Origin of the sequence: Alsobacter metallidurans (assembly GCF_014636935.1) — a bacterium.
GTDB lineage: Bacteria > Pseudomonadota > Alphaproteobacteria > Rhizobiales > Beijerinckiaceae > Alsobacter > Alsobacter metallidurans.
Map to the genome: position 1 here is coordinate 115,344 of NZ_BMES01000001.1, position 227,739 is coordinate 343,082.

At 68.0% G+C, this 227,739-nt stretch carries 201 protein-coding genes, 1 tRNA gene, 1 pseudogene and 2 riboswitches (2 of these 205 running past the window's edge); of the genes and pseudogenes, 127 read left to right on the forward strand and 76 right to left on the reverse strand.

Going from position 1 to position 227,739, the window contains the following annotated elements:
* From urtA to IEV99_RS00540, 18 genes are all read left to right on the forward strand, one after another.
* A protein-coding gene (gene urtA, locus IEV99_RS00455; protein WP_188515775.1) for an urea ABC transporter substrate-binding protein crosses the window boundary here: on the forward strand, positions 1 to 1,009 show its 3' portion. Its footprint begins 278 nt before the window's first position; the window shows 1,009 of its 1,287 coding nt (coding positions 279-1,287); its start codon lies off the left edge, out of view; the stop codon is at positions 1,007 to 1,009.
* A 157-nt stretch (positions 1,010 to 1,166) separates the two neighbouring features.
* On the forward strand, positions 1,167 to 2,771 hold the full coding sequence (gene urtB / locus IEV99_RS00460; RefSeq protein ID WP_188515776.1) for an urea ABC transporter permease subunit UrtB: 1,605 nt from the start codon (positions 1,167 to 1,169) through the stop codon (positions 2,769 to 2,771).
* Positions 2,768 to 3,928 carry an urea ABC transporter permease subunit UrtC gene (gene urtC / locus IEV99_RS00465; protein ID WP_188515777.1) on the forward strand — a complete coding sequence of 387 codons (1,161 nt, stop codon included), beginning with the start codon at positions 2,768 to 2,770 and terminating at the stop codon, positions 3,926 to 3,928. The genes urtB and urtC overlap by 4 nt, the downstream gene beginning before the upstream one ends.
* 4 nt (positions 3,929 to 3,932) lie before the next feature.
* Positions 3,933 to 4,697: an urea ABC transporter ATP-binding protein UrtD gene (urtD, locus tag IEV99_RS00470; RefSeq protein WP_188515778.1), complete on the forward strand. Its 765-nt coding sequence runs from the start codon at positions 3,933 to 3,935 to the stop codon at positions 4,695 to 4,697.
* 2 nt (positions 4,698 to 4,699) lie between these two features.
* The gene (gene urtE, locus IEV99_RS00475; RefSeq protein ID WP_188515779.1) at positions 4,700 to 5,395 is read left to right on the forward strand and encodes an urea ABC transporter ATP-binding subunit UrtE; all 696 of its coding nucleotides are present in this window, start codon (positions 4,700 to 4,702) and stop codon (positions 5,393 to 5,395) included.
* 210 nt (positions 5,396 to 5,605) lie between these two features.
* Positions 5,606 to 6,454 (forward strand): urease accessory protein UreD, encoded by an 849-nt coding sequence (locus IEV99_RS00480; RefSeq protein WP_188515780.1) that lies wholly within the window; start codon positions 5,606 to 5,608, stop codon positions 6,452 to 6,454.
* 13 nt (positions 6,455 to 6,467) lie between these two features.
* Positions 6,468 to 7,088, forward strand: coding sequence for an urease subunit gamma (locus tag IEV99_RS00485; RefSeq protein WP_188515781.1), 621 nt, complete (start codon positions 6,468 to 6,470; stop codon positions 7,086 to 7,088).
* A 32-nt stretch (positions 7,089 to 7,120) separates the two neighbouring features.
* Positions 7,121 to 7,609 (forward strand): hypothetical protein, encoded by a 489-nt coding sequence (locus IEV99_RS00490; RefSeq protein ID WP_188515782.1) that lies wholly within the window; start codon positions 7,121 to 7,123, stop codon positions 7,607 to 7,609.
* Between the two features lie 29 nt (positions 7,610 to 7,638).
* Positions 7,639 to 9,351, forward strand: coding sequence for an urease subunit alpha (gene ureC / locus IEV99_RS00495; RefSeq protein WP_188515783.1), 1,713 nt, complete (start codon positions 7,639 to 7,641; stop codon positions 9,349 to 9,351).
* 141 nt (positions 9,352 to 9,492) lie between these two features.
* On the forward strand, positions 9,493 to 10,686 hold the full coding sequence (locus IEV99_RS00500) for an MFS transporter (protein WP_188515784.1): 1,194 nt from the start codon (positions 9,493 to 9,495) through the stop codon (positions 10,684 to 10,686).
* Positions 10,687 to 10,735: 49 nt separating this feature from the next.
* A complete protein-coding gene (locus IEV99_RS00505) occupies positions 10,736 to 11,383 on the forward strand; it encodes an urease accessory protein UreE (protein ID WP_188515785.1) in 648 nt (215 codons plus the stop codon).
* Positions 11,313 to 12,056: an urease accessory protein UreF gene (locus IEV99_RS00510; protein WP_188515786.1), complete on the forward strand. Its 744-nt coding sequence runs from the start codon at positions 11,313 to 11,315 to the stop codon at positions 12,054 to 12,056. The genes IEV99_RS00505 and IEV99_RS00510 overlap by 71 nt, the downstream gene beginning before the upstream one ends.
* 54 nt (positions 12,057 to 12,110) lie before the next feature.
* Positions 12,111 to 12,731: an urease accessory protein UreG gene (gene ureG, locus IEV99_RS00515; RefSeq protein ID WP_188515787.1), complete on the forward strand. Its 621-nt coding sequence runs from the start codon at positions 12,111 to 12,113 to the stop codon at positions 12,729 to 12,731.
* Between the two features lie 44 nt (positions 12,732 to 12,775).
* The gene (locus tag IEV99_RS00520) at positions 12,776 to 13,360 is read left to right on the forward strand and encodes a HupE/UreJ family protein (protein ID WP_188515788.1); all 585 of its coding nucleotides are present in this window, start codon (positions 12,776 to 12,778) and stop codon (positions 13,358 to 13,360) included.
* Positions 13,361 to 13,476: 116 nt separating this feature from the next.
* Positions 13,477 to 14,340: a formyltetrahydrofolate deformylase gene (gene purU, locus IEV99_RS00525; protein WP_188515789.1), complete on the forward strand. Its 864-nt coding sequence runs from the start codon at positions 13,477 to 13,479 to the stop codon at positions 14,338 to 14,340.
* A 70-nt stretch (positions 14,341 to 14,410) separates the two neighbouring features.
* A riboswitch (TPP riboswitch) is annotated at positions 14,411 to 14,508 on the forward strand.
* A 38-nt stretch (positions 14,509 to 14,546) separates the two neighbouring features.
* Complete coding sequence (gene thiM / locus IEV99_RS00530; RefSeq protein WP_188517583.1) at positions 14,547 to 15,347, forward strand: hydroxyethylthiazole kinase; 801 nt, start codon at positions 14,547 to 14,549, stop codon at positions 15,345 to 15,347.
* The gene (gene thiE, locus IEV99_RS00535; RefSeq protein ID WP_188515790.1) at positions 15,347 to 15,994 is read left to right on the forward strand and encodes a thiamine phosphate synthase; all 648 of its coding nucleotides are present in this window, start codon (positions 15,347 to 15,349) and stop codon (positions 15,992 to 15,994) included. The genes thiM and thiE overlap by 1 nt, the downstream gene beginning before the upstream one ends.
* Positions 15,991 to 17,055 carry a TRAP transporter substrate-binding protein gene (locus IEV99_RS00540; RefSeq protein WP_188515791.1) on the forward strand — a complete coding sequence of 355 codons (1,065 nt, stop codon included), beginning with the start codon at positions 15,991 to 15,993 and terminating at the stop codon, positions 17,053 to 17,055. Before thiE ends, IEV99_RS00540 begins: the two co-directional genes overlap by 4 nt.
* 90 nt (positions 17,056 to 17,145) lie before the next feature.
* On the opposite strand, the gene wrbA is transcribed toward IEV99_RS00540, so the two are convergent.
* On the reverse strand, positions 17,146 to 17,745 hold the full coding sequence (gene wrbA, locus IEV99_RS00545) for an NAD(P)H:quinone oxidoreductase (protein WP_188515792.1): 600 nt from the start codon (positions 17,743 to 17,745) through the stop codon (positions 17,146 to 17,148).
* A 193-nt stretch (positions 17,746 to 17,938) separates the two neighbouring features.
* Here wrbA and betC point away from each other — a divergent pair, with 193 nt between their 5' ends.
* Positions 17,939 to 19,489, forward strand: a complete 1,551-nt coding sequence (gene betC, locus IEV99_RS00550) for a choline-sulfatase (RefSeq protein WP_188515793.1) — start codon at positions 17,939 to 17,941, stop codon at positions 19,487 to 19,489.
* Here betC and IEV99_RS00555 read toward each other — a convergent pair.
* The 5 genes from IEV99_RS00555 to IEV99_RS00575 form a co-directional block, all read right to left on the reverse strand.
* Positions 19,486 to 20,124 carry a UdgX family uracil-DNA binding protein gene (locus tag IEV99_RS00555; protein WP_188515794.1) on the reverse strand — a complete coding sequence of 213 codons (639 nt, stop codon included), beginning with the start codon at positions 20,122 to 20,124 and terminating at the stop codon, positions 19,486 to 19,488. The two genes, betC and IEV99_RS00555, sit on opposite strands and share 4 nt — an antisense overlap.
* Positions 20,121 to 20,657, reverse strand: a complete 537-nt coding sequence (locus IEV99_RS00560; protein ID WP_188515795.1) for a cupin domain-containing protein — start codon at positions 20,655 to 20,657, stop codon at positions 20,121 to 20,123. Before IEV99_RS00560 ends, IEV99_RS00555 begins: the two co-directional genes overlap by 4 nt.
* Positions 20,658 to 20,718: 61 nt before the next feature.
* Positions 20,719 to 22,137 (reverse strand): bifunctional serine/threonine-protein kinase/universal stress protein, encoded by a 1,419-nt coding sequence (locus IEV99_RS00565; protein ID WP_188515796.1) that lies wholly within the window; start codon positions 22,135 to 22,137, stop codon positions 20,719 to 20,721.
* The gene (locus IEV99_RS00570; protein ID WP_188515797.1) at positions 22,138 to 22,878 is read right to left on the reverse strand and encodes a metallophosphoesterase family protein; all 741 of its coding nucleotides are present in this window, start codon (positions 22,876 to 22,878) and stop codon (positions 22,138 to 22,140) included.
* Between the two features lie 129 nt (positions 22,879 to 23,007).
* Complete coding sequence (locus IEV99_RS00575) at positions 23,008 to 23,250, reverse strand: hypothetical protein (protein WP_188515798.1); 243 nt, start codon at positions 23,248 to 23,250, stop codon at positions 23,008 to 23,010.
* A gap of 132 nt (positions 23,251 to 23,382) precedes the next feature.
* Here IEV99_RS00575 and IEV99_RS00580 point away from each other — a divergent pair, with 132 nt between their 5' ends.
* Positions 23,383 to 25,296 carry an AI-2E family transporter gene (locus IEV99_RS00580; RefSeq protein WP_188515799.1) on the forward strand — a complete coding sequence of 638 codons (1,914 nt, stop codon included), beginning with the start codon at positions 23,383 to 23,385 and terminating at the stop codon, positions 25,294 to 25,296.
* Positions 25,297 to 25,347: 51 nt separating this feature from the next.
* On the opposite strand, the gene IEV99_RS00585 is transcribed toward IEV99_RS00580, so the two are convergent.
* On the reverse strand, positions 25,348 to 25,587 hold the full coding sequence (locus IEV99_RS00585) for a hypothetical protein (protein ID WP_194483061.1): 240 nt from the start codon (positions 25,585 to 25,587) through the stop codon (positions 25,348 to 25,350).
* A gap of 149 nt (positions 25,588 to 25,736) precedes the next feature.
* Between IEV99_RS00585 and IEV99_RS00590 the strand changes: the two genes are divergently transcribed.
* The 5 genes from IEV99_RS00590 (at position 25,737) to IEV99_RS00610 (ending at position 32,754) form a co-directional block, all read left to right on the forward strand.
* Positions 25,737 to 26,726 (forward strand): TRAP transporter substrate-binding protein, encoded by a 990-nt coding sequence (locus IEV99_RS00590; RefSeq protein WP_244643423.1) that lies wholly within the window; start codon positions 25,737 to 25,739, stop codon positions 26,724 to 26,726.
* Positions 26,723 to 28,834, forward strand: coding sequence for a sensor histidine kinase (locus tag IEV99_RS00595; protein WP_188515801.1), 2,112 nt, complete (start codon positions 26,723 to 26,725; stop codon positions 28,832 to 28,834). Before IEV99_RS00590 ends, IEV99_RS00595 begins: the two co-directional genes overlap by 4 nt.
* On the forward strand, positions 28,827 to 30,584 hold the full coding sequence (locus IEV99_RS00600; protein ID WP_188515802.1) for an ATP-binding response regulator: 1,758 nt from the start codon (positions 28,827 to 28,829) through the stop codon (positions 30,582 to 30,584). The genes IEV99_RS00595 and IEV99_RS00600 overlap by 8 nt, the downstream gene beginning before the upstream one ends.
* Positions 30,581 to 31,492 (forward strand): response regulator, encoded by a 912-nt coding sequence (locus tag IEV99_RS00605; RefSeq protein WP_188515803.1) that lies wholly within the window; start codon positions 30,581 to 30,583, stop codon positions 31,490 to 31,492. Before IEV99_RS00600 ends, IEV99_RS00605 begins: the two co-directional genes overlap by 4 nt.
* A gap of 122 nt (positions 31,493 to 31,614) precedes the next feature.
* Positions 31,615 to 32,754, forward strand: a complete 1,140-nt coding sequence (locus tag IEV99_RS00610; RefSeq protein WP_188515804.1) for an extracellular solute-binding protein — start codon at positions 31,615 to 31,617, stop codon at positions 32,752 to 32,754.
* Positions 32,755 to 32,965: 211 nt separating this feature from the next.
* Here the strand turns inward: IEV99_RS00610 and IEV99_RS00615 are convergent, their stop codons facing one another.
* From IEV99_RS00615 to IEV99_RS00625, 3 genes are all read right to left on the reverse strand, one after another.
* Complete coding sequence (locus tag IEV99_RS00615) at positions 32,966 to 33,274, reverse strand: CsbD family protein (RefSeq protein ID WP_188515805.1); 309 nt, start codon at positions 33,272 to 33,274, stop codon at positions 32,966 to 32,968.
* 74 nt (positions 33,275 to 33,348) lie between these two features.
* Entirely contained in the window at positions 33,349 to 35,028 is a 1,680-nt protein-coding gene (locus IEV99_RS00620) for a methyl-accepting chemotaxis protein (protein WP_188515806.1), read from the reverse strand.
* A 115-nt stretch (positions 35,029 to 35,143) separates the two neighbouring features.
* Positions 35,144 to 35,698: a CAP domain-containing protein gene (locus IEV99_RS00625; protein WP_188515807.1), complete on the reverse strand. Its 555-nt coding sequence runs from the start codon at positions 35,696 to 35,698 to the stop codon at positions 35,144 to 35,146.
* Positions 35,699 to 35,974: 276 nt separating this feature from the next.
* On the opposite strand from IEV99_RS00625, the gene IEV99_RS00630 reads away from it, so the two are divergent.
* Together IEV99_RS00630 and IEV99_RS00635 are read left to right on the forward strand one after the other, a co-directional pair.
* On the forward strand, positions 35,975 to 37,723 hold the full coding sequence (locus IEV99_RS00630; protein ID WP_188515808.1) for an ethylbenzene dehydrogenase-related protein: 1,749 nt from the start codon (positions 35,975 to 35,977) through the stop codon (positions 37,721 to 37,723).
* A gap of 67 nt (positions 37,724 to 37,790) precedes the next feature.
* Complete coding sequence (locus IEV99_RS00635) at positions 37,791 to 38,795, forward strand: 2Fe-2S iron-sulfur cluster binding domain-containing protein (RefSeq protein ID WP_188515809.1); 1,005 nt, start codon at positions 37,791 to 37,793, stop codon at positions 38,793 to 38,795.
* A gap of 55 nt (positions 38,796 to 38,850) precedes the next feature.
* Here the strand turns inward: IEV99_RS00635 and IEV99_RS00640 are convergent, their stop codons facing one another.
* From IEV99_RS00640 to hutI, 17 genes are all read right to left on the reverse strand, one after another.
* Positions 38,851 to 40,893, reverse strand: a complete 2,043-nt coding sequence (locus tag IEV99_RS00640; protein ID WP_188515810.1) for a methyl-accepting chemotaxis protein — start codon at positions 40,891 to 40,893, stop codon at positions 38,851 to 38,853.
* Between the two features lie 9 nt (positions 40,894 to 40,902).
* Positions 40,903 to 41,709, reverse strand: coding sequence for a PstS family phosphate ABC transporter substrate-binding protein (locus IEV99_RS00645; protein WP_188515811.1), 807 nt, complete (start codon positions 41,707 to 41,709; stop codon positions 40,903 to 40,905).
* A 95-nt stretch (positions 41,710 to 41,804) separates the two neighbouring features.
* Positions 41,805 to 41,978, reverse strand: a complete 174-nt coding sequence (locus tag IEV99_RS00650) for a hypothetical protein (RefSeq protein WP_188515812.1) — start codon at positions 41,976 to 41,978, stop codon at positions 41,805 to 41,807.
* 108 nt (positions 41,979 to 42,086) lie between these two features.
* A complete protein-coding gene (msrQ, locus tag IEV99_RS00655) occupies positions 42,087 to 42,767 on the reverse strand; it encodes a protein-methionine-sulfoxide reductase heme-binding subunit MsrQ (protein ID WP_188515813.1) in 681 nt (226 codons plus the stop codon).
* Between the two features lie 43 nt (positions 42,768 to 42,810).
* Positions 42,811 to 43,746, reverse strand: coding sequence for a protein-methionine-sulfoxide reductase catalytic subunit MsrP (gene msrP / locus IEV99_RS00660; RefSeq protein ID WP_188515814.1), 936 nt, complete (start codon positions 43,744 to 43,746; stop codon positions 42,811 to 42,813).
* A gap of 135 nt (positions 43,747 to 43,881) precedes the next feature.
* Entirely contained in the window at positions 43,882 to 44,808 is a 927-nt protein-coding gene (locus tag IEV99_RS00665; RefSeq protein ID WP_188515815.1) for a sugar kinase, read from the reverse strand.
* 70 nt (positions 44,809 to 44,878) lie between these two features.
* The gene (locus IEV99_RS00670; protein WP_188515816.1) at positions 44,879 to 45,565 is read right to left on the reverse strand and encodes a haloacid dehalogenase type II; all 687 of its coding nucleotides are present in this window, start codon (positions 45,563 to 45,565) and stop codon (positions 44,879 to 44,881) included.
* A gap of 90 nt (positions 45,566 to 45,655) precedes the next feature.
* On the reverse strand, positions 45,656 to 47,797 hold the full coding sequence (locus IEV99_RS00675; RefSeq protein ID WP_188515817.1) for a methyl-accepting chemotaxis protein: 2,142 nt from the start codon (positions 47,795 to 47,797) through the stop codon (positions 45,656 to 45,658).
* Between the two features lie 80 nt (positions 47,798 to 47,877).
* Positions 47,878 to 48,342 carry a cache domain-containing protein gene (locus IEV99_RS00680; RefSeq protein ID WP_188515818.1) on the reverse strand — a complete coding sequence of 155 codons (465 nt, stop codon included), beginning with the start codon at positions 48,340 to 48,342 and terminating at the stop codon, positions 47,878 to 47,880.
* Positions 48,343 to 48,545: 203 nt separating this feature from the next.
* Positions 48,546 to 49,349 (reverse strand): ABC transporter ATP-binding protein, encoded by an 804-nt coding sequence (locus tag IEV99_RS00685; protein WP_188515819.1) that lies wholly within the window; start codon positions 49,347 to 49,349, stop codon positions 48,546 to 48,548.
* Positions 49,334 to 50,110 carry an ABC transporter permease gene (locus tag IEV99_RS00690; protein WP_188515820.1) on the reverse strand — a complete coding sequence of 259 codons (777 nt, stop codon included), beginning with the start codon at positions 50,108 to 50,110 and terminating at the stop codon, positions 49,334 to 49,336. The genes IEV99_RS00685 and IEV99_RS00690 overlap by 16 nt, the downstream gene beginning before the upstream one ends.
* A gap of 64 nt (positions 50,111 to 50,174) precedes the next feature.
* On the reverse strand, positions 50,175 to 51,125 hold the full coding sequence (locus IEV99_RS00695) for an ABC transporter substrate-binding protein (protein ID WP_188515821.1): 951 nt from the start codon (positions 51,123 to 51,125) through the stop codon (positions 50,175 to 50,177).
* A 107-nt stretch (positions 51,126 to 51,232) separates the two neighbouring features.
* Positions 51,233 to 51,616, reverse strand: coding sequence for a response regulator (locus tag IEV99_RS00700; protein ID WP_188515822.1), 384 nt, complete (start codon positions 51,614 to 51,616; stop codon positions 51,233 to 51,235).
* 106 nt (positions 51,617 to 51,722) lie between these two features.
* A complete protein-coding gene (gene hutU / locus IEV99_RS00705) occupies positions 51,723 to 53,390 on the reverse strand; it encodes a urocanate hydratase (protein WP_188515823.1) in 1,668 nt (555 codons plus the stop codon).
* 17 nt (positions 53,391 to 53,407) lie between these two features.
* Entirely contained in the window at positions 53,408 to 54,226 is an 819-nt protein-coding gene (gene hutG / locus IEV99_RS00710) for an N-formylglutamate deformylase (protein WP_188515824.1), read from the reverse strand.
* Positions 54,223 to 55,767 (reverse strand): histidine ammonia-lyase, encoded by a 1,545-nt coding sequence (hutH, locus tag IEV99_RS00715; RefSeq protein WP_188515825.1) that lies wholly within the window; start codon positions 55,765 to 55,767, stop codon positions 54,223 to 54,225. The genes hutG and hutH overlap by 4 nt, the downstream gene beginning before the upstream one ends.
* A complete protein-coding gene (hutI, locus tag IEV99_RS00720; RefSeq protein ID WP_188515826.1) occupies positions 55,764 to 56,987 on the reverse strand; it encodes an imidazolonepropionase in 1,224 nt (407 codons plus the stop codon). Before hutI ends, hutH begins: the two co-directional genes overlap by 4 nt.
* A 63-nt stretch (positions 56,988 to 57,050) precedes the next feature.
* Here hutI and IEV99_RS00725 point away from each other — a divergent pair, with 63 nt between their 5' ends.
* Positions 57,051 to 58,412, forward strand: a complete 1,362-nt coding sequence (locus IEV99_RS00725; protein ID WP_188515827.1) for a formimidoylglutamate deiminase — start codon at positions 57,051 to 57,053, stop codon at positions 58,410 to 58,412.
* 4 nt (positions 58,413 to 58,416) lie between these two features.
* Positions 58,417 to 59,166, forward strand: coding sequence for a histidine utilization transcriptional repressor HutC (gene hutC, locus IEV99_RS00730; protein ID WP_188515828.1), 750 nt, complete (start codon positions 58,417 to 58,419; stop codon positions 59,164 to 59,166).
* A 10-nt stretch (positions 59,167 to 59,176) separates the two neighbouring features.
* Here the strand turns inward: hutC and IEV99_RS00735 are convergent, their stop codons facing one another.
* The 3 genes from IEV99_RS00735 to IEV99_RS00745 are packed head-to-tail and all read right to left on the reverse strand — an operon-like array spanning position 59,177 to position 65,903.
* Complete coding sequence (locus IEV99_RS00735) at positions 59,177 to 60,055, reverse strand: transglutaminase family protein (protein ID WP_188515829.1); 879 nt, start codon at positions 60,053 to 60,055, stop codon at positions 59,177 to 59,179.
* The gene (locus IEV99_RS00740) at positions 60,052 to 62,565 is read right to left on the reverse strand and encodes a circularly permuted type 2 ATP-grasp protein (RefSeq protein WP_371875754.1); all 2,514 of its coding nucleotides are present in this window, start codon (positions 62,563 to 62,565) and stop codon (positions 60,052 to 60,054) included. The genes IEV99_RS00735 and IEV99_RS00740 overlap by 4 nt, the downstream gene beginning before the upstream one ends.
* Positions 62,553 to 65,903, reverse strand: a complete 3,351-nt coding sequence (locus IEV99_RS00745; RefSeq protein ID WP_188515830.1) for a transglutaminase family protein — start codon at positions 65,901 to 65,903, stop codon at positions 62,553 to 62,555. Before IEV99_RS00745 ends, IEV99_RS00740 begins: the two co-directional genes overlap by 13 nt.
* Before the next feature lie 217 nt (positions 65,904 to 66,120).
* Between IEV99_RS00745 and fumC the strand changes: the two genes are divergently transcribed.
* A complete protein-coding gene (gene fumC, locus IEV99_RS00750; protein WP_188515831.1) occupies positions 66,121 to 67,518 on the forward strand; it encodes a class II fumarate hydratase in 1,398 nt (465 codons plus the stop codon).
* Positions 67,519 to 67,652: 134 nt separating this feature from the next.
* On the opposite strand, the gene IEV99_RS00755 is transcribed toward fumC, so the two are convergent.
* Positions 67,653 to 68,822 (reverse strand): aminotransferase, encoded by a 1,170-nt coding sequence (locus tag IEV99_RS00755; RefSeq protein ID WP_188515832.1) that lies wholly within the window; start codon positions 68,820 to 68,822, stop codon positions 67,653 to 67,655.
* A 108-nt stretch (positions 68,823 to 68,930) separates the two neighbouring features.
* On the opposite strand from IEV99_RS00755, the gene speB reads away from it, so the two are divergent.
* Positions 68,931 to 69,986 carry an agmatinase gene (gene speB, locus IEV99_RS00760; RefSeq protein WP_188515833.1) on the forward strand — a complete coding sequence of 352 codons (1,056 nt, stop codon included), beginning with the start codon at positions 68,931 to 68,933 and terminating at the stop codon, positions 69,984 to 69,986.
* Positions 69,987 to 70,068: 82 nt separating this feature from the next.
* On the forward strand, positions 70,069 to 71,184 hold the full coding sequence (locus IEV99_RS00765) for an NADH:flavin oxidoreductase/NADH oxidase (RefSeq protein WP_188515834.1): 1,116 nt from the start codon (positions 70,069 to 70,071) through the stop codon (positions 71,182 to 71,184).
* A 42-nt stretch (positions 71,185 to 71,226) separates the two neighbouring features.
* Here IEV99_RS00765 and IEV99_RS00770 read toward each other — a convergent pair whose 3' ends face one another.
* Positions 71,227 to 72,072 carry a DMT family transporter gene (locus IEV99_RS00770; RefSeq protein WP_188517586.1) on the reverse strand — a complete coding sequence of 282 codons (846 nt, stop codon included), beginning with the start codon at positions 72,070 to 72,072 and terminating at the stop codon, positions 71,227 to 71,229.
* A gap of 325 nt (positions 72,073 to 72,397) precedes the next feature.
* Here IEV99_RS00770 and IEV99_RS00775 point away from each other — a divergent pair, with 325 nt between their 5' ends.
* Positions 72,398 to 73,387, forward strand: a complete 990-nt coding sequence (locus IEV99_RS00775; RefSeq protein ID WP_244643429.1) for an ABC transporter ATP-binding protein — start codon at positions 72,398 to 72,400, stop codon at positions 73,385 to 73,387.
* A complete protein-coding gene (locus IEV99_RS00780; protein WP_244643430.1) occupies positions 73,384 to 74,382 on the forward strand; it encodes a dipeptide ABC transporter ATP-binding protein in 999 nt (332 codons plus the stop codon). Before IEV99_RS00775 ends, IEV99_RS00780 begins: the two co-directional genes overlap by 4 nt.
* Here IEV99_RS00780 and IEV99_RS00785 read toward each other — a convergent pair.
* The gene (locus IEV99_RS00785; protein WP_188515836.1) at positions 74,355 to 75,548 is read right to left on the reverse strand and encodes an MFS transporter; all 1,194 of its coding nucleotides are present in this window, start codon (positions 75,546 to 75,548) and stop codon (positions 74,355 to 74,357) included. The genes IEV99_RS00780 and IEV99_RS00785 overlap by 28 nt on opposite strands.
* A gap of 170 nt (positions 75,549 to 75,718) precedes the next feature.
* Positions 75,719 to 75,826: riboswitch (TPP riboswitch) on the forward strand.
* A gap of 14 nt (positions 75,827 to 75,840) precedes the next feature.
* On the opposite strand from IEV99_RS00785, the gene IEV99_RS00790 reads away from it, so the two are divergent.
* From IEV99_RS00790 to thiD, 3 genes are all read left to right on the forward strand, one after another.
* Positions 75,841 to 76,638, forward strand: coding sequence for an ABC transporter permease (locus IEV99_RS00790; RefSeq protein WP_188515837.1), 798 nt, complete (start codon positions 75,841 to 75,843; stop codon positions 76,636 to 76,638).
* A gap of 25 nt (positions 76,639 to 76,663) precedes the next feature.
* Positions 76,664 to 77,605 (forward strand): ABC transporter substrate-binding protein, encoded by a 942-nt coding sequence (locus tag IEV99_RS00795; protein ID WP_188515838.1) that lies wholly within the window; start codon positions 76,664 to 76,666, stop codon positions 77,603 to 77,605.
* A 147-nt stretch (positions 77,606 to 77,752) separates the two neighbouring features.
* Positions 77,753 to 78,571, forward strand: coding sequence for a bifunctional hydroxymethylpyrimidine kinase/phosphomethylpyrimidine kinase (thiD, locus tag IEV99_RS00800; RefSeq protein ID WP_210318607.1), 819 nt, complete (start codon positions 77,753 to 77,755; stop codon positions 78,569 to 78,571).
* A 16-nt stretch (positions 78,572 to 78,587) separates the two neighbouring features.
* On the opposite strand, the gene IEV99_RS00805 is transcribed toward thiD, so the two are convergent.
* From IEV99_RS00805 to IEV99_RS00815, 3 genes are all read right to left on the reverse strand, one after another.
* Positions 78,588 to 79,493 carry an ABC transporter permease subunit gene (locus IEV99_RS00805; RefSeq protein WP_188515839.1) on the reverse strand — a complete coding sequence of 302 codons (906 nt, stop codon included), beginning with the start codon at positions 79,491 to 79,493 and terminating at the stop codon, positions 78,588 to 78,590.
* Complete coding sequence (locus IEV99_RS00810) at positions 79,483 to 80,496, reverse strand: ABC transporter permease subunit (RefSeq protein WP_188515840.1); 1,014 nt, start codon at positions 80,494 to 80,496, stop codon at positions 79,483 to 79,485. Before IEV99_RS00810 ends, IEV99_RS00805 begins: the two co-directional genes overlap by 11 nt.
* Before the next feature lie 197 nt (positions 80,497 to 80,693).
* Complete coding sequence (locus tag IEV99_RS00815) at positions 80,694 to 82,298, reverse strand: ABC transporter substrate-binding protein (protein WP_188515841.1); 1,605 nt, start codon at positions 82,296 to 82,298, stop codon at positions 80,694 to 80,696.
* A gap of 249 nt (positions 82,299 to 82,547) precedes the next feature.
* On the opposite strand from IEV99_RS00815, the gene IEV99_RS00820 reads away from it, so the two are divergent.
* The 11 genes from IEV99_RS00820 (at position 82,548) to IEV99_RS00870 (ending at position 94,214) form a co-directional block, all read left to right on the forward strand.
* A tRNA-Arg gene (locus IEV99_RS00820) sits at positions 82,548 to 82,624 on the forward strand.
* A 275-nt stretch (positions 82,625 to 82,899) separates the two neighbouring features.
* The gene (locus tag IEV99_RS00825) at positions 82,900 to 84,393 is read left to right on the forward strand and encodes a DUF1254 domain-containing protein (protein WP_244643431.1); all 1,494 of its coding nucleotides are present in this window, start codon (positions 82,900 to 82,902) and stop codon (positions 84,391 to 84,393) included.
* A gap of 374 nt (positions 84,394 to 84,767) precedes the next feature.
* Positions 84,768 to 85,943, forward strand: a complete 1,176-nt coding sequence (locus IEV99_RS00830; RefSeq protein ID WP_188515843.1) for an MFS transporter — start codon at positions 84,768 to 84,770, stop codon at positions 85,941 to 85,943.
* Between the two features lie 149 nt (positions 85,944 to 86,092).
* The gene (locus IEV99_RS00835; protein ID WP_188515844.1) at positions 86,093 to 86,824 is read left to right on the forward strand and encodes a GntR family transcriptional regulator; all 732 of its coding nucleotides are present in this window, start codon (positions 86,093 to 86,095) and stop codon (positions 86,822 to 86,824) included.
* 88 nt (positions 86,825 to 86,912) lie between these two features.
* Positions 86,913 to 87,926, forward strand: a complete 1,014-nt coding sequence (locus IEV99_RS00840; RefSeq protein ID WP_188515845.1) for a TRAP transporter substrate-binding protein — start codon at positions 86,913 to 86,915, stop codon at positions 87,924 to 87,926.
* Positions 87,927 to 87,941: 15 nt separating this feature from the next.
* Entirely contained in the window at positions 87,942 to 88,460 is a 519-nt protein-coding gene (locus tag IEV99_RS00845) for a TRAP transporter small permease (RefSeq protein ID WP_188515846.1), read from the forward strand.
* Positions 88,460 to 89,764: a TRAP transporter large permease gene (locus IEV99_RS00850; protein ID WP_188515847.1), complete on the forward strand. Its 1,305-nt coding sequence runs from the start codon at positions 88,460 to 88,462 to the stop codon at positions 89,762 to 89,764. The genes IEV99_RS00845 and IEV99_RS00850 overlap by 1 nt, the downstream gene beginning before the upstream one ends.
* 49 nt (positions 89,765 to 89,813) lie before the next feature.
* Entirely contained in the window at positions 89,814 to 90,851 is a 1,038-nt protein-coding gene (locus tag IEV99_RS00855) for an amidohydrolase family protein (RefSeq protein WP_188515848.1), read from the forward strand.
* A complete protein-coding gene (locus tag IEV99_RS00860; protein ID WP_188515849.1) occupies positions 90,848 to 91,753 on the forward strand; it encodes a VOC family protein in 906 nt (301 codons plus the stop codon). The genes IEV99_RS00855 and IEV99_RS00860 overlap by 4 nt, the downstream gene beginning before the upstream one ends.
* Positions 91,750 to 93,312 carry a bifunctional 3-(3-hydroxy-phenyl)propionate/3-hydroxycinnamic acid hydroxylase gene (locus tag IEV99_RS00865; RefSeq protein ID WP_188515850.1) on the forward strand — a complete coding sequence of 521 codons (1,563 nt, stop codon included), beginning with the start codon at positions 91,750 to 91,752 and terminating at the stop codon, positions 93,310 to 93,312. The genes IEV99_RS00860 and IEV99_RS00865 overlap by 4 nt, the downstream gene beginning before the upstream one ends.
* Positions 93,313 to 93,365: 53 nt before the next feature.
* Positions 93,366 to 94,214 carry a fumarylacetoacetate hydrolase family protein gene (locus IEV99_RS00870; protein ID WP_188515851.1) on the forward strand — a complete coding sequence of 283 codons (849 nt, stop codon included), beginning with the start codon at positions 93,366 to 93,368 and terminating at the stop codon, positions 94,212 to 94,214.
* Positions 94,215 to 94,235: 21 nt separating this feature from the next.
* On the opposite strand, the gene IEV99_RS00875 is transcribed toward IEV99_RS00870, so the two are convergent.
* Together IEV99_RS00875 and IEV99_RS00880 are read right to left on the reverse strand one after the other, a co-directional pair.
* Positions 94,236 to 94,895 (reverse strand): RraA family protein, encoded by a 660-nt coding sequence (locus IEV99_RS00875; protein WP_188515852.1) that lies wholly within the window; start codon positions 94,893 to 94,895, stop codon positions 94,236 to 94,238.
* 24 nt (positions 94,896 to 94,919) lie between these two features.
* Positions 94,920 to 96,128 (reverse strand): aspartate transaminase, encoded by a 1,209-nt coding sequence (locus tag IEV99_RS00880; RefSeq protein WP_188515853.1) that lies wholly within the window; start codon positions 96,126 to 96,128, stop codon positions 94,920 to 94,922.
* 134 nt (positions 96,129 to 96,262) lie between these two features.
* On the opposite strand from IEV99_RS00880, the gene nac reads away from it, so the two are divergent.
* From nac to IEV99_RS00950, 16 genes are all read left to right on the forward strand, one after another.
* Complete coding sequence (nac, locus tag IEV99_RS00885) at positions 96,263 to 97,192, forward strand: nitrogen assimilation transcriptional regulator NAC (protein WP_188515854.1); 930 nt, start codon at positions 96,263 to 96,265, stop codon at positions 97,190 to 97,192.
* Between the two features lie 117 nt (positions 97,193 to 97,309).
* Entirely contained in the window at positions 97,310 to 97,753 is a 444-nt protein-coding gene (locus IEV99_RS00890) for an acetyl-CoA carboxylase biotin carboxyl carrier protein (RefSeq protein ID WP_188515855.1), read from the forward strand.
* 4 nt (positions 97,754 to 97,757) lie between these two features.
* On the forward strand, positions 97,758 to 99,110 hold the full coding sequence (gene accC, locus IEV99_RS00895; protein WP_188515856.1) for an acetyl-CoA carboxylase biotin carboxylase subunit: 1,353 nt from the start codon (positions 97,758 to 97,760) through the stop codon (positions 99,108 to 99,110).
* Positions 99,107 to 99,763 carry a 5-oxoprolinase subunit PxpB gene (gene pxpB, locus IEV99_RS00900; protein ID WP_188515857.1) on the forward strand — a complete coding sequence of 219 codons (657 nt, stop codon included), beginning with the start codon at positions 99,107 to 99,109 and terminating at the stop codon, positions 99,761 to 99,763. The genes accC and pxpB overlap by 4 nt, the downstream gene beginning before the upstream one ends.
* A complete protein-coding gene (locus IEV99_RS00905) occupies positions 99,760 to 100,749 on the forward strand; it encodes a 5-oxoprolinase subunit C family protein (RefSeq protein WP_188515858.1) in 990 nt (329 codons plus the stop codon). Before pxpB ends, IEV99_RS00905 begins: the two co-directional genes overlap by 4 nt.
* Positions 100,746 to 101,165 carry an acetyl-CoA carboxylase biotin carboxyl carrier protein gene (locus tag IEV99_RS00910; protein ID WP_188515859.1) on the forward strand — a complete coding sequence of 140 codons (420 nt, stop codon included), beginning with the start codon at positions 100,746 to 100,748 and terminating at the stop codon, positions 101,163 to 101,165. Before IEV99_RS00905 ends, IEV99_RS00910 begins: the two co-directional genes overlap by 4 nt.
* A gap of 10 nt (positions 101,166 to 101,175) precedes the next feature.
* The gene (locus IEV99_RS00915) at positions 101,176 to 101,958 is read left to right on the forward strand and encodes a LamB/YcsF family protein (protein WP_188515860.1); all 783 of its coding nucleotides are present in this window, start codon (positions 101,176 to 101,178) and stop codon (positions 101,956 to 101,958) included.
* Positions 101,959 to 102,044: 86 nt separating this feature from the next.
* The gene (locus IEV99_RS00920; RefSeq protein ID WP_188515861.1) at positions 102,045 to 102,794 is read left to right on the forward strand and encodes an SDR family oxidoreductase; all 750 of its coding nucleotides are present in this window, start codon (positions 102,045 to 102,047) and stop codon (positions 102,792 to 102,794) included.
* Positions 102,795 to 102,800: 6 nt separating this feature from the next.
* A complete protein-coding gene (locus tag IEV99_RS00925; RefSeq protein ID WP_188515862.1) occupies positions 102,801 to 103,502 on the forward strand; it encodes an amino acid ABC transporter permease in 702 nt (233 codons plus the stop codon).
* A 3-nt stretch (positions 103,503 to 103,505) separates the two neighbouring features.
* The gene (locus tag IEV99_RS00930) at positions 103,506 to 104,255 is read left to right on the forward strand and encodes an amino acid ABC transporter permease (RefSeq protein ID WP_188515863.1); all 750 of its coding nucleotides are present in this window, start codon (positions 103,506 to 103,508) and stop codon (positions 104,253 to 104,255) included.
* Positions 104,252 to 105,019, forward strand: coding sequence for an amino acid ABC transporter ATP-binding protein (locus IEV99_RS00935; RefSeq protein WP_371875755.1), 768 nt, complete (start codon positions 104,252 to 104,254; stop codon positions 105,017 to 105,019). The genes IEV99_RS00930 and IEV99_RS00935 overlap by 4 nt, the downstream gene beginning before the upstream one ends.
* 26 nt (positions 105,020 to 105,045) lie before the next feature.
* A complete protein-coding gene (locus IEV99_RS00940; RefSeq protein ID WP_188515864.1) occupies positions 105,046 to 105,888 on the forward strand; it encodes an ABC transporter substrate-binding protein in 843 nt (280 codons plus the stop codon).
* A 16-nt stretch (positions 105,889 to 105,904) separates the two neighbouring features.
* Positions 105,905 to 106,030, forward strand: coding sequence for a hypothetical protein (locus IEV99_RS23840; RefSeq protein ID WP_280514625.1), 126 nt, complete (start codon positions 105,905 to 105,907; stop codon positions 106,028 to 106,030).
* A 200-nt stretch (positions 106,031 to 106,230) separates the two neighbouring features.
* The gene (locus IEV99_RS23895) at positions 106,231 to 106,533 is read left to right on the forward strand and encodes a PAS domain-containing protein (RefSeq protein ID WP_308469335.1); all 303 of its coding nucleotides are present in this window, start codon (positions 106,231 to 106,233) and stop codon (positions 106,531 to 106,533) included.
* 48 nt (positions 106,534 to 106,581) lie between these two features.
* Positions 106,582 to 107,235 carry a sensor histidine kinase gene (locus IEV99_RS00945; RefSeq protein WP_308469336.1) on the forward strand — a complete coding sequence of 218 codons (654 nt, stop codon included), beginning with the start codon at positions 106,582 to 106,584 and terminating at the stop codon, positions 107,233 to 107,235.
* Between the two features lie 203 nt (positions 107,236 to 107,438).
* Positions 107,439 to 109,949: an arylsulfatase gene (locus tag IEV99_RS00950; protein ID WP_188515865.1), complete on the forward strand. Its 2,511-nt coding sequence runs from the start codon at positions 107,439 to 107,441 to the stop codon at positions 109,947 to 109,949.
* 455 nt (positions 109,950 to 110,404) lie between these two features.
* Here IEV99_RS00950 and IEV99_RS00955 read toward each other — a convergent pair whose 3' ends face one another.
* From IEV99_RS00955 to IEV99_RS00965, 3 genes are all read right to left on the reverse strand, one after another.
* Complete coding sequence (locus IEV99_RS00955) at positions 110,405 to 111,289, reverse strand: hypothetical protein (RefSeq protein WP_188517589.1); 885 nt, start codon at positions 111,287 to 111,289, stop codon at positions 110,405 to 110,407.
* Positions 111,290 to 111,714: 425 nt separating this feature from the next.
* Entirely contained in the window at positions 111,715 to 112,881 is a 1,167-nt protein-coding gene (gene glf / locus IEV99_RS00960; RefSeq protein WP_188515866.1) for a UDP-galactopyranose mutase, read from the reverse strand.
* A complete protein-coding gene (locus IEV99_RS00965; protein ID WP_244643436.1) occupies positions 112,865 to 113,926 on the reverse strand; it encodes a glycosyltransferase in 1,062 nt (353 codons plus the stop codon). Before IEV99_RS00965 ends, glf begins: the two co-directional genes overlap by 17 nt.
* 509 nt (positions 113,927 to 114,435) lie before the next feature.
* Here IEV99_RS00965 and paoA point away from each other — a divergent pair.
* The 3 genes from paoA to IEV99_RS00980 are packed head-to-tail and all read left to right on the forward strand — an operon-like array spanning position 114,436 to position 118,313.
* A complete protein-coding gene (paoA, locus tag IEV99_RS00970) occupies positions 114,436 to 115,092 on the forward strand; it encodes an aldehyde dehydrogenase iron-sulfur subunit PaoA (protein ID WP_188515868.1) in 657 nt (218 codons plus the stop codon).
* Positions 115,089 to 116,039 carry an FAD binding domain-containing protein gene (locus tag IEV99_RS00975; protein ID WP_188515869.1) on the forward strand — a complete coding sequence of 317 codons (951 nt, stop codon included), beginning with the start codon at positions 115,089 to 115,091 and terminating at the stop codon, positions 116,037 to 116,039. Before paoA ends, IEV99_RS00975 begins: the two co-directional genes overlap by 4 nt.
* A gap of 3 nt (positions 116,040 to 116,042) precedes the next feature.
* Positions 116,043 to 118,313, forward strand: coding sequence for a xanthine dehydrogenase family protein molybdopterin-binding subunit (locus IEV99_RS00980; protein WP_188515870.1), 2,271 nt, complete (start codon positions 116,043 to 116,045; stop codon positions 118,311 to 118,313).
* Positions 118,314 to 118,385: 72 nt separating this feature from the next.
* Here the strand turns inward: IEV99_RS00980 and IEV99_RS00985 are convergent, their stop codons facing one another.
* The 4 genes from IEV99_RS00985 to IEV99_RS01000 form a co-directional block, all read right to left on the reverse strand.
* Complete coding sequence (locus IEV99_RS00985) at positions 118,386 to 119,573, reverse strand: extracellular solute-binding protein (protein ID WP_188515871.1); 1,188 nt, start codon at positions 119,571 to 119,573, stop codon at positions 118,386 to 118,388.
* A 90-nt stretch (positions 119,574 to 119,663) separates the two neighbouring features.
* Positions 119,664 to 120,308, reverse strand: a complete 645-nt coding sequence (locus tag IEV99_RS00990) for an RraA family protein (protein ID WP_188515872.1) — start codon at positions 120,306 to 120,308, stop codon at positions 119,664 to 119,666.
* A 43-nt stretch (positions 120,309 to 120,351) separates the two neighbouring features.
* Entirely contained in the window at positions 120,352 to 121,470 is a 1,119-nt protein-coding gene (locus IEV99_RS00995) for a mandelate racemase/muconate lactonizing enzyme family protein (RefSeq protein ID WP_188515873.1), read from the reverse strand.
* 48 nt (positions 121,471 to 121,518) lie between these two features.
* The gene (locus IEV99_RS01000) at positions 121,519 to 122,265 is read right to left on the reverse strand and encodes an amino acid ABC transporter ATP-binding protein (protein ID WP_188515874.1); all 747 of its coding nucleotides are present in this window, start codon (positions 122,263 to 122,265) and stop codon (positions 121,519 to 121,521) included.
* Between the two features lie 119 nt (positions 122,266 to 122,384).
* Here IEV99_RS01000 and IEV99_RS01005 point away from each other — a divergent pair, with 119 nt between their 5' ends.
* From IEV99_RS01005 to IEV99_RS01045, 9 genes are all read left to right on the forward strand, one after another.
* A complete protein-coding gene (locus tag IEV99_RS01005) occupies positions 122,385 to 123,041 on the forward strand; it encodes a GntR family transcriptional regulator (protein ID WP_188515875.1) in 657 nt (218 codons plus the stop codon).
* A 74-nt stretch (positions 123,042 to 123,115) separates the two neighbouring features.
* The gene (locus tag IEV99_RS01010) at positions 123,116 to 123,787 is read left to right on the forward strand and encodes an amino acid ABC transporter permease (protein WP_188515876.1); all 672 of its coding nucleotides are present in this window, start codon (positions 123,116 to 123,118) and stop codon (positions 123,785 to 123,787) included.
* A 5-nt stretch (positions 123,788 to 123,792) separates the two neighbouring features.
* Entirely contained in the window at positions 123,793 to 124,497 is a 705-nt protein-coding gene (locus IEV99_RS01015) for an amino acid ABC transporter permease (protein WP_188515877.1), read from the forward strand.
* A 54-nt stretch (positions 124,498 to 124,551) separates the two neighbouring features.
* The gene (locus IEV99_RS01020; protein ID WP_188515878.1) at positions 124,552 to 125,337 is read left to right on the forward strand and encodes a transporter substrate-binding domain-containing protein; all 786 of its coding nucleotides are present in this window, start codon (positions 124,552 to 124,554) and stop codon (positions 125,335 to 125,337) included.
* 62 nt (positions 125,338 to 125,399) lie between these two features.
* Entirely contained in the window at positions 125,400 to 125,732 is a 333-nt protein-coding gene (locus tag IEV99_RS01025; protein ID WP_188515879.1) for a UxaA family hydrolase, read from the forward strand.
* Entirely contained in the window at positions 125,729 to 126,952 is a 1,224-nt protein-coding gene (locus tag IEV99_RS01030; RefSeq protein ID WP_188515880.1) for a UxaA family hydrolase, read from the forward strand. Before IEV99_RS01025 ends, IEV99_RS01030 begins: the two co-directional genes overlap by 4 nt.
* 35 nt (positions 126,953 to 126,987) lie before the next feature.
* Positions 126,988 to 128,097 carry an enolase C-terminal domain-like protein gene (locus IEV99_RS01035; RefSeq protein ID WP_188515881.1) on the forward strand — a complete coding sequence of 370 codons (1,110 nt, stop codon included), beginning with the start codon at positions 126,988 to 126,990 and terminating at the stop codon, positions 128,095 to 128,097.
* 12 nt (positions 128,098 to 128,109) lie between these two features.
* On the forward strand, positions 128,110 to 129,150 hold the full coding sequence (locus tag IEV99_RS01040; protein WP_188515882.1) for a zinc-binding alcohol dehydrogenase family protein: 1,041 nt from the start codon (positions 128,110 to 128,112) through the stop codon (positions 129,148 to 129,150).
* The gene (locus IEV99_RS01045; RefSeq protein ID WP_188515883.1) at positions 129,147 to 129,926 is read left to right on the forward strand and encodes an SDR family NAD(P)-dependent oxidoreductase; all 780 of its coding nucleotides are present in this window, start codon (positions 129,147 to 129,149) and stop codon (positions 129,924 to 129,926) included. Before IEV99_RS01040 ends, IEV99_RS01045 begins: the two co-directional genes overlap by 4 nt.
* A gap of 15 nt (positions 129,927 to 129,941) precedes the next feature.
* On the opposite strand, the gene IEV99_RS01050 is transcribed toward IEV99_RS01045, so the two are convergent.
* Entirely contained in the window at positions 129,942 to 130,652 is a 711-nt protein-coding gene (locus IEV99_RS01050) for a L,D-transpeptidase (RefSeq protein ID WP_188515884.1), read from the reverse strand.
* A gap of 274 nt (positions 130,653 to 130,926) precedes the next feature.
* On the opposite strand from IEV99_RS01050, the gene IEV99_RS01055 reads away from it, so the two are divergent.
* From IEV99_RS01055 to IEV99_RS01085, 7 genes are all read left to right on the forward strand, one after another.
* Complete coding sequence (locus tag IEV99_RS01055) at positions 130,927 to 131,586, forward strand: lectin (protein WP_188515885.1); 660 nt, start codon at positions 130,927 to 130,929, stop codon at positions 131,584 to 131,586.
* Positions 131,587 to 131,841: 255 nt separating this feature from the next.
* Complete coding sequence (locus IEV99_RS01060; protein WP_188515886.1) at positions 131,842 to 132,972, forward strand: ABC transporter substrate-binding protein; 1,131 nt, start codon at positions 131,842 to 131,844, stop codon at positions 132,970 to 132,972.
* Positions 132,973 to 133,347: 375 nt separating this feature from the next.
* Positions 133,348 to 134,223 (forward strand): branched-chain amino acid ABC transporter permease, encoded by an 876-nt coding sequence (locus tag IEV99_RS01065; RefSeq protein WP_188515887.1) that lies wholly within the window; start codon positions 133,348 to 133,350, stop codon positions 134,221 to 134,223.
* Complete coding sequence (locus IEV99_RS01070) at positions 134,223 to 135,224, forward strand: branched-chain amino acid ABC transporter permease (protein WP_188515888.1); 1,002 nt, start codon at positions 134,223 to 134,225, stop codon at positions 135,222 to 135,224. The genes IEV99_RS01065 and IEV99_RS01070 overlap by 1 nt, the downstream gene beginning before the upstream one ends.
* Positions 135,224 to 135,970: an ABC transporter ATP-binding protein gene (locus tag IEV99_RS01075; protein ID WP_188515889.1), complete on the forward strand. Its 747-nt coding sequence runs from the start codon at positions 135,224 to 135,226 to the stop codon at positions 135,968 to 135,970. The genes IEV99_RS01070 and IEV99_RS01075 overlap by 1 nt, the downstream gene beginning before the upstream one ends.
* A gap of 10 nt (positions 135,971 to 135,980) precedes the next feature.
* On the forward strand, positions 135,981 to 136,730 hold the full coding sequence (locus IEV99_RS01080) for an ABC transporter ATP-binding protein (RefSeq protein ID WP_188515890.1): 750 nt from the start codon (positions 135,981 to 135,983) through the stop codon (positions 136,728 to 136,730).
* 109 nt (positions 136,731 to 136,839) lie between these two features.
* The gene (locus IEV99_RS01085) at positions 136,840 to 137,109 is read left to right on the forward strand and encodes a hypothetical protein (RefSeq protein WP_188515891.1); all 270 of its coding nucleotides are present in this window, start codon (positions 136,840 to 136,842) and stop codon (positions 137,107 to 137,109) included.
* A 191-nt stretch (positions 137,110 to 137,300) separates the two neighbouring features.
* Here the strand turns inward: IEV99_RS01085 and IEV99_RS01090 are convergent, their stop codons facing one another.
* From IEV99_RS01090 to IEV99_RS01105, 4 genes are all read right to left on the reverse strand, one after another.
* Positions 137,301 to 138,272, reverse strand: a complete 972-nt coding sequence (locus tag IEV99_RS01090) for a S1C family serine protease (protein WP_188515892.1) — start codon at positions 138,270 to 138,272, stop codon at positions 137,301 to 137,303.
* Positions 138,269 to 138,943 (reverse strand): DNA-3-methyladenine glycosylase, encoded by a 675-nt coding sequence (locus IEV99_RS01095; protein WP_188515893.1) that lies wholly within the window; start codon positions 138,941 to 138,943, stop codon positions 138,269 to 138,271. The genes IEV99_RS01090 and IEV99_RS01095 overlap by 4 nt, the downstream gene beginning before the upstream one ends.
* Positions 138,940 to 140,232, reverse strand: coding sequence for an aldolase/citrate lyase family protein (locus IEV99_RS01100; RefSeq protein WP_188515894.1), 1,293 nt, complete (start codon positions 140,230 to 140,232; stop codon positions 138,940 to 138,942). Before IEV99_RS01100 ends, IEV99_RS01095 begins: the two co-directional genes overlap by 4 nt.
* A gap of 181 nt (positions 140,233 to 140,413) precedes the next feature.
* Positions 140,414 to 143,758, reverse strand: coding sequence for a DEAD/DEAH box helicase (locus IEV99_RS01105; RefSeq protein WP_188515895.1), 3,345 nt, complete (start codon positions 143,756 to 143,758; stop codon positions 140,414 to 140,416).
* A gap of 157 nt (positions 143,759 to 143,915) precedes the next feature.
* Between IEV99_RS01105 and IEV99_RS23695 the strand changes: the two genes are divergently transcribed.
* Both IEV99_RS23695 and IEV99_RS01115 read left to right on the forward strand, forming a co-directional pair.
* A complete protein-coding gene (locus tag IEV99_RS23695; RefSeq protein WP_188515896.1) occupies positions 143,916 to 144,146 on the forward strand; it encodes a DUF1289 domain-containing protein in 231 nt (76 codons plus the stop codon).
* A 65-nt stretch (positions 144,147 to 144,211) separates the two neighbouring features.
* Positions 144,212 to 145,015: a polyphosphate kinase 2 family protein gene (locus IEV99_RS01115; protein ID WP_188515897.1), complete on the forward strand. Its 804-nt coding sequence runs from the start codon at positions 144,212 to 144,214 to the stop codon at positions 145,013 to 145,015.
* Between the two features lie 21 nt (positions 145,016 to 145,036).
* Here the strand turns inward: IEV99_RS01115 and IEV99_RS01120 are convergent, their stop codons facing one another.
* Positions 145,037 to 146,845, reverse strand: coding sequence for an ABC-F family ATP-binding cassette domain-containing protein (locus tag IEV99_RS01120; protein WP_188515898.1), 1,809 nt, complete (start codon positions 146,843 to 146,845; stop codon positions 145,037 to 145,039).
* A 157-nt stretch (positions 146,846 to 147,002) separates the two neighbouring features.
* On the opposite strand from IEV99_RS01120, the gene IEV99_RS01125 reads away from it, so the two are divergent.
* From IEV99_RS01125 to IEV99_RS01145, 5 genes are all read left to right on the forward strand, one after another.
* Positions 147,003 to 148,115, forward strand: a complete 1,113-nt coding sequence (locus IEV99_RS01125; protein ID WP_188515899.1) for an ABC transporter ATP-binding protein — start codon at positions 147,003 to 147,005, stop codon at positions 148,113 to 148,115.
* A gap of 23 nt (positions 148,116 to 148,138) precedes the next feature.
* Positions 148,139 to 149,272 (forward strand): ABC transporter substrate-binding protein, encoded by a 1,134-nt coding sequence (locus IEV99_RS01130; protein WP_188515900.1) that lies wholly within the window; start codon positions 148,139 to 148,141, stop codon positions 149,270 to 149,272.
* Between the two features lie 287 nt (positions 149,273 to 149,559).
* Positions 149,560 to 150,390, forward strand: a complete 831-nt coding sequence (locus tag IEV99_RS01135) for an ABC transporter permease (protein WP_188515901.1) — start codon at positions 149,560 to 149,562, stop codon at positions 150,388 to 150,390.
* Between the two features lie 71 nt (positions 150,391 to 150,461).
* Positions 150,462 to 151,247 carry an ABC transporter permease gene (locus IEV99_RS01140; RefSeq protein ID WP_371875771.1) on the forward strand — a complete coding sequence of 262 codons (786 nt, stop codon included), beginning with the start codon at positions 150,462 to 150,464 and terminating at the stop codon, positions 151,245 to 151,247.
* A gap of 165 nt (positions 151,248 to 151,412) precedes the next feature.
* On the forward strand, positions 151,413 to 153,053 hold the full coding sequence (locus IEV99_RS01145; RefSeq protein ID WP_188515902.1) for an acyl-CoA dehydrogenase family protein: 1,641 nt from the start codon (positions 151,413 to 151,415) through the stop codon (positions 153,051 to 153,053).
* 14 nt (positions 153,054 to 153,067) lie between these two features.
* Here the strand turns inward: IEV99_RS01145 and IEV99_RS01150 are convergent, their stop codons facing one another.
* The 8 genes from IEV99_RS01150 to IEV99_RS01185 form a co-directional block, all read right to left on the reverse strand.
* Positions 153,068 to 154,969 (reverse strand): P-loop NTPase family protein, encoded by a 1,902-nt coding sequence (locus IEV99_RS01150; protein WP_188515903.1) that lies wholly within the window; start codon positions 154,967 to 154,969, stop codon positions 153,068 to 153,070.
* A 77-nt stretch (positions 154,970 to 155,046) separates the two neighbouring features.
* Positions 155,047 to 155,502, reverse strand: coding sequence for a DMT family transporter (locus IEV99_RS01155; protein WP_244643438.1), 456 nt, complete (start codon positions 155,500 to 155,502; stop codon positions 155,047 to 155,049).
* 10 nt (positions 155,503 to 155,512) lie between these two features.
* Positions 155,513 to 156,511 (reverse strand): ABC transporter substrate-binding protein, encoded by a 999-nt coding sequence (locus tag IEV99_RS01160; RefSeq protein ID WP_188515904.1) that lies wholly within the window; start codon positions 156,509 to 156,511, stop codon positions 155,513 to 155,515.
* A gap of 31 nt (positions 156,512 to 156,542) precedes the next feature.
* Positions 156,543 to 157,487 carry an ABC transporter permease gene (locus IEV99_RS01165; RefSeq protein WP_244643741.1) on the reverse strand — a complete coding sequence of 315 codons (945 nt, stop codon included), beginning with the start codon at positions 157,485 to 157,487 and terminating at the stop codon, positions 156,543 to 156,545.
* A 182-nt stretch (positions 157,488 to 157,669) separates the two neighbouring features.
* Positions 157,670 to 158,569 (reverse strand): ABC transporter permease, encoded by a 900-nt coding sequence (locus tag IEV99_RS01170; RefSeq protein WP_188515906.1) that lies wholly within the window; start codon positions 158,567 to 158,569, stop codon positions 157,670 to 157,672.
* A 207-nt stretch (positions 158,570 to 158,776) separates the two neighbouring features.
* Positions 158,777 to 159,556 (reverse strand): ABC transporter ATP-binding protein, encoded by a 780-nt coding sequence (locus IEV99_RS01175; protein ID WP_188515907.1) that lies wholly within the window; start codon positions 159,554 to 159,556, stop codon positions 158,777 to 158,779.
* Positions 159,557 to 159,722: 166 nt separating this feature from the next.
* Complete coding sequence (gene hydA / locus IEV99_RS01180) at positions 159,723 to 161,150, reverse strand: dihydropyrimidinase (RefSeq protein ID WP_188515908.1); 1,428 nt, start codon at positions 161,148 to 161,150, stop codon at positions 159,723 to 159,725.
* Between the two features lie 250 nt (positions 161,151 to 161,400).
* A complete protein-coding gene (locus IEV99_RS01185; protein WP_188515909.1) occupies positions 161,401 to 162,660 on the reverse strand; it encodes a Zn-dependent hydrolase in 1,260 nt (419 codons plus the stop codon).
* Between the two features lie 160 nt (positions 162,661 to 162,820).
* Here IEV99_RS01185 and IEV99_RS01190 point away from each other — a divergent pair, with 160 nt between their 5' ends.
* Entirely contained in the window at positions 162,821 to 163,453 is a 633-nt protein-coding gene (locus tag IEV99_RS01190; protein WP_244643444.1) for a TetR family transcriptional regulator C-terminal domain-containing protein, read from the forward strand.
* On the opposite strand, the gene IEV99_RS01195 is transcribed toward IEV99_RS01190, so the two are convergent.
* From IEV99_RS01195 to IEV99_RS01210, 4 genes are all read right to left on the reverse strand, one after another.
* On the reverse strand, positions 163,450 to 164,202 hold the full coding sequence (locus tag IEV99_RS01195; protein ID WP_188515911.1) for an SDR family oxidoreductase: 753 nt from the start codon (positions 164,200 to 164,202) through the stop codon (positions 163,450 to 163,452). The two genes, IEV99_RS01190 and IEV99_RS01195, sit on opposite strands and share 4 nt — an antisense overlap.
* A gap of 85 nt (positions 164,203 to 164,287) precedes the next feature.
* The gene (locus tag IEV99_RS01200) at positions 164,288 to 165,136 is read right to left on the reverse strand and encodes a carbohydrate ABC transporter permease (protein WP_188515912.1); all 849 of its coding nucleotides are present in this window, start codon (positions 165,134 to 165,136) and stop codon (positions 164,288 to 164,290) included.
* 12 nt (positions 165,137 to 165,148) lie between these two features.
* On the reverse strand, positions 165,149 to 165,964 hold the full coding sequence (locus tag IEV99_RS01205; RefSeq protein WP_371875772.1) for a carbohydrate ABC transporter permease: 816 nt from the start codon (positions 165,962 to 165,964) through the stop codon (positions 165,149 to 165,151).
* A gap of 389 nt (positions 165,965 to 166,353) precedes the next feature.
* The gene (locus tag IEV99_RS01210; RefSeq protein ID WP_188515914.1) at positions 166,354 to 167,727 is read right to left on the reverse strand and encodes an ABC transporter substrate-binding protein; all 1,374 of its coding nucleotides are present in this window, start codon (positions 167,725 to 167,727) and stop codon (positions 166,354 to 166,356) included.
* Between the two features lie 320 nt (positions 167,728 to 168,047).
* Here IEV99_RS01210 and IEV99_RS01215 point away from each other — a divergent pair, with 320 nt between their 5' ends.
* On the forward strand, positions 168,048 to 168,527 hold the full coding sequence (locus tag IEV99_RS01215; protein WP_244643445.1) for a YaiI/YqxD family protein: 480 nt from the start codon (positions 168,048 to 168,050) through the stop codon (positions 168,525 to 168,527).
* 245 nt (positions 168,528 to 168,772) lie between these two features.
* On the opposite strand, the gene IEV99_RS01220 is transcribed toward IEV99_RS01215, so the two are convergent.
* Positions 168,773 to 170,185, reverse strand: a complete 1,413-nt coding sequence (locus IEV99_RS01220) for a sodium:proton antiporter (protein ID WP_188515916.1) — start codon at positions 170,183 to 170,185, stop codon at positions 168,773 to 168,775.
* 155 nt (positions 170,186 to 170,340) lie between these two features.
* Between IEV99_RS01220 and IEV99_RS01225 the strand changes: the two genes are divergently transcribed.
* Positions 170,341 to 171,132 carry a class II glutamine amidotransferase gene (locus tag IEV99_RS01225; RefSeq protein ID WP_188515917.1) on the forward strand — a complete coding sequence of 264 codons (792 nt, stop codon included), beginning with the start codon at positions 170,341 to 170,343 and terminating at the stop codon, positions 171,130 to 171,132.
* Between the two features lie 13 nt (positions 171,133 to 171,145).
* On the opposite strand, the gene IEV99_RS01230 is transcribed toward IEV99_RS01225, so the two are convergent.
* Both IEV99_RS01230 and IEV99_RS01235 read right to left on the reverse strand, forming a co-directional pair.
* The gene (locus IEV99_RS01230) at positions 171,146 to 171,985 is read right to left on the reverse strand and encodes an amidohydrolase family protein (RefSeq protein WP_188515918.1); all 840 of its coding nucleotides are present in this window, start codon (positions 171,983 to 171,985) and stop codon (positions 171,146 to 171,148) included.
* A 75-nt stretch (positions 171,986 to 172,060) separates the two neighbouring features.
* Positions 172,061 to 172,495 (reverse strand): RbsD/FucU family protein, encoded by a 435-nt coding sequence (locus IEV99_RS01235; RefSeq protein ID WP_188515919.1) that lies wholly within the window; start codon positions 172,493 to 172,495, stop codon positions 172,061 to 172,063.
* Between the two features lie 128 nt (positions 172,496 to 172,623).
* Between IEV99_RS01235 and tal the strand changes: the two genes are divergently transcribed.
* On the forward strand, positions 172,624 to 173,589 hold the full coding sequence (gene tal / locus IEV99_RS01240) for a transaldolase (RefSeq protein ID WP_188515920.1): 966 nt from the start codon (positions 172,624 to 172,626) through the stop codon (positions 173,587 to 173,589).
* A 273-nt stretch (positions 173,590 to 173,862) separates the two neighbouring features.
* Here tal and IEV99_RS01245 read toward each other — a convergent pair whose 3' ends face one another.
* Both IEV99_RS01245 and IEV99_RS01250 read right to left on the reverse strand, forming a co-directional pair.
* Positions 173,863 to 175,311: an aldehyde dehydrogenase family protein gene (locus tag IEV99_RS01245; protein WP_188515921.1), complete on the reverse strand. Its 1,449-nt coding sequence runs from the start codon at positions 175,309 to 175,311 to the stop codon at positions 173,863 to 173,865.
* Positions 175,312 to 175,345: 34 nt separating this feature from the next.
* Entirely contained in the window at positions 175,346 to 176,524 is a 1,179-nt protein-coding gene (locus tag IEV99_RS01250) for a fumarylacetoacetate hydrolase family protein (protein WP_188515922.1), read from the reverse strand.
* A gap of 531 nt (positions 176,525 to 177,055) precedes the next feature.
* On the opposite strand from IEV99_RS01250, the gene IEV99_RS01255 reads away from it, so the two are divergent.
* From IEV99_RS01255 to IEV99_RS01305, 11 genes are all read left to right on the forward strand, one after another.
* Positions 177,056 to 178,018, forward strand: coding sequence for an ABC transporter substrate-binding protein (locus IEV99_RS01255; RefSeq protein ID WP_188515923.1), 963 nt, complete (start codon positions 177,056 to 177,058; stop codon positions 178,016 to 178,018).
* Between the two features lie 86 nt (positions 178,019 to 178,104).
* A complete protein-coding gene (locus IEV99_RS01260) occupies positions 178,105 to 179,631 on the forward strand; it encodes a sugar ABC transporter ATP-binding protein (RefSeq protein WP_188515924.1) in 1,527 nt (508 codons plus the stop codon).
* Between the two features lie 43 nt (positions 179,632 to 179,674).
* Positions 179,675 to 180,709 (forward strand): ABC transporter permease, encoded by a 1,035-nt coding sequence (locus IEV99_RS01265; RefSeq protein ID WP_371875773.1) that lies wholly within the window; start codon positions 179,675 to 179,677, stop codon positions 180,707 to 180,709.
* Positions 180,710 to 180,878: 169 nt separating this feature from the next.
* Complete coding sequence (locus IEV99_RS01270) at positions 180,879 to 182,411, forward strand: UxaA family hydrolase (protein WP_188515926.1); 1,533 nt, start codon at positions 180,879 to 180,881, stop codon at positions 182,409 to 182,411.
* A gap of 122 nt (positions 182,412 to 182,533) precedes the next feature.
* Positions 182,534 to 183,844: a sn-glycerol-3-phosphate ABC transporter substrate-binding protein UgpB gene (gene ugpB, locus IEV99_RS01275; RefSeq protein ID WP_188515927.1), complete on the forward strand. Its 1,311-nt coding sequence runs from the start codon at positions 182,534 to 182,536 to the stop codon at positions 183,842 to 183,844.
* Between the two features lie 194 nt (positions 183,845 to 184,038).
* A complete protein-coding gene (gene ugpA / locus IEV99_RS01280) occupies positions 184,039 to 184,920 on the forward strand; it encodes a sn-glycerol-3-phosphate ABC transporter permease UgpA (RefSeq protein WP_188515928.1) in 882 nt (293 codons plus the stop codon).
* Positions 184,921 to 184,945: 25 nt separating this feature from the next.
* Positions 184,946 to 185,794, forward strand: a complete 849-nt coding sequence (ugpE, locus tag IEV99_RS01285) for a sn-glycerol-3-phosphate ABC transporter permease UgpE (RefSeq protein WP_188515929.1) — start codon at positions 184,946 to 184,948, stop codon at positions 185,792 to 185,794.
* Between the two features lie 3 nt (positions 185,795 to 185,797).
* Positions 185,798 to 186,898: a sn-glycerol-3-phosphate import ATP-binding protein UgpC gene (locus IEV99_RS01290; RefSeq protein WP_188515930.1), complete on the forward strand. Its 1,101-nt coding sequence runs from the start codon at positions 185,798 to 185,800 to the stop codon at positions 186,896 to 186,898.
* A gap of 100 nt (positions 186,899 to 186,998) precedes the next feature.
* Entirely contained in the window at positions 186,999 to 187,433 is a 435-nt protein-coding gene (locus IEV99_RS01295) for a hypothetical protein (protein WP_188515931.1), read from the forward strand.
* A 61-nt stretch (positions 187,434 to 187,494) separates the two neighbouring features.
* Positions 187,495 to 189,126, forward strand: a complete 1,632-nt coding sequence (locus tag IEV99_RS01300; protein ID WP_188515932.1) for an HAL/PAL/TAL family ammonia-lyase — start codon at positions 187,495 to 187,497, stop codon at positions 189,124 to 189,126.
* 5 nt (positions 189,127 to 189,131) lie between these two features.
* Positions 189,132 to 190,025 (forward strand): dihydrodipicolinate synthase family protein, encoded by an 894-nt coding sequence (locus IEV99_RS01305; protein ID WP_188515933.1) that lies wholly within the window; start codon positions 189,132 to 189,134, stop codon positions 190,023 to 190,025.
* 58 nt (positions 190,026 to 190,083) lie between these two features.
* On the opposite strand, the gene typA is transcribed toward IEV99_RS01305, so the two are convergent.
* Positions 190,084 to 191,901: a translational GTPase TypA gene (typA, locus tag IEV99_RS01310; RefSeq protein ID WP_188515934.1), complete on the reverse strand. Its 1,818-nt coding sequence runs from the start codon at positions 191,899 to 191,901 to the stop codon at positions 190,084 to 190,086.
* Between the two features lie 277 nt (positions 191,902 to 192,178).
* Here typA and IEV99_RS01315 point away from each other — a divergent pair, with 277 nt between their 5' ends.
* Positions 192,179 to 192,730, forward strand: a complete 552-nt coding sequence (locus IEV99_RS01315) for a hypothetical protein (protein ID WP_188515935.1) — start codon at positions 192,179 to 192,181, stop codon at positions 192,728 to 192,730.
* A 3-nt stretch (positions 192,731 to 192,733) separates the two neighbouring features.
* Here IEV99_RS01315 and IEV99_RS01320 read toward each other — a convergent pair whose 3' ends face one another.
* Both IEV99_RS01320 and IEV99_RS01325 read right to left on the reverse strand, forming a co-directional pair.
* On the reverse strand, positions 192,734 to 194,065 hold the full coding sequence (locus IEV99_RS01320) for a TAXI family TRAP transporter solute-binding subunit (RefSeq protein WP_188515936.1): 1,332 nt from the start codon (positions 194,063 to 194,065) through the stop codon (positions 192,734 to 192,736).
* Between the two features lie 141 nt (positions 194,066 to 194,206).
* The gene (locus tag IEV99_RS01325) at positions 194,207 to 195,439 is read right to left on the reverse strand and encodes an argininosuccinate synthase (RefSeq protein ID WP_371875774.1); all 1,233 of its coding nucleotides are present in this window, start codon (positions 195,437 to 195,439) and stop codon (positions 194,207 to 194,209) included.
* A 264-nt stretch (positions 195,440 to 195,703) separates the two neighbouring features.
* Between IEV99_RS01325 and IEV99_RS01330 the strand changes: the two genes are divergently transcribed.
* From IEV99_RS01330 to IEV99_RS01340, 3 genes are all read left to right on the forward strand, one after another.
* Complete coding sequence (locus tag IEV99_RS01330; RefSeq protein WP_188515938.1) at positions 195,704 to 198,166, forward strand: M10 family metallopeptidase; 2,463 nt, start codon at positions 195,704 to 195,706, stop codon at positions 198,164 to 198,166.
* 62 nt (positions 198,167 to 198,228) lie between these two features.
* On the forward strand, positions 198,229 to 198,828 hold the full coding sequence (locus IEV99_RS01335) for a 2-hydroxychromene-2-carboxylate isomerase (protein WP_188515939.1): 600 nt from the start codon (positions 198,229 to 198,231) through the stop codon (positions 198,826 to 198,828).
* On the forward strand, positions 198,825 to 199,607 hold the full coding sequence (locus tag IEV99_RS01340; protein WP_188515940.1) for a HesA/MoeB/ThiF family protein: 783 nt from the start codon (positions 198,825 to 198,827) through the stop codon (positions 199,605 to 199,607). The genes IEV99_RS01335 and IEV99_RS01340 overlap by 4 nt, the downstream gene beginning before the upstream one ends.
* Here IEV99_RS01340 and IEV99_RS01345 read toward each other — a convergent pair.
* Together IEV99_RS01345 and IEV99_RS01350 are read right to left on the reverse strand one after the other, a co-directional pair.
* Complete coding sequence (locus tag IEV99_RS01345) at positions 199,582 to 200,358, reverse strand: hypothetical protein (RefSeq protein WP_188515941.1); 777 nt, start codon at positions 200,356 to 200,358, stop codon at positions 199,582 to 199,584. The genes IEV99_RS01340 and IEV99_RS01345 overlap by 26 nt on opposite strands.
* A gap of 103 nt (positions 200,359 to 200,461) precedes the next feature.
* Positions 200,462 to 201,625, reverse strand: a complete 1,164-nt coding sequence (locus tag IEV99_RS01350; RefSeq protein ID WP_188515942.1) for a M20 aminoacylase family protein — start codon at positions 201,623 to 201,625, stop codon at positions 200,462 to 200,464.
* Between the two features lie 201 nt (positions 201,626 to 201,826).
* Between IEV99_RS01350 and argE the strand changes: the two genes are divergently transcribed.
* From argE to IEV99_RS01380, 6 genes are all read left to right on the forward strand, one after another.
* Positions 201,827 to 202,981 carry an acetylornithine deacetylase gene (gene argE, locus IEV99_RS01355; protein ID WP_188515943.1) on the forward strand — a complete coding sequence of 385 codons (1,155 nt, stop codon included), beginning with the start codon at positions 201,827 to 201,829 and terminating at the stop codon, positions 202,979 to 202,981.
* A 160-nt stretch (positions 202,982 to 203,141) separates the two neighbouring features.
* Complete coding sequence (locus tag IEV99_RS01360; RefSeq protein WP_188515944.1) at positions 203,142 to 204,740, forward strand: ABC transporter substrate-binding protein; 1,599 nt, start codon at positions 203,142 to 203,144, stop codon at positions 204,738 to 204,740.
* A gap of 173 nt (positions 204,741 to 204,913) precedes the next feature.
* On the forward strand, positions 204,914 to 205,891 hold the full coding sequence (locus tag IEV99_RS01365) for an ABC transporter permease (RefSeq protein WP_188515945.1): 978 nt from the start codon (positions 204,914 to 204,916) through the stop codon (positions 205,889 to 205,891).
* Between the two features lie 11 nt (positions 205,892 to 205,902).
* Positions 205,903 to 206,862, forward strand: a complete 960-nt coding sequence (locus tag IEV99_RS01370) for an ABC transporter permease (protein ID WP_244643446.1) — start codon at positions 205,903 to 205,905, stop codon at positions 206,860 to 206,862.
* A complete protein-coding gene (locus tag IEV99_RS01375) occupies positions 206,859 to 207,929 on the forward strand; it encodes an ABC transporter ATP-binding protein (RefSeq protein ID WP_188515947.1) in 1,071 nt (356 codons plus the stop codon). The genes IEV99_RS01370 and IEV99_RS01375 overlap by 4 nt, the downstream gene beginning before the upstream one ends.
* Positions 207,926 to 208,942: an ABC transporter ATP-binding protein gene (locus tag IEV99_RS01380; RefSeq protein WP_188515948.1), complete on the forward strand. Its 1,017-nt coding sequence runs from the start codon at positions 207,926 to 207,928 to the stop codon at positions 208,940 to 208,942. The genes IEV99_RS01375 and IEV99_RS01380 overlap by 4 nt, the downstream gene beginning before the upstream one ends.
* Before the next feature lie 19 nt (positions 208,943 to 208,961).
* Here the strand turns inward: IEV99_RS01380 and IEV99_RS01385 are convergent, their stop codons facing one another.
* A complete protein-coding gene (locus IEV99_RS01385) occupies positions 208,962 to 210,188 on the reverse strand; it encodes a peptide ABC transporter permease (protein ID WP_188515949.1) in 1,227 nt (408 codons plus the stop codon).
* A 440-nt stretch (positions 210,189 to 210,628) separates the two neighbouring features.
* On the opposite strand from IEV99_RS01385, the pseudogene fdnG reads away from it, so the two are divergent.
* The 7 genes and pseudogenes from fdnG (at position 210,629) to selB (ending at position 220,712) form a co-directional block, all read left to right on the forward strand.
* Positions 210,629 to 213,709, forward strand: a pseudogene (fdnG, locus tag IEV99_RS01390) (formate dehydrogenase-N subunit alpha).
* A gap of 13 nt (positions 213,710 to 213,722) precedes the next feature.
* The gene (gene fdxH, locus IEV99_RS01395; protein ID WP_188515950.1) at positions 213,723 to 214,610 is read left to right on the forward strand and encodes a formate dehydrogenase subunit beta; all 888 of its coding nucleotides are present in this window, start codon (positions 213,723 to 213,725) and stop codon (positions 214,608 to 214,610) included.
* Between the two features lie 31 nt (positions 214,611 to 214,641).
* Entirely contained in the window at positions 214,642 to 215,313 is a 672-nt protein-coding gene (locus tag IEV99_RS01400; RefSeq protein ID WP_188515951.1) for a formate dehydrogenase subunit gamma, read from the forward strand.
* Positions 215,314 to 215,489: 176 nt separating this feature from the next.
* On the forward strand, positions 215,490 to 216,407 hold the full coding sequence (gene fdhE, locus IEV99_RS01405; RefSeq protein WP_188515952.1) for a formate dehydrogenase accessory protein FdhE: 918 nt from the start codon (positions 215,490 to 215,492) through the stop codon (positions 216,405 to 216,407).
* Between the two features lie 89 nt (positions 216,408 to 216,496).
* A complete protein-coding gene (selA, locus tag IEV99_RS01410) occupies positions 216,497 to 217,912 on the forward strand; it encodes an L-seryl-tRNA(Sec) selenium transferase (protein ID WP_188515953.1) in 1,416 nt (471 codons plus the stop codon).
* 101 nt (positions 217,913 to 218,013) lie between these two features.
* Entirely contained in the window at positions 218,014 to 218,772 is a 759-nt protein-coding gene (locus tag IEV99_RS01415; RefSeq protein WP_244643743.1) for a tetratricopeptide repeat protein, read from the forward strand.
* The gene (selB, locus tag IEV99_RS01420; RefSeq protein WP_188515955.1) at positions 218,769 to 220,712 is read left to right on the forward strand and encodes a selenocysteine-specific translation elongation factor; all 1,944 of its coding nucleotides are present in this window, start codon (positions 218,769 to 218,771) and stop codon (positions 220,710 to 220,712) included. Before IEV99_RS01415 ends, selB begins: the two co-directional genes overlap by 4 nt.
* 228 nt (positions 220,713 to 220,940) lie before the next feature.
* Here the strand turns inward: selB and IEV99_RS01425 are convergent, their stop codons facing one another.
* Entirely contained in the window at positions 220,941 to 222,860 is a 1,920-nt protein-coding gene (locus IEV99_RS01425; RefSeq protein ID WP_188515956.1) for an ATP-dependent nuclease, read from the reverse strand.
* A gap of 436 nt (positions 222,861 to 223,296) precedes the next feature.
* Here IEV99_RS01425 and IEV99_RS01430 point away from each other — a divergent pair, with 436 nt between their 5' ends.
* The 5 genes from IEV99_RS01430 (at position 223,297) to IEV99_RS01450 (ending at position 226,865) form a co-directional block, all read left to right on the forward strand.
* Positions 223,297 to 223,836: a recombinase family protein gene (locus IEV99_RS01430; protein ID WP_188515957.1), complete on the forward strand. Its 540-nt coding sequence runs from the start codon at positions 223,297 to 223,299 to the stop codon at positions 223,834 to 223,836.
* A 32-nt stretch (positions 223,837 to 223,868) separates the two neighbouring features.
* Positions 223,869 to 224,399: a PrsW family glutamic-type intramembrane protease gene (locus IEV99_RS01435; RefSeq protein WP_244643745.1), complete on the forward strand. Its 531-nt coding sequence runs from the start codon at positions 223,869 to 223,871 to the stop codon at positions 224,397 to 224,399.
* 160 nt (positions 224,400 to 224,559) lie between these two features.
* Positions 224,560 to 225,288, forward strand: a complete 729-nt coding sequence (locus tag IEV99_RS01440) for an RDD family protein (RefSeq protein ID WP_188515959.1) — start codon at positions 224,560 to 224,562, stop codon at positions 225,286 to 225,288.
* Positions 225,289 to 226,115: 827 nt separating this feature from the next.
* Complete coding sequence (locus tag IEV99_RS01445; RefSeq protein ID WP_188515960.1) at positions 226,116 to 226,292, forward strand: hypothetical protein; 177 nt, start codon at positions 226,116 to 226,118, stop codon at positions 226,290 to 226,292.
* Between the two features lie 249 nt (positions 226,293 to 226,541).
* A complete protein-coding gene (locus IEV99_RS01450) occupies positions 226,542 to 226,865 on the forward strand; it encodes a hypothetical protein (RefSeq protein WP_188515961.1) in 324 nt (107 codons plus the stop codon).
* Between the two features lie 115 nt (positions 226,866 to 226,980).
* Here IEV99_RS01450 and IEV99_RS01455 read toward each other — a convergent pair whose 3' ends face one another.
* Positions 226,981 to 227,739, reverse strand: partial view of a hypothetical protein gene (locus IEV99_RS01455; RefSeq protein WP_188515962.1) — the 3' portion only. It continues 78 nt past the right edge of the window; only the last 759 of its 837 coding nucleotides appear in the window; the start codon falls outside the window, past its right edge; the stop codon is at positions 226,981 to 226,983.

The following is a 227,739-nucleotide window of genomic DNA, read 5'->3' on the forward strand; positions in this document are numbered from 1 at the left end:
GCTCAAGGACAAGGTCGCGGCCACGTTCGGCTGCTGGACCTCGGTGTCGCGCAAGTCCGTGCTGCCGGTGTTCGAGGAGAACAACGGCATCCTGTTCTACCCGGTGCAGTACGAGGGTGAAGAGTCGTCCAAGAACATCTTCTACACCGGCGCCGCTCCGAACCAGCAGGCAATCCCGGCCGTCGACTACCTGGCCGAGAACGAAAAGGTCCAGCGCTGGGTGCTGGCCGGCACCGACTACGTCTACCCGCGCACGACCAACAAGATCCTCGAGGCCTACCTGAAGTCCAAGGGCGTGAAGTCCGAGGACATCATGATCAACTACACGCCGTTCGGTCACTCCGACTGGCAGACGATTGTCGCCGACATCAAGAAGTTCGGCTCGGCCGGCAAGAAGACCGCCGTGGTGTCGACCATCAACGGCGACGCCAACGTGCCGTTCTACAAGGAGCTCGGCAACCAGGGCGTGAAGGCGACCGACATCCCGGTCGTGGCGTTCTCGGTCGGCGAGGAAGAACTCGCCGGCATCGACACCAAGCCGCTGGTCGGCCATCTCGCCGCTTGGAACTACTTCCAGTCCGTGGACGTGCCGGTCAACAAGACCTTCATCGACCAGTGGAAGGCCTACACCAAGAACCCGAAGCGCGTGACCAACGACCCGATGGAGGCGCACGTCATCGGCTTCAACATGTGGGTCAAGGCCGTCGAGAAAGCCGGCACCACCGACACCTCTGCGGTGATCGACGCGCTGGTCGGCGTCACCGTCCCGAACCTCTCGGGCGGATACTCGGCCATGATGCCGAACCATCACATCACCAAGCCGGTCCTGATCGGCGAGATCAAGGCCGACGGCCAGTTCTCCATCGTGCAGCAGACCGCCCAGGTGGTCGGCGACGAGTGGTCGGACTACCTCGAAGGCTCCAAGGACCTGATCTCCGATTGGCGCGCTCCGATGACCTGCGGCAACTTCAACGTGAAGACCGGCAAGTGCGGCGGCGCCTCCAAGTAAGCTGACGACAAACGACGATCCCCGGCCGGCGGCTCTCGCCCGGCCGGGGATGGCTCACGACCTGGACCGCGGGCCTCCGGCCCGCATCCATCCGGCCCAGCCCGTGCGGGCCGGAGGCCTGCGGTCCAACGCTCCTCCGCCACAAGGTTTGCAATCGATGCGTATCGCGCGCCTTCTCGCCGCCCTGCTCGGGCTGGCCCTGGCTTCCGTCGCTTCCGCGCCCTCGCGCGCCGCCGACCTCGACGCCGCGTTCGCGCGCATCGCCACCGAGAATTTCGGCGAAATCGAAGCCGCCATCGGCGATCTCGCGGCCACCGGGGACCCGAAGGCCGCCGCCGCCCTGCAGGCGCTCACGGATAGCCGCCTCGTCTACGCGCCGGCCGACAAGGGCGTGTTCATCAAGGCGCCGGACGGCAAGTTCACCGACGCCCGCACGGGCGCCGCACCCGCCGCGGAGCCGTTCGGAACCAAGCCGGTCCGCGTCAACAACCGCGTCCGCCGCGCGCTGGAAGCCGCGCTCGGCTCCCTGACGCTGCTCTCCCCCGACCCGGCCAAGCGCCTCGCCGCCGCCGAGGCGGTGCTGAAATCCCGCGACTCCGCCGCCATACCGGCGCTCGACGCCGCGATCGCGAAGGAAACGGACGCCCGTATCAAGAAAACCATGGTGCAGGCCCGCGCCGCCGCGGTGCTGGGCAAAGCCGATGCCACCGACGCCGAGAAGGTCTCGGCCATTGACGTGGTGGCCGAGCGCGGCGACCAGGACACGCTGTCGCTGCTCGCCAATCTGCGCGCCAACGGCACCCCGATCGTCAAGATGGCGGCCGAAACTGCGGCCGGCGCCATCGAGCGGCGCCTCGCCGTTCTCTCCTCGGTCCAGAACGTCTGGTACGGCCTGTCGCTCGGCTCGGTGCTGCTGCTGGCCGCCATCGGCCTCGCGATCACGTTCGGCGTCATGGGCATCATCAACATGGCCCATGGCGAGATGGTGATGCTCGGGGCCTACACGACCTTCGTGGTGCAGGAGATCCTGCGCACCAAGTACCCGGCCCTGTTCGACTGGTCGCTCGCGATGGCGATCCCGCTCGCCTTCCTGGTCGCCGGCGGGGTCGGCGTGCTGATCGAGCGCAGCGTCATCCGCTTCCTGTATGGCCGCCCGCTCGAGACGCTGCTGGCCACCTGGGGCGTCAGCCTCATCCTGCAGCAAGCGGTGCGCTCCTGGTTCGGCGCCAACAACCGCGAGGTCGGCGCGCCGGCGTTCATGTCGGGCTCGTTCGACTTCATGGGGCTCGCCATCACGTATGGGCGGCTCTGGATCGTGGTCTTCGGCGCCCTCGTGTTCGCCGCGCTGCTCTTCGTGCTCAAGGCCACGTCCTTCGGGCTGAAGATGCGGGCCGTCACGCAGAACCGCCGCATGGCCTCCTGCATGGGCATCCGCACGCCTTGGGTGGATTCGCTCACCTTCGGGCTCGGGTCCGGCATCGCCGGCATCGCCGGGGTGGCGCTCTCGCAGATCGACAACGTCTCGCCCAATCTCGGCCAGAGCTACATCGTCGACAGCTTCATGGTGGTGGTGTTTGGCGGGGTCGGAAACCTCTGGGGCACGCTGGTGGCCGCCATGACGCTGGGGATCGCCAACAAGTTCCTGGAGCCTTTCGCGGGCGCGGTGCTGGGCAAGATCCTGCTGCTGATCTTCATCATCCTGTTCATCCAGAAGCGTCCGCGCGGGCTGTTCGCCCTCAAGGGACGGGCGGTCGAAGCATGATCCTGCGCACCATCATCGACCTCGACTGGCGCGGCCGCGTCTTCCTGCTGGTGCTGGCGGCGGTCGCCGTTCTGGTGCCGTTGTTGAACCTCGCGGTCCCGGCCGGCTCGGCCTTCAACGTGCCCACCTATCTGGTGTCGCTACTGGGAAAATATCTCTGCTACGCCCTGCTGGCGATCGCGCTTGACCTTGTCTGGGGCTATTGCGGCATTCTCTCGCTCGGCCACGGCGCCTTCTTCGCGCTCGGCGGCTACGCGATGGGCATGTACCTGATGCGCCAGATCGGACCGCGCGGCGTCTACGCCAACCCGGTCCTGCCGGACTTCATGGTGTTCCTGAACATGAAGGAGCTGCCCATCACTTGGTGGGGCTTCGGGCACTTCCCCTACGCGATGCTGATGGTGCTGGTGGTCCCGGGCCTGCTCGCCTTCGTGTTCGGCTGGTTCGCGTTCCGGTCGCGCGTCACCGGCGTTTACCTCTCCATCATCACGCAGGCGATGACCTACGCGCTGCTGCTGGCCTTCTTCCGCAACGACATGGGGTTCGGCGGCAACAACGGCCTCACGGATTTCAAGGACATCCTCGGCTTCAACATCCAGGCGCAAAGCACCCGCGTGGCGCTGTTCGTCGCCAGCGTGGTCGCGCTGGCGCTCGGCTACCTGATCGCCCGCGCGATGGTGACGTCGGCCTACGGCAAGGTGCTGATCGCCATTCGGGACGCCGAGAGCCGGGCCCGCTTCATGGGCTACAGGGTGGAGCGCTACAAGCTCGTCGCCTTCACGGTGTCGGCCTGCATGGCGGGCGTCGCGGGGGCGCTGTACGTGCCGCAGGTCGGCATCATCAACCCGTCCGAATTCGCCGCCGCGAACTCCATCGAGGCGGTGATCTGGGTCGCAGTTGGCGGCCGCGGCACGCTCGTGGGGGCGGCGCTCGGCGCCGTGCTGGTGAACTGGGCCAAGACATGGCTCACCGGCGCTTTCCCGGAGGTCTGGGTGTTCGGCCTCGGCGCGCTGTTCGTGCTGGTGACGCTGTTCCTGCCCAAGGGCATCATCAGGACGCTGTCGGAATGGAGCGCCCGCCGCTCGGATCAGCGCGCCGCATCGGCGGCGGCGGAGGCCGGGATCGGCGCCGTGCAACAGCCTGCCGGGGCGGAGTGAGCCGATGTCGTCAGTGACCAGCCCCGAACTCACCCAGTCGATCCTCTATCTCGACGGCGTGAGCGTGTCGTTCGACGGCTTCAAGGCCCTGAACAGCCTCTCGATGGTGATCGGCCATGGCGAGATGCGCGCCATCATCGGCCCCAACGGCGCCGGCAAGACCACCATGATGGACGTTATCACGGGCAAGACCCGGCCCGACGACGGCGACGTGCTGTTCGACGGCTCGGTCGACCTGACCCGCATGGACGAAGCCTCCATCGCGGAGCTCGGCATCGGCCGCAAGTTCCAGAAGCCGACCGTGTTCGAGAGCCACACGGTGGACGACAACATCCTGCTCGCCATGAAGGGCCCGCGCTCGGCCGGCTCGTCGCTGTTTGGCTGGCGCAACCGCGTCCGTGACGACCAGAAGGACCAGGTGCTGGAGACCATCGGCCTCAAGGACCATCGCAAGCGCCTGGCCGCCGACCTGTCGCACGGCCAGAAGCAGTGGCTGGAGATCGGCATGCTGCTCGCCCAGGACCCCAAGCTCCTGCTGGTCGACGAGCCCGTGGCCGGCATGACCGACCACGAGACCGAGCAAACCGCCGCGCTGCTGGCCTCCATCGCCAAGACGCACGCCGTTGTGGTGGTGGAGCACGACATGCACTTCGTGCGCGCGCTGGGCTGCAAGGTCACGTGCCTGCACGAAGGCTCGGTGCTGGCCGAAGGCGCGATCGACGCCGTATCCACCAACGACCGCGTGGTCGAAGTGTACCTGGGACGCTGACCATGCTTTCGGTGCAAGCCATCGACCTCTACTACGGCGCCGCCCAGGCGCTGCGCGGCGTCAGCCTGCAGGCCGAGGCCGGCAAGGTCACGGCCGTGCTGGGCCGCAACGGCGTCGGCAAGTCGTCGCTGTTGCGCGCCGTCACGGGCGTGCAGCCGGTCAAGGGCGGGAAGATCGTCTGGAAAGGGCAGGATCTCGGCGGCCTCGCGCCCTTTGATCGCGCCCGCCGCGGCATTGCGTATGTGCCGCAGGGCCGCGAGATCTTCCCGCTGTTGACCGTGAAGGAGAACCTCGAAACCGGGTTCTCGCCCCTGCCGCGCGCCGAGCGCTTCGTTCCGGCCGAGATCTTCGACCTGTTCCCCGTGCTGAAGGACATGCTCAACCGTCGCGGCGGCGACCTTTCGGGCGGCCAGCAGCAGCAACTCGCCATCGGCCGCGCGCTGGTGACCCGGCCGAGCCTGCTGGTGCTGGACGAGCCCACGGAAGGCATCCAGCCCTCCATCATCAGGGACATCGGCCGCGCCATCGACTACCTTCGCCAAAAGGGCGACATGGCGATCCTGCTGGTGGAACAATATTTCGAATGGGCGCGCGACCTCTGCGACACCTATGCGGTGATGGATCGCGGCCAGATCGTGCTCGCCGGCCCCCGCGCCGACATGGTCGAGACCGATGTGCGCCGCCATCTCTCGGTGTGATCTGGGCGCGGCACGCGCCACCCTCCCCTTGAGGGGGAGGGTCGACGGCCGCAGGCCGGCGGGGTGGGGCGGGGTGCGCCCGGCGAGGGCGCGTTCGTTACTCTTTCGCCTCGGCACTCTACGCCCGGCGTCACCCCACCCCGCCGCTTCGCGGCGACCCTCCCGCTCACGGGGAGGGTGGGCGCTGCGGCGTCCGTGTGGGGTTTGAGCATGCTGCTCGATTCCCAATCCGAACCCGCAGGCGCGACGCCTGCCGCCCTTCCTGCCTATGTGCGCGCCAGCGGCGTCATTCAGGCCCGCTTCGCCCCGACGGGGCGCGGCACGCGCGTGATGGCGCTGCGCGAGGCGGGCGGCTACCGGCTGAAATTCCCCAAGGCGGCTGCCTGCGAGGCGGTGCTGATCAACACCGGCGGCGGCATGACGGGCGGCGACCGGCTCGACGTGTCGTTGACGTTGGACGCCGATGCGCAAGCCGTGATCACCACGCAATCGGCCGAAAAAATCTATCGCTCGGACGGCGCGGCCGCCGAGATCGCGGTCGACATCGCGATCGCGGAGGCCGGGCAGCTGTCCTGGCTCCCGCAGGAAGCGATCCTGTTTTCGGGCTCGCGCCTGCGCCGGCGGCTTCGGGTCGCCATGGCGGCGAGCGCCAGGTTGACCTTGGCCGAAACCGTCGTGTTCGGCCGCGTCGCGGCGGGCGAGACGCTGGGCGAGGGGCTCTTCGACGACCGCTGGGAAATCCGCCGCGACGGGCGCCTCGTGTTCGCCGAAGCCGTTCGGCTGGACGGCGCGATTGCGGCCACGCTGGCCCGCCCGGCGCTGGGCGGCGGCGCGCGAGCGGTTGCAACCGTCGTGCACCTCGCGCCGGACGCGGAACGCCGCATCGAAGAGGCCCGCGCGGCGCTGGACGGCGCACAATCCGATTGCGGCGCGAGCGCCTGGAACGGCATGCTGTGCGTGCGGCTTGCCGCCGAGGCGCCGGCCGTTCTCCGCGCCGACATGGCCGCCTTTTTGTCCCGGTTCCAATCCGGCCCGCTGCCGCGGGTCTGGCAATGCTGAGCGAGATCGTCCGATGAACCTCTCCCCGCGTGAGAAGGACAAGCTGCTGATCGCCATGGCGGCCAACGTGGCCCGCCGGAGGCTCGAACGCGGCGTGAAGCTGAACCACCCCGAGGCTATCGCGCTGATCACCGACTTCGTGGTGGAAGGCGCGCGCGACGGCCGCTCCGTGGCCGACCTCATGGAGGCCGGCGCCCACGTGATCACGGCCGACCAGGTGATGGACGGCATCGCCGAGATGATCCACGACGTGCAGGTGGAAGCCACATTCCCGGACGGCACCAAGCTGGTCACCGTGCACAACCCCATCCGGGGCGCGTCCGGGGCCGTGGTTCCGGGCGAGGTGATGACGCTGGACGGCGACATCGTCATGAACGTCGACCGCAAGACGGTCGCGCTCGCGGTCGCCAACACGGGCGACCGGCCCATCCAGGTCGGCAGCCACTACCATTTCGCCGAAACCAACGCGGCCCTGAGCTTCGACCGCGACCGCGCGCGCGGCATGCGCCTCGACATCCCGGCCGGCACGGCCGTGCGGTTCGAGCCCGGCCAGACCCGCGAGGTGCGGCTGGTGGCGCTGGCCGGCAATCGCGAGGTCTACGGGTTCCGGCAGGACGTGATGGGCAAGCTGTGAGGTCCGTTGGTCTACTCGTCCTGGCGAATCTCGTGACGTTTCATCACGCATTCGCCAGAGAGCTCGATGACGGCGTTCTGCGTTGGCGTTTCTGGCAAGGCGTTGACGAGATTAAAATTACGAATGCCAAAACGCTTGAGTCTGATGCTTACACCGGCCCAATCTTAATCTGCGGAAAAGGGTCGGCAGACCTGAAGTTATGGGCGACGCTTATCCAAAAGCCCCGGCTGTCCAAACTGAAAGATCGAGCTGACTACCGCGGTCTTCAGGCACTGGTCTGGGCTGGTTCCAGTAAAGCACCCTGCGGGAACAACGTTGTTCGTTTCGAATCTAATGAAGCAGACGAGTACTGGGAATTTAGCTGCAAAATACCTTTACGCGATGCAAAGCAGTTCCTCGCTGAATTTCAGCGCTCTGGCCGTTTAGGTTTCTCGGTAGCTGGCACTACGGATCAAATCGATGATCCCGGTGGGAGCGATGACAGGAAGCAGTTCGTCAAAGCGTGCAACAGTCGGAAATAGATGTTTCGCGGAAGAGGGATCTAAACGCCATGGCCACCAAACTCTCCCGCGCCGCCTATGCGGACATGTTCGGCCCCACAACGGGCGACAAGGTGCGGCTCGCCGACACCTCGCTGGTGATCGAGGTCGAGAAGGACTTCACCGTCTATGGCGAGGAGGTGAAGTTCGGCGGCGGCAAGGTCATCCGCGACGGCATGGGCCAGTCGCAGATCACCAACGCGGCCGGGGCGGTGGACACCGTCATCACCAACGCGCTGATCCTGGACCACTGGGGCATCGTGAAGGCCGATGTCGGCCTCAAGGAGGGCCGCATCGCGGCCATCGGCAAGGCGGGCAATCCGGACATCCAGCCCGGCGTCACCATCGTGATCGGTCCGGGCACCGACGTCATCGCCGGCGAGGGCAAGATCCTCACGGCCGGCGGTTTCGACAGCCACATCCATTTCATCTGCCCGCAGCAGATCGAGCACGCCCTGATGTCGGGCGTCACCACCATGCTGGGCGGCGGCACCGGGCCTTCGGCGGGCACCAACGCGACCACCTGCACGCCGGGGCCGTGGCACATCGCCCGGATGATCCAGAGCTTCGACGCCTTCCCGGTGAACCTCGGCATCTCCGGCAAGGGCAACGCCTCCCGGCCCGAGGGGCTGGTCGAGATGGTCAAGGCCGGCGCCTGCGCGCTGAAGCTGCACGAGGACTGGGGCACCACGCCGGCCGCCATCGACAACTGCCTCAACGTGGCCGACGACCACGACGTGCAGGTGATGATCCACACCGACACGCTCAACGAATCCGGCTTTGTCGAGGACACGGTGGCGGCGTTCAAGGGCCGCACCATCCACGCCTTCCACACCGAAGGCGCGGGCGGCGGCCATGCGCCGGACATCATCAAGGTGGCGGGGCTCAAGAACGTGCTGCCGTCGTCCACCAACCCGACGCGGCCGTTCACCGTCAACACGCTGGACGAGCACCTCGACATGCTGATGGTGTGCCACCATCTCGACTCGTCGATCCCCGAGGACCTGGCTTTCGCGGAAAGCCGCATCCGGCGCGAGACCATCGCGGCCGAGGACATCCTGCACGACCTCGGCGCGCTCTCGATGATGTCGTCCGACAGCCAGGCCATGGGCCGCCTCGGCGAGGTCGTGACCCGCACCTGGCAAACCGCCGACAAGATGAAGAAGCAGCGCGGCTCGCTGAAGGGCGACGGCTCCGGCAACGACAATTTTCGGGCCAAGCGCTACATCGCCAAGTACACCATCAACCCCGCCATCGCGCATGGCGTGTCCAAGCACATCGGCTCGGTGGAGGTCGGCAAGTTCGCCGACCTGGTGCTGTGGTCGCCGGCCTTCTTCGGCGTGAAGCCCGATCTCGTGATCAAGGGCGGCTCCATCGCGGCCGCCCCGATGGGCGACCCGAACGCCTCCATCCCGACCCCGCAGCCGGTGCACTACCGGCCCATGTTCGGCGCCTTTGGCAAGGCGAGGACGGCCTCCTCGGTGGTGTTCGTTTCGCAGGCCGCCATGGAGGACGGGTTGCGCGAGCGGCTCGGCGTCTCCAAGCAATTCGTGCCCGTCGAGAACGTGCGCGGCGGCATCTCGAAGGCTTCAATGATCCACAACGACGCCACCCCGGACATCCAGGTCGATCCCGAGACCTACGCGGTGACGGCCGACGGCGAGTTGCTGGTCTGCGAGCCCGCCACGGAGCTCCCGATGGCGCAGCGGTACTTCCTGTTCTGAGCGGGACGCAGCTGCTGGTCGAGCCTTGCCGTTTGCGCATCGCCGCCCTGCGCGGGCGTATCCGCGCTGGCGGACGCCGTGACGCCCGCTTAATCCTGATCGCCTAGGGCGGCGTCCAAAAGCCGCCCGTTCGGGGACGGGATGGCTCAGGACGTTCGGCGCGCGACGGCCGTGCTGGCGGTGACGCAGGTCATCGGCTGGGGATCGACCTTTTACCTGCCCGGCGTGCTCAGCCGGACCATGGCGGCCGATATCGGCGTGTCGCCGGAGTTCATTTTCGGCGGCGTCACCATCATGCTGGTGATGTCCGGCCTGCTGTCGCCGACGCTCGGCCGGTTGCTGGACCGCCACGGCGCGGCGCCCTTCCTCGCCGTTGGCTCGCTTCTGACCGGCGTTTCGCTCGCGCTGCTCGGCCTCGTCACCGGGCCGGTCACCTACGCGCTCGTGTGGCTGGCGCTGGGCTTCTCCACCACGCTAGCGCTGACCTTGCCGTCCTTCACCGCCATGGCGCAGATCGCCGGGCACAACGCCCGCCAGAGCATGATCGTGCTGATGCTGATGACCGGGTTGTCGTCCAGCGCCGCGTGGCCAATCACGGTCTGGCTCGACGGCGCGGTGGGGTGGCGCTGGATGTGCGTTGTCTACGCGCTCGTCAATGTGGCCGTGTGCGCGCCGCTGCACGCCTGGGTGCTGCCGCGCCGCCGCAGCATGGGCGGCGGCGCGAGCGCCGGAACCGCGGCCCCGCCGATGATCCGGCAGAGCGGATTCCGCCCAGCCGTGATCGCCATGATGGCCGCGTTCGCGTGCTCCGGCTTCGTGTCCTGGGGCTTGTCGCTGCATATCGTCGAGCTGTTGCGGGACGTCGGCATGACGCCCGGGCTGGCGTTGACGCTCGGCTCGTCCATGGGCGCGCTGCAGGTGCTGGCGCGGCTCATAGAGTTCCTGCTCGGCAAGCGCGTGACGCCGATCGCCTCGGCGGTGTTCGCGTCACTTGTGATGATGGCCTCGTTCGTGCTGATCGCGCTCGCGAAGGGCTCCGTGACGGGCGCGACGGCGTTCATCCTCATCTACAGCATCGGCTCCGGCCTCTTGGGCGTCACCCGCGTGGCCCTGCCGCTCTGGGTGTTCGGTTCGGCCGTCTACGGCACTTACTCGGGCAAGATCGCGCCGGTGCAGAATTTCTCGTTCGCCCTAGCCCCGCTGGCGTTTTCGATCGTCACCGAGCGCTTCGGCGTCAGCGCCGGCATTCTCGTGTCCGGCGTGCTGGCCGCGCTGGCCGCCGCCGGCATGGCGCTGATCGGCGTCATCGTGCGCCGCCACCGCGCGGATGCCTAAGCGCACCGCGCGTGCTAGGAGGGACGGAGGATCTTTCGGGAGTTCGATCATGCTTCGCGCCGCCGCCGTTGTCCGCAAACCCGCCGTGAAGGCCGAGCGCGTTATCGACGCCGTGGTGCTGGACCATGAGGGTCGCCATCGGCGCAGGCTGGCCCTGAAGGGCGAGAAGGGCACGGAGTTCCTGCTCGATCTCGAGAAGGCGGCCGTGCTGAACGACGGCGACGCCCTGAAGCTGGAGGACGGATCGCTCGTGCTGGTGCGGGCCGCGCCCCAAAGTCTGTTGGAGATCCGCGCCGCCACGCCCAAGCGCCTCATGCGCATCGCTTGGCACATCGGCAACCGTCACACGCCGGCCGAAATCGGCGACGACGCGGTCTGGATCGAGGACGACCATGTGCTGGTCGAGATGGTGCGCGGCCTGGGCGCCGAGGTCGTGCGCGTGGAGCGCCCGTTCCAGCCCGAGCGCGGCGCTTATGAAGCCGCCGAAGCGCACGCGCATCACGGCCACGCTCATCACGATCATGACCAGCATGGCGACGATCACGGACATGCCGGAGCGCATGCCCATTCCCACGCGCATGCCGAAGCCCACGTCCATGCGCATGGCGAGAGCTGCGGCTGCGGTCATGATCACCACGATCATGGTCATCACGGCCACGATCACCACGACCACGGCCACGCGCACAAGCATGGCTGAGGCGGGACTGCTGCCGCTGCTGGTGTGGCTGTCGCCCGCCTTTCCGGTCGGCGCCTTCGCGTATTCGCACGGCCTCGAATGGGCGGTTGAAACCGGGCAGGTCAGGGACGCCGCCACCACGCAGGAGTGGATCGCCGACTTGCTGGCGCAGGGCTCCGGCCGAAACGACGCCGTGCTGCTCGCGGCCGCGTGGCGCGCCGCCGCCGACCAGGATGACGCCGCGCTGCGCCACGTCGCCGAATGGGCCGCCGCCCTGCAGCCGTCGCGCGAGCGCCACCTCGAAGCCACCGCCCAGGGCGCGGCCTTTCTGGTCGCGATCCGGGCGTCGTGGCCAACCGAAGCGGTAGTGCGGTTCGACGCCGCCTGGAACGGCGAGGTCGCCTACCCGGTGGCGCTCGGCGTCGCGGCCGCAGGGCACAGCGCGCCGCTCGGCGCCACCCTGGAGGCGAGCTTGCTGGCGTTCGTCGGGAACCTCGTCTCCGCCGTGGTGCGGCTTGGCCCAATCGGGCAAACCGACGGCCAGCGGATCATCGCCGCGCTGGTCGCGGACGTGCGCGCCGCCGCGTCATTCGCGGAGTCTTCCACGCTGGACGACATCGGCGCCGCGGCCTTCCGCTCCGACATCGCGTCCCTGCGGCACGAGACGCAGTATTCCCGCCTGTTTCGGTCCTGACCCGCGCTGGCCCGGATCTTGGATCGGCTGTCCGACCTGAACGGAGAAAAAGTCATGACGAGATCCAGCCACGGCCCGCTTCGCGTCGGCATCGGCGGACCGGTTGGATCCGGTAAGACGGCGCTGATGGAGGCGCTCTGCAAGCGCTTTCGCGACGTTTACGACCTCTGCGCCATCACCAACGATATCTACACCAAGGAAGACGCCCGCCTGCTCACGGTGGCGGGCGCGCTCCCGGAAGAGCGCATCATGGGCGTCGAGACGGGGGGCTGCCCGCACACGGCCATCCGCGAGGATTGCTCCATCAACCTCGCCGCCATCGACCAGATGAACAGGCGCTTTCCCAAGCTCGACCTTATCCTCATCGAATCCGGCGGCGACAACCTCGCGGCGACCTTTTCGCCCGAGCTCGCCGACCTCACCGTCTACGTGATCGATGTCTCTGGCGGCGAGAAAATCCCGCGCAAGGGCGGACCGGGCATCACCCGGTCGGACCTGCTGGTGATCAACAAGATCGACCTCGCCCCCTTTGTGGGCGCCAGCCTCGAAGTCATGGACCGCGACTCGAAGCTGATGCGCAAGGACCGCCCCTACGTGTTCACCAATGTCCGCTCGGGCGAAGGCGTGGACGCTGTGGCGGCGTTTATCGAGCAGGCAGGCGGCTTGCGCGCCTAGCACGGGCTTTGCATTCTCCCGCTGAGTTCTGCCTGGAGCATCCTATGACCCGCGCCCGCCTCGCCGCCGCTCTCGTTGTTGCCGCCGTCGCCGCCACACCGGCGCTCGCCCACACGGGCGTCGACCCGCACGTCCATGGTTTCGCGATGGGCTTCGCGCATCCGCTTGGCGGAGCCGACCACTTGCTCGCCATGGCGGCCGTGGGGCTCTGGGCCGGCGTGATCGGCGGCGCGGCGCGCTGGGCCTGGCCGGCGGCCTTCATGGCCGCTATGGCGTTCGCGGCGGTGCTCGGCGCGTCCGGCTTCACGGCACCCTACGCCGAGGCGGGCGTCGCATTGTCGGTTGCGGTGCTCGGAGGCGCGCTGGCGTGGGGCGTGCGTGCGCCGGTTGCGGCGGGCGCCGCGCTGTGCGCCGCCCTGGCGACATGTCACGGACTCGCGCACGGGGCCGAAATGCCCACGAATGCGGCAGGTCTCGCCTATGGCGCAGGCTTCCTGGCCGCGACCGCGCTGCTGCACGGGGCCGGGCTGATCCTCGCCGCCGTTGCGGTGGGGCTCTCCTCCAGGCAGTCGCCTCGGCTCGCCGGCGCGGGCCTGCTGGCGGCCGGCGCCGCGTTTCTGGTCGGCTGAAGCAACGCTTTCGTCCCTCGTAGGCCAGCGCCGGCCCTGGCGCTGGCTATGCTGCGTTGCAGGATGGCGCGCCTTTCGGTAGGCAGCGTCTGCCGTCGCGCAGGGATGCCCGTTTCATGACCTCCGAATCCTTCGTTCTCAAGCTCTCCTGCCCCAACCGCCCCGGCATCGTGGCGGCGGTTTCGACACTGCTGTTCGAGGCGGGCTGCAACATCCTGGATGCGCAGCAATTCGACGACGTCGAGACCGGCCGTTTCTTCATGCGGGTGATCTTCAACGCCGTGGACGCCGACCCCACGCCGGCCGAGCTGCGGGAGCGCTTCAGGCCCGTGGGCGAGCGCTTCGGCATGGACTGGACGATCCGGGCGCGCGGCGAGCGTCGCCGGGTGATGCTGCTGGTGTCGAAGTTCGACCATTGCCTCGTCGACCTGCTGTATCGCCAGCGCAATGGCGAGCTCAACATGGAGGTCGCCGCCGTGGTGGCGAACCACCCGCGCGAGACCTACGCGCATATCGACCTCGACGGGGCGCCGTTCCACCACCTCCCGGTCACCCGCCAGACCAAGATGGAACAAGAGGCGCAACTCTGGGAGTTGGTGAAGGGCACCGGAACCGAGGTCGTCGTGCTCGCCCGCTACATGCAGGTTCTGTCGGATGGGTTGGCGGCGAAGCTCACGGGCCGCTGCATCAACATCCACCACTCGTTCCTGCCGGGCTTCAAGGGCGCCAAGCCCTACCATCAGGCGCATGAGCGCGGCGTGAAGCTGATCGGGGCCACGGCCCATTACGTCACGTCCGACCTCGACGAGGGTCCGATTATCGATCAGGACGTCGAGCGCATCAGCCATCGCGACACGCCCGAGGACCTCGTCCGCAAGGGGCGTGACATCGAGCGCCGCGTGCTCGCCCGCGCGCTGGCGGATCATCTCGACGACCGCGTGATCCTGAACGGCCGCAAGACGGTGGTGTTCACCGGTTGAGCCAGCCCACAAGGGCAGGCGAACGAATGCGCGCGCGTGTCTTGCCGCGGCGCGCAGCCGTGATTACGTTGCAACCGCCATGGGGTGCCGCCCGCAAGGACGGCTGAGATCATACCCGTTGAACCTGATCTGGGTCATGCCAGCGAAGGGAAGGCTGCCGGCGCGCCCGGCGTCTTTTCCGCTGGAGAAAGGACGCCGTGACCGTGATGACGTTGACCCCGCACCATCTCGCCGACGCGCTGACGGCGCTGCGCTGGAAGCGCCCGCTCGTGCATTGCCTCACCAACGACGTGGTGTCCGCGGTCACCGCCAATGCGCTGCTCGCCGCCGGGGCCGCGCCCGTGATGGCGCACGCGCCCGAGGAAGCGGCCGTGATCGCGGCGCGGGCCGGCGCCCTGCTTGTGAATATCGGCACGCTGACGCGTGAGCGCGTCGACGTCATGGCGGCCGCCGCCCAGGCCGCCACGGGCGCTGGCGCGCCGTGGGTGTTGGATCCCGTTGGCGTGGGCGCGTCGCCCTTCCGGCAGGGCGCGGCCGGCTGGCTGTCGACCCTCAAACCGACCATCCTCAAGGGCAATGCGGCCGAGATCCTCACCATGGCGACGGGCGAGCCCGCCGGCCGCGGCGTCGACGCCGAGGAGCAGAATCCCCGCGCCGTGCAGGACGCCGCAACCGCGCTGGCCCGCAGTCTCGGCTGCGTGGTGGCGGTGACTGGCGAGGCGGATTTCATCACCGACGGCAGCGCGTCGGTGACGATCAACAATGGCGATCCGCTGATGGGGCGCATCACCGGCTCGGGTTGCGTGGCCGGCGCACTCATGGCCGCCATGCTGGGCGCCGGGGTGGCCCCCTTGCTGGCTGCGGCGGCCGCTCTCGCGGCCTTTGGCCTTGCGGGCGAGCGGGCCGCCAAGGGTGCACCGGGGCCGGGCACGTTCCAGGCCAGGCTGATGGACGAACTCGCGTCGCTCAGCGCCGAGGACCTGGCGGCCGGCGCGAGGATCGCCTGATGGGCAAAGCTGCTTTCGATCTCTCGCTGTATTTCGTCACCGACCCCGTCCTGGTGCAGCCGCGTGGGCTGCTCGCCACCGTCGCGGCGGCCGTGCGGGGCGGGGCCACGCTGGTGCAGTTGCGGGACAAAACCTCCGATGACCAACAGTTCGCCGCGGACGCCGACGCGCTCTTGGGCCTGCTCCGGCCGCTGCGCGTGCCGCTGATCGTGAACGACCGCGTCGTCATCGCGAAGGCGGTGGGCGCGGACGGAGTTCATATCGGCCAGAACGACGGCGATCCGCGCCGCGTCCGCGACATCATTGGTCCTGACATGATCCTCGGCCTTTCGGCCGGGACCGAGGCCGAGTTCGCGGCCGTGCCGGAGGGCGTCGTGGACTATCTCGGCGTCGGCCCCATCCGGGGGACAGGCACCAAGCCGGACCATGATCCACCCATCGGTGTCGACGGATTGGCGCGGCTGCTGCCGCTGCATCCCCTTCCCAAAGTCGCGATCGGAGGCGTCGGGCCCGCCAATACGCATGCGCTGATCGCGACAGGCGTGGATGGGATCGCGGTGGTGTCGGCGATCTGCTCCGCCGACGATCCCGAAGCCGCGACGCGTGACCTCGTGCGGCTCATCCGCCAAGCGCGCGAGGGCGCATGATGCGCCCGACCCGCCGCTCCCTCGCGCTGGGCGCCGCCGCGCTGGTCGCCTCACCGGCCGTCGCACGCGCCGAGGAGCCGTTGCGCCTGCGAATGGCGACATCCTGGCCGCGCAATCTGCCCGGGCCGGGCGTTAGCGCGGCGCGGCTGGCGCAGCGCATCGGTCTGCTTTCGGGTGGGCGCCTGCAGATCGACGTTTTCGCCGCGGGCGAAATCGTACCCGCTTTCGCGGTGCTGGACGCGGTCTCGAACAGCACGGTCGAGATGGGCCACACGGCCTCGTTCTTCTGGGAGGGCAAGGCGCCGGGCGCGTCGCTGTTCACCACCGCGCCGTTCGGGCTCTCCGCGGTCGAGCATCAGGCCTGGCTGTCGGAGCGTGGCGGGCAGGCGCTGTGGGACAAGCTCTACGAGCCTTTCGGCGTGCGCGGCATGCTGGCCGGCAACACCGGCCCTTCCATGGGAGGGTGGTTTCGAAAGGAACTCGGCTCTGCCGCCGACCTGAAGGGCCTGCGCATTCGCGTGTCGGGCCTGGGCGGAGAGGTCTACGCCGAACTCGGCGCCGTCCCGCAGGCGATTCCGCCCGGGGACGTATACCCGGCGCTCGAGCGCGGCGTCATCGACGCCGTGGAGCTCCTATCCCCTGCCAACGATCTGCCGCTCGGCTTCCACCGCGTCGCGCCCGTCTACTACATGCCGGGCTTCAACAAGCCGAACGGGGCCGCCGAGGCGCTGGTCGCCCGCCCTGTCTGGGACAGGCTGTCGCCCGAGCTGCGCGCCGCGGTCGAGACCGCGTGCCTGGCCGAGCACGCCGCCGGTCTGGCGGACGCCGAACGCACCAACGCGGAGGCCATCGTCAAGCTCGTGTCGCTCGGAGCCAAGCCGACGCCGTTTCCGGCCGACGTGATGGCGGCTGCGCGCCGGGCTGCGGACGCCGTGCTGGACCGCGTCGCCGCCAAGACGCCCATCGCGGGCGAGATCGTGGCGTCGTATCGCACCGCCGCCGCCGAAGGCCGTCCCTGGGCGCGCATCCAGGGTTACATGGCGCAGGCGCTTAGAGGCTGACCCACAACGCAAACGGCCTCCGGGGGAGCTCGGAGGCCGTCTGGAACCGATGCGGTCGGGGGGCGGGCGGCTTCGGGAAGGTTGGATCGTTCAGCTGGCGAGCTTGCCGGCGATCTGGGCCACGTGCTTGCCCTGGAACCGCGCGCCGTCGAGATCGGCCGCCGAAGGCTGCCGCGAGCCGTCGCCGCCCGCAATCGTGGAGGCACCATAGGGCGAGCCGCCCTTGATCTCCTCGAGGCCCATCTGGCCCGCGAACGAATAGGGGAGGCCGACCACCACCATGCCGTGATGCATCAGCGTGGGAATGAAGCTCAGGATGGTCGACTCCTGGCCGCCATGCTGCGTGGCCGACGACGTGAAGATCGACCCAACCTTGCCGACCAGCTTACCCTGCGCCCAGAGGCCGCCGGTCTGGTCGATGAAGCTGCGCATCTGGCTCGCCACATTGCCGAACCGGGTGGGTGCGCCGAAGATGATGGCGTCGTACTCGGGCAGCTCGGCGACGGTAGCCTCCGGGAACTCATGCTCGGTCTTGAAGCCGTAGGACTTCGCGGCCTCGGCTGGCACGGTCTCGGGAACGCGCTTCACCACGACTTCGGCGCCGCCCTCGCGCGCGCCTTCGGCAACGGCCTTGGCCATGGTCTCGATATGGCCGTAGGACGAGTAGTAAAGAACCAGGACCTTGGTCATCGGTGACTCCGCTGTCGGGGGATGGTGTGAAGGGGGAAGGCTGGGCAGCCTTGCGTTTCAGCAAATTGGCCCTGCGCGTCCAAACCGCAACCGCGCCCGTGCAAGCGCCCGCTTGCAGAACCGAAGGTCGGCGGGAGAAAAGCCCAGGTGCAGTTGCGCGATAGGCTGCATGCAAACCGAACGGGAGCCCGGAATGGCCGAGAAGAAGCCCAACATCCTGCTGATCGTCGCCGACCAGCTCTCGGCGCCGTTCCTGCCCGCCTACGGCCACCCGCTGGTGAAGACCCCGACGCTGGATCGCCTCGCCCGCGAGGGCGTCGTGTTCGAGAGCGCCTACACCAACAGCCCGCTCTGCGCCCCGGCGCGCGCCGCCATGATGTCGGGCCTGCTTCCCTCGCGCACCGGCGCCTTCGACAACGCGGCGGAGTTCCGTTCCGCGATCCCGACCTTCGCGCACTACCTGCGGCTGGAGGGCTACCGGACCTGCCTGTCGGGCAAGATGCACTTCGTCGGCCCGGACCAGCTCCACGGCTTTGAGGAGCGGCTGACGACGGACATCTACCCCGCCGATTTCGGCTGGACGCCCGACTGGTCGAAGCCGCAGGAGCGCATCGACTGGTGGTACCACAACATGACCTCGGTGAAGCAGGCCGGGATCGCCGAGATCACCAACCAGCTCGAATATGACGACGAGGTCGCCTTCCTCGCCCGCCGCCGCCTGTTCGACTTCGCGCGCTACAAGGACACGCTGCCGTTCTGCCTGATGGTGTCCTTCACCCACCCGCACGATCCCTATGCGGCGCGGGCAAAATTCTGGAACCAGTACGCCGACGCCGACATCGACCTGCCGGCCACGCCCGCCATCCCGTACGCGCAGATGGACCCGCACAGCCGCCGCCTGCACGACATGTCGGCCATGGACGACTACGACGTCACCGAGGCCGACATCCGCTCGTCGCGCCACGGCTACTACGCCAACATCACCTATGTGGACGACCTGATCGGCGGCCTCATGGAGACGCTCGAGACCTGCGGAATGGCGAATGACACCGTCACGCTGGTGACGTCCGACCACGGCGATTTTCTGGGCGAGCGCGGCCTCTGGTACAAGATGAGCTATCGCGAGCACTCCGGCCGCGTGCCCCTCCTCGTGCACGCGCCAAAGCGCTTCGCGCCGCGCCGCGTCGCCGCTCCGGCCTCGATCGCAGACCTGCTGCCGACGCTGGTGGATATCGCCAAGCCAGGCGGCTCGGCCACGCTGGCCCGCCCGGTGGACGGCGCCAGCCTCCTCCCGGCGCTGGAGGGCCGCGACGAGCCGGACCGGACCGTGGTGGGCGAATACCTCGCCGAGGGCGTCCATGCGCCGATGTACATGGTGCGCCAGGGCGACTGGAAGCTGATCTGCTGCGACACCGATCCGGACCAGCTCTTCGACCTCGCCGCCGACCCGCATGAGAACCAGAACCTCGCCGACGACCCCGCCCATGCGCCCCGGCTTGCCGCGCTGAAGCAGGCGCTCGCCAGCTTCGACTCCGCCGCCATCTGCCGGGAGGTCGTCTCCAGCCAGCAGCAACGCCTGTTGGTGTTTAAGGCGCTCACCAAGGGCAACGTCTACCCGTGGGACTTCCAGCCCCTGCGCGACGCCTCCGAGCAATACACCCGAAACCACCGCGACGTGACCGAGACCGACATCCTGTCGCGCTTCCCGCCCGCCCCCGCGGCGGTGAAGAAGCCGGGGCGCTAGACGCCGGCCCGGGCCAGCTCGCCGATCCGCTGCAGATCGCCCACGAACGCCTCGTAGGCGACGCGGCGCTCGCCGGCGTCCTGCAGGCGCAGGAGGTAGGACGGATGCACGGTCACGTAGCCGTCGCGCTCGTCCGGCCAGCGGATCGGGCCGCGCGCCTTGGTGACGGGCAGCGGCTTGCCGGCGAGCGCCAACACGGCCGTAGCGCCCAGCGCGACCACGACCCGGGGGCCAACGAGCCGGATCTCCTTCTCCAGCCACCAGCGCTCCTTGCGGATCTCGCTCGTGGACGGCTTCTCGTGAATGCGGCGCTTGCCGCGCTGCGTGAAGTGAAACCGCTTCACCGCGTTGGTCACATAGGCCTCGCCGCGCGGCACGCCGGCGTCCGACAGGGCCCGGTCGAGCAATTGGCCGGCCGGGCCGACGAAGGGCTTGCCCTGGACGTCCTCCTGGTCGCCGGGCTGTTCGCCGACAAACAGGATCGGCGCGCCTGCCGGGCCTTCGCCGGGCACGAACCGGCCCACCCCCGGGCCGGGCGGCTCGCCGTCCGCCATCAGGCCGTAGAGTTCCTCCAGGCTGGCGAGCTCCACACCCGTGGGGTCATGCGGCTCCCCGCGTGAGAACAGGTCGTTCATGCGACACCGGGCGGCGCTTCGGGCACGGCCGCCCACAAGCTTGGCAGCGCGCCCGTGTCGCCATGCAGCGGATCGCGCGTGGGCGCGGGCACGGCCGCGATCGCCGCCGCGATGGCGTCGAGTTCGCCCGGATCACCGCGCCTGACGTCCCAGTCCCGGCCCCGGTCATAGGCGCCCACGATCTCGAAATCTGCCGACTGACCGCAATTGCGATGAGCCACGCCGGCCGGGATCGCGACGGCGTCGCCGGCTTCCAGCGCGATCACGGGGCCGCCCTCGCCGCCGAACTGCACCTTCACGTCTCCCCTGGAAACGCCCAGCACCTCATGCGCGGTGGAATGGAAGTGGTGATAGTCGAAGACGCCGTTGCGCCAGCTCCGCGTCCAGCCATTCGCCGCGAAGATGCGCTCGAACGCCCGGGCCACGTCGCCGGACGGCGGAAACGCCTCGCGATACACCAGCAGCGGCAGCTGCGAGTTGGGAATGCCGCCATTCGGCTGCAGCCGATAGGCTTCGGGCGATCCGGCGCTCATGCGGGTCTCCTCGGGAGGCGTCTCCGCCAGAACCCCCGGCCGGCGCCTGCGGTTCCGTTTTCTAGCCTCCTGTATCGGGAGCCCGCAGGCGCACCACCGTCACCGTGCAGGGCGCCTTGGCGACCACCTCGGACGACACGCTGCCGAGATAGCGGCGCAGCGCCGAACTGCCGCGCGCGCCCAGCACCAGGTGGTCGACCTGGTTCTTGCTGACATAGTCGATCAACGCCGCCGCCGGGTCGACGGCTTCGAGCACGTGATAGCTTACTTTGTCGGCCGGCAACGCGAGCTCGCGAGCCCAGTCCTTCAGCTCCACGAGGCGCTGCACATAGGCGCTGCGGCCTTGATCGCCGGCGGTTTCCTCCAGCGACAAAAGCGCGGTCTTGAGCACAGTCACGCAGGCGAGGCGCGCCCCGGGTTCGCCCTCCACGGCCCGCCCGGCCTGAACGCGCACGCGCGCCGCCAACTCGTCGACGCCGCCCGCGAGATCGACGGCCGCCACCACGATGGCGGCCGCATCGAGATCGGCCGAGACCCGCCGCGACTGGAAGTCGGACCGCTTCGGCGCCCGCAGCCGGCGGCGCAGCACCGTCCAGAACCCGTCCTGCCGCAGCTTGGCGGCGTTCGGGCCGAGCGGAGCCTGTTCGGGATTCGAGAGTGCGAAAGCAAGCTGCGCGGCGCTGCCGTAGAGGCGGGCGGGCTCCACCGCGAGGCAGCGCAGGATCGCTTCCTGCAGCCATGGCGGACAGGACGGCTCGATCGCGCGCGGCGGCAAGGGGTCGCGCCAGAGCCGGCGCATCATGCCGGCCTTTCGCTGCGGGTCGCCGAAGGGCTGCCGGCCCGTCGTGAGTTCGTAGAGCACGGCTCCCAGCGCGAAATGGTCGCTCTTGGGCTCCGTCCGCACGCCCAGCACCTGCTCGGGCGAGATATACGGGCTGGTGCCCATCGGGGCGTCGGATTCCTCGGCCAACAGGTCCGGAAGTTCATCGTGCCGGGACAAGCCAAAATCGATGAACGTGACGTCGCCGTTCGGCCGCAGCAGGATGTTGGCGGGTTTCAGATCGAGATGGATCACATGTTGACGGTGGAGGTCCTGGAGCGCCCGTGCGGCTGCGACCCCGATCGCGGCGACCCGCTCCGGCGCAAGCTTTCCCTCGCGGGCCAGAATGGCCTGCAGGCTCTCGCCCTCGATCCACTCCATCACGAGATGCGGCGTCTCGTCGAAGTCCCCGGCCGCGACGAAGCGGGGCACGTGCGGGCCCGACAGGCGCGGCAGGATCATCTGCTCCAGCTCGAAGCCCACGATGGCGGACACGTCCTCGCCCTCGGCGAGCGACGGGATCTTCATCACGAGCGGAGCGCCGCCCTCCCGCCCGGGCCGCGACACCCGCCAGAGCGTGCTCATCGGCCCGCGATGCACCAGCGTGTCGAGCCGAAAGCCGTCAATCACGTCGCCGGGCTGTGGTCGGGACTGTCCCATTCAGCGCCCTGTCTTGAGCCTGCGGGCGAGGCTCTCGGGCAGGCCGGCGGCCAGGATCTTACGGGCGGCCTCATCCGCATCGTAGGGCACGCGCACCATGGTGAGCTCCAATGGATCGCGCCGCAGCAGGCCGTAGCAGGCGGCCGGATTGCCGTCGCGCGGTTGGCCCACAGAGCCCATCACGGCCAGCCACCGCCGCGAGGCGGCCAGCGGCACCGGCTTGTTCGGCAGGGGCTCGAACTCGCCCGGCGGCCGGTGCGGGGCCATGTGGTAGAGCATCGGCACATGCGTGTGCCCGCAAAATGTCCAGCGCTGCTGCACGGAGCGGATGCTGCGCTCGGCCTCCACGGACGAGGTCACATAGCCCCAATCGCCGGGCGCCCACCCATTGGCGTGGACATAAAGGCGGCCCTCGTCCAGCGACGAGAGCGGCAGCGATCGCAGGAAGCCGAGATGCGCCGGGGACAACTGCTCGCGTGTCCAGTTCAGCGCGAAGGTCGCGACGGGATTCATGCCCGGGTCAGGCGTCTCGACGCCGGCGTCGTGATTGCCCAGAACCGCGAACGCCCCCTGGCCGACCAGCTCCGCCACGGTCTCGACCACCCATGCCGGGTCGGCGCCATAGCCCACATAGTCGCCCAGCAGCACGAAGCGCGCGACGCCGCGACGGCGCGCATCCGCCAGGCAGGCCGTAAAGGCCTCCCGATTGCCGTGAACGTCCGAGAAAAGCGCGATCGACACGGGTTCGTCCCATCGGCCTGCGGCTCCCCGGCCGCGTGGCGCACAGGATGGGACCGCAAAAAGGGCGCGCTGCCTAGCGATTCATCCTGCCCGACGCGTTGGCTAATGGTCTAGGTCGCGCCTCCCGGGCTACATCGTATGGAGGCGAACCTCGTCCCCGGCCGCGTCCACGCGGGGCGCGTCCCCCGGACCCGCCTCACCCTGATCGGCGTCGCGAAGGTCCGGGGCGGGAGCGATCCCGAGCTGGAGCAGCTTGGCGCGCACAGCGTCCAGGTCCATGCCGAGCCGCATCGCGATGGCGGAAGCCGGCTCGCGGTTCTGCGCCATGGTTTTCAACGCCTGCACGGCTTCCAGCGTCCATTCGCCTGCCATCGTGTGATCTCCCGCGATGCGCGCCCCCGCGCGAAGGTCGGCTCGCAATGCGGCGATCCTGCGTCGGCGGGAACCTTGGGCTGGGCATCGCTGTTCGGGAGGGCGCGACTTCCGCGCCACGAGTAACCAGATATGGCGCCTGCGACCCCTCCCAACGCCGCGCTCGAGCTGCAGCGCTCCATGTCCATCATGGTCGGCGTCATCGTCGCCGTGGTGGTGACGTGCGCGCTGTATTTCGGCCGCGAGATCCTGATCCCCCTGGCGCTGGCCGTGCTGCTGAGTTTCGTGCTCGCGCCGCTCGTGCGCATGCTTCAGCGCATCAAGGTCCCGAAGGCCGTCGCGGTGATCGGCGTCGTGCTGTCCGCGTTTCTGATCATCGCGGGCCTCGGCACCGTGATCGCCGGGCAGGTCACCGGGCTCGCAAGCGAGCTGCCGAGCTACGAGAGGACCATCCGGGACAAGATCAAGAGCGTGCGCGGCATGGCGGCCGGCAATGGCGCCCTGGAGCGCGCCGCCGACGTTCTGCAGGACCTCGGCAAGGAGTTGCAGAAGCCCGAGCAGAACGGAACGCCGGCGCTTTCGCGCAATCCGACCGAGAATTCAGCCCCGGTTCCGGTGGAGATCCGTGCCCCCGAGTCGGGCGCCTTCCGGACGCTCGCCAACCTGGTCGGGCCGCTGCTGCACCCGCTGGCCACCACCGGCATCATCATCATCTTCGTGATCTTCATCCTGATGCGGCGCGAGGACCTGCGCAATCGCATGATCCGGCTCGCGGGCGCGCAGGACCTTCATCGCACCACGGCCGCGATGGACGACGCCGCCAACAGGCTCAGCAAGTTCTTCCTGGTCCAGGTTGCGCTGAACGCCTCCTTCGGCGTCGTGGTCGGAACAGGCCTGTTCTTTATTGGCGTGCCCACGCCGGTGCTGTGGGGCGTGCTCGCGGCCGTAATGCGCTTCATCCCTTATGTGGGCGCGGCGATTTCGGCCCTGTTTCCGCTCGCGCTGGCCGCGGCGGTCGATCCCGGCTGGACCATGCTGGTGTGGACCGCCGCGCTGTTCCTGATCGTCGAGCCGATTGTCGGCCATGTGATCGAGCCGCTGGTCTATGGCCAGAGCACCGGCCTCTCGCCGGTGGCGGTCGTCACCGCCGCGACGTTCTGGACGTGGCTCTGGGGCCCGATCGGTCTCGTGCTGGCGACGCCGCTCACCGTGTGCCTTGTGGTGCTCGGCCGCCACGTGGAGCAGCTGGCCGTGTTCGACGTGCTGTTCGGCGACCAGCCCGTGCTCTCCGCGCCCGAAATGTTCTACCAGCGCATGCTGGCGGCCGACCCCACCGAGGCGGTGGAGCAGGCCGAGACCTTCCTGGAAGACGCCAGCATGGCCGAGTATCTCGACACCGTGGCGCTGCCCGGCATCAGGCTCGGCGCGCAGGATGCGACCCGCGGCGCGCTGGAGCCGGAACGCATGACCACCGTCCGGGACTCGGTCGGCGAACTGGTGGACGATCTCGAGGACCTCGTCTCGACCGACGAAGCGACGCTCCCGGACGCCTGGGGCGAGGACGGCGACGTTGACGACGGAACGCCGCGGCCCGTCGTCAGCGTCGGCCTGCGCAATGCGCTCGACGATGCAGCCGCCATGCTGTTCGCGCTGCTGTCGCGCCGGCGGGGCCTGCGTACGCGCGTGCTCGCCCCCGAGGTCCTGACGCTCTCCAACCTGTTCCGGCTCGATCTGCGAGGCGTGGAGGTGATTTGCCTTTCGGTGTTCGAAACCTCGAGCCCGGTCCACATCCGCTATGCGCTCCGTCGCCTCAAGCGCAAGGCGCCGAACGCCACGATCGTGGTGGGCTACTGGAAGCAGGACGATCCCGAAGCGATCGAGGGCCTGCGCGAGGTGATCGCTCCCGCGCAGTTGGTGACGACGCTCGCCGAGGCCGTTGCGGCCGCCCAGACCGCGATGGCGGACGTGGATCCTCCCGAAGCCGCAGCCGAGCGGCCCCCTGCCGAGCCGCATCTTGGCGTCGTCGCGCAGGCCGCGGGGGCCTGATGCAAAAAAACCCCGGAGCGAGGCTCCGGGGTTCGATGTCGACCTGGCCGCTTAGCGCCAATGATGGCGCGGGCCGCCGTGGTGACGCCAGCCATAGTGGTGGCCACGACGCCAGCCGTAGTGCGGTCCGCGTCCATAGTGGCGGACCACGACGGTGCGATGATGGCCGCCCCAGCCATGATGCCGGCCGTAGTGACGGGCTTCAGCCGCGCCGGTCGTCGCCAGAATGGCGATGAAGCTGCCGGCGGCGAGCGCCGCCGCTGCGACGGTCTTCATGAAGGGTGCTCTCATTGTGCTTTCTCCGAGGGGTTGAGCGCCCAACAACGTCACAAAAGCCATAGCGTTGCGCCTTGATGACCTTCGGCTTGGCGTTCTCCCCGCCGGTGCGTATTCTTGGTTGAAACTACGTTAGTAGCTCAACCAAGAGGGAGGCTCGGGGTATGGCGATGCGGGGCGGCTTCCGGCTTGCCTGCGTGGTGTTCGCCGGGCTCAGCCTCGGGGCGGGATTGCCGGCCGCGCAGGCGCGGGACTTCCGGGCCGCCGACAACCAGGTCGAGGGCTATCCCACCGTTCAGGCGCTCCACCATCTCAGCAGGCTTCTGGCCGAACGGACAGGTGACCGCCTCACCATCAAGGTGTTCTCGGCCAGCCAACTCGGCGAGGAAAAGGACACCATCGAGCAGACGATGGCCGGCGCCATCGACATCAACCGCACCAACGTTGCGCCGCTGACCGCGCTTGCGCCCAAGCTGTCCGTTCTGGTGCTGCCCTTTCTGTTCCGCTCGGGAGAGCACCTGCGCAAGGTGCTCGACGGGCCGATCGGGGAGGAGCTTCTCCGGTCGCTGGAGCCAAAGGGGCTCGTTGGACTCGCCTTCTACGACTCGGGCGCGCGCTCGATCTACAACAGCGTCCGCCCGGTGCGGACCGTCGCCGACCTGAAGGGCCTGCGCATTCGCGTCCAGCAATCCGAAACCGCGATCGCGATGATCCGGGCGCTCGGCGCGGAGCCGGTGCCGTTGTCCTACGGGCAGGTCATGCCAGCGTTGACGTCCGGCCTCATCGACGGCGCCGAGAACAATTGGCCGTCCTATGTGTCGACCAACCATTTCACGGCCGCCCGCTATTACACGCTGACCGAGCACACGATTGGGCCCGAGATCCTGACCATGTCGAAGAAGGCCTGGGACGGGCTTTCGGCCAAGGACCAGGCCCTGTTCCGGGAAGCAGCCGCCGAGTCCAGCGCCTTTATGCACGAGGTCTGGACGACCTGGGAAAATCGCGCCCGCCGACAGGCCGAGGACGCCGGCAACACCATTACGACGCTGACGGACCGGGCGGGGTTCGAGGAGGCCACGCGCGAGCTGCGCGACAAGGCGCTCGCAGACCCGGTTCTACGTGAACTCGTCGAACGCATCCGGCAGGTGCAATGACCGCGCCGGACCAGGCCGCCAGGGAGCCGGGCGGGCTGATCGGCCCCTCGCCCTTTGGGGCGTTCAGGCAGGCTGTCGAGCGGGTGATCCGCCGCTTTCCGATCCGCTGGCGCATCATGTCGATCGCCGGGATCAACTCCGCCATCGTGGTGGTGCTCGCCATCGTGATCTGGGACGGCGCAAAGGTTCTGAACGCCACCTGGGCGCAACTCCTCCAGGTGCGCCAGTCCGATCGATTGCTGCTGTCCGTGGAGGGCGAAGCCGGGCGGCTGCAGAGCCTGATCCACCGCTACTTCACGCAGCCCAACCCGGACGTGCTGGCCGAGATCGAACGGCGCCGGGCCGCCCTGATGGGCTCTCTCAATGGCGCCGATTCGCGGGACGCCACCATCGCGCAGGAAGCCAGCGCACTGACGCGCATCACCGAGCGGCTGCTGGCCGGTTTTGACGCGCTCCGGGACGTCCGAGGCCAGATCTCGCGGATCTACGATGACGAGGTGCTGAAGTCCGCCCGTGAGATGTCGGGCCTCTACGCCATCCTGCAGGGCGCCTCCGAGGGGCGCGGCTCGCTGGTTCTGCCGGCGCTCGGCAAATCGCGCGAGGCCTTCTCGGCGACGCTGGTGGCCGCCAACGCCTACTATTTCTCGCTCTCCTACGACTCCGCCGAAGAAGCCTTCCGTAACATCGCGACGATCGAGAAAACCGTTCCGGTGATGCTCGACCTCGCCGAAACGGACCTCCAGAAGCAGGCGCTGCGCAAGCTCGGCGAACGCGCCGAGACGCTGGCGGCGGGCCTCGACAGGCTGTCGGCAAGCCTCAACCTCCAGGCCCGGCTGCTGCGCGACACCATCGACCGCAGCGGCGCCGAGATGGCGCAGGCCGCCGGCGCGATCGCGCGGCGCACGGCGGAGCGCGAGATGCAGGTGCAGAACCGCCTCGACCGCGTGCTCCGCGGCGTGTTCGTGTGGGTCGGCGTGCTCACCCTCGCGCTCGTGATCATCATCGTGGTGCTGGGCGCCGTGATCGCCCGCAGCGTCAGCGGCCCGCTGGAGGAGATCGGCGTCGCGATGGGCTCCATCGTGGCGGGCCGCTTCGACCACCATGTCCAGGGCGCGGACGCCCGCGACGAGATCGGCCACATGGCCCGCGCCGTGGAGGTGTTCCAGAACAACGCCATCGCCAAGCAGCAGGCCGAGGCGGACCTGCGCGCCTCCAAGGAGGAAGCCGAGCGCGCGCTGGCGGATCTGCGCGACACGCAGCAGAGCCTGATCGAGGCCGAGAAGCTCGCGGCCCTCGGCGGCCTTGTCGCCGGCGTCGCGCATGAGGTCAACAACCCGGTCGGCATCAGCCTCACGGTGGCGTCCGCACTGGCCGAGCGCTGCAAGAATTTCGCGGGCGAACTCGAAAGCGGGCAGCTGCGCCGCTCGCAGCTCGCCGCCTTCGTGGACCAGAACCGCGACGCCGCCCGCCAGCTCGTCGCCAACCTGCAGCGCGCCGGCGACCTCATCCAGTCGTTCAAGCAGGTCGCGGTGGACCGGAGCCACGCCGACCGTCGCGTGTTCGATCTGCGCGCCGCCACGGAGGACATCCTCGCCAGCCTGCGGCCGGGGCTCAAGCTGCGCCGGCTCGCTCTGGTGGTCGACATCCCGGACGGCATCCAGATGGACGGCGACGCCGGCGCCTACGGGCAAGTGCTCACCAACCTGTTCCTGAACACCGTCACGCACGCCTTCGCAGACCAGTCGGGCGGCCACATCAGCATCGTCGGCCGGCCGCGCGGGTCCGAATATGTCGAGATTCATTTCTCGGATGACGGCCGCGGCATGCCCGGCGAGGTGATGCGGCAGGCCTTTGACCCCTTCTTCACCACCCGGCGCGGCCAGGGCGGCACCGGGCTGGGCCTGCACATCGTCTACAACGTGGTCACGCAACGCCTCGGCGGCCGCATCACGCTGTCCTCCGTGGAGGGCCACGGAACCACCTTCGTGCTCGTGCTGCCCCGGGTTGCGCCCGGCGATGCGCCGGCCAGGACCCCAGCGACTCCGCCAGTTGCCGAAATCTCCAGAGCGGCCGGCGCCGACACGCCCCAGGACATTCTCCATGGCTGATTCCGAAGACCTGCTCACCTTCCTCGACGAACCCGAAAGCCTCGCGCCGGCGCGAGACCGGCGCGCCCGCTGCTGGAAGGTCGCGGTGATCGACGACGACGACGCCGTGCACGAGGGCACCCGCTTCGCGCTCGCCGACTACGAGCTCGCCGGCATGGGGCTGGAGATCCTCTCGGCCCATTCGGCCGCCGAGGGCCGCGAACTCATGCGCCAGCACCCCGATATTGCGGCCGTGCTGCTGGACGTCGTGATGGAAAGCGAAACGGCCGGCCTCGAACTGGTGGATTTCATCCGCCGCGACCTCGGCAACGAGATGATCCGCATCATCCTGCGCACCGGCCAGCCCGGCCAGGCCCCCGAAAAGCGCGTGATCCTCGACTACGACATCAACGACTACAAGGCCAAGACCGAGCTCACGGCCGACAAGCTCTTCACGTCGCTCACAGCGGCGCTGCGCTCCTACCAGCAAATCCAGCGCATGGAGGAGACCCGCCGGGGCCTCGAGATCATCGTCGACGCCGCATCGACGCTGTTCGACTTCAAGTCCATGCAGCGCCTCGCCGAGGGCGTGCTGACGCAGATCGGATCCCTCCTCAACGTGGACTGCGCCGGCATCCTCGTTTTGCGGGACTCGGGCGCAACGGAGGGCGGCGTCTCCGTGCTGGCCGGGTCGGGCTGCTACGAACAGTACGTCCGCCAGGGCGTGACCTCGCTCGACCCCGAGGTCCGCGGCCTCGTGGAGCACGCCTTCACGTGCGGGCGCACCGAATATCTGCCGCGGCACTTCCTGATCTATATCCGCACCGCGAGCGGCCGCGAGGTCGTGGTGCTGCTGGACACCAGCCAGGAGCTGTCGGCGACCAACAGGGCGCTCGTGGAAGTGTTCTGCAGCCGCCTCAGCATCGCGTTCGACAACGTGCTGCTCTACCAGCAATTGCAGGACGCCAACGCGTTGCTGGACGACCGCGTCAAGCAGCGCACCCGCGAGCTCACCTCCGCCAACCAGCGCCTCGAAGCCCAGTGGGCGCGCCTGCGCCGCGCCAACGCGTTTCAGAGCGAGCTGCTCGGCACTGTCGCGCACGACCTCAAGAATCCGCTCAGCGTCATCCTGGGACGAACCGAGATCCTGTCCGACGTCGCGGGGCGCGAGCCCTTGCAGAAAGCCGCGGTCGAGACCCAGGTGGAGCATATCCGCAAGTCGGCGCGCTATCTCACCACCCTGGTGGACCGTCTCATCACGGACGCGATGACGGACGCTCTGGACATCAGCATCCGGTTGGAGACGCACGATCTCGCCGACATCATCCGGCGCGTCGCCGAGGCCAACCGGCCCTTGGCCGAGCGCAAGGGCCAGATCATCGACATCGACGTGGAAGCCGCCCTCCCGGCCCGCATCGATCCCGACCGGCTCGAGGAAGCGGTCGACAACCTCGTCAGCAACGCGGTGAAATACTCCCCCATGGGCGAGCGCATCCTGGTTTCGGCCCATCTGGAGGGCGACGAGGCCGTGATCCGCGTCCGCGACAACGGCCCGGGTCTCTCCAGCGAGGACGTCGGCCGCCTGTTCGGCCGCTTCCAGCGACTATCCGCCAAGCCGACCGCGGGCGAAGGCTCCACGGGCCTCGGCCTCTGGATCGCCAAGCGCATCGTCGACCTGCATGACGGGCGCATCGAGGCGCTCAGCGATGGGCCCGCGAGGGGCAGCACCTTCCAGTTGAGCCTGCCCATTCGCCGGGGCGACGCCACATGAGCCAGGCCCAACACATCGTCGTGGTCGACGACGAGGCTCCGGCCCGCGAGATGGTGGGCGACTACCTGCGCATGCAGGGCTTCGAGGTGACCCTGTGCGACGGCGGCGGCTCGCTGCGCTCCGTTCTGGTGAGCCGGCCGGCGGACCTCGTGGTGCTGGACCTCAACATGCCGACCGAGGATGGCCTGTCGATCCTGCGCTGGGTCAAGCAAACCTTTCCGACGCCCGTGATCATGCTCACCGCCACGGCAAGCTCCATTGACCGCGTCATCGGCCTCGAAATGGGGGCGGACGACTATGTGTCGAAGCCGTGCGAGCTGCGCGAGCTGCTCGCCCGCATCCGCTCCGTTCTGCGCCGGCAGAAATGGGCGCGCAACGCCCAGTCCGGCCGGCGGCTCGCCGCCATCGTGTCGCTGGATTTCGTCAGCTATGGCCGGTTCATCCACGAGGACGAGCCCGCAACGCTTGCGGCCATCGACCGTATTTTCGGGCAGGTGATGACGCCCACCATCGCGCAACGGCGCGGCACGCTGTTCAAGGTGCTGGGCGACGGCGCGCTGGTCGAGTTCCAGAGCGCCGTGGACGCGGTGGAGTGGTCGGTGGCCTTTCAGGAATCCGTGCTGGCCGACCCCGCCTCGCGGCTTGCGGGCGGCGACATCCGCTTTCGCATCGGCATCGCGGCTGGCGAAGTCGTGTTCAAGCACGCCGACCGCTTCGGCGAGACGGTCACGATCGCGGTCCGGATCCAGGAGATCGCCGAGCCCGGGGCCATCGCGCTGACCGACATCGTCCGGCAGTTCGTTCGCGGCAGGGTCGATGCGCCGCTCCAGGATGCGGGCTCGCGCGTGCTCAAGAACGTCGAGGAACCCATGCGGATCTGGCTTTGGTCGCCCGGCGCCTCATCGTGAGGACAACGAGCCGCAATTGAGGCTACAACTAGGACGTGTGAACACGTTCACAGACAGGCGGCCGCGACCTGCGCAAAGGTCCCGCCCGTCCGCCACTCGCGGTTCTCGTTTCGGAGCGACCGATGACCGACGCCGCACCCCTGCTGACGCGACGGGCCGCCCTGCGGCTCGCGGTCGTTGGCGTGGCGGCCCCGGCAATCCTGCGCGCCAGCGACGCGCTCTCGACGTCGGGGCGCATGCAGGTTTATGCCTGGTCGGATTTCTTCGACAAGAACACGATCCTGGCCGATTTCGAGGCGCGCACCGGCGTGGCCGTCGAACTCTCGACCTTCGGGTCCAACGAGGAGCTCGAGGCCCGGCTCACCGCCACCAAGGGCCGCGGCTATGACCTCGTGTTTCCCTCCGTCGATACGGCTCCCAACTACTACGCGTTGAACCTGCTGCAGCCCATCGACGAGCGCCGCTTCACGGGCGACCGCGTGATCCCGTCCATCTATCGCACCTCCGTAAGTCTGGGGGCGACGCATCGGGGTCGGCGCTACCTGATCCCGTTCGATTGGGGTACCGAAGGCATCACATACGACTCGCGGCGGTTCCCGGTGCGGTCCGGGGAACTGTCCTACGGCATGGTGTGGGACACGGCGCACGGCAAACGGGCGCTGATCCGCCCGAAGTCGGCGCTCACCGGCGTGGCGCTCCATCTGGACGCCACCGGGCGTGAGCGGTCGAACCGCGGCATGGATATGTACCGCAGCGAGGACGATTGCCGCCGCGTCATGGAAGCCTGCCTGCGCTTCATGGCCGAGCGGCGCGGCGCCATCGCGGCGCGCTGGAACGACGCCGCGGAGGCCACGCGCGGCTTCACGCATGCGGGATGCGTGATCGGGCAGACCTGGGACAGCACGGGCGTGCTCCTAAACCGAACCGTAGGGCCGCAATGGCGCTACGGCATGCCCAAGGAGGGCGGGCTAGGCTGGACGGACACCATCGCGATCCCGTCCGGGGCCGCCAATCTCGACCAGGCCTACGCGCTGATCGATCACCTCATGCGACCCGAAACAGGCGCGAAATTCGCCGAGGCGACGGGCTACAACAGCTGCGCGGCGGGCGCGGAGGCATTTCTGTCGCCGCTCGCCAAAACGTCGTTCGAGATGATTTATCCGAGTTCAGCCACGATCGAGGACATCTGGTGGTGGCCGATGCAGACCGGCTTCTTCAAAGCGCTGCGCGCCGAATACGCCGAGAAGATCGCTGCGCTCTGACGCGAAGGCGATCGCTCTGTCTCAAGCCTGTGAGCTGGCCGTGCGTGTCCTCGATCTCTTCACCGTCCTCTCCGGGATCTTCCCGGGAATCCACGCGCTGGGCTGCAGCGTGAATGGCCGGGAAAAGCCCGGCCATGACGGAGAGAGCCGGCCAAACGGCCGTGCTGCCGGTGTTCGCACCACTGCGGCCTGAGCCGCCCGGCGGCGTCGATCAGCGACGGCCGTGCAGGATGGTCGCGAGCGCGAAGCCGGCGAACGCCGCCACCGCGAGCGCCCCGATCGGGTTGGCCTGAACCTGCCGGTGCAGCAGGGCCGCGCCTTCGCCCAGCGATTCAGGAGCCCGGTCCGCCATGTCGCGCACCGTGTCCTTGGCGCGGCCATAGGCGTTCTGGGCCGCCCCGGTCGCCTGGTCGGCGAGGCCGCGGGCCTGCGTCCCTACGTCGCCCGTCAGCCGGCCGGCGGCGTCTTCCACCTTGCCGGCGATGTTGGTGACCGTTCCAGCCACGCGATCCGTGTCCATGCGTTCCTCGTTGTTCCGTCAAGCCCCCGCTGGGCTGGCAACGCGAGGTGGTCGGGTCGGTTCCACCGGGCCGGTCAGGCGGCTTCCAACGTCTGGAAGAAGCGCTCGACCTCTTCGCGCATTGCGACCGCCTGGGAGTCGATCTCCCGCACGGCGGCCAGAAACGCGCCGGCGCTGGACGCGCTTTCAAACGACGAGCCGTCAACGTCTTCGGCCAGCCGCACCATTGCCTCCGCACCGTCCGCCGTGGAGCGAATGGACGCCGCGATGCTCGCGGTGGCGCTGCGCTGCTGATCCGCCGTCACCGCGATGGCGGTTGAGATCTGGTCCACCTGCGCGATCTTGCTCTGGATCGCGTTAAGCGCGAGCGCCGATCCCGCGCCGGCGCGCTGGATGGCGTCGATCTGCTCGGCGATCTCGGCCGTGGCGCGGGCTGTCTGGGCTGCGAGCGACTTCACCTCCGCGGCCACCACCGCGAAGCCGCGCCCTGCCTCGCCGGCGCGCGCCGCCTCGATGGTGGCGTTCAGCGCCAGGAGGTTGGTCTGCCCGGCGATCTCGCCGATCACCTGGACGACGCCCCCCACCCGGCTCGAGATGCTCGCGAGCTCGTCCACGGCTGCGCCCGTCTGGCGCGCCGTCTCCACCGTCTGGCGCACAACCGCGGCCGACTCGACGATGCGTCGCTCGATGTCCTCCACCGACCGCGACAACTGCTCGGCCGCCGCCGCCGCCAGCGAAACCTCCTCGGCGGTCCGCCGCGAGGAAGCCGCCATGCTTTCGCTCCCTTGCCGGGACCGCGTGGAGGCGGCCGTCATGGTGCCGGCGGACGCCGCCAGGTTGGCCACCATGTCGCCAATTTCGTTGATCCAGGCCCGGAGCCGCTGGTCGAACGCCGCAACCCGATCGCGAACGGCGGCCTGCCGCCGCAAGACTGCTTCGCGGTCGTCGCGGTTCTTCAACTCGGCCACGAGGTCATTGTTGCGCTTCACGGCGTCCCGCAGCACTTCCAGCGCGCGCGCCATCTCGCCGATCTCGTCCGCCCGGTCCAGCGGCGGCAATGTCACGGACGTATCCCCCTGTGCGAGCCGCTTCATGATCTGGGTGAGGTTCGTGATCGGATCGGCAATGACCTGCACGCTCAGAAAAAACGACAGGCCTCCGGCCGTCAGCACGCACGTGATCGCAATCAGGGTGACGAGGGCCTGCATGGAGCGGATTTCGTCTGCCGCCGCCTTGCCGGAGGACCACATGTGCTCCTCTGAATTCGTCTTCAAGGCCGTGAGCGCCTCGGTCAATTGTTCTCGGATATTGCGGTTCTGGCCTGTATTGCCTGCTTGCCTCACGCCGTCGAGGTTGCCGGCCTCCGCCATCTCGAGCAGCTTTTTCCGGAACACCACAAATTCGGCGATGCCCTTGCGGATCCCGCCTTCCGCCAGGGCGACCCGGTTGTCGGTCCAAGCGAGATCCATGCTCTCGATCTCGGTGAGGGCCGCACGCAGGCCGCGAACGAAACGCTGGGCCTCGCCGGGGCTCTGCGCGAGATAGAGCCCGCGCGATTCCATCACGGCCCGGTGCACCAGGTTGTCCAGCCGTTCGGCGGAAAGACTCTCGCGCACCACGACGCGCAAGGAGGGAAACAACGCGCCGACCTGCCGGGTGGACAATACCGCATGCATCGCGATCGTGAGCGCGACGGCGCCGAGGAGCGACATCGCGAACAGGATCTTCAACTTGATCGAGAGCCGGAAAAGCATCGGTCGTGAAGCCGCCGCATCGGAGGAAAGCTTCACAACCTTAAGTTGTGGTTCTTAACGATACGGTAGCGACGACGCTTGTTTGGGCGCGGGGTGCTGTTTCGCCCCTCGGTCGTCAGGGGCGTCCGCTGCCCCACCAGAACCCCGGCATCACGGCCGCGCCGGGTGGCGGCTGGTCCGCCCGCGGCTCGGGCCCGGCGAGCACGAGCGCCCAGTACTGGACCGTGCCGCGCGGTCCGGGACCCGGCGCGTGCGCGAAGCCGATGCGGGTCGCGCCCGACATCAGCAAGTTCTTGCGGTGGCCGGAAGACGCTTTCCATCCCTCGAACGCCTCGGCTGGCGAAGTCTGCCCCATCGCGACGTTCTCGGACGCCGCATAGGCCTGAACGCCCGCGGCCTTGAGGCGGCTCGGAAAGCTTCCGGCGATCTCGTGCGACATCTGCCCCGCCCGAGCCATCCCGAGCGCCTGGGCGGCCGCGGCCCGCACGAGTGTGGGATCTGCCGTCACGGGGCCAAGGCCTTCGGCCTTCCGGAACGCCGAGATCCAGGCCGCCATGGCGGCTGATTCAGATGGCGCGGCGTTTTTGCGGGCCTGGGCCGCAAAGGCCCCAGGAGGCGAAGCCGCCAAGGCGGCCAGCACAACGAAGGTGGCGAGGGAGCGCAAACGCAAGGCCTTTCAACGGAGAATGCTCGCGCAAGTTGCAAACGATCATGTCAAAAGAACGGCGTTTCCGTAATACGAGCATGAACACGAAATGCAATCGTTAGATGTATTGCAGATCTTCAGTATTGATAACTTCACATCAAGGATAATAGCTTATCGTGATTTCTGCGCCAGATTACGACGGCGAAAAATCAGCGTAACGTTTGAAGCGAAAGAAGTACAAGCCGAAATTTTTTTGGTTGGGACTGGTTGTAAACACGAATCGATTAACGGAGAGATTGCATGAACGAGTTCGTGACTCCAGCCGCGGCGTCTGAGGGCGCCCGGCCGGTCGACGCCCGCAACAACAGGCAGCGCGCGCCCGGCAAGCCCCGCTCGGACGTAGGCACCATCGTGCTGCACTGGGCCACCGCGATCGCCGTCGTGGTGAGCCTCGCCACCGGTCTGCGAATCGGCGGCGACTCGCCGGATTCGATCGTCGGCAAGGCGCTCTGGTCCGTCCTCCCCCAAGGCGAGATTTGGACCTGGCACTTTGTCGCCGGGTTGGGGCTGTTTTTTTGCGCGAGCGCCTACGCGATCTACATGAAGCGCGCGGGCCTGCTCGCCCGCATTGCGCCCGCGCGGGCGCGCGTGATCACACTCCCGGCCGCCCTGCGCCTGCGCTGGAACGCCCTCAACGTCATCCTGCATTGGGTGATCTATGCGGTGCTGGCGGCGCTCACCGCGACCGGCGTGGCGCTTTATGCCGGCTTTGGCGGCTGGATTATCCCAGTGCACGGCCTGCTGGCCACCGGGACGCTGGTCTATATTGGCGTCCACGTCTTCACGCATTTCATGTATGGCGGCCTCGACCAGCTGCTGCGGCTGTTCAAGCCGACGGCGCTGGCGAAAACCAAGGCCCTGCGGCCGCGGCCGTTCCTGGTCGCAATAGCGGTCGGCGTCCCGGTCGCGGCCGGCGCGGTTGCGATCGATCTCACGACCCGTGACACGCTCGTGGTCGCCCGCGTCGCCAGCGCCCCCACGCTGGACGGCAGGCTCGACGAGGCGCTCTGGTCCGCGGCCAAGCCGGTTCGCGTACGCACCGAGCAGGGCTCGACCATCGGGCGCCCGGGACATTCGACTGTCGAATTGCGGGCGATCGAGGACGGGCAGAAGATCTACTTCGCGTTCCGCTGGGAGGACCCCACCCGCTCGCTGATGCGCCTGCCGCTGATCAAGCGCGAGGACGGCTGGCGCATGCTCGGCCACGACGCCGACATCGCCGACGTCACCGACTTCTACGAAGACAAGTTCGCGGTGATGTTCACGCACTCGGATGCGTTCGGAAACGGCGGTTCCACCCATATGGGCCCCAACCCGCTGCCGGGCGCGCCGAAGCCCGTCCACGGCCGCGGCTACCACTACACGACGGATGGCGAATACGCGGACGTGTGGCAGTGGAAAGCTTCACGCGGCGGCATGCTGGGACGCGTGGACGACATGTATTTCGGGCCGCCCAACGCCGCGAACGAGGCCATGGCGGCCGGCAAGGCGCGCTACCAGGCCGGCTACGACAACGATCCCGGGGCGGGCTTCTACGTCTATAACTACAAGGGGGAAGCCCCTGGCGGCTATCGTGGGCCCGTGACCGTGCTGAAGCTGCCGAAAGACCCCGCCGCCACCACGCGGGCCATGGGCGCGCTGCATCTCGACGTCAACAAGAGCAACGACGAGGGCTCGCGCTGGTGGATGACCGAGGACGAAGTCGTTCCTTACAGCAAGGAGCTGGACGACAAGATCCCGGTCGGAACCGTGATGCCGGGCGTCCTGATCCAGGGCGCCTATGCGGGCGATCGCGCCGATGTGCTGGGCGCGGCGGCGTGGAAGGACGGGTACTGGACGCTCGAAACCAGCCGGGCGCTCCAGACCGGCAGCAGGTTCGACATCGCCTTCACCAAAGACAAGCCGATCTACGTCTACGTCTCGGCTTTTGACCATAACCAGACACGCCATACCCGGCACATGCGGCCGGTGGTGCTGTCGCTGCCGTGAGGCTCAGGCCTTTCACGACGCCGGCCTCCCACCCACCATCTGGCGCGCCGCCCGGGATCACTTTCGCATGTCTTCGACAGCCCACATCAGCATCAACGGACGAACCGTGGCCACGCGTATCGGGGCCACCCTCCTCGACGCCGCCCTGGCGGCGCGCATCCCGATGCCGCATGATTGCTGCACCGGCCAGTGCGACACCTGCCGGGTGACGGCGCCGTCGGGCGTCGACGACAACGGCACCCGCGTGCGCGACACCGTGCTGGGCTGCCAGGCCACCATTACGGGTCCGGCCGCGATCACCTTCGAGGAGGTCCCGGCCGTTGTGGCGCTCGCCGGCGTGATCTTTGCGATCAGGCCGTTGTCGCCCTCCATCGTCGAGGTGGTGATCGAGACCGACGCGCCCCTGCGCTACCTGCCCGGCCAATATGTGAAGCTCGGCTTCAAGGGCCTTCCGGAGCGGGACTACAGCCCAACGCTTGGGCTTGGCGGCGAGGCGGACGAGAACCGCCTTTATTTCCATATCCGCCGCTATCCCGGCGGTCGGCTGTCGGGCGCACTTGGCTCCACCATCCGGGAGGGCGCGCGCCTGAAGGTGCGCGGCCCATTCGGCCATGCGTGGCTGCGCCAGGGTTCCGGGCCGCTGGTGCTGGTGGCGAGCGGCACCGGCTTTGCGCCGATCTGGTCCATCGCCGTGGCGGCGCGCCTGGGCCAGCCCGACCGGCCCCTGACGATGATCGCCGGCGCCCGCGACCCCCTCGATCTCTACATGCGCCACGCCTTCGCCTGGCTTGCCGCGCGGGGCGTTCGCGACCTGACGTTGACCTGCAGCGGCGCGCCCGCCTTTGCGGACATCCGGGCCGGGCGGCCGACCGACGCCCTGCCTCCGCTTGATCCGAGCGCCACCGTCCATGTGGCCGGCGCCCCGGCGATGACGGCGGCTGTCGCCGCGCTGGCCCAAGAGGCCGGGGCGCAATGCGTCGCCGACCCGTTCACCATCAAGCCGACGGCTCCGACCTGGCGCGAGCGGATCCTCGGTGGCGTTCGTCTTCTCCAAAACGGGCGCGGCGCCTGAAGCGCGATTTTCTGAAAGCCTGCCGGAGGAACGCGGTGCCGCCCATAGGGTGGCCTCAGGACGCCGCCACATCCGCCAGGAAGGACCGCACGGCCTGGTCCAGCTGACGCGCCTCGTCAGTCATGCGCGCCGCCATGCCGACAACGTCGACGGTCGCCGCCCGAGCGTCCTCGACGGTAGCGCTGAGCTTCTCGACGCTGGCGCAGAGCGCCCCGGCTCCCTCGAATGCCGACGACACGCTTTCGGCGATCTGCTCTGTGGCTTCCGACTGGTCGCGCACGACGTGCCGGATCGTGGTGGTCTGCGTCAGCACATCCGAGAACGACTGTGCGATCATCTCGATGGATCGCACGGCGTCGTTGGTGGCGTCCTGGATCGCCGCCACCTTGCCGGCGATGACGTCGGTCGCCTTGCCGGTTTCGCCCGCCAGCGCCTTGACCTCGCTGGCCACCACCGCGAAGCCCCGGCCGGCCTCGCCGGCGCGCGCCGCCTCGATGGTGGCGTTGAGGGCCAGCAGGTTGGTTTGGGAGGCGATCCCCTCGATCAGGCGCACCACGGCCCCAATCTGGTCGGCGGCTTCCAACAGGCTGCCAACCTTGCGGGTGGCGTCCAGCGCGATGTCGTTGCCGTGCACCACCACGTCTGCCGCCGCGCTGACGCGGCCGGACACGCTCCGGATGGCGTCCGTCAACTGACCGGTCGCGGCGTCCACGACCATCACGGACGTGGTCGTCTGCTTGGACGCCCGGGCCGTCACCCCGGCCTCGTCGCGGGCGTTGCGCGAGATGCCGTCGAGGCTTTGCGCCGAGTTGTTCATGGAATGAACACAGCCCTGGATGCCGTTCATCACCGAGCGCATGGAGGAGTCAAACCGCTGGATGGCGGCTTCCAGCGAGGCGCTGCGCTTGCGCACCAGTTCGGCGCCCGCCACGTCGGACCGCAGCCGGTCGCGCTCCTCGAGCGAGCGTTGCACAAGCTGCACGGCCCGCGCGATCGATCCGATTTCGTCCCTGCGTTCGGCGCCGCTCACGGTAGCGCGCCAGTCGCCCTGCGCGACTGCCGCGACTGCGTTGGTGATCTGCCGCAAAGCCTTGGCCATGCCCCCCGCCATCAGCATCATCAGGCAGCCCGCCATCACGATGGCGAACAGGCCTGCGCCCGCCAGCCAGGTGTTGAGCCGCCGCGCATGGGCCTCGCCGATCCGGACGGTCTCGTCGCGCAACGTGTAGATGTCGCCTCGCGGCGCCAACGCGCAGACCTGGACGGCGTCGACCAGCGCCGCGCAGCTTCCGACATAGAGACCGTTTTCGGTTTCGAGAAGGCGCGTGCCGTCCATCCGCCGCAGCCGAAGCCCGTCGGCGGGAACTCCCGCTACCGAGATGATCTGATCCTCGACTTCGACGAAGACGCCGGACCCGGTGAGCTGCGAAAACTCGTCCAGCACGGTCTCCGGCGACCGGAGCGGCCGGAAGCCGATCAGCAGGGACGTCACGTCGCCGAAATCGTCGAACATGGGCTCAATGAAAATCATGGCCAGTACGGGTTTCTGGCCCATGCCCAGCTGGTGCGCCGTGGCGGCGTCCAGCAGCCGCATTTCGCTCAGTGAGCGTGGAGCGGATTTCTGGTTGTCGGCCATCAGCCCGGCGACGCTCTCGAGCAGGGACGTGCGCCGCAGTTCCTGGTCGACCCGAAGCAGGTCCGCCTGCTTGGACGACGAGCCGACCACGTGAATCTTGTCGTCCACAACCGCGATGAGCCCCAGATTCGCGGCGCGACCAGCCGCATCCAGGGTTTCGCTGATGTTGGCGACATTTCGCGACTGGACGGCCCGCATCACGTCGGTGCGCTGGGCCACCATCCCGAGCCGACGGGCGACATCCTTCTGAAGCGTGTCGAGGCGCGCCTTCGCCAGATGTGCCTGGCTGCGCATCCCGTCCGACAGCTTCTCTACGGACAGGCGGGCCAACTCGGTGGACTGCTCGGCAAGGCTCCGTTCGACGCGAACCACCGTGCCGGCCACAAGCGCGATCAGCGCCAGCCCGGTCACCCCGACGGTGACGGCCAGTATCCTTGCGCTGATGGATCGGAGAAGGGGCAACGGCGGCCGTCAGGGCGTCGGAGCGACGCCGCCGAGGCTGCCGACGATCCGTTGGGCCTTCTCGCCGGTGGAGTAACGGATGAAAGCGGACGCTTCGGCCGAGACGGTCTGGGGCTTGTAGATCAGGCCGATCGTCACCGCGCTCGGATAGGCCGGTTCAGTGGGCGCCCGATCGTCGATCTTGAGCACGTTGACGGCATCGCGCAGCAGCGCCGAATAGGGTCCAAAGCCGATAGCGCCCTCCACCGACCGGACGGTCTCGACAGCCTCCTGGGTGGTCAACGCGGTTTTGGACTTCGCCGTGATAACAAGGTCCTTCCACCCCGGCATGGAATTGCGCAACACCCCGAGGGTGCTGTCGCCATCCTCCCGGCGCACCACCTTGATGCGCATGTCCGGGCCGCCGACGTCCTGCCAATTGGAGATTGCGCCCGCATAGATGCCGGCCAGCTGGGCGCTGGTCAGTCCCCCCATGCGCACGCCCGGATGGGTAAAGAACGCGGACGGGACCTTGACGACAGGGCTCAGCATCAGACCCTGCGCGCGCTCGGAATCGGACAACGACCGCGCGACGCGGCCAATGACCTCGCGATCGGACGCAACCGACACCACGGCGCCGCCCGAGCCGATGCTCGGCGGCAACGTCACCGTCACTGTGGGCATCTCCCCCGCGAACGCGGTGCCGATCGCGCGAAGCATCTCCACGCCGTCGCCGGTTCCGGGAATTGTGATCTCACCAGACCAGGCGTGAGTCGCAGTGATCGCGAGCAAGAGCGGGCCGAGCGAAACGGCGCGCGCATAAGTTGCACAATTCATTTGGGCGCAATCCCTAAAGCAACGTGTCACAAGGCTAGCGAAATAAGCTTAACCGATTGTCACGAGATTAAGGGCGGTTGCGAAAAGCGGCCAATCTAGTCCGCGCTATAAAGCAGGGGCTGGTTCACGCGCAGCATGTCGTAGGTCGCGACCGCCCCGAAGCCAAGGATGGCGCCTGTCAGCAAGCCTGCCGCCAGCACGGCGACGATCCGGACGATCAGGCGAATGCTGTCCCGGGCGACTGCTGGGCGATGCAATGCGGCGTTCATCAGGTCCTCCCGAAGCCGTCGGCTTCCTGGAGGCCAGATTGCCGCGATCCGGGCCGGGGCGACGTGCCGGATCGCACAACTGTCTTCCGTGCGGTTCCCGGCGCTCGCTCAGGCGGCGGCGCGTCGCGCGCTTGGACGCTTGCGGACCTTCATGTAGACCCGCCAGCCCAGCAATATCGCGAGCATCGCCGCGAAGATGATCGGCCAGGTCAGGTCCCGCTTCACCAGCCACCAGTAGTGCAGCACACCAAGCGTCGCGACCACGTAGATGAGCTGGTGCAGCCGCGCCCAGCGCGGCCCGCCGAGGCGTAGCACCCAGCCGCGCGTCGACGTGATCGCGAGCGGGGTCATCAGCAGCAGGGCCGCGAACCCCACGGTCACGAAGGGACGCTTCCAGATGTCCTTCACGATCGCCTCGGCGTCGAACACCATGTCGAAGCCCAGATAGGCCATCAGGTGGATGAACCCGTAGAAAAAGGCGAACAGCCCGAGCATGCGCCGGAACTTAATCAACCAGTTCCAACCAGTGAGGCGGCGAAGCGGCGTCACCGACAGGGTGATCAGCAGGAAGTAGAGGCACCAGTCGCCGGTGGTGTGCTCGATCGTCTCGGCCGGGTTGGCGCCCAGCAGATCGGGATTCCCGAACACGCCATACACGAGCCGGGCGACCGGGATCAGCCCGGCCAGCAGCACGACCGGCTTCGACCAGCGCACCCAGTCCGGGCCACGCGCGGGCTTGGGCGCGCCGCGCCGCGCAGCTGGTTTATCGGCAAGGGCTGCGTTCGCCATCAGGCTGTGGCCGCCCGCGCCCGGCGCTTGAGCCGCATCGCCATCAGAAGTTCGACTTCAGGTCCATGCCCGCATAAAGCGACGCGACCTGATCCCCGTAGCCGTTGAAGATCTCCGTCTGGCGGCTCGCAAACAGGGCCGGCAGGGCCCGCTCGCGTTTTTGCGTCCAGCGCGGGTGATCGACGTTCGGGTTCACGTTGGAATAGAAGCCGTATTCATTCGCGGCGGCCTTGTTCCAGGCGGTGCCCGGCTGCTGCTCCACGAACTCGATCTTGACGATCGATTTCACGCTCTTGAAGCCGTATTTCCACGGAACGATGATCCGCACCGGCGCGCCGTTCTGGTTCGGCAGGATTTCGCCGTAAACGCCCAGCGTCAGCAACGTGAGCGGATGCATGGCCTCGTCGATCCGCAGGCCCTCCACATAGGGCCAGTCCAGCACAGGCACGCGCAGCCCCGGCATGGTCTCGGGCTGCATCGCGGTGGTGAACTTCACGTATTTGGCCTTGCTGGTCGGCCCCACCATCTTGGCCAGCTGGTTGAACTCCAGGCCCACCCACGGCACCACCATCGACCACGCCTCGACGCAGCGGAAGCGATAGACGCGCTCTTGCAGCTGCATCTTCAGCAGCGCCTCGATGTCGATGGTCTGCGGTTTCTCGACCTCGCCGCCGACCTCGATGGTCCACGGCCGTGTCTTCATCTGGTCGGCGGACGCTGCCGGGTCGTATTTGCCGGTCCCGAACTCGTAGTAGTTGTTGTAGCCGGTGACGAGCTTTTTGGGCGTGGGCTCCGCGTCAACGCTGAAGGCGGCGTTGCGGGGAGCCGCGAGCGCGGCCGGCGCCGCCAGGGCGCTGCCGCCTCCAGCCCCGAGCGCCCCGAGAGCGGCGGCGCCCTGCATGAAGCGCCGGCGGTCCAGGAAAACGGACTGGGGCGTGATCTCGGACGGGGCGATCGGCGGCGGACGGAACATCGGCATTGTGTCTCCAGGACGTCGGCGCGGCGGTAGCCGTGATCGCCACATCGGGCGTCGACCTGATCAGTCAAGCGCGCTGCGGCGATCACGGCAACTCACGATCCCGCGTCCCGCGTCGGCCGGGCCCGAAGCAGCCCGTCAGGTTCTCGCCATGAAAGCTTCCACGTCGGCCCGGCGGGGCAGCGGCGCGACGGCCCCGTAGCCGGTGGTCGACAGGGCCGCGGCCGCGTTGGCGTAGTTGGCGGCCGCGAAGGGGTCGCCTCCGCGCAACCACTCGGCCAGAAACGCGCCGTCGAAAGCGTCTCCGGCTCCGGTGGCGTCCACGGCCTCGACCATGTGGCAAGGGATCACGCGGGTCTCTCCAGGCGTCGCCACCATCGCGCCTTCGACGCCCATCGTGAGCGCCACGATGCGGCAGCCCAGCGACAGGTAGAAGGCGCAGATGTCCTCCGGGGCGTCGAGGCCTGTGAGCTTGCGCGCGTCGTCCAGGCCCGGCCGGGCGATGTCGCTCATCGCCACGGCGGCGTGGATCACCGCGCGCGCCCGGTCGAGCGGCCACAGGCGCAGGCGCAGGTTGGTGTCGTAGCAGACCGTGGTTCCGGCCTCCCGCGCGCAGCGCAGGGCGTGGAACACGGCGTCGCAGGCGCTGTCCGAGATCGCCTGGCTGATCGCAGAGACGTGCAGCACCCGCGCGCTGGCGATCTGCGCTTCCGGGATCGCGGAGGCGTCCACCAGGCTGGCGGCCGAACCGGCGCGAAAATAGCTGAAGTGGTGGCCAGCATCGTCGTGGCTGATGAAATAGATCCCGGTCGCAGCGCCTTGCCGCGTCAGAACCGTGGAGCGGTCCACGCCCTCCCGGTCCCACAACGCCAGGATCTGCCGGCCGAACGGGTCGTCGCCCAGCGCCGTGAAATAGGCCGCCTTCGCGCCGCTGCGCGCCGCCGCGATGGCGGCGTTGGAGGTATCGCCGCCATAACCGGGCAGATAGAGGCTCTCGCCCTGGCGCTCGACCTGGCTGAACTCCATCATGGGTTCGCCCATCGCGAGAACATCCAGGGTCTTCATTTCAGCGCTCTTCAATCGTTTGAATCGAGCTGCATCATGCGCTCTCGCGCGCAGCCGCGCAATGTGTCCGCTAAGCCGCGGGCGCTTCGAGAAGGTCCGGCAGCTCCGCCAGCGAGGCGATCACGCGGTCGGGCGCCCCCGGAAGCCGCTCGGGCCGCTGCCCGTAGCGATTGCACCAGACCACCCGCATTCCGAAGGCCGAGGCCCCATACGCGTCCCAGCCGTTGGACGATTGGAACGCGATCGCGTCCGGGGCGACGCCCAGCCGATCCACCGCGAGCTGGTACACGCTGGGATGCGGCTTGTAGACGCCCACTTCGGCGACCGAGAGCACGTGGTCGAGCCACGGCCCGACGCCCGCGCCCTCCACGGCCGAGCGCAGCATGTCGGGCGAGCCGTTGGACAGGATCGCGGTCGCAAAGCCGCGCTTCTTCAGAGTGCTCAGCATGGCTGCAACTTCGGGGAAGGGGCGCAGGGTCGCGTAGAGGCCCATGAGCCTGTCGCGCAGGCCGGGCTGGACGAGGCCAAGCGCATCGAGGCTGAAATCCAGGGCGTCGCCCGTCACTTGCCAAAAATCGGCGTAGCGCCCCTGCAGGCTGCGCAGCCAGGCATATTGCAGCTGCTTGTCGCGCCACAGCGCGGTGAGCGGCCCCGCGCGATCGCCCAGAACGTCCGCGCAGCCGGCCGCCGCGGAGGCGAAATCAAATAGCGTCCCATAGGCGTCGAAGACGCAGGCCCTGATCCCCGTCAGCTTCATCACGGCGCGCCTCCCACCCCGGTGCGCCGCCATCATAACCGCATCGATCGGCCGCCGTCAGCGCAAGCGCGCGTGCGGCCTGGCGCGCGGCTAGAACTCGTCCCAGCCGGCGCCCGGCTGCGCGCCTCCCCCTGCGCGTCTCGCGCGGGCGGGCGCGGGCGCGGCAGGCGGAGGCGCGTTGCGGGCGGCGGCGGCCGGGCGCGCCGGCTTGGCCAGCTTCGCGAACGCATCCTGGGCGAGCTTGCGAAGGCGCGCCGGCTCGGTGGCTGGCGCCGGCGCCGCCCTGCTGGCGGCCGGCGCAGGCGCGGAATAAGCCGCCGCCAGCCCGCCCCTGCGCGTGCGGAACGTGGCCACGAGCTGGTTCAACTGGGCGATCTGGCCGGCGAGGGACTGCGCCGAAGCGGCGCTTTCCTCCGCCAGGGCGGCGTTCTGTTGGGTCATGTCGTCCATGTGGGCGACGGCTTGGCTCATCTCGTCGATGCCGTTGGCCTGTTCGTCCGCGGCAGAGGATATCTCCGACACGGTCGCGGCGACGCGTTGCGAAGCGTCCACGATCTTGCCTAGCGCATCGCCGGCGGCGCGCACCAGCTTCACGCCGTCGGCCACTTCGGCGTCCGACGAGTTGATCAGCGTCGTGATGTCCTTGGCGGCCTCGCTGGAGCGCTGAGCCAGCGTGCGGACCTCGGACGCGACCACGGCGAAGCCCTTGCCGGCGTCGCCCGCGCGAGCGGCCTCCACGGCGGCGTTCAGCGCAAGCAGGTTGGTCTGGAACGCAATGTCGTCGATCACGGTCGTGATGTCCGAGATGCGGCGGCTCGCCTCCTCGATACGGCTCATGGCGTCCACTGCACGGGTCACGATGGCGCCGCCGTCCTGCGCGACCAGCGCGGCTTCCTCGGACAGCCGCACCGCCTGCGCGGAGGATTGCGCCGACGCCTTCACGGACGCGGCGAGTTCCTCCGTGGTGGCGGCGGTTTGTTCCAGCGACGACGCCTGGTCTTCGGTGCGCTTGGAAAGGTCGTCCGCTCCGGACGTGATCTCGCGCGCTGCGCCCGCCACGTCGATGGAGGTTGATTGGATGGTCTCCACAGTCTCGGACAGCCGCGCGACGGTCTCGTTCAGCGACGCCGCGAGCTCGCCGAAGCGGCCCTGGTAGCTCGTCTCCACCGTGTGGGTCAGGTCGCCCTGCGCGAGCGCTTCCAGCGCGCCGCCGATGTCCCGTGTGGCGCGGTCCACCACCGTGTTGATGGCGTTGATGCCGTCAACGAGCTTGCTGATGTCCGGATCGACGTTGGCGGCCTGTGCCCGCGCCGAGAAGTCGCCGGCCACGGCGGCGTCCACCACGGTCGCGACCTCGCGTACGATTTCGGCGATGGCGGCTGAGCGCTGCTGCACGGCGATGTCGGCCTGGGCCTTGTCGGCCTCGAGGTGCGACCGGCGCTCCAGCGCCTGCGCGAGAACCTCGTAGGACGCCGCCATCGAGCCGATCTCGTCTCTGCGGTGGTCCTTCTCGAGTTGCGCGTGGCGCCCGGCGGCGAGTTCCTCCAAAGCACGCGACATGGCGATGACCGGGCGGCTGATCGCCCGGGCGATCATCGGGGCGCTCACAAGGCCGACCAGTGCGCTCAGCGCCAGGACGACCATCACGAGCATCATTTCGCGATCCACGATGGCGTTGATGCCGGCCGTTCCGGCCGTCTGGCGCGCCTGCGCGTCGGTCGCGAGCTTGGCGGTGATCTCCTCGAGTGTCCGAAACGTCCGGTCGGCGTTCATCATGAACATCAAGGACGAGCCAGCGTCGCTGTCGGCCATGTCGGCGACGTTCTTGCCCTGCTTCGAATAGGTTTTCATTGCGGCGTCGAGCTTGGCCAGCGCCTCGGTCTCCGAAGCCTCTTTGGCGAAGGTCGCCTGCGTGGCCGTGACCTTTTCGCCCAGCGCCTTGAGATCCGCGAGCGTGGCGGCCGCGCTGGCCTGGATCTTGGCCTGGTCGCTCTCGTTGGCGGCCGTCGCCGTCAGGCGGTACAGCCTGCCATGGGTCGCCCAGGCGGCGGTTTGCAATTCACCCGCGATGCGGGCCTGCGCGATCGGGCCCTTTGCAAGGTCCTGGAATGAATCGCGGGTCATGTCCAAAGCGTAGAGCGAGAATGCGCCCAGGCAGGCGAGGGACAGAACGAGGCCGACCGGAGCGGTCAGCACTTTCCAACGCAAGCTAAGGTCTTTGAACCGGATCATGACGACGCTTCCTGGCGTTGAACGCTCGAAAAAAGGAGGACCCGAACGGCCGCGCCGTCCGGGTTTTGTCAGTTCATGCGTCAGAGCTTGTACACGCCGCCGCAAACCGCGGTTTCGTCGAGCTTTTCGCAATACATCTGCTTGGGCTCGACCTTCTTGGTCACCGGGTTCACGAATTTGTATTCCTGCCAGAACGTGCCTTTCGCCTTGGCGAGGTCAACGCGCTCCTTCACGAAGAACTTGCCGTCGACGTCCTGTGAATCGAGCAGGTCCTTGCCGACGAGCTTGTCGTTGGCGCCGTGCGCCAGGACCTTGCCGTCGAGGCCGTAGACCACGACGTAGAGGTCGCGGTCGATGAAGTCCGGGTTCTTCTTGGTGAAGGTCTCGTAGGCCTTGGGGGCGCCATTGGCCTTGATGAAGGCGACCGCCTTCTTGACCATCGCCTGCGCCTCATCCTTGGTCGCCCACTCGCCCGCGCTCGCGCCCGAGAGGGTGAAAAGTGCGGCCAGGGCGGCGCCCGCGCATCCGTGAAGCAGCTTCGTCATGTTTCCTCCGCGCATCCGTCATGAAGCGGATAGGCGCAGAGTGGACCCCATCTTTGTTAATGCGTGTATAACGGACCTTTCAACTTACCATAAGTTGTATGCGGTAGTAGATGCGGCCGCTGCGCTGTCGTATGACTTCGGCATTAGCCTCGAACCGAAAGAAACAGAAAACAGTCAAAAACAGCGATCTTCCGGGGCTTCCGTCAGTGCTCCGTCGCCGCAAGCACGGCTTCGGCCCTGATTTCCTCGGTAAGTCTCGCCTTGAGGGCCGAGAACTCCGGCGTCGTCTTCACCGTGTAATGGCGCGGGTAGGGCAGGTCGACCGCGATATCGGCCTTGATCCGTCCGGGGCGGGCGCTCATTACGAGCACGCGGGACGCCATGAAGATCGCTTCCTCGATGTCGTGGGTGACGAATAGCACCGTCTTGCGCTCGCGCTCCCAGATGCCGAGCAGCAGCTCCTGCATCAGTGAGCGGGTCTGGTTGTCGAGGGCGCCGAAGGGCTCGTCCAGCAGCAGGATCTCGGGATCATTCGCGAGCGCGCGCGCGATGGCGGTGCGCTGCTGCATGCCGCCGGAGAGTTGCTTGGGCCAGTGGCGCTCGAACCCGCGCAGCCCCACTTTGTCGACGTAGCTTTCCACGATTGCGTTGCGCTCGGCTTCCGGCACGCCGCGTTCGTTGAGCCCGAAGGCGATATTCTCGAACACGTTGAGCCAGGGAAACAGCGTGTAGCTCTGGAACACCATGCCGCGGTCGGCCCCGGGGCGCGTCACCGCACGCCCGTCCAGCAGCACGCGCCCGGAGGTCGGGCTGTCCAGTCCGGCCACGATGCGCAACAGGGTCGATTTTCCACAGCCCGACGGCCCCAGGATGGTGATGAAGTCGTTGGGAGCGACGCTGAGCGTCGTCGGCTCCAGCGCCCGCGTGGGCGCCCCGCCATGAACGCCCGGGAATACCCGCGAGACGGCTTCGATCGACAGCGATCCGCTTTTCACGCCAGCCTCCATGGAAAGAGGCCGCGGTTCAGCGCCTTGAACAGGAAATCCGAGATCAGGCCGATGAGCCCGATCACGATGATGCCGAAAATGATCTGGCCGGTCGCCATCAGCGATTGGCTCTCGATGATCATGTGGCCGATGCCTTCGGATGAGCCGATAAGTTCGGCGACGATCACGTAGGTCCAGGCCCAGCCGAGCACCAGCCGCAGGATCTCGGCGATCTCGGGCGCATTTGCGGGGATCAGCACGCGCCTGACCACGCCTTGGTCGCCGGCCCCGAGCGTATAGGCCGCCTCCACGAGGTCGCGCCGCGTCGCCCCTACGGCCACCGCCACCATCAGGACGATCTGGAACACCGAGCCGATAAAGATCACCAGCAGCTTCTGGGTTTCGCCCAGGCCGGCCCAGAGGATCAGCAACGGAATAAAGGCCGAAGCCGGAAGATAGCGGGCAAAGGACACGAAAGGCTCGAAGAACGCCTCCACGGGCTTGTAGGCGCCCATCAGGATCCCCAGCGGGACCGCCACCAGCGCGGCCAGCGTGAAGCCCCCGACCACGCGCCACACCGTCATGCCGATATCGCGCGCGAAGCCGAACTTGGTCAGCAGCTCCCAGCCGTTCTGCACCATCGTGATGGGGTCGGCGAGAAAGATCTTGGACACAAAGCCGCCCAGCGTGGCCAAGGCCCAGCAGGCGACGAAGAGGACGAAAAAGGACACGCCCAGCAACACGCGCTGCGTGTTGGGAATGGGCGCCAGCGGGCGCGGCATGACGACCAGGAGCGTTGGAGAGAGTGGGGGCCGCCCGAAACCGGGTCCGGGCGGCCGGAGCGGCTTACTGGATGAAGCGGGTGTCCGCCAGGCCGTCGAGATCGGGGATCTGCTTGATCACGCCGGCTTCGAGCAACAGGTCGGCGGCTTCCTTCGAGAAGGTCTTGAAATCACCCGTGAAGAACGCCTTGTTGGCGGCCTTGTCCTGCCAGCGCAGGTACTTGGACGAGGCCGCGAACTGCTCGCCCGTCTGCTTCACGTCCGCGCCCATGATTTCGTTAGCCTTGGCGGGCTCCTTGGCGATCATCTCGAGCGCCTCGAAATAGCTGTCCGCCAGCGCCTTCACGGCCTTCTCGTTCTCGGCGATGAACTTCGGCGCGCAGCCGAACGTGTCCATCACGACCGGGTAGTCGAGCGTGGTCGCGATGATCTTGCCTGCTTCCGGCTTCTCACGGACGCTGGACAGATAGGGCTCGTACGTCATGGCGGCGTCGTTCTGGCCGGCGATAAACGCCTGCGCGGCCGGGCCGGGCTCCATGTTGACGATAGTGACGTCCTTGGAGGTGAGGCCGTTCTTCTTCAGCATCCAGGCGAGCACGAAATAGGGTGACGTGCCGGGGCCGGAGGCCCCCACCGACTTGCCCTTGAGGTCTTTGATGGACGCGATGCCGTTGCGCGTCACCATGCCGTCCGCGCCGTAGGACTTGTCGAGTTGGAAGATCTGCTTGATCGGCACGCCATTGGCGTTCCAGACCACATAGGTTTCAACCGTTGTGGCGGCGCATTGAATGTCGCCGGACGCGACCGCGAGGTGACGGCTCGCCTGCGGGATCTTCTTGATGGTGACGTCGAGGCCGTTCTTCTTGAAGATGCCGGCTTCCTTGGCGAGCGTCAGCGGCGCGAAGCCGGTCCAGCCTGAAATGCCGATCGCCACCTTGGTTTCCTGGGCGATGGCCGGGGAAGCCGCCCCGACCGCGGCCGCAATCGCCGCGCCCATGATCCACTCTCTACGCATCCCGCTCTCCCTCGCTGGAGGCCGCCGTCGCAACGGCCGGGCCATGAGGGCATTCAAGCGTGGACCCTGCTATTTGTCTATACAAACGTGCTGCAGCGCGGCGCCGGTCAGGCCGCTTCGGAGTCCACCAGACTGTCGATGCGAGCCGCCAGGGTTTCGGCGTTGAACGGCTTCACGATCATGGGCCCGAGCGCGTTGCCGTAGACGTCGTGGGACTTTGCCTGCGCGGTGATCAGCAGCACCGGAATGGCGGCGAGCTGCGCGCGCCGCGCCATGGCGTTCTTGACGTCCGCGCCCGTGTAGGGCGGCATGAGCCAGTCACACACCACGAGGCCGTAGCCCCGCTCCGCCACGCGGTTCAGCCCAGCCTGGGCGCCGACCGCGACATCGACGTCGCGAAAGCCCGCCTGTTGGAGAAGCCTCCGCAGGATGTTGGTCATGATCTGGCTATCGTCGATCACGAGCACGGGCGAAGAGCGATCCAACGGCATTGTGTCTCCCTTTCGGCTGCGAGAAAGCCTGAGCTCACAACAGTTGATGCGCTTCGTCCGTTGAATTTGAGTTATGCCGGTCTCTGAAAGATCGCAATATCTCCAATTAGCCGAGAATGCCGGGTAAATTGAGCTGCTGCTCTCGCGCGCAGTCCAGCGCCTCTTCGTAGCCCGCATCGGCGTGTCGCATCACTCCGGTCGCTGGGTCGTTCCACAGCACCCTCTCGATCCGCTTGGCGGCCTCTGGCGTGCCGTCCGCCACGATCACCATGCCGGAGTGCTGCGAGAACCCCATGCCGACCCCGCCGCCGTGGTGGAGCGACACCCAGGTCGCCCCCGATGCGCAGTTCAGCAGGGCGTTGAGCAGCGGCCAGTCCGACACGGCGTCCGATCCGTCCTTCATGGCTTCGGTTTCCCGGTTCGGGGACGCCACCGAGCCTGAATCGAGATGGTCCCGCCCGATCACGACGGGGGCCTTCAGCTCACCGTTGGCCACCATTTCGTTGAACGCCAGCCCGAGCCGGTGCCGGTCGCCGAGGCCGACCCAGCAAATGCGCGCCGGCAGGCCCTGGAAGCTGATGCGCTCACGCGCCATGTCGAGCCAGTTGTGCAGGTGGGCGTTGTCGGGCAGCAACTCCTTCACCTTGGCGTCGGTGCGGTAGATGTCCTCCGGGTCGCCCGACAGCGCGGCCCAGCGGAACGGGCCGACGCCCCGGCAGAACAGCGGCCGGATATAGGCCGGCACGAAGCCCGGGAAATCGAACGCATCCGCGACGCCCTCTTCCTTGGCGACCTGCCGGATGTTGTTGCCGTAGTCGAGCGTCGGCACGCCCATACGGTGGAAATCCAGCATCGCGCGCACGTGCTCGGCCATGGAGCGCTTGGCCGCCGTGGCGACCTGCTGCGGATGGGACTCCCGCTCGCTCTCCCACTGGGCGACGCTCCACCCCTTGGGCAGGTAGCCGTTCACCGGGTCATGCGCGGAGGTCTGGTCGGTCACGACGTCCGGCCGCACGCCCCGGCGCACCAGCTCGGGGAAGATCTCGGCCGCATTGCCAAGGACGCCCACCGAGAGCGGCTTCCGGTCGCGGCAGGACTGCTCGATCATGGCCAGCGCCTCGTCGAGATCCTTGGCTTGCACGTCGAGGTAGCGCGTGCGCAGCCGCATCTCGATGCGCGACGCCTGGCACTCCACGGCGAGGCAGGACGCGCCCGCCATGGTGGCGGCCAGCGGCTGCGCGCCGCCCATGCCGCCGAGCCCGGCCGTGAGGATCCACTTGCCGGCCAGCGAGCCGCCATAGTGCCGGCGTCCGACCTCCACGAAGGTCTCGTAGGTGCCCTGCACGATGCCCTGCGTGCCGATATAGATCCAGGAACCGGCCGTCATCTGGCCGTACATCATCAAGCCCTTGCGATCGAGGGCGTTGAAATGGTCCCAGTTGGCCCAGTGCGGCACGAGATTGGAATTGGCGATCAGCACCCGCGGGGCGTCCGGATGCGTCTTGAAGACGCCGACAGGCTTTCCGGACTGCACCAGCAGGGTCTCGTCGGCGTTGAGGTCCCGCAGCGCGGCCACGATGCGGTCGAAGCTCTCCCAGTCGCGCGCCGCCCGGCCGATGCCGCCATACACCACGAGCTCGCCCGGGCGCTCGGCGACCTCGGCGTCGAGGTTGTTCATCAGCATGCGCAGCGGCGCTTCGGTGAGCCAGCTTTTGGCGGTGATCTCGGTCCCGCGGGGGGCGCTGATGCGGCGGGCGTTGTCGATGCGGGTCATGGGCGTTTCCTCAGCAGTCAGCGCGCGGCGGCGAAGTGCAGGCAGGCTTCCAGCGCAGCGCGCAGCCGCGCCGTGATCGGGGCCGCATAGGCGGGGTCGAAGGCGGTCGGCCATCCGCCCTCGCGCACCGGCCCGGGCGTCTCGCGCATGTAGCCCCGGCAGGCGAGCTCCATCTGGATGGCGTGGACGCCCTGCTCGGGCGCGCCAAAGAAGCGCGTGATCCAGCCGCCCTTGAAACGGCCGTTTGTGACGCGGGTGAAGGGCGCGCCGTCGCAGGCGGCTTCCACGGCGGCGGTCAGCGACGGATCGCAGCTCGCGCCCGCGTTGGTGCCGATGTTGAAGTTCGGCAGCTCGCCCTCGAACAGCCGCGGGATCGCCGAGCGGATCGAGTGGCAGTCATACAGCACGACCTTGGGGTGAATCGTCCGCAGCCGCTGCAGCTCGGCCCCGAGGGCCGCATGGTAGGGCTCGAAATAAAGCCGCCGCCGCTCGGCGACCGAGGCGGCGTCGGGCGCGTGGCCAGGCTCGTAGAGAGCTTCGCCATCGAAGCTCGTGCTGGGACACAGCTCCGTGGTGGCCTGCCCGGGATACAGCGAAGCCCCCGAGGGATCGCGGTTTACGTCGATCACGGTGCGCGAAACCGCCGTGTGGACAATCGTGGCGCCGAGCTCGCGCGCGAAGCCGTAGAGCGTCTCGATGTGCCAGTCCGCGTCCTTGCGGGCCAGCCAGGGCGAGGCCAAGCCGCGATCGAAGGGCGCAGGAATCTCGGTTCCGGTGTGCGGGATGCTCAGCAGCAGCGGCGCATCCCGCCGCTCCACGGTCAGCCAGTCGCTCACGCGCGTTCTCCCTCGAGGCTGGGCAGCAGGCCGCGGCCGACCGCGTCAGCGAGCGCGCCGCCGCGCACGAGGCCGGCGGCGGCCGCCATGTCGGGCGCAAAGTAACGATCTTCGCCAAGCGCCGGAACGGTCGCCCGCAGCGCCGCGACGGCGCGCTCCAGCGGCGGGCTCGAGCGGAGCGGCGCATGGAAGCCGCAGCCTTGTGCCGCGGCCAGAAGCTCGATCGCTACCACCTGGACGGCGTTCTCGGCCATGGGCAGCAGGCGCCGCGCCCCGTGCGCCGCCATCGAGACATGGTCCTCCTGGTTGGCGGAGGTCGGGATCGAGTCCACGCTCGCCGGATAGGCGCGCTGCTTGTTCTCCGACACCAGAGCGGCGGCCGTGACCTGCGGGATCATGAAGCCCGAGTTGAGGCCCGGATGGGCAGTCAGGAACGCCGGCAGACGCGACAGCGTCGGATCCACCAGCATGGCGACGCGCCGCTCGGCCAGCGATCCGATCTCGCAGATCGCCATCGCGATCATGTCGGCCGCGAAGGCGACCGGCTCGGCGTGGAAATTGCCGCCGGAGATGACTTCGCCCGTGTCCGCGAACACGAGCGGGTTGTCCGAGACGCCGTTCGCCTCGATCTCGAGCGTCGCGGCGGCCTGCCGCAGCAGGTCGAGGCAGGCGCCCATCACCTGCGGCTGGCAACGCAGGCAGTAGGGATCCTGCACGCGATCGTCGCCGACGAGATGCGACTGGCGGATCGGGGAGCCCGCCATCAGCCCACGCAACGCGTCCGCGACTTCGATCTGACCGCGATGGCGCCGCAAGGCGTGGATGCGGGGGTCAAACGGCCCGTCCGAGCCCTTGGCGGCGTCGGTGGACAGCGCTCCCGTCACCAGCGCGGCCTGGAAAGCCCGCTCGGCGTCGAACAGCCCGGCCAGCGCCAGCGCGGTCGAGACCTGCGTGCCGTTCAGCAGCGCCAGGCCCTCCTTGGGGCCGAGCGCGACGGGAGCGAGCCCCGCGGCCGCCAGCGCCCGCGCGGCCGGCATGCGCTCGCCGCGGGTGAAGACCTCGCCCTCGCCAATCAGCGCCAGCGTCATGTGGGCGAGCGGCGCCAGGTCGCCCGACGCCCCGACGGAGCCTTGCGCCGGGATCACAGGGAGAATGTCGTGGTCGAGCAGGGCGACGAGCGCCTGCAGCGTTCCCCAGCGCACGCCCGAGGCGCCTTGCGCCAGGCTGGCGGCTTTCAGCGCGATCACGAGACGGACCACGGCCGCCTGCAGCGGCTCCCCGACTCCCGCAGCATGCGACAGCACGATGTTGCGCTGGAGCTGCGCCAGATCGGCGTCCGCGATGCGCACCGAAGCCAGCCGGCCAAACCCCGTGTTGATGCCATAGACCGGCTCGCCCTTGGCGATCACGGCCGCAACCGCCGCACTGCTCGCGTCCACGGCCGCGCGGCAATCAGGCGTGAGTGCAATCCGTGATCCCGTGTATACACGTCGAAGGTCTACGAGCGGGATGGCCCCGGGAGCTAGTGCGACGGCGCTCATCGGCCTCTCCAGACGCGGGCGTGAAGGGGGTTCAACCCCATGCGGTAGACGAGTTCGGCAGGCCGCTCGATATTCCAGATCGCGAGGTCGCACGACTTGCCGACGCTCAGCGTTCCGATCTCGTCGAGGCGCCCCAACGCCCGCGCGGCCTCCCGCGTCACGGCCGCCAGACACTCGTCCACGGTCATGCGAAACAGCGTCGCGGCCATGTTCATGGTCAGCAGCAGAGAGGTGAGCGGCGAGGTGCCGGGATTGCAATCCGTCGCCAGAGCCATCGGGACGGCGTGGCGGCGAAACAGCGCCACCGGCGGGACCTTGGTCTCGCGGATGAAATAGAAGGCGCCCGGCAGCAGCACCGCAACCGTCCCGGCGCGCGCCATCGCGGCTGCGCCTTCGTCGTCGGTGTGCTCGAGATGGTCGGCCGAGAGCGCGGCATGGTGGGCGGCCAGCCGTGCGCCGTGCAGGTTGGAAAGCTGGTCGGCGTGGAGCTTCACCGGAAGGCCTGCCGCCTTGGCGGCCTCGAACACCCGCGCGGTTTCGTCCGTCGAGAACGCGATGCCCTCGCAGAACGCATCCACGGCGTCGGCGAGGCCCGCGTTCGCGGCGGCCGGGATCATCTCCCGGCAGACGAGGTCGATGAAAGCGGCCTTGTCGCCCTTCGCCTCCGGCGGCAGCGCATGGGCGCCGAGCAGCGTCGTGGTCACCGATACGGGGCGCTCCGCCGCGAGCCGGCGGGCCGCCCGCAACTGTTTCATCTCCGTCGCGACGTCCAGCCCGTAGCCGGACTTGATTTCGATCGTGGTGACGCCCTCGGCCAGAAGCGCGTCGAGCCGCGGCAGGGCGGCCCCGACAAGCGCATCCTCGTCGGCCTCACGCGTCGCCGCCACGGTCGAGACGATGCCGCCCCCCGCCCGCGCGATCTCCTCGTAGGAAGCGCCGGCCAGCCGCAGTTCGAACTCGTGCGCGCGATCGCCGCCGTAAACCAGATGCGTGTGGCAATCCACGAGGCCCGGCGTGATCCAGCGCCCCTCGCAGGCGACGCGTTCGGCGGCGTCCCAACCGCCCGGCAGATCGGCCTCCCGCCCCACAAACGCGATGCGTCCGTCCCGGCAGGCCACGGCGCCGTTTTCGATCGCGCCGAGGCCCGGCCCTGCTCCGTCCAGCGTCAGCAGTCGCGCGCCAAGCCAGATCCTGTCATATCGCTTCCGACCATCCGCCATTTCGGTTGCGCGCCTCCCGGTTTGCCGGTTTAATTGTCTATACATAACCAGAATGGATCGCCCATGGGAAGGCTCATTTTCGATCACGCGCTGCTGCCGGACGGCTGGGCGCGCGAGGTCGCCGTAACGGTCCGGGACGGGGTGATTCAGGCCGTTGCGCCCGGCGCGGCGCCGCAGGCCGCAGACCGACGCGTGAGCGGCGTCGCGCTTCCGGGCCTCCCCAACCTCCATTGCCACGCCTTCCAGCGCGCCATGGCGGGCCTCGCCGAAACGCGCGGCCCGACAGGCGACAGCTTCTGGACCTGGCGGCAGGTCATGTACCGCTTCCTCGGCGCGCTGACGCCCGAGGATGTCGAGGCGGTGGCGGCGTTCGCCTACATGGAGATGCTGGAAGGCGGCTTCACGACCGTCGGCGAGTTCCACTATCTCCACCACGACGCTGACGGCCTGCCCTACGCCAACCTCGCCGAGATGTGCGAGCGCATCGCGGCCGCGGCGGCCGGAACCGGCATCGGCCTCACGCTGCTGCCGAGCCTCTACGCCCAGGGCGGCGTCGGCGGCCAGCCGCCCGTGCCGGGGCAGCGTCGTTTCCTGAACGATCCGGAGCGCTTCCTGCGTCTCGTCGAGGGCGCCCGAAAGGCCGTCGCCGGCCTCCCGGGAGCCCGCGTCGGCGTCGCGCCCCATTCGCTGCGCGCCGTCACGCCCGAGCAGCTCAGGGCCGTACTCGACGCCATGCCGGACGGCCCGGTCCACATCCATGCGGCCGAGCAGGTGAAAGAGGTCGAGGACTGCGTCGCATGGTCTGGCCTGCGCCCGGTCGAGTGGCTCCTCGCCAATGCGCCCGTGGACGCGCGCTGGTGCCTGATCCACACCACCCACATGACGCCGGACGAAACCCTGCGCCTCGCCCAGTCGGGCGCGGTGTCGGGCCTCTGCCCGCTCACCGAGGGCAGCCTCGGCGACGGGGTATTTGACGGCGTGCGCTTCGGGGAAAGCGGCGGGCTCTTCGGCGTCGGCACCGACTCCAACATCGAGATCACCGCCCCGGGCGAGCTGAAACAGCTCGAATACTCGCAGCGGCTCGCTCATCTCGGGCGCAACATGATGGCGCTGACCGAGGGCGAGCACACGGGCCGGCGCCTCTACGACACCGCGCTCGCGGGCGGCGCCCGGGCGATGGGTCGCCCGATCGGCGCGATCGCGCCGGGGATGCGCGCCGACATCGTGGCGCTGGACGGCGAGCACCCCGACCTCGCGGCCGTGTCCGGCGACCGCTGGCTCGACGCCTATGTGTTCACGGCCGGCCGCGCAGCCATCGGCAGCGTGTTCGTGGGCGGCGAGCAGGTGGTGGAGGGCGGCCGCCACCGCGGCCGCGCGGCAATCACGCGCCGTTATGTGGACGTGCTTCGGCGCGTCGGGGCCTGAACGCATGCCGCATCGGCTGCAGCGGGCTACCGCCGAGGAGAACATCCCGCGCTACGCCGAGATCCGGCGAGCGCTGGAGGGCGCGATCATGTCGGGCGCCTGGCCTCCCGGCCACCGGGTGCCGTCCGAGCATGAGTTGATGGCGCAATTCGACTGCTCGCGCATGACCGTCAACAAGGCGCTGTCGGGCCTGGCCGAGGCCGGCCTCGTGATCCGCAAGCGCCGCTCGGGCAGCTTCGTGGCGACGCCCGCCTCCGAGCAGACCGTGCTGGAGATCCACGACATCCAGAAGGAGGTCCTCGCCAGCGGGCGCGAGTACCGCTTCGAGATCGTCGCGCGCCGGCGCGGCAAGGCGACGGCGGCCGAAGCCGAGCTGCTGGGCGTAAAGGCCGGCGCTCCGCTCCTGGCGCTCAGCGTCCGGCATTTCGCGGGCGGCAAACCCTTCGCGGCGGAGCGCCGGCTGATCAACCTCGCCCGTGTGCCCGAAGCCGAAGGCGAGAGCTTCGCGCAGGCGCCGCCCGGGAGCTGGCTGCTGGCCCGCATTCCATGGACCGAGGCCGAGCACCAGATCAGCGCCGCCAACCTGGACGACGACACCGCCGGCCTCTTGTCGATGGCGCCCGGCGCCGCCGCCCTCGTGGTCGAGCGCCGCACCTGGCAGGGCGGCGTTCCGATCACCTGCGTGACGCTGTTCTATCCGGGCGACCGGCACCGCCTGATTGGGCGTTTCGCGCCTCCGGCCGGCCGGAGCTGAGGTTTCCGGCTTAGCCGATCGGCCGGACGTCCACCGCCACCTTGAGGGTGTGCCCGGACGACGCCAGCACGATGCCGGACGACGGTGCCACGTCGGCGTAGTCGCGCCCCACCGCCAGAACCACGTGATCCTCGCCGGCCAGAATGGCGTTGGTGGGGTCAAAACCGATCCAGCCCAGCCCGGCGCCGCACCAGGCGCTCGTCCAGGCATGCGTGGCGTCCGCGCCGACCAGCCTCTCGGCGCCCGGAGGAGGGTTGGTGCGCAGATAGCCGCTCACGTAGAGCGCCGGCAGGCCGAGGCTGCGCAGGCCCGCGATCATCAGATGGGCGAAATCCTGGCAGACCCCGCGGCGGTTCGAAAGAACCTCGGCGATAGGCGTCGAGATTTCCGTGGCCTTCGGATCATAGGTGAAATCGTCGTAGATGCGGCCCATCAGCTCCGTCACGGCTTCGACGATCGGCCGGCCAGGCGTGAAGCTCGGTTCCGCATAGGCGGCGGCCGCCGCCGAGATGGGCGTGTGGCGGCTGCCGAACAAGCCGTGCACGGGCGATCCCGCGCCAAGGTCGTCGATCACGCCCGCGGCGGATCGCACGCTTTCCCAGGGCTCGGACAGCATGGGGGCGATCGCGTCCCGGGCCGGCGCCTCGACGGTCGTCACCGCCCGGATCGTCAGCGTTTGGTGCGGCTCCGCGAAGGCGACGTTCAGGCTCCAATTGCCGAAGAAATCCCGCACACGCGTGCTCTCGACCGGCTTGGGCGAGATGTGCAGCTCGTGCGCGAGCACGCGCTGCCCGTCGCGGCTCGCGGGCTCCAGATGCAGCTGGCATCGTGCGAAGGAAACGCGACCATCATAGTCGTATACGGTCGTGTGGCTGATCTCGTAGATCAAGCTCCCTCCTCGGGATCGGGCGGCGTTTGCGAGAAGAACCGTGCCGTGATCTCGGTGGAGAGCTCCATCAGGCGGTTCTCGACCGCCAGGACGTCGGCGGGCTCGAGGTCCTCGACATCCGTCACCCGAAGCCCGGTGGCGACCTGCAGCACGATCTTCTGCGGCAGGTCGAGCGCCGCATGGGTCGGCAGGTTGCTGAGCGCCGCCAGATGATCCTGAATGCGCGCCACCTGGAACGCGACCGCGCGCGGGTTGCCGTCGTCGAGCGCCACCAGGTCGATCACCGGCAATCGCAACGCGCCCATCAGGTAGCGCGCCCGGTAGGTGATCTGGCTGTCGCTGATTTCCAGCAGCGCCTCGAGGCTGGCGGCCGACGCTTCGGCGTCCGCAAGCCGGCGCACGCAGCGGCCCGTCAGCACGCCACGCTCGATGCGGCGGCCGATCTCCAGGAAGCGCCAGCCCGAGAGGCGGTTCATGTTCTCCTGTACGAGGCCGGAGAAAGCCGCCATGACGCGCAGCGCCTGGTCGCAGAGATCCAGCGCCTCCGCCTGCGAGACGCTGACGCCTTCGTGCTCGAACAGGCGCGACAGGTCGGCGAGCGCCCGCACAGCGTCGGACGACAGCCGGTCCCGGATTACGGACGCGGTGCGCCGCGCCTCGCCGATGAGGCTCAGAACCGAGCCGCCGCATTCGGCCGAGCGCAACGCTTGGTCCAGCAAGGCCGGCGCCTTCGGGCCCTTGTGCTCGCTCTCCGGCGCGGCCCCCCAGGCGACCAGCATGTCGCAGAGCCGCACCACCGCGTCTCGCGCCGGCCCCGTCGTCTCGGTGCTTTCCACCAACAGCCCGGCGAGGCAACGAACCACCCGCACGGTCGCTTCGGCGCGCTCCAGGTACCGGCCGAGCCAAAACAGGTTTTCGGCGGCCCGGCTCGGCAGGTAGCCGATCACGCGGCGGATTTGCGGCTGGGCGGGCGACGGCAGGAGGCTCAGGCGCTCGACGGGCTGGTCCGCCGTGATCCAGACGTCGGCCGAGCGGTCGCCGAGCTGCATGGAGAGCGCGCGCGCGTCTTGCGAGCCGGATACGCGGCAAAAGCCGCCCGGCAGCACTTCCCAGCCATCCTCGGTGGCCACCACATAGGCGCGCAGCGTGAAAGGCCGCGGCTCCAGCCGGCCGCCGGTCCAGACCGGCATAGTGGAGAGCCGCACCATCTCCTGGCCGACTACGTCGAAGCCGCGCCGCTCCAGCACGGTTTCGAGCGCGGCCCGCGCCTTGTCGTCGAGCTCCGCGCCGGGCGTCGGGTTGGGCGGCAGCGGCCAGCCGGAGCGGGCCGGGAACGCCGGCGCGATCGCGAGCGTGTCGAGATTGCGGCGCACGTGCTCGCGTTCCGCCTTGTGGCCGCACCACCAGGTGGCGACATTGGGGAGGCTGAGGTCCCGGCCGAGCAACTGGCGCGCCAGCGCGGGCATGAAGCCGAGCAGGCCCCGGGCCTCGATCACGCCTGCCCCGAGCGGATTGGCGAGCACCACCTTGCCGGACCGCACCGCATCCACGAGCCCGGGCACGCCGATGCGCGACGCGGGCTCGAGCTCCACCGGGTCGGCGAACTCGGCGTCGAGCCGGCGCACCAGCACGTCGACGCGCTTCAGCCCCGCGATGGTGCGCACGAACACGGCGCCATCCCGCACCGTCAGGTCGCCGCCCTCCACCAGCAGGAAGCCCAGATAGCGCGACAGGTAGGCGTGCTCGAAATAGGTCTCGTTCAGCGGCCCCGGCGTCAGCAGGCAGATGCGCGACGCCTCGCGGCCGGCCTGCGCCGCGAGGGCGCTGCGCCATGTCTGGAAGAATGGCGCGAGCCGCCGCACGTTCATGCCGCCGTAGAGGTCCGGCACCGCGCGCGACAGCGCGATGCGGTTCTCCAGCGCGTAGCCCATGCCGGACGGCGCCTGGGCGCGGTCGCCCAGCACCCACCAGCGGCCATCGGGCCCGCGCCCGAGATCCGCCGCGTAGATCTGCAGCCGCCGACGGCCCCGGGTCGGCAGGCCCACCATGGGGCGCAGGAAATCCGGGCTCCCGGCGATCAGCGTCGCCGGCAGCGAACCGTCCGCCACCAGCCGGCCCGGGCCGTAGACGTCGCCCAGCACGGCGTCCAGCAACTCGGCCCGCTCCACCAGCCCGGCCGCCAGCGTCGCCCACTCGGCTTCGGGGATCACGAGCGGCACGTGGCTCAGCGCCCAGGAGCGCTCGCGGCTCTGCCCGGCGTCGTAGACGCGGTAATACACGCCCGAGTCCCGCTGGTGCCGGTCCGCCAGCGCAAAGGCGCGGTCCACCTCGGCGGGGTCGCCCGAGAGCCGGTCCAGAACCGGCGCCCAATGCGGCCGCAACCGGCCGTCACGGTCGACGAACTCGTCGCGGATGCCCGGCAGCGGCTGGTAGCCGGCCAGCAGGGCGGCGGCCCGCGTGGACGCGGCTTTCACGGCGGCGGCGCCGGCCGGCGGCGTCAAGACATCCACCCGGGCGGCCTGCGGCGCAGGTCCAGCGTCATCGGGAATTCCAGCGACGGCTCGGCTGGCGGCGGCGCGATCGGCCCGGGCGTATGCCCCTGCGCGTCGAAGCGCGCGAGGCGGCGCGCCTCGGCCTCATAGGCGTTCACCGGGAAGGTGTCGTAGTTGCGCCCGCCCGGGTGGGCCACGTGATACACGCAGCCGCCCAGCGAGCGTCCGGACCACATGTCCAGAACGTCGAAGGTCAGCGGCGCATGCACCGGGATGGTGGGATGCAGGCCAGACGCCGGCTGCCACGCCTTGAAGCGCACGCCCGCCACTGCCTCGCCGGCGACGCCCGTCGGCGTCATCGGCACGCGCCGTCCATTGCACGCCACCACGTGCCGGGACGGGTTGAACCCGTCCACCTTCACCTGCAGGCGCTCCACCGAGGAGTCCACGAACCGCACCGTGCCGCCGATGGCCCCGGTCTCGCCCATGACGTTCCAGGGCTCCAGCGCCTGCCGGATTTCCATCTGCACGCCTCCGGCCTCGATCACGCCGTAGAACGGGAAGCGGAACTCCCGCTGCGCTTCGAACCAGAGCGAGTCGATGGCGTAGCCGGCTCGCCGGAGATCGGCCACCACCTCCAGGAAGTCGCCCCACATCACCTGCGGCAGCATGAACCTGTCGTGCAGCGCCGTGCCCCACCGGGTGAAGTCGCCGTCCTGCGGCTGGCGCCAGAACCACGCGATCAGGGCGCGCAGCAGGAGCTGTTGCGCCAGGCTCATGCGCGAATCCGGCGGCATCTCGAAGGAGCGGAATTCCACCAGGCCGAGCCGGCCGGTGGGCCCTTCCGGCGAAAACAGCTTGTCGATGCAGATCTCGGACCGGTGCGTGTTGCCGGTCACGTCCACCAGCAGGTTGCGGAACAGCCGGTCCACCAGCCAGGGCGGGGTCGGCGGCCCGCCCGGGCCCGACACCATCCGGATCGCGGTCTCGAGCTCGTACAGGGAGTCGTGCCGGGCCTCGTCGACGCGCGGCGCCTGGCTGGTCGGGCCGATAAACAGCCCCGAGAACATGTAGGAGAGGCTGGGATGCCGCTGCCAGTAGAGCACCAGGCTCTTCAGCAGGTCCGGCCGGCGCAAAAACGGGCTGTCGCCCGGCGTCGCGCCGCCCACCACCACGTGGTTGCCGCCGCCCGTGCCGGTGTGGCGACCATCCAGCATGAACTTGTCGGCGCCGAGCCGAGACAGCCGCGCCTCCTCGTAGACGCCTTGCGTGATCGCGACCAGCTCGCGCCAGTTGGCGGCCGGCTGGACGTTCACCTCGATCACGCCCGGATCCGGGGTGACCTTCAGCACGTCGATGCGCGGGTCCTGCGGCGGCGCGTAGCCCTCGATGCGGACCTTCAAGCGGTTGTCGCGCGCCGTGTCCTCGATGGCGGCGATCAGCTCCAGGTAATCCTCGAGCTTCTTCACCGGCGGCATGAATACGTAGAGGATGCCGTCCCGCACCTCGAACGCCACTGCGGTGCGCACCGCGCCCGCGATCGCGACCTGCTCCACCAGTTCCTGCGCGCCGACGCCGCTTTCCGGCTGCGCGCCCGCGATCTGCGGCTGCGTGTGCTCGCGGTCGGGCGCCTGCACGAGCGCCGCGATGGCGGCAGCCGTCGGCAACGGCCCGCGCGGCTCGGCCGGGTCGGCCGGCACCACATACGGGTAGGACGCGGCCGGCACGTGCGGCAGGCTGCCCAGCGGCAGGCGGTAGCCGACGGGCGAGTCGCCCGGCACCAGAAAGAGCTTGCCGCGGCGCAGCTTCCACCGTTCCGTTTGCCAGCGCTTGTCGCCCGCCTGAGCGTTCCAGGTCTGCACCGGCAGCACCCAGCCGGTGGCCCGGCCGAGGCCATGCTCGAACACACGTGCGATGCGGGCCCTTGCCTCGGGATCCTCGAGCTTGGAGTCGAGCGGGTCCACGTTGTCGGGGAGCTCGGCCTCCTTCAGGATCCACTGCGCCGGATCCTCATAGGCCGGCACCGCGTAGTCGGCCGGAATGCCGAGCCGCTCCGCAAAGCCGCGCGCCACCGCCTCGGCCTGCTCGGGCCGCAGCGGGGCCTCGGGCGTTTCCAGGGCCAGCAGCGAGGGATCGCGCCACACGGGCTCTCCGTCCTTGCGCCAGTACAGCGCGAAGGTCCAGCGCGGCAGCGACTCTCCCGGATACCACTTGCCCTGCCCGTGATGCAGGAAGCCGCCTGGCGCGAAGCGTTGCTGGAGCCGACGCACCAGCGCGTCCGCGCGCTCGCGCTTGGTGGGTCCCACCGCGGCCGTGTTCCACTCCTCGGCCTCGTAGTCGTCCACGGACACGAAGGTCGGCTCGCCGCCCATCGTGAGCCGCACGTCCTGCGCGGCGAGGTCGCGGTCCACCTGTTCGCCGACGCGGTCCAGCGCCTGCCAAGCCTCGTCCGCGAACGGCAGCGTGATGCGCGGCTTCTCGGCCACGCGGGTCACGTTCATGGCGAAGTCGAACGTCACTTCGGCGTAGCCCACCATGCCGCTGATCGGCGCGGCCGAGCGGTAGTGCGGCGTCGCCGCGAGCGGGATGTGGCCTTCGCCGCAGAACAGGCCGGAGGTGGGATCGAGCCCGATCCAGCCCGCGCCCGGGATAAACACTTCCGCCCAGGCGTGCAGGTCGGTGAAGTCGTGGTCGGTGCCGGCGGGGCCGTCCAGCGCCTTGAGGTCGTGCTTGAGCTGGATCAGGTAGCCCGAGCAGAACCGCGCCGCGAGGCCGAGCCGGCGCAGGATCTGCACCAGCAGCCAGCTCGTGTCGCGGCAGGAGCCGACCCCGATGGTCAGCGTCTGGGCTGGCGTCTGCACGCCCGGCTCCATGCGGATCGTGTACTCTATCTGCCCTTGAAGCCGCTGGTTCAGCCCGACGAGGAAGTCCACCACGGGCAGCGGCTCGCGCGAGATTCCGGCCACATAGGCGTCGAGCTCGGGGCCGCCGTCCTCCAGTTCCAGGTAGGGCAGCAGCTCGTGCTGCAGCTCCGTGGGGTAGGCGAACGGGATCGTTTGCGCGTAATCCTCGACGAAGAAGTCGAACGGGTTCACGACCGCCAGCTCGGCGACGAGGTCCACCTCGATCTTCAGCTCGGTCGCGGGCTCCGGGAACACCAGCCGGGCCAGCCAATTGCCGTGCGGATCCTGCTGCCAGTTGATGAAGTGGTTGGCGGGCGACACCTTGAGCGAATAGCTCTTCACCGGCGTGCGGCTGTGCGGGGCTGGACGCAGGCGGATCACCTGCGGACCGATCATCACCGGCCGGTCGTAAGTGTAATGCGTCAGATGGTGCAGGGCTGCGGTGATGGACACAGGGAGCCTTCCGTTAGGACAGTCCGGAGCCGCCCTGCGGCTCAGCGTTACGCGTTCGGATTCCGGAGGCAAGGCTCGTGCCGCCCTGTCGGGCGCATCTTGCACAACTGATAAGCTGAAGTCGACCCGTGGTGACCCGCCGCACGGGCGCCGGGGTCGGGCCGCAACTCCCGTTCCGCCGCCGCGTTGGGCGAGCCTACAGCAAGGAGAGGTCCCGATGGCCGAAACCCGCACTGAAACCGACAGCTTCGGCCCGATCGAGGTTCCCGCCGGGCATTACTGGGGCGCGCAGACCCAGCGCTCGCGTCTCAACTTCGCGATCGGGATCGAGACCATGCAGCCGGCGCTGATTGCCGCGCTGGTGACGGTCAAGAAGGCGGCCGCGCTGGTCAACAAGGACCTGGGCGAACTCGACCCCAAGCTCGCCGACGCCGTCGTGGCGGCTGCCGACGAGGCCCTGGCCGGGCTCCTGCCGGACGAGTTCCCGCTGGCGGTGTGGCAGACGGGCTCCGGGACGCAAACCAACATGAACGTCAACGAGGTGCTGGCCGGCCTCGCGAACGAGCGTCTGGCGGGCCAGCGCGGCGGCAAGGCGCCGGTGCACCCCAACGATCACGTGAATCGCGGCCAATCCTCCAACGACACGTTTCCGACCGCCATGCACGTCGCGGCCGCGCAGGAGATCGAGGGTCGGCTCCTGCCGGCGTTGGAAAAGCTGCACGCGTCGGTCGACGCCAAGGCGAAGCAGTTCGCCTCCATCGTGAAGATCGGCCGCACCCACACGCAGGATGCGACGCCGCTGACGCTCGGCCAGGAATTCTCGGGCTACGCCGCGCAGGTGGAGCTCGGAATCGCCCGTATCCGCGCCGCCCTGCCCAATCTCTACCCGCTCGCGCAGGGCGGAACGGCGGTCGGCACCGGCCTGAACGCCCACCCGCGTTTCGCCGACGCGGTGGCGGCCAAGATCGCCGAACTCACGGGCCTGCCGTTCACGAGCGCGGCCAACAAGTTCGAGGCGCTGGCCAGCAACGACGCGCTGGTTTTCGTGCATGGCGCCTTGAACGCGCTCGCAACGGGGCTGTTCAAGGTGGCGAACGACATCCGCTTCCTGGCCTCCGGCCCGCGCTCGGGCCTCGGCGAACTGACGCTGCCCGAGAACGAGCCGGGCTCGTCCATCATGCCCGGCAAGGTCAACCCCACCCAGTGCGAGGCCATGACGATGGTCTGCTGCCGGGTGTTCGGCAACCAGACGACCGTCACGGTGGCGGGCAGCCAGGGCCACTTCGAGCTGAACGTCTACAAGCCCGTGATCATCGACGCGGCGCTGCAGTCGATCCGCCTCCTCGCCGACGCATCCGACAGCTTCCGCGAGCACTGCGTCGACGGCATCGAGGCCAACACCGACCGGATTGACGACCTGATGCGCCGCTCCCTGATGCTCGTCACCGCGCTCGCGCCCAAGATCGGCTACGACGCCGCCGCCAAGCTGGCCAAGACCGCGCACCACAACGGCACCACCCTGCGCGAGGAAGCCTTGCGCATGGGCCTCGTGAGCGAGCAGGAGTTCGACGCGATCGTGCGGCCGGAAACCATGGTGGGGCCTGGCCCGGGCTAACGGGTTCCCCGCCCGTCATTGCGAGCCGAAGGCGAAGCAATCCAGACGCGTGGGAGTGCGCTCCATGCCCGGCGGCTGGATTGCTTCGCTGGCTCGCAATGGCGGCGAGGCGGTTGCGTCAACGAAGGTTGGTCCTAAACGGCCAATCCCTCCAGCCGCCCGGGCAATTCCGCGATCGCGGCGGCGTCCGCGTTGGCGAAGGCCACGCGCAGATGACCGTCCTGCCCAGCCCCGAAGAAGCCGCCCGGCAGCGCCAGCACGCCGCGTCGCTCGGCCATCCGGCGCGAGACGGCGGGCGCGGCGACGCCCGCGAAAGGGTGGGCCACATACGCGAAATAGGCTCCCATGGAGTCGATGCGCCAGCCCGGCAGCTGTGCAAACGCCGCCCGGAACGCCGCGGCGCGCGCCGCGATCTCGCGGCGGTTCGCCTCGCGCCAGTCGTCCAGCGCCCCGATCGCCCAGGTGAGCGCCGTCTGTCCGGCCCTCGCCGGGCAGATCTGGATGCAATCCAGCACCTTGCCGATCTGGGCGATCACGGCCTCGCCCGCCGTCACGGCGCCGAGCCGGTGGCCGGGCACGCAGTAGGACTTGGAGAAGCTGTAAAGCCCGATCAAGACGTCGCGCCACCCGGGCTCCGCGAACAAGCCGTGCGGCCGCTGGTGCGCGCCCTCCAGGAAGTCGCGGTAGGTCTCGTCCACGACGAGCCATATATTGCGTCGCCGGCACAGAGCCGCGAAGCGCGCCAGCGTTTCGGGCGGGTACACCGCGCCCGTGGGGTTGTTGGGCGTGATCAGCACGATGGCCTTCACGCGGTCGTCGATCAACGCCTCGGCGGCTTCGGGATCGGGCACGAAGCCGGTTTCGGCCGAGCAGGGCAGGGGCCGCGCCTCCACGCCGAGCATGCGGCATGTCATCTCGTGGTTGAAGTACCACGGCGAGGGCAGCAACACGGTGTCGCCGGCCTTGGCCAGCGCCATCAGCGCGATAACGAAGGCCTGGTTGCAGCCGGCCGTGACGGCGGTCTCGCCCGGCCGAATCGGCGCGCCATACAGCGCCGTGGCGTGCGCCGCATAGGCCTCCCGCAGCGCGTCGTCGCCGAAGATCGAGCCATAGCCGGCCGAGCGAACGTCGCCGGCCGCGGCCGCGAGGCGCGCCAGCATCTCGGGGTGCGGCGGATAGCCCGGCACCGCCTGCGACAGGTCGATCAGCGGTCCGCGGTCGCCCGTGTAGGAGCGCGTCCACCCCTGCGCCTCGGGGATCGGCGGCGTGCCTGTGTCCAGCAGGTTGGGATTGAGGGCTGCCATGCGTGAGGTCCCAAGCGCATCCTTGCGCGCGCGGCGTCCTTCCTACAGGCTTCGACCCGAGGGTCCAACCCGTTGCGCGTCCCCGGCGCGACCGGACCCGCCACGAGGATGCGAAACGTGAACGACGACAAGCTGAAGGCGCTGCGCGAGAAATATGAAGCCGCCCGCGGCGCCGACATCTACGATCCCGAATTCGCCAAGGTGGCGGCCGGCCAGTTTCAGGGCGACCGGCGCAAATGGCCCTTCGCGGACCCGGCGACCTTCATGGGAGCGACCTTCCGGCCGCAGGCGCTGGAGGAGAACTTCGCCGATCTCGACGTCGCCGTCGTGGGCGTGCCGATGGACCTGGGCGTCACCAACCGGGCTGGCGCCCGTCTGGGCCCGCGCGCGGTGCGCTCGGTGGAGCGCATCGGGCCCTTCGAGCACGTGCTGCGCCGCGCGCCCCTGCAAACGCTGCGGGTCGCGGATGTCGGCGACGTGCCGTTCCGCAGCCGCTACAGCCTGGAAAGCTGCCACGAGGACATCGTCGATTACTACACCAGGATCGTGGACGCCGGCGTGATCCCGCTTTCGGTGGGCGGCGACCACTCGATCAGCATGTCGATCCTGAAGGCGGTGGGCCGCGACCGCCCTGTCGGCATGGTGCATATCGACGCCCACGCGGACACCTCCGGCCCCTACGAGGGCTCCAAGTTCCACCATGGCGGGCCGTTCCGGCAGGCGGTGCTTGACGGCGTTCTCGACCCCGAGCGCGTGGTGCAGATCGGCATCCGCGGCGGCGCGGAGTACCTATGGGAGTTCTCGTTCGACTCCGGCATGACCGTGATCCACGCCGAGGAATTCGCCGCCATGGGGCCCGAGGCCGCCATCGCAAAGGCGCGCGCCGTGGTGGGCGACGGCCCGACCTACGTGTCCTTTGACGTCGACAGCCTCGATCCGGCCTTCGCGCCCGGCACCGGCACGCCCGAGGTCGGCGGCCTGACGCCGCGCGAGGCGCTGCAGATCCTGCGCGGCCTGCGCGGGATCGATGTTGTCGGCGGCGACGTCGTGGAAGTCGCGCCGCAATACGACGCCACCAGCAACACCGCCCAGGCGGGCGCGCAGGTGCTATTCACGATCCTGTCGCTGATCGACATCGCGCACGAGCGACGCAAACGCGCCTGAGCCATGCGCGGCGCGCTCTTCCGCGCTGCAACATGGCGCCTATCTTTGCCCTTCCCCCGACCTTGAACCGGGTTTCCTCACCATGTCCCTCCTGTTTTCTCCCATCGCGCTCGGCAATGTCGAATTGCCCAACCGCATCGCGGTCGCGCCCATGTGCCAGTATTCTGCCACGGACGGCTGCGCCAGCGACTGGCATCTCCAGCACTGGATGAACCTCGCCATGTCGGGCGCAGGCCTCGTCACCGTCGAGGCCACCGCCGTCGAGCGCCACGGCCGCATCAGCCATGGCGACATGGGTCTCTACTCGGACGACAACGAGCGCGCCTTCGCCCGCGCGCTGGCGGCCGCCCGCGCGGTGGCGCTGCCGGGCGTGAAGTTCGCCGTCCAGCTCGCGCATGCGGGCCGCAAGGCGTCCTCGCAGCGCCCCTGGGAGGGCGGCGGCCCGCTCAAGGCCGACCAGGATCCCTGGCAGACCGTGGCTCCGTCCGCGATCCCGTTCGCGGAAGGTTGGCACGCGCCCAAGGCCGCCGACGCGCAGGATCTCGACCGGATTGAAGCCGCCTTCGTGCAGGCCGCCAAGCGCACGGCGCGACTGGGCGTCGAGGTGATCGAGCTCCATTTCGCGCATGGCTATCTCGGCCACGAGTTCCAGTCGCCCTTCTCCAACCAGCGCACGGACGAGTATGGCGGCACGCCTGAGAAGCGCCGCGCCTTTCTGCTGCGCATCGCCGAGGCCGTGCGGGCGGCCGTGCCGGGAACCGTGGCGGTCGGCGCCCGCATCACGGGCTCCGACTGGACAGAGGGCGGCATCACGCCGGACGACGCCGTCGCGCTCGCGTCCGAGCTGAAGGCGCTTGGCCTGAGCTGGGTGGACGTGACGTCGGGCGGCAACGTCTCCACCGCCCGCATTCCGGTAGGGCCCGGGTACCAGGTGCCGTTCGCGGCCGCGGTGAAAAAGGGCTCGGGCATCGTCACCCGCGCGGTCGGGATGATCGCCACTGCCCAGCACGCCGAGGAGATCCTCCAGAAGGGCGAGGCCGACCAGATCGCGCTGGCGCGCGCCTTCCTGGACAACCCACGCTGGGGTTGGCACGCCGCCGAGGCGCTCGGCTTCGACCTGCCGCGCCCGCCGCAATACGCCCGTGCGGCCCCGAAGCTCTGGCCCGGCGCCAGGCTGGCCCGCCCGGACGTGCACTGATCCAGGCGCCCTCTCCCGCCTAAGCGGGAGAGGGATTTGCCGCTATCCCGTCGCGCGCCGCTCGGCGATGAGCAGCCCCACGCCGCTCGCAATGATCAGGCTCGCCCCCATCACGACGCCGATGCGCGGAATGTCGCCCCAGATCGCGAAGCCGAACACGAAGGCCCACACCAGCGCGGAATATTCAAAGGGCGCGACCGCCGAGGCCGGCGCGTAGCGAAAGCCCTCGAACACGAGATACTGCCCCGCCCCGCCCGCCACGCCGAGGCCCAGCAGCAGCAGCGCTTGCGTCCAGGTGGGCGTCACCCACAGGAAGGGCAGCGCGACCGCGCAGCCCAGCGCGAAAATGAAGTTCGAGGCGATCATCTGCGTGGCCGTCGCCTCGGTGCGGCTGATGATCCGCACCAGGATGTTGGTCCACGCCCACAGGAAGGCCGAGGCCACCACCATGGCGGCGGGAATGAAATTCACCGAGCCGGTCGTATCGGCCGCCAGAGCCACCCCCAGGAAGCCGACGCCGGCCGCCAGCCAGCGCGCCAGCGTGACCTGCTCCTTGAGGATCAGGATCGACAGCACCATCACGAAGATCGGGGCGGCGAAGTAGAGCGTCACCAGCTCGGCCAGCGGCAGCCACTTGGCGGCCGAGTAGTAGGATATCCACGCGATCAGGATCAGCACGCCCCGGCCCAGCAGCGCCGGCTTGGCGCGGCTGCGCAGCGCTGCGCCATAGACGCCCGGGCCCGCCAGCATGCCGGCGAAGATCATGATCATGATGCTGCGCGCGAACAGGATCTCGAAGACGGGCAAGTCCTGCACGAGCCACTTCACGATGGCGTCCTGCACGCTGAAGCACGCGTAGCCGGCCATCGCGAGCCCGATGCCGGTCATGATCCGCGGATGGGGGGAAGGCTGCACGGCGGGGCGGACCACTGGGACGGGGACCACGAGGTCCGGGGGATCGCACGGGAGTATGGCGCGGCTTCGCGACGCGCCTGCGTCGGGACGCGCCCTCTTCTGTCACCCCGTCGCCTTCGGCGCCAGCCGGTCCGCGGCATGCATGGCATGCGGCTCCAACAGCCTGCGGCCAGCAGGCGCGGGCTTCGATTTGCGGCCACGCATTCCTGCTCTATGCTGAAGCCAACGCCAGCGGCCAGCCGCGGGCGATCCCACTTCTCCCGGACCTCCGGTCTCGCCCCATCGTCATGGCGGATGAATGAGCCTGCTTGAAATCCGAAACCTCTCGGTCAGCTTCGCGACCCGATCCGGCCAGTTCCGGGCCGTGGACGGCGTGGAACTCACGGTCGACCAGAACGACGTCGTCTCCATCGTGGGTGAATCGGGCTCGGGCAAGTCCGTCGCCATGCTGGCCGTGATGGGCCTCCTGCCGTGGACCGCCACGGTGACGGCCGATCTCATGCGCTTCGACGGGCGCGATCTCCTGACCATCTCGGACAAGGAGCGCCGCTCCATCATCGGCCGCGACATCGCGATGATCTTCCAGGAGCCGATGACGTCGCTGAACCCGTGCTTCACGGTCGGCTTCCAGCTCGGCGAGACGCTGAAGACGCATTTGAAGCTCGACCGCGCCGCCCGCAAGAAGCGCTCGATCGAGCTGCTCGAGGAAGTCGGCATCACCGATCCGGCCCGGCGCCTGTCGGCCTTCCCGCACCAGCTCTCCGGCGGCATGAGCCAGCGCGTCATGATCGCGATGGCGATCGCGTGCCGGCCGAAGCTGCTGATCGCCGACGAGCCCACCACGGCGCTGGACGTCACCATCCAGGCCCAGATCCTCGATCTTCTGCTGCGGTTGCGGCAGGAGACCGGCATGGGCCTCGTGCTGATCACGCACGACATGGGGGTGGTGGCCGAAACCGCGCATCGCGTCGTGGTGCAGTACGCCGGCCAGCAGGTGGAGCGGCAGGAAACGCACGGACTCTTCGCCGATCCGCACCATCCCTACACGGCGGCGCTGCTCGCCGCGCTGCCGGAGCGCGCCACCGGCCGCATCCTTCCGAGCATCCCGGGCGTCGTGCCGGGCCAGTTCGACCGGCCGCAGGGTTGCTTGTTCTCGCCGCGATGCGCCTTTGCGACCGACTACTGCCGCGCCGTGCCGCCCAAGCCGGCCGCGCCCGAACTCGGCTACGCGCTGTGCCACTACGCCCTCGTGCAGGGCCAACCCACCAACCGGGAGCGCGCCGCGTGACCGTCGTTCTCGAAGGCCGCAACCTGTCGCGCGACTACAGCGCCAAGCGCGGCATGTTCTCTCCCATGGCGACCGTGAAGGCGCTCAAGGGCGTTTCGTTCGACCTCGAGGCCGGCAAGACGCTGGCCGTGGTGGGCGAATCCGGCTCCGGCAAGTCCACGCTGGCGCGCCTGATCACGATGATCGAGGAGCCCACCGAGGGCACTCTGAAGATCAACGGCGTCGACATGGTCTCGGCGACGGCAGCCGACCGCAAGCGCCTGCGCAGCGAAGTCCAGATCGTCTTCCAGAACCCTTATGGCTCGCTGAACCCGCGCCAGACCATCGGGGCCGCGCTGGAAGAGCCTCTGATCGTCAACACCGACATGCCGGCCGCCGAGCGCCGCAAGGCCGCGCGCGACATGATGGCCCGCGTCGGCCTTCGCCCCGAATATGTGGAGCGCTACCCGCACATGTTCTCGGGCGGCCAGCGCCAACGCATTGCGATCGCGCGCGCGTTGATGCTGCGGCCGAAGATCCTGGTTCTGGACGAGCCCGTCTCCGCGCTGGACGTGTCGATCCGCGCCCAGGTGCTGAACCTGCTGGCGGAGCTGCAGAACGATTTCCAGCTCGCCTACCTGTTCATCTCGCACGACCTCTCGGTGGTGCGGCACATCGCCGACGACATCATGGTGATCTATCTCGGCCATGCGGTGGAGGTGGGCAGCCGCGAGGCCATTTTCACGGCGCCGCAGCACCCCTATACGCGCGCTCTGTTATCGGCGACCCCTGTGGCGGAGCCCGGCGCCAAGAAGGAGCGGATCGTGCTCCAGGGCGAGTTGCCGTCGCCCTTTAATCCGCCGAGCGGGTGCCCGTTCAACCCGCGCTGTCCGCTCGCCTTCGAGCCCTGCCCGAAGGAGATGCCGCCGCTCGATCTCAAGCAGGGCCGCAAGGTCGCGTGTTGGGCCGTGCCGGCCGATGGCGAAGCTCAGGCGGTTCCGTCCCGCATGTCGTGACGGTTCAGAAGCGAGCCGGTTGCCACCCCGGTGGCGGCCAGCACGATCGCGCAGACCGCGAGCGCCACCGGCGCGCCGACGGTGTGAAACGCCACCCCGAACAGCGGCGGGGCTAGCGCCTGCCCGATAAAGAAGAAGAACGCATGCAGCGCGATGGCTGAGCCGCGCGCCGTCGGCGCGAGCTCGGTGGCGCGGTTCTGCAGCGAATTGTGCAGCATGAAGAAGCCGAAGCCGACCGCGCCGAAGCACGCCGTGAGGGCCGGCCATGTCGCCGCATACGCGACCCCCGCCAGCCCGAGGCCCCCGATGACGCCGCCGGCGCGCATGAGCACATGGACCGGAAACCGCCGCAGCAGCAGCGACACGGTCGCCGAGAACAGGATGCCGCCCAACCCGATCCCGGCGATAGACAGACCGGCCTGCGTCGCCCCCCCGCCCCCGCGCGCCTGCAGGAGCTCCGGCACGAAAGGCAGCACGCCATAGATCGCCACGCCCTCCAGAAAAACCGCCCCGTAGCAGATCTTGGCGCGGGGATTGGCGAACACCAGCCGGTAGCGCTCCATGGCCTCGGCGAAGCTGAAGCGTCCTGGAGCGCGAGCGTTGAGGTGGGCCGGCAAGCCCAGCAGCGTCGCCACGAGGGCGATTAGGGCCGCGCTCGCCGTAACCGCCATTGCGCCGCGCCAGCCGACCCAATCCGCCATGGCGCCCGATGCCGTTACGCCCACGAGCTGGCCGATCAGCGCGGCCGCCAGGAACCGCGAGATCGCGACCTGCCTGCGGTCATACGCGAAGGCGTCGCCCACCATCGCGAGCGCGAGCGGAATGACGCCGCCCGCCGCCAACCCGGCGACAACGCGGCTCACGAAGAGCTGTTCGAGCGACCCCGCGAACACGCCCGCGCCTAGCGCAAGCGCGAACACGACGAGGCACACGCGCAGCACCAGCCCCTTGCTGATGGCGTCGCCGAGCGGCCCCAGCACGGGCTGCCCCAGCCCATAGGGCAGGGCGTAGCAGGACGACAGAAGCGCCACTGTGGCGACCGGGGCGCTGAAGTCCGCCGCGATGGCGTTCACCATGGGGTCCGTGGAGCGGGCCGCGAAAGAACTGGCGAAGCCGCTGAGCCCGAGAATGGCCAGCAGCTGGGTTTCGCGCGCCTTGTCGAGCATGGACATCCTTTCGGCGTGGCCCAAACACCTAGGCGACGCCGATCGCCCGGCCGTGACGGTCGCCTCCCTGACCGGCTGCGTCAATCACGGTGTGCGACACGGCAGTCTTGCGCCGCACGCGGTGCTTTGCGCCTCCTTGCGCGCCGCCGAAAGCCGCGATACGTGTTGCTCATCTCTCGTCGGGGTGCCGTTCAATCCAGGGCGGCTGAGAGGCATCGCGCCAACCCGTCGAACCTGATCCGGCTCGCACCGGCGGAGGGAACGTGAGATGGCGCCCAGCCAGCAAGCCCCCATGCGTAAGCGCTCATCCGTCCGATGGGCCGTGGACCCGCTCGCGGTCTGCGCCGGCCTAGGGCTTGTCGGCCTCTGGGAAGCCGCGGTGCGGCTTTTTGCCGTTCCGCCATACATCCTGCCAGCCCCCAGCCGGATCGCCGAGACGCTGGCCCTGCGCTGGCGCGTGATTGGCGCGGAGGCGTTGGTCACGCTGGGCGAGATCCTGTGCGGCTTCGCCGCCGGCGCGCTGCTCGGCCTCGCGGTCGCTGTCGCGATGGCGCGGTGGCGCCTGCTGGAGCGGGCGCTCGGGCCCGTGCTGGTGGTCAGCCAGGCCTTGCCGGTTTTCGCCATCGCGCCGCTGCTGGTGGTGTGGTTCGGTTTCGGGCTCGCCTCCAAGGTCGTGATGGCGACGCTGATCATTTTCTTCCCGGTCGCCGCCAACGCGCTGGATGGCCTGCGCCGCACCGATCCGAACCTCATCGAGCTCGCCCGCCTGTATGGCGCCACGCCCCGCCAGACGCTGTTGCTGATCCGCACGCCCGCCGCCATGCCGGCTGTTGCGACCGGCCTGCGCATCGCGGCCGCGGCGGCTCCCATCGGGGCTGTGGTTGGCGAGTGGGTTGGTTCCTCGGCCGGCCTGGGCCTCCTGATCCTCCACGCCAACGCGCGCTCGCAGACCGACATGGTCTTCGCGGCCCTGGTCGTGCTCGCCGCCCTGTCGATCACGCTCTGGGCGCTGGTTGACCGCATCGCCCGCGGACTCGTGCGCTGGGCGCCCGACAGTTTCGACCAGCCTGGCTCACGGGCGACGGCCTGAAATCTTCTCTGAAAGGACACACCCGATGCGTCTCGTTTCCCTCGCGCTCGCGGTCGCCCTGGCGGTCGCCGGCCTCTCCGGTCCCGCCGCCGCGCAGGACAAGCTCACAGTGCTGCTCGACTGGTTCACCAACCCGGACCACGCCGCGCTGGTGATCGCCAAGGAAAAGGGCTTCTTCGCCAAGGCTGGGCTCGACGTCACGCTGGTGGAGCCGGCCGATCCCTCCGCGCCGCCCCGCCTCGTCGCGGCCGGGCAGGGCGATATCGCGATCACGTACCAGCCGAACCTCTATCAGCAGGTGCAGGAAGGCCTGCCGGTGATCCGCGTCGGCGCGGCCGTCACGACGCCGCTGAACAGCCTCGTCGCGCTGGCGGACGGCCCGGTGAAGAGCATCCCGGACCTCAAGGGCAAGACCATCGGCTACTCCATCGCGGGCTTCGAGGAGGCGCTGCTCTCCACCATGCTGGCCGAGGCCGGGCTGAAGCTCGCCGACGTGAAGCTCGTGAACATCAATTTCGCGCTCACGCCGGCGCTGTTGAACGGCCAGGTCGACGCCGTGATCGGCGCGTTCCGCAACTTCGAGCTCACCGAGCTGAAGCTCGCCGGCAAGCCAGGCCGGGCCTTTTACCCCGAGGAGCACGGCGTGCCGCCCTATGACGAGCTGATCTACATCGTCAAGCAGGACCGCGCCGCCGACCCCAAGGTGACCCGCTTCCTGGACGCCGTGGAGCGCGCCACCTTCTCGATCCTGAACGATCCGGACGGCGCCTGGGCGAGCTTCGTCAAGGCGAACCCGAAGTTGGACGACGAACTGAACAAAACCGCCTGGACGGACACCCTGAAGCGCCTCGCTTCGAGCCCTGCGGCATTGGACGGCGTCCGCTACAGCCGCTTCGCCCAGTTCATGAAGGACCGGGGCCTGATCGACGCCATGCAGCCCGTGTCCCGCTACGCGGTCGCGCGCTGATCGTCCCCTGCCGTCATTGCGAGCGCAGCGAAGCAATCCAGCTGATGCTGGGCCAGGAAATGCCGAGCGTTCGACCCGGCGCCTGGATTGCTTCGTCGCTGCGCTCCTCGCAATGACAAACGTCAGCCTCGAAGAAAGGACCCTGCCGTGCCCCAGCCCACCGCCAAGACGCCCATCGCGGTCACGATCGCGGGCTCGGATTCCGGCGGCGGCGCCGGAATCCAGGCCGACCTGAAGAGCTTCTCGGCGCTTGGCGTTTATGGCGCGACCGTCATCACCGCGCTGACAGCCCAAAACACGCTCGGCGTGCAGGGCATCCACGACGTGCCGCCGGAATTCATCGCCCAGCAGATGGACTCGGTGTTTTCGGACCTCGCCGTCGACGCCGTGAAGATCGGCATGCTGTCGCGCCCCGCCGTGATCGACGCGGTCGCGGCCGGGCTCGAGCGGCACGGCGTCGAATGCATCGTGCTCGATCCCGTGATGGTGGCGACCAGCGGCGACCGGCTGATCGCCGCCGACGCAGTGGACGCCCTGCGGCGTATCCTGATCCCGCGCGCCGCCCTGATCACCCCGAACCTGCCCGAGGCCGCGGCCCTCCTCGACACCGCGGAGATCGCTGCGGACGAGGACGCGATGCGCCGGCAGGGCGAGGCGCTGCTCGGCCGCGGCGCGCGCGCGGTGTTGATGAAGGGCGGCCACGGGGGTGGCGACGCCAGCGTCGACCTGCTGGTCGAGCCATCCGGCGTCACCCGGTTCGAGGCGCCGCGCGTCCACACGCGCAACACACACGGCACCGGCTGTTCGCTGTCGGCCGCCATCGCGGCCGGCCTCGCGAAGGGGCAGACCCTGCACGACGCCGTCGGGGCCGCCAAAACCTGGCTCACCGGCGCGCTGCAGGCGGCCGACCGGCTCGCGATCGGCCACGGCCACGGGCCGACGCACCACTTCCACGCCTGGTGGTGAGCGGCGCGCCGCCGCTTCAGCTGCGCTTCAGCTTGGGATCCAGCGCGTCTCGCAATCCGTCGCCCATCAGGTTGATGGCCACCACGGTGACCAGGATGGCGAGGCCCGGCAGCGTCACGATCCACGGGTTGGAGCGGATGAACTCGCGGCTGTCGGCCAGCATCGAGCCCCACTCGGGCGTCGGCGGCTGCGCGCCAAGCCCGAGGAAGCCCAGTGCGGCGGCTTCCAGAATGGCGTTGGATACGCCCAGCGCGGCCTGCACGATCAGCGGCGCGAGGCAGTTCGGCAGGATGGTGACGAACATCAGCCGCATCGTGCCGACGCCGGCCACGCGCGACGCCGTGACGTAATCCTTTCCGAGTTCGCCCAGCGCCGAGGCGCGGACCAGCCGCACATAGCTCGGCAGATACACGATCGCGACCGCCACGATGGTGTTGGTGAGGCTGGGGCCGAGCACCGCCACCACCAGGATCGCCAGCACGAGGCCGGGCACGGACAGGATCAGGTCCATCACCCGCATGATGACGGTGTCGACGATGCCGCCCAGGAACGACGCCGCGAGGCCGAGCAGAACGCCCACGATCACGGAAGTCGCCATCACGGCGACGCCGATAAACAGCGAGATGCGCGCGCCGTAGATCAGCCTGGTCAGCGTGTCGCGGCCCAGCGCATCCGTGCCGAGCACGAACTTCCAATTGCCGCCATCCTCCCAGGCCGGCGGCAGCTTGGTGAAGTCGCGGAACTGCTCGAAGGGCGAATAGGGCGACACCACGTCGGCGAAGATCGCCATCAGGGCGATGATCACCAGCACTACGAGGCCGCCGACCGCGCCCTTGTTCTCCGAGAACGACGCCCAGAAAGCCCGCAGTGGCCCGGGCGGAACGGGCTGAGCGGGCTGCGCCGCGAGCGCGTCAACGGCCATGGCGGATCCTCGGATTGATGGCCCCGTAGAGCACGTCGATGATCAGGTTCACGACGATCACCATGGATGAGATCAGCAGGATGCCGCCCTGCAGGGCGGGGTAGTCGCGCCGGCCGATCGCCTCGATCAGCCACTTGCCGACGCCTGGCCACGAGAAGATGGTCTCGGTCAGGACCGCGCCGGCCAGCAACGTGCCGACCTGCAGCCCCACGATGGTGACCACCGGGATCAGCGCGTTGCGCAGCGCGTGATAGCCGATCACCCGAAACGGCGACAAGCCCTTGGCCTTTGCGGTGCGAACATAGTCCTCGCTCAGCACCTCCAGCATGGACGAGCGCGTCATACGGGCGATCACGGCCAGCGGCACCGTGCCGAGCACGATCATCGGCAAGATCAGGTGGTGCAGCGCCGACCAGAACGCGCCCGGCTGGTCGGACTTCAGTGCGTCGATCAGCATGAAGCCGGTGACGGGCTCGAAGTAGTAGTTGATCAGGTCGATGCGCCCGGACACTGGCGTCAACCCCCAGCGCTCCGACACGAGCATGATCAACAGGAGGCCCCACCAGAAGATCGGCATCGAGAAGCCCGTCACGGCCGCGCCCATGAGGGTGTGGTCGAACCAGCTGCCGCGCTTCACGGCTGCGATCACGCCCGCCGGCACGCCCAGCAGCACCGCAAACAGCATGGCGGCGGCCGAAAGCTCCAGGGTGGCCGGAAACAGGGCGAAGAACTCGGTCAGCACCTTTTCGTTGGTCACCACCGAGGTGCCAAAGTCGCCATGGAGCAGCTGCCACACATAGTCGGCGAACTGCTTCCAGATCGGCTGATCGAGGCCGAGCTCGTGCCGGAACTGCGCCAGCCGCTCGGGCGAAATGCCGCGCTCGCCGGTGCGCACCTCCACGGGGTCGCCCGGCACCATCCGGATGGCCACGAAGGTCACGAACATCAGCGCAAAGAAGGTGGGCAACGTCAGCGCCGCACGCTTCAGGAGAAATTTGATCATCGAATCCTACGCAGGATCGGGGGATGCGGCCCGGGGGCGGCCGGCGGTCCCACCTATGCACGTCGTGCGCCACGGGCGCCCTGGGGCCTGCAACGCTCACGTCGGATACTAGCCCAAAACACGAGATCGGCGGAGCGCCTTGGGCGTCCGCCGATCCCGCGCCGTTCAGTGCGGGAGGGTTAAGCCCTCCCGCAGCCTCACTTCATGTCGACGCCATAGAACTCGTGGCGGTTGAAGGGGCTCATCTTGTAGCCGGTCACTTCCTTGCGCATCGGCTCGTACACGATCGAGTGCGCGATGGTCATGTCCGGGGCGTCTTCCTTCTGGATCAGCTGCATTTCCTCATACAGCTTGGCGCGCTCCTTGTTGTCCGACATGGCGGCGGCCTTCTTCAGCCGGTCGTCGAACTCCTTGTTGCACCACTTGGACAGGTTCTGGCCGCCCGGACGGGCCGCCGAACAGCCGCGCAGGAAGAAGAAGTTGTCCGGGTCGCCGTTGTCGCCGGTCCAGCCGAGCTGGCCCGTGATGTGCTCGCCCTGCTGCATGCGCTTGCGGTACTCGCCCCACTCGTAGGTCACCAGCTTGGCGTTGATGCCGAGCTTGGCGAGGTCCGACTGCATCATTTCGGCGATGCGCTTGCCGTTCGGGTTGTAGGGGCGCTGCACCGGCATGTACCAAAGGTCGATCTCGAGCGGCGTCTTCACGCCGGCCTTCTCGAGCAGCTCCTTGGCTTTGGCCTGGTCGAACGGGTAGTCCTTCACGGTGTCGTTGTAGGACCAGATCGTCGGCGGGATCAGGTTCTTGGCCGGCGCGCCGGCGCCCAGGTACACGTCCCGGATGATCGCAGCCTTGTCGACCGCCATGTTCATCGCCTGGCGCACTTCCTTCTTGTCGAAGGGCGGCTTGGTGACGTTGAACGACCAGTAAGCGATGTTGAGGCCCGGCTGCTGCATCATCTGCAGAGCCGCATCCTTCTTGATCTCCTCGAGATCGGCCGGGCGCGGATAGGCCATGTGGTGGCACTCGCCCTTGCGCAGCTTGGCGAGGCGAGCCGTCGGGTCAGGCGTGATCGCGAACACCAGGTCGTCGATCAGGGCCTTCTCCTGGCCGAAATAATCCTTGTTCGCCTTGAAGCGGATCACCGCGTCCTTCTGGTAGGCGACAAACGAGAACGGACCGGTGCCGACCGGGATCTGGTCCATCAGCTCGGGCTTGCCCTGCTTCACCAGGAAGTCGGCGTATTCCTGCGAGTGGATGGACGCGAAGTCCATCGCCAGGTTCGCCAGGATGGGCGCGTTCGGCTCGTTAAGCGTCATCACGACCGTGTAGTCGTCCTTCTTCTCGATCGTCTTCAACAGCTTGGGCATGTCCATGTCGTTGAAGTAGTCGTATTTGCCGCCCGACACCTTGAAGAAGGGATGGTCTTCCTTCCACTGGCGGTTGAACGAGAACAGCACGTCATCCGCGTTGAAGTCGCGGCTGGGCTTAAAATCCTTGGTGGCGTGGAATTTCACGCCCTTGCGGAGCTTGAAGGTGATCACCTTCGCGTCGTCCGAGAAGGTCCAGCTCTCCGCCAGGCCCGGCACAACCGTGGTGGAGCCGCGGGCGAATTCGGTAAGCTGGTTGTAAACCGGGCGCGCGGCGTCGAAGCTGGTGCCGGTGGTGTTCAGCGCAGGGGTGAAGTTTTCCGGGCTGCCCTCCGAGCAGTAGACGAGCGTTTTGGCCGAAACGGCCGTGGAGCCCATCAACAGAGCCGCGAGCCCGAGGCCCAGAAGGCCTTTGGCGGTTGCATAGCGTGTCATCAACTTCCCCTCGTCACTTGTTCTTCGGGCCACGGCGGGCCCGGCCGTCTCGGGACAGCGTAGGCCTAGCAAAGCGCTTTTCGCCGCCGCACGCAATCGCCATCCCGACGCCACAAAAAGCGCGTCACAGGCCGCCGAACCGCCCTTTCGGAGGAATGCGCGCCGCGATGGTCCCTGACCTTCGCGAAACCCGCCCCATTGCCCCCCGCGCCGCAATCGGCTAGACACGGTCCGCCGGCCATGCCGCAGGCACCCGTAGCTCAGCTGGATAGAGCGTTGCCCTCCGAAGGCAAAGGTCACACGTTCGAATCGTGTCGGGTGCGCCATTTTCACCTAGCAATCGCACCGACTTAGCGGCGCTCAGAAGCTTCAGTGACGCCGGCCTGTCTCTGCGGGTAGCACGGGCGCCGACCCGGCATGCGCTGTCGGCTGCGGTGGCCAAAGACGGCGCCAAGCAGGCCTGGACAGACATCCATGGCGCCGGGCCGTCGTGCCTCTCAGCCCGATGACTCATCTCAAGGCGTGGTGCGCGATCATCGCATACTGATGAGGCGGTCGATTGCCCCCTGCACCGGGAGAAGAAGCGCCAATGAGAGCCTCATTGCTGACGATCGCCGCGAGCGGCATGGCGTTTTCAGGTTGCATCGCGAGCGCTGCGGACTTCGCCTTCACAACCCCAATGCCGCCGGGCGTTGTAGCGCCCGATTCTGTCGAGACCCGTCTGGGGACGCTCAAGATTTTCGGGGGCTTCCCGGACAAGGACAGCGTCCAGAAGCTCTACGACAACCTGGATTTCCAGCAGGCCGTCCAAGCCTACTTGCTCGCGTTGCCTGTGGTGAATCAGGTCGGCAATCGGGACGGCATCCTCAGTCTCGGGCCCGCCAACACGACGGTGCCGATCTGGGAGACGATGGTCGACTCTCGGACAATCGAGCTGACGGCCAACAATAACACGCCGTACACATGGTTCTGGCTGGACCTTCGTGACGGACCTGTTGTGGTGGAATCGCCGCCCAACGTGCTCGGGGTGTCGAATGACATGTGGTATAATTGGGTCGGCGACGTTGGCCTCGCCGGCCCAGACAAGGGAAAGGGCGGCAAGTTCCTCTTCTTGCCCCCCGGATACAAGGGCGACATCCCTGACGGCTATTTCATCATGCGACCGGCCTCCAGTGCGGTCTGGCTCGCGTGGCGCAGCTTCCTGGTGGACGGTGATCCGAAGCCGGGAGTCGAAGCGGTTAAAAAGCTGACCAAGATCTATCGGCTGAAGGACGCGGCCAATCCGCCGAAACTCACCTTTGTCGACATGTCGAGCAAGCCATTCAACATGGTCGCCCCGGCCGACTACCGCTTCTGGGAGTTACTCGACAAGGTCGTTCAGGAGGAGCCGACCGATTCGGTGGACGCAACAACGCTCGGCTTCTGGAATGCCATCGGCATCAGAAAGGGCCAGGCCTTCGCTCCCGACGCGCGCATGAAGAAAATCTTGGCCGAAACCGCGATTGTGGGCGATGCGACAGCCCGAGCGATTATGTACAGATGGCGCGGCGCGGACGGCTACTGGTATCCGGACGACCCAAAGAGCCATTGGCGTCTTGGGTTCATCGGCGGCTACCAGTTCAAGGAGAACGGCGCCAGGCTGTTGAACGGCTATGCCGGCTTTTTCTTCTACGCCACAGGCGTCACGCCCGCGATGGACAGCCGGATCATTGGCGAGGGATCGCAGTACATGGCGATGTTCGTCGACTCGAAGGGAGACGTTCTCGATGGCGGAAAGAATTATAAACTGACGCTGCCAAAGGACATCCCGGTGAGGAATTTCTGGTCAGTCATCGTCTACGATAACCAGACCCGTTCGATGCTCCAGACCGACCAGCGCTTTCCCAGCGTCAGTAGCCAGACGAAGGGCGTCCAAACCAACGTCGATGGCTCCGTAGATGTCTATTTCGGCCCGACACCCCCGCCAGGGAAGGAAATCAACTGGGTGCAGACCGTTCCAGACAAGAGCTGGAACATTCTGCTTCGACTCTACGGGCCCGAGAAAGCGTGGTTCGACAAGATATGGCGTCCTGGCGAGATTGAACTTCAACGTTGATCATCGGGGATCCTGCCGACGGTGAACTCTCACTGCAGCGTTGCTCGGCTATTCAGTTGGGAGCCTTGGAGGCTGCGAGCCGCGGGCCGGCGACGGTCCGGGTGTGGCGCGGCGCCTCAGCTTGTTTGCTGTCCAATGCGCCAAGCAGGATCTCGACTCAGGTCGGGAAAATGAGAGTTCGCTCCTGTGCAGTTTGCCCTGTTGACGGAATGCGTCTGGCTCGACGGTGCAGAACCGTGTTCCATGGTTCGTCAAACATTGGATAGGCGATCGTTGAGCAACCTAGAGCGCTGCTTTTGAGTTCGGGCCCGCTGGCGGCAAAGGAGCCCTCTGGGGCGCCCGCGAACCCAGGGGCGAACCAAACCCTCGACGGGTTGAACTTTCTGCTGGCGGACGTGCGCGGCGGACTTGGTCCTTATGTCGGCGTGTTCCTGATTACGCAGGCCGGTTGGGACCAAGCGACGCTGGGAGCGGTGCTGACCCTCAGCGGCCTGGTCGGAATTGCGGTGCATGCGCCGATAGGCGCCCTCATCGACGCCTCGCGAGCCAAACGCGCGATCCTGGTCACCGCGATCGTGCTGCTCGCCATCTCGTCGCTGGCCATCATCTCGGCGCCGACCGTCCCTGTCGTGTTCGCCGCCGATGTCACGATGGCGGCGCTCGGCGCCGTGTTCGCGCCGGTTGTGGCCGCCATCACCTTAGGGCTGACCCCGACAGCCGCGCTGGCGGCACGCTTCGGCCGCAACGCCGCCTTCGACAAGATCGGCAACGTGTTTATCGCTCTTTTGGCGGGGGTGGTCGGCGCCTCTTTCGGGCAGGGCGCTGTGTTCTGGCTGGTTCCGCTATTTGGACTTCTGGCTATCCTGGCTACGCTGCGCATTCGGCCGCAAGACATCAACCATCGCCGAGCCCGGGGTTTCGACGCCCAGCCGCCGCCGATCTCGCACTCCTCCGAAACCGACGAAAAGCCCGAGGCTTGGTTTCGGTTGCTCGGTCGTCGCGACGTCGCGATCCTGGCGCTTGTGGCCGCGTCGTTCCATTTTGCAAACGCGCCCATGCTCAACATGGTGAGCCAGAAACTGGCGCTGGCGCATCCCGGCGAGGAGAGTGCGCTGACAGCGACGGCCGTCCTGATCGCCCAACTCTCCACGATTCCGGCCAGCCTCCTGCTGGCGCGGGCCGACCTGGTCGGCCGGAAACCGTTCCTCATAGTCGCGTTGGCGGCGCTGCCTGTGCGGGGCGCGATTTTCGCACTGTCGGACAATGCCGTCGTTCTGCTCGCGGCGCAGGTGCTGGACGGCGTTGGGGCCGGCCTCTTTGACGCCCTCCTGCCGCTTATGCTGGCCGACGCAGTGCGAGGTTCTGGCCGTTACACGCTCGCGCGCGGCCTGCTTGGCACGATACAGGGAATAGGCGGCTCGCTCAGCAATGTCGTATCCGGCGGTCTGATCGTCGCGGCAGGATACAACGCGACCTTCGCGATTCTGGCCGGGGTCGGACTGCTGGTGCTTGTGGCTGCATGGCAATCCGGCATAGTGGCCCGGCGCTAGCAGATCGTCGACGGCGTGGCCAAGACCCCATCTCGGGCTTGTGACAAATAACTACGCCGAGGGGCGGCAGATGGAAAAGCTCACGGAGACGCGGGCGCAACGCCAAAGGCCAAGTTGCCTCTTCGCAGGAAATTTATATATTTTCCAGGATGACTGAAAAAGCTGAAGACTCCGCCGAGCGGACGGCCACCCAAGCCAGCGCGTTATGTGATCGGCTTCGGCGCGACCTGCTGGAAGGTCGGTTGCGGCCGAGCCGCCGATTGCAGTTGAAATACCTGATGCAACAGTATGATGCTGGCCAAACGCCCATTCGCGAGGCGTTGAACCGGTTGGCGTCGGAAGGGCTGGTTGAGATCCGCGACCAACGCGGGTTCGTGGTGGCGGGCATCAGCGCGGATGAGCTGCGGGAGTTGACGAAGACGCGGTGCTGGCTGGAGGAGCGCGCCCTGCGCGAATCGATGGCGGCGGCGTCTCCGGAGTGGGAAGAGGCTCTGGTAGTCGCTTGGCACCGGTTGTCCAAGGCTCCGCGGTCGCTCTCGCGCGAGGTTTTCGACAGCAATCCTGAATGGGAGCGACTGCACCGGATCTTTCATCGGCAGTTGATCATTGGCTGCGGGTCGCGGTGGCTTGTGAACTATTGCGAACAGCAAGCCGATCTTCTGTATCGATACAGGCAGCTATCCATTCGACGCGTGTATCCCACGCGCAACGTCAAGGATGAGCACGAAGCTATTCTGAAGGCGGTGGTCGATGGCGACGCCGAGGGCGCGGTGGCGTTGCTGACCGCGCACTACCAGGGCACAGCCAACGTGATCCTGTCCGATCCGGACGTGTTCGGCCCCGGCGTTATACAAAAAACCGATATGGCGAAAGATTTATAAAATCTATTGACCGGAGTAGCCGGCGTCGGCACACTCGCTCCCAACAGGTCGGTGGATTCATCCGGCCGCCCAGAGCGGGAGGACGATCGTGTCGAAGAGCTTCCAGGTTTCGCGTCGGACCGCCATTGTGGCCGCTGCGACCGCCATCATCTCGACGGGCGCCCGCGCGGAAGATTTCGAGCTCAAGGTTTCGCACTTCCTGCCGCCCAACCACACGTTCCAGAAGGAGCTGGCGCGTTGGGGCGAGGAACTCGAGAAGGCGTCCGGCGGCCGGCTGAAGCTGAAGCTCTATCCGGCGGCGCAGCTCGGGCCGCCCCAGCGCCAGTTCGACGTCGTTCGCAGCGGCGTGGCCGACATCTCCATCGGCCTGACCGGCTCGACGCCCGGCCGCTACCCGGTGACCGAGATCGTGTCGGAGGCCTATGTGGCCCCGTCCGGCGGCACGGCCAGCGCGCTGACGTCCCGTCGCCTGACGGAGCTGATGCCCATCTATCTGGCCTCCGAATATCCAGGCATGAAGGTGCTGTGGGGCATGGTGACGGCGCCGCTGAAGTTCCATACCGCCCGGGTCGCGCTCCGCAAGGCCGACGACTTCAAGGGCCTGCGCATCCGCTATGCGGGCGAGCAGTTTGCCGAGGTGATCTCGGCGCTCGGCGCAGCGCCGCTGGCGGTGCCGCCGGGCGAGACCCAGGATGGGCTCGCGAAGGGCATCATCGATGGGGCGACCTTCCCGTACGAGGGCGCCCAGAGCTTCGATCTCGGCACCGTGGTGAAGTATTCCATGGAGCCCGGCGTCAGCACGGCCACGTTCATCGCGGTCATGAACCCGAAGAAGTTCGAGGCGCTGCCGAAGGACCTGCAGGACTTGGTCGAGAAGTCTACCGGCCCCGAAATGGCCGCGCGCTTTGGAGCGGCGCTGGACGACGCCGAAAAGGCGGGGCGCGACTACATGGTCGCGAAGGGCGTCGAGATCACCACGATGCCGCCCGAGGAGCTGAACAAGATCAAGGGTCGGCTCGGCGCGCTGCTGGAGAAGCGGCTCGACGCCCTCGAGAAGGGCGGCAAGCCTGCGCGCAAGTTCTACGCCGACTACATCAAGTAACCGGGCGGTGACGGCGTGAGCCAGGAACAGAGCATGGGGCCGGCGTCGCGGCGCACGCGTGTCATCGCCGCGGTCGCGCAGGCGCAGACTGGGCTTGCGATGGCGGCCGCCGGCGTGATCGTGGCCAGCACGACGGCCGACGTCGTGCTTCGCTACGGCTTCGGCAAGCCCATCCACGGCGCCTATGACGTCGTGGAGTGCATGCTGGCGCTGTTCGTGTTTCACGGGCTCTCGGCCGTGTTTCTTTCGCGCTCCAACATCACCATCGACCTCGTGGACCACTTCGTCGGCCTTGGCGCGCGACGCGCGCTGGTGCGGTTCGGCGATCTCGTCCAGGTGCTGGCGCTCGCGCTGATCGCGTGGGCGATGATCAGCCCGGCGATCCAGGCCTACGACTATGGCGACCGGAAGCTCGAACTCGGGCTGCCGCTCTGGGTGGTGTGGGTCTTTGTGTTCACCGGCATCGCGGGCACGATCCTGAGCGCGATCGGGGCGCTGTTGAGCCCCGTTGCCGACGCCGGCGGAGCGCATTGATGTCCCCGCCCGTCATCGGCGCCTTCGGCGTCCTCGCCCTGTTTGTCCTGCTGTTTGGCCGCGTCCCGGTCTGGGCGTCGCTGATCGTGGTCGGCTTTCTCGGCAACCTGGCCCTGTCGGGCTGGGACAGCGCCTTCGCGCTGCTGGGCACGACGCCGTTCGACACCGCGTCGCTCTACACGCTTTCGGTGATCCCGCTCTTCATCATCACGGGCGGAGTCGCGTCCACGACGGGGCTGTCGGCCGACCTGTTCAAGGCCGCCCGGGTGCTGCTGTCGGGCGTGAAGGGCGGCCTGTCGATCGCCACCATCTGCGCTTCGGCGTGCTTTGGCGCCGTGTGCGGTTCCTCCATCGCGACGGCGGCGACGATGACGCGCATCTCCCTCGCCGAGATGCGCAAGGCCGGCTACGCCGACTCGGTCGCCACCGGATCCATCGCGGCGGGAGGCAGCCTCGGCATCCTCTTTCCGCCGTCCATCATCCTGGTGATCTATGCGGCCATCGCCGAGCAGTCGGTGCCGAAGCTGTTTGCGGCGGGCCTGCTGCCGGGCCTCATCCTGACGCTGCTCTACATCGTGGTCGCGATGGTGGGGGCGCATCGGCGTCCGGAGGATTCGCCCATGGCGCCGCCCGCGACGGCGCGCGACCGCGTGCGGGCGCTGGCCGGGCCGTGGCAGTTCCTGTCCCTGTTCGGGGTCACCATTGGGGGCATCTACGCGGGTATTTTCAGCCCGACGGAAGCCGCCGCCATCGGGGTGATGGGAGCCATCCTGCTCGGCGTCGTGGGCGGGCGCCTGGGCCTGGGCGGGCTCTTGAAGACGGTTTCGGGCGCGGTGAAAACGAGCTGCTCGCTATTCGCGATCATCATCGGCGCCAACCTGTTCTCCTATTTCATCGTCCAGACGCAGGTCCCGACCCTGCTGGCCGACGCCGCGCGGGCGCTGTCGCTGCCGGGCCTCGTCGTGATGGCGCTCGTGATTGTCGCCTACATCATCATGGGGTGCTTCCTGGAAGGCATCGGCATGATCCTCATCACCGTGCCGGTGTTCCTGCCGCTGGTGAAGAGCTTCGGCTACGACCCCGTGTGGTTCGCCATCATCGTCGTGATCGTGGTCGAGGTCGGGCTCATCCACCCGCCCGTGGGCATGAACCTCTTCGTGATCCAGGCGCAGGCGCCCGACGTGAAGATCGGCAGCATCTATCGCGGCATCCTGCCTTACCTGGTCGCCCCGCTGATCCTCATTCTCCTGCTGCTGGCCTTTCCGGGCATCGCGTTGTGGCTGCCCAAAGCGCTCTACGGCTGACCCGCATGAGAAACGCGCCATCCATTCGCCCGACCCGGGAACCATCGTGATGACAATCCTGTCGCGATGCCGTTGCGGCGTGGACATCCACGCGCATGTGATCCCGGAGAACTTCCCGCGCTGCGTGCGTACGCCGGAGCCGACCTCCTGGCCGTCGATGACGGAGGCCGACGCGTGCCACCGGCACGTGATGATCGCCGGCAAGACCTACCGCACCGTCAGCGATCGTTGCTGGAGCGTGCCCAAGCGCATCGCCGACATGGAAGCGATGGGGCTCGGCCTGCAGGCCGTGTCGCCGATGCCGGAGTTGCTGTCCTACTGGATGGACGCGTCGGCGGCCGACGATCTGCTGCGCTACATCAACGACCAAACGGCCGAAATGACGGCCGAGGCGCAAGGGCGCCTCGTCGGGCTGGCGGCGGTTCCGCTGCAGGACATGGACCGCGCCTTGCGGGAGATGGAGCGCGCCGTTCGGCAGCTCGGTTTCGCGGGCGTCGAGATCGGCAGCAACGTCAACGGCCGCCCGGTGGGCGCGCCCGAGTTCGACGCCTTCTTCGAGGCCGCTGAGGAGCTTGGCGCCGCGGTGTTCGTGCATGCGCTGCGACCGGCCGGCATGGAGCGGCTGGTTGGTCCCGCGCCGCTGCAGCAGGTGCTCGCCTATCCGGGGGATGTCGGGCTCGCGGCCGCGTCCGTGATCACCACCAACCTGATCGTCCGGCGCCCGAAGCTGCGCATCGCGTTCAGCCACGGCGGCGGTACGCTCGGGATGCTGTTGCCCCGGTTGGCCGAAGGCCGCCGCGTGTTTCCGGCGCTGGAGACGCTGATGGAGGTCTCGCCCGTCGAGCAGGCGAGGCGGCTCTTCTATGACGCGCTGGTATATGACGCTCCGGCGCTGCGCTACCTCGTCGAGCTCTTCGGCGACACGCAGGTGATGGTCGGGACGGACCATCCGTTCAATTTCCACGATCGCACGCCTGTCGGGCGAATCCGCGAGGCGCTGGCCGACCCCGCCGCCCAGGACCGGCTGCTGTTTGGCAATGCGGCGCGGTTCCTCGATTGCAAACTGGATGTGGAGCCGTCGCCATGAAGCGCTTCCCGGTGACGGCGCTGCGCAGCGCCGAGCTCGAAACGCCGGACCTCGAGCTGTCCGTGTCGTTCTATTCCCAGGTGTGGGGGCTCGACTCCGTGACCCGCACCGACGCGGCGGCCTGGCTGCGCGCCAGCGGCGACGACGCCTACGTGCTCGCCCTGCATGCGGGCCCGAAGACCGCGCTCCGATCGGTGACGTTCCGTTGCGCCACGCGCGCCGACCTCGACCAGATCGCCGCCGCGGCCGCCGCGCAGGGCTGCGCCGTCACGGCGCCCGCCGACAGCCAGGAGCCGGGAGGAGGGGTTGTGGTGAGCCTCCGCGAGCCGCAGGGCGGCACGCTGCGCTTCGTGCATGGCGATCGGCGCAACGCCGACGCCGCCGTGGCGCCCAACCGCCCGGTCCGGCTCGCACACGTGAACATCAACAGCGTCGCGGTGGACGAGGCCGCGGCCTTCTACCAGGCGGTGCTGGGATTCGGGCTCACCGACCGGTCGAAGCTGATGGCCTTCCTGCGCTGCAACGCCGATCACCATGCGGTGGTGCTGGCCGAAGCGCCCGTGAACGGCCTGAACCACGTGGCCTTCCTGATGCCGGATCTCGAATCCGTCATGCGCGGGGCCGGCCGCATGGTCGACAACGGCTATCCGATCGGCTGGGGCGTCGGCCGCCATGGTCCGGGCGACAACGTCTTCGCTTACTTCGTCGACCCGGTCGGGACCGTGGTCGAATACACCGCCGAGGTGCTCCAGGTCGACGACGACTACGTTGTTCGCGGGCCCAAGGACTGGGTCTGGCCGCCCGGCCGCACCGACCACTGGGGCATTGCGCCGCCCAAGCCCGACCACGTCAAGGCCGCCCAGGTCGCGGTGCTGCATGCAGCCTCGGAGGTCAGCCGGTGACCGCTTCCCGTTCCAACAACGACGTCCAAGTGGCGGTGATCGGCTTTGGTCCCTCGGGGGCCGTGGCCGCCAGCCTGCTTGGCGCGCGCGGGATCTCGACGCTGGCGATCGACCGCCAGCAGGGCGTATACGGAAAGCCGCGCGCCATCGCGATCGACCACGAAATCCTGCGCCTGTTCGACAACCTGGGCGTCGCGGAGCGTGTTCTGCCGCATGTGGCGCCGTTTCCGGCCTCCCAGCATTTCGGCGCACAGGGCCAGCTCATCCGGCGGATCGACATGGTCCAGGAGCCGTATCCGCTCGGCTACACGCCCACCATGGTGTTCACGCAGCCGCCCGTGGAGGCGGCCCTGCGGGACCACGCCGCAAGCTACCCGGGCGTTCGGGTGGAGCTAGGAACCGAGCTGATCGGGCTCGAGCAGGACGCCGAGCGGGTCACCTTGCACCTGCGGGACGCCGCAGGCGCCGTGCGGGTGGAGACCGCCGATTACGTGATCGCGTGCGACGGAGCCTCCAGCGGGGTTCGCCAGCAACTCGGCATAGCGCTCGACGACCTCGTCTTCGATGAGCCCTGGCTCGTGGTCGACGTGCTGGTCAACGAGGACGCGCTCGGGAAACTGCCGCAGACGGCGGCCCAGTTCTGCGATCCCGCCCGTCCGACGAGCTTCATCATCGGCCCGAAGAACCACCGCCGCTGGGAGATCATGCTGCTGCCGGGCGAAGATCCGCGCGTCATGGAGCAACCCGAGCAGGTCTGGTCTCTCCTGGCGCGGTGGCTCACGCCCGACGACGCCACGCTCTGGCGCTCGGCGAGCTACCGGTTTCACGCCCTCGTCGCCCACGAGTGGCGGAAAGGCCGCGTGTTCCTGGCCGGTGACGCCGCCCACCAGCAACCGCCCTTTATCGGGCAGGGCATGTGTCAGGGCCTACGCGACGTCTCCAACCTCGCCTGGAAGCTCGAAGAGGCGCTGCACGGCCAGGCCGGGAACGACCTCCTCGACACCTATGGCGAAGAGCGCGCCGAACACGTGCGGCAGCTCACGAGCCGGATCAAGGCGATCGGCCATGTCATTTGCGAGCGCGATCCGGAGCGCGCCCGCGAAAGGGACGCGCGGATCCTCGCCGAGGGCGGCGGCCAGCCGCGCACCATCACGCGCCAGGAGATCGTGCCGCCCCTGCAGCGCGGCTTGTTGGCCCTCGACACACCCGCGGCGGGCATCCTGTTCCCCCAACCCTGGATCACGGGCGCAACCGGGCCCGCGCTGCTCGACAAGGTGGCGGGCGGCGGCTGGCGCCTGGTGTGTCGCGCCGGTTCGGCGGCCGACACGGAGGAACTCGGCGCCGCCGCCGCGCAGGCGGGGCTTGCTCTCGTCCGGATCGGCGTGGGCGGCCTCTTGGAGCGCGACGGCGTGCTGGACCGCTGGTTCGCCCAGCAAGAGGCGGTGGCCGCCGTGGTGCGGCCGGACCACTACGTCTACGGAACGGCGGCCGACGCCGCGTCCCTGTCGCTTCTCCTGGCCGGCCTGCGCGCACGCCGATCCGTTTCTCACCAAACCTGAACAAAGCTGCGGCGCTCCATGCAGCCCGCGTTCAACCCGGAAGGCAGCAGACCATGCGATTCGTGAGCTTCAAGACCGGCGGCAAGGCCAGCTGGGGTTTGGTGGAGGGCGATGACGTCGTCGATCTCGGCGCCGTGTTCGGCGCCCAGGCGCCGGACCTGAAGACCGCCATTGCGGCGGGCCTACTCGAACAAGCGGCCGCACGCGCCGCGCAGGGCGCACGGATCCCGTTGTCGACCATCGAATGGCTGCCCGTGATCCCCAACCCGGACAAGATCCTTTGCATCGGGCTGAACTACGAAATGCACCGGAAGGAAACCGGGCGCGACGTGGTCGAGAATCCGACCGTGTTCGGGCGCTTCGCCAACAGCCAGACCTCTCATCTCGCCAACATCATTCGCCCAAAGGTGTCGACCCATCTCGATTTCGAGGGCGAACTCGCCATCGTGATCGGAAAGCCCGGCCGCTACATCGCCAAGGAAAAGGCCTGGGAGCACATCGCGGGCTACTCGCTCTATAATGAAGGCAGCGTCCGCGACTTCCAGCGCCATACCCACCAGTTCACACCCGGCAAGAATTTTCCGGACACGGGGGCCTTCGGCCCCTGGATGATGACGCCCGACGAACTCGGCGAGCTCGGAGCCTTGCGCCTGCAGACGCGCCTGAACGGCCAAGTCGTCCAGGACGCCACGATCGATCAGATGATCTTCGATATTCCGACGCAGATCGCCTATTGCTCGACCTTCACGAGGCTGGAGCCCGGCGACGTGATCGCGACCGGCACGCCGGGCGGCGTCGGAGCCAAGCGCACGCCGCCGCTCTGGATGAAGCCGGGCGACATCGTGGAGGTGGAGCTCGATCGGCTCGGCGTACTCCGGAACGGCGTCGCCGACGAGGCATGACGTGAAGCTGGCGGCAGCAAGTCAGTTATTGCAGCGCGCCTCGAGCCCATCAACGAAGCCGCGGTCCCAGCGTCCTTCGCGGATCGTCGCCATCGTGTTTTCCTCGGCGGCGTGCTGCTTCATGGCCTTCTGGATGGCCTCTTCGGCTTCGTCGGGCGCAAACGCCAGGAGTCCGTCCTGGTCGCCGACGATGATGTCGCCGGGGCGCACCACCATGCCGCCGACCGTGACCGGGATGTTGATCGCGCCGGGGCCGTCCTTGTAGGGACCGCGGTGGGTCACGCCGCGCGCGTACACCGGAAAGGTCCGCTCGCGGATCTCGGCCACGTCGCGGATCGCGCCGTCGATAACCATGCCGGCGAGGCCCTGCTGGGCCGCGGCGTAGCTCATGATGCCGCCCACCAGGGCGTTGCCCAGGTCGCCCTCGGCGTCGATCACCATGACGTCGCCCGGGCGGGCCACGTCGTAGGCGCGCAGGATGGCCAGGTTGTCGCCGCCGCGGGTCCTGATGGTGACGGCTGTGCCGACCATCGGGGCCGGGCTGTGATAGGGGTTAAGCCCGCGGCTGCCGCGGTTGCGGCGGAATTGATCGCTCAGCAGCGCGACCGGGATGGTCTTTAGCCTGGCGATGATCGCCGCGTCGGCCTGCGGCGCGGAAGGATGGAGCTCGATGGCGGCCATGGCGTTTCGTCCCGTCCTGTCTTGTTATCGGAGCTTTGCGACCGCATCGGCGATGCGGGCGACGCCATCGTCGAGCACATCCTGCGACGTCGCGATCGAGAGGCGGAAATAGGGGGACAGGCCGTAGGCGGTCCCGGCGACGAGCGCCACGCCGGCAACTTCCAGCAGATACAGGACGACGTCGCCGTCGGTCTCGATCGGCTTCCCGGCGGGCGTCATGCGGCCGATGAGGCCGGCGCAGTTCACGAACAGGTAGAACGCCCCGTCCGGCAGCCTGCACGACAAGCCCGGGATGGCGTTCACGGCGGCCGCCGTGGCGTCGCGACGCTGGCGATAGGTGGCGACGCTTTCGGCCACGAAGGATTGCTCGCCGTCGAGCGCGGCGGCTGCGGCGGCCTGGCTGATCGAGCAGCTGTTGCCCGCCGACTGCGACAGGAACGTGTCCAGCGCCTTGATCAGGTCCTTGGGCCCGGCGGCCCAGCCGATGCGCCAGCCGGTCATCGCGTAGGTCTTCGACACGCCGTTGATCGCCAACGTGCGGTCCTTGAGTTCAGGCGCGGCGGCGAGAAGGTGAGGCGCGGGACCTTCGCCGAAGACGATGTGCTCGTAGATATCGTCCGTCATCACCATCACGGCCGGATAACGCGCGAGCACGGCCGCGAGCGCCTTGTATTCGTTCACCGTGTAGGTGGCGCCCGTCGGGTTGGAGGGCGAATTCAGCACGAGCCAGCGCGTTCGCGGCGTGATGGCGGCTTCGAGGCGGGAGGGCGAGAGCTTGAAGCCGTCCTCCTCCGGGCAGGCGACCGTGACTGGCGCGCCCTCGCAGGCCAGCACCATGTCGGGGTAGGACACCCAGTATGGCGCCGGGATGATCACCTCGTCGCCGGGCTCCAACGTCGCCGCAAGCGCGCTGTAGATGGCGCTCTTGGCGCCGTTGGTGACCACGATGTCCTGCGGCTCGTACTGCAGACCGTTCTCGCGCTGCAGCTTGGCCACGATGGCGCGGCGCAGCTCCAGCGTGCCCGGCAGGGCCGTGTAGCGGGTCGCGCCGGCGTTCATGGCCGCCGCGGCGGCTGCGCGGATGTGGGGCGGCGTATCGAAATCCGGCTCGCCGACAACGAGGCTGACGATCGAATGCCCCTCGCGCCGAAGCTGGTTGGCGCGCTCCGCCGCCGCCGTGCTGGGGGAGGGCTTGATGCGCCTGACGCGCTCGGCGACACGATTTGAATCCAACGTCGCACCCCATCGGTGGTCCAGGATGTGCGGGACGCTATACCGCCGCGTCCCGCGCGACTAAGACGGGATTGCTCTGTCTCGATAGCGTACGCTTATGGCTGGCGAGCGGGCGGCGCTGGGCGGAGGGAGCCATGAATTTCCGGCGGCTGCAGTACTTCGTGAAGATCGTCGACATCGGCAGCCTCACCCAGGCCGCCGACGTGCTGCACGTGGCCCAGCCGGCGCTCAGCCAGCAACTTGCGACGCTGGAGAGCGAGGTCCGCCAGCAGCTGCTTCTCCGCACCAAGCGCGGCGTCACGCCTACCGAGGCCGGCAAGGTGCTGTACCGGCACGCGCAACTCATCCTGCGCCAGTGCGCCCAGGCGCAGGCGGACATGAACGCCGCCGGACGTGCGCTGTCCGGCTCGGTCTCGGTCGGCCTCGCGCCCGGCACGGCGGCGGCGGGCCTCGCGCTTCCGCTGCTGCGGGCCGTGCGCATCCGCCACCCGGACGTGGTTCTGTATCTCAACGAAACCTACGGCATGACCCTGTCCGAACTCGTGATGAGCGGGCGCATGGACCTGGCGGTGCTGTATGGCGGACGCACGCCGGTGCACGGGCTCTCCTTCCAGGCCCTCCTGTCGGAGCCGCTGTATCTGGTCGGGCCGGACAGCCTCGGGCCCGCGCCCGGCGTCACGCCGGTCCGCCTGATCGCCGACATGGACCTCTATTTGCCGCGTCCCTACAACGTGGTGCGCAAGATGGTGGACGACGCCTGCGCGGGGCTCGGCGTGGCGCCGCGCGTGCTGGCCGAGATTGAATCCGCCAGCACGCTGAAGTCCGTCATCGCCGAGGGGCTCGGCGCGACGATCCTGCCTGAATCGATGGCCCGGGAGGTCGCCGCGACATGCCCGGCGTGGATCTCCAGGCTTGTCGAGCCTGAGATCCAGGCCCCGCTGGCGCTCTGCCAGTCGGATCACCTGCCCCTGTCGGAGCCCGCTCAGGCGGTGCGCGACATCCTGCTGGAGCTGGTCGGCGACCTGCCCGGCAATGTCCTCGGGGATCACGCCTACAAGCCCTGAACGGCGACATAAGCCTCCCTTATCGCAACAGAGAGAAACCGTCTTGGCGCGCCGGAAAGGCCGTCGCTACCGTCTGCTTGGCCGGACGACCGGCGAGCCGCGGAAGCGCTTCACGCGATGGACGCTCACGACATCAAGACGCTGATCGACGCCATGGCGGCGTCCGACCTCACGGAATTGCGCGCCGTGCAGGACGGCTGGTCGCTGCAACTGATCCGTCGCCGCGACCCGTCGGCCACGATCACACAGGCTTCGCCCCGCCCGGCTCCGGTCAAGCAGAACGCTGTCGCCGGCCGCGGTTCCCGCGCCGCCGCAGCCAGCTCAGACCAAGCGTCGATCGCGGCGCCGCTTGGCGGCGTCGTCTACCTGTCGTCCGCGCCCGGCGCGCCTGTGCTGGCCCCTGTTGGCGCGGTGGTCGCGCCCGGCGCCACGGTCTGCATCATCGAGGCCATGAAGGTCTTCGTCGAAGTGCGCGCTGAACGCGCCGGCGTCGTCGAGGCGGTGCTCGTTCGATCCGGCGACGACGTGGACGCCGGCCAGCCCCTCCTGCGGATCGGGTGAGCGCATGTTCGGCGCCGTTCTTATCGCCAACAGGGGCGAGATCGCGTTGCGCATCCAGCGCGCGTGCCGGACGCTGGGCCTGCGCACCGTCGCGGTCTACTCCGAGGCCGATCGTGACGCGGCGCATGTGCGCATGGCCGACGTCGCCATCTGCATCGGGCCGGCGCAGGCGGCGCGCAGCTACCTCGACGCTTCTGCGATCCTGCTCGCCGCCAAGGCGACGGGCGCCGAGGCGATCCACCCTGGCTATGGCTTCCTGTCGGAAAACGCCGACTTCGCCGAAGCCGTCGCAAACGCGGGGCTGACGTTTGTCGGCCCCAGCGCGGACTGCATCCGGATCATGGGCGACAAAGTGGCCGCCAAGCGCGCCATGCTGGAGGCGGGCGTGCCATGCGTGCCCGGCCCTGGCGCGGCGTTGCCGGACGATCCTGACGCCATCCGGGCCGCCGCAGCACAGATTGGCTATCCGGTGATCCTGAAGGCCGCCGGCGGCGGCGGAGGGCGGGGCATGCGGGTCGTGGAGCGCGAAAGCGCCCTGCTGGACGCCTTGGCGCTGACCCGGGAGGAGGCGCGGCGCGCTTTCGGCAATCCGCAGATCTATGTCGAGAAGTTTCTCGGTCACCCCCGGCACGTCGAGATCCAAGTCGTGGCCGACGCCCATGGCCAGGCTATCTGGCTCGGCAGCCGCGACTGCTCGCTGCAGCGGCGTCACCAGAAGGTGCTGGAGGAGGCCCCAGCGCCGGGGCTCTCGGCCACCCTCGTCGCGGAGGTCGGCGAGCGCTGCGCGCAGGCTTGCCGACGCATTGGCTACCAGGGCGTCGGCACCTTCGAGTTCCTGGTCGAGGACAACGCCTTCTACTTCATCGAAATGAACACCCGCGTGCAGGTGGAGCACCCCGTCACCGAGATGACCACGGGGGTCGATATCGTCGCCGAGGGCATCCGCATCGCCCAGGGCGAGCGCCTCAGCCTGTCGCAAGCCGACGTGACCTGCGCCGGACACGCTTTCGAGTGCCGGATCAATGCGGAGGATCCAGAGACCTTCACGCCGTCGCCCGGCCGCATCACGCGGTTCGACGCGCCCGGCGGCCCGGGGGTGCGGATCGACACGCATGTCGGCGCCGGCGTGGTCGTGCCGCCCTACTATGACAGCCTCATCGGCAAGCTGATCGTTCACGGGGCTAGCCGCCGCGAGGCGCTGGCTCGGCTTCGGGTGGCCCTGTCCGAAATGCGAGTGGACGGCATAAAGACCAATCTGCCGCTGCATCGGCGCATTCTGGCCGATCCCGGCTTCACGGCCGGCGGGGTCGACATCCACCATCTCGAAGCCATGCTGCGCGGCGAGACGGCCGCATGAGCGCGCAGCCCGTCATCAGCCATCTCGGCGTCACCGCGCTGCTGTTCGAAGCACCCGGCGACACCACGCTGGAGACCCAGCGTCGCATCTGGTCGCTGGCCCACGAAGCGGAGACCTGGCCGGAGGTGCGCGAGGCGGTGCCTGGCATGAACAACCTGATGGTCACGTTCGTGCGTCCGCCGCAAAGTCCGGAGCCGCTGGCCGAGCGCCTGCGCAAGGCGTGGGCGTCCGTGTCGCCGCTGCCGCTGGCCGGCCGCGTGCTTGAACTGCCCGTCATGTACGGCGGGGAGGGCGGGCCCCATATGGCGGATGTGGTCGCCCATACGGGTCTGCGGGTGGACGACATCGTGGCGATCCACAGCGCCCCCGTGTATCCCGTCTACGCAGTCGGGAGCCACCCCGGCTACTGCTACCTGGGCGGCATGGACCCCCGAATCGCCACCCCCCGGCGCAAGACGCCGGTGTTGAAGATCCCGGGTGGAGCGGTTTCCATCGGCGGCGCCCAGACGGGCGTTTCGGCGTCGGACGGTCCCAGCGGCTGGAACACCATCGGCTCGACGGCGATGCGCTTCTTCGACATCGCGCGCGATCCGCCCGTGCTGCTGCAGCCCGGGGACAGCATCGTGTTCAAGCCGGCCGGGGTGATCCGATGATCGAGATCCTCTCGGGCGCGCCGCTCGCGACGGTGCAGGACCTGGGGCGCCTCGGCGCCTTGCGGTGGGGAGTCGGCTACTCGGGCGCGATGGATCCGCTGGCGCTGATCTGCGGCAATCTCCTCGTCGGCAACGACCGGGACGCCGCCGCCGTCGAGGCGCAGCTGTTTCCGTTCGAGGCGCGTTTCAACGCCGACGGCGCCATCGCGGTGACGGGCGCCGATTGCGCCGCGACGCTGGACGGCGCGCCGCTCTTGCCTTGGGCCAGCACCCCCGTGCGGGCAGGGCAGCGACTGAGGCTCGATCATCCAAAGCCGGGCGCCTGGAGCGGCGCGCGCGCTTATGTGTGCGTCGCCGGCGGCATTGACACGGCCCTGGCGCTCGGCTCGCGCAGCACGCAGCTCCGTGGAGCAATCGGCGGCCACGAGGGCCGGGCGTTGAGGCCGGGCGACGTGCTGCCGGTCGGCGCGGCTCCGGCCGGCGCATCCTCGGAGCCTTGCGGCGTCATGCCGCCCGCCCTGGCGATGCCGCTTGAGGTCGATGGCCTGCCGGCCATCCGGGTGCTGCCCGCCGCGGAGTATGCCTGCTTCTCGCCCGCCTCACAGGAGGCGTTCTGGTCCGGCGCCTACAAGGTGACGCCGCAAAGCGACCGGTATGGCTTCCGCCTGTTCGGGCCGGAGTTGCTGCCGTCCGTACCGCTCGAGCTTCGGTCGCACGGCATCGTGCCCGGGGTGATCCAGGTCCCGCATGGGGGCCAGCCCATCGTGCAGATGCGCGACGCGCAGCCCTCCGGCGGCTATCCCAAGATCGCGACCGTGATCGAGGCCGACCTCTGGCGGCTGGGTCAGATCCCGATCGGCCGCTCCGTGCGCTTCCTCCGGGCGACGTGGGCGGAGGCCATCGAAGCCGCTCGCGTCAATGAGCGCTGGATCGATGAAGTCGCCCGCCTCGTCGACCTGTTCAGGACGCGGAGCGCCCGCTCATGAGCTCGATCTTTGACCGCGTCCCGGATCTCGCCGCCTGGGTGGCGGCGGCGGACATCGACGTCCTCGTTCTCAAGGGGCCTGATGGCTCGTTGAGATTGGAGCGCGCGCCAAACGGCAGCGTGGTGGTGGCGGACAGGCCGGCGCATGATGGCCCGCAAGCTGCGTCAGGCGGCGCCGCCACCAAGGTCCGCGCCACGCTCGCGGGCTCGTTTCTGACGCGCCATCCCGTGCGGGCTGATCGGCTTGTCGAGATGGGCGACAGGGTGGCCGCCGGGCAGGCGATCGGCCTCGTGCAGGTGGGCGATCTGCTCGCGCCCGTCTGCGCGCCGCATGACGGCGTGGTGGAAGCGGTGATCGCCGAGGGGGGCGCTCTCGTCGGCTATGGCGATCCGTTGTTCTGGCTGGCCCGATCTTGAGGAGGCCCTGATGCAGATCGATCTCAACGCGGATCTGGCCGAGGGTTACGGGCCTTGGCGCATGGGAGACGACGAGGCGCTGCTCGATATGGTCTCGTCGGCCAACATCGCCTGTGGTTTCCACGCCGGCGATCCGTTGATCATGGAGCAGGCCGTCCGGGCGGCGGCGGCGCGGGGCGTCGATATCGGCGCCCATGTGGGTTTTCCGGACCGGCAGGGCTTTGGCCGCCGCGCAATGCAGATCGAGCCCACTGAGCTGGCCGCCATGGTGGTTTATCAGCTAGGCGCCCTGTCCGGGATCACCCGCGCCAACGGCGCGCGCATGACGCACATGAGCTTCCACGGCGCGCTGGGCAACATGGCGGCGGCCGACGAGGCGCTGGCTCGTCCTCTCGTGGAGGCCGTGGCGCGGTTCGACCCGGCGCTGATCGTGGTGTCATCCACCAGCCGGGCCATCGAGAGCGCCGCCGGCGCCTGTGGCCTGCGTGTCGCCACGACCTTCCTGGCCGACCGCGCCTACGACGCGCAGGGGCTTCTCGTGCCGCGGCGGCTTCCGGGCTCCGTGATCCATGACAGGGACGCCGTATTGACCCGTGTCCGCCGGTTGCTGCGCGAGGGCGTCGTCGAAACCTATGACGGCACTGTGATCGCCGCGCCCGCCCACAGCATCCTGCTGCACGGCGACACGGAAGGCGCCGTGGCGCTGGCGCGCGACATCCGGCGCGAGATCGAATCCGGGGGTGGGGTAATCCGCCCTGTCAGCAGCCTCATGGGCGAGGCCCAACGGGCATAAGCGCCGCTTATCCCTCCACAGACAAACGGTCTTGGCGTCGCCCCGCGCCTTTCCACTAACGTCTAGGCATCAAACGCAGGACAGCCATGCCCTTCTCCGATTACAAGACGGCGCTCGTCACAGGAGCCTCTTCCGGGATCGGCGCCGCCGTGGTCGAGCGCTTCCGTCGGGAAGGCGTTGAGGTCCACGCCCTGGCCCGCAGCGGCGAGGCCCTGCACAAGCTCGCGAACGCCTGCGGCTGCATCCCGCATGTCATGGACGTCACCGATCGCGACGGCCTTACGGCTCTCACCGACAAGGTGCAGTTCGACATCCTGGTGAACAACGCCGGCGTCGATCGCCCCAAGAAGTTCCTGGACGCGGACCCCGAAGACATCGACCTGCTCGTCGACGTCAACCTGCGCGCCGTGCTCCACCTCACAAGGTTGGTGGTGCCCGGCATGGTGGCGCGGGACCGCGGCCACGTGGTCAACATCTCGTCGATCGCAGGCGCATACAATTTCGGCGGCAACTCGACCTATCACGCCACCAAGGCGGCCGTGAGCATGCTCTCGCGGCAGCTCCGCATCGACGCCTTCGGCAGCCGTGTCCGCGTCACCGAGATCTGCCCGGGCCGCGTCGCCACCGACATCTTCGCCCATGTGCATGGCGACAGCCCCGAGATCCGCGAGCGCTTCATCGAAGGCTATGAGCTCCCGGAGGCGCGCGACATCGCCGACGCCATCGGGTTCGCCATCGCGGCCCCGGTCGCCGTGAACATCGGCCATATGGAGATCACCCCGACCCTGCAGGTCCCGGGCGGCCTCTCCACCGCCAAGCCGGCTAAGGCGGGCTGACGCGCCATGAAGGGGTTCGATCCGCTCGCGATCCTGCAGAACCCCGAATTCGGCCGCATGCTGCTCCACGGGCTGGAGATGACCTTCGTCATCGCCATCGGCTCGTGGTGCCTGGCCATGTCGCTCGCGCTCGTCCTGCTGGCCATCCGCCTCGCGCCGTCGCGCATCCTGGAAGGCGTCGCGATCGCGTACGTCTCCTATCACCGCAACGTGCCCACGCTGGTGCAACTGATCCTCTGGTATTTCGGGGTGTCGAGCCTGCTGCCGGACCAGGCGCAGTACTGGCTCAACGACCACAACGCCGAGTCGATCTTCGCCATCTTGGGCCTCGGCCTCTGCCAGGCGGCGTATTTCAGCGAGGATCTGCGATCCGGGTTGCGGGCCGTTTCGCCCGGGCAGGAAGAAGCCGCCCGCGCGTTGGGCCACGGCCGCATCGGAGCGCTGCGCTACGTGCTGATGCCGCAGGCGATCCGAAACGCGCTGCCGGCTCTCGTCAACCACAGCGTCTCGTTGTTCAAGAACAGCTCGCTCGCCATGGCGATCGGCGTCGCCGAGCTCACCCATGCGGTGAAGGAAGTCGAGAACGTCAGCTTCCGCACCTTCGAGGTCTACCTGATCGCCACGGTGGTCTACCTGGTCTGCTCGCTCATGATCATGGCTGCGGGCGAACTCCTGATGCGGCGCGCCGCGATCGCGGGAGGGCGCTGAGCGATGATCGCCGACATCATCACCATCGTGCGCGACAACTGGCTGCTCCTGCTGGTGGGCCAGTACCCCAACGGGCCTCTCGGCGGGATCGCGGCGACTCTGATCCTGTCCGTGCTCAGCATCGCGCTGGCGTTTCCGGTGAGCGTGCTGCTGGCTCTCGCCCGCCTGTCGAAGGCGCCGCTGCTGTACTGGCCGGCCACCGCGGTCGTGTTCATCGCGCGCGGCGTTCCGCTCCTGATGCTGATCCTGTGGACCTACTTCATGGTCCCGATCATCACTGGCTACAACGTGCCGGGCTTCGCCACCATGCTGGTGACGCTGGTGATCTACGAAGGGGCTTTCCTCAGCGAGATCGTGCGCGGCGGCATCCTGGCGCTCGGTCGCGGCCAGATGGAAGCCGCCAAGGCCCTGGGCCACGGCGGCGCTAGCGCGATGCTGTACATTATCCTGCCGCAGGCGCTCTTCAACGTCCTGCCCAGCATCCTCAGCCAGTTTGTCTCCGCCATCAAGGAGACGACCCTGGGGTATGTCATCAACGTGCCCGAGCTGACCTTCGCGGCCAACCAGATCAACAACCAGCTCCTGACTAAGCCTTTCCAGGTCTTCTTCATCCTAGCGCTGATCTACTACGTGGTCTGCTGGTCGCTGACCCGCGCCGCGACCCTGCTGGAGCGCCGCATCGTCACGAAGCGGTCCGGCCTTTCTGGCGCGCCGCTCGCCCTCACCGCAACCGCAGCCACGGTGGAGCCATGACCCAAAGTCAGCCCGCGCAGGCCGGCGCTCCGATGATCACCTTTTCGAACGTGCAAAAGCGCTACGGAGCCGTTCCGGCGCTCATCGACATCAACGCTGAGGTCGCCCGCGGCGAAGTGGTGGTGGTCTGCGGCCCCTCCGGCTCGGGCAAGTCGACCCTGATCCGCACCGTCAACAGGCTGGAGGAGATCCAGGCCGGGTCGATCCAGTTCGATGGCCAGGAGGTGCATGGATCCCTGCGGGGCAAACAGCTCAACCGGCTGCGCAGCCGCATCGGTTTCGTGTTCCAGAGCTTCAACCTGTTTCCGCACCTGTCGGCCCTCGACAACGTCATGCTGTCGCCGATCAAGATCAACGGCGCGTCGCGCGAGGCCGCGCGCGCGACCGCGATGCGGCTGCTCGACCGGGTCGGCCTGTCCAACAAGATCCAGTCTTTCCCGGCGCAGCTTTCCGGCGGCCAGCAGCAGCGCGTCGCCATCGCGCGGGCGCTGGCCATGGAGCCGCCCGCCATGCTGTTCGACGAGCCGACGAGCGCGCTCGATCCCGAGATGGTCGGCGAGGTGCTGGCCGTCATGCGCAGTCTGGCGTCGGAGGGCATGACGATGATGTGCGTCACCCACGAGATGGGTTTCGCTCGCGATGTCGCCGACCGCGTCTGGTTCATGGATGCGGGCCGGATCCTCGAGGCGGCGACGCCAGACGAGTTCTTCCGCAATCCCCAGCATGAGCGCGCGAAGCGCTTCCTGGCGGACCTGCGCCACTAGACGATTTTCAAACCGGAGGGGAAGCAATGTCGAACAAGACACTCATACTGGCTCTGACCGCCACAGCCGCCGTCCTGACGCTCGCCGCGCCCGCCAGCGCGGACCAGCTCGCCGACATCATGGCCCGAAAGGAGCTGCGTTGCGGCACCTTCGCGGATGTGCCGCCCTTCGCCGCGCCCGACCCCAAGACGCGCGAAATGGTCGGCCACGACGTCGACCTCTGCGTCGCCATCGCCAAGGACTGGGGCGTCGAGGCCAAGATCACGCCGCTTTCCGTCGAAGCCCGCGTTCCCGAGGTGAAGCTGGGCCGCGTCGACCTGACGATCGCCAACCTGGCCTACACGCTCAGCCGCGCCGAGCAGATTCAGTTCAGCGATCCCTATTACCTCGCAAAGGAGATGCTCGCCGTGAAGGCCAGCGATCCCGGCACATCCAAGGCCGACTTCAAGGGCAAGCGCCTCGCGTCGACCAAGGGCTCCACGTCCGAGATGTCGATCAAGATGAACGGTTCGGACCCGCTGACCTTCCAGGACACGGGCTCCGCCTTCATGGCCGTGCAGCAGAACAAGGCGCTCGGCATGGTGGCTAACACCATGACGATCACCAAGTTGGTGAACGAGTCCAAGACCAAGGGCGTCGAGCTCAAGATGATCCAGGAGCCCATGGTGTTCCAGCCGATCGGCGTCGGCATGAAGAAGGACGAGCCCGCGCTGCTGGCCAAGGTGAACGCCACGCTCAAGAAGCTCGACGATGCAGGCTTCCTCAACGCCGACTGGAACAAGTGGCTTGGCCCGGACACCGAATTCAAGATGACCCGCACCGACAAGGTCGTGCCGCTGAGCGAACTGAAGTTCGAGCCCATCCCCTGACGTCAGGCGTCACCGCATGAGCGACGAGCGGCCGGAAGGATCCCGCTCGTCGCTGTCCGACGGCGACGCCGGCGTTCATCCCGGCCTGCCGAAGGACGCCGACAGTTGTTTCAGCAGGGAACGCGACACGTCACGAAATTGATCTAGGCGCCTTGTGACGAGGCGAGACGTCGTGCTCGCCCTCTGTGAGGGCCGTCGCGGTCGACAGCCACCTCGGACAATGGGACAACGTCTGGCCCGCATCTCAGACGTGGTCGGTTGTGCAACCGAAGATCCGCGTCGATAGTGCTTCCCGCACGGACTACGGGACACAGTGCCTTCTGCCACAGATCGGGTTTATCCATGGTCCGTCAGGCGACAATCTCAGCTGTCTGGGACGCCAATCGCCTTCGTATCGCGACCGACGCAGCGGGTGTCGCCCTTTGGTCGTGGAACGTGGATACCGACCAGATCGCCCTGGATGAGCAGGCCCAGCGGATGTGGCGCCTTCCGCCGAGCGACGACGTCATCACCTTCGAGGACCTGTCGGCCCGCATCCATCCCAAGGACCTGGACAGGGTGCGCGCCGCGTTCTCGGCGACGCGGGACAAACCGGGCTCCTACGAGATTGATTTTCGCATCCTGGACGGCAAAGACATCCGGTGAATATCCGCGCGCGGAAAAGGTGACGACAAGGGCATCGTCGGGCGGCTGATGTTCGGGATCTTTCTCGACGTTAGCGAGCGCAAGCTGGCCGAAGAGGCCCGTGAAATGCTCTCGGGCGAGATGAGCCACAGGGTCAAGAACCTCTTCGCCATCGCCACCGCGTTGACCGCCATCGCATCCCGCAATGCGGCTACCACGAAGGAGATGGCCGACGATCTCACCAGGAGGCTCATCGCGCTGGGGCAGGCGCACGAACTCGTTCGCCCCGTTCTCGCGGAGCAAAAAAAGACAACCACGCTCGCAACGCTCCTGGCGACGCTTCTCGACGCCTATGACGATCGCGGCGCCATCGGTGATCGCATCCGTGTCGCCGTACCGGACATCTTGGTCGGGGAGGCGTCCGTGACGACGATCGCGCTGGTGGTCCACGAACTCGCGACGAACTCTCTGAAGTACGGTTCCCTGTCCGCGGAGGCTGGGACGCTCGACGTGACGGCGACAGTCGACCAGGGCGACGTCGAGATCGTCTGGACGGAACTGGGCGGCCCGCGCGTCGACGTGACCAAAGGGCAGGCAGGTTTTGGAAGCAAGCTGGTGAACCTCAGCATCACCAGTCAACTTGGCGGCGCCATCACCTTCGAATGGCCGGACAAAGGCGCGGTTGTTGTTCTCCGGATGAGCAAGGCGCGGCTTGGGGTCTGAGATCGAACGAGCCAACAACAACAGTCACATCGGTGGCTCGCATCACTTTGGGTCTGGACGCGCCGTGGACCCGGAACCCGCAGGGCTTGCCCCAGCGACCGACACCGTCGAGCAGTTTACTGCGCTGGATCAATTCGGTGCTGTGTCTCTGACGATACCCTTGTAGATCCCGGGCGATGGAGCCCGGTAGACGGGGGGAATCCATGCGCAGATCAATGGTCGGGCTTCTTGCCTTGACGGGGCTGCTCGCCGTACCGGCACACCCTCGCGCCCAGGAGTTTCGGGGAACGCCCGGCTCGCCAAGCGCGGTCATGACCCTTCCGGGGTTGCAACTGCCGGCTCCGACGCCGCCCTTCTCCGGCGCTGTTCTTCCCAACGCTGTCGACAGCACGCCGGCCTGGCCGCCGCAGGTCATGCCGCCCGCGGGGGCGCCCAACGTCCTTCTCGTTCTCACGGACGATGTCGGCTTCGGGGCGCCCTCGACCTTCGGCGGTGTGATTCCGACGCCGACCCTCGACGAGGTGGCGAACCAGGGGCTGCGTTACACCACCTTCCACACCACGGCGCTGTGCTCACCGACGCGGGCGGCCCTGCTCACCGGGCGCAACCATCACCAGGTCGGGTTCGGCAATATCAGCGAGCTGTCGAGCGGCTATCCGGGCTACAATTCGATCATTCCGCGCGAGACCGCGACCGTTGCCGCGATCCTGAAGCAGAACGGCTATTCCACAGCCTGGTTCGGCAAGGACCACAACGTCCCGCCATGGGAGGCGAGCACGGCCGGGCCCTTCACGAACTGGCCGTCCGGACAGGGTTTCGACTATTTCTACGGGTTCGTCGGCGGTGACACGAGCCAGTGGCAGCCCGGCAACCTGTTTCGCAACACGACCCCGATCCATCCCTATCTCGGCCAGCCCGGCTGGAACCTGAACACCGCGATGGCGGATGACGCGGTGGAGTACATCCGCCACAACACCGAGATCGCGCCCAACCGCCCCTGGTTCATTCACTACGCGCCGGGAGGCACGCACGCCCCGCACCATCCAACCAGGGAGTGGGTGGACAGGATCGAGGCCATGCACCTCTTCGATGATGGCTGGGAGAAGCTGCGCGAGCGGATCTACGCCAACCAGAAGAGGCTTGGCGTCATTCCCGCCAACGCCGTTCTGCCGCCGTGGCCGTCTGACATCCTGAAGCCTTGGGCGCAGCTGACCGACGTCGAGAAGAAGCTCTTTATCCGGCAGGCCAACGTCTACGCTGCGTATCTCGCCTACACCGACCATGAGATTGGCCGCGTGATCGACGAGGTAAAGCGGCTCGGCCAGCTCGACAACACCATCGTGATCTACATCAGCGGCGACAACGGCTCGAGCGCCGAGGGTTCCGTCAACGGAACGCCGAACGAGGTGATGTACTTCAACGGCATCGCTCTTGAAGCCGAGCAGCAGATGCCCTGGTACGACGCGTGGGGCACGGACCAGACCTACAACCACATGGCGGTCGGCTGGACCTGGGCTTTCGGAACTCCCTATCGCTGGACCAAGCAGGTTGCGTCGCACTTCGGTGGCACGCGCAACGGCATGGCGATATCCTGGCCGACGAAGATCAAGGACAAGGGCAGGATCCGCACGCAGTTCCACCACGTCATCGATGTCACGCCGACGCTTCTCGATCTTATCGGGATTCCGCAACCCAATCAGGTTGACGGCATCGCCCAGCGGCCGATGGACGGCGTGTCGATGGCCTACACGCTCCCGGCCGCGAACGCAGCGCTGCCCTCGAACCGCAAGACGCAATACTTTGAGATCCTGGGCAACCGCGCCATCTACAATGACGGCTGGATCGCGAGCACGACGCCGCCCGTTCCGCCATGGGCCAGCGTGGCCGCGCCCCGGCCGGCCGACGTCATGAACGGCTATTCGTGGGAACTGTACAACGTCGCCGCCGATCCCACCCAGCTGACCAATCTCGCAGAGGTCGAGCCGGCGAAGATGCAGGCGATGGAAGAGCTCTTCACGATCGAGGGCGTCAAGAACCAGGTCTTCCCGCTGAGCAATTCGATCGCCGCCATGGTGACGGAACGGCCGGGGCCGGCGGCAGGGCGCAAGCAGTTCGTCTATACGGGGCCGTCGTGCTGTACGCAGGCGAATGCCGCGCCGAACATCCTGAACAGGTCGTTCCGGATCACCGCGGACGTGACGGCGCCGGCAGATGGCGGCAGCGGCGTGCTCGTCACCCAAGGCGGCCGCTTCGCCGGCTGGGGCCTCTATCTGAAGGACGGCAAGCCGACCTTCACGATCAACCTCTTCAATCTGGAGCGGCCGAAATGGCAGGCGAAGGCTCCGCTCACGCCGGGCAAGCACACCATCGTCTTCGACTTCGCGCTGGACCAGAAGGGAGCCGTTCCGTTCGGACATGGTGGAACGGGCGTGCTGACGGTCGATGGGCAGGAAGCGGCGAGAGCCGTCCTGCCCCACTCGGCCCCGTTCACCTTCGCCTGGGACGAAACCTTCGACGTCGGCATGGACACCGGAACACCCGTCGACGACGCGGACTACAAGGCGCCGGGCACATTCACCGGACAAATCGGGAAGATCACTGTCGACCTTGGCGACGGAACGGTGTCGCTGGCGTCGGTGACGGAATGGCTCAAGGCCCTGTCCAGCCGTGATGCGGAGCGGCCTGCGGCCGGCGTGGCGCCAGCAAAGCCTTGATGTCGCGCGCATGATGGCTTGGCGCTTTTCGCCAGACGTCAACCAGCGAGTGACACGGGCAACATGTCGAAGTGGCCGCCAGAGGCAGGACCGGCTCGTTTGCGCCATCCGGCGTGTCGCACCGGCTCCAGCACCAATGGCGGCCCCTGACTCCGGATTGCCGGAAAACGTGTCGGACGCCGCACTGGAGACGGCGCCCCGCACCTCATTCTTCGGGATGGCGTCGAGCAAACGGCGCTAGGCGCGAGGGCGCTGCACCTGTTCGACGGCGGCTCGGCCGAATCGATATCGATCGACGACAAGAGCAGGAAGGGAGACGGGGCGCTTACGGCGACCCGAGGCGCCGGTGACACCGGCCGGCCAAGACGCTGCAATCTGCAGCGGTTCTCGGCGCCTCCCGGGACGGCCGGCTCGGTCCTCGTAAGGGTCGTGCGACACGGAAGTCGCCTATGGTGCTAGAACCGCACGCTCAGGCCCAGCACCGGACCATGCTGCAACATGTCGAAGGCGTAGCGTGAGGGGCCAACACCCTGGCTGTAGTCGACGTAGAGGGCCTTGTAGCCGAGCACGGCCGAATACGTCACGCCATTCGCGGTTTTGAAGTCATACGCGTAGGCGGCGAGAGCCTGCCATGTGAGCTTGCTGCCGCCCGCGCCTATGTCGCCGCGCAGTTCGAGGTGGTGGTTGGGGGCCAGGTCGACACGAGCGCGAACGCCCGCGAAGGCGTCGAGCCAGTCGACAGAGCCCGATCGCGCGATCGCGCTGCCGCGGCTGATCGTCAGGCCACCGAGATCCACGGTTCCGGCGATGTCGAAGCCGACATCCAGTTTCTGATGCCAGTAGCGTGCGCCAGCGAGGACGTCGAAAGCCGCAAAGCCGATCCGCCCGATCTCATAGGCCGCGCCGGCTTCCACGATGGCCATCTGGAACTGCATGTCCACCGCGGCACCCACGCTCCCGGATATGCCCGGAGCGACGCTTCTGGTTTTCAGCCCGGATCTGTCGAGCGTGATCTTTTCGCCGATGATGTCGGCGAACAGGGCAAGCGGCCCGTTGCGCGCCTCCGCGTCCAGCATCAGGGCGACAAGGGAGCCGCCGTCCCCGATCGTGTTCTCCACAATGTCGACAAAGCTTGCATTCACGTCCACGCTGCGCCCGCGAACGGTCTGGGAGCCGTTCAGCCCGGTGAGCCAGCCATAGGGGGACATCCTGAACGTCCAGCCCGGCATGAAGGCGGGGGCATCAGGCTGCGCCCGGGGGGCCGGGAGATCCGCGGCTGCGGCTGGCGAAGCCAGTACGAACGCCCCCAGCAACGCGACGACACTTCTGGACTTTGACATGGATCTCGCCCCCGCTCCGCAATACAGCCGCCCGGTACGCCCGCGCGCGGGCCGCTTACCGTAGAGATCAGGCTGCGTGTCGAACAACAGGCTGCGCGCAGTCTGCGAGAATCGTCAATGGCTCGATAAGGAATTTCTAAGTCGCCGACAAATTTTTATCGACGTTGATGTAACGCAGTGCGGATGCCTCAATTGACTGGGCTGCTGACCAACTGCACGGCACAATCTCTACGTAGCGGTCGCCGCCAAGGGAAATCGGGCTCGTAAAGCCGTCCCTCAGATGGACGCGCTCGAAACAGGCGCTCGTCGTATTTAACGTGGGTGATTACCGCGGGAGCGCCGAAGGCGGCAGGGACGCAGACTTTACCGCGCCGACCCGCCTCAACGGCGTCGACAAAACCGCCTCCGACCTGTTGAAAACGGGATCACGACACCGAATGAAGCGCCGGGAGGGCCGCCGCCTGGGTCGCGGGGGTCGGAACAGCCCTCGGAATGGTCTGCTCAATCCTCCTGAACGTCGCCAGAGCCTGGCCGACGACCTGGTCCATGTTGTAGTAGCGATAGGTCGCCAGCCGGCCCACGAACCAGACGTCGGGCGTCTGCAGCGCCAGGGCTTCGTACATCTTGTAGAGTTCGGCGTTCTCGGCGCGCGGGATGGGGTAGTAGGGATCGCCCGCGTCGCTCGGATATTCGTACGTGATGCTCGTCCGGGGGTGCTCCTGCCCGGTCAGGTGCTTGTATTCGGTGATGCGGGTGTAGTTCTCCGACATCGGATAGTTCACCACCGCGACGGGCTGGAATTGCTCCTGGTCCAGCGTGCGATGGTCAAAGCGCAGGCAGCGATAAGGCAGCTTGCCGAAACGGTGGCCGAAGAACTCATCCACCGGCCCGGTGAAGATGGTGCGCCGAGCGAGGCTGTCTCGTTTGACGTCGGCGTAGTCCACGCCCAGCCGCTGGGTGATGTTGGGATGGTCGAGCATGCGGTCGAACATCCGGGTGAAGCCCTCGGCCGGCATCGCCTGAAACGTGTCGGCGAAATAGCGGTCGTCCCGGTCGGTGCGGGTCGGCACCCGGGCGGTCACGCTCTTGTCGAGCTCGGACGGGTCCACGCCCCACTGCTTGCGGGTGTAGCCGCGAAAGAACTTCTCGTAGAGCTCGCGTCCGACCTTGCTGACCACCACGTCCTCGGAGGTGCGGATCTCCGAAACCGGCTCCGCCCGGGCCGCGAACCAGCCCTCGAGCTCTGCGGATGACAGGTCGAGCCCGTAAAGCGTGTTGACGGTGTCGAGATTGATCGGGATCGGGACCAGCATGCCGTCCACCCTGGCGAGCACGCGGTGCTCGTAGGGGCGCCATGCCGTGAACATGGAGAGGTGGTCGAAGATCGCCTGCGCGTTGGTGTGGAAGATGTGCGGCCCGTATTGGTGGATCAGGACGCCCGCCTCATCCAGCCGGTCATACGCATTGCCGCCGACATGCGGGCGTCGGTCGATCACCAGCACGCGCTCGCCGCGCTGGGAGGCGATGCGCTCCGCCAATACACTGCCGGCGAAGCCTGCGCCCACCACCAGCCAGTCATACGCGTACGGCATCGGCGGCCTCCCGGCTGCGCGCGGTGCGCGACCGCAGCGCCGTCGGCGGGTGGGCGCGGATCAGACCGTCCATCTCGGTCCAGGTGCGATCCCACGAATGGGCGGCCAGGCAACGGTCCACCGCGGCGAGCCATTCGGCGCGCGGCGCCGTCATCAGGGCCTCGGCCCGGGCGACGAACTCCTCGGCGGTGCTCGCGACCGTGACGAGGTTCTGCCGGCCATAGCTGCGCACCACGTCGACGATCGGCGTCGACACCACGGGCTTGCCGGCGGCCAGGAACTCAGGCGTCTTGGTCGGGCTGATGAAGCGCGTCGCCTCGTTGATCGCGAACGGCATCAGGCCGACATCCCAGCCCGCCAGATAGGCGGGAAGCTCTGCGTAGGACTTGCCGCCCAGCCAGTGGAGGTTCCGGCGCCGGGGCAGGCTGGCGGGATCGATCTTCACCACCGGGCCGATCATCACGAAGTGCCAGTCGGGCCTGAGATCGGCCATGCGGCCAACGAGATCCACGTCCATCCGCTCGTCGATCACGCCGAAGAAGCCGAGCCTGGGGCCCGGAATGCCCTTCTGGTCGGCCGGCTCCTCGCCCGCATGGCCGCGCGCCTGGCCAAAATGCGCCTTGTCGATGCTGCTCGGAAACGGGTGGATGTTGGCGTGCCGGTGCTTCTTGGCCTCGTACAGGCTCATGCCGCCGGTGAACACCACGTCGGCCCGACGCAGCAGCTCGCGCTCCAGCGCGATCGTCCGGCGCGGTGCGCCCAGAAAGGCCGAGAGTTCGTCCATGTTGTCATAGACCACCACGTCGGCGGCCAGATGCCGGGTGAACGGCAGAGCCATCGGGGTGTAGTAAAAGGAGACGAGGCGCTCGGCGGCGAGCTCGTCCACCAATGCGGAAACAAGCCGTCGCTGCGCGCGCGTCACCTGCAGCGAATCCAGCCCCCACGGCAGCACCGGCGCGGCCACCACGACGCCCTCGGGCGTCGTGTACCGCTCCAGAAACGGCTCGACCCCCTCGCGGTAGTGGGGTTCCTCGACGAACACCACGTCGTAGTCACGCGCCGCGCGCGACAGCAGATGCTGCGGCCGCTGCGTGACAAAGTTCCAGCGCAGATGAGACAGGCAGAGGAGAACATCTCGTTTCGCCCCCCGCCGTTCTGCGCGAAGCGGCTTCAGCGGAGAAATCGGGGGGCTAAACTGCGTTTTCATTGCGGGTTCTACTCTCGTGCGACCAACGGAAAGCGTCGCCGCGCGGCGTGAGTTCCGCGATATGGGCTGCTGGCTACTGGCGTACAATCGACATTCTCAAAGCAGGCGGGGCCTGCCTTTGGCCTGGCGCGCGGCGGCTTGAGCCGCGTCAGGAACCGGCGCCCCGAGAGGCAGCGTCGATCTGACGCGCCGCGAGCGCGGGCCCAATCAGGCGCTCGCCCGGGCAGGCGGCCACGGCGATCACGAGCGCGTCATCGTCGGAGCGTTCGGGATCATTTCGGCCGCTGAGCCATTCCACCCTTCGAAATCGATCCACCGCAGCGCTTTTCACCCGCATGGGAGCCACTATGAATCCCCCGAATGGTTTCGACGTCAGCCGGCGCGGCGTCGTGCTCGGCACGGCCGCGACCGGCGCCGTCTCGGCGCTAGGCGTCAGTCCCGTTTACGCCCAGGCCGCAACTCCGGCGAGCGCAGCGTCCGTGAGCGCCCCCGTCACCGCCCGTGTTTCCGTGACGGTGAACGGCGAGGCGCGGGCGCTGGAGCTCGACACCCGCACGACCCTGCTGGACGCGCTGCGCGAGCATCTCCACCTGACCGGCTCCAAAAAGGGCTGTGACCATGGCCAGTGCGGCGCCTGCACGGTGATCGTCGACGGCAGGCGGATCAATTCCTGCCTGTCGCTCGCCGTGATGCACGAAGGCGCCAGCGTCACCACGATCGAGGGGCTCGGCGGGCCGGACAACCTGCACCCCCTGCAGGCCGCCTTCGTGAAGCATGACGGTTACCAGTGCGGCTACTGCACGCCCGGCCAGATCTGCTCGGCGGTCGCGATGCTGGACGAGGTGAAGGCCGGTCTGCCCAGCCACGTCAGCGACGACCTCCTGGCCGCCCCGGAGCTCGATGGCGCGGAGCTGCGCGAACGCATGAGCGGCAACATTTGCCGCTGCGGCGCTTACTCGAACATCGCCGAAGCCATCACCGAAGTCGCCGGGAGGAAGGCATGAAACCGTTCACCTTTGAACGCGCCGCATCCCCGGCCGAGGCGGCCGCCGCGGCCGCCCGTACGCCGGGCTCGAAGTTCATCGCCGGCGGCACCAACCTGCTCGATCTCATGAAGCTGCAGATCGAGACGCCGGCCCACCTCATCGACGTGAACGGGCTGGGGCTGGACGCCATCGACCTAATCCCCGAAGGCGGCCTGCGCATCGGCGCGCTGGTGCGCAACACGGACCTCGCCGCGGACGAGCGGGTCAGACGCGACTACGGGGTGCTGTCGCGGGCGCTGCTCTCCGGTGCCAGCGGCCAATTGCGCAACAAGGCGACAACGGCTGGCAACCTGCTGCAGCGCACCCGCTGCCCGTATTTCTATGACACCGCGCAACCCTGCAACAAACGCCAGCCCGGCAGCGGCTGCTCGGCGCTCGGCGGCTTCAGCCGCCAGCACGCCGTGATGGGGGTGAGCGACGCCTGCATCGCGACGCATCCGAGCGACATGGCGGTGGCCATGCGCGTGCTTGACGCCAAGGTCGAGACCGTGCGGCCGGACGGGAACAAGCGCAGCGTCCCGATCGCCGAGTTCCACACGCTCCCGGGCGACACGCCTCAGGTGGAGAACACGCTCGCGCCCGGCGAGCTGATCACCGCCGTGACCCTGCCGCCGCCGGTCGGCGGAACGCAAATCTACCGCAAGGTGCGCGACCGGGCGTCCTACGCCTTTGCGCTCGTTTCGGTGGCCGCCATCGTGCAGCGCGACGGCTCCGGCCGCGTGGCGCTAGGCGGCGTCGCCCACAAGCCGTGGCGGGTGGAAGCCGCGGAAGCGGAACTGCCCAACGGCCCCAAGGCAGCGGCCGAGAAGCTGCTCGCCGGCGCCCGAACCACGCCCGACAACGCCTACAAGATCCCGCTGGTCGAGCGCACGCTCGGGGCGGTTCTGGCCAAAGCAAGGGGCTGAGCCATGAAGTTCGACACCCCCGCAGAACCCAACGCCATCGACCAGCTGAAAGTCGTCGGCCAGCCGCTCGACCGCATCGACGGCCCGATGAAGACCACCGGGCGCGCCCCCTACGCGTATGAGCGCCACGACGTCGCGCCCAACCAGGCCTATGGCTACGTGGTCGGGTCCACCATCGCCAAGGGCAAGATCACGTCCATGGACATCGCCCGCGCGCAGGCCGCTCCGGGCGTGCTCGCCGTGGTGACGGCGCAGAACGCCGGGCCGCTCGGCAAGGGCGACATGAACACCGCCACGCTGCTGGGCGGCCCCGAGATCGAGCACTATCACCAGGCGGTCGCCCTGGTGGTGGCCGAGACCTTCGAGCAGGCCCGGGACGCCGCGCAGGCGATCCGGATCGACTATGCGCCCGCGGACGGCGCCTACGACCTCGCGGCGTCGCGCGACAAGGCCGCCAAGCCCGAGAAACTCACCGGCGGCCCGCCCGACACGGCGGTCGGCGACTTCGACGGCGCCTTCGCGGCGTCCGAGGTGCGCCTGGACGAGACCTACACGACGCCCGACGAGGCGCACGCCATGATGGAGCCGCACGCTTCCATCGCGGCCTGGAACGGCGACGAACTCATGGTCTGGACCTCCAACCAGATGATCGCCTGGGCCAGGAAGGACATCGCCAAGACGCTGAAGCTCGCGCCCGAGAAGGTGCGGGTGAGCTCGCCCTTCATCGGCGGCGGTTTCGGCGGCAAGCTCTTCGTGCGCGCCGACGCCGTGCTGGCCGCGCTGGGCGCGCGGGCGGCCAAGCGGCCCGTTAAGGTCGCGCTCACGCGCCCGCTGATGTTCAACAACACGCCGCATCGGCCGGCCACCATCCAGCGCATCCGCATCGGCGCCTCGCGCGAGGGTCGCATCACGGCCATTGGGCATGAGAGCTGGTCGGGCGACCTGGAGGACGGCAAGCCTGACGGCGCCGTGAGCCAGACCCGCATGCTCTACGCCGGCGAAAACCGCATGACGACGACGCGGCTCGCCGTGCTCGACCTGCCGGAAGCCAACGCCATGCGGGCGCCCGGCGAGGCGACCGGCATGATGGCGCTTGAAATCGCCATGGACGAGATGGCCGAGAAGCTGCGCCTCGACCCCGTCGAGTTCCGCATTCGCAACGACACCCAGGTGGTGCCGGACGACCCTGGCCGCGCATCGGGCAGCGATCCGCAAGGCAAGGCCCCGAGCGCCGGTGGCGACTCCAACCAGCGGCGCGCCTTTTCGCAGAGGAAACTGGTGGAGTGCCTGCGGCTGGGCGCCGACAAGTTCGGTTGGAGCAGCCGCAATCCGCAGCCCGCCAGCACGCGGCAGGATGGCCTCCTGATCGGCCATGGCGTTGCGGCCGCGTTCCGCAACAACCAGGTCGTGAAGTCTGGCGCGAGGGTGCGGCTCGACGCGCGCGGCGCCATTCAGGTCGACACCGACATGACCGACATCGGCACCGGCAGCTACACGATCATCGCCCAGACGGCGGCCGAGATGATGGGCGTCCCGATCGGGCGTGTGACGGTGCGGCTCGGCGATTCCAGCTTCCCGGTCTCGGCCGGCTCGGGCGGACAGTTCGGCGGCAACTGCTCCACCGCCGGCGTCTACGCGGCTTGCGTGAAACTGCGTGAGGAGATCGGCCGCAAACTCGGCTTCAACGCCGCCGACCTCGTTTTCGCAGATGGCGAAGTGCGCTCAGGCGGCCGCAGCGTGCCCTTGGCCGAAGCGGCGCGCGACGGCGAACTCGTGGCCGAGGACACGATCGAGTTCGGCGCCATCGCCAAGAAGTACCAGCAGTCCACCTTCGGGGCGCATTTCGTGGAAGTCGGCGTGGACCCGTTCACGGCCGAGATCCGGGTGCGGCGCATGCTGGCGGTTTGCGCCTCCGGCCGCATCCTGAACCCCAAGACGGCGCGCAGCCAGGTCATCGGAGCGATGACCATGGGCGTCGGCGCGGCCCTGATGGAGGATCTCGTCGTCGACAAGCGCGCGGGCTTCTTCGTCAACCACGACCTTGCCGGCTACGAGGTGCCGGTGCATGCCGACATCCCGCACCAGGACGTCATTTTCCTGGACGAGACCGATCCGGTCTCCTCGCCCATGAAGGCCAAGGGCGTCGCCGAGCTCGGCATCTGCGGCGTCGCGGCGGCGGTCGCCAACGCGGTCTACAACGCTACGGGCGTGCGGGTCCGCGACTACCCGGTCACGCTGGACAAGCTGATCGAGAAGCTGCCCAGCGCGGCCTGACCGACAGGCGTGTGAGCGGTTTCTCTGAATATCATGCGGGCGGTTCCAATCCGGAGCCGCCCGCATTGGCGTTCAGGGGCTCTTCTTGCCGGCGATCTCGGTGTCCCAGATGCGGAACGCCTGCACCATCTCGGGCAGTTCGAGCGGCATCTCGACCGGAACGGACGAGATCAGGGTCGCGTATTCGGGCCGGCCGAACTCGGCCAGCGTCTTCTGGCTGTTGGCCGGCGCGGCCGTGAGGGGCACGTTCTTCACGGACGGGCCCGGGTACAGGTAACCCTCGTCATACGCGAGCGCCTGCTGCTCGGGCGACAGCATGAACGACACGAGGTCGAGGATCACCGCCATGCGCTCGGGCGCGATGCCGGCCGGGACCGCCACGAAATGCGCGTCCGCGATGAAGTGCGTCCCCTTCAGCGCGATGGTCTTGGCCTCCTTGGGGACGATGCCCAGCGCCCGCGGGTTGATGTCCCACCCCATGGTCGACGTGATCATGTCGCGCGAGCCGTCGCCGAGCTCCTTCATGGTCACGGCCGTGCCGGTCGGGTAGTACTCGATGCACTTGTTCAACTCCTTCAGATAGGCCCAGGTCTTGTCCCAGCCCTTGGCCGGATCCTTCGGATTGGCGTCGCCGAGCAGATACGGAACCGCCATCAGAAAGCCGCGCGCCGGACCGGAATTCGACGGCCGGGCGTAGAAGAAGCGGTTCGGGTTCTGCCGGCACCAGTCCAGCAACTCGGCCGCGGTGTTCGGCGGCGTCTTCACCCGGTCGGGCATGTATTCGAGCAGCGGACCGGACGGCGTGAACGCGATGCAGACGCCCTGGCCCTGCGTGATCGCCTGCATGCGCTGCACGTCGCTGGAGTAGATGTCGGTCGGCTTCGGCAGCGCCGCGGCATGATCCGGGAACAGCTTGGTCCAGACCTTCTGCTCGGCGCCGGCCGAGATGGCGTCGGTGCCCACCAGCGCGATGTCGATGTCGACGCGCCCGGCGTTCTGCTGCGCCTTGAGCTTGCCCGGCAGTTCCGGCGACGGCGCCTTCGTGAAGGTGAAGCGGTTGACGAAGTCCGGCTTCGCCTTGCGATAGTTCTCGAACACGGGCTGCGTCAGCGCCAGGCTGCCGGCCGCGTCGATCACCGAGATGGTGAGCGGGGCTGCGGGCTTCGCGACCTGCGCGACGGCGCCGCGCGCCGATGTCCCGAGCACCGCCGCGCCCGCCAGACCGCCAACGAAGCGGCGTCGGTCCAAATCGTAGGTCATGCTTCTCCTCCCAGGCTGGTTTTGTGTTTGGCGCCCACCCGTCCGTGCGGGTGGGTCGTTTGTCGTCCAGGCGACCGGCGGGGCCGGCGGTCAGAACACCCGGTATTTCATGTAGGCTTCCTGCGGATCGACCCCGGCCCGGATGGCTTTCACCATCTCGCCCTCGGTCGCCATCTTGGTTTCGGCCGCCGCGATCACGTCCTCGGCGGCGGAACCGTCGATCAGAATGATGCCGTCGCGGTCGGCGAGGATCATGTCGTCGGGCTGCACGAGGTGCCCGCCCATCGCGACCGGCTCGTTGAAGGCCTCTGCCCGCCAGGCGCAGACGATGTCGATCGGCGTGGCGTAGCGGGCGAACACCGGGAACTGCTGGTCGGAAATCGCCTGGATGTCGCGGCAGCCGCCGTCCACCACATAGCCGCGCACGCCCTTGATCTTCAGCGCCTCGGCGGAAAGCCCGCCGAACAGCGCCCGCGTGTCGTCTTGCGGCTGGCACACCACTACATGGCCGGCCGGCGACTTCGACAGCAGCCCGGCCCACTCGAACAGCGAGGTGTGCTTGTCCAGCGTCGGATCGGGCCGGCCGCGCACCGTGAAGACCGGGCCGGCGGCCTTCATGCCGGGCTCCAGCCCCAGGATCGTGCGGGGCAGGACGCGGATGCGCAGCTTCATGTCCGCCATCACGTCGTGGATCACGGAGCTGTGGCAGGCGTGGAGGCGGTCGGCGAGGGTCATTGCATATCTCTCTGTCGAGGCGGGATTGGTGGAGACGAGGCGGTCAGCGCAGGGCCTTGCCGTAGCGCTCCATGCTGGCCGGCAACGGCGTCGTGCTCGCGCCCGGCTGTTCGGGACGGGCGTAAACGCCGTCGCGGACGCTGATCGGCTCGGCGAAGTGGTCCTTGATCCACGGAATGTACTCCAGGATGCTGGAGGCCGGGTGGAAGTAGGAGAGGTGCACGTGCACCTGGCTCATCTCCCCCGCATGCGGGGCGATGGGCAGGCGGTGCGCCAGCGCAAGGTCGGCGACCTGCAGGTATTCGGTGACGCCGCCCAGCCTCGTCACGTCCGGCTGCACATACGTCACCGCCCCGGCCGCGATAAAGGCCTTGAAGGCGTCCAGCGTGTAGAGCTGCTCGCCCAGCGCCACCGGGATGGCGGTGGAGCGCGCCAGCGCGGCGTGGGAGGCGACGTCGTCGTACCAGAGCGGCTCCTCGAACCAGAACAGGTCGAGGTCGCGCGCCGCGTTGCAGAAGCGCATGCAGGTCGGCAGGTCCCACTTGCCGTTGCCGTCGATCGCGATGCGGATCTTCGGCCCGATCGCCCGGCGCACGGCCGCGAGCCGCTCCACGTCCACGGACGGGTCGTCATGCCCGACCTTGAGCTTGATGCGGGTAAAGCCTTCCTCCTCGACGGCGCGGCGGGAGTTCTCCACCAGCTGCTCGCCCGTGAAGGACAGCCAGCCGATGTCGGTGTTGTAGGCTTCTACGCGCTCGGAGGTCGCGCCGCCGAGATATTTCCACAGCGGCACCCCCGCCCGCTTGCTGTTGAGATCCCACAGCGCCACGTCCACGGCCGCGAGCGCGAGCTGGGTGATGCCGGCGCGGCCGACCCATTGCAGCGCCGGGTGTCGCGCCAGCTTCATCCACAAGCGCCGATGGTCGCGCTCGTCCTCGCCAATCAGCAGCGGCGCGTAGCTGTCGCTGATGCAGGAGGTGACGAGCCGGTCCGACGCCAGGTGGGCGTGCGTACCCGTGAAGCCGAAGCCCTCGTGGCCGTCGTCCGAGACGATCCGGGCGCCCACCACGCCCCAATGCGTGATGCTGTGCGTGGAATCCGAGATCGAGCTTTGCGTCAGCGGCAGGTGCAGGATGAAGGGGTGAACGGCTGTGATCGTCATGACGGCTCCAGAAAGCGGGCGGGGGAGGGGCGGGCGCAGCGCGCCGCGTCAGTGCAGCAGCCTCCCCAGGAAATTGCGCGTCCGCTCGTGTGTCGGGTTGGCGAAGAAGTCGGCCGGCGCCGCCTCCTCGATGATCTCGCCGCGATCCATGAACACCACCTGGTCGGCGACCTGCCGGGCGAAGCCCATCTCGTGCGTCACGACGATCATCGTCATGCCGTCCAGCGCCAGCGCCACCATGGTGTCCAGCACCTCGCCCACCATCTCGGGATCGAGAGAGGAGGTCGGCTCGTCGAACAGCATGATCTTGGGCCGCATGCACAGCGCCCGCGCGATGGCGACGCGTTGTTGCTGCCCGCCTGAGAGCTGCGCCGGCAGCTTGTGCGCCTGCTCGGCGATATGGACCTTGGCGAGGAACTCCATCGCGCGCGCCTCGGCCTCCGGCCGGTTCTCGCCCCGCACTTTCATCGGCGCGAGCACGCAGTTCTCCAGCACGCTGAGATGCGGAAACAGGTTGAAATGCTGGAACACCATGCCGACGTCGCGGCGCAGCCGGATCAGGCTGGCGCGATCCTGCGACAGGGCGACGCCGTCGATCACGACCGTTCCGCCCTGCAGCGTCTCCAGCCCGTTGATGCAGCGGATCAGCGTCGACTTGCCGGACCCGGAGGGCCCGCAGACCACGATGCGCTGGCCGCGCTCAACCGACAGGTTGACGCCGTCCAGCGCCTTGAAGGTTCCGAACTGCTTGGAGGCGTTGCGAACGCTGAGCAGCGGCGCTGCTGATCCCGACATGGCGTTTCCCGAGCACTTTATGGTTGCGCCCAATCCAGCACGACCCTCCGACACGAGCAAATAAAAAATTTTCTATCTTAGATATTGCGCTCGACGCGTCCTTGTGGCCGGATGGGCTCATGAGTGGTTTCGTTCGAGCAACGCTGGCCGACCAGGCCTATCGCGAGTTGCGCTCTCGCATTCTCGGCGGGCAGCTGCAGGGCGGCGACCGGTTGTTGCCGGAAGAACTCGCGATCGAGATGTCGATCAGCCCGACTCCCATCAAGGAGGCGCTGGTCAGGCTCGAGGTCGACGGGCTGGTTATGTCCCCGCTCCGCAAGGGCGCGGTGGTGCGCCGCTTCTCGCGGCAGGACGTCGAGGAGCTCTACGAGGCCCGCCTCCTGGTGGAGCAGAACGCCATCCGCACCGCCATGGCGCGCGGCGCTTTCACGCCGGAGCTTCTGGCCAGCCTCGACCGCACCCTCACGGAGCACGAGCGCTACGCCGGCCGCAACACGCTGGACGACGTCGCCACGGCGCTGACCTTCGATTCCGAGTTCCACCACCAGATGGTGCTGGCGGCCGGCAACATCCTGATCGCGGACTGGCACCTGCGCGTGCTGCGCCAGACCAATACCGTGTTCGTGTTCAACGCCGGCGACTACCAGACCTCCGCCAGCGAGCACCGGGCCGTGCTGGCCTGCCTCGTGGAAGGCTCGGCCGACCGCGCCTGCGAGGCGCTGCGCAAGCACCTTGAACACAGCCGGGCGAACACGCTCGCGAACGTGAAGACCTGATCATCTGCGACGCCGGGCTTCGAGGCCCGCGCGATCCAAGAGTCCGGCGGAAACAGCCGGAACCGGGGAGGACCATGTTCTACTTCGATTTCGCCGGCACGCTCTCGCGCTGGGACGTGTTCGCGCATGCGGCCGCCTTCACGGTGGGCCTGTCCATCGCGTCCACGCTGCTGGGCCTCCTGATCGGCGTCGCCGGCGCGGCGGCGCGGCTGTCGCGGTTCCGCGCCGCCCGGGCGGTCGCGTTCTTCTATGTCGAGCTGATCCGCAACACGCCCTTTCTGGTGCAGGCCTACGTGGTCTATTTCGGCTTCCCGTCGCTCGGCCTGCGCCTCAACGCCATCACGGCCGCCGTGATCGCGCTGTCGCTCTACGCCGGCGCCTACGTCACCGAGATCGTGCGCGCCGGCATCGAGAGCATCGACAAGGGCCAGGTGGAAGCCGCCCGGGCGCTCGGCCTGTCGCCGACGCAAACCTTCCGCCATGTGGTCCTCAAGCCGGCGCTCGCCAGCGTCTATCCGGCGCTGACCAGCCAGTTCATCCTCATCATGCTGGCGTCCAGCGTGGTCTCGACCATCTCGGTGCCGGAGCTCACCGGCGCGGCCAACGACATCCAGGGCCTCACCTTCCGCAGCCTCGAGGCCTTTTTGGTGGTGGCGGCGCTCTATCTTGTGCTCACGGCGGCGTTCAAGGGCGTCTTCAGCGCCATCGGGCACAACGCCTTCACGTTCAAGAACGCGGCGCGGTGAGCGGGATGTTCCAGACCTTCTCCTGGCACCATGTCGGCTTCCTGGCGCAGGCCGGGCTGTGGACGCTGCTGCTCTCGACCGTCGCGCTGTTCGGCGGCGCCATCTTCGGCGCGCTGCTGATGCTCGCCCGCATCTCGATCTTCCCGGCGCTGCGCGGGGCGGCGGCGGCCTATATCTACGTCGTGCAGGGCATTCCGCTTCTGGTGCTCCTGTTCATCGCCTATTTCGGCGTCGCCTTCGCGGGCTTCGACGTGCCGCCGCTCGTGTCGGCCGGCGTCGCCTTCACGCTCTATGCGGCGGCGTTTCTGGGCGAGATCTGGCGCGGCTCGATCGAGTCCGTCGGCAAGGGCCAGTGGGAGGGCGCGGCGGCGCTCGGCCTCGACTGGCCGGGCACGATGCGGCACGTCGTCGTCCCGCAGGCCATCCGGGCCGCCATTCCGCCCACGGTCGGCTTCTTCGTCCAGCTGGTGAAGAACACGGCTTTGTCGTCCGTGATCGGCTTCGTGGAGCTCACCCGCGCCGGCCAGATCGTCGCCAACGCGACCTTCCAGCCGCTGAGCGTCTACCTGACGGTCGGGGCCATGTACTTCGTCATCTGCTCCTGCCTGTCCTATCTCAGCCGCCGCCTCGACGAGCGCATGCGCGGCCAGGGCACGCGGGCCAAAGCCGCGACGGCCCAACCGGCGGCGCTCGCCGCCGCCATCCAGTAGCCAACGAAAAAGCGCGGCGCAGCCGTCGCCAAAGACGAACCAAGGGAGCGAACCATGAGAACCTTCTTGAAAGCCGCCGTGCTCGGCCTCGGCCTCGCCATCGTGTCCGCCGGCGTCGCATCGGCCCAGAACCTGCTGGACGACATCATCAAGCGCGGCGTCATCAATGTCGGCGTCAGCCTCGGCACGCCGCCCTATGGGCTGACCAACAGCTCCATGGAGCCGGACGGCTACGACGTGGAGCTCGCGAAGCTCATCGCCCGAGACCTCGGCGTGAAGATCAACATCGTCGACACGGTGGCGTCCAACCGCATCCCCAACCTCACCAGCAACAAGCTCGACCTCGTGATTTCATCCTTCTCGATCACGCCCGAGCGCGCGAAGGCGATCGCGTTCACCAACACGGTTTATGTGGACCAGCAGGTCCTGCTCGCCCCCAAGGACAACAAGTTCGCGAGCCTCGCCGACCTGAAGGGCAAGAAGATCGGCGTCACGCGCTCCACCACCAACGACATCGCGCTCACCAAGCGCGCCGTGGAAGGCACCGCCATCCAGCGCTACGACGACGACGCCTCCACCAGCCAGGCGCTGCTGGCCGGACAGGTCGACGGCATCGTGACCAGCGGCGGCCTCGCGCAGGTCTTCAGCCAGAAGAGCCCCAACCTTGAAACCAAGTTCCCGGTCGCGAGCGCGCCCATGGGCCTCGGCATCCGCCGCGGCGAGCACGACTTCCTCCATTGGCTGAACACCGACATCTTCATGCTCTGGACCACGGGCGAGATCCAGGCCCTGCAGAAGAAGTGGATGGGCGCCGCAAACCCCGAGTTGCCCCGCTTCTGACCCGATCACGGCGGAGCCCGCTTCGGCCGGGCTCCGCCACACGCTTTCGAAGAAGGGCTCCCATGGCCGATCCGGACGATCTCGATCCCCGCCTCATCCGCCTCGATCCGCGCGACAACGTCGCGGTGGTCCGGCAGCGGCTGGAGGCCGGGCTTCCCGTGCGGGTCGCCGGTCGCGTCACGACGCCTGCCCGGGATATCCCGCTCGGCCACAAGGTGGCGTGCCGGCCCATCCAGGCGGGCGAGAAGGTGCTGAAATACGGCGCGCCGATCGGGTCGGCCGTGGCCGCCATCGCGCCCGGCGACCACGTGCATGTGCACAACATGAAGAGCGACTACACGGCCACGCACACGCTCGACGAGGCGCGGGCGCGGCACGGAGGATCGGCGGCATGACCCTGGCTGAAACACATCCCGAGCCGGCGCTGCGCGGCTATCTGCGCGCCGATGGCCGTAAGGGCATCCGCAACACCGTGGTGGTGGCCTATCTGGTGGAGTGCGCCCACCACGTGGCGCGCGAGATCGCCTGGCCGTTTCGGGACGCAGACGTTCACCTTATCGGCTTCCCGGGCTGCTTTCCCAACGCCTATGCGCAACGCATGATGGAGGCGCTGTGCACGCACCCCAATGTGGGCGCGGTGCTGCTTCTGTCGCTGGGCTGCGAGAGCTTCGACAAATACGGCCTCGCGCACGCGGTGCGCCAGAGCGGCCGCCCGGTGGAGACCATCGTCATCCAGGCGACCGGCGGCACGCGGCGCTCCATCGCGGAAGGGCAGGCGTGGATTGAAACGCAGCGCGCCGCTCTGGACGCGGCCGAGACCGTCCCGATGGCGGTGAGCGAGCTCATCGTCGGCACCGTCTGCGGCGGGTCGGACGGCACCTCGGGAATCACCGGCAACCCGGCCGCCGGCCGCGCCTTCGACATGCTGATCGAGGACGGCGCCGCCTGCATCTTCGAGGAGACTGGCGAGCTCATCGGCTGCGAGCACATCATGGCGAGCCGCGCGATCACGCCCGATCTCGCCGGCATCCTGGAGCAGAGCGTCGCCAAGGCGGCCCGCTACTACGCCACGCTGGGCTACGGCTCCTTCGCGCCCGGCAACGCCGACGGCGGCCTCTCCACCATCGAGGAGAAGTCGATGGGCGCCTACGCCAAGTCGGGCTCCTCGCCGATCTCCGGCCTGCTGAAGCCGGCCGACAGGCCGCCGCGCGGCGGGCTCTACCTGCTCGACGTGGTGCCGGACGGCGAGGTGCGCTTCGGCTTTCCCAACATCAACGACACGGCCGAGATCGCCGAGCTGATCGCCTGCGGCAGCCACGCGGTGCTGTTCGTCACCGGGCGCGGCTCGGTGGTGGGATCCGCCATTTCGCCCGTCGTGAAGATCTGCGCCAATCCGGAGACTTATCGCCGCATGGCGGACGACATGGATGTCGACGCCGGCCGCATCCTTGAGGGATTGGCGTCCCTCGACGACGTCGGCCGCGAGATCCGCGACCTCGTGCTGTCGCTCGCGCAGGGCGCGCGCACGAAGTCCGAGGAACTCGGGCACCGCGAATTCGCCCTCACCTACAAGAGTTTCGAACCGATCGGCCCCGCCTGCCTCCCGGCGGCGTGACGCCCATCGCCCTTCCTTCCTGTTCCGAGGCCGCCATGAAGATCACCGACGTCGAAGTGCGCTGTTGCCGGCGCGCGCCGGACGCCTTCGACACCAGCGCGTTCCGCACCGGCGATTTCGCCGCCTTCCAGTTCCTGGTCGTGACGCTGAAAACCGACACTGGCCACCAGGCCTCGACCTTCGGCTTCGCGGGCCGGTCGGCCGAGGGCGCGGGCAAGCTCATCGCCGACACGCTGCGGCCCTTCATGATCGGCCGCGACCCGCGTGACCGCGAAAAGGCATGGCACGAATTCCGCACCGCCGATCGCTGGTGGGGGCATTTGCCAATCTATGCCTACGGACCGTTCGACACCTGCCAGTGGCTGCTCTCGGCGGAGGCGGCCGGCCAGCCGCTCTACAAATATCTCGGCGCCTATCGCGACAGCGTGCCGGTCTATGGCAGCTCCATGATCCTGAAGGAGCCGGCCGACTACGCCCGCGAGGCGCTCCGGGCCAAGGCCGAGGGGCTGAAGGCCTACAAGCTGCACACCCCGGGCGCCGACATCGCCGAGGATCTGGAGGCGCACCGCCTCGTGCGCGAGGCCGTCGGCCCCGACTTCACGCTGATGTCCGACCCGGTCTCCACCTATAACCTCGAACAGGCGATCCGCTTTGGCCGGGCGCTGGAAAAGCTCGACTACTACTGGTTCGAGGAGCCCCTCTACGACGAGGACGTGCACGCGCTGCGTGAACTCGCCCGCACCCTGGAAATTCCGCTGGTCGGCACGGAGGTTCTGGCCAAGCACCCCTACAGCATCGCCGAATGCATCGCGACGCGCGTGGTGGACCGTGTCCGCGCCGACGTGTCGTGGACCGGCGGCGTCACCGGGGTGATGAAGACGGCCCGGCTCGCCGAGGCCTTTGGGGTGAATTGCGAGATCCACACCTCGATCTTCCACCCGGCCGAGATCGTGAATCTCCACTGCTGCGCGGCCGTGAAGAACTGCGACTTCTTCGAGCTGCTCTACCCCGTCGAGGGCTTCGCATTCGGCCTCGCCGAACCGTTGCCGATCCAGAACGGCATGGCGATGCTGCCGACCAAGCCCGGTCTCGGCGTCGAGCTCGACTGGGCCGACATCGACCGCTGCACCGTCGCGATCGTCTGAAAGGACACTTCCATGCGCGCCCTGTCCATCGATCGCCCCGGCGAGGCATCCTTCGTCGACCTGCCGCGCCCCGACCCACGCGAGGGCGAGATCGGCGTCCGCGTCTCGTTCATCGGCTATTGCGGCTCGGACCTGAACAGCTTTCGCGGGATCAACCCGCTGGTGTCCTATCCCCGCGTGCCCGGTCACGAGATCGCGGGCGTGATCGAGACGCTGGGGGAGGGCGTTCCCGGCAGCTTCAGCGTCGGCCAGCAGGTCTGCGTGCTGCCCTACTTCAACTGCGGCCAGTGCAACGCCTGCCGCATGGGCCGGCCCAACGCGTGCAAGCACAACCAGACCATGGGCGTGCAGCGCGAGGGCGCGCTCACCGAGTTCGTCTGCGTGCCGCACGGCAAGGTGATCCCGGTGGACGGCCTCGCGCTGCGCGACCTCGCCCTTATCGAGCCGCTGGCCGTCGGCTTCCACGCCGTCCGGCGGGCGGAGCTGCAAGCCGGCGAGCGCGTCGTCGTGCTGGGCTGCGGCGTGATCGGGCTGGGCGCGGTGCTCGGCGCCGTCTCGGCCGGCGCGCGCGTGATCGCGGTGGATCTCGCCGCCGGCAAGCTCGAGCAGGCGCGCGGGCTCGGGGCCGAGGACGTGATCGACGCCTCCAGCCAGGACGTGGCCGCCGAGGTCGCAAGGCTCACCGGGGACGACGGACCCTCGGTGGTGATCGAAGCCGTGGGCGCCGAGGTCACGTTCCGGCAGGCCGTGGATCTCGTCGGCTCCTGCGGCCGGGTGGTCTATGTCGGCTACGCCAAATACCCGGTCACCTACGAGACCCGCTTCTTCCTCATGAAGGAGATGGACATTCGCGGCTCGCGCGGCTCCACGCTCGCGGATTTCGCCGATGTCATTGCGGTGCTGAAGGCCCGCCCGGGCATCGGCGACCTCATCGTCTCCCGAACGGCGACCTTCGCCGAGGCCGCCGACGCGATGCGCGACTGGGACGCCGATCCCGGCGCCTTCACGAAGATCATGATCGCCGTGCAGCACCCCTCGGAGCAGCCCGCATGAACGCACCCGCCGCCGACCCCATTCGCGCCGCCTTCGGCCTCGACGGCCGCCACGCCCTGGTCACCGGCGGAGGCAGCGGCCTCGGCCTCGCGATCGCGCGCTGCTTTCTGCAGGCCGGCGCCCGGGTGACGATCGTGGGCGTCAACGAGGCGAAGCTCGCGGCCGCCTGCGCGGAGCTGGGCGGCGACGTCGCCGGCCATGCGTTCGACGTCACCCGCGTGAATGACGCCGAGGGGTTTGCGGCCGGCGTGCGCGACGCGCGCGGATCGGTCGACATCCTGGTCAACAACGCCGGAAGCACGGTCAAGAAGCCCATCGACCAGATGACGCCGGCCGAGTTCCAGTCCGTGCTGGACGTCCACGTCTCCGGCGCTTTCGCGCTCACGCGGGCGTTGCTGCCGCAGATCGAGGCCGGACGGGGCTCGGTCCTGTTCACGGCCTCGATGAGCTCGTTCCTGGGGATTCCGAACGTCGCCGGCTATTCGGCCGCCAAGGCCGCCCATGTGGGCATGATCCGGGCCCTCGCCACCGAGCTCGCGCCGCGCGGCGTGCGCGTCAACGGCGTCGCGCCGGGCTGGATCGACACGCCGCTCTTTCGCGGCGCCACCGCGAACGATCCGGCCCGCCGGGCCAAGATCGACGCCCGCATCCCGATGGGCCGGCTCGGCCAGCCCGAGGACATCGGCTGGGCGATGACCTACCTGGCCTCCGCCGCCGCCAACTATGTCACCGGGCACATCACGGTGGTGGACGGCGGCGCGCTGCACGCCTTCTAGGGGGCCTGCCGGGCCTTACGCCGGCAGGACGATGACCTTGGTTTTCACCGGCGTGCGCGCATAGAGGTCGATCATGTCCTGGCTGAGCAGGCCCGTGCAGCCGCTCGTCAGGTTGGTGCCGATCGTCTCCGGGGCGCTGCTCGCGTAGATCGTGTACAGCGTGTACTTGCCGTTCTGGTAGAGATGGAGCGCCCGCGCGCCGAGCGGGTTATCCAGGCCGCCCGGCATGCCGCGCGCGTATTTCGCGGCCTCGGGCTGGCGCTTGATCATTTCGGCGGGTGGCGTCCAGGTCGGCCATTCGGACTTGCGCCCCACATAGGCCTCGCCGCTCCACAGGAAGCCCGAGCGGCCCACATTGGCGCCGTAGCGCGTGGCGTTTCCATCGCCCTCGATGCGATAGACGTAGTAGTTGGCGGGGTCGACCACGATCGTGCCGGGCGCTTCCTTGCTCTCGTAGCGCACCGTGCGGCGGAAATATTTCGGGTCGACCTGGCTGAGATCCACGGCCGGGATCGGGAACTTCTCGTTCGGCATGGGGCCGTACATCAGCGCCGCCTCGGTGCGGCTCAGCCCGTCCGTGGTGGCGCATCCAGCCAGCCCGAGCGCGCCCATGCTGACGGCCGAGCCGATCAGAAACGAGCGCCGGCTCAAAGCCTCCGAACCAGGCTGAAGCCGGGCGTTGCCGATCGCCGCATGCGCGTCCGCGTTCCTGCCGTTCATGATCATCTGCTACAACGCCCCATCTCTCGTCACCCGACCAAACGCCATGCGGGTGAACAACTGCTGAACAACTCGCTGGCCGCAACTTGCCGTCGTCGTCCCGGATTGGCAAGGTTGCACGCCCAGCCCCGATCACGATTGCGTAAGCGCCGGGCTCATTTTCCCGCTTCGGTTGCGCCGCACGCCCGGGTTTGAGCTAGGCTCAGCTTGCGGCGTCCGGGCCGCGGGAGCGACTGGCGGACCATGCAGCCGCCGGCCTCCGCAAGGGAGGATGGAATCCATGATCGATGCAAGACTGGCGCTCGGCGCCGCCGTGGCGCTCTGCGCATTGGCCGGGCCGGCCGCGGCGCAGAACGCGAATCCGATGACCTTCTTCGTCACCAGCGTGGGCGTCGGCAAGGGCGGCGACCTCGGCGGCCTCGCGGGGGCGGACCAGCATTGCCAGACGCTTGCGGCCTCCGCCGGGGCGGGGTCGCGTACGTGGCGCGCCTATCTGAGCACGCAGGGTGCCGGGGCCGTGAACGCGCGCGACCGCATCGGGGCCGGGCCCTGGGTCAACCACAAGGGCGAGACCATCGCGAAATCGGTGGAGGACCTGCACGGCCCCAACGGCTTGACCAAGCAGACCGCCCTCACCGAGAAGGGCGAGATCGTGAAGGGCCGCGGCGACCAACCCAACACGCATGACGTGCTCACCGGCTCCACGGCCGACGGCAAGGCCTTCGCTGGCGACGCCGACATGACCTGCCGCAACTGGACCAGCAGCACGGCCGGCTCCGCCATGGTGGGCCATTCCGATCGCACCGGCCTTGACGACAGCGCCCCCGCCAAGTCCTGGAACTCGTCCCACCCCTCGCGCGGCCCGGGCGGCGGCTGCACGCAGGACGACCTGAAGAGCACGGGCGGCGCTGGCCTGCTCTACTGCTTCGCGACGAACTGAAACGCCTCGCGGGCCGGGCGCCCACCGGCCCGCGAGGCCTCATTCGCGCGCGGCTTGAACTTGGGCATTGACGCCGCGCCGCAAGATCGCATTGCTTCTCCTGCACATTCGGGTTGATCGGACCCCGACGTCGTGGCTTCTAGCCACGCCGTCGGGTTCGAAACCGACAGCTGCCGAACGACCCCCTTGGCGATCGCGCCGGGATCGTCCGGGGCGGAACAAGAAACGGCGCTCGAACGCCATGTGGAGGAAACGATGAAGCAGATTGCAGGCGCCCTTGTCCTGTCCGCCGCCATGCTGGCGCCCGCTCACGCGCAAAGCATCAAGCTGATCAGCGTCGGCGAGCTCTCCGGCCCCGGTGCGACCGTGGGGACGAACTTCAAGAACTCGGCCGACCTCGCGATTGCGGAGATCAACGCCAAGGGCGGCATCCTCGGCCGCAAGATTGAGGTCACGCACTACGATTCCCAGAGCAACCCTGGCGTGGCCCGCGCGCTGGTGCAGAAGGCGCTGGACGAGAACCCCTATGCGTTGCTCGGCCCGGGTTATTCGGGCTCCGTCAAGGTCACGGCCCCGCTGGCCGCGCAGGCCGGCGTCGCGCAGGTGATGGGCGGCGAGGCGGCCGAGCTGACGCAGCTCGGCTTCGGCACGCTGTTTCGCACCAGCTTCGGCCAGCAATCCTCCATGCCCAAGATCGCCAAGTACCTGGCCGAGGACGTGAAGGCCAAGACTGTCGCGCTCGTCTGGGTCAACAACGACTTCGGCAAGGGCGGCCGCGACATGGTCACCAAGGAGCTCACCGCCCGCGGCGTCAAGATCGTGGCGGACCTCTCCACCGAGGCCGGCCAGGCTGATTTCGCCGCCGACGTCGTTAAGGTCAAGAACAGCAACCCGGACGCCGTGTTCGTCTACCTCAACGAGGAGGAGAGCGCCCGCGCCCTGAAGGAACTGCGCCGCCAGAACGTCACCGCCCCGCTGGTGGGCGAAACCACGCTGCTCGGCCAGAAGGTGATCGAGCTCGCGGGCGAAGCCGCCAACGGCGCCCGCGGCCATGTCGGCCTCACGGTCGACGCCCCGCTGCCCGCGCTGCAGGAATACGGCAAGCGCTTCCAGGCGAAGTACAACTACGTGCCGGATCACAACGGCATCAAGGGCTACCTTGGCGTCTACATGATCAAGGCCGCCACCGAGAAGATGGGCAAGATCGATCCCAAGGGCCTGCCCGAGGCGCTCAAGGGCCTCACCATCTCGGCCGCCGCCGAGCCCGGCATCCTGATGGATCTCACGATCGACAAGAACGGCGACCTCGACCGCGAGAGCTTCATGGGCGAGGTGGTCAACGGCAAGCAGGTCATCAAGACCGTGCTGCCGAAGATGAACAAGTAAGCGGACGACCAGGTGCGGTCCCGGGCTTCTGTCGGGACCGCCCCCAACCCCCTCATCCTGAGGAGCAGGCCCGCTTGGGCCTGCGTCTCGAAGGACGAGGGACTCCAGCGCGCACGGGGGCGCCGTCATCCCCGGCGCGCCGCAGGCGCGGGAAGGGGATCCAGGGCCGCCGCGCTCACTCCTGGCTCCCCTTCCCGGCGCTCCGCGCCGCCGGGGATGACGGAAAGAGGATGACCGAAATCGGCGGGCCACCTTCCCGTCATTGCGAGCGCAGCGAAGCAATCCAGCCTAAAGCCCCGCGTTTAGACTGGATTGCTTCGCCTCTGGCTCGCAATGACGGCGAGGCTCACAACCGCCGCCACACACGGACGCACCATGGCGAACATGATCAACCTCCTGATGGCGGGCCTCGCGACCGGGGCGATCTACGCGCTGGTGGCGATCGGCTTCACGCTGCTGTGGCAGACGTCGCAGACCATCAACTTCGCCCAGGGCGAGTTCGTGATGCTGCCCGCCTTTTTCGTGCTCGCGGCCCTGAACCTGAAGGCGCCGCTCTGGCTGGCGCTGCTGATCGGTCTTGGCGCCTCGCTGCTGGTGCTCGGCGCCCTGTTCAAGCGGGCCGTGGTGGACCCCATGCTGCGCCACGGCGTGCTGCCGCTTGCAATCTGCACCATGGCGCTGTCCATCTTCCTCAAGGAGGGCGTCAAGGAAAGCTACAGCGCCGAGGCCTCGCCCTTTCCGTCCTTCGTCCCCGGCGGCAACGTTTCGCTGCTGGGCGCGCAGATATCGATCCAGAGCGTCTCGATCTTCGTGTTCGCGCTTGTCGTCGTTTTCGCCCTGCAGGCCTTCCTGATGCGCACCTCCACGGGCCGGCAGATGCAGGCCACGGCGCAGAACCCCTCGGTGGCGCGCCTGCTCGGCATCCCGGTGGAGCGGATGATCCTCTACACCTTCCTGATCAACGCCGGCCTTGTCGCCCTGGCGTCGTTTCTGGTCAGCCCCGTTTACCTCGCCAAGTTCTCGTCCGGCGAGACGCTGGGGCTGGCGGCTTTTATCGCCGCCATCGTGGGCGGCTTCAACCAGATCCGCGGCGCCATCGCGGGCGGCCTGCTGCTCGGCGTGGTGGACAATTTCGCGGCCGCCTATGTCTCCACGCAGTATCGCGGCGCCGTGCCGCTGTTTCTGCTGATCGCCGTGATCCTGTTTCGGCCCCAGGGCCTGTTCGGCCGCGCCGAGGAGCGCACCGTCTGATGGGCGCGAACGCCGCCACCTTGCGCGCCGCCGCCTTTGCGGCCGGGTTGCTCTTCCTGCTGCTCGTCCCGCTCGGGCTCAGCCGCTATGGCGTCTACATCATGAGCCTCTGGGCCGTGATGACCATCGCCGCCATGGGGCTGAACCTGACGCTGGGCTACGCCGGCCAGGTCTCGCTCGCGCAGGGCGCCTTCGTGGGGATCGGCTCTTACGCGGTCGCGATCCTCTCCACCAACGGCATGCCGTTCATCGTGCCGCTGCTGGTCGCCGTGGGCTTGAGCTTCGCGATCGGCTGGTTGCTGGGCTACCCGGCGCTGCGCGTGCAGCACCACTATCTGGCCTTTGTAACGCTGGCCTTCTCGACGCTGGTCTACCTCGTGTTCCGCAACGAGGAATGGCTCACCAAGGGCATCTATGGGATCATGGGCTTCAAGCGCCCCACCATCTTCGGGATCTCCACCGCGACGCCGCTGGCCTTCTACTATTTCTGCCTCGCCATGTTGGCGATCGCGACCGCGTTCCTTGCCTGGATCGTCCGCTCGCCCTGGGGCCGCGCCTTCGTGGCGTTGCGCGAGAACCCCGTACGGGCCTTGTCGCTGGGCGTCGACACCCGCCGCTACACCCTGATGGCTTTCGCGATCGGCTCTGCGATGGGGGGCTTCGCGGGCGCGGTCTACGCCCCGCTGGTGGAGTTCGTGGACCCGACGCCGTTCACGCTGGCGCTGTCGCTGAACATCCTCATGATGGTGATCGTCGGCGGCTCCGGCTTCTTTTTCGGCCCCTTCCTGGGCGCCGCGATCGCGGTGCTGCTGCCCGAATGGCTGCGCTTCGCCCATGGCTGGTACCTTGTGATCTACGCCGCTTTCGTGATGGGGCTGCTGATCTACTCGCCCACCGGCCTGCTCGGCGTCGCCGACCGCTGGACCGCCAACCGCAAGACCCGCCGCGCCAGCGCCGAGCGCGCCGCCGCGAGCGCTTCGCTCAGCCCGGAGAAGCCGTGATGGCCGGTCCCATCCTGGAGGTGCGCGACGTCCGCAAGCGCTTCGGCGGCATCACGGCCGTGGACGGCGTCTCATTCGAGGTGCGCGAGGGCGAGATCCTCGGCATCATCGGCCCCAACGGCTGCGGCAAGTCCACGCTGTTCAACTGCATCCTCGGCCAGCTCCGGCCCACCGAGGGCCGGGTGGTGCTGGACGGCCAGGACGTGACGGGCCTTCGCCCGTCCGAGATCAACCGGCGCGGCGTGAGCCGCACCTTTCAGCTGCTGCAGGTGTTTCCGCAGCTCTCCGTGCGCGAAAACCTCATTCTGGCCGGCCAGGAGCACAAGGGCTCCATGGCTTCGCGCCTGTTCGGCAAGCGCGACGCCGGCCTCACGCCCGAGGCCGACCGCATGATCGCGTTCTTCCGCCTCGGTCACCTTGCGGACGAAAAGGCCGGCGGCCTCAGCTACGGCCAGCAGAAGCTGCTCGACGCCGCCATGGCGTTCATGGCGGGCCCCCGCATGGTGCTGCTCGACGAGCCGGCCGGCGGCGTGAACCTGACGATGCTGGGCCACCTCGAGGAGCGCCTGCGCGCGATCAACGCCGAGCAGGGCGCCACCTTCGTGGTGATCGAGCACAACATGGACTTCGTGATGCGCCTGTGCACCCGCGTGGTGGTGCTGGCCGAAGGCCGCAAGATCGCCGAGGGCACGCCCGCTGAGGTGCGCGCCAACCAGACCGTCATCGACGCCTATCTGGGCCACTGAGGAGCCAGCCATGTCCGGTTCGAAAGCGGCTGAGCCCGTGTTGCGCGTGAAGGACATCGTCGCCGGCTACGGCGAGATGACGATCCTGAACGGCACAACCTTCGATGTCCGCCCCGGCACGATCACCACCGTGATCGGCCCCAACGGCGCGGGCAAGTCCACTGTCTTCAAGACCATCTTCGGCATGCTGAAGGCCCGCAGCGGCTCGGTGACGTTCAAGGGCCAGGACATCACCAACGCGCCGCCGCGCCGCCTGCTGACGCTGGGCCTCTGCTACGTTCCGCAGGGCCGCAACATCTTTCCGGAGCTCAGCGTCCGCCACAATCTGGAGCTCGGCGGCGTCTCGGCCGGCGCAGGCGTCGACGTCCCGGCCCGCGTCGAGGCGCTGATGGAGCGCTTCCCGATGCTGCGCAAAAAGTCCGGCCAGCAAGCCTCCACGCTGTCGGGCGGCGAGCAGAAGCTGCTCGAGATCGCCCGCTCGCTGCTGCTCGACCCGCAACTCATGCTCGTGGACGAGCCCTCCATCGGCCTTTCGCCGCTGATGGTTCAGGAGGTCTTCGGCATCCTCAAGGATCTGCGCCAGAAGGGGGTCTCCGTGCTGATGATCGAGCAGAACGCCCGCTCGGCTCTCGAGATCTCGGACGACGGCCTCGTGCTGGAGCTCGGCCGCACCCGCATTCAGGACGACGCCGCCAGACTCCTGGCCGATCCGCGTGTGGGCCAGCTTTTTCTCGGCGGCGTGGTGGGCGACGCCGCCTAATGCGTCGTCACTCTGGCGCGTGAAGCTTGCACGTAATCACATTGCAAATCCGGCTTTAGGTTGTGATGATCCTCCCTGGCGCTCGCGCCGTTTCGAGGGAGGATACCCAATGAGAATCGTACTCGCGCTTGCCGTTCTGGCGATCGGCGCCGGCGGCGCGCTGGCTCAGACGGCGGCTGCGCCCGCCATGCCGGCTTCGTCCTGCAAGGCCCAGGCGACCGAGAAGAAGCTCGCCGGCGCGGCGATGAACAGCTTCATGAAAAAGTGCCAGACGGACGCCGCCAAGGCCTGCGACATGTCGGCGAGCGAGAAGAAGCTCGCCGGCGCGGCCAAGAACAGCTTCACCAAGAAGTGCGTCACCGACTCGGTCGGCACCTAGCTTCGACGCGCTGCCGCAGCCTACTGACATGGTTGGCGGCGGTTGCAGAGGGCAGACCTTTTCTCCGTCATGGCCGGGCTTGACCCGGCCATCCACGCCGACGCCCAGCGCGTGGATCCCCGGGTCGAGCCCGGGGATGACGGGGGAGAGCTGGTGGCAGCGCGGGCACCGGCGCGCCGCCCGCCCACCCGTCAGTGCAGGCGCGCCGACTTCAGATACCGCTGCCTGTCCGCCGATTTCAGCGTCACGTCGAACACGTCGCCCTCGCGGTCCAGCGTCAGCGGCACGTCGACGCCGGCCGGGCCCAGCGCCCAGACCTGCCGGAAAAAGGTCGCGAGGTCCTTCACGGGCTTGCCCGCCACCGCCAGCACGGCGTCGCCCTCGTTGAGGCCGGCGCGCCGGGCCGGGCCGTCGCCCGCGACTCCCAGCAGCACGATGCGCTCGTCCGTTTCGGCCGCGTAGAGGCCCAGCCAGGGCCGCGGCGGCGCAGAAGGGCGGCCGAGCTGCAGCATGTCGTCCAGGATGGGCGGCAGGAGCTCGATCGGCACCACCATGTTGAGCGGCGCCACGCGCCCGCGCCCGATCGGGTGCTGCACCTGCAGCGATCCGACGCCCAGCAGCGCGCCGTCCTCGCCGATCATCGCCGCGCCGCCCCAATGCGGATGCGCCGGCGCGGTGAACACCGCCTTGTCGAGCACGTACTCCCAGTAGCCGGCGAATTCCTGCAGGCCCACCACATGGGCCGACACCGCCTTGGTGCGCCCGCCCGCGCCCGCCACCACCACGCGGTCGCCGGTGGCGAGCTTGCGTGAATCCCCCAGCGGCATCGCGGGCGCGTTTAGCCGGCCCAGCGTCTGCACCAGCCCCAGCCCCGTGGTCTGGTCGTAGGCCACCACGTGCCCGGGCGCGACCTGGCCGGTGTTGGTGGTCAGCCACACCTCCTCGGCCTCCGTGATCAGGTAGCCGATGGTGAGCACCAGTCCGTCCTCGCGGATCACCACGCCGTTGCCGGCGCGCTCGGAGCCCAGCGTCTCGGCCGTGAAGGCGTCCTCGGGCACGCGCGACGTCACCGCCACCACGCTGGAAAGGGTGCGGTCGAGATCAAAGGCGAAATCCCCCGCCTGGGGCTGCTCGTCGGCGGGCACCTTCCAGTCGGTTGTCATCGGGGGTCCTTTCGGTCGAGACGATTGCTACGGTTCAAGTCCGGGATTGGATCGAGGTTCCGCCCGCCCGGCAAGCCCCCGCGCTGCGTCCGTCCGTCGCTGCCGACGCAGGGCTCGCGCAGAGGCCGGCTGAGAAAGCGCGAGCCCGCCAGCGCGAAGCGCCACGGCGTCTCCACCCCCTTGGTGATGCCGATGCGCGGGCCCGCCAGCACGGCGGTCGGCCCGTCAGACGCCAGCAGCCGAAACGGGGGCGCGCTGAGCGGCAGCCCGTCATGCGCCCGGGTCACGCCCAGCGCCTGGCAGAGCCGCCCCGGCCCGGCGCACAAGAGCCGCGCATCCGAAAGCCCGCGCCGCTCCCGCATGGCGTCCAGCCCGGCTGCCGGCTCGATCGCCCGCAACAGCACGGCCGCGCCGGTAGGGCCGGGCCCGCACACGACGTTGAAGCACCAGTGCATGCCATAGCTGCGATACACATAGGCGCGCCCCGGCGGGCCGAACATCGCGCCGTTGCGGGGCGTCTCCCCGCGAAAGCTGTGCGAGGCCGGGTCTTCCCGGTCGTAGGCCTCCGTCTCGACGATCACCCCGCCGACGCCGTCCACCAGCAGCGTCGCGCCGATCAGCGCGCGCGCCACCGTCTCGGCGTCGCGGGCGAAGAACGCCTCGTCGATCATGCGTCCGCCTCCGCGCCGGCGCCGATCGCCGCAATGGCTGCCTTCATGGCGGCCAGCGCGGCAGGCGGCGCGCTGAGGTCGCGCACGCCGAGCCGCAGCCAGGTGTCCGCCAGCGCCGGATCCGCCGCCAGCGCGCCGCACAGCGCCACGTCAACTCCAAGCGCGGCCCCATGCGCGACCACGCGCTCCACGGCGGCGCAAAGCGCGCGCGAGGGCGTCGCCGATCCTGTCTGCCGCGGCTCGCCGAGCGCCGCCGCCAGATCGCCGAGACCGACGGACAGGCGTTCCACGCTCAATCCGGCCACGTGCTCCAGCGCTCCCGCGGTTTCGATCATGGCGCCCAGCCGCGGCCTCCCGAACGGGCGCCCGGCCCGCCGCAGAGCCTCCGTCGCATCCGCGAGGGCGGACCGCATCGCCGCCACGTCGGCTGGGCTCTCCACCATGGGCAGCACGATCGTCAGGTCGCCGGCCGCCGCCGCCCGCAGCAGCGCCCGCAATTGCACGCCGAGAATGGCGGGGTTCGCCAGCCCGAAGGCGACGCCCCGCAGCGCGCCCGCATCCACGCCCGGAAGCGTCTTTCCCTCACCGGGGTCGAACAGCCGGATCGCGACCGGCCTGTCGCCCGCCCATTGCAGCAGGATCCGGTAGGTCGCGAACTGCCCTTCCTCGCCCGGCAGCGCGGCGCGGTCGGCGAACAGCATCTCGGTGCGCACGAGCCCGATCCCGTCCGCATGCGCCGGGTCGGTCGCGCGCAGCTGAGACAGCTGGTCGATCACGAGCCCCACCCGCACGCGGCGTCTGTCCGCCGTGATCGCCGGCAGCGGCAGCAGCGCGGCGTCCCGGGCCCGCTGCTCCCGCCAGAGGCGCGCGCGGTGCGTGAAAGCCGTGGTCGTCGCGGCGCTTGGCCCGCGCACGAGCCTCCCGTCCACGGCGTCCAGCAAGGCTTCGCCCGCAAGGGCGCCGACATCGATCTCGGATTCGCCCGCGAGCCGAATCACGAGTGGCCAGCCTCGCTCCTGCGCCATCACGGCCACATGGCTGGTGGCCGAGCCGCGCACCAGCGCCAGGCCGGCCGGGTTCCTGTCCGACAAAGCTGCGCATTCGGCCGGCGTCAGGTCCACCCCGACGATCACCGCGCCGTGGGGCGCATCCAGCACGGCAGGCCGCACACGCGAAGGGTTGTCCTCCCCGTCGCCGATCTCGCCACCCACGCTAAACAGCGGCCCGCGCCCGAACCCTGGCGCCGCCACCTGCCCCCGCCACACCGTTTCGCCGCCGCCGTCGCTCATTCCACAGAAATAGGAAGCCGAATGTCGTTTCGCGAGTAGCCAAGCCGAAGCCGCAACGAGCCCCCTCTCCCCGGCACGGGGAGAGGGCTGGGGTGAGGGTGGTCCCACCGCTCCCCTCATCCGGCCTCGCTTCGCTTGGCCACCTTCTCCCCGTGCCGGGGAGAAGGAAAAAACGCGCGCCTCACCCCACCTTCTCGCGCCCATCCTGGAGCCAGGCCAGCAGCTTGCGGGCGCGCGCGCGCTGGCCGGCCGGGGTCGGGGCGTCGACGGGCCAGACAAGGCGGCCGTTTTTCCAGTCCGGCCCTTCCTTGATGCGGTCGAGCACCTTGGCGACCCAGGCCGGCGGCTCGTCGCCGGTGCGAAACGAGGCCGCGATCGCCTGCGGCCCCATGTCGAGCCGGCTCACGTCGAGGGTCCGGCACGCAACCGCCAGGCGGGCGCGCTCGAGCAGGCGCTCCACGGTTTCGGGCGGGTCGCCGAAGCGGTCCGCGATCTCGTCCGAAAGCGCCGCGAGGTCGGCCTCGCCGCGGGCGCGCACCAGCCTGACATAAAGCTCGAGCCGGACGTCGGGCTCCGGAATGTAGTCCACCGGGATCGCGCCCGGGTCCGCCATGCCGATCGCCGGCGTCCAGTCCTCCTCGACCGGTTCGCCGCGCGCCGCCAGCACGGCCCGCTCCAGCAGGTCCTGGTACAGCGCGGCTCCGATCAGCCGCATGTGGCCGCTCTGGTCCTCGCCCAGGAGGTCGCCCGCCCCGCGATGGTCGAGGTCCCGCGCGCTGATCGCGAAGCCGGCCCCGAGACGGTCCAGCGCCGCCAGCGTCTCCAGCCGCTTGCGCGCGCCCGCGCCGAGCTTCTGCCGCGGGTCGGTGGCCATCACGAACACGCCGCGCCGGCGGCCCCGTCCGACGCGCCCGCGCAGCTGGTGCAGCTGCGCCAGCCCAAAGCGATCCGGCCGCCACACCACCATCGTGTTGGCGTTGGGGATGTCGAGCCCGCTTTCCACGATGTTTGTGGCCAGCAGCACGTCGCCGTCGCCGTCCGAGAACCGGATCAGCGCGTCGTCGATCTCGGCCGGCTTCTGCTTCCCGTGCGCCACCAGCACGGTGGCCTCCGGCCAGATCTCGGCCAGGCGCGCCCGCATGGGCTCGATGTCCTCCACACGGGGGCAAACCACGAAGCTCTGCCCGTCTCGGCGACGCTCGCGCAGCAGCGCGTCGCGGATCGCGGTCTCGTCAAAGGGCTGGATCACGGCCCGCACGGGCACGCGGGCGGCCGGCGGCGTCGCGATCACGCTCAGCGAGCGCAGCCCCGCCATGGCGGATTGAAGCGTGCGCGGGATCGGCGTGGCCGTCATGGTGAGCACGTGAACGTTCTCGCCGAGCGCGGCCAACGCGGCCTTGTGGCGCGAACCGAAGCGCTGCTCCTCGTCGATGATCAGCAGGCCGAGATCCGAGAAGCGGACGTCCTTGGACGCCAGCGCGTGCGTGCCGATCACGACCCGGACGGAGCCGTCCGCCAGGCCCTGCTTCACCTCCCGCGCCTCCGCTGCGCTCGTGAACCGCGACAGGCCCGCCACCCGCACGCCCATGCGGGCGAAGCGCCGCGTGAACTCGGTCAGGTGCTGGCGCGCCAGCACGGTGGTGGGCGCCGCCACCGCCACCTGCTTGCCGGCGAGCGCCGCCGCGGCGGCGGCCCGCAGCGCAACCTCGGTCTTGCCGAAGCCGACATCGCCGCACACCAGCCGGTTCATGGGGCGGCCGGATGCGAGGTCGGCGAGAGCCTCCTCGATGGCGCGCGACTGGTCGGGCGTCTCCGGATAGGGAAATCCGGCCGCGAAACGCTCATAGGCGGCGCGAGGCGGGACCAGCGTCTCGGCCGTCCGGGCCGCGCGCTCCAGCGCGAGCGCGGCGATACGCGCGGCGGTGTCGTGAATCTGGGCGTCGATCTCGGCGCGGCGCTTCTCCCAGGCCTCGCCGCCGAGCCGGTCGAGCGACACGGTGTCGGGGTCCGAGCCATAACGCCAGAGCCGCCCCGCCTCGTCGGCCGGAACGAGCAGCACCTTGTTGTCCGCAAAGCGCAAGCGAATGGTCTCGGTCGCGCCGCCAGGCGTTTCGACGGTCTCGACATCCTCCAGCACCGCGAGGCCGTGGTCGCGGTGCACCACCACGTCGCCGCAGCGCAGGTCCGGTCCCGCCAGCACGGCGGCGCTCGCGGCGGCCTGCGCGGCGACCCGGGCGCGGCTGCCATAGAGGTCCGCGGCCGTCAGCATCGTCAGGGGCGGATCGGCGAGCCGAAAGCCCTTGTCGGCCGGGATGCTCGCTAAAAAGATGGCGCCGTGGCCGGCCGCGCGAACAGCGTCCCAGGAGGGCGCAACCTGCACGTCGACGTCCAGCGCCGCCGCCGCGAGGCGGCGCAGGTCGCGCAGCCAGGTGCGCGACGGCGCCGCGAGCACGACCGTACGGCCGGCCTCGCGCTCCGCCCGCAGGAACCGGGCTGCGCTTTCCTCGGGCAGGCGCTGGCCTGCGAAATTCGGCGCCGCGCTGTCGGCGTCCGGGGTGAACTCCAGGACCGTGGCGCGGTCGGCCAGCGCCTCCCAGGCGTCGGCGCCCAGGAAAAGGCCGGCGCCCGCGCGCGAGCCGCCGTCGGCGACCAGCTCCAGAAAGGCTTCGGCCCGGCCGGGCGCCTCGGGCGAGAGCAACACGCGGGCCCCGTCCAGCAGCGCGAGCGGCGCGGCGAGCTCGGGATGCGCCGCGAGCACCCGCTGGGCGAAGCTGTCGCGGGCCGACGCGCCGGCGTCGGTATCGCCCTCCTGCCCGGCGTTTGCGGGAGCAGCCGCAAAGGTGAAATCCTCGCTGGCCGCGACCAGCGTGACGGCCGCCAGCTTCTCCAGGGTGCGCTGGCTCACGGGATCGAACCGCCGGATTTCGGTGATGCGTCCGTCCTCGTGATCGAGCCGCACGGGCCTGTCGGCGTCGGCCGGGAAGATGTCGACCACGCCGCCCCGGATGCCGAACTCGCCGGGCTCGTCGACGCGTTCGTCGCTCCAGTAGCCGCGCCGTTCGAGCTCCAGCCGCAACGCCTCGGGGTCGACGGCGTCGCCGGCCCGCAGGGTCAGCTCCTCATCGCGCCACGCCGCCAGCGGCGGAACACGCTGCAGCATCGCCTCCGCGGTGGTCACCACCAGCGCGCGCTCGACGCCCTGCGCCAACCGCCCGAGCACGGCGGCGCGCCGGCCCATCACGGCGGCGGAGGGCGGCGCGAGGTCGAAGGGCAGGCTGTCCCAGGCCGGCCACCGCAGCACCGGTTGATCCACCGCGAGCGCTTCGGCCAGGCGCCCGACCTCCTCGGCCTGCCTCTCGCTGCCGGCGACGAACAGCACGCCCCCGGGGTGATCTCCTGCGGCGTCCAGCAGCGCCAGCGCGAGGGCGGCCGGCTGGGGCGGAACGGAGAGGGTCGGCGCGGCGTCCGGAGCGGCGGCGATTTCGGCAACGGCGGCTTCGAGAGCGGCGGATTGGGAAGCGGTCATGGGGCGAAACAAATCCGACGGCGGATCACCTCCGCCAAGGCGTCCTCAACGGGCGCCGACGCGATGGGTTGCGCGACCGGGGCCTCACGGTCCAAATAGTCGCAAGCCGCCCGCATGGGCGCCCGCCGCAACCGTTTCGACGAGACGCCCCACCGCCATGCAGATCACCGAAAGCCCTTGCGTCCAGATTTGCGTGATGGACGCCGACGCCGGGCTCTGCGTCGGCTGCGGCCGCACCCTCGGGGAGATCGGGCGCTGGGCCGCGATGGAGCCGGCGGAACGCCGCGCCATCATGGACATCCTGCCGGCCCGCCTCGCCGCCGCCGACCTGCCGCCGCTCCCCCGCCCGGCGCGCACCGGCCGCCGCCGCCAGCGCGAAAGGGCCTGATCTCGAAGCGTCTTTCGGTCGAGCGGCGCGTTGGCGCTGGTTCGCAGCGTTCAACGGAGATCCGCATGTCCGACGATTACCTCGTGAAGCCCGGCAAAAAGGCCAAGCTGGACGGCCGCGATCCGGCCGACACCGGCGGCTTGAAGGACGAGGAGAGCGCCAGGACGCAGCTGGCCGACGACATCGTGGCGATCGACAAGCTGCAGGACCGGCTCTACGCCGAGGGCAAGCGCGCGCTTCTGGTGATCCTCCAGGGCATGGACACCTCCGGCAAGGACGGCACGGTGCGCGGCGTGTTCAACCAGACGGGGCCGCTCGGCGTCACCGTGACGGCCTTCAAGCGCCCCAGCGAGGAAGAACTCGCGCACGACTTCCTGTGGCGCGCCCATCTGGCGGCGCCCAAACGCGGCACCATCGGCATCTTCAACCGCTCGCACTACGAGGACGTGCTGGTCGTGAAGGTCCACAAGCTCGTCGGCGCCAAGGAGGTCGATAAACGCTACGACCAGATCAACGCCTTCGAGAAGATCCTCACCGACAACGGCGTCACCATCCTGAAATTCATGCTGCACATCTCCAAAAAGGAGCAGCGCGAACGCCTGCAGGAACGCCTCGACGACCCCAAGAAGCACTGGAAGTTCAACCCCGGCGACCTCGACGACCGCAAGCTCTGGGACGACTTCCAGGACGCCTATGAGACCATGCTGGAGCGCTGCTCCACCGACCACGCGCCCTGGCGGGTGATCCCGGCCGACAAGAAATGGGCCCGCAACGCCGTCATTGCCTCCGTGGTGCGCAAGACGCTGGAGGACCTGGACCCGCAATACCCCAAGGTCACCTGGGACCCGAAAAGCTTCCGGGTGGAGTAGGGAGCCCGAAAAGAGCCCCCGTCAGCCTTCCACTTCCTCGCGCAGCATTTCCAGCCGCAGCCATTCCTCCTCGGCGTGGGCGAGGTCGGCCTGCGCCTTGGCGGCGGCGGCGGAGAGCTTGCCGAAGGCCGCGGGGTCGCGCGTGTAGAGCGCGGGGTCGGCCATGCGCTCCTGCAGCCGCGCGATCTCGGCCGCGAGCTTGTCCATCGTGGCCGGCAGCGTCTCCAGCGCGTGCTTGTCCTTGAAGGTGAGCTTGCGCCGCGCCGCCGGGGCGGGCTCGGCCGCACGCTCCTTCTTGGGCGCCGCCGGGGCCGCCGCGGCGACGCGGGCCGTCACGCCCTCGCCGCGCTGGATCACCATGTCCGAATAGCCGCCGGCGTATTCCTGCCAGCGGCCCTCGCCCTCCGAGACGATCACCGAGGTGGCGACGCGGTCCAGGAAATCGCGGTCATGGCTCACCAGCAGCACCGTGCCGGGATAGTCGGCGAGCATCTCCTGCAACAGGTCCAGCGTCTCGAGGTCGAGATCGTTGGTGGGCTCGTCCAGCACCAGCAGGTTGGAGGGCTGCGCCAGCGCGCGGGCCAGCGTCAGCCGGCCGCGCTCGCCGCCGGACAGCACGCCCACGGGCGTGCGAGCCTGCTCGGGCGAGAACAGGAAATCCTTCATGTAGCTGACGACGTGCTTGGGCTGGCCGCCCACCATGATGCTGTCGCCGCGCCCGCTGGTGAGCGCCTCCGACAGGCTCCAGGTCGGGTCGAGGCTGTCGCGGCCCTGCTCCAGCATCACCATCTGGATGTTAGCGCCGAGCCGCACCGTGCCGGCGTCGGGCGCGAGCTCGCCGATCAGCATCTTCAGCAGCGTGGTTTTGCCCGCGCCGTTGGGCCCGATGAAGCCGACGCGGTCGCCACGCAGGATGCGGGTGGAGAACTCGCGCACGATCGGCCGGTCGCCAAAGGACTTCGCCGCCCCGATCGCCTCGATCACGAGCTTGCCCGACAGATCCGCGTCGCTCACCGTCAACCGGACGCCGCCGGCCGCCTTGCGCCGGTCGCCGCGCTCCTGGCGCAGCGCGCCGAGCTCGGCCATGCGCCGGACGTTGCGCTTGCGCCGCGCCGTGACGCCGTAGCGCACCCAGTGCTCCTCGGCGACGATGCGCCGGTCGAGCTTGTGCGCCTCCTGCTCCTCCTGCTCCAGCACCTCGTCGCGCCAGCTTTCGAAGCTCGCGAAGCTCTTCTCCATGCGCCGCGTCCGGCCGCGGTCGAGCCACACGGTGGCGCGCGACAGCGTCTCCAGGAAGCGCCGGTCATGGCTGATCAGCACCAGCGCCGAGCGCATGGCGCGGATCTCGTTTTCCAGCCATTCGATGGCGGGCAGGTCGAGGTGGTTGGTGGGCTCGTCCAGCAGCAGGATGTCGGGCTCCGGCGCCAGCACCCTGGCCAGCGCGGCGCGGCGGCCCTCGCCGCCCGAGAGCTTCCGGGGATCCTCCTCGCCCGTCAGCCCGAGCTCGTTCAGGAGGTACTGCGCCCGGTACGGGTCGTCGCTGGGCCCCAGCCCCGCCTCCACATAGGCGAGCGTGGTCTTGTGGTCGCCGAGGTCCGGCTCCTGCGGCAGGTAGCGCACCGTCGCGCCGGGCTGCACGAAGCGCGAGCCCTTGTCGGCCTCCACGAGCCCGGCCGCGATTTTCAGCAGCGTGGACTTGCCCGAGCCGTTGCGGCCGACGAGGCACAGCCGCTCGCCGGGCGACACGGACAGTTCGGCGCTCTCGATCAGCGGCGTGCCGCCGAACGTCAGCGCGATGTCTTGCAGAAGCAGAAGGGGTGGAGCCGCCATGCGCCGACATCGCAGATCAACCGCCGGGGCGCAAGGCGCGCCGCCGCGCGGCTCGTCATCGGAGAGCTCCGATACCCTCTAGCCAAAGGTCACATTTGTCGCTTCACTGTCATGCACAACCAATAAGCGTCCCCGGCGAGCGCCGAAGGAGAACGTGATGGGAGGAAGCGGCTTGGCGGCGACCCGTTCGGATCGGCCAGCGATCCAGGTCGAGAGCCTGTCCGCCGGCTATGGGGCGACCACGATCCTGCATGGCGTCGACCTGGCGGTCGCGCCCGGCGAGTTCATCGCCATCCTGGGCTCGTCCGGCTGCGGCAAGACCACCCTGCTGCGCACCATCGCGGGCTTCCAGCCGTCCACCGGCGGGGAGATCCGGCTCTTCGGCCAGGACGTCGCCGGCCTGCCGCCCGAAAAACGCGGCGTCGCGATGGTGTTCCAGAGCTATGCGCTGTGGCCGCACATGACGGTGCTCGGCAACATGGGCTACGGCCTCAAGCTGCGCGGCGTCGGCAAGGCCGAGATCCGCAAGCGCGTCGGCGACCTGCTCGCCATGCTCAACCTCTCCGGGCTGGAGGACCGCAACGTCAAGGACCTCTCGGGCGGCCAGCGCCAGCGCGTGGCGCTCGGGCGGGCGCTCGCGATCGACCCCGCGTTGCTGCTGCTCGACGAGCCGCTCTCCAACCTCGACGCCAAGGTGCGGCTGCAGCTGCGCTACGAGATCAAGGCCCTGCAGAAGCGCCTCGGCTTCGCGGCCATTCACGTCACGCATGACCGCGAGGAGGCCATGACCATGGCTGACCGCGTCGTCATCATGGACGCTGGCCGCATCGCGCAGATCGGCCCGCCCGAGGAGATCTACCACCACCCCGCCTCGCCCTTCGTGGCGGCCTTCCTCGGCGCCGAGAACCGCATCGACCTCGACGTGCGGCCCGGCCCGGACGGCGCGCTGGGCCTGCAGGCCGCCGGCATGCACGCCCCCGCGCCCTGGTCCGGCCCGGCCGCCGACGCCCCGCCGCACGGCGCCGCCACGGCCTTCTTCCGCGAGGAGGGCGCCTCCCTCACCGCGCCGGACGCTCAGGTCGCCGACAGCATCGTGTTGCCCGGCGTGGTCTCCACCCGCGCCTATCCGGGCGGGCACTACCGCTACGGCGTCGAGGCGGGCGGGCGTCACCTGAGCGTCAAGGACGCCGGCTACCACGAGCTTGGCGCGCCCGTCGGCGTGCGCCTGCCTCTCGCCAACCTGCACATCTTTCCGGCCGCGCAAGCGTGAGCCGGTTTTCTGGAGGACCACCCATGCGCTCCGCTTTCGCCGCCCTCGCCATCACGGCCGCGCTTGGCGCGCCGGCCTCCGCCCAGACGCTGAACGTCGCCACTGCGGGCGACCAGAACATGGTCGACTACATCAAGGACTATCTCGGCCCGATGTTCGAGAAGTCGCATCCCGGTGTGAAGGTCGTGGCGGTCGGCACCGGCCCAGGCGATAGCGGCTCGCAGAAGATATTCGAGAAGCTCAGCGCCCAAAAGGCCGCCAACACGCCCGCCTGGGACTTCGACGTGGTGGTGATCCACCAGAAGATGGCCGGCGACATGGCCAAGGAGGCGCTGCTGATGAAGTATCGCGGCGACATCAAGACCGGCTCGCTGGTGACGCGCGAAACCGCCGAGAACTCGCTGGGCGCCGACGTCTCCGGCTACGTCATGCCGATGTTCCACTCGCAGACGGCCATCGCCTACAACGCCGACATGGTGAAGGACGTCCCCAACACCTATCCGGAGCTGGCCGCCTGGGCCAAGAAGAACCCCAAGCAGTTCGGCTACAACGGCATCAAGGGCGGCATGTCGGGCGTCGCCTTCGTGGCCGGCTGGGTCTACGCCTTCGGGCAGGACGGCGACAAGCTCATGAAGGGCCCGTACGACGCCGCCACGAAAGCCGGCTGGGACAAGGCGCTCGCCGACCTCAAGGACTTCAACAAGAACGTCGTGATCACGCCCGGCAACGCCGGCACGCTCGACATGCTCAACCGCGGCGAGATCGCGATGGGCCCGGTCTGGGTCGACATGTTCTACACCTGGCAGAACGACGGCAAGCTGCCGCCGAACATGAAGCTGAAGCTCGTCGCCCCCGGCATGCCCGGCCAGCCCATGTACTACGCGGTGCCCGCCAAGGCCGCGCAGGCCAAGCTCGCCGAGGAGTTCATCGCGCTCGCCACCAGCCCGGACGTGCAGGCGCAGGGCATCGTCAAGAAGTTCAACTGGTACCCGGGCATCGACGCCCAGCACCTCGAGGGCAAGCTCGACAAGGCCGACTGGCAGAAGCTCTTCACCGACATCACGCCCGCCGACCTCGCCAGCAAGGGCAAGCCCTTCCCGATCGCCCCCTACTTCAACGACATCCTGGAAAGCTACGAGAAAAAGGTGGCCAACTGACCGCCTCGCGGCTCCGGCGGTGACAACCTCCCGTCATTGCGAGGAGCGCAGCGACGCGGCATTCCAGGCGCCGGGCGAAAGGCGGGCCGTCGAAGCCAGCCTCATGCCCAGCCTCACACTGGATTGCTTCGCTTCGTTTGCATCCACGGGGAGTGCGTCCTCTTGCGCTCGCATCTCTCCACCGTCATCCCCGGGCTTGACCCGGGGAACCACGCGCTGGGCGACGGCGTGGATGGCCGGGACGAGCCCGGCCATGACGGCTCAGGCGGGCGGGAATCGATAGAACCATGACCCAATCCCGCCTTCTCGCCCTCGGCCTCGTCGCCCCCGCGCTCGCGCTGGTGGCGGCGTTGTTCCTCTATCCGCTCGGCTTCTCGCTGGTCGCCGCCTTCACCAAGGACGGCGCGCTCAGCCTGGCGCATTTCGGCAAGGCGTTCGAGCTCTACTCGGTCGACATCGTCTACACGCTGTTCATCGTGCTGCTGTCGGGCGTCCTGACCGCCCTGGCCGCCATCGCGATCGCCGGGACGCTGACGCTGGGTGAAACCCCCTGGGCGGTGGCCGTCCTGAAGGCGCTCTATCGCTGGCCGCTGTTCATCCCGTTCATCGTGGCCGGCCAGTGCATGCGCACCTTCCTGGCCAAGAACGGCCTGATGAACAACAGCTTCGTCGCGATGGGGATCATCGAGCCCCTGCAGGCGACCAGCTTGCTCGACTGGCGTGGCATCGTGATCACCTTCGTGTGGAAGCAGGCGCCCTTCGTGACGCTGCTGCTCGCCGGCGCGATGGCGTCGCTGGACCGCTCCACCATCGAGGCCGGCCGCAATCTCGGGGCGGGGCGCCTGCGCGTGCTGTTCGAGATCGTGCTCCCGCAGGTGATGCCGACGCTGCTGGTCGCCCTGGTGCTGTCCTTCGTCACCACCATGTCGGTGCTCTCCGTGCCCATGATGGTGGCCGGCTCGCAGCCCACCATGATGACGGTCGACATGGCGTTCCGCATCAACGCCTATGGCGACTACCCGGTCGCCAATGCGCTGGGGGTGATCTCCTACGCGATCACCGGCCTTGCGGCCTGGTTCTACCTGCGCCAGTCGATCCGCCGGGAGGTCGCAGCGTGAGTGCGCAAGACCTTCCGCTGTTCCGCGAACGCTCCGTCGTCTGGTCGCGCCTGCGCGCGCCGGTCGGGACGATCCTGAAGGTGCTCGGCCTCGCGGCCTTCGCGTTCTGGCTCATCGGCCCGCTCGTCAACCTGGCGCTCTGGAGCGTCGCGGAGCGCTGGTACACCCCCTACAAGCTGCCGGTCACCTACGGGACGCGTTTCTGGGAAGTGGTGTTCCGGCCCAGCGGCGACGCCATGACGTCGCTCGGCACGAGCGTCGGAATCGCGCTTCTGACCGTGGTGGCGGCCCTTGCGGTGTCGGTTCCGGCCGGCTACGCGCTGGCGCGCCTCAGGCTGCCGTTCCGCACCGCGATCATGATCGCGTTCCTGCTTCCGCAAGCCTTTCCGTCGGTGGCGATCTACATCAACGTGGCGCGGATCTTCTACACGATCGGGCTGGCCGGCACGGTGCCGGGCGTCGTGCTGGTGCACGCCGCGCATGGCCTCGTTTATTCCGTCTGGATCGCCACCGCGGCCTTTGCGGCGGTCGACCGGGATCTGGAGCTCGCCGCCCGCAACATGGGCGCCGGTCCGCTGCGCGCCTTCGCGACCGTGACGCTGCCGCTGGCCGCGCCCGGCATCGTCGCGAGCGCGATCTTCGTGTTCCTGGAATCGCTGGACGAGTTCACCGCCACCTTCTTCGTCGGCGTCCCGCAGGTCACCACCCTGCCGCTGCTGCTCTACAACGCCAGCATGGGCGGCAACTACCAGATCGCCTCCATCACGGCCCTGATCCTCCTCGTTCCATCGGTGCTGTTCATGCTCGTGATCGAAAAATTCCTGAAAGCCGACGTTCTCGCCAAGGTTGGGCAGTAGCCCGAAGGCTTTCACCCCGGCACGGTGCGAAGGCAGCCGAGGGCTCGAGGTCGGGTGAGGGGAGCGGCCCTTCCAACCCCGCCTCGGCCTTCTCCGCTTGCCGTGTGGACGGTACGGGTGCGCCCGCCGGTTGATCCCCGCTTCCAAAGCGCTCACCATTCGGCGATGGAAGCGTCCAGCAACCAGCCGCCGCCCCTCGAAGACGTGGACCTCTTCGCGATCGACCTGCCGCTCCGCGAAGCGGTCGGCCGCGCCGGCGTGAGCGCCGCCGACCAAGGCGGGCTCGCGGCCTTCGGGCGCGAATGGGGCGCTGCCGAAACCGCCGCCGAGGCCCGGCGCGCGAACGAGCATCCGCCGCAACTTCATGCGCTGGATCCCCGGGGCGAGCGGCTCGACGTCGTCGAGTATCACCCCGCCTATCATGCCTTGATGGCGCGCAGCATGGCGGCCGGGCTGCACGCCTCGAGCTGGGACGAAGCCGCCGTCGCCCCAATGGGCGCCGCGCCACGGGCGTCCGGCCAGGCGCTTCGGGCCGCGCGCTTCTACATGGCCGCCCAGGTGGAAAGCGGCCACCTCTGCCCGCTCACCATGACGCATGCGAGCGTGGCCGCGCTCGCGGCCGCCCCGGACGCGCTGTCGCGCTGGCTGCCGCGCATCGTCGGCCGCGACTACGACGGGGCCTTCCGGCCTTGGTGGGAGAAAACGGCCGTCACGCTCGGCATGGGGATGACCGAGCGCCAGGGCGGCACGGACGTGCGCGCCAACACGACGGCCGCGACCCCGGCCGGCGACCACTACCGCATCAGCGGCCAGAAATGGTTCATGTCCGCGCCGATGTGCGACGCGTTCCTGGTGCTCGCGCAAGCGCCGGGCGGGCTCACCTGCTTCCTGGTTCCGCGCTTCGAGCCCGATGGCCGGCGCAACGGGCTGCGCTTCCAGCGCCTCAAGAACAAGCTCGGCAACCGCTCCAACGCCTCATCGGAGGTGGTGTTCGAGATGGCGCATGGCGAGAAGATCGGCGAGGAGGGACGCGGCGTCGCCACCATCCTCGGCATGGTGCAGCTGACCCGGCTCGATTGCGCCATTTCGTCAGCCGGCCTGATGCGCACCGGCCTCGCGCATGCGGTGCACCACGCCCGCCATCGTCGCGCCTTTGGGCGCCGGCTGATCGAGCAACCGCTCATGCGCACGGTGCTCGCCGACATGGCGCTGGAGGTCGAGGCCGCGACGGCCCTCGCGGTGCGGCTCGCCGCCGCGTTTGACGCCGCCCCGGACGATCCGCACGAGGCCGCGCTGGCCCGCATCTGCACGCCGGCCGCGAAATACCTCATCTGCAAGCAGGCGCCGCATCTGCTCTACGAGGCCATGGAGTGCCTGGGCGGCAATGGCTACGTGGAGGACTTCCCACTCGCGCGCGCCTACCAGGAAGCGCCCGTGAACGCGATCTGGGAAGGCTCCGGCAACGTCATGGCGCTGGACGTGCTGCGGGCCGCCGCACGCGACCCCGCCGCGACCGCCGCCGTGCTGGACCGCCTCGGCGAGGCCGCCGGCGAACCCGGCCGCCGCGCCGCAGACGCCATCCAGTCGGCGCTGCGCAGCCCCGACGCGGAGGCGCGGGGCCGGGAGATCACGGAAGGCTTGGGCCGTCTCGCCGCCCTGGCGACGCTGGCGGCGGGCGATGCGCGCGTGGCCGACGCCTACGCGGCGCGCCGCTTCGGCGACGGGCGGGGCGCGCAGACGAGCTGGGGCGGCGCGGGCCCGTCTGCGCAGGCCGACCGGCTGATCGAGCGGGCGTTGCCGGAGTAGAGTGGGCGGCCCGCTCAGGCCGCCATCGCGAGCTCGCGCAGCTTGTCGCGCGGCGCGGCCAGCAGCGCCGACGCCCAGGCGGGATCGGCCTGCGCGTCCGGCGGGCTGACCAGCAGGATCTGGTCGGCCGAGGCCGCCAGCGCGGCGTCGGAGGGTTCGCCTGTGACGGCCGGGCCGTCGATGACCACGAGGTCGAAATGGCCCACGATCCCGTCGAAGCGCAGGAGCGCGTCGGCCGGCAGGCGCGGCGCGGCGCCGTTGCGGGCGGTGTCGACCGGCAGAAAGAACAGGCCGCCATCCCAATCGCCGTCCAGCGCGTGGATCGGCCGCTCCCGGCCGCCGACCCGCAGCAGGCCGGGATCGCGGCCGAGCCCGAAAGCGAGCGACAGCGTCGGGTTGGCCGCGTTGGCGTCGATCAGCAGCACGCGCCGGCCGCAATCGGCCGCCGCCCGGGCGAGGTTCGCGGCCAGGATCGACTTGCCGGCGCGCGGCGCCAGCGAGGTGACCAGCACGGTGAAGGGTGTCGCCGCGCCGGCCTCGTCCACGATTGCCTCGGCCAGATCCTCGATCGCGACCGCATAGGGGCTGTCCGGCCGGTCCGCGACCTCCGTGAGGGTCGGCGCAGCGTCGTCCTCGTCGTCGTCGTCGTCGGCGGCGGGCGACGCGGCGGGTGCGGTTGGAGAGGTGGCCGGGACGGGCTCGTCGCCGGAATGCGTCGGTGCAACCGCCGCCGTCTCGCCTGTGGCGCTAGCCCCGATGGGCGCGCGATCCTCGCCAAAGGACCCGGCCGCCGCCGGCGTGTGGACCACAACTCTAGATTGCACATCCGAAACAGTCCTGCGCGCGCGCGCGAGGGCGGGGAGGCCCGCCAGCCCGCCCAGCAGCCCGCCGAGCGCGGCCCCGAGCGCGAGCCACAGCGGCGCGCCCGTCGACGCGGTTGCGGCGGCCGGGGAGGCGGGCGCCAGCACGGTCGGCCCCGGGCCCGCATCGGCCTCCGTGGGCGCAGCCTGGCTGCGCAACGCGCTCTCATAGGCGGCCCGCGCGGCCTCGGCCTCGCTCTCGAGCGTGCGCAGCCGCGCCGTGGCGGCGTCCGGGGCCGCGGGGGCGGCGCCCGCCCGCTTGGCCGCGGCCGCTTCCGCGGCTTCCGCCTGCGCGAGCTCGCCCCTGGCCGCGTCGAGCGTGCGCTTGATCTCGTCCGCGAGCGCCTTGCGGGCGTCGCGCAGCTGCTGCTGCGCGTCCGCCATCACGGGGTGGCGCGGGCCCAGGCTCTGGCGGTAGCCCGCCTCCAGGCGGGCGGCCTCGGCCGCGCGGGCGTGGAGGCGCTCCAGCGCGGGCGTGCGCGGCGCGTCGGCGTCCGTGCGCCCCGCCTGCTCGACGCGGGCGCGCGCCTCGGCGGTGCGCGCCTTCGCGAGCTGCAGCGCGTGCTGCGGGTCGGCGCCCGCGCCTGCCTCGGCGCGGGCCGCAAGCAGGCGCGTGTCCGCCTCGTACAGGCGCGTCTGCAGCGCGCTGAGGCGCGTGGCCTCGCGCACGGCCGCCGCGCGGGCGGCGTCGGCGCGAGCCTGAGCATGCTCGGCCACGGACGCGGCCGCGATCGCGTTGGCGAGTCCGCTGGCGCCCTCGCGCGTGGGCGCGCGCACGTGGACGCGCATGAGCGCGCCGTCGCGCGTTACGCTCACGCGGTCGGCCAGCGCGCGGGCGCCCTCGGGGTCGCCCTCCTGCGCGGCGGCGCGGTCCAGCACGGGCGCGGATACGGCTGCGCGCGCCAGCGCTTCATCCGCGCCTGTCAGCGCGGCCGTGGCCGTGTAGGCGTCCGGCCCGGCCAAGCGCCAGCCCGCGCCCGCCCCCGCCAGCGCGCCCGCCAACACGATCGCCAGCGCCCGCCATCCCGGCCGCCCGCGCCCGCTCCCCCGCGTCATCTCACCCTCTCGCATCCGCAGATTGTGCCCGCGGACGCGTTGACGATTGGTTTACGTTACCGGGAGGTTACGATTTATCAGAGCAGCCGCACCATGAGGGCGCCGGCGAGCACGAGAACCGCGCCCGCGATGCGGCCGACCGAGAGCTCGCGCGTCGCCAGCCCGAGCAGGCCGAACTGGTCCATCGCGAGGGCGGCCAGCAGCTGCCCGGCGATCGCGAAGGAGAACAGCGTCGCCGCGCCCAGTTTGGGCGCCAGCACGACATTGCTGGTGACGTAGAGCGTCCCCAGCGCGCCGCCGGCCACGAACAGCCAGAGCGGCGTCCTGGCGATCTCGCCCAGCGGCGGCAGGTCGCGCACCAGCACGACTGCCACGAGGGCGAGCACTGCCGCGCCGGCCGCGAACGAGATCGCGGCCGCCACGATGGGGCTTCCCACCCCGCGCGCCAGCTGGGCGTTGATGGCCGCCTGAATGGGCAGCGCCGTGGCGGCCAGCAGCGCGATGAGCGGGAGGAGCAGCGTGGAGGGGGACAACAGCTCCGCCTTACTTCAGCGCCTTCGCCTTGTCGGTCACCGCGTGGCTGAACGCGCCGGTCGGCTCCTTCGAGATCACCGGGTCGGAGCCGCCCGAGAGCAGCGTCGCGACGGTGCGCTTGTAGTCGGCCTCGTCGAGCGAGCCGTCGGAGCCGGCCGTCAGCTTGTTGATCTCCTCCATCATGCGCGTCTGGTGCTTCTCGGTCTGGGCGCCGGAGGCGTCATTGTCGAGCACGATCTTGGCTGCGTCCTTCGGGTTGGCGCGCGCCCATTCCCAGCCCTTCATGGAGGCCTTCACGAAGCGGGCCATCTTGTCCACGAAGGCCGGGTCCTTGAGCTTGTCCTCCAGCACGTAGAGGCCGTCCTCCGTGGTGGCGACGCCCTGGTCCTCGTATTTGAACACCACGAGGTTCTCGGGCTTGATGCCGGCGTCGATCACCTGCCAGTACTCGTTGTACGTCATGGTCGAGATGCAGTCGGCCTGCTTCTGCAGGAGCGGGTCGACGTTGAAGCCCTGCTTCAGCACCTTCACGCCCCCCGCCGAGCCGTCCGTCGGGATCTTGAGCTTCGCCATCCAGCTCAGGAACGGGTACTCGTTGCCGTAGAACCAGACGCCGAGCGTGCGGCCCTTGAGGTCCTCGGGCGCCTTCACGCCGGTCTCGGCCCGGCAGGTCAGCATCATGCCGGAGCGCTTGAACGGCTGGGCGATGTTGACCAGCGGAACGCCCTTCTCGCGCGACGCCAGGGCGGACGGCATCCAGTCCACGATCACGTCGGCGCCGCCGCCCGCGATCACCTGCGGGGGCGCAACGTCCGGGCCGCCCGGCTTGATGGTGACGTCGAGGCCGGCGTCCTTGTAGAAGCCCTTGTCCTTGGCGACGTAGTAGCCGCCGAACTGGGCCTGCGTGACCCATTTCAGCTGGATCGTGACCTTGTCGGCGGCCTGCGCCGCGTTGGCGGCTGCCAGCGCCCCGAGCGCCAGGCCGGCGAGCATCATGTGCTTCTTCATTGCGTATCCCTCCCGAATGCGAACAAAACAATCAGCCGGCGCGCTGCCTGTAGCTGGCGTGCCAGAAGGTGGCCCGGCGCTCGGCGAGCGCCAGCAATCCATAGAAGAGCGAGCCGGCCAGCGCGGCGACCACGATGGTCGCCCACACCATGTCGATGTTCATGCGCCCGACCTCGGTGTTGATGCGGAATCCCATGCCGACGATGGGCGTCCCGAAGAACTCGGCCACGATGGCGCCGATCAGCGCCAGCGTGGAGTTGATCTTCAACCCGTTGAAGATGAACGGCAAGGCCGCGGGCAGCCGCAGGTTCAGAAGCGTTTGCCCGTAGCTGGCCGCGTAGGTCTTCATCAGGTCCCGCTCCATCGCGCCCGCCGACGCGAGGCCCGCGACCGTGTTCACGAGCTGTGGGAAGAACGTCATGATCACCACGATGGCGGCCTTGGACTGCCAGTCGAATCCGAACCACATCACCATGATGGGGGCGACGCCGACGATCGGCAGCGCCGACACGAGGTTGCCGAGCGGCAGCAGCCCGCGCTGGAGAAAGGGCGAGCGGTCGATCAGGATCGCGGCCAGGATGCCGGCGCCGCAGCCCATCACATAGCCGGCCGTCACGCCCTTGAACGTCTGCACGAAGTCGGCGCCCAGCGTCGGCAAGGACGAGCCGAAGCGCGCCGCGATGGCGGACGGCGCGGGCAGGATCACCTTCATCATCGAGGAGCCGAAGCCCCGCACGCCGCATTCCCACAGGAAGAGCAGCGTCAGGCCGAACACGAGCGGGATCGCGAGGTTGACCAGCCGCGCCGGCCAGCCCGCCGGCGGGCGCAACGCCGCCAGCCACGACACCGTGTGCCAGGCCGCGAGCCAGACCGCCGCCAGCGCGGCCGCGTAGCCCCAGCCGGCGTTGCTCTGCAGGCCCGCGCCGAGCAGGGCGACGAGCGCCACGGCGGCGGCCGCGGACATCAGGGCCAGCATCAGCGAGCCGAGCCGCCAGCGGGCCGGATTGTTCGCGCCCCCGGCGCACAGCACCGCCGAGGCGACCAGCGCCGCCAGATAGGGCCGCGCCCAGCCGGGCGCGACGCCGCCCGCCGCCAGCGGACCTGCGAGCGCAAGCCCGCTCGCCGCCGCCGCCAGGATTGCGAGCCAGTCGGGACGCTTCATCGCGCATACCCCATGCGCCTGGCGACCACGCGGTCGGCCAGCGCTACGGCCGCGATCAGCGCGCAGGCGCAAAACGCCGCCGCGAAGATCGCGGCCCAGATCTGGATGGTCTGGCCGTAATAGGAGCCCGCGAGCAGCCGCGCCCCGAAACCGCCATCGGCGGATTGCGTCAGCTCGGCCACCACGGTCCCGACCAGGCTGGCGGCCACCCCGACCTTGAGGCTGGCGAACAGAAAAGGCACGGAGGCGGGCAGCCGCAGCGACCAGAAGGTTTGCGCTTGCGATGCCGAATAGGTGCGCAGGAGGTCGAGCTGCAGCGGATCGGGCGAGCGAAGGCCCTTCACCATGCCGACCGTGACGGGAAAGAACGACAGATAGGCCGCGATGGCGGCTTTGGGGACGATGCCGGTGACGTCGAGCTGGTTCAGGATGATGACGATCATCGGGGCCAGCGCGATGATCGGGATGGTCTGCGATGCGATGATCCAGGGCATCAGCGAGCGCTCGAGGCTGCGCACATGGACGATCAGCACCGCAAGGCCGACGCCGAGCCCGGCGCCGAACAGGAAGCCCAGCAGCGTCGCCGAGAGCGTCACGCCGGCATGGTAGACAAGGCTGCGCTTGGACGACGGCGCGGTGTCCACCACGGTCTTCCACAGCTCCTGCGCGACCTGATGCGGCGCCGGCAGCCGCGGCCGCTCCTGCGCGAGCGTGCCGGCCACGAGCTCGCCCGTTGTCCAGCTCTTCTGCCCGGCGTTGTCGAAGGCCGAGCGCTGCAGGTCCGCGTTCATCCAGACCGCGCCCGCGTACCACAATGCCACGATGGCGACGCACACCGCCAGGATGGGGCCGAGATGGCCGGTCCAGAACCCGCTCAAGCCGCGCCGCGCACTCATGCGAGCGCGCTCCGGGGAGCCGCGTTGGCCTCTCTCTCTCCGTCATCCCCGGCGACCTGCGCAGCAGGTCGGGAAGGGGATCCAGGCGACTGGGAGCCATGCCGATGAGAACGTTCGAGCCGTCGTGCGTGGGCCCCCTGGATCCCCTTCCCCTCCGCGGCTTCGCTGCTCCGGCCGGGGATCACGGCGGAGGGGTGGCGGCGCGCCTCAGTCATACGAATGCCCCTCGCGCAGCCCCTGGCGGACGCGGTTGGCGATGGCGAGGAACTCGGGCGTTTCGCGGATGTCCAGCGTGCGGTCGCGCGGGAAGTCGCAGGGGATGATCTCGTGGATGCGGCCCGGGCGGGGCGACATCACGACGATGCGGGTGGACAGGAACACGGCCTCGGGGATCGAGTGGGTGACGAACACCACGGTCTTTCGGGTGAGGTCCCACAGGCGCAGGAGCTGCTCGTTCAGCTTGTCGCGGACGATCTCGTCGAGCGCTCCGAAGGGCTCGTCCATCAGGAGCAGGTCGGGATCGAACGACAGCGCCCGCGCGATGGACGCCCGCTGCTGCATGCCGCCCGAGAGCTGCCACGGAAACTTGCGCTCGAAGCCTTCGAGGTTCACCAGCGCGAGGTTCTTGGCGACCCGCTCGCGCCGGTCCTCGCGGGAATGGCCCATGATCTCCAGCGGCAGCCCGACATTGCCGGCGATGGTGCGCCACGGATAGAGCGCCGGCGCCTGGAACACGTAGCCATAGGAGCGCTTCAGCCGCGCCTCGTGCGGGCTGACGCCGTTCACGGTGATCGACCCGGAGGTGGCGGTCTCGAGATCCGCGATGACGCGCAGCAGCGTGGTCTTGCCGCAGCCGGACGGCCCGATCAGCGACACGAATTCGCCGCGCTCGATCGCGAGGTCGATCCCCGACAGCGCCTGCACGGCGCCGTCGGCGGAGCCGTAGGTGAGCGACAGGTTGCTGGCCTGGATGACGGTGTCGGGCATCAGCGCAGGGCCTGGGCCGAAGGACCCCTCATCCGACCTCGCTTCGCTCGGCCACCTTCTCCCCGTGCCGGGGCGAAGGGCGCGCGCGGCGCCGTCGCCGCGATGGGCCCCCTCTCCCCGGCACGGGGAGAGGGCTGGGGTGAGGGCCGTTGCAAGTGACGCAGGCTCAACGTGCGACGGCCCGGTCGGCGGTGAGCGCCTTGAAGGTGCGCAGCGCCTGGGCGTCGGCCGGGAAGGGCGAGCGGGGGACGAAGCGACCGCGGCCGCGCTGGCCGGTGAGCTTGCCGTCCTGCCACACGCATTCGCCGCGCGAGAAGGTGTAGCGCGGGGTGGCGCTGACCTTCATGCCCTCGAAGACGTTGTAGTCGATCGCCGACTGCTGGGTCTTGGCCGAGATGGTCTTGCCGGCCTTCGGGTCCCACACCACCAAATCAGCCTCGGCCCCCTGCTGGATGACGCCCTTGCGGGGATAGAGGTTGAGGATGCGGGCGATGTTGGCCGAGGTGGCGGCCACGAACTCGTTCATGGTGAGGCGGCCGGTCTCGACGCCCTTGGTCCACAGCACCGAGAGCCGGTCCTCCAGCCCGCCGGTCCCGTTCGGGATCTTGGTGAAGTCGCCCATGCCGAAGCGCTTCTGCTCGGTCGTGAAGGCGCAATGGTCGGTCGCCACCACCTGGAGCGAGCCGGCGCGCAGGCCGTTCCAGAGGTCGTCCTGGTGCTTCTTGTTGCGGAAGGGCGGCGACATCACGCGCTGGGCGGCGTGGTCCCAATCCGGGTTGGCGTATTCGCTGTCGTCCAGCGTCAGGTGCTGCACCAGCGGCTCGCCATAGACGCGCTGGCCGTTGGCGCGGGCGCGGGCGACGGCCTCGTGCGCCTCGATGGACGACACGTGGACGATGTAGACCGGGCAGCCGGCCGCGTCCGCGATCATGATCGCCCGGTTGGCGGCCTCGCCCTCGACGCTCGGCGGACGCGAATAGGCGTGGCCCTCCGGGCCCGTGATGCCGTCCTTCAGCAGCTTCTGCTGGAGCGCCGCCACGAGGTCGCCGTTCTCGGCGTGGACGAGCGGCATGGCGCCGAGCTCGGCGCAGCGTTGGAACGAGGCGAACATCTCCTCGTCATTCACCATCAGCGCGCCCTTGTAGGCCATGAAGTGCTTGAAGGTGGTGACGCCCTTCTCGACCACCTTGCCCATGTCGGCGCGGACCTGGTCGTTCCAGTAGGTGATGCACATGTGGTAGGCGTAGTCCGCGTAGGCGGTCTCGGACTTCTTCTCCCACTCGGCCCAGGCGTCGAGCAGCGGCTGGCCGTTTCCGGGAATGCAGAAGTCCACCACCATGGTGGTGCCGCCCGACAGCGCCGCGCGCGTGCCGCTCTCCCAGTCATCCGCCGTGGTGGTGCCCATGAACGGCATGGACAGGTGCGTGTGCGGGTCGATGCCGCCCGGAAACACGAAGCAGCCCTCCGCGTCCACGGTGCTGTCGCCCGAGAGCCCGTCGCCCACCGCCTTGATGTGCTCGCCCTCGATCAGCACGTCCGCCTTCCAGGTGCGGTCGGCGTTGACGACGGTTCCGTTCTTGATCAGCGTCGACATGGGCGGCTCCTGTGGGGCGGTTATCGAGAATTCGACCTGGCACGGCCGGTGAAGACTCAGGCAGTCGGGCCATCAACAATCCCCTCATCCTGAGGAGCATCGCCCCTTTGGCGATGCGTCTCGAAGGACGAGGGTTTCCAGCGGGCTCGGATAGCGGTGCGTGCTGGAGTCCCTCGTCCTTCGAGACGCCATGCGAAGCCGCATGGCTCCTCAGGATGAGGGGCGTTGTAACCGGTTGGTCCGTCGTGCCTCACGGCACGATCTCGGCCTTGGCCAAGGCGGCCTGCAGCAGCACGTTGGCGCCGGCCGTGGCCCATTCGGGCTTGATGTCCTCGGTCTCGTTGTGGCTGATCCCGTCCACGCAGGGCGTGAAGATCATCGCGGTGGGGGCCACGCGGGCGATGTAGCAGGCGTCGTGCCCGGCGCCGGACACGATATTGCGGTGCGTGTAGCCGAGCTTGGACGCGGCGTCGCGCACGGCCGTGACGCAGCTCTCCTCGAAGGCGACGGGCGGGTAGTAGAAGATCTGCTTTGTTTCCTGCTCCAGCCCGATGGCGGCGCAGATGGCGGCGACGCCCTCATGCAGCGCCTTGTCCATGCCGGCCAGCACGGCGTCGTCCGGGCAGCGGAAGTCGATCGTCATCCACACCTGCCCGGGGATGACGTTGCGGGAGTTCGGGTAGGGATTGAGCATGCCCACCGTCGCGACCGCATTGGGGGCGTTGGCGAGGCCGATGCGGTTGACGAGCTCCACCACCCGCGCCGCGCCCAGCAGCGCGTCCTTGCGCACCGGCATGGGCGTGGAGCCGGCGTGGCTCTCGAAGCCCGTGAGCGTGATTTCGTACCAGCGCTGGCCCTGGCCATGCGTGACCACGCCGATGTCCAGGTTCTCGTCCTCCAGGATCGGCCCCTGCTCGATATGCAGCTCGAAGAACGCGTGGATGGGCCGGCCGCCGACCGGCAGGTCGCCCTGGAAGCCGATGCGCCGGAGCTCGTCGCCCAGCGTTTTGCCCTCGGCGTCGACGCGCGAATACGCGAATTCCTCGGTGTACTCGCCCGCGAACACGCCGGACGACACCATCGCGGGGGCGAAGCGCGAGCCCTCCTCGTTGGTCCAGTTGGCGACCTCGATGGGATGTTTCGTGCGGATGTTGAGGTCCTTCAGCGTGCGCACGACCTCCAGCGCGCCGAGCACGCCGAGCACGCCGTCGAACTTGCCGCCGGTGGGCTGGGTGTCGAGGTGGCTGCCCAGCATCACGGGCGGCAGGCTGTCGTCGACGCCGGGGCGGCGGGCGAACATGTTGCCCATGCGGTCCACCGAGACGGTGCAGCCGGCCTCCTCGCACCAGCGCGTGAAGAGCTCGCGGCCCTGCTTGTCGAGGTCGGTCAGCGTCAGGCGCTTGCAGCCGCCCTTGGGGGTGGCGCCGATCTGCGCCATCTCCATGAGGCTGTCCCACAGGCGCGCGCCGTCGATGCGCACATTGCCGAGTTCGGCGCCGGCTCCGCTCATCTGCTGATCCCCTCTCGGCGGCAAAGATGGCCGCGGCGGCCGCATCGCGCGTGGGCTGATTTTTGTCTCCCGCACCCGCGAAGTCGAGGCTATTATGGGCCTGACCGTTTGGTCAACATTGGCCCGACGCCCGAAGCGGGTCTTTTCCCGGAGGAACCGCGTGGGGGCATCCAGCACCGCAACCAGGCCGCGCGGCGTCGCCCGGGAGGAGAACGAGCGGTTGATCCTGGAGGCCGCCGAGGCGGTGTTCGCCGAGCTCGGCTTCAAGGGCGCGACCACCGGCGCGATCGCCGCGCGCGCCGCCTTGCCCAAGGCCAACGTGCACTACTACTTCCCCAGCAAGGACGACCTCTACCGCGCCGTGATGGCCCGGGTGCTCGACCGCTGGCTGGCGGCGGCCTCGTCCTTCGACGACAGCGACGATCCCGCCGATGCGCTCACCCGCTACATCGCGGCCAAGATGGAGCTGTCGCGCACCATGCCGCTCGGCTCGCGCATCTTCGCCAGCGAGATCATGCGCGGCGCGCCCGCCATCGCGGACCACCTCGAAACCACGCTGGCCGCCTGGGTGGCGGACCGCGGCGCCATCGTGCGGCGCTGGATCGCCGAGGGCAAGCTCGCCCCCGTCGACCCCAAGGTGCTGTTCATGATGATCTGGGCGACCACCCAGCACTACGCCGACTTCGCCCGCCAGATCGAGGTGCTGAACGGCGGCCGGCCGCTCAGTGACGACGAGTTCGCGGAAGCGACCCGGCAGGTCGCCCGCACCATCCTGCGCGGCGTGCTGCTCTAGCGCCCGCCCGTGACGTTGTAGACCGCGCCCGTCACGTAGGACGCCTCGGCGGACAGAAGGAACAGGATGATGGCCGCGACTTCGTCGGCCGTGCCGGCCCGGCCGATCGGCACGGAGGGGCCGAGCTTCTCGAGGCGGCCGCCCAGCCCCGAGGACTCGTGAATCTCGGTCTCGATCAGGCCCGGCGCCACCGCGTTGACGCGCACGCCTTCCTTGCCGACTTCGCGCGCAAGGCCGAGCGTGAAGCTGTCGATGGCCGCCTTGGAGGCCGCGTACCAGACGAAATTGTCCGGGGAGCCGATCCATACCGCCGCAGAGGAGAGGTTCACGATGGAGCCGCCCGCGCCGCCGTGGCGCTGCGACAGGCGGCGCACGCCCTCCTGCGCGACCAGGATCGCGCCCGTCACGTTGATGTCGATCACGCGGCGGATCTCGGCCGGGTCGGCCTCGTCGAGGCGGCTCGCCTTGCCGGTGACGCCGGCGTTGTTCACGAGCCCGTCGATGCGGCCCATGCGGGCGTCGACCTCGGCGAACACGCGGCTGATGTCGGCGTCCAGCGCCATGTCGCCCTGGAAGATCTCGGCCTTGGCGCCGGCGGCCCGGCAGGCCTCGGCGGTCGCCTCGGCGGCCGCCTTGTTGCCCGCGTAGTTGATCGCCACGTCGTAGCCGCGCGCGGCCGCCATGCGGGCGACGGCGGCGCCGATGCCGCGGCTGCCGCCGGTGATGAGAAGCAACGGACGCTTGGCCATGGGGGCTCCCTGGATGTGGCGTCCGGTTGGTCCGGACGCGGGTTCTTGAATGGAAAAGGGCCCCGCCGTGGCAGGGCCCTCGAGGTCAGCTCTTCACCGCGCCGGCCGTGAGGCCGCCCACCATGTATTTCTTCACCGCGTAATACATGGCGGCGGGCGGCAGGGCGTAGATCAAGCCCGTGGTCATCAAGAGCTCCCAGGGCGAATCGTCCGCCGCCAGGAAGTTGCCGAGCGCCACCGGCAGCGTGATGGTGGTGTCCTTGGACAGGAGCAGGAACGCGTAGAGATACTCGTTCCAGGCCAGCAGCACCGCATAGGTGCCCACCGCCACCAGCGACGGCAGCATCAACGGAATGTAGACCAGCCGGAACAGCTGCATCGGCGTGGCGCCGTCCATGATGGCGGCTTCGTCGAGCTCGGCCGGCAGCTTGTCGGAAGCCTGCTTCAGCACCCAGATCGCGTAGGGCGACGCGATCGTCACCATCGCGAGGATCAGCGCCCACTGGCTGTTCAGCAGCCCGTAGAGGCCCATGGTCCGGTACATCGGCACGGCCAGGAAGGCGGCCGGGATGAAGTAGGTGAACAGCGCCATGTTCAGCACCGTCCGCCCGCCCTTCACCTTCAGGCGCGAGATCGAGAACGCCGCGAAGGTGGCGACCAGCAGGGTCAGCGCCCCGGTCGCGGCCGCGATGAACACCGAGTTGAACAGCTGCTGCCAGAACAGGTGCAGGAAGTAGTGCTTCTGGCCAAACACGACCTCGAAGTTGCGCAGGGTCGGGTTCTTGGGCCACAGCGCGCCCGAAAAGGCGGACTGCTTGTCCGAGAACGCGAACAGGCACAGGTGGTAGATCGGCAGCAGCGTCCAGATCAGCACCGGGATGCCGACCAGGAGCAGCTTGGCCTCGTTGGTGGCGGTCCGAAAGAAGGTTTTCACGGGCTCAGGCCTTCACTTCGAGAGACGCTTCATCATCACGTAGACGAGCGGCAGGATGATCGGCAGGGCGCACACGATGGTGGCCATCGAGAGGTCGACTTGGTCGAGCCGCAGATAGCGGATGCCGAGCGTCGCCAGCACATGCGTGAGGTCGGCCGGTCCGCCGCCGGTGAGCAGGTAGACGCTGTTGAAGTCGCCCAGCGTCCAGATCATCGAGAGGATCGTGCAGGTCAGGTAGAGCTGCTGCATCGACGGCCAGGTGATGAACCGGAACTTCTGCAGGTTGCTGGCGCCGTCCACCGACGCGGCCTCGTAGAGGTCGTTCGAGATCGCCAGGCGGCCGGCGAGCAGGATCAGCGTCCAGAACGGCAGCGACTTCCAGATGTGCATCAGGATCGACAGGAACAGCGCGAGCTGCGGGTCGTTTAGCCAGTTCGGGCCGTCGTCGCCGGTGAGGCGGAAGATGAGCTGGTTGATCACGCCCCATTCGGGGTTGAGCATGAACCGGACCGACAGGATGGTCGGGATCGACGGCACCGCCCAGGGCAGGATGAAGATGACCGAGAGGGCCTTCACCCACTTGCGCTCGTTCATGAAGAACCCTGACAGCAGCAGGGCCACGACCATCTTCAGGTTGATGCCGATGATCAGGAACGCGAGCGTGTTGAAGATTGACCGGATGAAGATTGGATCGTTGAACAGGTGGACATAGCTCTCCGGCTTGTGGGCGAGCCAGAACGCGTAGAACACCGGGTAGACGACAAACAGCGCAAAGATCAGCAGGTAGGGGGCCACCATCAGGATGCCCCAGAACTGCCAGGAGGTCATGCCCTGCTTCTCGGGGGCGACGACGCCGGCGCGGGGGTCGGAGAGGCTTGCGGTGGTCATCGTGGGGGCCCTTGTGAATTCGGCGGTCGCCCGGGTCAGGCGGCCACCGTGAATTTTGTGCGAGATGAACAGTAGCTGAGCCGAAGAGCCTTGAATGCCCTCATCCTGAGGAGCCCTGCGCAGCAGGGCGTCTCGAAGCACGAGGGGTCCGGATCGCTCGACGCGTGCAGCCCACTGGAGTCCCTCGTCCTTCGAGACGCATCGCCAAGGGGCGATGCTCCTCAGGATGAGGGTTTCTAGAATTGCTGCCTCGAACGCTCGGGAGAGGAGATCCCCGAACGCCCGGACAGGCTCCCGGGAGGATGCCTCCCGAGAGCCGGGTCGTCGGCTTAGCTTCCGGCGACTTCCTTGATGCGGGCGATGAGCTCGTCCGTCGCCTTGTCCACCGGCACCTTCTCGTTGACGATGCGGTTGGCGGCCTTGGCCCAGACGTTCTCGTTGTTCAGGATCGTGAACTTGTAGTTCTTGGTGAACTCGAAGGTCACGGTGCCGGACTTGTACTGGTTGTAGACCGACTTGCGATGCGGGTCAGCCTGCCAGAACGGGCTCTCCTGCCCGGCCTTGGTCACCGAGAACCAGCGGCCGAGAGCGCCCTCGACGTAGGGCTTCAGGTTGTCTTCCTGCAGCAGGAAGGCGACGAAGTCCTTGGCGAGCTTCTTCTGCTTGGCCTGCTCGAACACCACGCCCACCTTTACGGCGGTGCGGTACTTCATCGGCGAGCCGTCGGGCTTGTTCGGGAAGCCGGCCGTGCGGATCAGGCTGTCGTAGTTCTTCTTCGCCTGGTCGCGCTGTTCCTGGGTCAGGGTCGCGTTGTTGGCGTCGTCGAGCCACTTGGCGGCGATCGAGATGGTGGCGTTGTGGGTCAGCACCGTCGTCTTGTTGTGGAAGGCGACGTTGTTGTCCGGGTCCTTCCAGGACGTGGCCGACGGCGGCACGCAGCCCTTGGTGTAGGGAGCCGTGTAGTCCGACAGGGCGCCCATGAGGCCCTTCTTGACGTTCGGGTCGTCCAGCAGCAGCTTGCCGTTGTCGTCGACCAGCTTGACGTTATAAGCGTCCATGAAGGTCAGGAACGAGTAGAAGCTGTCCGACGAATCGACGCCCAGCGGCTGGCCGATGCCATACGCGCGCGTGCCCGAAGCCTTGCGGAAGCCGGGCTGCACCTTGTCGCACCAGAAGTTCCAGTAGCCGGCCCAATCCTTCGGAATGTCGCTTTCCTTGAAGCCGGCCTGCTCGAGCATGTCGATCCAATACTCGATATGCATCGTCTGCTGCTTGAGCGGGAAGGCGTAGTAGGCCTGCTTCTTGGTCTTGTCGTTGTAGAGGTAGGTGGTCTCGACCGTGTTGGGGGCGAACTGGCCCTTCAGCGGCTCGATCACGCTCGAGATGTCCTCGAGGCGTCCCTCGAACGCCCACTTGGCCGCGACCTGGAAGTCGTACACGTCGGCATAGGCCACGTCCGGCGGGCTGCCGGCGTCCAGCGCCGAAACCGTCTTCGGGATCATGTCCTGCACGGCGTACTGGGACAGGTCCACCTTCACGCCGGACTTGGCCTCGAACTTCTTGATGGCCTCGAAGAGCGCGTCGTCCTCGGCCTTGTAGAAGCCCTTCACCCACCACACGGTGAGCTTTTCCTGGGCGAATGCCTGCCCGCCGGCGGCCAGCAAGGCCGCGGACGCGACAGCGCCCATGATAACTTTCTTCATCGTTCCCTCCCAAAGGGTCCCATGCTTGTGCCGGGGTCGTTGGCCGCCGATGGGGCGCGAAAAGGCGCGCTTCTCGGCGGAGCCTGCGGGTTGCAACCGCAGATGGCCCCTCTCGACCGGCTGGGCGCACTCTAAGCGTATCGAACCGATTAAGTCCAGACCGGCTGCACGGCTGCCATGCGTCTGACGCGGCATTGGGGGTAATTTCGCGTAAAAACGACGGTGAAACGAGCTGCTCCGTGATCGTTGTTTCCGCACGGCCGCACATGTATCGATTAAAAAGGGCCGCAGCGCTGGTCGGCCTTCGGAGGATGCGTCCCGTGCCCGAGCCCGCAGGTCCCATCGCGATCTATGTCGACGCGGACGCCTGCCCGGTGAAGGCCGAGGTCTACAAGGTCGCGGAGCGCCACCGGCTGAAGGTGTTCGTGGTCGCCAACAGCTTCATGCAGATCCCGCGCGACCCGATGATCGAGCGCGTGCTGGTGGCGGCCGGCCCTGACGCCGCCGACGACTGGATCGCGGAGCGCGCCGCGCGCGGGGCCATCGTGATCACGGCCGACATCCCGCTGGCCAGCCGCTGCATCAAGGCCGGCGCGGACGTGATCGGGCCCACCGGCAAGCCCTTCACGACCGACTCGATCGGCATGGCGCTCGCAACCCGCAACCTCATGGAGGACCTGCGCTCCACCGGCGAGGTCACGGGCGGCCCGAGACCCTTCGCCGCCAAGGACCGCTCCACCTTCCTGTCCGCGCTGGACCTGGCCATCGTCCGGCTGAAGCGGGCGGGATTCGGGGGCTAGGTTCGCAGCGACCTAGGCGCCGCCCTTGTCCCGGCGGGAGAAAGCGCGCGCTTCCACTCGCAGGGAGCTCGTTATCTCACCGTTGTCGCTCTCCGTCATGGCCGGGCTCGTCCCGGCCATCCACGCCGGAGCCCAGCGCGTGGATCCCCGGGTCAAGCCCGGGGATGACGGGGGAGGGATCGCGGAAATCTGCCGCAATGCTCGAAGTCGGGCGGCCCTTCACCCCCCGGGAGCCGCGGCTCGCCTTAAAAGAACAACCACGTGATCGCCCCGAACAGCGGCATCAGGATCACGATCGTCCAGCCCATATAGCCGAAGAAGCTCGGCATCTTGACGCCGCCCTGCCGCGCGATGGCGTAGACCATGAAGTTCGGCGCGTTGCCGATATAGGTGTTGGCGCCCATGAACACGGCGCCGAGCGAGATCGCCGCCAGCGTGGAGGCGAGCGGGCCCATGAGGCGGGCGGGGTCGCCGCCCGCGAGTTCGAAGAACACCAGATAGGTGGGCGCGTTGTCCAGAAACGACGACAGGATGCCGGTGAGCCAGAAATAGGCGGCTGGCGACGGCGAGCCGTCCGGGCGCGTCACAAGCCCGACCAGCGGCGCGAACACGCCCTCGCGGCCGGCCTGCAGCATCGCGATCACCGGGATGATGCAGGTGAAGATGGCGGCGAACAGCTTGGCGACCTCGAGGATTGGCTCCCACTGGAAGTCGTTGGCGCGGCGGTGCTCGGGCCGCGTCACCGCGATGGATGCGCAACCGACTGCCACCATGGTGAGATCGCGCAGCACGTTCTGCAGCGGCAGGTGGACGCCCAGCACATTGAGCTCGATCCCGGGCTTCCAGAGCCCGCTCAGCAGGATGGCCGCGACCGCCACGCCGATCAGCGCGAGGTTCACGGCGCCGTGCAGCCGGATGGGCTTGTCGGGCGTAGGATCGCTCAGGGCCCGAAAGGCCGCGTCGCGGCGGTAAAGCCAGAGGTCCAGGGCGAGAAACACCGCCAGCAGCACGCCGACCGCGAACACGGTCTCGGGCCAGAGCGTCTTGCCGGTCCAGAAGAAGTCCACTCCGCGCAGGAAGCCCAGAAACAGCGGCGGATCGCCGAGGGGCGTCAGCGAACCGCCGATGTTCGACACCAGGATGATGAAGAACACGAACACGTGGACGTTGTGCAGCCGGTTGTCGTTGGCGCGCAGCAGCGGCCGGATCAGGATCATGGACGCGCCCGTGGTGCCGATCACGCTCGCCATCGCGGAGCCGGCGCCGAGCAGCCCGGCGTTCATCAGCGGCGAGCCGTGGATGTTGCCCGCCACCACGATGCCGCCGGCCGCCGTGAACAGGGCGAACAGCATCAGGATGAACGGCATGTACTCGGTGAGCAGCGTATGCAGGATCGCCCCTGACGCGACGCCGAAGCCCTGCGTCAGCAGGAGCGGCACTGCGGCGAGCAGGGCCCACCCCAGCGCGATCTTGCCGTAATGGGCGTGCCACGCGTGGGCGAACAGCAGCGGCCCGAGCGCGATCGACAGGAGGATGCCGGCGAAGGGGAGCGCCCAGACGATCCCGAGCCTAGCGCCCTCGAGACCCTCCGCCGCGCTGGCGGGCGCGGCCTGCAGGGCGAGCAGGAGGAGGGCGGCCAGGAATGTGCGGGGCGTCATGCGGGATCCTTCGCGGCGGGGTCGCGCGCATTCAACAGGATTGCAGAGTAGCCAACAACGTCCCGCCGATTGAAAGAGGTTAAGGCGCGTTAAGGTTCTGTTCAGGACGTTGGCCGCACGCTATGGCTTCCAGGCCTTGCGTCGATCGGTGAAACATGTGCCGCTTTCTCGCCTACCGGGGTGAACCGGTCTTCATGGAAGACCTCGTGAGCGCCCCGTGCCACTCGCTCGTGCACCAGTCGCTGCACGCCGAGGAGGCCAAGACCGGCACCAACGGCGACGGCTTCGGCATCGGCTGGTACGCGACCCGGCCCGAGCCGGGCGTGTACCGCGAGCTGCGGCCGGCCTGGTCGGACGAAAACCTCCAGTCGCTCTGCGCGCAGGTGCGCTCGGGCCTATTCTTTGCCCATGTGCGCGCCGCCACCGGCACCGCGACCACGCGGGCCAATTGCCACCCCTTCGTGCAGGGGCGGTGGATGTTCATGCACAACGGCCAGATCGGCGGCTACCACACGGTGCGGCGCAAGCTGGAGGCCATGATCCCGGACGCGCTCTACGAGGCGCGCGGCGGCACCACCGACAGCGAGGCGATCTTCCTGGCCGCGCTCGCGGATGGGCTGGAGGACGATCCCGTCGGCGCGGTGGCCCGCACGGTGTCGCGCGTTTCCGCGCTGATGCAGGCCGCCGGCGTGCGCGAGGCGCTGCGCTTCACGGCCGCGCTCACGGACGGCGAGGATCTCTACGCCTTCCGCTGGGCCAGCGACGGCAAGCCAGCCACGCTCTACTGGCGCGACCTCGGCGACCGGCTGATCATCGTGTCCGAGCCGCTGGACCGGGCCCAGCCCGGCTGGCTTGAGGTGCCGCGCTCCTGCGTGCTTACGGCCCGCAAGGGCCAGGCGCCCGCGCTGCAATGCATGGACGAGGCGATCACGCGCGCGGCGGCCTGACGACCGCGGCGGCCTAGATCGCGCCGAGCCGGTAGAACGCCGTCGCGTTGCCGCCGAAGATCGCCAGGCGTTCGCCGGCGCTGCACGCGGCCGTGAGCTCCTCGGCGGCGTCCACCCAGCGCCGGTAGCCGGAGGCCAGCGTGCAAACCGGCCAATCCGAGCCCCATAGCAGCCGGCCCGGGCCGAAGCACTCCAGCAGCCAGTCCACATAGGGCCGCAGCTTGTCGACCGACCAGTCCGGCCCCGCCTCGGTGACGAGCCCCGACAGTTTGCACAGCGCCCGCGTGTCGCGCGCCAGGGCCTGCATGCCGGCCGCCCATTCGTCGAACTCGCCAGCCCGGATGCGCGGCTTGGCGCCATGGTCGATCACGACCCGCAGCTCCGGATAGCGTCCCAGCAGGGCGAGCAGGTTGGGCAGGTGCTCGGGCTTCACCAGCGCGTCAAAGGCGAGGTCGTGCGCAACCAGGCTGCGGAACGCCCAGTCGAGCTCGGGCTTCAGCATCCAGTCCACGTCCGGGATGTCCTGGATCATGGGCCGGAAGCCCTTGAGCTTCTTGTGCCGGGCGAGCCGGTCCACATGCGCGAGGCTGCTCGGGTCGGCGAAATCCACCCAGCCGACCACGCCCAGAACCCAGTCGGTCGCGTCCGCGAGCCCGAGCATGTACTCGGTCTCCTCCACGGTCGGGGCGGCCTGCACCAGCACGGTGCCGCCGACGCCGGTCTCCTCGATCAGGAATTCCAGGTCGTCCGGCCCGAACGGCCGGTACAGCGTCTGCAACTCCGGCGTGAGCCAGCCATAGTCGCCGCGGCTGGGGTTCCAGAAGTGCTGGTGCGAGTCGATTCGAAGCGTCATGGGGCCACTGTCCGCGCGCAAATGAGGCTGGGCGATGGCCGCGGGGGTCGGCCGCAAGGTCGGGGCGTTCCGGCGCTAGTCGGGGCGCACCACGCCCTTTTTCAGCAGGATGTTGCCATAGAGCCGCGTTTCCCCGCTCACCACCACGGCGAAGGCCTTCCGGACGCGCTCATAGAACGCGAAGCGCTCCAGCGAGGCCAGCCGGAAGGATGCGCCCTCGCGTGCGACGATCACGCGACGAAACTCGTCGAAGATCGGCATCTCGGCGCCGGCGTCGCCCACCACCTCCATGCGCCACGCCGCCTCCGGCGTGAAGTCGTCCAGCGGCAGCACCGACAGCACCGCGTCCAGCACCCGGGTGGCGGGCAGGCCGTCGAGCCGGATCACCGGCCGCCCCATCGCGGCGGCCGGGAAGTTGGTGTCCACGATCGCGATGTCGTCGCCGTGCCCCATGGCGCGCAGCGTTCCCAGCAGGTCGGGGCCGAGAACGGGATCCAATCCCTTGAGCATGTCGTTTCCCCCGGCGCCGGCCGGCTCCCATTGGCGAGCCGCGGCCTTTCCGCCTCCGTCGCGCGCATGTTAGGAAGCCTGCCCGCGCGTCCGCAATCACTATCGCCAAGTTTCAGGAGAAGCCCCCCATGGCGTCCAAGCTCGACCAGCTCAAGTCCATGACCGTCGTGGTGGCGGACACCGGCGACATCGAGGCCATCCGGGCCTTCAAGCCGACCGATTGCACCACCAACCCGTCGCTGATCCTCAAGGCCGCCCAGATGCCCGCCTATGCGGGGCTGGTCGACGAGGCGGTGAACTGGGGTCGCCGCCAGGGCTCGGGCGCCGACGCGGTGTCCGCCATCGCGGACCGCCTCGCGATCACGTTCGGCGCGGAGCTGAGCAAGATCGTGCCCGGCCGCGTCTCAACCGAGGTGGACGCGGACCTCTCCTTCGACACGCAGGCCTCCGTCGCCAAGGCGCGCGGCATCATCAAGGCCTACGAGGAGCGCGGCGTCAGCCGCGACCGCATTCTGATCAAGATCGCCTCCACCTGGGAGGGAATCCGGGCGGCCGAGATCCTTCAGGCCGAGGGCATCGACTGCAACCTCACCCTGCTGTTCTCGCTCGTGCAGGCGGCTGCCGCCGCGGAGGCAAAGGCCTTCCTGATCTCGCCCTTCGTGGGCCGCATCCTGGATTGGCACGCCAAGGCCGAGAACCGCACCTTCACGGCCGAGGAAGACCCGGGCGTGCTCTCTGTGCGGAAGATTTACAGCTACTACAAGCGCCACGGCTACGGGACTGTCGTGATGGGCGCCTCGTTCCGCAACATCGGCGAGATCGAGGCGCTGGCGGGCTGCGACCGCCTCACCATCGCGCCCGCGCTGCTGCAGGAACTCGCCGCCGACGAGGGAACGCTCGCCCGCAAGCTCGACCCGGAAACGGCCGGCCGCTCGGGCGACGAGCGAGTCGCCACCGACGAGCCGAATTTCCGCTTCGCCTTGAACGAAGACCCGATGGCGACCGAGAAGCTCGCCGAAGGCATCCGCCAGTTCGCCAAGGACATGCGCGCCCTGCACGCCGTGATCGCGCAGAAGCTCGCCAAGGCCGCGTAGGGCGGGGCGGCCCCGGGGACACTTGGATCCACCACAATCCCCTCATCCTGAGGAGCAGGCCCGCTCGGGCCTGCGTCTCGAAGGACGAGGGACTCCAGCGTGTCCGAACGGTTGAGCGCTCTGGACCCCTCGTCCTTCGAGACGCATCGCCAAGGGGCAATGCTCCTCAGGATGAGGGGCGTTGAGGTGCTCCGGCTTCGGCAGCATCACACGCAGAGGCCGCGCCCCGAAGGGCGCAGCCGTGTATTTCGCTCACGACGAACGGATCCCCATTCAGCCCGGGAACGTGTAGGCCGTCTTCACCGTGGTGTAGAACTCGCGCGCATAGGCGCCCTGTTCGCGCGAGCCGTAGCTCGAGCCCTTCCGGCCGCCGAACGGCACGTGATAGTCCACGCCCGCGGTCGGCAGGTTCACCATGATCATGCCGGCCTCGCTGTTGCGCTTGAAATGCGAGGCGTATTTCAGGCTCGACGTGCAGATGCCGGACGACAGCCCGAACTCGGTGTCGTTGGCCATGGCCAGCGCCTCGTCGTAGCTCTGCACCCGGATCACGTTCGCGACCGGCCCGAAGACCTCCTCGCGCGAGATGCGCATGTCGTTGGTGGTCTCGGTGAACAGCGCCGGCTGCAGGTAGAAGCCGGGGGTCTCGCGGTTCAGGAGCTCGCCGCCCCAGGCCAGCTTGGCCCCTTCTTCCTTGGCGATGCCGATATATTTCAGGTCCTGGTCGAGCTGGCCCTGGTCGACCACCGGGCCGATATGCGTGCCGGGCTTCAGGGCGTCGTCGATCACGAGGCCCTTCAGGCGCTCCACGCAGGCTTCCACGAACTTGTCATGGATGCCGGCCTGCACGATCAGGCGCGACGAGGCCGTGCAGCGCTGGCCGGTGGAGAAGAAGGCGCCGTTCACGGCCACTTCCACGGCGACCTTGAGGTCGGCGTCGTCCAGCACCACGAGCGGGTTCTTGCCGCCCATCTCGAGCTGCAGCTTCTTCATGCGGGTTCCGCCAACCGCGGCGGCCGCGACCTTGCGGCCGGTCGGCACCGAGCCCGTGAACGTGATGGCGTCCACGTCCTTGTGGTCGAGGATGGTCTGGCCCACTTCCGAGCCGCGGCCCATCACGAGGTTCAGCACGCCCTTGGGCAGGCCGGCGCGATGGAGGATGTCGACGATCGCCCAGGAGCAGCCGGGCACGAGGTCGGCGGGCTTCAGCACCACGCAATTGCCGTAGGCCAGCGCCGGCGCGATCTTCCACGACGGGATCGCGATCGGGAAATTCCAGGGCGTGATCATGCCGACCACGCCAACCGGCTCGCGTGTGATGTCGACTTCCACGCCCGGGCGCACCGAGGCGAGCTTCTCGCCCGACAGGCGCAGGCACTCGCCGGCGAAGAACGCGAAGATCTGCCCGGCGCGCACGGTTTCGCCGACGCCCTCGGCCAGGGTCTTGCCCTCTTCGCGCGACAAGAGGCGGCCGAGCTCGTCCTTGCGGGCGAGGATCTCGTCCGAGGCTTTCTTCAGGATCTCGTAGCGCTCCTGCGGGGTGGAGCGCGCCCAGGCCGGGAAGGCGGCCTTGGCGGCCGCGATGGCCTCCTCGGCCTGCTGCTTGGAGGCGCGCACATACTCGCCCACCACGTCCTTGGTGTTGGACGGGTTGATGTTGGGGTTGACGGAGGCGCCTTCCACCCACTCGCCGGCGATCAGGTTCTTGAAGGGTGCGTTCATGGCGATATCCCGTGTTTGGAGAATGCGGAGGGGGTCAGAGCAGGCCGCGCCGGGCGAGGCTGCGCATCAGGTGCGAGGTCCCGAAGGTCCAGGGCGGGCACTTGTCGGTGTGCTGCATGCGGTTCACCAGACTGCCCAGCCACGGCGTCGCAATCGTGACGATGTCGCCGATCTTGTGCGTGAAGCCCTGGCCGGGCGCGTCGCGGTCGTCGATGGGAGCGAACAGCGTGCCGGTGTAGAGGATGGCGCCGTCCGGGTACTGGTGGTGCTTGCCCAGCATCTGGCCGGCCAGGTCCTCGAAGGAGCGGCTGATCTTGCCGAGCGAGGAGTGGCCTTCCAGCCGGTACCCCTCCGGCCCTTCCACCACGAGGGTCAGCTCGGCCTGGCGCAGATCCTCCACCGAGAATGTGGCGTCGAAGAAGCGGATGAACGGGCCGACCGTCGCGGAGGCGTTGTTGTCCTTGCACTTGGCCAGCAGCAGGGCCGAGCGGCCCTCGACGTCGCGGAGATTGACGTCGTTGCCCAGCGTCGCGCCGACGATTTTCCCCGTCGAGGACACCACCAGCACGGCCTCGGGCTCGGGATTGTTCCAGGTCGACATCGGATGCAGGCCGGCGTCAACGCCCGTGCCCACCGCCGACATAGGCGGGGCCTTGGTGAAGATCTCGGCGTCCGGGCCGATGCCGACCTCGAGATACTGGCTCCACGAGCCCTGGTCGATCAGCGTCTGCTTCAGCCGCATGGCCTCCGGCGAGCCGGGCACCAGCTTGGAGAAGTCCTCGCCCACCATGCTGACGATCTGCTCGCGGATGCCGGTGGCCGCGGCCGGGTCGCCCTTGGCGCGCTCCTCGATCACGCGCTCCAGCATCGAGATCGCGAAGGTGACGCCGGCCGCCTTGATGGCCTGCAGGTCGTTGGGGGCGAGCAGCCAGGGCTTCGTCTCGTCCCGGTTGTCCGGAACCGTGTTGAGCAGAATGGCGTCGAGATCGCCGATGCGCTCGCCTTGCTCGTCGGCCAGCGCCCGGGCGGGGTCGGGCATTTCGCACAGATCCCGCATGGTCGGGAACGCGCGGGTCACATCGAACACGCCGTCCGGGCGGATCGCCACCACGGACGGCCCCGACACGTCGGGCCGCCACACGCGGCCCGCGAGCGCGCCACGGGCGCCGTCATGCGGAAGGGTGGTGGCGCTGTCGAGCTTGAGGCGGGCCATGGTCGCTCCCTAAATCGTTTATTGTGGCGGGGTTTAGCATCTTGGGGGCGCGCTGGCGAGATCACGGCCCCGCCCTGCGCGCAATGCAGCGGCGCGAGGCGGGGCGAAGATAATGAAGGTTTCGGAGAGACCGCATTTCCCCAGCGTCACCCCACCCCGCCGGGCTTCGCCCGTCGACCCTCCCCCTCAAGGGGAGGGTGTGCTGCGGCCTTGCGATCGGCGCCGGTGCGGGTACGCGTAAAATTTCGTCGGGCTCGGTCACTCTCGGACGTGCCGCAACGCCCACCCTCCCCTTGAGGGGGAGGGTCGCCGCGCAGCGGCGGGGTGGGGTGAAGCCGGGCGAAGGGAAGCGGGCAAACGACGCTTGTCTCCACGCGACGCCGACCTCGATTGCCGGTCACAACTGTCACAATTCGAAACGCCTATAACGTGCATTGCGCAGGCTGAAAAATTCGTTCTAGCATCGGGCATTCCGGGCGTTAGCCCGGGGCATAAACGAGGCGGCTGAGCCGCCCGCAGAGGAGGACACCTATGAGACATTCCTGGCTCGTCGCCGGGTTCGCGGCCGTTTCGGCTGCGTTCGTCCAGCCCGCCGTTGCTCAGCAGCCCACCATTCCGATCATCGTCAAGGACACGACCTCCTTCTACTGGCAGATCGTGCTCGCCGGCGCCCGCAAGGCCGGGCAGGACCTGAACGTGAAGGTGCCGGAGCTCGGCGCGCAGTCCGAAGCCGACATCAACGGCCAGATCGCCATCCTGGAGAACGCCGTCTCCACCAAGCCGGCCGCCATCGTGATCTCGCCCACGCAGCGCGCCGCGCTCGGCAAGCCGATCGACGAGGCCGCCAAGTCGGTCAAGATCGTCGGCATCGACTCGGCCGCCGACTCGAAGGCCTTCACGTCCTTCCTCACCACCGACAACGTCCAGGGCGGGCGCATTGCGGCCGATGGCCTCGCGGCGGCGATCACCAAGAAATACGGCAAGGCCGAGGGCGAAGTGGCTCTCATCACCCATCTGCCGGGCGTCGGCTCGCTCGACGAGCGCGCCAAGGGCTTCAAGGAGCAGCTCGCCTCCAAGTACCCGGGCATCAAGCTGGCGGCCGACAAGGTGTCGGACGGCACCGCCAATGGCGGGCTCAACATCACCACCGACCTGCTCACCGCCTTCCCGAACCTGCGCGGCATCTTCGCGTCGAACCTGATCCAGGCCCAGGGCGCGATTCAGGCGATCGCCGAGTCCAAGGCGCAGGACAAGGTGAAGCTGGTCGGCTTCGATAGCGACGACAAGCTCGTGAAGGCGCTCAAGGACGGCGTGATGGCCGCCACCGTCGTGCAGGACCCGTTCCGCATGGGCTATGACGGCGTCAAGACCGCGCTCGCCGCCTCCAAGGGCGAGAAGGTCGAGGCTTTCGTGGACACCGGCGCGAACCTGATCACGGGCGAGAACATGACCGGCGCCCGCGCCCAGGAGCTGCTGAACCCCAAGGTCAAGTAAGCCGCGGTTCAGAAACGACAGCGCCGCCCGGCCGCCTCGGCGCCCGGGCGGCGGACGCGTCTTTCCCCCCAGCCGGAACAGCGCCCGTGTCCGCCATCGCCGAAACTCAGCCTGCCGTGGAAACGGCCTTCGCGGGCCCCATCCTGGAGCTGCGCAAGCTCGAGAAACGCTACACCGGCACGCATGCGCTGAAGCCCGCCGACCTCGCCTTCGAGACGGGCGAAGTGCACGCCATCGTGGGCGAGAACGGCGCCGGCAAGTCGACGCTGATCAAGCTGCTCACGGGCGTCACCCCGCGCACGGCGGGCGAAATCATCTGGAAGGGCGTCCCGACCGATCTCTCCACCCCCAACGAGGCGATCGCGCTCGGCATCAACGCCGTCCATCAGGAGGTGGTGCTCTGCCCGCACCTGACCGTGGCGGCCAACATCTTCCTGGGCGATGAGAAGACATCCCCGGGCGGGCTGCTGCGCGACCGCGCCATGGTGCGCGACGCGCAGCGCATCCTCGTCGACCTCGGCTTCGCGCTGCCGGCCGGCGCGCTGCTGTCGACGCTCACCATCGGCCAGCAGCAGCTCATCGCCACGGCGCGCGCCGCCACGCGCGGGACCCGCTTCCTGATCTTCGACGAGCCCACCGCCTACCTCACCCGGCAGGAGGCCGCGCAGCTCTTCGCGCTGATCCGCCGCCTCAAGGCGCAGGGCGTCACGGTGGTCTACATCAGCCACCGCATGGAGGAGATCTTCGAGCTCGCCGACCGCGTCTCGGTGCTGCGCGACGGCACGCTGGTGGGCACGCGCCGGGTGTCGGAGACCAGCGACGCCGAGCTGATCGGCCTCATGATCAACCGCTCCATCGAGCAAGTGTACCACAAGGACCCTTTCACGCCCGGAGCCGCCATCCTGGAAACCCGCAACCTGAGCGGGCGCGGCTTCCGGGACGTTTCGCTCACCGTGCGCGAGGGCGAGATCGTCGGCCTCTACGGGCTGATCGGCGCCGGGCGCAGCGAGTTCGTGATGGGCGTCTACGGTCGCGAGCCGACCACGGGCGGCGAGGTGTTGTGGGGCGACCGGCCGGTCTCGGTCCGCTCGGAGCGCGACGCCATCGCGCTCGGCATGGCGCTGGCGCCCGAAAGCCGGCGCGACCAGGGGCTCTGCCTCAATCTGGGCGTCGGCCACAACCTCAACCTCCCGGTGTTCGACCGGCTCACGCGGGGGCTCACCATCTCGGGCCGGCGGGAGCGCGCCGCCGCCGACAAGCAGATCGCCGACCTGCGCATCAAGACGGCGAGCCGCAACGCGCTGGCGCTCAGCCTCTCGGGCGGCAATCAGCAGAAGATCGTGATCGGCAAATGGCTCAACCACGGGGCCAAGCTGTTCATCTTCGACGAACCCACCGTGGGGGTGGATGTCGGCACCAAGGCGGAGATCTACCGGCTCTTCGGCGCGCTGTTGGCCAAGGGCGCGGGCATTCTCCTGGTGTCGTCCTACCTGCCCGAAGTCTACGAGCTGGCCGACCGCCTCCATGTGTTCAGGGGCGGCCGGCAGATCGCCAGCCACGGCCACAAGGCCGCCAGCCACGAACAGATCCTCACCGAGGCGATCGGCGTCTGAGCCCGCCCAGGAACCCCTTCATGCCCCGCCAGCAGGACCCCGCATCATGACCGACACCGCGAGCACGCTGGGCGCGCCGAAAACGAGGTTCGAGTTCTCGCGCCTGCTCGGCCTCACGCTGGTGGGCGTGCTTCTGGCCATGTTCCTGTTCCTGGCCTGGAAGACCTCGACCTTCGCGACGCCCGGCAACATCTCGAACCTCGCCCGCCAGGGCGCGATCTTCGCCATCCTGGCGCTGGGCCAGACCTTCGTGATCATCACGGCCGGCATCGACCTCTCGGTCGGCGCGGTGGCGAGCTTCATCACCGTGGTGGTCGCGATGCTGGTCCAGGGCGTCGCGCCCGGCGTCGCGGCGGGGCTCACGGGCGTCGGCCTGCCCGAGGCGGCCGCCAACGTGCTGGCGCTGTGGACCGTGATCCTCGCGTCCCTGCTGCTCGGCATGGCGATCGGAGCGTTTCACGCCTTCGGGGTGGTGAAGATGGGGCTGCCCCCCTTCATCATCACGCTCGCGACCTTCACGGCGCTGCGCGGCGTCGGCCTGCTGATGACCAATGGCTCCACCATCAACGTCACCAACGATGCGTTCACGGGCTTTTCGCGCGGCGAGGTGCTGGGTATCCCCAACCTGTTCATGGTGGTGGTCGTGGTCGCGGTCCCGGCTTTTGTATACCTGCACCTCAGCAAGTGGGGCCGCTACCTCTATTCGGTCGGGTCCAACCCCGAGGCCGCGCGCCTGTCTGGCGTCAACGTCAACGCCGTAACGGCGACCGCCTATATCCTGTCTTCGCTCTGCGCCGCCATCGTGGGGGTGATGCTGGCCTCGCGCACCGGCACCGGCAACGCCACCCAGGCGATTGGCTTCGAGCTGGAGGCCATCGCGGCCTCGGTGATCGGCGGCACCAGCCTCTTCGGGGCCATCGGCTCCGTCTGGGGCCCGCTGCTCGGGGCCTTCATCCTGGCGACCATCCGCAACGGCGCCAACCTGATGAACGTCAACTCGTTCTGGCAATACATCATCACCGGCGTCCTAATCATCCTGATCGTCTACGCGGATGGGCTGCGGCGCCGTAGGCGCTAAAGGCGGGCCGATATAGAATGCATTCACCCAAGCCGCCGCTAGCGCGCGGAACATGCGCGTTTTGCTGGCGTCCGAAAATATTTCGCGTAAAGAGAGCCCCGCCGAGGGTTCTCGTCTTCTGGAACTCGGCAGCGGCCCAGCCACAAGAGCCGCACAGGAAGGGAAGGCCATGAACGCTCCGGTCCTCAACGCCCCGCGCACCGTGCGGCTGAACGCCGCCGACAATGTCGTGGTCGCGGTCGACCCGGTGGATGTCGGCGCCGTCGCGGAGGGCGTCACCGCCCGCGCCCGCGTGCCGCGCGGCCACAAGATGGCCACCCTGCCGATCCCCGAAGGCTCGCCCATTCTCAAATTCGGCCAGATCATCGGCTTCGCCGCCAAGGACATCGCGCCGGGCGACTGGGTGCACGAGCACAATGTCGGCATGCACGACTTCGAGCGCGACTACCGCTTCGCCGAGGATGCGCGCGTCGAGGAGGTGCTGCCGGTGGAGCTGCAGGCCACCTTCCAGGGCTTCCGGCGCGCCAACGGCAAGGTCGGCACGCGCAACTACATCGGCATCCTCACCTCGGTGAACTGCTCGGCCTCGGTGGCGCGCTTCATGGCGCTCGAGATCGAGCGCTCCGGCATCCTGGAGCAGTACCCCAACATCGACGGCGTCATCCCGCTGGTGCATGGCGGCGGCTGCGCGCTCGACGTCAAGGGCGAGGGCTACGACATCCTCAAGCGCACCCAGTGGGGCTACGCCACCAACCCCAACATGGCGGGCGTCGTGATGGTCGGCCTCGGCTGCGAGGGCTTCCAGATCGGCCGCTGGAAGGACGCATACGGGATCAAGGAGAGCGACACCTTCCGGACCATGACGATCCAGGAGATCGGCGGCACCAAGAAGACCGTGCAGGCCGGCGTCGAGGCGATCAAGACCATGCTGCCCATCGCGGACGCGGCGCGGCGCGAAACCGTGCCGGCCTCCGAGATCCTGCTGGCGCTCCAGTGCGGCGGCTCGGACGGCTATTCGGGCATCACCGCCAACCCGGCGCTGGGCGCGGCCGTGGACCTCCTGGTCAAGCACGGCGGCGCCGCAATCCTGTCCGAGACGCCCGAAATCTACGGCGCCGAGCACCTGCTCACCCGCCGCGCCGCGACGCGCGAGATCGGCGAGAAGCTGGTCGACATGATCCACTGGTGGGAGGACTACACGGCCCGCAACAAGATGGAGATGAACAACAACCCGTCCCCGGGCAACAAGCTCGGCGGGCTCACCACCATCCTGGAGAAGTCGCTCGGCGCGGCCGCCAAGGGCGGCACCAAGACGCTGGCCGGCGTCTATCACTACGCCGAGCAGGTCGACGCCAAGGGCTTCGTCTACATGGATACGCCCGGCTACGACCCCGTGGCGGCCACCGGGCAGGTGGCGGGCGGCTCCAACGTGCTGTGCTTCACCACCGGGCGCGGCTCGGCCTATGGCTGCAAGCCGACCCCATCCATCAAGCTCGCGACCAACAGCGAGATCTACCGCCGCATGCTCGACGACATGGACATCAATTGCGGCGACATCCTCGACGGCGTCTCCATCGAGGAGAAGGGCCAGGAGATCTTCGACACCGTGCTGCGCATCGCCTCGGGCGAGCGCTCCAAGTCGGAGCAACTCGGCTATGGCGACGCCGAATTCGTGCCTTGGACCGTGGGCGCGACCATGTGACCGCTCCGCCAGTTGCGGAAATGCGTGTCATCTGATTGTCATAGAACCGTCGCCTGAGCGTTGCGCCAGGCTGCCAGACAACCAAAAGAGGGCCCCGAACGGCCCGTCAGGGAGAGAGAGCAATGAAACTCCGTACCAGGCTTGCGCTGTCGCTCGCCGCCATGATGGCCTCGACGTCCGCCTTTGCGCAGACCGAGATCCAGTGGTGGCACGCGATGACGGGCGCCAACAACGACGTCGTCAACAAGCTCGCGGCGGATTTCAACGCCTCGCAGAGCGAGTACAAGGTCACGGCCGCCTACAAGGGCAGCTATCCCGACACGCTGAACGCCGCCATCGCGGCCTTCCGGGCAGGCAACGCGCCCCACATCGTGCAGGTCTTCGAGGTCGGCACCGCCACGATGATGTCCGCCAAGGGCGCCATCAAGCCGGTCGGCCAGATGATGCAGGAAGCCGGCGAGAAGTTCGACCCCAAGGCCTACCTGCCGGCCATCACGGGTTACTACTCGACCGCCAAGGGCGAGATGCTGTCCTTCCCGTTCAACTCGTCCTCCATGGTGATGTGGGTCAACAAGGACGCGCTGAAGAAGGCCAACGTCGCCGAAATCCCGAAGACCTGGCCGGACGTGTTCGAGGCCGGCAAGAAGCTCAAGGCCGCCGGCTACGACAAGTGCGGCTTCACGGTCGCGTGGTCGCCCTGGGCGCTGATCGAGCAGTTCTCGGCCTGGCACAACCTGCCGCTCGGCACCAAGGCCAACGGCCTCGACGGCTTCGACACCGAGCTGAAGTTCAACAGCCCGGCGCACGTGAAGCTGCTGACCGATCTCGTCGCCCTGCAGAAGGACAAGACCTACGACTATTCGGGTCGCGGCAACGAGAACGAGGGTCGCTTCACCTCGGGCGAGTGCCCGATCATGCTGACGTCCTCGGGCTTCTACGGCAACGTCAAGGCCAACGCGAAGTTCGAGTTCGCGGCGGCTCCGATGCCCTACTACCCGGACGTGAAGGGCGCTCCGCAGAACTCGATCATCGGCGGCGCCTCGCTGTGGGTGATGGGCGGCAAGACGGCGCCCGAGTACAAAGGCATCGCCAAGTTCTTCACCTTCCTGTCGGACACCGACCGGCAGGCCAAGCTGCACGTGGAATCCGGCTACTTGCCGATCACGCTGGCGGCCTACGAGAAGGTCAAGGCCTCGGGCTTCTACAACCAGTTCCCGGACCGGGAGACGCCCTTGAAGGAGCTCACCAACAAGGAGCCGACCGAGAACTCGCGCGGCCTGCGCTTCGGCAACATGGTGCAGATGCGCGACATGTGGTCGGAAGAGATCGAGGCCGCGCTGGCCGGCAAGAAGTCGCCCCAGCAGGCGCTGGACGACGCCGTGTCGCGCGGCAACGCCACGCTGCGCCAGTTCGAGCGCACCGCCAACCGTTGAGGATCCGTCGCCGGCCGCAAAGCCGGCGACCCCTCATCCGACTTCGCTGCGCTCGGCTGCCTTCTCCCCGTTCCGGGGCGAAGGGAAACGGCGCCGGTCTTCCCCTCTTCCCGGCGACGGGGAGAGGGTCAGGGTGAGGGTGGCGCCACTTGCGCGCGCTTCGCCGTCAATCTGCCCCCTCACGCACGGCCCCCATGGAAAAGCGCTCGGTCTACACCAACAAGCTGCTGCCCTACCTGCTGCTCGCGCCGCAGCTGGTCATCACGCTGGTGTTCTTCTACTGGCCGGCCTCCCAGGCCGTGTGGATGTCGTTTCGCATCGAGGACGCGTTCGGGATCTCGACCGAGTTCGTCGGCTTCGAGAACTACGTCACGCTCTTCGGGCAGCGCTCCTATTACGAGTCGATGTGGACCACGCTGGTCTTCTCGCTCGCCGTCACCATCCTGGCGATGTCGTTCTCGCTGCTGCTGGCCGTCATGGCCGACAAGCAGATTCGCGGCGGCTCGGTGTATCGCACGCTGCTGATCTGGCCCTACGCGGTGGCGCCCGCCATCGCGGGCGTGCTGTGGCTTTTCATGTTCCAGCCCTCGCTCGGCATGATCGGCCGCGGCCTGATCGCGGCCGGCGTGCCCTGGAATCCGATGCTGAACGGCGACCACGCCCTGCTGCTCGTGATCCTGGCCGCCGCCTGGAAGCAGATCAGCTACAACTTCCTGTTCTTCCTGGCGGGGCTGCAATCCATCCCCAAGAGCCTGATCGAGGCCGCCGCGATCGACGGCGCCAAGCCGGCGCGGCGCTTCTGGACCATCATCTTCCCAATGCTGTCGCCCACCACGTTCTTCCTGCTGGTGGTCAACATCGTCTACGTCTTCTTCGACACCTTCGGCATCATCGACGCCATCACGCATGGCGGACCCGCCAAGGCCACCGAGACGCTGGTGTTCAAGGTCTACTCCGACGGCCGGCTGGGCGGCGACCTCGGCGGCTCGGCGGCCCAGTCCGTCGTCCTGATGGTGATCGTGATCGCGCTCACGGCCATCCAGTTCCGCTATGTCGAGCGCAAGGTGACCTACTGATGCGCGCCCTGCGAGGAGCCTCCCCATGGTAGAGCGCCGGACCTGGTTCTCGACGTTCCTGCCCCACTTCATCCTGATCATGGGCGTGCTGATCGTCGCCTTTCCGGTTTACGTGGCCTTCGTGGGCTCGAGCTGGGACGCCGGCACCATCGCGAACGGCACGATGCCGCTCTATCCGGGCAAGTTCCTGGTGGAGAACTACTCGCGGGCGCTTCTGGCCGGCAACGCCACCGCGCGCGAGCCGGTGGGGCCGATGCTGCTGAACAGCTTCATCATGGCGATCATCATCGCGGTCGGGAAAATCGCGATCTCGATCATCTCCGCCTATGCGGTGGTGTATTTCCGCTTTCCGCTGCGCCAGAGCGCTTTCTGGTTGATCTTCATCACCCTGATGCTGCCCGTCGAGGTGCGCATCTATCCGACCTACAAGATCGTGGCCGATCTCGGAATGCTGGACACCTATGCGGGCCTGGCGGTGCCGCTGATCGCCTCCGCCACCGCCACGCTGCTGTTCCGGCAGTTCTTCATGACGATCCCGGACGAGCTCGTGGAAGCCTCCAAGATCGACGGCGCCGGGCCCATGAAGTTCTTTGTCGACACGGTGCTGCCGCTGTCGATCACCACCATCGCGGCGCTGTTCGTGATCCAGTTCATTTATGGCTGGAACCAGTATCTCTGGCCCCTGCTGATCACCACCCGCGAGAACATGCAGACCATCGTGATCGGCATCAAGAAGATGCTGGTCACCCAGGACGCGCTGACCGAATGGCAGCTCGCGATGGCGACCGCCGTGCTGGCCATGTTGCCGCCCGTGCTGGTCGTGTTGCTGATGCAGAAGCTGTTCGTGCGCGGCCTCGTCGAGACGGAGAAGTAAATCATGGCCGTTGTCACCCTGAAGGACGTCCGCAAGGTCTACGCCGGCGGCGTCGAGGCCGTGAAGGGCGTCAGCATCGACATCCCGGATGGCGGCTTCTGCGTGCTCGTGGGCCCCTCCGGCTGCGGCAAGTCCACGCTGCTGCGCATGGTGGCCGGGCTGGAGACCATCTCGTCCGGCGAGGTCGCGATCGGCGACCGGGTCGTGAACGACATCGAGCCGGCCGAGCGCGACATCGCGATGGTGTTCCAGAACTACGCGCTCTACCCGCACATGAGCGTCTACGACAACATCGCGTACGGGTTGCGCAACCGAAAGACGCCCAAGGACGAGATCGACCGTCGCGTGCAGGAGGCGGCCCGCATTCTCGCCATCGAGCCGTTCCTGCAGCGCAAGCCGCGGGCGCTTTCTGGCGGCCAGCGCCAGCGCGTCGCCATGGGGCGCGCCATCGTGCGCAAGCCGCAGGTGTTCCTGTTCGACGAGCCGCTCTCCAACCTCGACGCCAAGCTGCGCGTGCAGATGCGCGTCGAGATCAAGAAGCTGCAACGCGCGCTGGGCGTCACCTCGATCTACGTCACGCATGACCAGGTCGAGGCCATGACGCTGTCGGACAAGCTCGTGGTGATGAGCGGCGGGCAGGTCGAGCAGGTCGGGACGCCGACGGAGGTGTATCGGCGGCCCGAGACGCGCTTTGTCGCCACCTTCATCGGCTCGCCGCCCATGAACATCCTGCCCGGCGTCGTGGAGACGGACGGCCGCGTCTCCGTCGGCGGTCAGTCGCTCGCCGCCGCCGACATGGCGACCGACCTGAAGCCCGGCCTCGCCGTGGACGTGGGCATCCGCCCCGAGGAGGCCGAGATCGCCGCGCCAGGCGTTGCCGGCTGCGCTTTCGCGATCGACTTCGTGGAGGAGCTCGGGGCCACCGAGCTGCTGCACGGAACGATCGGGGAGGGCGCCTTCGTGCTGCAGGTCCCGACCGGCTCGGTCCCCAACGGGACCAAGCAAGTCGCCCTCACCATCGCGCCGAATTGCGTCCATGTGTTCGACCGCGAAACCGGCAAGCGTCTCAGCCGCCGCCCCGCCGAGGCCAGCAAGGCAGCGTAGTCAGCAATAGTTGTGTAGTATAAGTTGCACAACTATCGGGCGGTGTGACTTTTGTTGACACTGTTTCGGCAGGATCGCTCTCCAGTCTGGGAGGGCGGTCTTGCGTCTGGTCTTTGCCTGGTTGGCCTTTGTCTTGTCGGCTCATACGGCTCGCGCGCAGATCATCTCGATCGATGCCTATGTCACCCAGGTCGATGTCGGCGTGATCGAGACCGAGTTGACGCTCTACGAACGCAAGAACGCCATCTACGCCCTGTTCACCGCCAAGGGGCCGTTCGAGGCGAACGCCCGCGAGCTGAACGTGACCAAGGACGGCTGCCACGAGGTGTTCTACAGCGGCATGCACGAGAAGGAGACCTTCACGGTCAGCCTGACTGCTTGCTCGAGTTCGGCCTATTGCAGGGACGAGCGGCAATATCTCGCCCTGAAGGCGACCTACACGGTGATGAACTTGGGGTCGGGCCGCCGTCCACAGGTGAAGGCCGCCCCGATCGTCAAGGCGATCCGGCCCGCGCTGCGCCATCTGCCCTGCTGACGCCGTCGACACCGGGCCGCCCTTTACGCTAGGGATGATCCCGAACGCAGAGGGACCCGCCATGGCGATTGAGATCGACGGACGCACGCTAACGGCAGCTGAGGTGATGCGGGTTTCGCGGCCGGACGCCTCGGGCTCCTACGAGCAGGCAGCCCTGGCCCCCGACGCCCGCGAGCGGATCGCGGCCACCCGCGACTATATCGACGCCAACTGGATGAACGACGACGCGCCGCTGATGTACGCCTTCAACACCGGCGTCGGCCTGTTCAAGGACCAGCGCGTGCTGATGAGCGAGATGGTGTCCTACCAGGCCAAGACCATCTACGCGCACGCGACCGGCATCGGCGAGGCGCTGCCCGAGGACGCCGTGCGGGCCATCATGCTGCTGCGCGCCAATGCCTTCGCGTCCAACTTCTCGGGCCCGCGCGTGGAGTTGGTGGAGCGCCTGCTCGCCTTTCTGAACGCCGGGCTCCATCCGGTCATTCCCGCCAAGGGCTCGGTCGGGGCTTCGGGGGATCTGGCGCCGCTCGCCCACATGGCGGGCGCGGTGTGCGGCTTTCCGGAAGCCGAGATCGTGTATCGCGGCCAGCGCATGCCGGCCCGCGAGGCCATCGAGGCGGCCGGCCTGACGCCCGACTTCGACCTCGGCGCCAAGGACGCCTCGGCGCTGATCAACGGCTCCACGGTCTCGCTCGCCATCGCCGTGCTGGCGCTTGAAGACGCCAAGCGCATCCGCAAGGCCGCCGACGTGTCCCTGGCCCTCACCCTGGAGGCGCTGCGGGCCGAGAAGATCGCGTTCCTGCCCATCGTGCACGCCGCGCGGCCGCACCCCGGCCAGGCTGCCGTCGCCCGCAACGTCCTGAAGCTCATCGGCGACAGCGAGCGCTGCTCGGAGGCCGCGCGCCTCACCGTGTTCCCGGAAGAGACCCGGAAGGAAGGCGTCGCTCCGCCGCCGCGCGTGCAGGACGTCTACTCGCTGCGCTGCGCCCCGCAGGTGCACGGCCCCGTCGTGCAGGCGCTGGACTACATCGACGGCGTGATCGCCACCGAGATCAACTCGGCCACCGACAACCCGCTCATCTTCGACGACGGCAAGGGCGGCTACGCCTCCCTCTCGGGCGGCCACTTCCACGGCCAGTACGTCGCGCAGGTCATGGACCTGCTCACCATCGTGATGGCCGATCTCGGCTCCATCTGTGAGCGCCGGCTGGCGCGCCTGATCGACCCCACCATGAGCTACGGCCTGCCGCGCAACCTGCTGGCCGGCAAGAAAGGCCTCAACACCGGCTTCGCCACCGTGCAGTGCTCCATGTCGGCGCTCGTGATGGAGAACCGCACGCTCGCGATGCCGGGCTCGGTGGATTCCATCCCGGGCAAGAGCAACGCCGAGGACCACGTCTCGAACTCGACCTGGTGCGCCCGCAAGGCCCGCACCGTGGTGGAGAACACCGAGATGATCGTGGCGGGCGAGATGCTGATGGCCGCCCAGGCGCTGAGCCTCGTGGAGCCTATCGCCAAGGCGCACCCGCTCGGCTCCGGCACGGCCGCGGCCCTGAAGGCGATCCGCGGCGTGATCGAGCCGGCTTTGGACGGCGACCGCTGGTACGCGACCGAGATGCGCCACGCCCAGGCGCTGGTGCACTACGGCACGGTGGTGGCGGCCGTGGAAGCCGCCGTGGGACATCTGGAGTAAGGACGATGCGGGGCCTCTCCGCTTTTCCGATCACGCCGTCGGACGCCGACGGCGTCGTGCGGGTCGACGCCCTGCAGCGTTTGCTGCGTCCGCTGGTCGATGCGCGCGTTCATTCGATAGGCCTGCTGGGCAGCACGGGCTCCTACCCCTACCTGTCGCGCCCGGAACGTCGCCGCGCGATCGAGGCGGCCGCCGACGAAGTCGCAGGCCGCGTGCCGCTGCTGGTCGGCGTCGGCGCGCTGCGCACCGACGAGGCTATCCGGCTGGCGCAGGACGCGCGCGCCGGCGGGGCTGCGGCCGGGCTGCTCGCAGCCGTCTCGTATACGCCGCTCACAGAAGACGAAGTCTTCGAGCACTACAAGGCCGTGGCGGGCGAGAGCGGGTTGCCGCTGTGCATCTACGACAACCCGACCACCACGCATTTCCGCTTTTCCCCGGAGCTGATCGCGCGCCTGGCGGCGCTGCCGGGCGTCGCCGCCGTCAAGCTGCCGGGCGGGGAGCCGCAGGCGCTGGCCGCCCAGATGGCGGATCTCCGCGCCCGCGTTCCGGCTGACTTCGCGCTCGGGCATAGCGGCGACTGGTTCGCGGTTGAAGCCATGCTGGCCGGCGGCGAGGCCTGGTACAGCGTGGTCGCCGGCATCCTGCCGCAGGTCTGCATGGACATCGTCGCGGCGGTGCGCGCCGGAAACGCCACCGAAGCGCGCCGGCTCAACGCCGCCCTGGAGCCGCTCTGGGGGCTGTTCCGGGAATTCTCCAGCCTGCGCGTCGTCTACGAAATCGCGGAGCGCCGCGGCGTTTGCGCCGCCGAACCGCCCTTGCCGGTGCGCCGCCTGCCGGAAGCGGCGCGCCAGCGCGTCGCCGCCGTTCTGGACGGCATGGACCCGGCGCTGCTGCGCTGAAGCCAACAAAAAACCCCGGGGCCAGCCCGGGGTTTTTCATTTGGATGCTGCGACGGCCTTAGCTGGCCGCGGCGGCGCGCTCGGCGCGCTTGCGATCGTTCGGGTCCAGCCAGACCTTGCGCAGGCGGATCGCCTTGGGGGTCACTTCGACCAGCTCGTCGTCCTGGATGTAGGCCAGCGCCTTTTCCAGCGTCATGCGGATCGGCGGGGTGAGGCGCACGGCCTCGTCCTTGCCGGCGGCGCGGACGTTGGTGAGCTTCTTGCCCTTCAGCAGGTTCACTTCCAGGTCGTTGTCGCGGCTATGCTCGCCCACGATCATGCCCTGGTAGATCTTCCAGCCCGGCTCGATCATCATCGGGCCGCGATCTTCCAGGTTCCACATCGCGTAGGCCACGGCCTCGCCGATGTCGTTGGAGATCAGCACGCCGTTGCGGCGCCCGGCGATCTCGCCCTTCCACGGCGCATATTCGTGGAAGATGCGGTTCATGATCGCGGTGCCGCGCGTGTCGGTCAGCAGTTCGCCCAGATAGCCGATCAGGCCGCGGGTGGGAGCGTGGAACACGAGGCGCAGACGGTTACCGCCCGAAGGCCGCATCTCCATCATGTCGGCCTTGCGCTCGGACATCTTCTGCACAACGACGCCGGAATGCTCCTCGTCCACGTCGATGGTGACTTCCTCGATGGGCTCGAGGATCTCGCCGGCCTCGTCGCGCGAGAACACCACCTTCGGGCGCGACACCGCGAGCTCGAAGCCTTCGCGGCGCATCTGCTCGATCAGGATGGCGAGCTGCAACTCGCCGCGGCCCGCCACCTCCATGGCGTCCCTGTCGGGCGACTCGGTGACGCGCAGCGCGATGTTGCCCTCGGCTTCCTTCAGGAGACGGTCGCGGATCACGCGGCTCGTGACCTTGTCGCCTTCCGTGCCGGCGAGCGGCGAGTCGTTGACGCGGAACTGCATCGTGACGGTCGGCGGGTCGATCGGCTGCGCCGGCAGGGGGCTCTCGACGGACGGATCGCAGAAGGTGTCGGCGACGGTGCCCTTCACCATGCCGGCGATGGCCACGATGTCGCCCGCCTCGGCCTCGTCGACCGGGATGCGCTCAAGGCCGCGGAAGCCCAGCACCTTGGAAACGCGGCCCTGCTCGACCACGTTGCCCTTCGCGTCCAGCACCTTGAAAGCCTGGTTCGGCTTGATGGTGCCCGACGTGATGCGGCCGGTGACGATGCGGCCGAGATAGGGGTTGGCCTCCAGGATGGTGCCGAGCAGACGGAACGGGCCTTCCTCGACCACCGGCGGGGCGACGTGCTTCACCACGAGATCGAACAGCGGCGCGAGATCGTCCTTCGGACCGTCCTGGCTGGTCGCCATCCAGCCCTGCTTGGCCGAACCGTACAGGATCGGGAAATCCAGCTGGTCGTCGGTGGCGTCCAGCGCGGCGAAGAGGTCGAACACCTCGTTGATGACCTCGGTGGCGCGCTGCTCGGGCTTGTCGATCTTGTTGATCGCCACGATGGGCTTGAGGCCGAGCTTCAGCGCCTTGCCGACCACGAACTTGGTCTGCGGCATCGGGCCTTCGGCCGCGTCCACCAGCACGACGACGCCGTCGACCATGCCCAGGATGCGCTCCACCTCGCCGCCGAAATCGGCGTGGCCGGGGGTGTCGACGATGTTGATGCGGACATCCTTCCACTGCACCGAGGTGCACTTGGCCAGGATGGTGATGCCGCGCTCGCGCTCCAGGTCGTTGGAGTCCATCGCGCGCTCGGCGACCTTCTGGTTCTCGCGGAACGTGCCCGACTGGGCGAGCAGCTTATCCACCAGCGTAGTCTTGCCGTGGTCGACGTGGGCGATGATCGCGATGTTGCGGAGCTTCATGGTTCTCTCGATTGGCCAAACGCTGAAACCCGGCTCCAGGGGAGTCGGGCTGTCGTTCCTCGGCCTGTCCGGTCGTTTCGTTGCGGCGCAATAGCACACGAGGCCGGGTAAAACAACGAAGGATCGAACCGCCCGGTTCGGCGGCCGGGCTTTCGCGCGAGTTGGCCGCTGGGTTTGGCGAAGCGCCGGCGCTTGACGCGGACGGGAGACTGCAATGGATTGGGACGACAATCGGGCCCTGCCGCGAGGGAAGGCGGCCGTGAGAGCAGGGGCGGGAATGAACGAGCCAGCCATATGGGTGTCGGGTGGCGACTTGCGGGACGCCTTGGCCCTCGTCACGGTGGCTGTCCGCCGCAACACCGCGATCGTTCGCTTCGACTTCCTCGACGACTGCCTCGAAATCACCGGCCCCGGCGCCACCACGAGAATCGACGCGGAAGGCGACCTGCGCGAAGGCGCCGTTCTGGTGAATGGCGGCTCGCTTCGCCGGTTCATCGCCGTCATGCCGAAAGATCCCAAGCTCCGCCTTCAAACGCGGGCTGGTCGGTTGTTCATCGGCAACACGGGTTTCGAGGGCCAATCCCACGCAGTCGCGCCTGAGCCCATTACGCTGCCGATCGGCTCGGGCGTGCTTGGCACGCTCGCCGCCATCGCGCGCGAAGGGGAGCTGGTCGTGCGCGCATCCATCGGAGCCGCCGAAATCGCGGCCGCAAAGCAGGACTACAATCGGCGTATCGACGAAGCCTTTCGGCAGCTTGGCCCGCTCGGCGTAACCCGCGAGACGTTGGAGGCGGCCGTTGACGCGAGCGTGCGTGCGCCGCGACGCTGATCTCTACTCCCCCGCCGCCCGCACGGGAGCGAACGCCACCGGAGCCACCGCGGGATCGCCCGTGCCGAGCACGCGCCGGCGTTCGGCGATGGCGTGGCGGACCTGTTCGAGCGCCAGCGAGAACGCCGCGAGGCGGCTGGTGTCGATCTGCTCCTGCGAGGCCACCGCCAGCGTCTGGGCGAACACCTCGTCGGCCTGCTGCTCGAGATCGTCCAGCGTCGCCCTGTCCTGCCCCATGCGGGCCTCGCGCATGATGCGCAGCAGCTGCTCGAGCCGGAGGGCCTGCTCGTGGCCGCGGCTGCGCCAGCGGCCAGCCAACGCCGCAAACGCCGATGCGACGCCGCCCATCACCATCGCGATGATGTAGAACCAGTCGCCGTAGCGATCCAGAAACGTCTCCTCGTCGCCGTCCAGATAGGCGGCCGCGCCCGGGTGAACGGACACGCGCGCGCCTTTCTCGGTGTCGGGCGCCTCGATGCGGGCCGCCTGCGGAACCGCCGAGGCGAGGTCCGGCCGCATCTCGTAGAGGCGGCGCGTCAGGTCGGTGACGAGCTGGTCGGCAAGCCGGGCCTGCGCGACGATCCGGTACACGGCCGCAATGGTGGGCACGGAGTCGCTCGGCTTGGGCGGCGTGCCGCCGAAGCTGCCGCGCACGATCTGGACGCTGTCATAGGCCGGCGTGCGCTGCGCGATGGCGTCGGCCTCGTGGATGGGGATGAACACCGGCGACGACAGCCCGGCGGCCGCCACACTCGCCACCGTGGCGGGCACGAGCGTGCCGGTGACGGAGCCAACCACCAGAACGGCGTCGACGCGGCCGTCCCGAACCGCGGTCTGGACGTCGTCGAGGTTGAGCCCGGCCCGCGTGACCTCGTGCCCCGGCACCTCGTATTGCTGCAGAATGGTGTCGAGCAGCCGCTCGTTGGCGGGGGAATGGCGGACGAGGCCGACGGTCTTGCCACGCAGGTCGCTCACGCTCGCGATGGCGCTTCCGCCCGGCGCGACCAGAATGGCGGCGTTGCGATGCAGGATCGCGATTGCGTGGCCCGTCGCCTTCTCGACCTGGTCGCTGCGCACCACTGCGACGTCGGCCTTGCCGTTGTCGAACGCCTGCGCGGCCTCGGCCGGGTCCTGCGTGGTGATCACCTTGAGCCGGATGGCGGCCCGGTCCCGCCGCAGGATCTGGGCGGCGGTCTGCACGAGCTTGGCGTCCTCGCTGGAGGGCGGGCCGACCGCGATCGTGATCTCGGTCGGGCGCGTGTACGCGTAGATCCCGGCCATCACGACCAGTCCTGCGGCGAACACGCCGGCCGCCATGAGCCAGGCTTTCGTCATCGGTTCGCGGCTACGCTCCGGGCCGCCCGGCCCCGTGGGAGGCCGACGCGAGCAGAGTAGGTGGAGCTTTAGCAGCTACCCGGCAAGTGTGGCGCGCGCGCGGCGCGCTACACGTCGGCGTGATTGGGGTCGAGGCCGCGCTCAGATCCCGTGCTTGCGCTTGCGCGCGCCCAGCGTACGCAGGCGCAGGGCGTTCAGGCGGATGAAGCCCTGGGCGTCGCGATGGTCGTAGGCCACGGCGCCTTCCTCGAAGGTGACGAGGTCCTGGTCGTAGAGCGAGTACGGGCTCTCGCGGCCGATCACCCAGGCCGAGCCCTTGTAGAGCTTCAGGGTGACGCGGCCGGTGACGGCCTCCTGCGACTTGTCGATCATCGCCTGCAGCATCTCGCGCTCGGGCGAGAACCAGAAGCCGTTGTAGATCAGCTCGGCGTATTTCGGCATCAGCTCGTCCTTGAGATGCGCCGCGCCGCGGTCGAGCGTGATGGATTCGATGCCCCGGTGGGCGAAATACAGGATCGTGCCGCCGGGCGTCTCGTACATGCCGCGGCTCTTCATGCCGACGAAGCGGTTCTCGACGAGATCGAGCCGGCCGATGCCGTTGGCGCGGCCGAGCTCGTTGAGCTTCGTCAGCAGGGTGGCGGGCGACATCCTGACGCCGTCGATCGCGACCGGGTCGCCCTTCTCGAAGTCCATCGTGATGATGGTGGGCGTGTCGGGCGCCTGCTCGGGGTCGATGGTGCGCGAGTAGACGTAGTCCGGCACCTCGTTGGCCGGATCCTCCAGCACCTTGCCCTCCGAGGAGGCGTGCAGGAGGTTGGCGTCCACCGAGAACGGCGCTTCGCCGCGCTTGTCCTTGGCGATCGGGATCTGGTTCTGCTCGGCGAATTCCAGCAGCTTGGTGCGGGAGGTGAGGTCCCACTCGCGCCAGGGCGCGATGATGGTGATGTCGGGCTTCAGCGCATAGTAGCCGAGCTCGAAGCGCACCTGGTCGTTGCCCTTGCCGGTGGCGCCGTGGGACACCGCGTCGGCCCCCACGCGCTCGGCGATCTCGATCTGCTTCTTGGCGATCAGCGGACGGGCGATGGACGTGCCCAGCAGGTAGAGCCCCTCGTATTGCGCGTTGGCGCGGAACATCGGGAAGACGTAGTCGCGCACGAACTCCTCGCGTACGTCTTCGATGAAGATGTTCTCGGGCTTGATGCCGAGCAGCAGGGCCTTGTCGCGCGCCGGCCCCAGTTCCTCGCCCTGGCCGAGATCGGCCGTGAAGGTCACGACCTCGCAGCCATAGGTGGTCTGCAGCCACTTGAGGATGATGGAGGTGTCCAGCCCGCCCGAATAGGCGAGCACGACCTTGTTGACGCGCTTCTCGGCCATGATGGTCATCTCTCTCGAACCGGCGCGCCTTCCAGGAGATCCGCCGGCCTGCCGCAGGAGGAGCCTCGCGGCTCCCGAAATCGCGCGGGACTATAGGCAAGGCCAAGCCCGGCGCAAGCGCAGCCTAACTGACCGCGCCGAAAGCCCGAAAAAGCGCGCGTTGATTCAAATGCAAGCGATCCGGTTAGTGCAGCTGGAACGTGCATCTATCAATTACACACCTGCCACTTCACGACGGGTGGTTTGAACGATGCGAGTCGATGCATGGCTTACGGCGTCTATGTGGCCCCCACGGGCAAGAGCACGGTGGACGGGTTGTTGTCCGGCGTTCGCTGGAACACCACGAATCTGTCTTTCAGCTTCCCGACCGCGGCCAGCCAGTACGGCTCGGATTACGACTGGGCCGGCGCCTCGGCCGAAACCCGGCAGAACTTCACCGCTTTCACGACAGCGCAGCAGACCATGGTCCGCTCGGTGCTGGCCGAGTTCTCGTCCTTCGCCAACCTGTCGTTCACCGAAACGGCTGGCGGCGGCGGCGACCTGCGCTTCGGCCGGTCCGGCGCGGTGGATCCCAGCGGCGCCTATGCGTGGGCCTACTACCCGACAGCGGGCGCCGGCGGCGACGTCTGGTTCAAGCAGAACTGGACCGCCCCGCCGCAGATCGGCACCTTCGACTATCTGGCCGTGATGCACGAGATCGGCCACGCTCTGGGGCTCAAGCACTCGTTTGAAACGAGCGGCTCCTTCGGGGCGATGCCGTCCAGCCTTGACGGCAACGACTTCACGATCATGTCGTATCAGGCGTTTCCGGGCGCGGGATACAACGTCGTCAACTACCCGGGCAGCTACGCCCAGACGCCAATGCTCTATGACATCCAGGCGCTGCAGAGCCTCTACGGGGCCAACTTCAACACCAATGCGGGCGCGACCACCTACCGGTGGAGCCAGACCACCGGCGAGATGTTCATTAACGGCGTCGGCCAGGGCGCTCCGGCCGGCAACCACATCGAGATGACGTTGTGGGACGGCGGCGGCTTCGACACCTATGACTTCTCGGCCTACACGCGCGGCCTGCGGATCGACCTCAATCCGGGCTCGTGGGTCACCGAGACCACCCTGGCCGGCTCGCAGGTGGCGCAGTTCAGCCCCACCGCCTATGCGCCCGGCATGATCGCCAATGCGTTCCTCTACAACGGCGACCTGCGCTCGCTGATTGAGGGCGCGAATGGCGGCTCGGCCAACGACATCCTGATCGGCAACGTGGCCGACAACCTGCTCAACGGCAATGCCGGCAACGACACGTTGCAGGGCGGCGCCGGCGCGGACACGCTGATCGGCGGGCTTGGCGCCGACAGCCTTGACGGCGGCGACGGCTTCGACACGGCCTCCTATGCGGGCGCCACCGGCGGCGTCACGGTCGACCTCGGCACGGGCGTGGCCGCAGGCAACATGGCGGCCGGCGACCTCCTGGCGCGCATCGAGGCCGTGATCGGCTCGAACTACAACGATATCCTGCGCGGCGACGCGAACGCCAACCGCCTGGATGGCGGCGCGGGGCTCAACCAGCTCTTCGGCGCCGCAGGGGCGGATTCGCTGATCGGCGGCGCCGGCGACGACATTCTGGTCGGCGGCGCGGGCGCGGATTCGCTGGATGGCGGCGCCGGCATGGACACGGCCAGCTACGCCACCGCGACGACGGGCGTGGCCATCGACCTGCTCACGCCCGCCAACCAGAAGGGCGACGCCGCCGGCGACGTTTTCGTCGGGATCGATCATTGGGTCGGCTCCGCCTACGCTGACAGCTTCACGGCCGACAACGCGGGCCGCTGGTTCGACGGCGGCGCTGGCCTCGACAGCATCAAGGGCGGAACGGGCGCGGACGCGCTGTTTGGCGGCGTCGACAACGACTGGCTGTCGGGCGGCCTCGGAGCCGACACCCTGGCGGGCGGCGACGGCGTCGACACGGTGTCCTACGCCGACTCGGCCGCGGCTGTTTCGGTGAACCTGCAAACGAACGTCGTGTCGGGCGGCTCGGCCGCCGGCGACGTGACCTCGGGCTTCGAGGCCGTCGTGGGCTCGGCTTTCAACGACGTGCTCACGGGCGACGCCGGCGCGAACCGCCTCGAGGGCGGCGCCGGAGCGGACCAGCTCTCGGGCGGCGCGGGCCCCGACACCCTGCTGGGCGGAGCCGGGGACGACCTGCTGGCGGGCGGCGTCGGCGCCGACTCGCTGGACGGCGGCGCGGGCTTTGACACGGTGAGCTACGCCAGCGCGCTCGCGGGCGTGCGCCTCAGCCTCGCCGACCCGGCGCAGGGTCTTGGCGACGCCGCGGGCGACCGCTTCGTGTCGATCGAGGCCGTCATGGGCTCGTCCTTCGCCGACATGATCACGGGCGACGCGCTCGCGAACCTCCTGCAGGGCGGCGGCGGGGTCGACACGCTGGTCGGCGGCGGCGGCGCGGATACGCTGTCGGGCGGAAACGGCGCGGACGTGTTCGTGTTCGGCTCCTTCGCGGGCCGTGACGTGATCACGGATTTCACCGCGGCCGGGGCCGACCACGATGTGATCCGGCTCCTTGGCGTGCCGATGACGAACTTCGCCAGCGTGCTGAAGGCCTCCGCCCAGGTGGGCTCCGACGTGTGCATCACGCTGTCGGCCAACGACTCGATCACGCTCAGCAACGTGAACCTGTCCAACCTCGCGATGTCGGACTTCCTGTTCGCCTGAGCGGCGGTCCGGGGCGGATGCGGGCGCCTTGCAATGGGCGCCCGCGCTGCTACCGTCCGCCCATGCAGAGCACCGTCGATTTCTGGTACGAATTCGCCTCCACCTACTCGTTTCTCGCGGCCGAACGCATCGAGGCGCTCGCCGCCGAGCGCGACGTCGCGGTGCGATGGCGCCCCTTCTTGCTGGGCGCGATCTTCAAGGCGCAGGGCCACGAGACCACGCCGTTCAACACCTATCCGGTGAAGGGCCGCTACATGTGGCGGGACATGGAGCGCTGGTGCGAGCGGCTCGGCTTGCCGCTGGTCCGCCCCGATCCGTTTCCGCAGAACAGCCTGGTGGCCGCGCGGGTGGCGCTGGCGCTCCCCGAGGACGCGCGCGCAGCCTTCAGCAAGGCCGTGTTCCGCGCCGAGTTCTGCGAAGGCCGCCCGATCTCCGATCCCGCCGTGATCGCCGACGCCGTGCGCCAGACAGGCTTCGAGCTCGAAACCGCCGTCACGGCCGCCCAGACCGACCTCGTCAAGCACGCGCTGCGCAAGGAAACCGAGGAGGCGCAGCGCCTCGGCCTGTTCGGCGCGCCCACGATCGTGACGGGCGACGGCGAGCTCTTCTGGGGCAACGACCGGCTCGAGGAAGCGCTCGATTGGGCCCGAGGCCGGCCGTGACCCTCGCGGGCGACGAGCTCGAGCGCTACGCCCGCCATCTCGTGTTGCGCGACGTGGGCGGGCCCGGGCAGGGCAAGCTGCGCGCCGCCCGCGTGCTGGTGGTCGGCGCCGGCGGCCTCGGCGCGCCCGTGATCCAGTATCTGGCGGCGGCTGGCGTCGGCGTGATCGGCGTGGTGGACGACGACGTGGTGTCGCTGTCCAACCTCCAGCGGCAGGTGATCCACGGCACGCCCGACATCGGCCGCCTCAAGGTCGAGAGCGCGGCCGACGCGGTGGCGAGACTGAACCCGCACGTGGCCGTGGCGCGTCATCCCGAGCGGCTGGACGTCCGCAACGTCGACGCGCTGGTGGGCGCCTACGACCTCGTGGTGGACGGCTCGGACAATTTCGACACCCGCTACGCGGTTTCGGACGCGTGTTTCCGGGTCGGCCGGACGCTCGTCACAGGGGCGCTCGGCACGTTCGACGCGTCGCTGACCACCATCCGCGCCCATGAGCGCGGGCCGGACGGCGACCCCAATCCCACCTACCGGTGCCTGTTCCCCGCCCCGCCGCCGCCGGGCGCCATCCCGGCCTGCGCGGAGGCCGGCGTGCTCGGCGCCCTCACGGGCGTCGTCGGGAGCATGATGGCGCTGGAGGTCATCCGCGAGATCGTCGGTTTCGGCGAGGGCCTCGTCGGCCGCCTGCTGATGATCGACGCGCGGAGCATGCGTTTCGAAACGCTGAGCTATGCGTGGGATTCCGAGAACCCGCTCAGTGGCCGCCCTGCCGCCCCATGAGCATCACGGGCGTGCGGATCGAGATGTCGACGAGGTCGTCCGTATCGGTCAGCGACGGCGGACCCTGCGGCCGCGGCATGGCCCAGTCCTCCTCGCGATAGTCGAGCGCTCCGCGCAGAGCGTGGGTCGTCCGCTTCACCAGCACCCGACCGGTCGCGCCCGCGGTCACCACTCCGGCGTTGCTCGTGCGCGCCGCGTTGCTGACGAAGAACCCGTCCAGGAACTGCGCGCCGCCGCTGGAAAACAGCCCCAGGCAGAGCGCGCCCTCGTGCGGGGCCGCCGCCGCGTCGTCGAGGCCGAGCGAGCGGAACGTCCAGTGCAACTCGGGCCGCTGCGCCGCTGGCGCGCGCCGGATCGCGCTGGCGAGGCTCTCGGCGCGCGTCCGCACGGCGGCGCCGTCGCGCGATCCCCCCGCAAGCACGACGATCCGAACCGTATCCCCGGTCTGGGTGATTTCGTGCACGGCCGGACGCCACTCATCCCCGGCCTCGCTGGCGTGCCAGCCCTCCCAGCGGCCCGAGAAGTCCGGCGTCGGCCAGAGCACTTGGCCGGCGCGGGTGCGCCAGAGGTTTCGCTGAAAGCCGACGATCAGCCCGCCTGCTGCGCCGAGCCCCGCCAGCAGAGCGAACGAGGCCCCGGCCAGAGGACCGGCCGACACCGCGCCCAACGCAGCCGTCGCCACGGCGAACACCGTGACGCCGATCAGGCTCGCGGCCCAGAGCACGCGCGGGTGCACCGCTTCGATCTGCAAACTCCGCTCCCCGGACGCCCTAACAAGCCGCCGGGGGAGCTAAGCCGCGTGTCGCCACGAGTCTACGCACCGGGAATTGCGTTCGGTTGCAGCGTGGACCCGCTCACGCCGGCATGGCGGTTTCCACAAGCCGCGCCCAGTAGCTCACGCCCACCGGAATTGCCTTGTCGTCGAAGTCGTAGCCCGGGTTGTGCAAGCCGGCCGTGTCGCCGTTGCCGCAGAAAATGAACGCGCCGGGGCGCGCCTGCAGCATGTAGGAAAAATCCTCCGCCCCCATGGTGGGCGCGACATTGACGTTGACGCCGTCGGGGCCGGCGATCTCGGCCGCGATCTTCGCCGCGAAGCCGGTCTGCTGCTCGTGGTTCACCGTGCACGGGTAGCCGCGCACGTAGTCCAGCGTCGCGGTCGCGCCGTGCAGCTTGGCGATGCCGGTCGCGATCTCGCCCATGCGCGCCTCGATGAGGTCCTGCACGGCGGGGTTCAGCGTCCGCACCGTGCCCTTCAGGGTCACGCTCTGCGGCAGCACGTTGAAGGTGTCGCCGGCACGCACATACGTCACCGACACCACGGCGGCTTCCAGCGGGTCAACGTTGCGCGACACGATGGACTGCAGCGCGATGATGATCTGGCTGGCGATCACCACCGTGTCGATGGATGCATGCGGATGCGCCGCATGCGCGCCGCGCCCGTCAATCTGCAGCGAGAACCGGTCTGCGGCCGCCATCAGCGGGCCCGGACGCAGCGCAAAGGCCCCGACTGGCAGACCCGGCATGTTGTGCATGCCGTAGACCTCGGTGACGCCGAAGCGGTCCATCAGGCCGTCGTCCAGCATCGCCTTGGCGCCGCCGCCGCCCTCTTCGGCGGGCTGGAAGATCACCACGGCGGTGCCGGCGAAATTGCGGGTCTCGGCCAGGTAGCGCGCGGCGCCGAGCAGCATGGAGGTGTGCCCGTCATGCCCGCAGGCGTGCATCTTGCCCGGCGTCTGCGACGCGTAGGGCTTGCCGGTCTCCTCGTGGATCGGCAGCGCGTCCATGTCGGCGCGCATGCCGATCACCTTGTCGCCCGGCAGCCGGCCCTTGATCACCCCGACCACGCCGGTGCGCCCGAGCCCGGTCACGACCTCGTCGCAGCCGAACGCCTTCAGCTTGTCGGCCACGATCCCGGCGGTGCGGTGGACGTCGTAGTCCAGCTCCGGATGGGTGTGGAAGTCTTGGCGCCAGACTGCGATCTCGTCGGCGAGCGCCGCGACGCGGTTGATGATGGGCATGATGAGGTCTCGGGTGAAACGGCCCGCACGGCGGGCCGGGGGAAGGGGAGGCGCAGGATGATCGGATGCCGCAGGCGCGGTCAACCTCGCTGAAACGTCGGTCGCGATTCCCAAAGGCGTCACCCGAAGCGTGGGGCGGCGACGATCGGCCTTGACTGCCCGGCCCCACCCGGAAAGGCTGCCGCCTGAACGGAGCTTCCCATGCTGATGACCCCTCGCGAGATGCTGGCGCGTCTCGTGGCCTTTCCCACCGTGTCGCGGGATTCAAACCTCGACTGCATCCATTTCATCCGCGACTACCTGGCAGCCCACGGCGTCGAGAGCCGGCTGGTTCCCAACGAGGCGGGCGACAAGGCCAACCTTTACGCCACGATCGGCCCGGCCGAAGCCGGCGGCGTGGTGCTGTCCGGCCACACCGACGTGGTGCCGGTGGATGGGCAGCACTGGAGCTCCGACCCGTTCACGCTGACCGAGCGAGACGGCAAGCTCTATGGCCGCGGAACCTGCGACATGAAGGGCTTCGACGCCCTGGCGCTCGCCCATGTGCCCGAGATGCTGGCCGCCGGCCTGCGCCGTCCCATCCACATCGCGCTGTCCTATGACGAGGAAGTCGGCTGCCAGGGCGCGATCTCGATGGTGGACGAGATGGCGGCCTCGATCCCGACGCCGTCGGCCGTGATCGTCGGCGAGCCGTCGCGCATGCGCATGGTCAACGGCCACAAGGGCTCGGTGTCGTTTTTCACCACCGTTCGGGGCCGCACGGTGCATTCCAGCCGCATCGACACGGGCGTCAGCGCCACCATGGTGGCGGCGCGCCTCGTCACCTGGCACGACGACGTCATGGAGGAGAACAAGCGGCGGGCCGACCCGGCCAACCCCTTCGAGCCTCCCTACACGACCCTGCATTGCGGCTTCATCCGCGGCGGCACCGCCGCCAACGTGGTGGCCGACCGCTGCGAGTTCGTCTCCGAGGTGCGCGCCATCCCGACCGACGACCCGTGGAGCTACAAGCAGCGCTTCGAGGCCTATGTGCGCGACGTGATCGAACCGCGCATGCGCGCGGTCGCGCCCGAGACGGGCGTCGACATCATCCACCGCGCCTCCGTGAACGGCCTCAAGCCCGAGATCGACGGCCAGGCCGAGCGGCTGGTGCGCCGCCTCACGGGCGACAACGCCACCGCGGTGGTGTCCTACGGCACGGAGGCGGGGCTGTTCCAGAAGGCCGGGTGGTCCACGGTGGTGTGCGGCCCGGGCGACATCGCGCAGGCCCACCAGGCCGATGAATTCCTGGAAATCAGCGAACTTGAAAAAGGCGCCGCCTTCATGCGCAGGCTGATCGCCGAATTGGCGTCATGAAGCCTCAAATTAGCGCCGAAACGGGCTGGACCGCGCGCAACAAGCCCGTCTAAGCTCCCGCATCCGCGCCAAAGGGGCGCGAGCAATAAACAATACCGGAGAAGACCCGCGGCGCCGAGGGGGGCGTGAGACGAGGTTGGCCCGGACGGAGGGTGAGTTGATGCTTCGCAAGGTTCTGTTCGCGGCGGCTGCCGCCGTAGCGCTCTCGGCCGCGTCGGTCGCGGTCGCGCCGGCCTCGGCCGCCACGCTGCGCTACGCCAACCAGGGCGATCTGAAGTCGCTGGATCCCTACACGCTCAACGAAACCACCACCAACGCCCACCTCGGCAACGTCTATGAGGGGCTGACCTCGCGCGGCAAGGACCTCGCCATCGGGCCGGGCCTGGCGGAGCGCTGGGAAACTCCCGAGCCGACCCGCTGGCGCTTCTACCTGCGCAAGGGCGTGAAATTCGCGAACGGCGAGGACTTCACCGCCGACGACGTGCTGTTCTCGGCCGACCGCGTCCGCGCCGCGGGCTCCAACTTCACCACCCGCGTTCCCAAGGACGCCAAGTTCGTGAAGGTCGACGACTACACGGTCGACGTGGTGCTCTCGTCCCCGAACCCGATCCTGAACTACCAGTGGGACACCTGGTACATCATGTCCAAGAAGTGGGCCGAGGCGAACAACGCCGTCGCGCCCACGCCTGCCAGCGCCACCTCGCCGAGCTACGCCTCGCTGAACGCCAACGGCACCGGGCCCTTCCGCATCGAGAGCCACCAGCCGGGCGTCAAGACGGTGTTCAAGCCGAACCCGAACTGGCGCGGCCCGACCGAGCACAATCTCACCGAGGTGATCTTCACGCCGATCAACTCGGACGCCACCCGCGTCGCCGCGTTGCTGTCGGGCGAAGTCGACATCATCGAGCCGGTTCCAATCCAGGACATCCAGCGCATCAACAGCGCCAACAACGTCCAGGTGCTCACCGGTCCGGAGTTGCGCACCATCTTCCTGGGCTTCGACCAGACCCGCGACGAACTGCTGGAGTCCAGCGTCAAGGGCAAGAACCCCTTCAAGGACGCCAAGGTGCGCGAGGCTTTCTACAAGGCGATCGACGTCGAGGCGATCAAGAGCCGCGTCATGCGCGGCCTCTCGACCCCCTCCGCGCTGATGATCGCGCCGGAGCTCTTCGCCCTTTCGAAGGACTTCACCCGGCCCAAGGCCGACCCGGAGGGCGCCAAGAAGCTGCTCGCCGAGGCCGGCTACCCGAACGGCTTCGAGGTCGGCATGGATTGCCCGACCGATCGCTACGTGAATGACGGGCCGATCTGCCAGGCGGCGGTCGGCATGCTCGCCCGCATCGGCGTCAAGGTGAATCTCAACGCCCAGCCCAAGGCGCAGTACTTCGCCAAGATCCTGAAGCCGAACGGCTACAAGACCTCCTTCTACCTGCTCGGCTGGACCCCCGGCACGCTCGACAGCCACAACGTCCTCTACGACATCATGGGCTGCCGCGACGACGCCAACGTGGCCCGTGGCGAAACCAACCTGGGCGGCTACTGCAACAAGAAGCTCGATGCGCTGACCGACCAGATCCTGGTCGAGACCGACACGGCCAAGCGCAACCAGCTGATCAAGCAGGCCTTCCAGATCGGCTTCGACGACTACAGCTACATCCCGCTCCATCAGCAGGCCCTGGCCTGGGGCGTGGCCAAGAACGTCAAGCTCGTGCAGCGCGCCGACAACCAGGTGCTGCTCTACTGGATCAAGAAGGACTGATCCCGCCGGGCCCGACGCGCCGACGCGCCGGGCCCGCCTCTCGCATTCACAGAGCGACGGGCCGGCGCTCCCTCGGCGGGGCATGTCCGCCCTGCGGCCGATAGCGCGTTGCGCCCGGCCCCGTCCCGGCGCCAAGTGCGCCCGTTTCGCCCGGCGTCGCCCGAAAGAGGCCCATGCTCGCGTTTATCTTGCGTCGCTTGTTTCAGTCCGCGCTGGTGCTGCTGTGTGTCGGCGTCATCGCGTTCGCGCTGTTTCGCCTCGTCGGCGACCCCGTGAACCAGATCGTCTCGATCGACACGCCCTTCGAGCAGCGCCAGCAGATCCGCAAGGATCTCGGCCTCGATGACCCGTCGATCGTGCAGTTCGGCCGCTACCTCGTGAAGGCCGCCCGCTTCGATTTCGGCATTTCCTACCAGTTTCGCCAGCCGGTCTCGACGCTGATCGGCGAGCGTATGCCCGCCACTCTCGAGCTCACCTTCATGGCGGCGCTGCTGTCGCTCGTGGTCGGCATCCCGATGGGGGTCTACACGGCGCTGCGGCGCGGCTCGTTCCTGTCGGGCGTGTTCATGAGCGTGTCGCTGATCGGCGTCTCGCTGCCCACCTTCCTGATCGCGATCCTGCTGCGCTGGATTTTCTCCGTGCATCTGGGCTGGCTGCCGTCCTTCGGGCGCGGTCAGGTCGTCAATCTCGGCTGGTGGAGCACGGGCCTGCTCACCGTAAGCGGCATCAAGGCTCTGATCCTGCCCGCCATCACGCTCGGCCTCTTCCAGATGACGCTGATCATGCGTCTCGTCCGGGCCGAGATGCTGGAGGTGCTGCGCACCGACTACATCAAGTTCGCACGCGCCCGCGGCCTGTCCGACCGCGCCATCCATTTCGGCCACGCGCTCAAGAACACGCTGGTGCCGGTGATCACCATCGCGGGCCTGCAGCTCGGCTCCATCATCGCGTTCGCGCTGATCACCGAATACGTGTTCCAGTGGCCCGGCATGGGCGCGCTGTTTCTCGGCGCCGTACAAAATGTCGACATCCCGGTCATGGCCGCGTACCTGCTGCTCGTGTCCTTCATCTTCGTGGTCGTGAACCTCGTGGTCGACATCCTCTACGCGGTGGTCGATCCGCGGCTGCGCGCCAACATGCAGGCGGCCTGATGGCGGACATCATGACCACTCCCCCGGCGCCCGAGCCTGCAGCCGCCAAGCCCAGCCCGCCCGGCCGCTACGCGCGCTTCCGCGACTCCGACCTCCTGGCGAGCTTCCTGTCGTCCAAGCTCACCATGGTGTCGGCCTTTATCAGCGTGGCGATGATCCTGGGCGCGCTGCTCGCAACCTGGATCGCCCCCACCAACCCGTTCGACCCCGCCAGCGTCGACCTGATGAACTCGCTCTATCCTCCCCGATGGGTCGAGGGCGGCGACACCCGATTCCTGCTCGGCACCGACAATCAGGGCCGCGACCTCTGGTCGGCGATCCTTTACGGGATGCGTGTGTCGCTGATCATCGGCATCGTCGGCGTCATCATCGCGGCGACGCTTGGCATCGGCCTCGGCCTCCTGGCCGGCTACCTGGGCGGGCGCGTCGACGCGTTGATCATGCGCGTCGCCGATATCCAGCTCACCTTCCCGGCCATCCTGATCGCGTTGGTGATCGACGGGGTCGTGCGCTCGGTGTTTCAGGGGCTCGGCCGCGAGCAGACCGCCTTCAGCGTGCTGGTGATCTCCATCGGCCTGTCCTTCTGGGTGCAGTACGCCCGCACGATCCGGGGCTCGACCATGGTCGAGAAAAACAAGGACTACGTGCACGCCGCTCGCCTCATGGGCGTGCCCGCCTGGCTGATCATGATCCGCCACGTGCTGCCCAACGTCATCGGCCCCGTGCTGGTGATCCTCACCATCAACCTTGCGCTCGCCATCATCACGGAGGCGACGCTGTCCTTCCTCGGCGTCGGCCTGCCGCCGACCCAGCCCTCGCTCGGCACGCTGATCCGCATCGGCAATGACTTCCTGTTCTCCGGCGAGTGGTGGATCGTCGCCTTCCCGGGCCTCACGCTGGCGATCTTCGTGCTGGCCGTGAACCTGCTGGGCGACTGGCTGCGCGACGCCTTGAACCCGAAATTGCGATGACAGAGCCCGTTCTTTCCGTTCGCGACCTCTGCGTCGAGTTCGTCACCCGTCGCGGCGTGCTGCGCGCTCTGGACCGCGTGTCCTTCGATATCGGCAAGGGCGAGGTGCTGGGCGTCGTCGGCGAATCCGGCGCCGGCAAGTCCGTCACCGGCTCGGCCGTGATTGGGCTCATCGAGCCGCCCGGCCGCATCGCCTCCGGCGAGGTGCTGCTCAAGGGCGAGCGCATCGACAACCTGTCGCCGGAGCGGCTGCGCCACATCCGCGGCAAGCGCATCGGCATGGTCTTCCAGGACCCGCTGACGAGCCTCAACCCGCTCTACCGCGTCGGCGAGCAACTGGTGCAGACCATCCGCACCCACCTGCCGCTCAACGCCGCGCAGGCCCGCGAGCGCGCCATCGAGCTCCTGGCCGAGGTCGGCATCCCGGCGCCGGAGCGGCGCATCGACGGCTACCCGCACGAGTTCTCGGGCGGCATGCGCCAGCGCGTCGTGCTGGCGCTGGCTCTCTGCGCCGAGCCCGAGCTCGTGATCGCGGATGAGCCCACCACCGCGCTGGACGTCTCCGTGCAGGCGCAAATCATCACGCTCCTGAAGCGCATCTGCCGCGAACGCGGCACGGCCGTGATGCTGATCACGCACGACATGGGGGTGATCGCCGAGACAGCCGACCGGGTCGCCGTGATGTATGCCGGGCGCGTGGCCGAGATCGGCCCCGTGCGCGACGTCGTCAGCCGCCCCTTCCACCCCTATGCGGCCGGCCTGATGGGCTCCATCCCGACGCTGGAGACCGCGAGCGAGCGCCTGGTGCAGATCCCGGGCTCGATGCCGCGGCTGAACGCGATCCCGGTCGGCTGCGCCTTCAACCCGCGATGCCCGCATACCTACGCGCGTTGCGTGGTGGAGCGGCCGGAGCTGCTGGGGCGCGGCGAACGCGCCTCTGGATCCCACGATGGCGCCGGGGCGGGCCACGCCGTCGCGTGCCACTTGTATGACGAACCGGGCGTGGACGCGGAGGCGCTGGTGCAGCGAGACAAGGTCGCGGCCGCCGCGACCGGGAGCGCCGCATGAGCGACGCAGCATTCGTCCAGATTCGCGACCTGCGCAGGGTCTTCGACGTTTCCAAGCCCTGGCTGGAGCGCACCCTTGCGCGGGAGGGCCACCAGCTTCTCAAGGCCGTGGACGGCGTTACGGTCTCGATCCGGCGCGGCGAAACCTTCGCGCTGGTAGGAGAATCCGGTTCCGGCAAGTCCACGGTCGCCCGCATGGTGGTGGGCCTGCTGCCGCCCAGCGCCGGCGAGGTGGTGATCGACGGCGTCTCGATGACGGCCGCCAAGGACGCCGCGGCCCGCAAGAAGCTGCGCCGCCGCATCCAGATGATCTTCCAGGATCCCTACGCCAGCCTGGACCCGCGCTGGCGCGTGGGGCGCATCATCGCCGAGCCCATCCGGGCCTTCGGTCTCGCCAAGGAGCAGGGCGTGGAGGCGCGCGTCGGCGAGCTCCTGCGGCTGGTCGGCCTCGATCCGGCTGACGCCGCCAAGTTCCCGCACGAGTTCTCGGGCGGCCAGCGCCAGCGGATCGCCATCGCGCGCGCGCTCGCGGCCGAGGCGGACTTCATCGTCTGCGACGAACCCACCTCGGCGCTGGACGTGTCCGTGCAGGCGCAGATCCTCAACCTCATGAAGGACCTGCAGGAGCGGCTGGGGCTCACCTACCTGTTCATCAGCCACAATCTCGCGGTGGTGCGCCACATGGCGGCGACCATCGGGGTGATGTATCTCGGCCGCGTGGTCGAGGTCGCGCCCGCGCGGCAGCTTTTCTCGCACCCGCGCCACCCCTATACGCGCATGCTGCTGGACGCCGTGCCGGATCTCGCGATGTCGGGCCGGCCGCGCACGCCCGTGCAGGGCGAGATCCCGAACCCGATCTCGCCGCCCTCCGGCTGCACCTTCAACCCCCGCTGCGCGCTCGCCAACGATCGTTGCCGCCGCGAGGTCCCGCCGCTGAAGGACGGCACGGCCTGCCACGCCGTGCACGAGGGCAGGGCGGACTCGCAGGACATGCCCGAGATCGCGGCCGGCTGAGCCGCCGCGCCTTGGCGCCTCACCGCCGGGTCTGGAGGATCTGCGTCTTCGGCCGGCTGGTGCGGTACTGCCCGCGGTCCACCGCGATGATCGCCACCGCGCCGAGCACCAGCGACATCAGCCACCACGCCTGCGCGGCGCCCTGGCCCAGCGCCGCGAGCGTGAACGCCACCGTTAGGGTCATCAGCGCGCCGGGCGAGACGCTGGGCGAGAGGCGCTTGGTCGCCACCACGGCCCTCGCCAGCAGCAGCGCGAGAGCGGCGGCGCCGAGGAAGCCGAGCTCGAACCAGATCTCGAACAGGATGCCGCTCGGCGCGTTGTTGGGCACCAGCCCGGCGAGCTTGGCCCGCAACGCCGTGTCGAGCCCATGGCCGGTGACGAGCCGCAGCGGCTCGTTCAGGACGATGTTGCACCAGGCCCGCATGGCGTCCGCCCGGGCCGAGTCGACCCCGAACAGCATCTTGGCCAGCGGCCTGAGCGCGAACGGAACCAGCGGCGCGACGAGGACGAGCCCCGGCAGCAGCATCAGCGTCATCCGCCGCCCGATGCGCTGGTTCACGGTCGCGCCCGCGAACACGCAGGCGCCCAGCACGAGCGCCGCGAGGGCGGAGAGGTTTTCGCCCAGGATCAGCGCCGCCGTGACGGCCGCCACAAGGGTGAAGCCCGAGACGAGGCGATCCTTCGACAGCAGCCACGTCACGGCCGCCGGCGTGGCGAGCACGATCACCAAAAGGCCGCGCTCGATCAGCGCCCGGTCGGTTTCGGGGTCCGGGCTGCGGCCCGACAGCGCCCGCCAGGCGATCGCAAGGCCGACCAGCGCGGCCGCGCCGACGCCGATCGGCATCAGGTAGAGGTTGGACACGCGCATGCGCTCGGGCAGCGCCGCCACCGCGACCACGCCGGAGAGCCCCACCAGCGTGAGGTTCATGATGCGCTCGGCCGCAGGCCCCGGGAACGGCGTCCACAACAGCGACAGGGCCGCCCAGAAACACAGGAACGCCGCGATGCCGGCCGTCACGCTCACGAGGGCCTTGCCGGCCCGCGCCCAGGGCTGGCGGCCCTCGCTCTCGATCGCGCTCGCCAGCACCATCAACGCGATGCCGATCGGCGCCGCCACCACAAGGCCGCGGCGCGTGCTCACGGCCAGCACCGGGGCGGCCAGCACCAGGATTGCGAAGCCGAATCGACGCAGGAGCCCCGCCGCGTCGACGGCCGGGTTCACGGAGGTGCGGGCGATGCGGGCCATGGGCGGTGCGAGGGGCTGGGGGGAACGCTGCTGATCCGCGAGCTTAGCGGTTGCATCCGCCTGCGGCTGTGGGCCGTAAGCCACACCCGGGCAGGTTCTTCGCGGCCTGGTCGGGCCAGGTTTGGGCCGGCGCCAGCTTTATCTGCAGGCCGGATCAAGCCACGCCGTGTTCCACGCAAAGCAAATCGGTTCCCCGTTGATCCGGTAGGCTGGTCGAAAGCTTACCCGGCTGAGCAGGATGCTTTTTGTGACATCGTCAATCCAAGATGTTGCGTCTGAGCGCAATTTTATTCAAGACGGACGCCAATTTCACTTATGCAACCATGTGGATATTTGCTGCAACGCACAATGCAGACACTTTGACATTTATCGCGCTTGAGATTTAATGCTCGCATCCCGAAAAGGGCCCTGCCGCAAGGCGGGTGAGGAGGAGAAGCGACATGCTCGGCGAAGTCTCTCGCCGTCAGTTCATGAAAGGAGCAGGCGCGAGCGTTGCCGGTTCAGCCATGGGGGCGTTGGGCTTCATGGGCGTCGAGGAGGCCGTGGCCTCGTCGATTCGTCCGTTCAAGCTCACCAACACGACTGAAACCCGCAACACTTGCCCGTACTGCTCGGTGGGCTGCGGCATCATCATGTATTCCGAAGCGTCCAAGCAGGACGGCAAGCGGAAGATCATGCATATCGAGGGTGACGTCGATCACCCGACCAACCGCGGCACGCTCTGCCCCAAGGGCGCGGCGCTGCTCGACTTCGTGAAGGCCGAAACGCGCACGAAGTTCCCGATGCACCGGGCGCCCGGCGCGAAGGAGTTCAAGCAGGTTTCCTGGGAGTTCGCGCTCGATCGCATCGCGCAGCTCATGAAGGAAGACCGCGACCGCAACTTCGTCGCCAAGAACAAGGACGGGGTCACGGTCAACCGCTGGACCTCCGTCGGCTTCCTGGCCGCTTCCGCAACCACGAACGAAACGGCGTTCATGACCTACAAGGTCGTGCGCAGCGCCGGCATGTTGGTCTTCGACAACCAGGCTCGCGTTTGACACGGCCCGACGGTGGCAAGTCTTGCCCCGACATTTGGCCGCGGAGCGATGACCAACTCGTGGACTGACATCAAGAACACCGATCTCGTCCTGATCATGGGCGGGAACGCCGCCGAGGCTCACCCCTGCGGCTTCAAATGGGTCACGGAGGCGAAAGCCAACCGGGGCGCCAAGCTCATCGTCGTGGACCCGCGCTTCACGCGCTCGGCCTCCGTCGCCGACTTCTACGCGCCGATCCGCCAGGGCACCGACATCGCGTTCCTGCTGGGCGTGATCAATTACTGCCTGCAGAACGGCAAGGTGCAGAAGGAATACGTCGCCAACTACACGAACGCGTCGCTCGTCGTGAAGGAAGGCTACGGCTACAAGGACGGCCTGTTCTCCGGCTACGACGAGAGCAAGCGCGACTACGACCGCTCCAGCTGGGATTACGAGCTCGGTCCCGACGGCTTCGCCGTCACGGACACGACGCTCCAGCATCCGCGCTGCGTGTACAACCTGATGAAGGAGCACGTCGCGCAGTAAACGCCCGAGTTCGTGGAGCGCATCTGCGGCACCCCGAAGGACAAGTTCCTGACGATCGCCAAGATGATCTCCGAGACGTCTTCGCCCGACAAGGTGATGACGTCCATGTACGCGCTCGGCTGGACGCAGCACTCCAAGGGCTCGCAGAACATCCGCTGCATGGCGATGCTGCAGCTGCTGCTGGGCAACATGGGCCTGGCCGGCGGCGGCATGAACGCCCTGCGCGGCCATTCCAACATCCAGGGACTGACCGACATCGGCCTGATGTCGAACCTGATCCCCGGCTACCTGACGCTGCCCTCCGAAAAGGAGACCAGCTTCGGCAACTACATGCAGACCCGCCTGTTCAAGCCCCTGAGGCCGGACCAGACGAGCTTCTGGCAGAACTACAAGAAGTTCTTCGTCAGCTTCCAGAAGTCCATGTTCGGGGCGGCCGCCACGGCCGAGAACGACTGGGCCTATGACTGGCTGCCGAAGCTCGACGTCACCTACGACGTGCTCAGGGCCTTCGACCTGATGCACCAGGGCAAGATGACCGGCTATTTCTGCCAGGGCTTCAACCCGCTGCTGTCCTTCCCGGATCGCGGCAAGGTGACGGCCGCCCTGAGCAAGCTGAAGTGGCTCGTCACCATGGATCCCCTGGAGACGGAAACGTCCCGCTTCTGGGAGAACCACGGCAAGTACAACGAGGTCGACACGGCCTCCATCCAGACCGAGGTGTTCCAGCTTCCCTCGACCTGCTTCGCCGAGGACGAGGGCTCGCTCACCAACTCCTCGCGCTGGCTGCAGTGGCACTGGCCGGGCGCCGACGCGCCGGGCGAGGCCAAGTCGGACGTCTGGATCATGGCGCAGCTGCACAAGCGGCTGAAGGACGCCTATCGGAAGGACGGCGGCGCCTTCCCGGACCCGATCCTCAACCTGGTCTGGAACTACAAGGACCCGAACGACCCGCAGCCCGACGAGATCGCGCGCGAGGTCAACGGCTATGTGCTGGCCGACGTGCCGGACCCGACGGACAGCACGAAGCTGATCCTCCAGAAGGGCAAGCAGGTGCCCGCCTTCGCGGCTCTCCGCGACGACGGCTCCACGGCCTGCGGCTGCTGGATCTATTCGGGCTCGTTCACCGAGGCCGGCAACATGATGGCGCGCCGGGACAACAAGGACCCGGGCGACATGGGGGCCTATCTCAACTGGGCCTTCGCGTGGCCGGCCAATCGCCGCGTGCTCTACAACCGCGCGTCGGCGAACCTGGAGGGGCAGCCCTGGGATCCGAGCCGCAAGCTCATCGCCTGGGACGGCGCCAAGTGGGCCGGCAACGACATTCCGGACATCGCCCCCACGGCGAAGCCCGGCACGGTCATGCCGTTCATCATGAACCAGGAGGGCGTGGGCAAGCTCTGGGTGCGCGCCGGCATGCGCGATGGGCCGTTCCCGGTCCATTACGAGCCGTTCGAGAGCCCGATTAGCAACCCGATCAACCCGAAGATCAAGGGCAACCCGGTCGCGCGCGTGTTCAAGGGCGATCTCGACCGCATGGCCGAAAACGGCTCGAAGGAGTTCCCGTACGCGGCCACCAGCTATCGCCTGACCGAGCACTTCCATTACTGGACGAAGCACGTGCAGGTGAACGCGGTGCTGCAGCCGGAGTTCTTCGTCGAGATCTCCGAGCAGCTCGCGGCCGAAAAGGGCATCAAGCCCGGCGGCTGGGTGAAGGTGTCGTCCAAGCGCGGCCAGGTCGAGGCCAAGGCGGTCGTCACCAAGCGCATCAAGCCGATGATCTGCGACGGCAAGACCGTCCATATCGTCGGCATCCCGATCCACTGGGGATTCCTGGGCGCGGCAAGGAAAGGCATGGGGCCCAACAGCCTCACGCCCTTCGTGGGCGACGCGAACATCGAGACGCCGGAGTTCAAGGCGTTTCTGGTGAACGTCGAGTCCATCCCCGGTCCAGTGGCTTAAGGGAGGCGCGCCAATGGCGACCATGGAACTCGTCCGTCGCTCGGCCTCCTCCTCCCCGGCTTTCCAGCCGGGGGCCCAGGAGATCGCCAAGCTCATCGACGTCTCGAAGTGCATCGGCTGCAAGGCCTGTCAGGCGGCCTGCCTGGAGTGGAACGACCTGCGCGAGGAGGTCGGCTTCAACGACGGCACGCTGAACAACCCGCACGACCTGACGCCGGCTTCGTTCACCGTGATGCGGTTCACCGAATGGGAGAACGCCGCCACCGGCAATCTCGAATTCCTGATCCGCAAGGACGGCTGCATGCACTGCTCCGACCCGGGCTGCCTCAAGGCGTGCCCGGCCCCCGGCGCGATCGTGCAGTACTCCAACGGCATCGTGGATTTCGACCACGACAAGTGCATCGGCTGCGGCTACTGCGTGAAGGGCTGCCCCTTCAACATTCCCCGCATCTCCAAGGCCGATCACAAGGCCTACAAATGCACGCTCTGCTCCGACCGCGTCGCGGTGGGCCAGGGACCGGCCTGCGCCAAGGCCTGCCCCACCAAGGCGATCTCCTTCGGAACCAAGCAGGAGATGAAGGACCTCGCCGACAAGCGCATCAAGGACCTCAAGGGCCGCGGCTACGCCAATGCGGGCCTTTACGATCCTCCGGGCGTGAGCGGCACGCACGTCATGTACGTGCTGCACCACAACGACCGGCCCTCGCTCTATGCGGGCCTGCCGGACGCGCCGAAGATCTCCGCCGTGGTGGAGCTCTGGAAGGGCGTCGCCAAATATGCCGGCCTCGCGTTCATCGGCCTCGCGGCCGTGGGCGCCGCGGTCCACCACATCGTGGCGGGCCCGAACAAGGTCAGCAGCGAGGATGAGGAAAACGCCGTGCGCCTGAAGGAGAAAGCCTGATGGCGCACGCGAAACCGGAAGGAGGCGCGTGATGGCGTCCCTGTCTTCCACGCATGACAAACCGGTGCTGGTCGACCGCTATGCGGCCGGCGCCCGCATCAACCACTGGGTGACGGCGATCAGCTTCATCCTGCTGGCGCTCTCCGGCTTGGCGTTCTTTACGCCGAGCCTCTACTTCCTGACCGGCCTGTTTGGCGGCGGGCAACTGGCGCGCACGCTCCACCCGTGGATCGGCGTGGTGCTGTTCGTCAGCTTCTCGGGCCTGTTCGTGCGGTTCTGGAAGGCGAACCTCTGGAACCGCGACGACAGCGCCTGGATGTCCAAGCTGCCGGACGTGGTCGCCGGCCACGAGGAGAAGCTGCCCGAGATCGGCAAGTACAACGCCGGCCAGAAGCTCGTCTTCTGGGGCATGGCGCTGCTGATCCTGGTGCTCTTCGCCACCGGCCTGGTGATCTGGCAGCAGTATTTCGGCGCGGCCAGCTCCATCGACCAGCAGCGCGTGGCGCTGCTGCTGCACGCCGCCGCCGCGGTGGGGACGATCCTGATCTGGATCGTCCACGTCTATGCGGCGATCTGGGTGCGCGGCACCATCCAGGCGATGACGCGCGGCAACGTCACGGGCGGGTGGGGCTGGCGCCACCACCGCAAGTGGCTGCGCGAGGAAGTGCAGAAGGGCGAAGTGAAGACGCAGCCGGCCGAATAGCCGGCGGCGCCGCAGCATCATCCCCGGCGGCCCTGCGTGGGCCGGGAGGAGCGGGCTCTCCCGCCTTCTCCCGCGGCCTCGGCCGCGCCGGGGATGACGCGCGCGTGGCGACGTGAAAACGTCCCGACCTGAATGAACCAGAAGGGCGCAGACCAGCGCCGCGAGACACCCCGCACATGGCCCAACCCGGATCCCCCACCTTCGAGCCGATCGGCATCGGCGACGAGACGCGCCCGCCCGTGGCGGTCCTGCCGACGCCCGGAACGCTGTTTCGCGACCGCGCCGAGCGTTTTCGCAAGCTGGCGGACGGACACCAGATGAAGCCTTACCTTCTGTTCCTGGCCGGGATCGCGCAGGCGCAGCACGCCGCCCAGGACGGGCTGGGGTCCGCCCCGGCGCTGCCCGAGGACGAGATCCGCCGCGCCGCCGAGTTCGGCATGCCGCCGCTGGCGCGCGACCGCTTCGATTGCGACGACGCCACGATCGAGACGCTGGAACGGTTTTTCGACCTTGCGGCCGCCATCGACATGCCCGACAGCGCCCGCATGGCGTTGGAGCGCCTGAGCGGAGCCGATATCGACAACTGGCGCGAGAGCGTCTTCGCGACCCTCGCGGACGCGCCGCTGGCGGATCGGCTCGGCGACCACGTGTTCGTGGCGGCCGGCCTGCAGGTCCAGTTCGCCCGCATGGCCGCGACCCTGGATCAGAACCGGCTGGTTCCGGTCGCGGACGGCGCCTGCCCGGCCTGCGGCGGCCCGCCGGTGACGAGCTCGGTGGTGGGCTGGCCCAGCGCCCACGGCGCGCGCTTCTGCGCCTGCTCGCTCTGCGCAACGCGCTGGCACGTCGTGCGGGTGAAATGCGTGCTGTGCTCCTCCACCAAGGGCGTCTCCTACGAGGAGATCGAGGGCGTCTCCGACAGCATCAAGGCCGAGACCTGCACGGAGTGCCGCGGCTACCTCAAAATCCTCTACGAGGTGAAAGATCCGGCGCTCGACCCGGTGGCGGACGACGTCGCCAGCCTCGGTCTCGACATGCTGGTGCGCGAGGCCGGCTGGCGCCGGGGCGGCGTCAACCCATTCCTGCTCGGTTTTTGAGGCGCGGCGATCCACGTGCGCCTTGAACCGGACCGGGCGAGGGGTCACCTGATGCCACGACCAGGTCTCCCGGAGGGAGCGGCCCACCCATGAACAAGCCGATCCGATCGCCCCTGCCGTCCGTCGACGAAGTGCTCCGCCACGAGGTCGCGCTGGCGGCCGCCGCCCGTTTCGGCCGCACCGCCACGGCCGCGCGCGTGCGTCAGCATCTCGACGCCGCCCGGGCCGCCTTCGCGGACGGCCCTGTGGCGCCCGTGGACGCCGCCGCGTTCGCGTGGGCGGCGACCCGCACGCTGGAGGAGGCGGACCGCCCCTCGCTGCGGCCGGTGCACAACCTCACCGGGACGGTGCTGCACACCAATCTGGGCCGCGCCGTTTTGCCGGAAGCCGCCGTCGAAGCGGTGATCAGCGCCATGCGGGGCGCCGCCAACCTGGAATACGACCTCGCGACCGGCGGGCGCGGCGAGCGCGACGACCATGTCCGGGGCCTCATCCGCGAACTCACGGGCGCGGAGGACGTGGCGCTCGTCAACAACAACGCCGCCGCCGTGATGCTTGTGCTGGCGGCGCTCTCCAAGGGCAAGGACACGCTGGTGTCGCGCGGCGAGCTGATCGAGATCGGCGGCTCCTTCCGCATGCCCGCCATCATGGCGAGCGCCGGCGCGAAGCTCGTGGAGGTCGGAACCACCAACCGCACCCATCTGGCCGACTACGCCGACGCCATCGGGCCGCGCACCGGGCTGCTGATGCGCGTCCACACCTCCAACTACATCGTGCAGGGCTTCACCAAGGCCGTTCCCGAGCGCGAGCTGGCGGCGCTGGCCCGCGCCCGCGGCGTTCCCTTCGTGGACGATCTCGGCTCCGGCACGCTCGTGGACCTGTCCCGGTGGGGCCTTCGGCGCGAACGCACCGTGCAGGACGCCCTGCGTGACGGCGCCGACCTCGTGACCTTCTCGGGCGACAAGCTGCTGGGAGGCCCGCAGGCCGGCTTCATCGCCGGACGCCGCGATCTCGTGGCGCGCTGCGCCAAGCACCCGGCCAAGCGCGCGATGCGGCTCGACAAGCTGCGCCTGGCCGCCCTTGAGGCGACGCTGCGGCTGTACCGCGATCCCGACCGCCTGGCCGATAAGCTGCCCACGCTGCGTTTCTTCACCCGAACCCGCGACGACCTGCGCCGGGCCGCCGGCCGGCTCGCGCCCGCCCTGCACACCGCGCTGGAGCGGTTCGCCCCCGGTGCGTGGCGCGTCGAGGCGGTCGATTGCGCCAGCCAGATCGGCTCCGGCGCGCTGCCGCTCGACACACTGCCGAGCGCCGGCCTCGCCTGCGCACCCTTGGCCAAGCGCCCCGGCAAGGCGCTGGATGCTCTCGCGGCGGCGCTGCGGGCTTTGCCGATCCCGGTGATCGGCCGCATCAGCGAGGACCGCCTGCTGCTCGACTTGCGCTGCCTGGAGGACGAGGAGACCTTCGTCGCCGGCCTGCAGGCGCTCGGCGGGGAGCCGCGCTGATGTTCGCGAAGCTGAAAAGTCTGCTCGCCGGCAAGGGGCCGGCGCCGACCCACGAGGCCGCAGCCGCGCCCGTGCGCGACGACCAGAGCGTCGCCGACGCGATGGCGGCCGCGCAGGCGAGCGCCGCCGCCGGGAACTATGCGGCCGCGCTGGAAATCTGGGGCGCGCTCGCGCATGCGGGCGTTCCGCGGGCGCAAAACAATGTCGGGGCCTGCTTCGCCGAAGGGCTCGGCGTGGAGCGCGACGGCGCGCTGGCGCAGCGCTGGCTGACGCTGTCGGCCGAGGCGGGCGACCCGGTCGGGCAGCGCAACCTGGCCTCGCTCCACTTCAAGGGCGAGGCGATCGCCCGCGACGACAAGGCCGCCGTCCGCTGGTATCGTGCCGCCGCCGAGCAGGGCGACCCGGAGGCGCAGGACATGCTGTCCTGGATGCTGCTGGAAGGCGAGAGCCTGGCCGCCGACCCCGCCGAGGCGCGGCGCTACGCCGAACTCGCCGCCGCGCAGGGCGTCCCTACCGCGATGACGCGGCTCGGCATGCTCCATCACAACGCCATCGGGGTGGAGCGCGACGCCGGCGAGGCCGTGCTCTGGTGGTCCCGCGCCGCCGCGCTCGGCGAGCCCGACGCGCAGGCCATGCTGGGCGCCGCCTACCATCTCGGCCAGGGCGTCAACCGCAATCCGGTCACCGCCATGACGTGGCTGTTGCGCGCCCGCGCCAGCCTGAGCCCGCTGGCCGAACTCTTCCACGCCGCCGTGCTGGCCTCGCTGACCGAGGAGGAGTTCGCCGAAGCCGACCGCCGCTCCCGCGAGCCCCTGATCGCCGGCGAACCCCTGCTCCCAACAAACAGGGCGCCAGCATGATTGTCGGCACGGCCGGGCACATCGACCACGGCAAGTCGTCGCTCGTGCGCGCCATCACGGGCGTCGATCCCGACCGGCTGAAGGAGGAAAAGGCCCGCGGCATCACGATCGACCTCGGCTTCGCGTATTGGCCCCAGCCGGACGGCTCGGCGATCGGCTTCGTCGACGTGCCCGGTCACGAGCGCTTCGTGCACACCATGCTGGCCGGCGCGACCGGGATCGACCTCGTGCTGCTGGTCGTGGCGGCCGACGACGGCGTCATGCCGCAAACGCGCGAACACCTCGCCATCATGGACCTCCTCGGCCTGCGCCGGGGCGTCGTGGCGCTCACCAAGGTCGATCTGGTGGACGCCGCGCGGCTCGCGACCGTCCGCGCCGAGGTCGAGGCGGCGCTCCATGGCACGGCGCTCGCCGGCAGCCCGATCGCGCCGGTTTCCACCGTCACCGGCGAGGGACTGCCGGAGCTGGAGGCTTTGCTCGCCGCCGAAGCCAACGTCACGACGCTGCGGCGCGAGGCCGGGCTGTTCCGGCTCCTGGTGGATCGCTGCTTCACCCTGTCGGGCGCCGGCACGGTGGTGACCGGCTCCGTGGTCGCCGGCTCGGTCGCGGTCGGCGACGAGGTGGTCGTCTCCCCCTCCGGCCTCACCGCCCGCGTGCGCTTCATCCACGCCCAGAACCGGCCCGCAGAGCGCGGCCGCGCCGGCGATCGCTGCGCCCTCAACCTTGCGGGCCCGGGCGTCGCCAAAGACGCGATCCGGCGCGGCGACGTCGTCATGGACCCGCGCCTCCACGCGCCCACGCAGCGGCTCGACGCGGAGCTGCGCGTGCTACCCACGGAGCCCAAGGGCGTGGGCCTGTGGATGCCGGTCTGGCTGCATCTCGGCAGCGCCGAGGTCGCGGCCCGCGTGGTGCCGCTCGGCGACGGCGCTATCCGGCCCGGCCAGACGGGCCGCGTCCAGCTCGTGCTCGACAGCCCAATCGCGGCCGTGGCGCATGACCGCTTCGTGATCCGCGACACATCCGCGACCCGGACGATCGGGGGCGGCCGCGTGCTCGATCTGCGCGCGCCCGAGCGCAGGCGCCGCACGCCCGAGCGGCTCGCCCAGCTCGACGCGCTCGCCCATCCCCGGGTCGAGGACGCGCTGGCCGCGCTGGTGCGCACGGCGCCGTTCCACGTCCCGCTTGGCGCCTTCGCGCGCGACCACGGGCTTGCGCCCACCGATCTGGTCCGCATCGCGGACGCGCAGGCGCTGATCCGTGTGCCGGTGGGCGACGACGCCGTCGCGATGGACCCCGCCATCTGGCTCGCGCTGAAGCAGAACATGCTGGCAGCCTTGGCCGCGTGGCACGAGTCCAACCCCGATCTCGTCGGCGTCGGCCTGGAGCGGCTGCGCCTCCAGCTGGAGCCGCGCCTGCCCGCGCCGCTGTTTCGCGCCATCCTGCAGGCCCTGGCGCGCCCGCCTGCCAGCGCGCCCGAGATCGCCCTGCAGGGCGCCTGGGTGCGCCTCGCCGGCCACGAGGTCCGCCTCAGCCCGGAGGACGAGGCGCTGTGGGCCCGCATCCGCCCGCTGATCGAGGGCGAGGAGCGCTTCCGCCCGCCCCGGGTGCGCGACATCGCGAGCCTGCTCGACGTGGAGGAGCCCCGCATTCGCCGCACCTTCAAGCTCACCGGCCGCCGTGGCGAAGTGGACGAGGTCGCGCACGACCATTTCTTTCTCAGGTCCACGGTCGCCGAGATGATCGCGATCGCGACCCAACTCGCCGCCGGCGCGCCGAAGGGCGAGTTCACGGCCGCGCAGTTCCGCGACAGGCTCGACAACGGCCGCAAGGTCGCGATCCAGATCCTGGAGTTCTTCGACCGGCACGGCGTCACCATGCGGCGCGGCGACCTGCGGCGGATCAACCGCCACCGCCTCGATCTCTTCGGGGCCGCCGCATGATCGTCGATGCGGGCTGCCCCCGCGGCAAAGGTTCCGCTAAACTCGTTCATGGAAGAGAATCGGCCCTGGTGGGCTGGCCGGACTTCAAATTCGATGGGGATTGTGCAACCCGTTGCTATGTCTAAGTATTTTCTGAGGTCAACCGCAAAACAGTGCTGTCTAATGTGTTCGAGCGCAAAACGATTTGCAAAATCTCACATAATTAAACCGTGTGATGATGGTTGTGGGCTATCGGACATGGAAGTCGGGATCCATCACAATCCGAGCTATGTCTGTCAGTTCATCGCGACCGACCGTCTCGATGTCGTCCAATAGCTTAGGCTTCTCAAGCAACCTGATTAATTTATCCAGATCTTTAGATCGGTAACCCAAAGGTAGATAATTCTCAATTGAGCCTAATTTCAAGATGAACGTGCCCAATGATCGGGATTGATCAATGAACAAATCTAAAATATTTCGTTCGTCTTCATTCAAGTCCGTGCGAAGCTTTGTTTTCCTCGCTTTGATGTAATCCCACAACTGCTTAAGGTCAGCGACGTTACAAGAGGCAATTGCCTCTTCGAGCCGCGCTACAATGTTAGCGCCGTCCACACTAGAAGGGTTTTCAATGATGTCTCTTCTAATCGCAGAGTGGTTCACCGAGAACAACTGCCGCACGCTTGGGGTGCCTATGTCGGTTACGTAATCTAAATCGGCAATTATATAAAAATCAATCTTACATGACTTTAGTATTTGAGCGTAAGACACAAAAAAACTCTTCCCGCCAACGCTAACAATTTCGTAATTGGAAGTGCGCTCTGGGTATAATTCAGAAAACAGCTTTTCAAAAAACAATCTATCCGATAATCCTTCAACAAGAATAACTCTTTGAGTGAAGAATATGCGCTCATTGCTTTGGCTGTTTACGATCCCGAATAAATGCTTTTTATCAGGAAGGTCAGCATCCTGGAGTCTGACGATACTACTGCGCTGGTCCCTGCTGAAGACCCGAGATACATAACTTATAGATGCTGGTGAGATGAAAGTAGAAGAATGGGTTGCAAGAATAAATTGGTTACCAGTTTCCTTTGCAAGGCGCTCGAAGACACCAAGAAGTATTGTTTGCCATCGTGGGTGAAGGTGAAGCTCTGGTTCATCAACTACAATAAGTGCATCCCTGACATTTAGGGCGTAAATACCAAAAAGATAGGTGAAAAGTTCTTTCTCTCCAGAAGAGGCGCTCCCAACTAAAAACGACGAGCCCTGTTTGGTCAATTTAATATCGTATGTGTTGTTACGAATATTTGTGGATACGAGGTCCCAAGTGTATCCAATGTCCTTTAGAATCGAACTAAGAGCAACCATCTGTGGATCGCTTCGAAATTTCTTCCGTGCTTGCCCATCATCTTGATAGAGAAGTGTTTGGAACCGATCAGCGATTCTGCCGAGTGCCAGAGCGACCAGCGACCCATTGATTTTCGAATTTGCAGCATCAACTTGACGTTTATAGTCCACATCGTTGAACGCTGCTAATGTGACTGACGACTGGAACTCTCCACTTGCCCTATTAACTGGAAGAGATAAAATTGGAGTAGTCATATCGCCAAGTTTCATGTCTTCGCGCATTAAGCGAAATAATTCAAAATACTGCATGTAGTTCAAAAACACTGCCGCCAGTTGGTCTGAGCGCGATACTTGTTGGTCATTGACTGTGAAAGCAATCAATGTTCCAGCAGAGATCGCATCTGTAAAAAAAACAGTGTGAGCTACATTTTCTAATCCGAGATATTTCTCACTAAGCGCATGCGCACTAATATCAGCTTTGGTTTGCTCCATCTCTCGCATGTTTCTAATATCGATTGAGCCTACCTCAAATGTAATCGCAAATTCTTGGGGTAAAGATTCGTGACCGGAATACTTGTCAGAGTGGGTATTGAAAACTTGATCATTCTGGTAGAATTGGATGTGATTAACATTATTCTGCTGGACCTCTCTATAGACCCATGAAACAAGGAAATATTTTCGGAGGACAGAGGTTAGCGCATCCAACAGGTTTGTTTTCCCGCCGCCGTTTGGACCGACAATGATTGAAATATCCCCGTCGAAGTTTAGCTCGGCTCTTTCGGCAAAGCTTCTGACGTTCTGTAAGGCGAAATGGCGAAGTTTCATGCGATGTGCCTGCTTTGCTGTTTTTTCAACGAGCTATCCGGATCGTGTCGTGAGGCACGGAAGTTCGCCCCATTGGGGATAATTTTTGCAGGTTGGAACGCAGTGTCCGCCATGTCCAGGGTCATATCGAGCATCTACTGGCGGGGTTGGATTGCATTGGTTTCGTCGACATTCGGCATGGTGTCAGGATTCGTCCAAACCGGTTCCGCTTGACCAACTGCAAGGTTGCAGCTTCGTCCATGGCGTCAACTACACTCGCGACTTCACGCGCGGCGAGCTTGAAGTCTACAAAAGGAGTTCCGCTCAAAATCTCCAGTGGGTATACGCCACCGAGACGCGTCCGAGAGACACGGACACCGCCTCAATAGGGTTGTTTGTAGGACGTTGGGGCACCACATCAGTCATGTCTAGAGCCATCCGAAACAAGGATGTGGACATGGCGATATACGGTTACGCTCGCGTCAGCACCACCGACCAGGACCTCGCGATCCAGATCGATCGCCTTCGACAAGCCGGGTGCGAAATTGTCCGGTCCGAAAAGGTCACCGGCACCAGTCGTGCCGGTCGTGATGAGCTAAACACCCTTCTGGAATTCTTGCGCGAGGGCGACGCACTCGTGGTGACCCGGATCGACCGCCTGGCGCGTTCGATGGGCGACTTGCAGGATATCGTGCGGGCGTTGAAGGCGAAGGGCGTCGCCTTGCGCGCAACCGACCAACCTATCGACACGTCGTCAGCGGCGGGTAAGGCGTTCCTCGACATGCTCGGGGTGTTCGCGGAATTCGAAACGAACCTTCGGCGCGAGCGCCAGATGGAGGGGATCAAATCGGCTAAGGCTCGTGGCGTTTACAAGGGGCGGAAGCCATCTGTTGATGCCCAAGCTATCCGCACCATGAAGGCGGCTGGCTTAGGCGCTTCTGCTATTGCTAAGCAGTTGGGTGTTGCGCGGGCGAGTGTGTACCGCGCGCTAGCTTAGTTTCGCATCGAAGGAAAGTCCGATTGTATCCTATGATTGGCGGTTTTATCGCCTGCCTTGTGAGCTTGCCATTCGAAGCGGCTCTTAAGTCGCTGATGCCCGAAGGCGGTAGCCTAGGGATCATCTTCAATGCGTTTGTGACTTTCGCCTTGGTAGAGGAGCTTGCAAAAGCTCTGGCGGCGATCTCATGTGAATACCGATGTCCAGCGAGAGATCGTCGTGATTTTGCGCGTCGTTGTATACTGATTGCGATAGGATTTTCCATAGTGGAAAATTCCTTCTATGCGAACAGCTTTTTAGAACGTTTTTCGCGAGATCAATCTGCAATGCTGTTGGTTGTACGTTTGCTAATGCCAACGGTGCTCCACGTGCTCTGCGGATTGCTCTATACATTGGATTACAACAATCGACGATTCGAGCTTAGGTGGGGTTTCGTGAGCGCAATCGCTCTGCACGGCATTTACGATGTTGCGACCGGATTCGCTCAATTGAAGCTGACTGCCTTATTGCTTCTTTTTTCCTTCACGGGCGTCGGTATAGTCGTTCGCAGGTCCGCAACGTGATCAAGGCAGCACCCAAATAATGAGCGACTCGTGGTATTCAGCGTTTCAGGGCGATCAATGGGGACCCGAGACGCTCGAAGAAACATTCAAGAGATTCCGGGAAAAAAGGAGTTCGTCCTTTCTAGTTTGGACCCGGGGTATGGAGGATTGGAAGCCTCTGATGGCTACCCAGGATTTCGCAGACGCGCTTTCACATTTGCCTCCCCCGCTTCCGCAAACGCCCGTGGCATCTCTCGTCGCACAAAGAGAATTGGCGGCACCCTTGGGCGTGCAGCGAGCACCGTCGGCACCGCTGATTCTTCAAGAAGTGATGATCCCAAAAGCTCTTGAGTCTGTTGACGAGTCAGTATCGGACGATAGACTGGGGACGCTTGGCGGATCGCCTTCTGTTCGCCCATGGCGGCGTCTTTTTGGCAGACTGTTCGACTGCTATATGTTCGCGCTCTTTTTCTTTTTCTTCCTTGGACTCATGTTTCCAAGAATGTTCGCCGAGAACGATAAGACTTTCGACCAGCTACTTGGACTAATATCTCTGATCGCCTTTATCCCGTTTGAGGCATTCTGCCTGTGGGCATTTGGCACAACACCCGGCAAGGCTCTTTACGGAACCGTTGTTCAAAAATTGGGTGAGGCTCGTCCTGAATACTCGTCGGCTATCCGGCGCGCCGGGTCGGTGTATTTGAACGGCTGGGGTTTAGGCATTCCAATCGTAAGTCTATTCACGCTATTTTCGTCGTACCGTTCTCTTAAGAAAGAAGGAGCCGCTTCATGGGACAAGCAGCTCGGCTGGTCGGTCATCCACAACCATTTAAGTCCATTACGTTGGCTTCTCATCTTAGGCGTTTGGGCTTTTACAGCCTTTGTGTTCGTTATTATTAATGCGACTTAGAGGATCGGATAACTGAACTCATTTGCCAATGTCTTCGAGTAAGCTGGTCAAGCTTGGTGCCTCTGATAAGCAATGTAGGATTTGGCCAGTAAACCGGATCGCGCCGCATGTACACTCATCGTTTGATCGGCGAAAAATAAATTGAACAAATTGGCCATATAGCCGATATCTCAAAACAAAATTTACATATATACTGTTAGTAGCCCTTCATAGTAGTTGGCCATCAAGAGCCTTACCGAGTGGTGTATGCTGGAACCTAATCAGACCGGCTAAGCAGTACGGAACACCTACGCTGGCGAAATCTAAAGGCGTCCGTTTTGGACGCTGCGAGTAGGCACTGTGACAACCACAACCTACAAGCGTTCGGGTGTCGTGCTCTGGCTTCCGAGAGTTCCGTTGGAAAAGCTGCGTGTAAAAGGCAATAGGCTAACCGTCCTTCCCCGTTTTCGGGTTCTGCAAAGAGCATGTGATGTAGGCTCCACGCGATCATAGCGTAAGCAGACGCATTTTCTCCTGATAGGGAAAGTGTGTCTGTTCACCATCGATCATAAGAATTTACTGAAAAACGAAGAATGATCGTGGCGCGAAGCGACGCGATCAGTCCGAAGGACTAGATGACGGGAGACACATCTCGCCATTTCCCGATGGGTAGTCACTTTCTAAGCTCACTACGTTCGCTTAGTGAGCTTCGCTCATCCTTGATGATGAGTAGCAACAATGCACTAAGACTCTACATAGTCTTAAACGGGACATCCCCGATTATACTCACATTCCAGAATTCGTCAACAGTCATCGAGGCGCATCGTAATAATACTAGGGAGATTTAATTGGACATTTACAAGCACCGAAACGCAGTCGAGGCAGCAGCTCGACGCATCGACCAACTTCGAGAGCCTGAACGCCTCGTTGCTGAGTTCCAAGATCGAACCATCTACGACACACTTGAAACGATCAGCTTGCTGCTCGTAGGCGTTCTCCACGGAATGGAACGCGACAATGGCTGATGGTACTAAGCACCGAGCGGTTCTCGTTCTCATCCCTGTTGATTTGCTGGACGAAGCACAATCCGCGTCGCACGAACATGGCGTCAATCGCTCAGAGTTGCTGCGTAGTGGGCTTCGCCGCGAATTGGCGCATCTGTCCGCAAAAGAGCGCCGCCACGCCCACCGAGCCTCTACAAAGGCTTCGGAAGCCGAAGATCGCGCGCCGGACCTCTCAAGCGGTCCAGCATGGTCGATCATGCGAGGTCGATCATGACAGCCGTCCTCGATCCGACGACGTTCTTTGCGGTCATGCAACAGTTCGAAGCAGCCTCGTTGATCTATGACATCCTCGCTTCGATCTCTCACCACGCGGAAGCCTACGTCACCCTCAGTGCCAAAGCCCAACAAGCGCGGGAGTTTCTGGCGCTCGTTGATTCAGCGGGGCTTGATGCTCAATGGAGCGCCGAACAACTTGAAGCGTTTGATGGGGTCCTACGCGACCTCGAGAAGGTCGCTGGCGGGCTCGGACTAGCACTAGGAACCGGCTCACCCGAGGCGGTCCTTTGGCTTGCCTGTTTGGGCTCCAAGCCGTGAGTGTCCTTCGAGTCAGGTCCGCCCCCTGGGAAGCGAAAAGGCGAACGCCGGCAACCAATGGACCTATGCTGTGTCTCGCTTTGAAACGCATTTAAAAAGGCTTCAACCGATTACGTCAAAGGTTCGCATCTGGACCCAAACACGCATAAAACCCACGTTTGACCAGTGACTCGCTTCTCCATCCTAGATCAGAAAGCACTAGTTCGCTTACAATCATATGTTCTAAATCATAAGCAAGATCATAGCGGAACCACTTGTCTGTGTAAGAAATGCCTTTTGTTTTTTCATCCACAAATTTCTCGATCTTGACTATATCTTTGATCGCAAACACCGCCAGATTGGATAGTAACAAGCCATATTTTTCGTAGGAAGCACGCCTAGACTCAACCGATCCAGTCCGGATAGCGTCAATCTCTAACTTGTCGGGGGCTTTAGAAGCAAGTTCTTCGAAGCGAAATTTTATCTTTGCCCAGTAATCGGTTCGAATAGCGGTAATTAGTTCTTTGTATAATGGTTTCCAGATAGCTACTCTTTGCATATTTAAGAAGTCTTGGTAATCGCTGGACTGCTGAGTATGCTGTTCTCCATCCTTAATTGCTTTCAAGAGTCGCTCTGTGTACAATTTGTCTGAATCCGAGAGGTAAGCTCCATCGGGACTCACGATAAATTCATCGATCACTGCGGCTAATTCGCGCCCACGAGTTTTCAAGTGGAATTCCGCTAATTCCGTGCAAAGCCGCCTAGCGGGTCCCTCAGCGCCATCGGAAAGCGCTTTGACTGACGCTGTGCCACGCTCCTTTAAGCTCCTTTCATGTTCATTCCGTTGGGCAACAAAGCGCTTGATTGACTCGATGGGCGCTTCGTTCGCCCGGCG

Bases quoted from the DNA above. Each gene is read 5' to 3' on its own strand.
- IEV99_RS00875 (WP_188515852.1), bottom strand. From the start codon at position 94,895: ATGGCCGCCATCGAGCTCCATCCTTCCGCGCCGCAGGCCGACGCGGCG.
- IEV99_RS01300 (WP_188515932.1), top strand. From the start codon at position 187,495: ATGGCGATTGAGATCGACGGACGCACGCTAACGGCAGCTGAGGTGATG.
- IEV99_RS01150 (WP_188515903.1), bottom strand. From the start codon at position 154,969: ATGACGCGGGGGAGCGGGCGCGGGCGGCCGGGATGGCGGGCGCTGGCG.
- IEV99_RS00590 (WP_244643423.1), top strand. From the start codon at position 25,737: ATGGCGATGCGGGGCGGCTTCCGGCTTGCCTGCGTGGTGTTCGCCGGG.
- msrQ (WP_188515813.1), bottom strand. From the start codon at position 42,767: ATGGCGAACGCAGCCCTTGCCGATAAACCAGCTGCGCGGCGCGGCGCG.
- IEV99_RS01330 (WP_188515938.1), top strand. From the start codon at position 195,704: ATGGCTTACGGCGTCTATGTGGCCCCCACGGGCAAGAGCACGGTGGAC.
- IEV99_RS01425 (WP_188515956.1), bottom strand. From the start codon at position 222,860: ATGAAACTTCGCCATTTCGCCTTACAGAACGTCAGAAGCTTTGCCGAA.
- IEV99_RS01375 (WP_188515947.1), top strand. From the start codon at position 206,859: ATGACAGAGCCCGTTCTTTCCGTTCGCGACCTCTGCGTCGAGTTCGTC.
- fdhE (WP_188515952.1), top strand. From the start codon at position 215,490: ATGGCCCAACCCGGATCCCCCACCTTCGAGCCGATCGGCATCGGCGAC.
- IEV99_RS00610 (WP_188515804.1), top strand. From the start codon at position 31,615: ATGACCGACGCCGCACCCCTGCTGACGCGACGGGCCGCCCTGCGGCTC.
- IEV99_RS01325 (WP_371875774.1), bottom strand. From the start codon at position 195,439: ATGGCCGAGAAGCGCGTCAACAAGGTCGTGCTCGCCTATTCGGGCGGG.
- IEV99_RS01335 (WP_188515939.1), top strand. From the start codon at position 198,229: ATGCAGAGCACCGTCGATTTCTGGTACGAATTCGCCTCCACCTACTCG.
- IEV99_RS00630 (WP_188515808.1), top strand. From the start codon at position 35,975: ATGAACGAGTTCGTGACTCCAGCCGCGGCGTCTGAGGGCGCCCGGCCG.
- IEV99_RS00955 (WP_188517589.1), bottom strand. From the start codon at position 111,289: ATGTCAAAGTCCAGAAGTGTCGTCGCGTTGCTGGGGGCGTTCGTACTG.
- IEV99_RS01080 (WP_188515890.1), top strand. From the start codon at position 135,981: ATGTCCGGTTCGAAAGCGGCTGAGCCCGTGTTGCGCGTGAAGGACATC.
- IEV99_RS01035 (WP_188515881.1), top strand. From the start codon at position 126,988: ATGAAGATCACCGACGTCGAAGTGCGCTGTTGCCGGCGCGCGCCGGAC.
- IEV99_RS01120 (WP_188515898.1), bottom strand. From the start codon at position 146,845: ATGGCGGCTCCACCCCTTCTGCTTCTGCAAGACATCGCGCTGACGTTC.
- selA (WP_188515953.1), top strand. From the start codon at position 216,497: ATGAACAAGCCGATCCGATCGCCCCTGCCGTCCGTCGACGAAGTGCTC.
- purU (WP_188515789.1), top strand. From the start codon at position 13,477: ATGACCTCCGAATCCTTCGTTCTCAAGCTCTCCTGCCCCAACCGCCCC.
- fdxH (WP_188515950.1), top strand. From the start codon at position 213,723: ATGGCGACCATGGAACTCGTCCGTCGCTCGGCCTCCTCCTCCCCGGCT.
- IEV99_RS01065 (WP_188515887.1), top strand. From the start codon at position 133,348: ATGGCGAACATGATCAACCTCCTGATGGCGGGCCTCGCGACCGGGGCG.
- IEV99_RS00795 (WP_188515838.1), top strand. From the start codon at position 76,664: ATGCGTCTCGTTTCCCTCGCGCTCGCGGTCGCCCTGGCGGTCGCCGGC.
- IEV99_RS00560 (WP_188515795.1), bottom strand. From the start codon at position 20,657: ATGAGCGCCGGATCGCCCGAAGCCTATCGGCTGCAGCCGAATGGCGGC.
- IEV99_RS01230 (WP_188515918.1), bottom strand. From the start codon at position 171,985: ATGACGCTTCGAATCGACTCGCACCAGCACTTCTGGAACCCCAGCCGC.
- hutI (WP_188515826.1), bottom strand. From the start codon at position 56,987: ATGGCGGATGGTCGGAAGCGATATGACAGGATCTGGCTTGGCGCGCGA.
- IEV99_RS01205 (WP_371875772.1), bottom strand. From the start codon at position 165,964: ATGACCTCCTGGCAGTTCTGGGGCATCCTGATGGTGGCCCCCTACCTG.
- IEV99_RS01030 (WP_188515880.1), top strand. From the start codon at position 125,729: ATGACCCTGGCTGAAACACATCCCGAGCCGGCGCTGCGCGGCTATCTG.
- IEV99_RS01000 (WP_188515874.1), bottom strand. From the start codon at position 122,265: ATGTCGGGATCAGCAGCGCCGCTGCTCAGCGTTCGCAACGCCTCCAAG.
- hutH (WP_188515825.1), bottom strand. From the start codon at position 55,767: ATGAGCGCCGTCGCACTAGCTCCCGGGGCCATCCCGCTCGTAGACCTT.
- IEV99_RS00620 (WP_188515806.1), bottom strand. From the start codon at position 35,028: ATGCTTTTCCGGCTCTCGATCAAGTTGAAGATCCTGTTCGCGATGTCG.
- IEV99_RS01055 (WP_188515885.1), top strand. From the start codon at position 130,927: ATGATCGATGCAAGACTGGCGCTCGGCGCCGCCGTGGCGCTCTGCGCA.
- IEV99_RS00700 (WP_188515822.1), bottom strand. From the start codon at position 51,616: ATGCCGTTGGATCGCTCTTCGCCCGTGCTCGTGATCGACGATAGCCAG.
- IEV99_RS01085 (WP_188515891.1), top strand. From the start codon at position 136,840: ATGAGAATCGTACTCGCGCTTGCCGTTCTGGCGATCGGCGCCGGCGGC.
- IEV99_RS01135 (WP_188515901.1), top strand. From the start codon at position 149,560: ATGACCCAATCCCGCCTTCTCGCCCTCGGCCTCGTCGCCCCCGCGCTC.
- IEV99_RS00540 (WP_188515791.1), top strand. From the start codon at position 15,991: ATGATGCGCCCGACCCGCCGCTCCCTCGCGCTGGGCGCCGCCGCGCTG.
- thiE (WP_188515790.1), top strand. From the start codon at position 15,347: ATGGGCAAAGCTGCTTTCGATCTCTCGCTGTATTTCGTCACCGACCCC.
- IEV99_RS00675 (WP_188515817.1), bottom strand. From the start codon at position 47,797: ATGATCCGGTTCAAAGACCTTAGCTTGCGTTGGAAAGTGCTGACCGCT.
- IEV99_RS00935 (WP_371875755.1), top strand. From the start codon at position 104,252: ATGACCCAAAGTCAGCCCGCGCAGGCCGGCGCTCCGATGATCACCTTT.
- fumC (WP_188515831.1), top strand. From the start codon at position 66,121: ATGGCCGAAACCCGCACTGAAACCGACAGCTTCGGCCCGATCGAGGTT.
- IEV99_RS00945 (WP_308469336.1), top strand. From the start codon at position 106,582: ATGTTCGGGATCTTTCTCGACGTTAGCGAGCGCAAGCTGGCCGAAGAG.
- thiM (WP_188517583.1), top strand. From the start codon at position 14,547: ATGACGTTGACCCCGCACCATCTCGCCGACGCGCTGACGGCGCTGCGC.
- ugpB (WP_188515927.1), top strand. From the start codon at position 182,534: ATGAAACTCCGTACCAGGCTTGCGCTGTCGCTCGCCGCCATGATGGCC.
- IEV99_RS00485 (WP_188515781.1), top strand. From the start codon at position 6,468: ATGAACCTCTCCCCGCGTGAGAAGGACAAGCTGCTGATCGCCATGGCG.
- IEV99_RS23895 (WP_308469335.1), top strand. From the start codon at position 106,231: ATGGTCCGTCAGGCGACAATCTCAGCTGTCTGGGACGCCAATCGCCTT.
- IEV99_RS00850 (WP_188515847.1), top strand. From the start codon at position 88,460: ATGTCCCCGCCCGTCATCGGCGCCTTCGGCGTCCTCGCCCTGTTTGTC.
- ureC (WP_188515783.1), top strand. From the start codon at position 7,639: ATGGCCACCAAACTCTCCCGCGCCGCCTATGCGGACATGTTCGGCCCC.
- IEV99_RS00645 (WP_188515811.1), bottom strand. From the start codon at position 41,709: ATGAATTGTGCAACTTATGCGCGCGCCGTTTCGCTCGGCCCGCTCTTG.
- IEV99_RS00670 (WP_188515816.1), bottom strand. From the start codon at position 45,565: ATGAAGCTGACGGGGATCAGGGCCTGCGTCTTCGACGCCTATGGGACG.
- IEV99_RS00695 (WP_188515821.1), bottom strand. From the start codon at position 51,125: ATGCGTAGAGAGTGGATCATGGGCGCGGCGATTGCGGCCGCGGTCGGG.
- hydA (WP_188515908.1), bottom strand. From the start codon at position 161,150: ATGTCGACGCTGATCAAGAACGGAACCGTCGTCAACGCCGACCGCACC.
- wrbA (WP_188515792.1), bottom strand. From the start codon at position 17,745: ATGACCAAGGTCCTGGTTCTTTACTACTCGTCCTACGGCCATATCGAG.
- IEV99_RS01400 (WP_188515951.1), top strand. From the start codon at position 214,642: ATGGCGTCCCTGTCTTCCACGCATGACAAACCGGTGCTGGTCGACCGC.
- IEV99_RS23840 (WP_280514625.1), top strand. From the start codon at position 105,905: ATGAGCGACGAGCGGCCGGAAGGATCCCGCTCGTCGCTGTCCGACGGC.
- IEV99_RS01305 (WP_188515933.1), top strand. From the start codon at position 189,132: ATGCGGGGCCTCTCCGCTTTTCCGATCACGCCGTCGGACGCCGACGGC.
- IEV99_RS00690 (WP_188515820.1), bottom strand. From the start codon at position 50,110: ATGCCGCGCCCGCTGGCGCCCATTCCCAACACGCAGCGCGTGTTGCTG.
- IEV99_RS01125 (WP_188515899.1), top strand. From the start codon at position 147,003: ATGGGAGGAAGCGGCTTGGCGGCGACCCGTTCGGATCGGCCAGCGATC.
- IEV99_RS01025 (WP_188515879.1), top strand. From the start codon at position 125,400: ATGGCCGATCCGGACGATCTCGATCCCCGCCTCATCCGCCTCGATCCG.
- urtC (WP_188515777.1), top strand. From the start codon at position 2,768: ATGATCCTGCGCACCATCATCGACCTCGACTGGCGCGGCCGCGTCTTC.
- speB (WP_188515833.1), top strand. From the start codon at position 68,931: ATGCGAAACGTGAACGACGACAAGCTGAAGGCGCTGCGCGAGAAATAT.
- argE (WP_188515943.1), top strand. From the start codon at position 201,827: ATGCTGATGACCCCTCGCGAGATGCTGGCGCGTCTCGTGGCCTTTCCC.
- ureG (WP_188515787.1), top strand. From the start codon at position 12,111: ATGACGAGATCCAGCCACGGCCCGCTTCGCGTCGGCATCGGCGGACCG.
- IEV99_RS00775 (WP_244643429.1), top strand. From the start codon at position 72,398: ATGAGCCTGCTTGAAATCCGAAACCTCTCGGTCAGCTTCGCGACCCGA.
- IEV99_RS00500 (WP_188515784.1), top strand. From the start codon at position 9,493: ATGGCTCAGGACGTTCGGCGCGCGACGGCCGTGCTGGCGGTGACGCAG.
- urtD (WP_188515778.1), top strand. From the start codon at position 3,933: ATGTCGTCAGTGACCAGCCCCGAACTCACCCAGTCGATCCTCTATCTC.
- IEV99_RS00665 (WP_188515815.1), bottom strand. From the start codon at position 44,808: ATGAAGACCCTGGATGTTCTCGCGATGGGCGAACCCATGATGGAGTTC.
- nac (WP_188515854.1), top strand. From the start codon at position 96,263: ATGAATTTCCGGCGGCTGCAGTACTTCGTGAAGATCGTCGACATCGGC.
- IEV99_RS01115 (WP_188515897.1), top strand. From the start codon at position 144,212: ATGTCCGACGATTACCTCGTGAAGCCCGGCAAAAAGGCCAAGCTGGAC.
- IEV99_RS00980 (WP_188515870.1), top strand. From the start codon at position 116,043: ATGAAGTTCGACACCCCCGCAGAACCCAACGCCATCGACCAGCTGAAA.
- IEV99_RS00915 (WP_188515860.1), top strand. From the start codon at position 101,176: ATGCAGATCGATCTCAACGCGGATCTGGCCGAGGGTTACGGGCCTTGG.
- paoA (WP_188515868.1), top strand. From the start codon at position 114,436: ATGAATCCCCCGAATGGTTTCGACGTCAGCCGGCGCGGCGTCGTGCTC.
- IEV99_RS01450 (WP_188515961.1), top strand. From the start codon at position 226,542: ATGACAGCCGTCCTCGATCCGACGACGTTCTTTGCGGTCATGCAACAG.
- IEV99_RS00505 (WP_188515785.1), top strand. From the start codon at position 10,736: ATGCTTCGCGCCGCCGCCGTTGTCCGCAAACCCGCCGTGAAGGCCGAG.
- IEV99_RS01175 (WP_188515907.1), bottom strand. From the start codon at position 159,556: ATGCCCGACACCGTCATCCAGGCCAGCAACCTGTCGCTCACCTACGGC.
- IEV99_RS00595 (WP_188515801.1), top strand. From the start codon at position 26,723: ATGACCGCGCCGGACCAGGCCGCCAGGGAGCCGGGCGGGCTGATCGGC.
- IEV99_RS00910 (WP_188515859.1), top strand. From the start codon at position 100,746: ATGAGCTCGATCTTTGACCGCGTCCCGGATCTCGCCGCCTGGGTGGCG.
- IEV99_RS01210 (WP_188515914.1), bottom strand. From the start codon at position 167,727: ATGAAGAAAGTTATCATGGGCGCTGTCGCGTCCGCGGCCTTGCTGGCC.
- IEV99_RS00510 (WP_188515786.1), top strand. From the start codon at position 11,313: ATGATCACCACGATCATGGTCATCACGGCCACGATCACCACGACCACG.
- IEV99_RS01045 (WP_188515883.1), top strand. From the start codon at position 129,147: ATGAACGCACCCGCCGCCGACCCCATTCGCGCCGCCTTCGGCCTCGAC.
- ugpE (WP_188515929.1), top strand. From the start codon at position 184,946: ATGGTAGAGCGCCGGACCTGGTTCTCGACGTTCCTGCCCCACTTCATC.
- IEV99_RS00605 (WP_188515803.1), top strand. From the start codon at position 30,581: ATGAGCCAGGCCCAACACATCGTCGTGGTCGACGACGAGGCTCCGGCC.
- IEV99_RS00480 (WP_188515780.1), top strand. From the start codon at position 5,606: ATGCTGCTCGATTCCCAATCCGAACCCGCAGGCGCGACGCCTGCCGCC.
- msrP (WP_188515814.1), bottom strand. From the start codon at position 43,746: ATGCCGATGTTCCGTCCGCCGCCGATCGCCCCGTCCGAGATCACGCCC.
- IEV99_RS00585 (WP_194483061.1), bottom strand. From the start codon at position 25,587: ATGAGAGCACCCTTCATGAAGACCGTCGCAGCGGCGGCGCTCGCCGCC.
- IEV99_RS00555 (WP_188515794.1), bottom strand. From the start codon at position 20,124: ATGAACGACCTGTTCTCACGCGGGGAGCCGCATGACCCCACGGGTGTG.
- IEV99_RS23695 (WP_188515896.1), top strand. From the start codon at position 143,916: ATGCAGATCACCGAAAGCCCTTGCGTCCAGATTTGCGTGATGGACGCC.
- IEV99_RS01145 (WP_188515902.1), top strand. From the start codon at position 151,413: ATGGAAGCGTCCAGCAACCAGCCGCCGCCCCTCGAAGACGTGGACCTC.
- IEV99_RS01060 (WP_188515886.1), top strand. From the start codon at position 131,842: ATGAAGCAGATTGCAGGCGCCCTTGTCCTGTCCGCCGCCATGCTGGCG.
- IEV99_RS00805 (WP_188515839.1), bottom strand. From the start codon at position 79,493: ATGGCCGTTGACGCGCTCGCGGCGCAGCCCGCTCAGCCCGTTCCGCCC.
- IEV99_RS00905 (WP_188515858.1), top strand. From the start codon at position 99,760: ATGATCGAGATCCTCTCGGGCGCGCCGCTCGCGACGGTGCAGGACCTG.
- IEV99_RS01130 (WP_188515900.1), top strand. From the start codon at position 148,139: ATGCGCTCCGCTTTCGCCGCCCTCGCCATCACGGCCGCGCTTGGCGCG.
- IEV99_RS00565 (WP_188515796.1), bottom strand. From the start codon at position 22,137: ATGGGACAGTCCCGACCACAGCCCGGCGACGTGATTGACGGCTTTCGG.
- IEV99_RS00985 (WP_188515871.1), bottom strand. From the start codon at position 119,573: ATGACCTACGATTTGGACCGACGCCGCTTCGTTGGCGGTCTGGCGGGC.
- IEV99_RS00600 (WP_188515802.1), top strand. From the start codon at position 28,827: ATGGCTGATTCCGAAGACCTGCTCACCTTCCTCGACGAACCCGAAAGC.
- IEV99_RS00890 (WP_188515855.1), top strand. From the start codon at position 97,310: ATGGACGCTCACGACATCAAGACGCTGATCGACGCCATGGCGGCGTCC.
- IEV99_RS00785 (WP_188515836.1), bottom strand. From the start codon at position 75,548: ATGCTCGACAAGGCGCGCGAAACCCAGCTGCTGGCCATTCTCGGGCTC.
- IEV99_RS00765 (WP_188515834.1), top strand. From the start codon at position 70,069: ATGTCCCTCCTGTTTTCTCCCATCGCGCTCGGCAATGTCGAATTGCCC.
- IEV99_RS01105 (WP_188515895.1), bottom strand. From the start codon at position 143,758: ATGACCGCTTCCCAATCCGCCGCTCTCGAAGCCGCCGTTGCCGAAATC.
- selB (WP_188515955.1), top strand. From the start codon at position 218,769: ATGATTGTCGGCACGGCCGGGCACATCGACCACGGCAAGTCGTCGCTC.
- tal (WP_188515920.1), top strand. From the start codon at position 172,624: ATGGCGTCCAAGCTCGACCAGCTCAAGTCCATGACCGTCGTGGTGGCG.
- IEV99_RS01195 (WP_188515911.1), bottom strand. From the start codon at position 164,202: ATGGCCAAGCGTCCGTTGCTTCTCATCACCGGCGGCAGCCGCGGCATC.
- ugpA (WP_188515928.1), top strand. From the start codon at position 184,039: ATGGAAAAGCGCTCGGTCTACACCAACAAGCTGCTGCCCTACCTGCTG.
- IEV99_RS01245 (WP_188515921.1), bottom strand. From the start codon at position 175,311: ATGAACGCACCCTTCAAGAACCTGATCGCCGGCGAGTGGGTGGAAGGC.
- IEV99_RS01385 (WP_188515949.1), bottom strand. From the start codon at position 210,188: ATGGCCCGCATCGCCCGCACCTCCGTGAACCCGGCCGTCGACGCGGCG.
- IEV99_RS01020 (WP_188515878.1), top strand. From the start codon at position 124,552: ATGAGAACCTTCTTGAAAGCCGCCGTGCTCGGCCTCGGCCTCGCCATC.
- IEV99_RS01370 (WP_244643446.1), top strand. From the start codon at position 205,903: ATGACCACTCCCCCGGCGCCCGAGCCTGCAGCCGCCAAGCCCAGCCCG.
- IEV99_RS01290 (WP_188515930.1), top strand. From the start codon at position 185,798: ATGGCCGTTGTCACCCTGAAGGACGTCCGCAAGGTCTACGCCGGCGGC.
- IEV99_RS01440 (WP_188515959.1), top strand. From the start codon at position 224,560: ATGGCTACCCAGGATTTCGCAGACGCGCTTTCACATTTGCCTCCCCCG.
- IEV99_RS01360 (WP_188515944.1), top strand. From the start codon at position 203,142: ATGCTTCGCAAGGTTCTGTTCGCGGCGGCTGCCGCCGTAGCGCTCTCG.
- IEV99_RS00725 (WP_188515827.1), top strand. From the start codon at position 57,051: ATGGGAAGGCTCATTTTCGATCACGCGCTGCTGCCGGACGGCTGGGCG.
- IEV99_RS00995 (WP_188515873.1), bottom strand. From the start codon at position 121,470: ATGACGATCACAGCCGTTCACCCCTTCATCCTGCACCTGCCGCTGACG.
- betC (WP_188515793.1), top strand. From the start codon at position 17,939: ATGGCCGAGAAGAAGCCCAACATCCTGCTGATCGTCGCCGACCAGCTC.
- IEV99_RS00860 (WP_188515849.1), top strand. From the start codon at position 90,848: ATGAAGCGCTTCCCGGTGACGGCGCTGCGCAGCGCCGAGCTCGAAACG.
- IEV99_RS01090 (WP_188515892.1), bottom strand. From the start codon at position 138,272: ATGACAACCGACTGGAAGGTGCCCGCCGACGAGCAGCCCCAGGCGGGG.
- IEV99_RS01415 (WP_244643743.1), top strand. From the start codon at position 218,014: ATGGCGGCCGCGCAGGCGAGCGCCGCCGCCGGGAACTATGCGGCCGCG.
- IEV99_RS00755 (WP_188515832.1), bottom strand. From the start codon at position 68,822: ATGGCAGCCCTCAATCCCAACCTGCTGGACACAGGCACGCCGCCGATC.
- IEV99_RS00520 (WP_188515788.1), top strand. From the start codon at position 12,776: ATGACCCGCGCCCGCCTCGCCGCCGCTCTCGTTGTTGCCGCCGTCGCC.
- IEV99_RS00930 (WP_188515863.1), top strand. From the start codon at position 103,506: ATGATCGCCGACATCATCACCATCGTGCGCGACAACTGGCTGCTCCTG.
- IEV99_RS00770 (WP_188517586.1), bottom strand. From the start codon at position 72,072: ATGACCGGCATCGGGCTCGCGATGGCCGGCTACGCGTGCTTCAGCGTG.
- hutU (WP_188515823.1), bottom strand. From the start codon at position 53,390: ATGACCCGCATCGACAACGCCCGCCGCATCAGCGCCCCCCGCGGGACC.
- IEV99_RS01435 (WP_244643745.1), top strand. From the start codon at position 223,869: ATGATTGGCGGTTTTATCGCCTGCCTTGTGAGCTTGCCATTCGAAGCG.
- IEV99_RS01170 (WP_188515906.1), bottom strand. From the start codon at position 158,569: ATGAGTGCGCGGCGCGGCTTGAGCGGGTTCTGGACCGGCCATCTCGGC.
- IEV99_RS01050 (WP_188515884.1), bottom strand. From the start codon at position 130,652: ATGATCATGAACGGCAGGAACGCGGACGCGCATGCGGCGATCGGCAAC.
- IEV99_RS00685 (WP_188515819.1), bottom strand. From the start codon at position 49,349: ATGGAGGCTGGCGTGAAAAGCGGATCGCTGTCGATCGAAGCCGTCTCG.
- IEV99_RS00575 (WP_188515798.1), bottom strand. From the start codon at position 23,250: ATGGCAGGCGAATGGACGCTGGAAGCCGTGCAGGCGTTGAAAACCATG.
- IEV99_RS00870 (WP_188515851.1), top strand. From the start codon at position 93,366: ATGCGATTCGTGAGCTTCAAGACCGGCGGCAAGGCCAGCTGGGGTTTG.
- IEV99_RS01005 (WP_188515875.1), top strand. From the start codon at position 122,385: ATGAGTGGTTTCGTTCGAGCAACGCTGGCCGACCAGGCCTATCGCGAG.
- IEV99_RS01095 (WP_188515893.1), bottom strand. From the start codon at position 138,943: ATGATCGACGAGGCGTTCTTCGCCCGCGACGCCGAGACGGTGGCGCGC.
- IEV99_RS00855 (WP_188515848.1), top strand. From the start codon at position 89,814: ATGACAATCCTGTCGCGATGCCGTTGCGGCGTGGACATCCACGCGCAT.
- typA (WP_188515934.1), bottom strand. From the start codon at position 191,901: ATGAAGCTCCGCAACATCGCGATCATCGCCCACGTCGACCACGGCAAG.
- IEV99_RS00810 (WP_188515840.1), bottom strand. From the start codon at position 80,496: ATGATCAAATTTCTCCTGAAGCGTGCGGCGCTGACGTTGCCCACCTTC.
- IEV99_RS01235 (WP_188515919.1), bottom strand. From the start codon at position 172,495: ATGCTCAAGGGATTGGATCCCGTTCTCGGCCCCGACCTGCTGGGAACG.
- pxpB (WP_188515857.1), top strand. From the start codon at position 99,107: ATGAGCGCGCAGCCCGTCATCAGCCATCTCGGCGTCACCGCGCTGCTG.
- IEV99_RS01380 (WP_188515948.1), top strand. From the start codon at position 207,926: ATGAGCGACGCAGCATTCGTCCAGATTCGCGACCTGCGCAGGGTCTTC.
- IEV99_RS01040 (WP_188515882.1), top strand. From the start codon at position 128,110: ATGCGCGCCCTGTCCATCGATCGCCCCGGCGAGGCATCCTTCGTCGAC.
- IEV99_RS01010 (WP_188515876.1), top strand. From the start codon at position 123,116: ATGTTCTACTTCGATTTCGCCGGCACGCTCTCGCGCTGGGACGTGTTC.
- IEV99_RS01320 (WP_188515936.1), bottom strand. From the start codon at position 194,065: ATGACGAAAGCCTGGCTCATGGCGGCCGGCGTGTTCGCCGCAGGACTG.
- IEV99_RS00925 (WP_188515862.1), top strand. From the start codon at position 102,801: ATGAAGGGGTTCGATCCGCTCGCGATCCTGCAGAACCCCGAATTCGGC.
- glf (WP_188515866.1), bottom strand. From the start codon at position 112,881: ATGCCGTACGCGTATGACTGGCTGGTGGTGGGCGCAGGCTTCGCCGGC.
- accC (WP_188515856.1), top strand. From the start codon at position 97,758: ATGTTCGGCGCCGTTCTTATCGCCAACAGGGGCGAGATCGCGTTGCGC.
- IEV99_RS00835 (WP_188515844.1), top strand. From the start codon at position 86,093: ATGACTGAAAAAGCTGAAGACTCCGCCGAGCGGACGGCCACCCAAGCC.
- urtB (WP_188515776.1), top strand. From the start codon at position 1,167: ATGCGTATCGCGCGCCTTCTCGCCGCCCTGCTCGGGCTGGCCCTGGCT.
- IEV99_RS00635 (WP_188515809.1), top strand. From the start codon at position 37,791: ATGTCTTCGACAGCCCACATCAGCATCAACGGACGAACCGTGGCCACG.
- IEV99_RS01165 (WP_244643741.1), bottom strand. From the start codon at position 157,487: ATGCTGGCCCTGATGTCCGCGGCCGCCGCCGTGGCGCTCGTCGCCCTG.
- urtE (WP_188515779.1), top strand. From the start codon at position 4,700: ATGCTTTCGGTGCAAGCCATCGACCTCTACTACGGCGCCGCCCAGGCG.
- IEV99_RS01250 (WP_188515922.1), bottom strand. From the start codon at position 176,524: ATGGCCCGCCTCAAGCTCGACAGCGCCACCACCCTTCCGCATGACGGC.
- IEV99_RS00815 (WP_188515841.1), bottom strand. From the start codon at position 82,298: ATGACACGCTATGCAACCGCCAAAGGCCTTCTGGGCCTCGGGCTCGCG.
- IEV99_RS00650 (WP_188515812.1), bottom strand. From the start codon at position 41,978: ATGAACGCCGCATTGCATCGCCCAGCAGTCGCCCGGGACAGCATTCGC.
- IEV99_RS00920 (WP_188515861.1), top strand. From the start codon at position 102,045: ATGCCCTTCTCCGATTACAAGACGGCGCTCGTCACAGGAGCCTCTTCC.
- IEV99_RS01255 (WP_188515923.1), top strand. From the start codon at position 177,056: ATGAGACATTCCTGGCTCGTCGCCGGGTTCGCGGCCGTTTCGGCTGCG.
- IEV99_RS00615 (WP_188515805.1), bottom strand. From the start codon at position 33,274: ATGGACACGGATCGCGTGGCTGGAACGGTCACCAACATCGCCGGCAAG.
- IEV99_RS00940 (WP_188515864.1), top strand. From the start codon at position 105,046: ATGTCGAACAAGACACTCATACTGGCTCTGACCGCCACAGCCGCCGTC.
- IEV99_RS01270 (WP_188515926.1), top strand. From the start codon at position 180,879: ATGAACGCTCCGGTCCTCAACGCCCCGCGCACCGTGCGGCTGAACGCC.
- IEV99_RS01160 (WP_188515904.1), bottom strand. From the start codon at position 156,511: ATGAAGAAGCACATGATGCTCGCCGGCCTGGCGCTCGGGGCGCTGGCA.
- IEV99_RS01225 (WP_188515917.1), top strand. From the start codon at position 170,341: ATGTGCCGCTTTCTCGCCTACCGGGGTGAACCGGTCTTCATGGAAGAC.
- IEV99_RS01430 (WP_188515957.1), top strand. From the start codon at position 223,297: ATGGCGATATACGGTTACGCTCGCGTCAGCACCACCGACCAGGACCTC.
- IEV99_RS01365 (WP_188515945.1), top strand. From the start codon at position 204,914: ATGCTCGCGTTTATCTTGCGTCGCTTGTTTCAGTCCGCGCTGGTGCTG.
- IEV99_RS00990 (WP_188515872.1), bottom strand. From the start codon at position 120,308: ATGACCCTCGCCGACCGCCTCCACGCCTGCCACAGCTCCGTGATCCAC.
- hutC (WP_188515828.1), top strand. From the start codon at position 58,417: ATGCCGCATCGGCTGCAGCGGGCTACCGCCGAGGAGAACATCCCGCGC.
- IEV99_RS01015 (WP_188515877.1), top strand. From the start codon at position 123,793: ATGTTCCAGACCTTCTCCTGGCACCATGTCGGCTTCCTGGCGCAGGCC.
- IEV99_RS01350 (WP_188515942.1), bottom strand. From the start codon at position 201,625: ATGCCCATCATCAACCGCGTCGCGGCGCTCGCCGACGAGATCGCAGTC.
- IEV99_RS01100 (WP_188515894.1), bottom strand. From the start codon at position 140,232: ATGAGCGACGGCGGCGGCGAAACGGTGTGGCGGGGGCAGGTGGCGGCG.
- IEV99_RS00950 (WP_188515865.1), top strand. From the start codon at position 107,439: ATGCGCAGATCAATGGTCGGGCTTCTTGCCTTGACGGGGCTGCTCGCC.
- IEV99_RS01075 (WP_188515889.1), top strand. From the start codon at position 135,224: ATGGCCGGTCCCATCCTGGAGGTGCGCGACGTCCGCAAGCGCTTCGGC.
- IEV99_RS00680 (WP_188515818.1), bottom strand. From the start codon at position 48,342: ATGACGAAGCTGCTTCACGGATGCGCGGGCGCCGCCCTGGCCGCACTT.
- IEV99_RS01220 (WP_188515916.1), bottom strand. From the start codon at position 170,185: ATGACGCCCCGCACATTCCTGGCCGCCCTCCTCCTGCTCGCCCTGCAG.
- IEV99_RS01315 (WP_188515935.1), top strand. From the start codon at position 192,179: ATGAACGAGCCAGCCATATGGGTGTCGGGTGGCGACTTGCGGGACGCC.
- IEV99_RS00975 (WP_188515869.1), top strand. From the start codon at position 115,089: ATGAAACCGTTCACCTTTGAACGCGCCGCATCCCCGGCCGAGGCGGCC.
- IEV99_RS00580 (WP_188515799.1), top strand. From the start codon at position 23,383: ATGGCGCCTGCGACCCCTCCCAACGCCGCGCTCGAGCTGCAGCGCTCC.
- IEV99_RS00790 (WP_188515837.1), top strand. From the start codon at position 75,841: ATGCGTAAGCGCTCATCCGTCCGATGGGCCGTGGACCCGCTCGCGGTC.
- IEV99_RS01070 (WP_188515888.1), top strand. From the start codon at position 134,223: ATGGGCGCGAACGCCGCCACCTTGCGCGCCGCCGCCTTTGCGGCCGGG.
- IEV99_RS01185 (WP_188515909.1), bottom strand. From the start codon at position 162,660: ATGAGCGGAGCCGGCGCCGAACTCGGCAATGTGCGCATCGACGGCGCG.